This is a genomic window from Polaromonas sp. P1_F1 (assembly GCF_056405795.1).
On record NZ_JBFUBJ010000001.1, the window covers coordinates 899,926 to 1,125,730 of the forward strand.

Consider the following 225,805-nt stretch of genomic DNA (forward strand, 5'->3'; position numbering starts at 1 on the left):
CGGTCCGCGCGGCCGGATGGTTTGTCATACGGGGTATTCCAATCATTCATGCCATGCTGAACAGCCCTTCCACCAGCGCACTGCGCGCCATGTCGCTCGATGCCATCCGCGGCTTCGAATCCGCCGCGCGGCACCTGAGCTTCACCGCTGCCGCCGAAGAACTGTGCATCACGCAGTCGGCCGTGAGCAAACAGGTCAAAAGTCTGGAAGATGCCTTGGGCACCGCCCTGTTCGTGCGTGGCGGCAAGGGCCTGAGCCTGACGCCGCAAGGCCGTGAGCTTTATGAGGTGGCCCGCGCCGCGCTGGCGCAGCTGGCCTCGGCTGTCGACCGCCTGCTGGCGGTGGACAGGGTCTCTGTAGCGGTCACCACCACGCCCTCCTTCGCCGCACTGTGGCTGGCTCCCAAGCTTGCCAAATTCCAGTTGCTGGAGCCTGCCATCGATGTACGCGTCGACGCCACAGAAACGCGTGTCAACCTGGAGCGCGAAGGCATGGACCTGGCTGTGCGGCTCTACCCCGTGCTGCAGGGCGGCGAAGACCCGCCACCCCTGCTGCAGGAGCAGGTCCTGCTGGTGGCGGCGCCGGCCGTCGCGGCACGCATCCATGCCGCCGCCGATATCCTGACTACGCCGCTACTGGTCTATTACGACCCGGCCACGCGTTTTCCCTGGATGTCGTGGCCGGACTGGTACGAGCGCCTGGACTTGAGGCAATCGGCGCAGCAGCCTTGTTTGTATTTTTCGCAGTACGAACATGTGCTGACCGCCGCCGTGCAAGGCGCGGGCATAGGCATAGGCCGCACGCCGCTGGTGTTACCGCTGCTGCGCAGCGGCCAGCTCATGGTGGTCTTGCCGGGCCAGACGGTGCCGGGCCTGGGCTACCGCATCGTCACCTCAGCCCACAGCACAGAGCGGCCCGCCGTGCAGAAGTTTCGCGCCTGGCTGGAGCGCGAACTCGCGCTTGAAGCCATAGGCTAAGCCCAGGCGCCGGTAGCTTCCAGCACCGGGGAGAGTTCTGCCTCGCTCCAGCGCAGCGGCAAGGAAGATTCCACCAGCTGCATGGTTTGCACCTTGAAACGCATCAGGCGCTGTGCGCCGGCGAAGGACTGCACCTCGGGCCCGTCCCAGATGATGTCAGCCGTGACGGCCAGATACAGCAGGTCGCCGTTGTCGAAGTCGATGAACAGCAGGCCGGCGCGCGGGTTCACCACGAGGTTACCCAGGGTGTTGAAGAAGTAGTTGCCGACGAAATCCGGCACGGTCAGGGTGCCGTCGGCCTCCACGCGCACAAAACCGGGCTTGCCGCCGCGGTGGGACACGTCCACGCCGCCGGCGCGGCCGGCTTGCTCACCGTTGCCCGCATAGGCTGTGGCGATGAACAGCGTGTCGGCCTGCTCGATCATGCGGCGCGCCGCGTCATTGAGCTGCGCCGACGCGTGCACCACCGGCCCCGCTGAAGACGTGGAGCGCTCCATATACACCGGCTCGCGCGCCTGGATGTATTTGGGGCAGTTGCCGAAACTCTGGCTCAGCTCCACAGCGAAGCCCGAGGCACTCACGCCGCGAACGATGCCGTTCATGCGGTTGCGCCTGCGCGTGTGCGGCTCTATGCCCAGCAGACCTATCGCGGCGCCATCTGCCAGCGTGCCTTGCAAGGGATCACCTGCGAGCGGCTGGGCGCGCAGCACCAGATGATGCGCATCGGGCGAGTGGATAAAACCCGGCGGCTGGGCCAGCACCGAGGCCCAGGGCTGGCCGCTCGCGTCCACCGTGCCGGCGACCACAAAAGGCAACTGCTCAAAAAACTCGCGGTGCTGGTCGGGCATGAAGTCGCGGATCACACGCGGGCCGATTTCCGCCATGCGTGTACGCACGGCCGCGCCCACGCGCGCTTGCGCGGCGCGCTCGCCCTCGTGGAAAGTGGCGGTGCTCATGCGGCCAGCCCTATCGGGCTCCTGACCATGGGCACAAAGCGCGGCAAGGCCTCAATGCGGGCCAGCCAGGCGCGTATGCGCGGGTAGGCTTCCAGCGAGACCTTGCCCTCCGGCGCATGGGCCGAGTAACTGTAGTTGGCGATGTCGGCCAGTGTGGGGGTGCTGCCCGCGAGAAAAGCCGACTGGCCCAGTTGCTGCTCCATCACCGCGAACAGGGCATGTGCACGCTCAATGGCTTCCGGGTTTTCCGGCCGCTTGAACAGCTGGATGACGCGCGCGGCAGCCGGGCCGGAGGCGAGCTGCCCCGCAGCGACCGACAACCAGCGCTGCACCGCCGCAGCAGCCAACGGGTCGCGCGGCAGCCATTGCTCGGCATCCGGCGCGTAGCGTGCGTTGAGGTACACCAGGATGGCGTTGGAATCGGCCAGCGTGACTTCACCGTCCTGGATCACCGGCACCTGGCCGAAGGCGTTCATGGCCAGGAAGTCCGGCGTCTTGTGCCCTTTGGTGGCCAGGTCGATCTCGATGCGCTCGAAGGGCAGGCCCAGCAGCGAGAGAAACAGTTCCACCCGGTGCGAATGGCCGGAGATGGCGACGCGGTACAGGCGAATGGGTTGTGCGGGCGGGGCTTTGGCGGCGGGTGTGCTCATGACGGGCTTTCGGCGGGTTGAAAAATCTTGCTCTCGGGAGTGGATTCTGTTTGATCCGTTATTTTTAATAAATGACTCTCAAGACATTTAACTAATCCACTTAGTGGATGAATCCCCGCAACAGGCGTAGCATGTCGCCATGGACAAACTCCGGGCCATGCAGGCCTTTATTCACATTGCCGAACAAGGCAGCCTTACGGCCGCGGCCCAGGTCATGGAGTCCTCGTTGCCGGCGATGGTGCGTACGCTGGCCGGCTTCGAGGCCCAGCTGGGTGTGCGCCTTTTCAACCGCACCACCCGGCGCATCTCACTGACCGAGGAAGGCCGGCGCCACCTCGAAAGCTGCCGCCAGCTGCTGGCCACACTCGCGGATGCAGAAGCGGCGCTGACCGCCGACGCGGCGGAACCCGCGGGCCACCTGACCATTACCGCACCCATGCTGTTCGGCCAGATGCATGTGGCGCCCGCCGTCACGCGCTTTGTGCAGCAGCACGAGAAGATGCGCTGCTCCATGGTGCTGCTGGACCGCGTGGTGAATCTGCTCGAAGAAGGCATCGACGTCGGCATTCGCATCGGCGAGCCTGAAGACTCCAGCCTGGTGGCGCAGAAGGTGGGCACCATCCGCCGCCTGGTGGTGGCCAGCCCCGCCTGGGTTCGCCGCCACGGCGTACCAAAACACCCCAAGGACCTGCTCAAGGCCAACTGCGTGCGACTGACAGACCATTCCCCCACATGGGGCCCGTTCATAGACCAGGGCCGACCGCTTCGGCTTGCCGTCAGTGGTAATCTGGAGTTCAACCAGATCGCGCCGGCCGTGGCGGCCTGCGCGGCGGGTGCGGGATTCGGTTCGTTCTTGTCTTACCAGGTGGCGCCGTTTTTAAAGACCAAACAATTGCGCACCGTGCTGGAGGGTTTCGAGCCGCCGCCCCGGCCCATCAACATTGTTTACCCGCACGCCCGGCTGCTGCCCATGCGCACGCGGGTGTTCATTGAGTGGATGAAAAAAGAGCTCCGGGAATTCCAGTCTTGAGAGCCGGCATCAAGGCACCCGAAAAACAACGTCAGCAGACACCAGAACAAGGACAGCGAATGCAGACTTTTGATTTTGACCTTTTCGTGATCGGCGGCGGCAGCGGCGGTGTGCGCGCCGCGCGCATGTCGGCCCAGCGCGGCGCCCGTGTGGGACTGGCCGAATTCGCTGCGATGGGCGGCACCTGCGTGAACGTGGGCTGCATTCCCAAAAAGCTCTACAGCTATGCGGCCCACTACGGCGACAGCTTTGAAGAGTCGCGCGGCTTCGGCTGGGTCGGCGAGGCGCCGGTGTTTGACTGGGACACGCTCAAGGCCAACCGTGCCCGCGAGATTTCGCGGCTCAACGGCATTTATGTGCAGCTGCTTGAAAGCGCTGGCGTGCAGATCATCACCGGCTGGGCGCGGCTGCTTGACGAGCACACCGTCGAGGTCGACGACAAAAAATTCACGGCCAAAAGCATCCTGATCTCCACAGGTGGTACCGCCACAGTGCCTGCCGTGCCGGGACGCGAGCATGTGGTGACCTCGGACCACATGTTTGACCTCAATCCCTTCCCGAAGCGCCTGCTGGTGGTGGGCGGCGGCTACATAGCCTGCGAATTCGCCTCGATCTTCAACGGACTGGGTTCACAGGTCACCCAGGTCCATCGCCGCGACATGCTGCTGACCGGTTTTGACGATGACGTGCGGCGCTTCATTGCCGCCGAGATGAGCAAGACCGGCATCACCCTGCAGCTGGGCGCAGAGATCGCGGCCATCGCCAAAACCGCCACAGGCCTGCAGGTGACGCTCAAGGACGGCGCAAGCCTGGAGGTGGACACCGTGCTCTACGCCACGGGCCGGATTCCCAATGCGAACGGCATCGGGCTTGAAGCCGCCGGTGTGGCCGTCAACGCAGCCGGTGCGATCCAGGTCAATGCGCACTACCAGACCTCGGTGCCGTCCATCTATGCGTTGGGCGACGTGACGGCGCGCATGCAGCTGACACCGGTAGCCCTGGGCGAAGCCATGGTGGTGGTGGACCAGCTCTTCGGCCCCGCCGCCGGCAAGAAACCGCGCAGCATGAGTTATGAATTTGTGCCGACCGCCGTCTTCACCCATCCCAACATCGGCACGGTCGGCTATTCAGAGGCCGATGCGCGCGCGAAGTTCGGCAAAGTCACAGTGTTCCGCGCCGACTTCAAGGCCCTCAAGCACACGCTGAGCGGCAGCACCGAACGCACGCTCATGAAGCTGCTGGTCGAAGACGCTACCGACCGCGTGGTCGGCCTGCATATGGTGGGGCCGGACGCCGGCGAAATCGTGCAGGGTTTTGCCGTGGCCATGAAGGCCGGTGCGACCAAGGCAATATTTGACAGCACCATCGGCATCCACCCGACCGTCGCCGAGGAATTCGTGACGATGCGCGAACCGGTCAAGGACTGATTTCAGGAAATATTAATCCGCGTCCGGGTCTTCGGGCGTATCTGCATCCGGCTCACGGTCTTTCAGGCGTTCGTCGAGGCGCTGGCGGATGGTGCCGGCTTCCCCGAGGAACTGCGCCAGGGGCACAGCCGGCGCCATGCGCAGGGATGGCGGGTAGAGGGTGGACATGTAGAGCTTGTTGGACAGGCGCTTGTTCTGCAGCCAGTTGGTGCCCAGCATGGCCACAATGCCCAGCACGGCCACGCCGGCCACCAGCCCCGCCAGTCCGCGGCGGCGCTGCGGCACGATGACGGTCAGGTGCACATAGATGGCCGCAGCCGCCCCCAATAGCAGCAGCGGCGTCTCAAAGCGCGCAAGGCTTTCTAGCGAGAACATGAAAGCCAGCAGGCCAGCCAGCGTGGCTACCAGCTGTATCGCCACCGAACTGGTGCAGGCAATACGGACATGGCGCCAGAACTGCAGGTGGCCGGTAAATAGCTTGGTGGCCAGGGCCCACAGGCCCGCCCACACGGTGATCGCCATGGCCACCATCGCCATCAGGCCGGGCAATTGCCGCGCCAGCTGGGATGGCTCGGTAAGGGTCAGCCACGACTGCCCCACCACGAGCGCCAGCATGGCGGTTAATGCCAGCAAAGTCCAGCCGGTCGTGCGCCACGGAAAGTGCGGCAGCCGCTCTTCAGCGGCCACCGGCGCCTCCGCCAGGCGCAGCCCCAGCTTCAGCCGGCCCAGGGTCAGGGCCTCGCCGGCAGGCCAGCTGAACTGCGTGCCCTGGCCATGCAGCGTCCGGTTCAGCGCGACACCATTGACCGTGTCCAGCACCTGCACCATCACTTCGCCTTCCGGCGTGCGGTCTATGCGCAAGTGTTCAGCGGCCACATGGCCGTCATCCAATACCAGGTCGGCGGTGAGTGCGCGGCCCACGGTAACGGGCCAGTGCCGCACGTCAAGGCGGCCCACCAGCGCGCCATTGCGGTCGGTGGCCTGCAGCAGGGCGAGATTGCCGGCGCTCATGGTGCGGCCTCCCATTTAAAACCGCCCAGGTAATGCGCCACCAGCTTGAGGCCGTTGTCAAAACTCACACCCTGCGCATCCATGCGTCCCTGCACACCGCGTGTGGACTGGTTGACGGACATGGTCAGCACCGACACATCGTAGAGGCCCGGCAGCTTGCGGTAGGCACTCATGCACACCACGGCGCGCATGGGCATGCCGCCCGTTTCGACGAAGCGTTCGGAGCACTCGGCCGCCGTGGCCTTGCGTGAACCCCGGGTAGAGAAGTACTCATTGCCGAAGCTTTGGGAGTACATGACGGCGAAACGCAAGGGGCCCAGCTTGGGCGCGTTGTAGGCTTCATAGCGCAGACGGATGTAGCCGGTGTTGAAATCGCCCGCAAACACGTGGCTGTCAATCTGGCAATCGGTACGCTCCAGGTCAAAGGCCTTGAAGTCGGGCTCGCGTCCGCGGCCCCAGCATCGGGCCAGGGAATCTTCGGGCACGGGCACGCTGTAGCCGCCGTGTTTTTGCGCCGTGAGCGGCACCGCGGTGAATTTTTGCGTCAGCAACGCCTGGTGCTCGCCCAGCTGGCGCGCCACCTCGGCATGTGCCGGTTTGGTGATGGGCTTGGCCGAAGCGGCCTTTGCCAGCAGTGCCTGGGCGAATTCAGCGGGGATCAGAAAACTCAGCAGGTCGCCGTCCAGCCGCTTGGATACGTTGATACCGACCACCTGGCCGGCATCGTCCAGCGCGGGGCCGCCGCTCATGCCGGGGTTGAGCGCGCCGCCGAAAAAGATGCGTGGGTAAAAGCTGCGCTGCACGAGGCCGTTGTAGGTGCCCTCGGTGACGGCAAACCCGATGTCCAGTGGATTGCCCAGTGAATAAATGCGTTCGCCGCGCGCCAGGGGCCGGTCCGCCCCGCGAAAAGCCAGCTGCGGCATTCCTGTTGCCGGCGTTTTCACGCGCAGCAGCGCCAGGTCGTTGCGGACGTCGAAGGCCAGCAGTTCGACCTCGGCTTCCTTGCCGTCCACCGGCACGTAGACGCCGCGGTAGCGCTCGGGCTCCAGCGCCAGCTGGCTGGCCACATGGAAATTGGTGATGATGAGCCCGTTCGCAGACACAAAAAAGCCCGAGCCCACACTGGCCTGGGTGTTGGAGTTGCGCAGCAGGGTGCGGATCTGCACCAGTTTGTCGCGCGTGGTTTCATAGGCGCGCTGCGCGTCGCGGGAGATCTGGGCCGGTGCGGCGACCGGCGCCTGCGGAGCGCGGCCCGGTGCCGGGGACTGCGCCTGAGCCACCTGCAGGCACAGGGCGCCGAGCAAGACTGCCGCCAGCGCGCGCAGGTGCCCCGAAGGGTTGTGGTGTTTCATCAGGGCATTCTAGGGTGTGTCACGGTACTTGCCGCACAATGATGTGCATGCCCTGCGGTGCTACGCTTTGCCGAAAACCACCTGCTGTACCCTCACCATAAAAACAAGGCTTTTTTCATGCCCTATCTGCCGCCTTTCATAGCCCCCACCCGCTACAGCGACCCGGCCGCCGCACTGGCGCAGGTTCGCGCCATTTATGACCAGCAGATTGCCCACCTGCGCGATGCAATGCAACGCTATGTGGCCGGGGAGACGCTGCCCGGCCATGTGCGCGCCTGCTACCCTTTCGTGCGCATCCACACCGACACCGTGGCCCGCGCCATTCTGGAGACGCCCGACATCTCGCAGCTGAGCTTTGGTTTTGTGGCCGGGCCCGGCCGCTTTGAAACCACACTGACCCGGCCCGACCTCTACGGCAACTATTACCTTGAGCAGTTCCGCCTGCTGATGCAGAACCACGACGTGGAGCTGGAAATAGGCACCAGCACGCAGCCCATCCCCATTCACTTCTCATTTGCCGAGAACGACCACATCGAAGGCAGCATGGATGCAGCGCGCCGCATGCTGATGCGCGACGTGTTCGACCTGCCCGACCTGGCCGCCATGGACGACGGCATTGCCAACGGAACCTACGAGCCCCTGCCCGGCGAGCCGCAGCCACTGTCGCTGTTCACCGCGGCGCGCGTCGACTATTCGCTGCAGCGCTTGCGCCACTACACCGGCACTTCGCCGCACTGGTTCCAGAACTTCGTGCTGTTCACCAACTACCAGTTCTACATCGACGAGTTCGTGCGCTTGGGCCATGAAGCCATGGCCGACCCGGACAGCGAATACACCGCCTTCATCGAGCCCGGCAACGTGGTGACCCGGCGCACCGGCCTTCCCGCCGAGGCCGGCGACGAGCTTGGCGTGCAGCCGCCCCGCCTGCCGCAAATGCCCGGCTACCACCTGCTGCGCGCCGACCGCACCGGCATCACCATGGTCAACATCGGCGTGGGCCCGGCCAACGCCAAGAACATCACCGACCACATCGCCGTGCTGCGCCCGCACGCCTGGATCATGCTGGGCCACTGCGCCGGCCTGCGCAACAGCCAGCAGCTGGGCGACTACGTGTTGGCCCACGGCTATGTGCGCGAAGACCATGTGCTGGACGAAGAGCTGCCGCTGTGGGTGCCGATCCCGGCGCTGGCTGAAATCCAGGTCGCGCTGGAAAAAGCCGTGGCCGACGTCACCCACGCCGTAGGCCCCGACCTCAAGCGCATCATGCGCACCGGCACCGTGGCCTCCACCGACAACCGCAACTGGGAGCTGCTGCCGGGCAACCAGCCGCAGCGCCGCTTCAGCCAGAGCCGCGCCGTGGCACTGGACATGGAAAGCGCAACGATTGCCGCCAACGGCTTTCGCTTTCGCGTGCCCTACGGCACTCTGCTGTGCGTGAGCGACAAGCCGCTGCACGGCGAGATCAAGCTGCCCGGCATGGCCAACCACTTCTACCGCGAGCGCGTCGACCAGCACCTGCGCATCGGCATACGCGCCATCGAGCTGCTGCGCGCCGAAGGCATCACGCAGCTGCACAGCCGCAAGCTGCGCAGTTTTTCGGAAGTCGCGTTCCAGTAGTGCCGTCAAGCCCGTCAGTTGCTATACTTTTGGTAGCTGCTTGCGCTCGTCCTTATTGGTTTGCAGCCTTATTTTTCATAAATGTCACCTGCCCATGGAAAATCTTTCACCGCTCGTTCCTGTCACAGAAGCCAGTCATGGCGTTGTGATCGACCTGATCTACGCAAGCACCAACAACTTCACCGGCCAGGTGATTTATGACAGCCCGCTGTGCTTTTTGCATCCGCAGGCAGACGCCGGCCTGCGCAAAGCCATCACGGCCGCGAAAGACATGGGCTTTCAGCTCAAGATTTTTGATGCCTTCAGGCCGCAGGAAGCGCAGGAGGCACTTTGGGCCGTGGCGCCCAACCCCGCCTACATTGCCGATCCGGCCAAGGGCTCCAACCACACGCGGGGCGTGGCGCTTGATGTCACGCTGCTGGCGCCCGACGGGCAGGAACTGGACATGGGCACGCCGGTCGACACCATGACGCACGGGTCCCATCACTTTCACACGGCACACCCTGTGGCCGTCCAGGTCAACCGCATGCGGCTACTCACGGTCATGCTGGAAGCGGGCTTTGTGCACCACCCCAACGAATGGTGGCACTACCAGTTGCCGGACGCCAAAAGCTTTCCGCTGATCGACAGCCATGCCTTCATGCGCTGCGTGGGCGATGGCCAGCAGCCCGTCCGGCTCAAGGCCGCCTGAACTCGCCGGCCTGATCGGCAAGAGGGCCGGCAGCCGGCAGCTCCGCCGGCTGCCGCGGCTCGGCTGACTCGGTACGCACCAGCGGCAAATGCTGCGGGTATTCGCGCTGCATGAAGTCCACCAGCGCCTCTCGCACCTTGCAGCGCAAGTCCCAGTTCAGGCTGGAGTTGGCGGACGTCACCAGCACCCGCAGCTGCATGCTGCGCTCGCCTGATTCCACCACCTGCAGCAGGCACAGCCGCTTGTCCCACTCGGGTGCCTCCTCGCAGGCGCGCCGTGCCGCGTCGCGTAACGGGGCCAGGGGCGTGCGGTAGTCAACCCAGATAAAGACCGTGCCGATGATCTGGGCGCCGGTGCGCGTCCAGTTCTGGAACGGGTTTTCAATGAACCACTGCAACGGAACGATCAGGCGCCGCTCGTCCCATATCTTCAGCACCACATAGGTGCCGGTGATCTCCTCCACCCGGCCCCATTCGCCCTGCACGATCAGCACGTCGTCCAGGCGGATGGGCTGCGCCAGCGCCAGCTGCAGGCCGGCAATCAGGTTGCTGAACACAGGCCGGGCCGCGATACCGATCACCAGCCCCGCCACACCCGCCGAAGCCAGCAGGCTGGCCCCGAACTGGCGGGCGCCGGGAAAGGTCATCAGCATCAGGGCCAGCCCCGTCAGCAGCACGATGAACATGGCGGTGCGCGCCAGCATGCGGGTCTGCGTATGGATGCGGCGGGCGTTGAGGTTGTCCTCCACATCGACCGGGTGCAGGCCGATCACCCCCATCGCTGCCCCGCGCGCCGCGCGCATGCCTGCCCACGTCAGGGCGGCGAGCAGCAGCAGGCCATTGGCATGGCGCACCCCGTTGATCAGCGGAAAGGTATCCGGCGCGCTGTGCCAGACGATCTGCAGGGCGATCAGGGGCAGCAGCACCTGCACCGGAGAGCGGCATTGCTCGGCGACCCGGGCCATCACAGGCATGGAACGCGTCAGCCGCAGGACAACGACAGCGCCTATGGTGTGCGCCACCAGCGCCAGAACGATGCTGATGCCGGCTGCCAGCAAGACGTGCAGCGAAGAGTCGTCCGCCCAGGAGATGAGCGCAGAGAGGTTCATGCCGCAGCCCTTTCCATAGGGATCAGTCTTTCGGCACCCGGGGTTTGACCCGGGACGCGGCCAGCTTGGCGTTGCGGCGTGCCACCTCCACGTCGGCATCAAAAGCCAGCGCCACGCCCATGCGGCGTTTGACAAAACTCTCGGGCTTTCCGAACAGCCGGATGTCGCTGTTGGGCACACGCAGCGCGTCGGCCACGCCGTCGAACACAATGCCCTTCGCATCGACACCGCCATAAATCACGGCACTCGCGCCCGGGCTCTTGAGCGCAGTGTTGACGGGCAGGCCCAGGATGGCGCGTGCATGCAGCTCAAATTCGTTTTGCCACTGGGTACACATCGTCACCATGCCGGTGTCGTGCGGGCGCGGGCTGACTTCGCTGAACCAGACGTCTTCGCCCTTCACAAACAGTTCAACCCCAAAAAGGCCCAGCCCCGAAGGTTTGCCGTCAAAGCCCAGCCCCAGGTTATCCGTGACGGCCTTGCAGATGTCGCGGCATTTTTTCAGCGCGTTGGGGCGCATGGGGTGCGGCTGCCAGCTTTCCACGTAGTCGCCGCTGACCTGGATGTGGCCGATGGGCTCGCAGAAATGCGTTTCAATGCTTCCGTCGGCGCCCATGGCACGCACGGTGAGCTGCGTGATCTCGTAATCAAAATCAATAAACCCTTCAACGATCACACGGCCGTGGCTCACACGGCCGCCGGCCATCGCGTAGTCCCAGGCTTTTTTGACGTCTTCGGGGCCGGAGATTTTGCTTTGGCCCTTGCCCGACGAGCTCATCACCGGCTTGACGACGCAGGGGTAGCCCGTGGTGCCATCGATGGCGGCCTGCAGCTCTTCCAGCGAATCACAAAACTTGTAGGGGCTGGTCGGCAGGCCCAGGGTTTCGGCGGCCAGGCGGCGTATGCCTTCGCGGTCCATGGTCAGGCGCGCGGCACGCGCCGTCGGGATCACGCGCACCACACCGGCGGCCTCAAGCTCTTCGAGCATGGGTGTAGCAATCGCTTCGATCTCTGGCACCACCAGATCGGGCTTTTCTTTTTCAATCAGCGCCTTGAGCTGCGCCGGGTCACTCATGGTGATGGTGCGCGCATGGTGGGCCACCTGCTGGCCCGGCGCGTTGTCATACCGGTCGGTGGCGATGGTTTCAACGCCCAGGCGTTGCAGGGCGATCAGCACTTCCTTGCCCAGCTCGCCGGAGCCGAGCAGCATGACTTTGGTGGCGTGGGAGGAAAGCGGGGTGCCGATGGTGGTCATGAGGGAGGTTCGATAGAGGGGTGTCGAGTTGCAAGCAGATTCAGGCTCAAATTATCGCAGGGCACCAGCCCTGACCACGACCAGGCCGGCACGGACTGCGCAAGGGCGCCTCTTGAAAATCGTCCGGCAAAGCCAAATGGCTTTTCGAAGCCACAAGATTAAATTACGATGATGCACTGTAGAGCTGGCTTGGGCACAAGAGCTTCAAATACCTTATACATATGGAGGGGCGCGCAGCCGTGAATACATTCACCAAGTTTCTGGCAGCCATGGTGCTGCTGATGTGCCTGAGCGTTCAGGCTGACACGGGCGCCATCGGTGTGGTCGTCATGCACGGGAAAGGCGGATCCCCTTCCAGGCTGGTGTCTGATTTGGCCTCCTCGCTTCAGGGACGCGGTTTTCAGGTCGAAAACATCGAAATGCCCTGGTCTGCGCGAAGGGGCTATGACGTCAACGTGGCAACTGCCGAAGCCGAAGTTGAATCCGCGATCAGCCGCCTTCGGACAAAAGGTGTCAACAAGGTATTTGTTGCAGGCCACAGCCAGGGCGGAATATTCGCTCTTTATTTCGGGAGCAAATACAAGGTGGACGGCGTGGTCGCCATCGCGCCTGGCGGCAACGTTGGAAGCACTTTATTTCGCGAGAAGCTCGCAGAGGCGTTGTCCCTGGCTCGCAAGAACCTTGACGAGGGCAAGGGTGCGGAGAAAGTTCAGTTGTCAGATTACGAAGGCAGCAAAGGTGTCTACCCCGTGGTCACAACGCCAGCCAGCTATCTGACATGGTTTGAGCCTGAAGGTGCGATGAACCAGGTCAACGCCATGAAGGCATTCAAGGCCGAGACGCCCGTGCTTTACATCGCACCGGTCAATGACTACCCAGCGTTGGCGCGAGCCAATGGTCAACTGTTCGAACTCCTGCCGAAGCATCCACTGACCCAGCTCTATCAACCGGCGTCCAGTCACCTCAACGCACCGGCCTCGTCAGCCCAAGCCATCGGTGACTGGATGAGTACGGTCTCGGGCAACAAGTAACCCCATTGGTCCGCCCAGCCCTGGGCAGACCTTCGACTGCCCTTTGCGCCGGTTCTGGTCGCCCCTTGAGGCGCTTGCGGAGGTTGGCGCGCTGTCTTTCGGGCTATTGGCCACCCATGAGCTGCGGGCACCTCGCGCTGCGGGGCGATGAGCAGGACGCAAGCCACCGTCTTTCCCCCTTCAATCCACCAGCCCATTGCAATCAGATGATAATTATTCTCAATTAGAGTTTTAACCTTTGGGCAGCGCGATGCCTCGCCCTGAAAGACACCATGTCCACAATACCGCAGGCCACCGCCCCTTCTCCCGAGACCGCACCGCGCAAGCGCCGGCCGCCACGCCACGTGCAGGTCACTCGCGTGCAAACCCTGAGCCCGCTGATGCGCCGCATCACACTGCAAGGCGCGGAACTGGAAGGCTTTGAGGTGGCCGACCCGGCCTGCTACATGAAGCTGATTTTTCCCGAGCCGGGACAAACCGAGCCTGACCGTCCCTTGCCCGATGGCCCGCGGGCGAAGTCCATGCGCACTTACACGCCGCTGGCGGTGCGCAGCGATGTGCTGGAAGTCGATGTCGATTTTGTGCTGCACGGCGATGGCCCCGCATCCACCTGGGCGGCGCAGGCGCAGCCGGGCCAGGTGCTGTATTTGATGGGCCCAGGCCCGGGCTACAAAGTTCAGCTGGATGCGCCCGCGCATTTTTTGATCGGTGACGACAGCGCCTTGCCCGCGTTTGAAACCATTCTGGCCAGCTTGCCCGCGAGCGCGCAAGTTCAGGTGCTTGTCGAGGTGGTGGATGCAGCTGAAGAGCGCCCGCTGCAAAGCACCGCCAAAGTGAATGCCCAATGGGTCGCCCGTGGCGCCGACAACAACAAGGCCGGCCAGGCACTGGAAGCCGCGTTGCGCAAAGCCGGCGCACCCGCACCCGGCACGCGCATTTACCTGGCCTGCGAGGCGGCGGCCATGCGCCGACTACGCCAGTTGCTGATTGAAGAGCTGGGTGTGGAACGCAGCAGCATTATGGGCCGTGGCTACTGGAAGTTGGGGACCATCAACCACCCGGACCATGATTACGGCGAGGATTGAGCCCCACGCTCCCCCACTGCGTGTGGGTCGCTGCCCCCCCGAGGGGGCCGCCCGCCTGTGGCCCGGCAAAGCCGGTTCCACGGCTCATGCTGGGTTTAAGAGTTCAGTAGGCGTGATCAGCGTCGGGTATTTCGCAAGCGGGGGCCGAGGGTCCGGCTTCGCCGGCCCCAGGCGCCGCCCCCTTGAGGGGGGAACAGGCTACACGCAGTGAGCCTGGACGGGGGTGGATTCATCTTCGCGCATAACTTACCGTGAGCATCTCCCACTGGTGCCCCTCGGGCTCGTTCCAGTAAATGCCTTTGCCGCCAAGGTACGTGCTGACCTGCATGTCCATGGGGCCGCGCACCGAGCTGCGGTACTTGATTCCAGCCGCCTGGATGCGCCCCAGGATCGCATCGAACTCCTGCTCGCTCACGCGAAAGCAGAAATGCTCGACGGGAAAGTCTTCGTCGGTGTCGATGAAGTCCAGCGTCAGGCCTTCGTTGATGTAGACGGCGGAAAAGGGCCCAATCGTGGTTTCGGCCCATGGCACGCCGAGCAGCCCGGCCAAAAACCTGGCAGAAGCCACCTTGTCGCGCGCCGATACGATGAAGTGGTCCAGATGAATGGTCATGGCAGGCCTCTTGAAAGTGATGGCCTGTTTTATAGCGCGGGCGGGCTGCGCCTGTACACCGGCGCGCGTAACAACCTTCATGGCGGCATTGCCGCCATGGTCGCACGGCTGTAGCCTTCAGGGCATTTTTATAAGAAATGTGGCTGCAGACCAATAGGGACGAGCGCAATCAGCTATCTAATTAGTAGCAATCAAGGCCGGCCGCTCAACCCCGGTCCACGCTCACAGGTCGAAGAACACTGTTTCCTTGCCGGCGGCGCTGTCCTGCATGCGGATGTCGAATCGGTATACCGCTCCGGCCCCCGTCATGTCGCGTTGGGCAACCAGGGTGCTGCGCCGTTCGGCCGGCACGCTTGCCAGCACCGCGTCTTTGCTGTTCGCCCCCGCTTCATCATCAAAGTAGATGCGCGTGAACGTATGCACCAGCAGGCCGCGCATGGTGACGCAGACGTTGATGAACGGTGCTTGCCCCGCCACCGCACCGGGCTTGACGGTGAAGAACTCGTAATGGCTTTGCGCCAGGGTGCCGGTGCCGCAGCGGCCGAAGCCGGTGAAGCCGCGCGCTTCGGCATCGGCCACCGACGAGATGGGCTGCCCACTGCCGTCGGGCTGGGCAATCTCGACCATCGCGTCCATCACGGCATTGCCGGCGCCGTCAAACACCTGGCCGGTGATACGGATGTGCTCGCCCTTCGCAGTGGGCTGGGCCAGCACCGGCGTGAACAGGCTTTTGAGGTCGTAGCCGTATTGCGTGGGCGTAAGGCCGTAGGCAAAAAAGGGACCGACGGTTTGCGATGGAGTTTGTTTGAGTTGGCTCATGGTGTTGTCCTTCCGCCGCTTATTCAAAGCGCGTGGCTTTGGGGCCGCGCAGCACGATGTCGAACACATAGCCCAGCGCGTAGTCGGGCTGGGTCACGTCGAGGCTGAATTTCGAGACCATCAGCTCGCGCACGCTTTCGGGCGCGCCCATGTACATGGGGTCGTAACCCAGCAGCGGGTCGCCGGGGAAATACATCTGCGTGACCAGGCGGCTGGCGAAGTAGTCACCGAACAGCGAAAAATGAATATGCTGCGGACGCCAGGCATTGGGGTGGTTGCCCCAGGGGTAGGCACCGGGCTTGATGGTCTTGAAGCTGTAGTGGCCTTCGTTGTCGGTCATGCAGCGGCCGGCGCCCAGAAAGTTCGGGTCCAGCGGCGCGTCGTGCTGGTCGACCTTGTGCACGTAGCGGCCGGCCGCGTTGGCCTGCCAGACTTCCACCAGCGTGTTGCGCACGGGGCGGCCGTCTTCGTCGAGCACACGGCCGGTGACGATGATGCGTTCACCCAGCGGGTCGCCGTTCATCACGGCATTTTTGGTCAGGTCGTTGTCGAGCGGGCCCAGTTGTTCGGCGCCATAGACAGGCGCGTTGAGCTGTGCGAGCGCTTGCTTGATAGGCACCAGCGGCTGCTTGGGGCCGCGCAGCAAGGTGGATTTGTAGCCCGGATAAATATGGGGCGAATGGCTGGTCCAGTCGCGTGGGGCCAGAAAGCTGTTGTTCAGGTCGGGTTTCATCGATGTCTCCAGAGGTCGAAAGAGGTTGGCGCCTTTTTAGCAGGCGCTTTTCGGGTTTTTCGTGCTGAGTCGACTTTAATCGGCCGAAACAGTTATGTATATTGACATTTTCTCGACTTATCCATAACCAGATGGTCAAATCGGAGCATGGTCGATGAACGCATCAAATACCGGCACCTGCAGTGCTTTCTGGCGGTGGCACAGCATGGCAGCCTGCAAAAGGCAGCCGACGTGCTCGCCATCACGCAGCCCGCCGTATCCAAAACCCTGAAAGAGCTCGAGGGCCTGCTGGCGGTGCGGCTGTTTGAGCGCGGGCGCAAAGGCGCCGTGCCCACACGCGAGGGCGAGGCCTTTTTGCGGCATGCCGGCGCCAGCGTAAGCGCGCTGCGTGAAGCGGTCGCCAGCGTCGCGCAGACACGGCGGCAGGGCAGCGCGGTGATTGCCATCGGTGTGCTGCCGACGGTGGCACCGTGGCTGATGCCCTTGCTGCTGGCGCGGCAAGAGGCTCAGTCCGGGCCGGATGCGCACACCAGCCTGCGCATCCAGACCGGCTCCAACCCCGAACTGCTGGCCAGCCTGCGCCAGCGCGAACTGGACCTGGTGATTGGACGTTTTGCCGAGCCGGCCCATATGTTGGGGCTGACGTTTGAGCACCTGTACGCCGACCCCTTGGTATTGGCAGTGCGCCCCGGCCACCCCCTGCTGGCGCAGGCCGGGCGCAAGGCCGATCCGCTGGCCGGCTTGCAGGCCTTCCCCGCGATACTGCCCACGCAGGGCACGGCCATACGCCATACCGCCGACAGCTTTTTCCTCACGCGCGGCCTGCCGCCGCCTATGCGCCTGGTCGAAACGCTGTCGGTGTCCATCGCACGCGGCTATGCGCTGCAAAGCGATGCGGCCTGGCTTGCGCCGCTGGGGGCTGTGCGGCCGGACCTGGAGAGCGGCACGCTGGTGCGCCTGCCCGTCAGCATGGCGGGCACCGAAGAGCTGGTGGGGTTGACGCTGCGTGCCGACATGGCGCCCACCGAGGCACAGCACCAGCTGATTGCCACCATTCGCGTGCTGGCGGCAGAACGCCGCAGCGAAGCGCCGGCCCTGCTTTAGGCTTCTAGGCCGGCTCGGCCTGCACCGCAAAGCGGGCCGTCAGTTCACCCAGACCCAGCTCTTCAAGCACCTCGCGCAAACGCGCTTGGGCGGCACGGGTTTTACCGGCCTGGGGTTGCTCGGGCTTGCTGGCCAGGATGAGTTCGTTCTTCATCGAATGCTCCCAGCCCACAAGCTCAGTCACCGTGACCTGGTAGCCGTTGGCTTCGAGCTGCAGGCAGCGCAACACATTGGTGATCTGGCTGCCGAATTCACGCGTGTGCAGCGGGTGCCGCCAGAGTTCAGCCAGCGGCGTGCGAGACAGTGACAGCGCACGGCTTTTCTTCAGCACACCGGCCACTTCAGCCTGGCAGCACGGCACCAGCACCATATGGCGGGCGTTTTTGGCCAGCCCGAATGCAATGGCGTCATCGGTGGCCGTGTCGCAGGCATGCAGGGCGGTGACGATGTCCACGGTGGGCGGGAGTTCAGCCGAAGTGGTGGCCTCCTGCACCGATAGGTTCAGGAACGACATGCGCGCAAAACCCAGCCGCTGGGCCAGCACGCGTGACTTTTCAACCAGCTCGGCGCGGGTTTCGATGCCGTACACATGGCCTGCGGTTTTTTCACCGCGGTGCGCGACATTAAAAAACAGGTCGTACAGGATGAAGCCCAGGTAGGACTTGCCTGCGCCGTGGTCGGCCAGGGTGAAGTCTTCCTTTTCTGCCGCGACCTCATTGAGCAGGGGCTCGATGAACTGGTACAGGTGGTAGACCTGCTTGAGCTTGCGCCGCGTGTCCTGGTTGAGCTTGCCCTCGCGCGTGAGGATGTGCAGCTCCTTGAGCAGCTCGATCGACTGGCCGGGGCGAAGTTCTTCGATGACTTGCGGAACGGGCGCGGGCTTTCCACTGCCTTTGGGCGGTTTTGCGGCGCGCGCGGTACTGGGAGTTTGCATGGCCTCAAGTTTAGTGGCGCGCCCCCGGTACAGGCGGCCCCGGTACAAAGCCCCTGAAAAGCTCCCGTGGAACATTCAGAAACAATTAACTTGCACACAATTCAATTGCTCGCTATAATTCAACCCATGCCCAACAAAACCGACTCCGCCAATGCCACTGACGCCATGCTGCAGCTGGACAACCAGCTGTGTTTTGCGCTGTACTCCACCTCTTTGGCCATGACCAAGCTGTACAAGCCCATGCTCGAGGAGATGGGCCTCACCTATCCGCAATACCTCGCAATGCTGGTGCTGTGGGAGCAGGACGGCCTCACGGTGTCCGAGCTTGGTGAACGGCTTTACCTTGACTCGGGCACGCTGACGCCGCTGCTCAAGCGCATGGAATCGGCCGGGCTGCTTTCACGCATCCGCGCAGTGGAAGATGAGCGCCGCGTTCACATCACGCTGACGGCGGCCGGCCGCAAGCTCAAGGCCAGGGCCGCAAAGATTCCGGGCTGCATCCTGAGCGCCACCCAGTGCTCGATTCCCGAGCTGGTGTCGCTGACGCAGCAGGTGCAGTCGTTTCGCAACCGCCTCACCGGCTGATTTCTTTCACCATTTCACTGAATTTTTAACCCGCCCCGATCCGGGGTATTTTCCAAAGGAAGCCACCATGACCACACTCGAAAAAGTTCTCTACACCGCCCACGCCCACACCACCGGCGGCCGTGACGGCAAGTCCAAGACCGACGACGGCCGCCTGGACGTCACGCTGAGCTCGCCCGGCACCGCCGGAACCGGCACCAACCCCGAGCAGCTCTTCGCAGCCGGCTACGCAGCCTGCTTCATCGGCGCGATGAAGGCTGTCGGCGGCATGAAGAAAATCGACGTGCCAGCAGACGTTTCCATCGACTCCAGCGTTGACCTCGGCAAGATCCCGAACGGCTACGGCATCGCCGTGCGCCTGGACATCACCCTGCCCGGCATGGACCGCGCCGCAGCACAAGCGCTGGTGGATGCAGCGCACCAGGTTTGCCCTTACTCGAACGCAACGCGCGGCAATATTGACGTGACCATTACCCTGAAGTAATAGAGCCCCCACGGTCGCTCACTGCGTGTAGCTCCCTGCCCCCCGAGGGGGCCGCCCGCCTGCGGTCTGGCAAAGCCAGTCCCGCGGCTCGTGCTGGCATGAAGAGTTCAGCGCGTAAACAGCGCGGGGTATTTCACCAGCAGGGGCCGCGGAACCGGCTTCGCCGGGCCGCAGGCGCCGCCCCCTCGAGGGGGGAACAGGCTACACGCAGTGAGCCTGGACGGGGGTGGTTGTCACCTACGCGGCCCGCCGGTGTTGAACCGGCGGGCCGTTTCATTTAGGGTGCTGTGCATGAACGACACCGCCCTCACAACCTCCTTTCAGGTCCGGAAAGATGACCTTGCCCAAACTCGCTGGCACACCGATCCGCATTTGCCGCTCACGACCGGCCAGGTGCGGCTGCGCATCGACTCATTTGCGCTGACCTCCAACAACATCACGTACGCGGCCTTTGGCGAGGCGATGAACTACTGGCAGTTTTTCCCGACCGGGGAAGACGGCTGGGGCTGCATCCCGGTCTGGGGGTTTGCCACGGTGGCGGAGTCGCAATGCGAGGGCGTAGCCGTGGGGGAGAAGTTTTACGGCTACTACCCCATGGCCGGCGAGCTGGTGCTGCAGCCGGCCCGCGTGACACCTGCAGGCTTCTTTGACGGCGCCGCGCGCCGGCGGGCCCTGCCGGTGGCCTACAACCAGTACATGCGCTGCAGCGCGGACCCGTTTTATGACGCGGCTACCGAAGACATGCAGTCGCTCTTGCGCCCGCTGTTCATTACCTCCTTCCTGATTGATGACTTCCTGGCGGACAACGACTTTTTCGACGCCACCTCCATGTTGCTGTCCAGCGCCTCCAGCAAAACGGCGTATGGCACAGCCTTTCAGCTGGCAAAGCGGCCGGGTATTGAGGTGATAGGCCTCACGTCGCCAGGCAACGTCGCTTTTTGTGAAAGCCTGGGGTGCTATAGCCGTGTGGCGACCTATGACCAGCTCGACGCGATTGCCGCCGACACGGCTTGCGTGTACGTCGACTTCGCGGGCAGCGCCAGCCTGCGCCAGCGCATTCACAGCCGCTTTGGCCAGCTTCGCTACAACTGCTCGATAGGCGGCACGCACGTGGACGACCTGGCCGCCAAAGGCAGCACCAAGGACTTGCCTGGTCCCCGGCCCATACTGTTCTTTGCACCTTCGCAAGTTAAAAAGCGCATCACCGACTGGGGGGAGGACGGCTTTGGAAAGCAGCTGGTGCGCGCCTGGCGGGATTTCACGCGGCAAGTGACGGGTGCCAAAACACCCTGGCTCATCGCCCAGCGGCACGCCGGACAGGTTGCGGTGCAAGCGGCCTACCAGGAAGTGCTGGCCGGCAAGGGAGACCCGCGCACCGGCCATATCCTGCAGCCCTGAATCATCCTGCCTCACCGGCAGTTGCTATGATTTTTATAGCTTCTCGCGCAGTTTGGTATTAGGTTGCCGGCCTTTTCATCCGAGAAACAGGCGTTTACAAGCCCTTGCTGGCAGCGCACCGTCATCTGCGCCGACAATCAGGCATGACAGAAAAACACAAGGCTCCGGCGCACGCAACGCTGCACGCGTACGAGACATTGACACCCGACGTGGTGCTCGATGCGCTGGCCAGCGTCGGTTTACTGGGCGACGGCCGCCTGATGGCGCTTTCAAGCTACGAGAACCGGGTTTACCAGATCCATCTTGAGAGCCCCGTGGGCGACGCAGACCTGGCGGGCGATGTCGTGGTGGCCAAGTTTTACCGGCCGGACCGCTGGACCGATGAACAGATTGCCGAAGAACACGCCTTCGCCGCCGAGCTGATGGCCGCCGAGATACCGGTGGTGGGCGCGCTTGTGCTGGAAGGCCGCACGGTGCACCACTTCAAGGGCTTCAGCTTCAGCGTGTCGCCCAGCCGCGGTGGGCGGCGGCCCGAGCTGGACAACCTGGAAGTGCTGGAATGGATAGGCCGTTTCCTGGCGCGCATCCACACCGTCGGCAGCGCCAAACCGTTTGCGCACCGGCCGGCCCTGAACCTGCAGACCTTTGGTTATGCCTCGCGTGACATTCTGCTGGCGGGCGGCAACCATGGCGCCCAAGGTTCCCACGGCTACATCCCGCTGGACATGGAGTCTCGCTGGCGCAAGGCGTTTGATGAAGCCATGCTGGTGGCGCAAACCGTATTTGAAAGCGTGGGCGACGTGAAAAACCTGCGCCTGCACGGTGACTGCCACCCCGGCAATATTTTGTGGACGCCCGAAGGCCTGCCGCTGGCCGGCCCGCATTTTGTCGACCTGGACGATGCGCGCACCGGGCCGGCGGTGCAGGATTTGTGGATGCTGGTGTCGGGCGACCGCGCGCAATGCACCCGACAGCTGGGTGCGCTGGTGGACGGCTACGAAGAGTTCCGCGAATTCGACCGGCGCGAGCTCGCGCTGATCGAGCCGCTGCGCACGCTGCGCCTGGTGCACTACAGCGCCTGGCTGGCACAGCGTTGGCATGACCCGATCTTCCCGATCAATTTCCCCTGGTTCGGCTCCAGCGACTACTGGAAAAGCCAGGTCGATATGCTGGAAGAGCAAACCGAGGCCATGCAGGATCCGCCGCTGGTGTGCTGAGCAGCTGCCAGCCCGCGCCAGACAGTCGGCCACGGCCATGCTGTCGCTATGAATTTAATAGCTGGCCACGCACACTCCTAAAGGGCCAGAGGCCGAATTGGCTCACAAAAAAGCCTCTCCGGGCCTTTCTGGGGTCTGGTATTCGCCAAATCGGCGCGCGGCGCCTACACCAGCAGCGCGTTCACCCGCCGCACATAGGCGGCCGGGTCTTCAGGCATGCCGCCTTCGGCCAGCAAGGCCTGGTCAAACAGGATGTGGGCCAGGTCGTCAAAATGCGCGCCTTCCACACCAGCCTCAAGCTTTTTGACCAGCGGGTGCTGGGCATTGACTTCCAGGATGGGCTTGGACTCGGGCACGGCCTGGCCGGCCTGCTTGAGCATGCGGGCCAGCTGGGTCGACATGTCGCCGTCCTGCACCACAAGGCAGGCAGGTGAATCGACAAGACGGGAGGTGGCGCGCACGTCCTTGGCTTTGTCTTTCAGCGCTTCTTTCAGCTTGTCGAGGATGGGCTTGAACTGTGTCTGCGCCTCTTCGGCGGCCTTCTTCTCGTCTTCGTCCTGCAGCTTGCCCAGGTCTACCGCCCCCTTGGCGACCGACTGCAGCGGCGTGCCGTCAAAGTCGTGCAGGTAATTGAGCGCCCACTCGTCCACGCGGTCGGCCATCAACAGCACTTCGATGCCTTTCTTGCGGAAGATTTCGAGCTGGGGGCTGTTCTTTGCCGCGGCCAGTGTGTCGGCGGTGATGTAGTAAATCGCGTCCTGGCCTTCCTTCATGCGGGCTTTGTAGTCGGCAAAGCCCACGCTGACGGTATCCGTCGTTGAGCTGGCAAAGCGCAGCAGCTTGGCCAGTCGCTCGCGGTTGGCAAAGTCTTCGCCCAGGCCCTCTTTGAGCACGGCGCCGAACTCGCCATAAAAAGCCTTGAACTTGTCGGCGTCATTGGCGGCCAGGTCTTCAATCATCGACAGCACGCGCTTGGTGCAGCCTTCGCGGATTGCCTTGACGGCGCGGCTTTCCTGCAGCAATTCGCGCGAGACATTGAGCGGCAGGTCGGACGAGTCCACCACGCCCTTGACGAAGCGCAAGTAGGTCGGCATCAGCGCCTGGGCGTCGTCCATGATGAAGACGCGCTTGACGTAGAGCTTGACGCCCGCGGCCTTGTCGCGGTTGAACATGTCCATCGGCGCCTTGGCCGGGATGAACAGCAGCTGCGTGTATTCGGTGGCGCCTTCCACGCGGTTGTGCGTGGTGGCCAGTGGCGCTTCGCTGTCGTAGCTGATCTGCTTGTAGAACTCGTCGTACTGGTCTTGCGTGATGTCTTTTTTGGCGCGCGTCCACAGCGCCGCGGCCTGGTTGACGGTTTCCCATTCGCCGGTCACCACCATCTCGCCGGGCTGGTCGTTTTCGCCTTCCTTCCATGCTTCTTTCTGCATCAGGATGGGCAGCGAAATGTGGTCGGAGTATTTGTTGATGATGCCTTTGAGTTTCCAGGCGTTCAGGTAGTCGAGCGATTCCTCCTTGAGGTGCAGGATGATGCTGCTTCCGCGCTCGGCACGTTCGAGCTCGCTGACTTCAAACTCGCCAGTGCCGTCGCTGCTCCAGCGCACACCCTGGTTTGCCGGAAGGCCGGCGCGGCGGCTTTCCACTGCGATGCGGTCGGCCACGATAAAGCCCGAATAAAACCCGACGCCGAACTGGCCGATCAGTTGCGCGTCATTCTTCTGGTCGCCCGAGAGTTTGGCCATGAAGTCGCGCGTGCCGCTCTTGGCAATCGTGCCGAGGTTGTCGATGGCTTCCTGCTGCGACAAGCCGATGCCGTTGTCGGTAATGGTCAGCGTCCCGGCCGCCTTGTCAAAGCTCACTTTCACCTTGAGCTCGGGATCACTTTCATACAGCGACGCATCGTTCAACGCTTCGAAGCGCAGCTTGTCGCAGGCATCCGACGCGTTGGAAACCAGCTCGCGCAAAAAGATGTCCGGGTTCGAATACAGGGAGTGCGTGACCAGCTTGAGCAGCTGCGCAACTTCGGCTTGAAAAGACAGGGTTTGTTTCTGCATGGTTTGGGGCATGGTTGTTTCAGGTTTGTTACTGATTCACTGGATCCGGAAAGAAGAAGCCGTTTCAGACGGCAGTATTTACGCTTGTTACCAGTAAGTCTTTTGGCTCTATTTATGAATAAATCCAATAATTTCAACGGTTTGTCGTGACAAATTCCCCACTAGAGTGCGCTGTTACAGATACAAATGAACCGATTTCAGAAATATCTAGTTACAGTCCACTTCACCGAATCCTTGTTTCCATTTTCGCTTCCTCAACCGGAGATTTTCATGAACAAACTGCTCTCACTGATTGCCTTGGCTCTCGTCAGCATTGCAACCCTGCCTGTTCAGGCAGCGACCGCCACTGGAACGTTTGATGTCACCATCAACCTGACCAGCTCCTGCAAATACGTCAAGACCTCGGACGTCGTGTTCAACTACACCTCGTTCCAGGTTGCCGCCCAAGCACAAACCACCGCCGGCGGTTTCACGATCCAGTGTACAAAAACACTGCCTTACACCCTGGCACTCGACTCCACCTCGGTGACCGATGACGCTGTTGACCTTGCCTACACCCTGGCACTGAGCGCAGCCGGCGGCACTGGCAACGGCAACACGCAGGCCTATAGCGTGACCGGCTCGATGATCGCTGGCCAGGCCGGCAAGTGCGCAACCGCCGGCGGCGCTTGCTCAAACACCGCAGCCACCAACAAGACCCGTACCCTGACCATCACGTACTAATCGAGCAAGTACCAACGTACTGGTCAGACCTTGAGGTCAGCTCCGTCATGACAACACCGATGCGTCCGCTTGCAAAGCTGGCTCTCGGTGTGTCCCTGTTTCTGACGGGCGTTTGCGCCTTTTCCGGAACGGACAGCGGCCAGTTCACCGTCCAGATCAACCTGACCGGTGTCAACAACGCCTGCACAAGCGCCTCGGGCTCCGGTGCCGGTGGCGCCTCGGTGCAGGTTACTTGCAACTCGAACGTCTTCGTCAACATCGCGCAGGTCCGCACCCTCGGGGACGCCCGCTTCATGCCCGGCTACCGGCCCACACGGGATTCACTGCTGCCCGACTACTGCCGCAACGAGTTGTCGCGCAATGACCCGGGCGCCCGCTATACCTGCCGGCTGGAGGACCAGCGCCAGGTCGCCACGGCTGGTGAGGAGTCGGACGACGGCTGGGAAATCGAAAGCCGGCGCTACGCCCTTGACACAGAAGCCGCAGCGATTGAAAAACAGGCCCGTTTGCGGCTTCAGGATGATCGCGGTACCGTGACAGCACTGCATCTCGCCCACGCCGGCAACTATGCTAGATCGGTTGAGATGCTGGTATCCTTCTAAGGATGAACGTCTCACAGCGCCGACGCAAGCTTGTCACCTACGCCTTCCTGCTAAGCCTGCTGGGGCCTTGGGCGGCAGCTACGGCTGGCGTTTTTTCGGTGACACCGGTGCGGCTTTACATGACCCCGCGCGATCGCGCGATTGCAGTCACACTGACCAACGAAGCAGACACCGAAGTCGTGCTGCAGGCCGACATCAACACCTGGAGCCAGAAACCGGACGGCACTGACGAACTCGTGCTGACCGAAGACATGATCCTGGCACCCCCCATCATCAAGCTGGCGCCCAAGGCCAGGCAAGTGGTACGCCTGGCCATGCTGAAACCTGCGGATGCAAGCCGGCAACTAACTTATCGCATGATCATTCGCGAAGTGCCAGAAGCCTTGCCTGCGTCTGGCATCCAGGTTCCCATCGCGCTGGCCTTGAGCATGCCGGTGTTCATCACACCCCCCGCGGCCAAACGTCAGGTTAGTTGCACCAACCAGCTGGCAGATGCCAAAACTCTCAACCTGCAGTGCAGCAATACCGGCACGGCCTATGCCCAGATACGGGAGGCGACCGTCATGCGGGGCACGCAAGCCCTGGCCCGATTTGAGGGTGGCAGTTACATCCTGCCCGGCGCCCGTAAAACTGTCGGGCTTAAGGCAGAGCAGACCCTTACAAAAGGTGACGCCCAACTGGTGGTGACCTTTGACGATGGACAAAGCCTCACGACCAGCATCACGCTGCCTTGATTTGGCACCCGATTTCAATGAGGCGCTGGTGGACTTTACGAAAACACCCCGTAGCGATAGGCATTGCAGGCCTTTGTTACGGCCTGCTGGCACACGCCCAGACACCCGCCTCCTCTAATGCACCGCCAGCGGCCCGGTCTGCCAATGACCGGCTCCTTCCACTGGAAGTCTTCATCAACAGCACCAAGGGCGGCGTCTGGACCCTGCTTGAGCGCAACGGCATCCTTTATGCGCCCGAAGATGCCTTTGAAGAGTGGCGGTTGAACCACCGGCCCAGCGCGCAGGACGTTGATTTCCAGGGCCAAAAGTGGTTTCCGCTGTCGGCCATTCCGGGATTCGAGGCGCGGCTGAATTTCGCCGACCAGTCAGTCGACCTGGTGTTTTCGCCGGCGGCCTTCAACGCCGTGCGCCTGACGCAGGAATCGGCCATGCGCCCCCCGCTGTCGCCGTCGATCCCCGCAGCATTTGCAAATTACGACCTGAACTACATCACCACCCGCAACCGCATCGCCGGTAGCTCCACGGACGCGAAGGACTTGGGCGCCCTGACCGAATTCGGCGTGTCGGGGGAGCTGGGGCTGTTGACCAGCAGCTACGTGGGTCGCAACCTCATCAGCCAGGACCCGACGCTCAAGGCCTCATGGCGTCGGCTTGAAACCACCTACACCCGGAATTTCCTGGACAGCAACAGCTCCCTGCGACTGGGTGACAGCAGCACGCGCACCGGCATTTCGGGACGCCAAGTGTATTTCGGCGGCATACAGTTCAGCAAAAACTTCTCGCTGCAACCTGGCTTTGTCACCCAGCCCATTCCCACCGTGACCGGCCTGTCGGCGGCGCCCAGCACCGTTGAGCTCTATGTCAACGACGCATTGCGGCAAACTTCCAAGGTCCCATCCGGCCCCTTCAGCATCGACAACTTTCCCGCACTGACCGGGGCCGGGGAAGCCCGAGTGGTGGTACGCGACATCCTGGGCCGGGAAACCGTCATCACCCAGTCTTTTTTCAGCAATGCCAACCTGCTGGAAGAAAACCTCAGCGACTGGAGCTTTGAGCTGGGGGCCGTACGCCGCGACCTCGGGATTGAGAACGCCGATTATGGGGATCGTTTCGTTTCAGGCCTCTGGCGCCAAGGCCTGAGCAAAAGCCTTACGGTCGAAGCCAACGGCGAATGGTCGAAGTCTCTGATGCGTGCCGGCGCCGGCGCCAGCTATGAGCTGCCTTTCCAGATGCTGGGACAGACGGCGTTTTCGGCCAGCCGCAGCGACGCGGCGGGCCAGGGCACCAACTGGATGGTCGGGGTCGAGCGCAGCGGACTGCGGCACGGCGTGTCACTCAGCGCGGAAGGCGCATCGCGCGGCTACCGGCAAATCGGTATTGATACGCCATCGCCCCGCCTGCAAACCACCGCCAGTTACAGCTACAGCAGCGACAACTTCGGCGCCTTCAACGTGAGTTACGCCGGCTTTGACAACTACGACCTCGGAAAGCTCAACACCCTCAGTGTGAATTACACCCTGCGCCTCGGTCAACGCGCAGCCCTGACTTTGAGCGCCACCCGCCTCAGCGGCATCAGCTCGGGGACTTCGGTGGGCGCCACCCTGATCGTGCCGCTTGAAAATCGGGTCACCATCGCCGCAGGTGTCACTACCCGCAGTGGAAGCACCGAAGGATATGTAAACGCCAGCCGAGCAGTGAGTGCCGAAACCGGCTGGGGCTGGCGAACGGCGCTGGGCTCCCGTGCGGACGGCCGCTATGCGGAAGGCGGCGCTTATTACCAGGGCACCAAAGGCCTGTTTTCGGCTGATGTCAGCAATGGGGAGAGCCAGCAAAACCTGCGCCTGGGCCTGATCGGAGGCATGGTAGCGGCCGAAGGCCAAGTCTTCGCCACGCGCCGCGTACAGGAAAGCTTTGCCATTGTGGAAGTGCCGGGTTACGCCAATGTGGGTGTGGGCTTTCAGGGCAGCACACTGACCCGAACCAATTCAGACGGTGTTGCGCTGCTGCCGCGCCTGCTACCGTTCCAGCGCAACAGCGTACGCCTGGATCCGAGCGAGCTGCCGATCAGCGCCGAACTCGACTCCATCGAGCTCGAAGCCGTGCCGGCGCTTCGGGGTGCGGTCAAGATCGCGTTTCCCGTCCGCTCAGGACGGGGCGCCTTGATTCGTATTGAGCTGGACGATGGCGAGCCGGCGCCCTCAGGTGCAGAGGTTGAGCTGATCGGCGACAAGAAAGAGTTTTTTACCGCTCGCCGCGGCGAGGCCTTTGTCACCGGCCTGCAGGCCCAGAACCGCCTGCGCCTGAAATGGAATGGGGCTAGCTGCACATTTGCGGTGGAGTTGCCGCCCGGCAACCTGGAAGACATTGCCCGGGTGGGTCCAGTGCGGTGCAGCGGAGTCAAGCGATGATTGACACCAAACCCTGGCGCCTCGCCGCTGCGGCATGCCTGACTCTTCTGGGCGCGGCGCCGGCCTGGGCCGCGCTGATCTGCAACGCCACAGCGACACCCGTACAGACGGTGTACTTTGAGAACGACCCGAATCCCACCGATGGCGCGTGGACCGTGACGATCAACTGCACGCGCGGCCCCACAGATTCAGCCAGCTCAGACTACACCTTGCAGGCCGATAACGGCTTCAACCCCACCGGCAACACCAACCAGGCGGTCAACGGCAACGGCCAGACCAACCGCATCGCTTACGAGCTTTACAGGACGGCACCAGGCAACGGCGCATGGGGCGGAACCGCGGCCACGGACTTCGCCGGAACGGTCAACTTCGGTGGTGCCCTGACGGCCAGTGCCACCCATGTCTTCTACAGCCGCATTGCGGCCGGGCTCAACAAGAGCGCCAAACTCTTCACCGACACCGTGACCATGCGCCTGCGCTATGACAATGGCCCCGGCAACGTGGACGTCTTCCCCACATTCCCCGTGAGCATCAACAACCAGTCCGTCTGCCTGCTCAGCACGCCGCCGGGCAACATCCAGTTCAACTACGCATCTTTTCAGCTCGCCGCGGCCACAGCCAGCACAGCCTATGCCGTGCGCTGCACCATCGGCGAAACCTACACCATGGCGCTGGACGCGACGGCAGGAGCCCTGCTCACGCTCAATTACAACCTGGCTTTAAGCAATCCCGCAGGCCAGACCGGTACGGGTTTTCCGCAGAATTTCACGATCAACGGCACCATCCCGGGGGGCCAATCCGGCACCTGCGCCACGGGCACGTGCACCAGCACGCAGATGCGGACGCTGACCATTACTTACTGACGTCCATCTTGTTTCCGCCAGCGTGATTTTTGTCACGATTTTTCGACCCCAGTGCCCACGGGAACGACGCAATACGGCACCATGCACAGTACTGCTACAAAACGTTACCATCAGCAGTTAGAAGTCGTCCCGCCAGCGAAGGCCCGGGCGATTAACGGAGTCCATCGATGAGTGTCTCTTACGCATTGCGCATTGCCCTGGCAGCCCTGCTGTGCACCTGCGCGTTGCACGCCAAAGCAGCCATTACCTGCACACTCGCGGCCACGTCGGTCAACCTCAACTACACCAACGGGGCGGCCGCTGCCAATGCCAGCGGCACTATCACCGTGAACTGCACCCGGCTGGCGACGGACCTGAACAGCACAGGCTACTGGGTCAGCATTGACTATGGCAGCCGTACAGGCCTTACCCGCCGGGTGTTCCGCCATGGCGGAGGTACCGTTAATGCTGATCGACTCGACATCAGCATTTTCAAAAATGCCACTGCGACCGATTGGACCAATGCCACCACCGGCCGAGTAAGTGGAACCTTGACGTTTGGCGCGGCCCTGAGCGCCAGCACCGTGCTGACCTACGACTTCCAGGTGAAACCCAGCCAAACCGGCAATACGCCCGGTATTTATGACGAGACCTTTATCACCAGCCTTCAGCTAGCCACTACCGGCCCTGTCGTTGCTACCACGACATTCACACCCACCGTGAGCATCATTGCTGCGTGCTTTGTGGGCCAGGTCGCTTCCGGCAACACGGCCCCGGGCGCTATTTCGCCATCAACCCTGACATTGAACTACACCTCTTTTGCGGCTACCCCGCAGACGGCCACCATGAACTTCACGGTGGACTGCACCCGTAACACAACCTACACCCTCGCACTTTCGCCGACATCTGGCACGTTGCTGGGCCTCAATTACACCTTGGCGCTAAGCGGCGCAGGAGCAACAGGTACTGGCTTCGCCCAGCCCTACACGGTCACAGGCACCATTGCAGCCGGTCAGTCGGGCACCTGCTCCGGAGCCACCTGCACCGCCACCCAGACCGGGGTTGCGGTTACCGTCACCTACTAAGCAGGCGTAAGGCGCCTTCAGCGCGGCCTCAACAAACTACTGGGTACTAACCGGCGACCGCCGCTTTGGCGTTCTATGCCCGATAAGAGCACCACATCACAGTTTTGCCGCAATCTAATTGAAGCAAAAACCCTCATATTGATGAAATTTATAAATATTTATCAAAACCATCAACAAAAGGAAAAATCAAATTTAAAACTCAGTTTGTGTGAAATGTCACTAATTAACACTTTTGCAGTGACTTTTACCAATTGATTCAAATTAACAAATTCGATAGCATGACTGCAACAACTGATAGTTTTAAGGAGTTGCGCCATGAAAACCATCAAATTTGCTTTTGCCGCCGCCCTGGCCGCCCAGTCCCTGCTCGGGATTCACGGCGCAGCCCAGGCGCAAACCAGTTCAGGCTCATTTGGTGTGACCATCGTGTTGCGCAGTTTCAGCGAAGCCGTTACGGCAGACCATCGCTGCACCCATCGCGGCCAGCCAGACGGCCAGGCCGGCACCCTGCGCATCAGTTGCCCAGCCACCGTAGACATCCAGGCTATCGCATCCGCCTCGACCAGCAGGTCCGGCCAAACGCAACGCATGAACACCATGACCGATTCCGCTTCAGGTAGCCGCCTGGCCGTGGTGGCAGGCAAGCCCATGAATTCCCGGGACCCGGTTGAATTGACCATTTCCTGGTAATCAGCGGCTCACACGCCGCCTGGCGACACCAGGTTTCCATCCTGCCGCACTTGCATCTCGCGAGCAGGACCTTCAAGCCCCTGTCGGCAACCGGCATGCAGTGACGGCTGCATAGCAAATCTCGCCCGCAAACGAGGCGCGACCTGCCCGCGCCTCCGCACCACACTCAAACGCGCCTCGACCGGCACACAACCGTAACGCCGGTGCTGCGTGCCTGGCGATTCCGCCGGCAACCCGTCGCAAGCCCCGCCAGCGAGCAGTCGATCAGCTGCCTGCGCTGCTATGCACGCCACACAAGGGCACCACGCGATCCCAGTGGCGTGCCTACCTGCCTATCTATCACGGGCAACCAACCACCACCGACGTCCCTTGCGTGGACCTCTTCCGATTGTTAAAGCGCATACGACTTGCCCAGTCAATCCAACCACCGTCGCCGTCTGATCGCATGAAGCCCGCCTTCACTTTGAGGCCTCGCTCGAATAGCGCGTGCTACAGCCTTCATTAACCAGCTCTGCCTCTCATACAACGAATGTTCGACCAGTTCAAGCGACGCGGTAGTTCCAGAGAGGACAGAGAAAAGCACCACTTGGCAGACAAACGCCATTTGTTTCTGACTCGTTACACCACTCTGGGAAATATGTCACAGAAGAAGGCTTGTGGCATTCGTTACATCCAAGCCAAACCCCATCTTTCTTGTCGCCATTTCGCATAAATCCATTGTTTTCAATGACTTAAGCGTGACGTATTTACCATTTGTCGCCCGCGTTACGAATGTAAAGCCACCTTTTTTCGAAACGCCTAGTTACAGTCCATTCACGTTCAGAAAAAGCCTGAACACCCGATTCACCTTCTTATTACCGCAGAGAGGACCTTGATGAAAAAAATTGTTTTAGCAAGCGCCTTGGGCCTGGCCGGTTTGGCGGCAGCGCCAGCGCATGCAGAGTCCACATTTACCACGCCCGCAATTACGGGTTCCACAGCGACTGCACGGCTGGACTTTTCCATTGTCATTCCGCAGGTGCTGTTCCTGCGTGTTGGCACCAGCTCTGGCAATACGGCAACCGATGGCACGATCGACAGCGTGACCTTCACGGTTCCAGGCGCCAGTGTGGGTAATAGCACCGTGATCGCCGGTGTGGGCGGCGACCTCACCGCAGGTGCTGTGACGGTGCGCGTTTATGGCAACGGCGGCAACATCAGCCTCAACTCAAACACCACCGGCCCGTTGACGACCGGCACCGCCGGTGAAGTGATCCCCTGGAGCCAGATCAATGTGGTCGGTGCCGCACTGGGAGCCACGACCGCCGGCTTTACCAATGCCGCCATTACCCACCCAGCATTCAACCTGGGCGCAGGCGGCGGAGCTGGTACCGCCACCACATTGACGGCCACCAACCGACTTGTCCGCGTCGAAGGCAAGTGGACTTATACCTACCTCAACGCAACCTTACCCGCAGCCGGCACGTACGGCGGCACCATCGCCAAAAACGGACGAGTTACTTACACCGCCACGCAGCTCTGAACTTCAACCTTAATCCTTAGGAAACATCATGAAAAAACTCCTTCTTGTCAGCACCCTGGGCTTAACCGGCTTGCTGAGCGCTACCGCCCACGCCGAATCCACATTCACCAACCCTGCCATCGTCGGTTCGACCGCGAACGCTCGCGTGGACATGACCATCGTCATTCCACAAGTGCTGTTCCTGCGTGTCGGCACCAGCTCCGGCAATACGGCAACTGATGGCACGATTGACAGCGTCACCTTCACGGTCCCAGGCGCGAACGTCGGCGACAGCACCGTGATTGCTGGCGTGGGCGGTGACCTGACCGCAGGTGCAGTGACAGTGCGCGTGTATGGCAACGGCGGCAACATCAGCCTCAACTCCGCCACCACCGGCCCGTTGACGACCGGCACCGCCGGTGAAGTGATTCCCTGGAGCCAGATCAACGTGGCCGGCGCAGCACTGGGCGCCACCACCGCCGGCTTTACCAATGCCGCCATCACCCACCCAGCGTTCAACCTGGGCGCAGGCGGCGGTGCTGGTACCGCAACGACGCTGACCGCTACCAACAAGCTGGTCCGCGTCGAAGGCAAGTGGACCTATACCTACCTCAACGCGACCTTGCCAGCAGCAGGCACCTACGGCGGCACCATCGCAAAAAATGGCCGCGTTACCTACACCGCTACACAACTCTGATTACATAAATCCTTAAGTGGCCCCGCTTGTCGGGGCCATTTTTATTTTTGTTGATATTTCTGAGTTAGCGTAAAGTGGTACTTATGCGCACCCAACCCCTGTTCCTCGTGCCCACTCGCAGCAGTGTGTTGCAAGTGCTGCGCGTCGCCGCATTGGGGGCCGGCGCTCTGGCCTGCGCGGGCGCCCAGGCCTTTGTTGTCACCATCACAGCAGGCACCAAGTCATTGTTTTTGCAGGTAGGCGCCGGAACCATGACCGGCGGCAATTTCAGCTCCGGAGGTACGCCCGGCAACAATTCCACCATCAATCGCGTTTCAGTCACCATTCCAGCGGCCAACATCGGAGCCGGCACCAGCGCCATGACAACCGACAGCACCGTTACGGCCAGCCCTTATGACAGCTTTGCCTTTTGCACGGTGCCCGCGCAGGTTTACGTCGGCGGCTTTTACCGCACACCGGGCACCGGCGCCAACGCCACACTCACCGCCACCGCACCGGCCTCTCTGGTCAATGCCACGGGCGACACCATTCCGTTCAATACCATCTCCTGGGTTTCCGGCGGCGCACAAGACCCGACTCCCACCATCCCCAGCGGAACGTTTGTAGGCGGTGCATCACAAACGCTGCTCAGCGTTACACGCAACACCTGGTTTGAAAGCTGTCTGCAGTTCAACTACGCCAATACCCAACTGGTGGGTTCGGGCACCTTTACCGGCCGCGTCAGCTACACCCTGACCTCCCCATGATGATGAAAAGACCGGTCAGCCTGTCACACCTCATCGGATTTGCCGCCCTCCTGCTGCTTGCCAACGTGCTGACTGCACAACACGCAGCCGCCACCACGACCCGCGTGGATGACACCGGCACCGTCGCGACCCAGAGCGTCGTCCCCATGCGCTGGCGGCAGCTGGTTCCCGGCCGCGGGGCCGACAACTCGGTGGAAGCCAGCCTGCGGGTTGCGCTTCGCCTGAACCTCTCGCGCTGGTTGAACCAGCCGGTCAGGCTCTACATGGGGCTCGCCCCGGTCCCGGGCGAGCCCATCTTTGTTACCTGGAGAACCCAGGGGCGTTTGCTGCCTGGCTCACTGCGATCTGGCGGCCGCACCCTGATCTTCGACGGTGTCGTCAGTGCGGCTACCCTGGAAGAAACCGTTGAGCTGATTCTCAGAACAGATGGGCGCGCGCTGACGTCTTCCCAGGCCCTGCAGTTTTATTTCGAGGTAGATACGCAATGATCCGTCTCCGGTTACTTGCCCTGCGGCAGTATGCGGCTGGCCTTGTTGGCTTGGCCTTCGCCCTGATTGCGCCTGGCGCAATGGCAAGCGAATTTGCATTGGCAGTGTCGCCTCCCCGGTTTGAACTCGAAGTCAAACCCGGCGAGCGTCTGCGCCAGATCATGGAAATCACCAACGCATCGTCAGCTTCCTCAACGTTCAGTATCAGGACAGCGGACTGGCGGCTTGGCATGGACAACTCCGTCACTTTTAACGATGAACTGGGGCCCGGCAGCTGCCGACCATGGGTGGCCATCGAGCGGCGCGAACTCACCGTTGCGGGTGGGCGTCCTTACCGGTTTCGCTTTGAAGTCAATGTGCCCCCCGATGCAAAGCCTGGTGAATGCCGCTTTGCCATCATGCTGGAAGGCCAGGAGCAGGTTACCCGCATGGAGTCGGGCCCCCCCATCCCATTTTCCGCGCGTCTCGGCGTGGTGGTGTACGTCACCATCGGCGGCGCCACACCGGAGCTGAGCGTCGCCGGCTCGGGCGTCCAGACCGTGAACGGCAAGCCCACACCCGTCCTGCAGATCCGCAACAGCGGCACGGCCCACGGCCGTGTCACCGGCTTCCTGAACGGCACCGATGCATCCAATACCTCACTGGAATTTTCGCCAGCCAACACCCCCATACTTCCCGGCGAGACACGCACGATCCCACTGAGTGCCACTCGCCCGGGAGACCAGGACACCGCGGCGCAGATCCGCTATCCCGTCACGGTGCGCGGCAAGCTCGAATGGGGCAAAGGCCAAACACAAAGTATTGAGCAGCGCTTCGCCCCATGAAGCGACGAGCGCACACGCCGATCATCCCTTCTTCCTTGCCACTCAAGTGGTGGCGCATCGGCCTTGCAGGACTTGGGACCGGTTTTGCAACGGCTGCGGCCCTGGCCCAGGCAACGGCTCCGCCCGCTGAGGGCCAGCCTTATGTGGACCGCGTTATGGAGGGCCTGCCGGACCCTGACGGCGGACTTCAGCTGAAGGCCAGCGAATACAACGAAGCTGGCTGGCCGCGAAGCTGGCGTGTTGACTATTCCCTGTTCAAGCAGAACGGTGGCGGTGGCGACACCACCTCCCGCGCGTTGGGCATAGGCGGCTTCGTGGACACACCGAACCACGGCGCGCTCTCGATCAATGCCAACCTGGTCCAGCAGCAGTCGAATGCGCCGGGCAACCAGGCCCAAAACAGCGGCAGCACCTGGCGCATTGACCAGCGCGCCCTGCCGCTGGACGGCGGCTGGTTTGCCAACCACAACGCGGGCGACATCAATACCGTCAGCACCCGGCTCGCCCGTGGTACCGGGCGGGTATCGGTGCCGGCCACGCCCATCCGGGGTGTTGGTGGACAGTGGTACCTCAACGACGCCGTAGACCTGAACGCAGCCGCGGGACGTACCGGCCTCTTTAGCGGGCTGGATGCCGTCGGCTTCCAGACTTCCGGCGGCAGCATCGGGTCTGCCGGTGCGCAATTTCGCCTTCCCACCGGTGACGCATTGGGGGCAGGAAGCCGCACTGACGCCGCATTCCAGTTGATCGACGGTAAAAATATTTCGGACAACGGAGGCTTCGGCAACTCATTGAACACCCGCGCTTACTTTGCTGCGGCGTCCTGGGAAGGCGCAGCGCCGTGGGGCACGGGACTGGCTACCGGCTATGGGTCGCCCAGCGAGCGGGTCGGCGGCCTGCGCATGCAGGCCAACCTGGTGCGCAGCAACAGCACGCAGGGCGGCGAAGCCACTGGCCTCTGGCTGGATGCCGCGTGGCGCACCGAACGCTGGCGTACCACAGCCGGTGTTTTCCGCTTTGAACCCAATTTGCGCTGGGGCACCACGGTCCTCGCCAGCGACCTGCAAGGCGTCTACTGGCAGGCCGACACCTCCACCCGGCAGTGGCAAGCCGGGTATGCGGTCGAGCTGAGTGACAGCGTGAGCCGTGCCGGCGCAGGCAGCGGTGCGTCGGGACGCAGTGCCTTCATCAACGTCAACGGCCGCTACCTGCTCGATTCGCGCAACTCGGTGGGCGCGGCCCTGAGCTTTCGTACCATCACCAGCCCCGGCCAGTCGGCGCAGCTGTCCTGGAGCCGCGCCAGCGACTGGGGCCAGACACAATGGCGCGCCGACCTGGCCAATGCATCCGGCGTCCGGACAACCCGGCTCGGGGTAGACCAAAGCTGGCCGGTTGTCTTGCCGGCCACTTTCGGCACCTCGCTGGCATGGGAGCGGATGAGCGGCAATGTCAGCCCCACCACAGGCCTGATCTGGGGCATTCTTGGCACCCTGTCGCCGTGGTCGCAATGGTCGCTGGATGGGTCGGTGCGGGGTGCACGCCGCAGCGACGGCGGCGAGTCGGTCAATGCCAATGTCGGCGTGAGCTGGCAACCTTATGGCGGCTGGTCGCTCACCCTTCGTTACACCGAGTCACGCGGGCAGGAACCGCTTCCGGCACTGGTGGTCTCGGCCCTGACGGCAGCAACGCAGCAGGCCATTGCAACCACCCAGACCAACCGCAGCATCCAGCTGCTGCTGCGCTACGAAGACCGGGCCGGCACCTCCACAGCACCGCTAGGCGGCCTGCCCGGAACCGGCTCCGGCGGGCTGACAGGCACGGTGTTTTTCGACGCAGACAGCAATGGCCGCAGGGAAGCGTCCGAAGGTGGCGTGCCTGGTGTCACCGTCATCCTCGACCGGCGCTACGTGACACGAACCGACAGCCAGGGCCGCTACGAGTTTCCCTACGTGGCGGCCGGAGATCATTTGATTGAAATTTCTCCGGACAACGTTCCCTTGCCCTGGAGCCCGGTTCTTCGCGATCCTGCGAAGACGGTCATTTTGGTACGCCAAACCAATTCGCTCGACTTCGCCGTGCAGCGCGAACGCTGAAAACACCGCCTCCGCTCCACGGAGAGCCCGTGTGAGTTGATGGCTGCGTCAAAACTCAGAACGTCTGAGCTCGGGGCCGCGGCAGCCCTCGGAAAACTCAAAAATTGACAAATCGATGGGTTCGTTCGGCAGCAATTTGATGAAACAATCAAAAACAAGCTGAAATTTGCTGAAAAACCGAATAAACCGGTAAATAAGTCACACATTTGCTGGCATTAATGTATTGCATCACTTTTATCAATTTAGTTACTATTGAGGCGTACTTAATCACTTCACAGGTTCAGCTCCGTGTCCTCCTGCAGCACCTACCCAATGTCTTTCAGCCGCCTCATGGCGCTGTCGGCGCTGCTGGTGGCCATGTTCTGCATACCGCAGAGTTCACGAGCTGGCGAGATGCTGAGTGTTGACAAACCCCAGGCCAGCACAAAGCTGGATTTCGCCATCGTCATTCCGGCTGTGCTTCGTATCCTGGAAAACAACCACCCGGCAGCCCTGCTTTCTGCCGACACCACGGGATCCCTCATTTCCGCCACACAGCGCATGGTGCTGGTATCGACCCTGGGCAAGGGCTTCTGCATGGATTTGCAGCTCAACCAGCAGCAAGTAGCGGGCTGGCAGCTGAACGTCAGCGGCAGCGCGGGCACACGCGTCGAGGCAGCCGACGGCGGCTACCGGGTTTGTGCACTGCGTCCCGGCCGTTTTGAATTGGCACTGCAACACGCCTTCAGCCTAAAGGAACGCAAACCCGGCGCAGACGCCTCGGCCTCCAACTTCAGCTGGCCCGTCAGTGTGAGCCTGGTCACCCCCTGACCAGATTGCGTAAAACCCCCGGCCGCCAGGAAGGCTAACGGCCCAGCCATTGCACCAGCTGGCGCGTCACCTCGGGGCGGCCCAGCAATTCCATGTGATTCATGCCTTGTGCCACCCACTGGTTTTCCGGCGCAAACGCTAGCGTGCGGGCCGCCTCTTCATGCAGGCCCAGGGCGCTTTCCAGCGACACCAGCCCATCGCCCACCATCTTGCGCGCCAGTGCCTCCCTGACCGGAACCAGGGGGCCGCGGCCGGCTGAAAGCGTGGTGGCGGCGACCGCATAACAATCCACGCCCGCGGGCAGGGGCACGACCTCCCGCACGTCTGGGCCACGTTCAAAACGCCCCGCCTGCCGCCAGTCGGCTTCCAGCACGTTGCCGTGGCGCAAGTCAGTGATGCCGGCACTGCGCACCTGGCCGATCCTGGCAAAGGGCCGTGTCACCAGGTTGCTGCCCAGCACGCCGTCGACCCAGCTGCCCAACCGCTCCAGCGGCGCGCCGTGATGGGGTGTTCCCAAAAATACCATGGCCTTGAGCTGCTGCAGCCAGCTGTGGCCCGTCTGGGCTGCGTGGTGGCAGGCGCTGCGCGCAACCAGGCCGCCCATGCTGTGCACCAGCAGCGTCACGTCCTGCGCCGGTTGCGGCCAGGCTTTGACCAGTTGCTGCAACAGGCCGGCCAATTGCTCGCCGTTGGCCGAGGTATGCAGCCCCGTGTTGTAGTGCAGGTACACCGGCGTGTAACCCAGCTCGCGCGCAAGCTGGCCGCCATGGCCCTGCGGCAGCGCGCTGTTGCCGCACCACTGCAGGTCATTCATGCACAGCCCGTGAACCATCACCAGGATTTTTCCCGTCGCTTGCGGCAGCCGCGCGGCCAGCGCCTGTGGGTCCAGCACCAGCGGCTGGCCTTCATGGCGCAAGCTCATGCGGATCGCCAACGGATTGGCGGTGTCCAGCAGCAGGTCACCCAGCACGCCGTTCAGGGCCGAAAGCATGGCCTCGCGCTGCGGTGAAGAAGCCTGCGCGCCGGCCAGCGGCGCTGCGCGCGACAACACCGCATTGGCCGCCCCGCCTGCCAGCCGCGTGACGCCCCTGATGCTGCCGTAGACCCAGCCCGTGATGCCGGAAGGCTTGACGCCGCTGCTTCCCGGCGCGCTGTCGACGAACCTTGAACCCAACAGGCCAAACGGTGCGGCCACGGCTTTGTACACATTGCCCTGCACGGTTTCTGCCAGTCCCGTGACGCCCAACGTTGCCTGCGTGGCAAGCTGGGCCAGCCCCTGGATGTCGGAAACATGCAGCCAGGTGGGCAACAGCTTCGATGAAGAAGTGGAAGTGCCTGCTACGGTGTCTGTCGGGCCTGGTGTGCGCATGCCACGATTGTGGGGGCAAGAGCGTGCGCGCGCCAGCGATACCGCATGGCGGGCGTTTTGTAAGTAAAAATGCCGGCTGGCCTTTATGGGCGGGCGCAAGCAGCTACCAATTTAATAGCAAGTCCGTGAGAACCCTTATCACCGGCAACATCCTGCCAGCCCTTCAGCGCCTTACTTGCAAAGGTGCAGCAACTCCGTCGGTGCAGCCGTTTCAACACCCACGGGGTTGGGTGTAACCACCGGCACAGGCTCGGGCGCGCCCGGGTTCAGCACGTTGTGGATGCGCGCCGCAAGCGCAAAGCGTGGATACGCGGCGTCGCCCACCGTATTGCTGCCATTGGCCAGCAACACCACGTCATAGCCGCTACCGTAGCCCGCATCGACCGATGCAAAACTGACCGTCTGCCCGCCGGCACCATAACTGCCTGGCCCGCCCAGCGCGGTCAGGCCCATGCCGATGGGCGCAGATTCTCCGTCGGCCAGGCGCGCCGGTGTACGCATCAGCACAAGGCTGTCGGCCGACACGATGGCGCCGCTTCTCAGTGCGCCGTTCCATCGCACCATGTCGGACGCGGTGGACACCACGCCGCCTGTCGCGTCGAAGCCCGAGTTGAGGTCGGGGCACACCAGCCATCGGTCACCCGGCTTCACGCGGTAGTAGCCGCGCGCAGCCTCAGGCCGCGGCTGCGGCCCCAGCAGATAGGAAGCCGACATGCCTGCAGGCTGGAACAGCAGCTGCGTGAAGGCCGTCTCCAGCGGTTGCCCGCTGGCGCGCTCGATCACGCGGCCCAGCAGGATATAGCCGGCATTCGAATAGTCGTAGGCCGTGCCCGGCGGTGCATAGAGACCGCGCGCATTGAGGTTGGCAAAAAACGTCTCCCTGGGAATGGGCGGCTCCTGCAGCACGGCCGGCACGCTGCCCACCAGCAGGTCATCGGGGTCTTTTTTGGCACCAGGAATGCCGGCCACCATCTGCATGACCTGGGCGATGGTGGGGTCCGGCCGGTAACGCAGCTCGGGGATCCAGTGCGACAGCGGGTCGGCCAGCGAGATTTTTTTCTGTTCCTGCAGCTTCAGCAATGCCGCTGCAGTGAGCTGCTTGGTGACCGAGCCGATCTTCACCGGCGTGGAGGACGTCATGGGCACGCCGGCACGCAGGTCGGCCGCGCCATAGCCGCGTGCATAGAGCACCGTGCCGGCCTTGCCCACCGCCAGTTGAAGGCCTGGCAACACACCCGGAACATATTCGGCGACCAACGCGTCGATTTGCCCAGCCACCGCGGGCGGTATCGCCGGCCGCTCAACCTGGGCCTGCGACGCGCAGGCACCCAGTGCCAGACAGCAGGCCGCCACTCTGTGGGCCAGCGGACGCTTTGAAAATCCCTCGACAGGATGGCAGCTGTGCATCTGTGTATCCCTCCATGGTTGGACCTGGGCCCGTTATGGCGTTATCAGGCCCTAGCTTACTTCTGTTGGAGGACTACTTCCGCTGGAAGCGGTTTTGCAGAAAAACCGGTACGTCCATTGCCCGTGAAACATGACGGCCTGCTTTCGCTACGGCTGGACGCTGAACGATGGGAGGCGGGTCAATTCCAGCTGTGCGGACATCTTCGGATTTCGGCAAGACAGGGATCGCATCAGCAGCATGCGCATCGTTGACGACACCCATCCCCTGCTGCGCCAGGAGGTGGGTGACAAATACGCGCCTGATTCCGCCTGGGGCCTGTTAACGAGCCCTAGTGCAGGGTCGTTTGTTCCTGGCAATAGTCAAACAGGCCCTCTAGCTCACTGGATTTGTCGAACACCGCATCGGCCCCGAGTTCGGCGGCGCGCCTGCGGATTTCATCCGTCGCATAGTTGCTCAGGACAACCACCTTCTGGTAGGGCTCACGGTTGCGGCAGCCTGCGAGAACGCCCAGCCCGCTGCCTTCTTTCAGGAAAAGATCCACGATGGCCAGATGCCACTCGCCGTCGTGAAGTTTCAGCCAGCGGGTGGCCTCGGTCTGGGTGGCGCCGTGGCCCGTTACCTGGACAGCGGCAATCTCCTTGAGCGCCTCTATCAGGTTCTCAAGAACGATCTCGTTGTCTTCAACCAGGTAAGTAATAAGTGCCATAGAACCCACTTTAGGCCGCAGGCTGAAGGATGTTGCCATCCGTTGGCCCACATCCGGGTAGGACAGGGGCACGCTCGGCAACGGCACGGGCAAGCCCGGGCGGGCAGGCTAGAAGTGCTCGTGCGGCGCCAGGTAGCGCCATTGGCCAACTGGTAAGTGGCCCAGGTTGACATTGCCAATACGCACGCGCTTCAGTCCGGTGACAAACAGGCCGACCTGCTCGCACATGCGGCGAATCTGGCGCTTTTTGCCTTCCTTGAGCACAAAACGCAGCTGCTCGGGGTTTTGCCATGACACCTGCGCGGGCTTGAGCGCCTGGCCGTCCAGGCTCAGGCCATGGTTCAGCAAGGCCAGCTTTTCGCGCGGGAACAAGGCCTGCACGTTGGCAGTTTCGTCGCCCTTTTCGGTTCTGTAGCTGACACGCACCAGATACTCTTTTTCGATCTCGGAGTCTTCACCGATGAGCTGGCGCGCCACACGGCCATCCTGCGTCAGCACCAGCAACCCGATGGAGTCAATGTCCAGCCGTCCGGCCGGCGCCAGTCCGCGCAACTGCTCATGGCCCCAGCGCATGCGGCTGTTGCATTCGCGCCAGCGGTTTTGCGGCTGCACCAGCACCACGGCCGGCTCATGCCCGTCTTCGGCCTGGCCGCTGACATAACCGACCGGCTTGTTGATCAGGATGGTGACCTGCTGGCGCTGCTGCTGCTCGGCCTGGCGGTCAATCTCGATGCGTGCATCCACGGCCACCGGTTGCCCCATGATGGCCGGTGCACCGTTCACACGCACCCAGCCGCGGGCGATCCAGTCATCGGCTTCACGGCGCGAGCACAGGCCCAGTTCGGCCATGCGCTTGTTCAGCCGCACAGTGGGGGCCGGTGCACCTGGTGCGGGTGCCGGGGCGGCGGTTTTCGGAATTCGCACGGCCGCACCCACGGGTTTCGGAGCCGGGCCGGGTTTGAGAGGTTCTGTCATTTGCTATATATTTTATAGCTGCTTGCGCACGTCAATCGTGGTCTGCAGCCATATTTGTCATTCAATCCGGGCGGAAAGCGCCGTCAGGCCACCCAAAGGCGATAACCCACAGCCGTTTCCGTGATCAGGTGTTTGGGCTGCGCCGGATCGGCCTCAAGCTTCTGGCGCAGGTGGCCCATGTAGATGCGCAGGTAGTGATTTTGCCCGGCATGGGCGGGGCCCCACACCTCGCGCAACAGCTGGCGGTGGGTCAGCACCCGCCCGGCGTTGGTCATCAACACGGTGAGCAGGCGGTATTCAATAGGCGTGAGGTGCACCTCCACACCGCCGCGGCGCACCAGCCGCGCCTGGCGGTCCACCACCACATCGCCAAAGGTAAAAAGCGGCTCGTCAGGCGTTCCGTCAGCACTGGCAGCGCGCGGGCGGCGCAGGTTGGCACGCACACGGGCCAGCAGCTCGCCCACGCCGAAGGGCTTGGTCAGGTAGTCGTCGGCGCCGGCGTCCAGCGCGGCAATTTTGTCGGCCTCGTCGGCGCGCGCCGACAGCACCACAATCGGCACGGCCGACCAGCCGCGCACATCGCGAATCACCTCCAGCCCGTCGCCGTCGGGCAAGCCCAGGTCCAACACCAGCAGGTCGGGCTTGCGGGTGCCGGCCTCGGTCAGCCCGCGCTTGCCGGTGTCCGCCTCGAAGACCTGCCAGCCTTCGGCTTCCAGCGCCGCGCGCACAAAGCGGCGTATCTGCGGCTCGTCTTCAATCACAACGGCAACGGGTGCGGGGTGGGACATGGGTAAAGAGGAAGAAAGGTCAGGCGGTTTCGGGCAGGCCATGCGGCGGCGGGCGGCGCGGCAGGGTGATGGTGAATTCTGCACCACCGCCCGGCGCATTGGCGGCCGTGATTTGCCCGCGGTGCGCCTGCACCACTGCCTGACAGATGGCCAGGCCCAGCCCCACGCCCGGCGTGGCCGACTCGGCCTCGCCGCGCGTGAACTTCTCGAACAGCTCATGCTCCCGACCCTTGAGGGCCGCGGGCAGGCCGGGCCCGTGGTCACGCACCGCCAGCGTCAGCGCCTGCTCCGTCGCCTCTGCGCTGACTTCTATGGGGGCCTGCCCGTACTTGGCGGCGTTTTCCAGCAGGTTGACGAGCACGCGCTCCATCAGCACCGCGTCAAATTCGACCAGCGGCAGATCGGCGGGTAGCGCCGCCGTAACAGCCTTGCCGGCCAGCGCGTGCTGTGCCTGGCGGATCGCCGAGCCGACGATTTCCTCGACCGACTGCCATTCGCTCCGCAAGTTAACAGCCCCGCTTTGCAGCCGCGCCATGTCCAGCAGGTTGTTGACCAGTGCGCTCAGGTGGCGCGCTTCGCTGCCGATGGCGCGCGCCGTCTGGGACTGCGCCTCGCTCAGTGGCGGCGCCATGCCTTGCAGGGAATCGGCCAGGCCTATCAAGGCAGTCAGAGGGGTGCGCACATCGTGCGAAATCGCCGCCAGCAGCATATTGCGCAGTTTCTCGGACTCCATCTGCACCACCGCCTGCTGGGCCACCTCCACGTAGTGCACGCGCTCCTGCGCGATGGCGATCTGCCGCGCCAGGGTTTCGAGCTGCTGCATCTGCTCGGGAATCAGCAGCCAGCGCGGCTGGGCAGGCTTGAGCGCCAGCACGCCGCGCACGCGCATCGGCGCCTTGAGCGGGATGTAATGCCATGCCTGCGCTGACAAGGTAGCGGTGGCCAGCCCCGCCGGCTGTTCGTTGCGGAACACCCAGTCGGCCACGCTGGCGTCAAAATCCGCGGGCGGTTGGGCGGGCGGCAGCAACTGGTCGTGGCTGTCGGTCACCATCACCAGCGCCTGCCCGCCGAAGTTGCGCTGCGCGGCTGCTTCGCCGAGTTCCATGACCTGCTCACTCAGCAGCGCCGCTGACAGGTCGCGCGTGAGCTCGAACAGCGATTGCGCGCGGCGCTCGCGGCTGGCCGCAATGCGCGCCTGAAACCGCAGGCCTGCCGTGAGCTGCCCGGTTAGCAGCCCCACCATCAGCATGACGGAAAATGTCAACAGGTACTGCACGTCGCTGACGGCAAACGACAAGCGGGGCGGCACAAAGAAAAAGTCAAACGCCGCCACATTGAGGAAAGCCGCCAGCGCCGCCGGTCCACGCCCGAACTTCAACGCCACCAGCACCGTACCGAGCAAAAACAGCATCACGATGTTGGCGAGGTCAAAAAAGCTGAGCAAGGGCAAAGCCAGCACGGTGACGGCTGCGCTGCTGGCCGCAGCCCATGCGTATCGCGGCACGCTCTCCTGCCAGGCCGCAGCCTCGTCATCGTCGGCAGAACGCTGCACGGCGCGCGCCAGTCGCCGCGCGCTGTCGGCGTGGCCCACTTCCACGATGTCCAGGGTAGGCGCCAGCGTCGCCAGCCGGCGCGTCATGGTGGAGCCGGCCCACAGCGCGCGCCAGCCCGGCAGTTGCGGGCGCCCCACTACCAGCGTGGCGCAGTTGAGCTGCTGTGCCTGCGCCACCAGTTCGGCCGCGGCATCGCTGCCGGTCAACACCGCCGTGGCAGCGCCCAGCTCTTCGGCCAGCTGGATGACGGCGAGGATGCGGTCGCGCCTGGCGACCTCGAGAAGCTGCAGGCGCGGCGTTTCCACATAAGCCGCATGCCAGCGCACATTGAGCTGGCCGGCCAGGCGCGCCGCCGTGCGCACGGTCTGCTCGGCCCCTTCGCGCGGGCCTATGCAGGCGAGGATGGCGCCTTCGGTGTTCCAGACCAGGGAGATGGACTTCTCGACGCGGTAACTGCGCACGTCGTCTTCCACATGCTCGGCCGTGCGCCTGAGCGCGATCTCACGCAGCGCGATCAGATTGCCCTTGCGGAAGAAATTCTGCGCCGCGCGCTCAGCCTGCTGCGGCAGGTAGACCTTGCCGGCCTTCAGCCGTGCCATCAGCTCGTCGGGCGTGACGTCAACCAAAATGATTTCATCGGCGCCGTCCAGCACCGTGTCCGGTACGGTTTCATGCACGCGTATACCGGTGATGGCTCCCACCGTGCCGTTGAGGCTTTCCAGGTGCTGCACGTTGACCGCCGACCAGACGTCGATGCCGGCTTCCAGCAACTCCTGCACGTCCTGCCAGCGCTTGGCGTGGCGCGACCCCTCGACATTGCTGTGGGCGAGCTCGTCGACCAGCAACAGCGATGGCTTGCGCGCCAGCGCCGCGTCCAGGTCGAACTCTTTCAACCTGTGCCCGCGGTAGGCCACCTCCTGCAGGGGCAACTGCTCAAGCCCGGCCAGCAATTCCATGGTTTCGCTGCGGCCATGCGTTTCGACCACGCCGACCAGCACATCCCGCCCGGTCTTGCGCTCGCGCTGCGCGGCGCTGAGCATGGCGTAGGTTTTGCCCACACCGGCGCTGGCGCCGAAGTAGATGCGCAAACGGCCGCGGCGCGCTCTTTCTTCCTCGCCGCGCAGGCGGTCGAGAAGCTCGTCGGGGTCAGGGCGGGAGTCGGGAAAACTGGCCATGCCGTTGCGCTATTACTGGGTGATTCAAAAGTTTCAAAGATCGCCTCGCAAAGGGTAACACCGGGTGTGTTCTTCCTGTTCGCCTGACTCGCCATCTTTTGGCATGCCGGACTCCTGCCTTTCACCGCGGCCTGCGATCCACCAGGCCACCGCCAACGGCACGCCAAAGGCGGCCAGCGCACACAAGACCCGCAAAAGATCAGAGTCCATGGAAATTTCTCTTAACGAAGCGCTTCCAGCGCGAGGTTGAGTTGCAGCACATTCACCTGGGCCTCACCCAGAAATCCCAGCAAGGGTTGCCCGGTGTGCTGTTCGACCAGGGACTGCACCTTCTCAGGCGCCAGGCCGCGTGCTTTAGCAACGCGGGCCTCCTGGTAGCGCGCCGCAGCCGGGCTGATGTGCGGGTCCAGCCCACTGGCAGACGCCGTGACCAAGTCCACCGGCACCTGGACCGTGTTGCCCGGATCGGCCGCTTTCAGCGCTTCGACACGGCCCTTGACCGCGTCGACCAGCGCAGGATTCAGCGGGCCCTGGTTGGAGCCGCTGGAAGCCGATGCGTTGTAAGGCATGGGCCCCGTGGCCGATGGGCGGCCCCAGAAGTTTTTGGGGTCGCTGAAGTTTTGCCCGATCAGCGAAGAGCCGACAACCTTGCCGTCACGCTGGATCAGGCTGCCGCCGGCCTGCGCCGGAAACAACGATTGCGCGGCGCCGGTCACCACCAGGGGATAAGCCACGCCGGTGACCAGGGTCAGCACAGCGAACATCACAATTGCGGGGCGAAGAATATTTGTCATGAGGATTCCTTGATATGCAGGTGTTCAGGCGAGGTTCAGTGCTACCAGCAGCAGGTCAATCGCCTTGATGCCGATAAAAGGCACGATGAGGCCGCCCAGGCCGTAAATAAGCAGGTTGCGGCGCAGCAGCGTGGCGGCGCCCACAGCGCGGTATTTCACACCCTTGAGCGCGAGCGGGATCAGGAACATGATGATCAGCGCGTTGAAAATCACCGCCGACAAAATCGCCGACGACGGGCTGCCCAGTCGCATCACATTGAGTGCGGCCAGTTGCGGGTAAGTGGTCACAAAGATCGCCGGAATGATGGCGAAGTACTTGGCTACGTCGTTGGCGATTGAAAACGTGGTGAGCGAGCCGCGCGTCATCAGCAGGGCCTTGCCGGTCTCCACAATCTCCAGCAGCTTGGTGGGGTTGGAGTCGAGGTCCACCATGTTGCCGGCTTCCTTGGCGGCCTGGGTGCCGCTGTTCATGGCCACCGCCACGTCGGCCTGGGCCAGTGCCGGCGCGTCATTGGTGCCGTCGCCCGTCATCGCCACCAGCCGGCCTTCGGCCTGGTACTGGCGTATCAGCTTCAGCTTGTCTTCGGGCGTGGCCTCGGCCAGGAAGTCGTCAACACCCGCCTCGGCGGCGATGGCAGCGGCCGTGAGCTTGTTGTCGCCGGTGATCATCACCGTCTTGATGCCCATGCGGCGCAGTTCGCCGAAGCGTTCCTTGATGCCGGCCTTGACAATGTCTTTCAGCTCCACGATGCCCAACACCGTACTGCCGTCGGCCACGGCCAGCGGCGTGCTGCCGCGGCGCGACACGTCATCTGAAGCACGCAAAACTTCAGCCGGAACGGTTCCGCCCAGTGCTTCCACATGCTTGCGAATCGCATCGACCGCACCTTTGCGCAGTTGCCGCTTGCTTCCATCGGGGTTCAAGGCGTCCATTCCGCTCATGCGGGTTTGCGCGGTAAAGGCAACCTCAGTCACGGCCTGCATGGGCGACTGGCTCACGGCCAGCTTCAAGGCCAACGCCACGATGCTGCGGCCTTCCGGCGTTTCATCTGCATAGGAAGCCTGCATGGCGCAGGTGGCGAGCGCTTTTTCAGACACGCCGGGCGCGGGCAAAAAGCTCGAAGCCTGGCGATTGCCGTGGGTGATGGTGCCGGTCTTGTCCAGCAGCAGCACGTCCACGTCGCCGGCAGCCTCAACCGCGCGGCCCGACGTGGCGATGACATTGGCCTGCATCATGCGGCTCATGCCGGCCACACCCACGGCCGACAGCAGGCCGCCAATCGTGGTCGGGATCAGGCAGACCAGCAACGCCACCAGTGCAGTGATGCTCACTACCGTGCCTGCCCCCACGGCTCCCACGCTGAACACGGAGAACGGCAGCAAGGTGACCGTGACCACCAGGAAGACGATGGTCAGCGCCACCAACAGGATGGTCAGTGCGATTTCATTGGGCGTCTTCTGCCGTTTGGCGCCTTCGACCATGCTGATCATGCGGTCCAGGAAGGATTCGCCAGGGTTGACCGTGATGCGTACCACCAGCCAGTCGGACAGCACGCGTGTGCCGCCGGTCACTGCGGAGAAGTCGCCGCCCGACTCGCGCACCACCGGGGCCGATTCGCCGGTGATGGCACTTTCGTCGACCGAGGCCACGCCTTCAATCACTTCTCCGTCCAACGGAACCATGTCGCCGGCATCGACCAGCACCACGTCTCCTTTTCTAAGATTTTCAGCTTCTTGCGGCAGGAATGTGGAACCATGCCGGGGCTCCTTGAGCTTCTTGGCCCAGGTGCTTTTTTTCAGGCTCCGCAGCGATGCGGCTTGTGCCTTGCTACGGCCTTCGGCCAGGGCTTCGGCGAAGTTGGCGAACAACACGGTGAACCACAGCCAGACGGCCACGGCAAAGATAAATCCGGCCGGTGCTTCGCCCTGCCCCTGCAGGGCCTGCAGGCCCAGCAAGGTCGTGAGAATGCTGCCGATATAGACGACAAACATGACCGGGTTGCGCCACTGCACGCGCGGGCTCAGCTTGGTAAACGAAGCCACGATAGCCGGCTTGAGCAGCGCGGGATCCAGCAACATTAAAGATTTTTTGGTACTCATATAGGTTTCTCTTTGAGCCTTGCGGTTATTTGCCTGGCCACAGCATCAGGTGCTCGACCATGGGGCCCAGCGCCAGGCCGGGCACGTAGTTAAGCAACCCCACCAGCAGCACAGTGCCTATCAACAGCGTCACGAACAGCGGGCCGTGCGTGGGCATGGTGCCGGCCGTAACCGGCAGGCGTTTCTTGGCGGCCAGCGCACCGGCAATGGCCAGCACCGGAACGATAAAGCCGAAGCGCCCCAGCCACATGACGATGCCCAGCAGCGTGTTGTAGAACGGCGTGTTGGCAGACAGGCCCGCGAAGGCGCTGCCGTTGTTGTTGCCGGCCGAGCTCAGCGCATAGAGGATTTCGGAGAAACCGTGCGCGCCGGGGTTGGCAATGCCAGCCTTGCCTGCGCCCGCCAATACGGCGATGGCGGTGCCGGCCAGCACCAGGATGGGCGTGACCAGGATGGCGATCGAAGTCAGCTTCATCTCGTGCGCCTCGATCTTCTTGCCCAGGTATTCCGGCGTGCGGCCGATCATGAGGCCGGCGATGAACACCGCCAGGATGGCGAAGATCAGCATGCCGTAGAGGCCCGTGCCAACGCCGCCGAACACCACCTCGCCCAGCTGCATCATCACCATGGGCACCATGCCGCCCAACGGCGTGAAGGAGTCGTGCATGGCATTGACCGCGCCGCAGGAGGCCGCCGTCGTGATGACCGCGAACAGGCTGGAGGCATTGATGCCGAAGCGGGTTTCCTTGCCTTCCATGTTGCCGCCGGCCTGCAGCGCGCTGGCCGTCTGGTCCACACCCAAAGGTTGCAACAACGGGTTGCCGGCTTGCTCAGCCGGGGTGATGGCTACCACCGCGATGACAAACATCACAGTCATCGCGGTCAGCACGGCCCAGCCCTGGCGCTGGTCGCCCACCGCGCGGCCGAAGGCGAAGCACAGCGCCGCCGGAATCAGGAAGATGGACAACATCTGAAAGAAATTGCTCAGCGCGGTCGGGTTTTCATAAGGGTGCGCTGAATTGGCGTTGAAGAAGCCGCCGCCGTTGGTGCCCAGCATCTTGATGGCTTCCTGAGACGCGACCGGGCCCATGGCCAGGGTCTGCTTGTCGGATTTGGCATCCTCCATCACGGGATTGCCCTTGTCGTCTTTCAGCGCCTGGCCATCAGGGCCGTTTTTCGGCTGCTGATAGCTAGTCACTTCCAGCGTGCTCACGTCTTTGTAGGCATCAAAGTTCTGGATGACGCCCTGCCCCACAAGGAAGACGGCAAACACCAGCGACAGCGGCAGCAGCAGCCAGGCCGTGATGCGCGTCACGTCCACCCAGAAGTTGCCGATGGCGCCGGTCGCCCGCGCAGCAAAACCGCGGAACAGCGCAAACACCACGGCAATGCCGGTGGCGGCCGAGAAGAAGTTCTGCACAGCGAGCACCAGCATCTGCGTGAGGTAGCTCATGGTGGACTCGCCGGCATAGCCCTGCCAGTTGGTGTTGGAGACAAAGCTGACGGCGGTGTTGAAGGCCGAGTCGGGCGTTACCGCGGCCATGCCGGCCGGGTTGAGCGGCAGCCAGACCTGCAAGCGCTGCAGTGCATAAACGGCCAACACACCGAGCGCATTGAAAGCCAGCAAGGCCAGCGCGTACTGCGACCACTTCATGTTGGTATCGGCCGATGTGCCGGCCAGGCGGTACAGCGGCGCTTCCGCCTTGTGCATCCAGTTGGGGAGGCTGCCGGAATACAGACGGGCCAGCCAGATGCCCAGCGGCCACGCAGTGGCCAGCAATACACCCAGAAAAAGGGCCAGCAGACCCCAAGACGAGTTGCTCATCAAAACTCCTCGGCGCAGATCAGCGCATAGACGAGGTAGGTGAGCAGCAGGACAGCACAGACGCCGCCAAAGCCGTACAAAACGTCCAGGCTGATCATGAACGGCCTCCTTCGGACTTTTCAAGCTTCTGGAAGCCCCAGACCAGCAAGACCATCACACCCCAGAGGGCGGCGGCACCAAGAATAAACGCGAGATCCATGATCTTTCTCCAACAAACAACGATGGGGAAAGTTTCGGATCCGGTGTGTAAAAACGGGGATGAAAGACCGGCAGCCGGTATAAAGAAAGCGTAAAAATCAGGGGTTAAACCCTGTTCAGGCCGATACGTGAGGCCGCATCACCACGCGCAGGTGCAGCGCGCGCAGGGCGTCAATGTCGTCCAGCAGGGACGAGGCCTCGGGCAGCGGGGAAACCGGGTCATCGGCGAGCTCCAGCAGCAAGAGCAGACGTGCGGCTTTGGCATGGAGCGCCTCCATAGCCTGCGAAACCTCGCTGTGGTTTTCCATCGCACCGGCGTGGCTAGCGCATCGCGCTGCGAGTGACCATGTAAATGCCTATCAGCAGCAGACCGGTGAAAAAAAGGCGCCTGAAACCCTTCTCGCCCACCCGCCCGCGCAGCTTCTGACCGGCGGCCATCCCCAACAAGGCAGCAGGCAATGGCAGCAGCAAACTCCAGCCACCCGGCATGCTGCCCATGGCAAAAGAGCCTTCCATCACCAGGCGCAGAAAAAGTGCGGCAGTGGAAACGGTGAAGGACAGGCCCAGCGCCTGCACCAGTTCGTCTTTCTTGAGCGACAAGGCCTGCAGGTAAGGTACAGCCGGAAAGACAAACACGCCGGTGGCCGAGGTGATGGCGCCGGTCGCCAAGCCGGCAGCGAAGGAAAAAACCCGCTCACCGCGCGGCGGGACCGCCAGCGGCAGTGCGCACAGCCCCAGCAGCGCGTAAATGATCAGCGCAGCGCCCAGGCCTGCCGACGCGAGGTCCGTATCAAGGGTAACCAGGCTGACCGGTGCCCACAGCGTCCCCGCGACCACCCCAGCCTGCAGCGGCCACAGACGCCGCAACAGGCTTTCCAGCGCAGCGCCATCCCACATCTGCCAGGCATTCGTCAGCAACGAAGGCAGGATCAGGATGACGGCTGCCTGCGCAGGCGGCATCACGCCGGCCAGCAAGCCCATGGAAAGTGTTGGCAACCCCAGGCCCACCACGCCCTTGACGAGGCCGGCCAGCAGGAATACGCCGGCGACGACGGCCATCAAGAGGGTGTCGTTCCCTGCACCCATGAAGTTGTTCATTGAGTTCATGTCGCCGATTCTGCGCAGCGGCGCGTTTGCGCTCAAGCGGTAATATCCGTTCACAGCCTTCGCCGTTACCGAAGGCTAAAACGCCTTCAGCCCATGCCCGCCACCCTTCGCTTTGACCTTATCGACCTTCGGCTGTTTCTGCACACCGTCGATACCGGCAGTATCACAGCGGGCAGCAGGCTTTCGCACCTGGCGCTCGCCTCGGCCAGCGCACGCATACGCGGCATGGAAGACGCATTGGGGGTGCCGCTGCTGGAGCGTCTGCGCGCCGGTGTGAAACCGACCAAGGCCGGCCTGGCCGTGGCTCACCATGCGCGGCTGGTGTTGCAGCAAATCGAGCGCATGCATGGTGAGATCGGCGACTATGCGGGCTGGCTGGCGGGCAAGGTGCGTTTGCTGTCGAACACCGCCGCCATCACCGACTACCTGCCGCAGGCGCTGGCGGATTTCCTCAACACCCATCCAGCCATCGACGTCGACCTGGAGGAGCGTCCCAGCCACCTGATCGTGTCGCAGTTGCTGGGCCAGGTGGCCGACCTCGGCATCGTGGCCGACTCCGCCGACATCTCCAGCCTTGAATCAAAACCTTTCCGGCGCGACCAGCTGGTGCTGGTGGTTCCAGCCGGCAGCGGATTCGGCCGCCAGCGCCATGCTCCGTTCGGGCAAGCCCTGGGCCATGACTTCGTCGGCCTGGGGGAAGACAGCGCGCTGCAACAGCACCTGAACTTGCAGGCCGAACGCCTGGGGCTGCGCATGCGGACCCGCATACGGCTGCGCAGCTTTGAGGCAGTCTGCCGCATGGTGGAGGCGGGCGTCGGCGTGGCGGTGGTGCCGGCCGTCGCGGCCGAACGCCATGTGGAGGCAGGCAAGCTGCGCAGCCTCAAGCTGACCGACACCTGGGCCGACCGGCAATTGCTGATCTGCGCGCGCCGCTTTGACCAGCTGTCGCTGCCGGCGCTGCGACTGGTCGAGTCCCTGTGCGCGCCTGCCGCGCCGCCGGAGCGCTCACACACGCACAAAACGCCCAAACGATAAAGTCATGCCCATGCAAACCCCTGAACCCACAGACCTGCTGGCCCGATCCTGGCGGCATTGCGCGGGCGCCCTTGCCGCACGGCCGATCGGGCCTGCGGTGTTTGATGAACTGGTGGCGCGCTACTCGGAGCCGCACCGCAAGTACCACACGCTGCAGCACCTCACGGAATGCCTCGCGCATTTCGAGGCCGTTCGCGATCTGGCCGTACAGCCCGCAGAGGTCGAGATGGCGTTGTGGTTCCATGATGCGATTTACGACACGCAGCGCCACGACAACGAGGAAACAAGCGCCGACTGGGCTCGCGAGGTGCTGCTGGCGCACGGCACTGCCACGGCCGCCGCGCAGCGTGTTCACGACCTGGTCATGGCCACCCGCCATACGGCGCTGCCAGCCTCGCCTGACGAACAGTTGCTGGTTGACATCGACCTGTCCATCCTGGGCGCGGGCCCAGCCAGGTTTGCCGAGTATGAGCAGCAGATTCGGGACGAATATGCTTTTGTGCCCGCTGCCCTGTTCCGGAAAAAACGGGGCGAAATCCTGCAGGGTTTCCTGGACCGGCCTGTGATCTACAGCACGGCGCATTTCCGCGAAACACTGGAAGCACGTGCACGCGAGAACCTGTGCAGGGCGATTGCCGGCACGACTTCGGCAACCACCCCTTCAGCACCATGAACATCTGCCCCCATTGCCACCAGGCCGGAATCAAAACCTGGGAAAAACGTCTCTCCAGCCGAGGCAACCCCGCCACCTGCACCTTGTGCGGAGGGCTCTCGCATGTTCTGGCCAGCTCTGCGGGCGGCACATTTGTCCTCACATCCGTCCTGTTGGTGATTGCCGTCCTTGCCGGCTTCTTGACCAACTCATGGCTGGCCGGGTTGTCGGGTGCACTGCTGGCGGCGGCCTACAACCTGTGGGCATGGCAACGCGAAGTGCTTTGGCCAATCCTCAAGGAAAACGCCCAGGCTGCAAACCGCGCCAATTGGGTGGTCGAAGCGGTTTCCATCTTTATTTTGTTTCTTTCCTGAGGACGGCGGCTGTACTGGTCACACCAAGCGCTCCTGATTTCATAGCTGCTTGCGCCCGTTCTGATTGGTCTGCAGGCACTTTTGGCACCTGAAAAGCGCCCCAAACCGCACCCCAAACGCCCAAAACGGCTCCCCGGGCAGTTCAACCCGCCCAACACACTTGCTATTAATTCAGTAGCTGCTTGCGCTCGTCCCTATTGGCCTGCAGCCTTTATTTGCTTGAGAAAACACTGGACCGCAGGGCGCCCAGGTCGAGCACGCGCAGGCCGCCGTATTCGATGCGGATAAAGCCCCGGGCCTGCAGCGTGCTCAGCGCCTCGTTCACGCGCTGGCGCGACAGGCCCACGAGGTAGGCCATTTCCTGCTGCGTGATGCGCAGGATTTCGCCCACACCCGGGTACAACACCGGGTTGAACAGCGCGGCCAGGCTGCGTGCCACACGGATGTCGGGGTTGTTCATGCGGTCGATTTCGCGCGCCACGATGAACTGGCCCAGGCGCTCGTTGAGCTGGTTCATCACAAAGCGGTTAAAGCCGATGGAATGGTCCAGCAACCAGTGGAAGTCGTCGACCGGCAGCCCCGCCACCACCGTCTTGCGCAGGGCCTGGATGTTGTAGCGGTAGGGCTCGCGCTTGAGCACCGTGCCTTCGCCGAACCAGGCGCCCGGCGGCAGGCCGGTGAAGGTCATGGTGGCGCCCTGCTCGCTGTCGGTGCTCATCTTGAGCAAGCCCTCGACGACGCCGAACCAGTAGGTCACCGGCTTGCCGACACGGCACACGTAGTCGCCGATGTTGGCGTCGCCGACGCGCACGCTCGCCACGGCGCGCTCGCGCTCGGCCGGCAACAGCTCATTCAGCCAATGGATGCCGGCGAGCTCCTGCGCGTCGGGCATGCGGGCACGGATCTGCATCGATTGGCCTGTCATCGTCACCATGCGCGCTGTCCTAAGGGAAAGTCCGGGGGAGTAATCACCCTTGAATTGTCGTCCGAACGACAACCTAACGTCAAACGCATGCCTACGATGCATTCACAAGACAACTTTCGGGCTAGCCGGCAAGCGAGCGACTCCCCGAAGGCATAACGACCGCGAGACAAGGACCATGCAGACCACTTTTCCGAGACTGTTGCTCAAACATGCGGCTGAGCGCCCCGGCGCTCCGGCCATGCGCGAAAAAGAGTACGGCATCTGGCAGGCGCACAGCTGGGCCGGCATGGCGCAGCTGGTGGAGCGCATCGCCTGCGGCCTGCATGAAGCCGGGCTGCAGCGTGGCGAGCACATGGTCATCATCGGCGCCAACCGGCCGCGCCTCTATGCCACCATGCTGGCCGCGCAGTCGCTGGGCGCCATACCCATTCCGCTTTACCAGGACGCCGTGGGCGCCGAGTGTGTCTTTCCCATCAACAATGCCGACGTACGTTTTGCGCTGGTGGAAGACCAGGAGCAGGTCGACAAGCTGCTGGAGATACGCAGCCAGTGCCCGCAACTGGACCAGATCATTTATGACGACCCGCGCGGCCTGCGCAACTATGCCGAGGCCGGACTGCAATCGCTGGACGCCTTGCTGGAAAAGGGTGAAGCCTTTGCCGCAAAGCAACCCGGCTTCTTCAAGAGCGAAGTCGAAAAATCCCGGCCGGATGATGTGGCCGCGATGTTTTTCACCTCGGGCACCACGGGCAACCCCAAGGGCGTGGTCCACACCCACAACACCCTGCTGGACCGCGCCAGGGCCGGCGCCGACTTCGACAAACTCACCTCCGGCGAGGAAGTGCTGGCCTACTTGCCACCCGCGTGGGTCGGTCAGAACATCTTCAGCTATGCGCAATGGCTGGCCTGCGGCTATGTGGTGAATTGCCCCGAAAGCGCGAGCACCGTGATGATCGACCTGAAAGAAGTCGGCCCGACCTATTACTTTGCGCCACCGCGGATTTTCGAAAGCCTGCTGACGACCGTGATGATCCGCATGGAAGACGCGGGCCGCATCAAGCGCGGCATGTTCAACTATTTCATGGGCGTGGCCAAACGCGCCGGCCCAGCCCTGATGGACGGCAAACCCGTCGGTGGCATGGACAGACTGCTGTATGCGCTGGGCAGCGTAATGGTCTATGGCCCGCTGCGCAACACGCTGGGTTTTTCGCGCGTTCGCGTGGCCTACACCGCGGGTGAAGCGATTGGGCCGGACCTCTTTACCTTCTATCGTTCCATCGGCATCAACCTCAAGCAGCTCTATGGCTCGACAGAGACCGCCGTGTTTGTGTGCCTGCAGCCGGACAACGAGGCGCGTGCCGATACGGTAGGGGTGCCGATCAGCGGCGTGCAAATCAAGGTGGCCGACAACGGGGAAATCCTGGTCAAGTCCGCCGGCCTGCTCAAGGAATATTACAAAAACCCCACGGCGACGGCCGAGGTGCTGAGCGCCGACGGCTGGTATCACACCAGCGACGCGGGCTTTATCGATGCCAGCGGCCACCTCAAGATCATCGACCGCGTGAAAGACGTGGGCCGCATCAAGGGCGGTGCCAACGACGGCGCGATGTTCGCGCCCAAATACGTGGAAAACAAACTCAAGTTCTTCCCGCACATCAAGGAAGTCGTTGCCTATGGCGACGGCCGTGAAAAAGTCTGCGTGATGATCAACATCGACTTCGACGCCGTGGGCAACTGGGCCGAACGCCGCAACCTGCCCTACGCCGGCTACACCGATCTGGCGCAGAAGCCCGAGGTCTACCAGCTCATCAAGGAATGTGTCGAAAAAGTCAACGCCGACCTCAGCGTGGATGCGCTGCTGGCCGGCTCACAGGTCAGCCGCTTCCTGGTGCTGCACAAGGAGCTGGACGCAGATGACGGTGAACTCACACGAACGAACAAGGTGCGGCGCGGCTTCATTGCCGAGAAGTACCAGCCGCTGATCGATGCGCTCTATGGCGACAAGACCGAACAGTTCATTGAAACGGTCGTGAAGTTTGAAGACGGCCGCAGCGGCAGCGTCAGCGCGACCCTGAAGATCAGTGACACCCAGACTTTTGCGCCCGTGAAGGCAGCAGCATGACTAAAAAGATCGGCGACGTCATATTGGACGTCAACAACATCAGCCTGAGTTTTGGCGGGGTCAAGGCCCTCTCGGATATTTCCTTCAATGTGAAAGAGCACGAGATTCGCGCCATCATCGGCCCCAATGGTGCGGGCAAGAGCTCCATGCTCAACTGCATCAACGGCGTTTATGCGCCGCAGCAGGGCTCCATCACTTTCCGCGGCCAGACCTTCAAGCACATGAACAGCCATCAGGTGGCGGTCATGGGCGTGGCGCGCACTTTCCAGAATCTGGCGCTCTTCAAGGGCATGAGCGTGCTCGACAACATCATGTCGGGCCGCAACCTAAAGATCAAAAGCAACCTGCTGCTGCAGGCGCTGCGCATAGGTCCCGCCGAAAAAGAAGAAATCATGCACCGCGAGGCAGTGGAAAAAATCATCGACTTCCTGGAAATCCAGGCCTATCGCAAGACGCCCGTCGGGCAACTGCCCTACGGTTTGCAAAAACGCGTTGACCTGGGCCGTGCGCTGGCGATGGAGCCGCAAGTCCTGCTGCTCGACGAACCCATGGCCGGCATGAACGTCGAGGAAAAACAGGACATGTGCCGCTTCGTACTCGACGTGAACGACGAGTTCGGCACCACCGTCGTGCTGATCGAGCACGACATGGGCGTGGTGATGGACATCTCCGACCGCGTAGTGGTGCTCGACTACGGCAAAAAAATCGGCGACGGCACCCCCGACGAAGTACGCAACAACGAAGACGTGATCAAGGCTTACCTCGGAACGAGCCACTAACCATGAACAAAAAATCCCAACTGAACAAATCCAGCGACCGCCGCGGAACCGGCTTCGCCGGGCCGCTAGCGGTGTCCCCCTCAGGGGGAGAGGCGGCTACACGAAGTGAGCCCGCAACAGGGGGGAGCCAATAACATGGGTTCATTTCTTGAGACCATTATCGGCGGCCTCATGTCCGGCATGCTGTATTCGCTGGTCGCGCTGGGCTTTGTGCTGATCTACAAGGCTTCGGGCGTCTTCAATTTCGCCCAAGGCGCGATGGTGCTGTTCGCGGCACTGGCCATGGCGCGGTTCTCCGAATGGATACCGCAATGGACGGGCCTGGACAGCAAGTTCATAAACAACGCACTGGCCTTTGCAGCCGCGCTGGCCATCATGGTGGTGGTGGCCTGGTTGATTGAGAAACTGGTGCTCAGCAAGCTCGTGAACCAGGAAGGCGTGGCGCTGCTGATGGCGACGCTGGGCATTTCGTATTTCCTGGACGGCTTCGGCCAGACTATCTTTGGTTCCAGCATTTACAAGATTGACGTGGGCATGCCCAAGGACCCGATGTTCCTGCTGGAAGGTATCTTCCAGGGCGGCCTGCTGGTGAACCAGGAAGACCTGGTCGCCGCGCTGATCGCGACTGCCCTGGTGGCGGCACTGGCCGCCTTCTTCCAGTACACCAGCACAGGCCGGGCCCTGCGCGCGGTGGCGGACGACCACCAGGCCGCGCAATCCATCGGCATTCCGCTGAACCGCATCTGGGTCATTGTCTGGAGCGTGGCAGGCTTCGTGGCCCTGGTGTCCGGCGTCATCTGGGGCAGCAAGCTGGGCGTGCAATTTTCGCTCTCGGTGCTGGCGCTCAAGGCGCTGCCGCTGGTGATTTTGGGTGGCCTGACTTCGGTGCCTGGCGCGATTGTGGGTGGGCTGATTCTGGGCGTTGGCGAGAAACTGGCCGAAGTCTTTCTCGGGCCCTATGTCGGCGGCGGTATTGAAATCTGGTTCGCGTATGTGCTTGCGCTTTGTGTCTTGCTCGTTCGGCCTCAGGGCTTGTTCGGCGAGAAAATTATTGATCGCGTCTGAAGCCGCTTCTATCTAAAGAAAAACCATGTTTTACAGAGAAAACGGCCAGTTCAAAACCAACTACCGGGCGGACCAGCAGATCTTCCCGATCCTGCAGGACCGGATTGCCATCGGCCTGCTGCTGGCGACTGCCTTTGTTGTTGTGCCGCTGCTGGCGAGCGACTACCTGTTTCGCGCCATCCTGATTCCCTTCCTGATCTTTTCGCTGGCAGCCGTTGGGGTGAACATCCTGGTTGGCTACTGCGGCCAGATCTCGCTGGGCTCCGGTGCCTTTATGGCGGTAGGCGCCTATGGGGCCTACAACTTCTTTGTGCGCATTCCCGGCATGCCGCTGATTCCGGCGCTGATCCTGGGCGGTTTGTGCGCCATGCTGTTTGGCATTTTGTTCGGGCTGCCCAGCTTGCGCGTGAAGGGCCTGTACCTGGCGGTGACCACGCTGGCCGCGCAGTTCTTCAGCGACTGGATGTTCCTGCGCATCAAATGGTTCACGATGGACACGCCCTCGGGCTCGGTGTCGGTCTCCAACCTGCAGGTGTTTGGACTGCCCATCGAAAGCGCGCTGAGCAAATACCTGTTTTGCCTGGCCATCGTGGTGGTGATCACCCTGCTGGCCAAAAACCTGGTGCGCAGCGCGATCGGCCGCGAGTGGATGGCCATTCGCGACATGGACGTCGCCGCCGCTGTGATCGGCATACGCCCCATGTACGCCAAGCTCAGCGCCTTTGCGGTGAGCTCTTTCATCATCGGCATCGCCGGTGGCCTGTGGGCTTTTATCTACCTGGGCGCCTGGGAACCTGCGGCCTTCTCGGTGGACTACTCCTTCCGCCTGCTGTTCATGGTGATCATCGGCGGCATGGGCGCCATCATGGGCAGCTTCTTCGGTGCGGCTTTCATCGTGGTGCTGCCGATCGTGCTGAGCCAGCTGCTGCCGGTGCTGGCCGGCTGGCTGGGCATCTCGATCTCCACGGCGGGCATCTCGCACGCGGAACTGATGATTTTCGGCGGTTTGATCGTGTGGTTTTTGATTGTCGAGCCGCACGGGTTGGCCAAGCTGTGGGCCGTTGGAAAGCAGAAATTACGGCTATGGCCATTCCCCCACTGAAGCGTTCCGATGCGCCCGGCCTAGGGTTAAGAATTACTCGAAATCACCAATGCGCAATGGATTGTTAGGTCGTTTACTGAGGTGTCAGTTTTTTCACGGTGTTTATAAATTTTCCAGGAGACAACAATGAAGATTCGTAATGTGATGTTGGCAGTGGCAATCCTCGCCACCGGCGCTTCGTCCCTCGTGGCGACCAGCGCATTCGCACAGGCCAAAGAGCAATTCTTTCCGGTGCTGTCTTACCGCACCGGGCCTTACGCGCCCAACGGCGTGCCCTGGGCCAACGGCTATGTGGACTACCTCAAGCTGGTCAATGCCCGCGGCGGCATCAATGGCGTGAAGATCTCGTTTGAAGAGTGCGAAACCGGCTATGACACCGCACGCAGTGTCGAATGCTACGAACGCCTGAAAGGCAAGAACGGCGGCGCCACGCTGGTGCAGCCGCTGTCGACCGGTGCCACGTTTGCCATCACTGAGAAAGCCCCCGTCGATAAAATCCCCGTGGTGACGGTGGGCTATGGCCGCAGCGAGAGCGCGGACGGCTCCATCTTCAAATGGAACTTCCCGATTGCCGGCACCTACTGGGTTGCTGCTGACGCCATCCTCCAGGCCATCGCCAAGAAAGAAGGCGGCTTCGACAAGCTCAAGGGCAAGCGCATTGCGCTGGTCTATCACGACTCGCCGTTCGGCAAGGAGCCGATCCCGCTGATGCAGGAACGCGCCGCCATGCACGGCTTCACCTTGCAACTGCTGCCTGTTACCGCGCCCGGCGTCGAGCAAAAGGCCACCTGGCTGCAGATCCGCCAGTCGCGCCCAGACTACGTGGCGCTGTGGGGCTGGGGCATCATGAACACCACGGCCATCAAGGAAGCGCAAGCGACCGGCTACCCGCGCGAGAAGATGTACGGCGTGTGGTGGGCCGGTGCCGAGCCCGATGTGAAAGACGTGGCTGAAGGCGCCAAGGGCTACAACGCCGTGACGATGCAGCACGGCGCCGAGCCGAACTCCAAGCTGGCCAAAGACATGCTGACCCTGGTGCACGGCAAAGGCCAGGGCACGGGCCCCAAGGAAGAAGTCGGCCAGGTGCTTTACATGCGTGGCGCCATGAGCGCGATGCTGGGCGTGGAAGGCCTTCGCGCTGCACAAGATCGTTTCGGCAAGGGGAAAATCATGACAGGCGAGCAAGTGCGCTGGGGCCTGGAAAACCTGAACCTGACACAGGCCAAGCTGGATGCGCTGGGCTTTGCCGGCGTAATGCGCCCGATCAGCACCTCTTGCACCGACCACATGGGTTCGGCATGGGCGCGCATCCACACATGGGACGGCAAGGAGTGGAAATTTACCTCCGACTGGCTGCAGGCTGATGAGCAGGTGATCAAGCCCCTGGTCAAGTCCACCGCCGCCAAGTACGCCACAGAGAAAAAGCTGACAGCACGCACACCCGCTGACTGCCAGTCTTGAGCGGCGTAGCCGCTCAGACTGGCTTTGCCAGGTACTGACGGCACCCACCCCAACCCCTCCCGCCAGGCGGGAGGGGCGCGGCTCTCGCGAGCCGCCAGCCTTGAGGGCTGATCGCCTTGCCAGCAGCCCTCAAGATTGGTCAGGAAAAAATATGGACACACCCAACATCGTTCTCAACGTCAACGGCATCGAGGTTATCTACAACCACGTGATCCTGGTGCTCAAGGGCGTCTCGCTGCAGGTCCCGCAGGGCCGCATCGTGGCCATCCTGGGCGGCAACGGCGCAGGCAAGACCACCACACTGCGCGCGATTTCCAATCTGCTCAGGGGTGAGCGCGGCGAAGTCACCAAAGGCTCCATCGAGCTGCGCGGCGAGCGCATTGAAAACCTCTCGCCGGCCGACCTGGTGCAACGCGGCGTGGTGCAGGTGATGGAAGGGCGGCACTGCTTTGCCCACCTGACCATCGAGGAAAACCTGCTGACCGGAGCCTACACGCGCAGCAGCAAGGCGGAAGTGGCGGCCAACCTCGAAAAGGTCTACAACTACTTTCCGCGGCTGAAAACCCGGCGCACCTCGCAGGCGGCCTACACCTCGGGCGGGGAGCAGCAGATGTGCGCCATCGGCCGTGCGCTCATGGCGAGCCCTTCCATGGTGCTGCTGGACGAGCCCTCCATGGGCCTGGCGCCGCAGATCGTGGAGGAGGTCTTCAACATCGTGAAGGACCTGAACCAGAAGGAGCAGGTCACCTTCCTGCTGGCCGAGCAGAACACCAACATGGCACTCAAATATGCCGACTACGGCTACATCATGGAAAGCGGCCGCGTGGTGATGGACGGTGCGGCCGCCGACCTGGCCAACAACGAAGACGTCAAGGAGTTTTACCTCGGCGTGGGCGGCGGCGAGCGCAAGAGCTTCAAGGACGTTAAAAGCTACAAGCGCCGCAAACGGTGGCTGGCATAGGGCCCCCACGCTCCGCCGCTGCGCGGGTCGCTGCCCCCCCGAGGGGGCGTTGCGCCTGCGGCCCGGCGAAGCCGGTTCCGCGGCCCCTGCTGGCTTGAAATCTCCGTATCGCGCTGAGGTATTGACAGGATTTGGAAGATCGCAAATGACAACACATTACGACTCACTGGAAGTGCGAAGCCCTGCGGAACGCGAGGCGGCGCTGCTGACCGCCTTGCCGCAGCAGATTGCCCATGCCAAGACCCGGGCCCCCGCATTCACAGCCATCCTTAAAGACGTTGACGCCCAGGCCATCACATCACGTGCGGAACTGGCGCGATTGCCCGTCACGCGCAAGCACGAGCTCCTTGAGCGCCAGCAGGCCGAGCGCGCACCTGGTGGCAGTGGCAACGCATTTGGCGGTTTCAGCGCCTTGCGCTACGGCGCGCACATGCCCCATGTTTTTGCCAGCCCGGGCACCATTTACGAGCCCGGCGGCAAGCGCAAGGACTACTGGCGCATGGCACGAGCCCTGTATGCCGCGGGCTTTCGCGCCGGCCAACTGATCCACAACAGTTTCAGCTACCACTTTGTGCCGGCAGGCTCCATGATGGAAACCGGCGCACACGCCCTTGGTTGCACCGTGTTCCCGGGCGGCACCGGCCAGACGGAGCAGCAGGTGCACGCCATGGCGGAACTCAAGCCGGCCGGCTACATCGGCACACCAAGCTTCCTGAAAATCATCATGGAGAAGGCCGCCGAAATGAAGGTGGAACTGCCGACCGTGACGCGTGCCCTGGTTTCAGGCGAGGCTTTTCCCCCCAGCCTGCGCGACTGGCTGGGTGAACGCGGCATTGCGGGCTACCAGTGTTATGCCTCGGCCGACCTGGGCCTGATTGCCTACGAAACCGAAGCGCGTGAAGGGCTGGTTCTGGATGAAGGCGTGATCGTGGAAATCGTGCGCCCTGGAACAGGTGACCCGGTGGCCGAAGGCGAAGTGGGAGAGCTGGTGGTGACCACCCTGAATCCCGGCTACCCGCTGATTCGCTTCGGCACGGGCGACCTTTCCGCCATCCTTCCAGGCACCTGCCCCACGGGACGCACCAATGCGCGCATCAAGGGATGGATGGGAAGGGCCGACCAGACCGTCAAGGTCCGCGGGATGTTTGTACACCCCGGACAGGTCGCAGACATTGCCCGGCGCTTTCCGGAAGTGATCAAGGCCAGGCTGGTGGTCAGCGGAGAGATGGCGAGCGATAACATGCACTTCCAGGTCGAAACCGCTTGCGCCCCGGATGGCCTGGACCAGCGTATCGGCGACGCCATCCGTGACGTCACCAAACTGCGTGGAACGGTACAGCTATTGGCTCCGGGAAGCCTCCCCAACGACGGAAAGGTTATTGAGGACGCACGGAGTTACAAATAGAACCCCCACGCTTGTCGCTGCGCGTACTGCGCTGCGCCGCTAGGGGGCGCTGCGCCTGCGGCCCGGCAAAGCCGGTTCCGCGGCCCCTGCTGGTTTAAACGCCTAAGCCACTCTGCAAAGGGACCGGGGGCTTGCCCTTACGTAGTTCCCGCGATGTTTGCGCAGTAAGCGGACCGTAAACTTGGCGCGTTCATTAAAGGAGACGCTCATGAAACGCCTGTTAGTCCTCGCCGCTGCTGCAACGGCCATGTTTGCAGCCCACGCGCAAGCCCCTGCCTTCCCCGGCTCCAAGCCTGTCACCCTGGTGGTGCCTTTCGCGGCCGGCGGCCCAACCGACCGCGTGGCGCGCGACCTGGCCGAAGCCATGCGCAAAGCCATGGGAGGCAGCGCCAACTTCGTGGTGGAAAACGTCAACGGCGCCGGCGGCACCATCGGTGCGGCCAAGGTAGCCCGCGCAACACCCGATGGTCACACCTTGCTGGTGCACCACATCGGCATGGCGGCCGCGCCGGCCCTGTATCGCAAGCTGCCCTACAAGGTGCTGGACGATTTCGAGTTCCTGGGCATGATCAACGAAGTACCGATGACCATCATCGGCAAACCGCAGCTGCCGGCCAACAACTACCGCGATTTCGAGAATTACATTCGCGCCAATGCCGGCAAACTCAATATCGCCCATGCAGGATTGGGCTCGGCATCGCACCTCTGTGGCCTGATGTGGCAGGCAGCCATCAACGCCAAGGACGCGATGACCACCATTCCCTTCGGCGGCACGGCGCCGGCCATGAATGCACTGGTGGGCGGACAGGTCGACATGATGTGTGACCAGACCACCAACACCACCGGCCAGATTGAAGCCGGCCGCGTCAAGGCGTTTGCGGTCACGACCGCCAAACCGCTGAAGAACAACAAGCTGCTCAAGGACTATCCGACGCTGCAGGAAATGGGCCTCAAAAACTTTGACCTGACGATCTGGCACGGCATGTACGCCCCCAAGGGAACGCCGCCGGCCGTGATGACCCAGCTCAACAACGCCCTGAAAGTGGCGCTCAAGGATCCCGACTTCATCAAGAAGCAGGAAGGCCTTGGCGCCGTGGTGGTGACCGACAAGCGTGTCGAGCCCGCCGCCCACAAGGCTTTTGTATCCGCCGAGATCAACAAGCTCAAGCCCGTGATCGACGCCGCCGGCAAGTTCGCCGACTGATCTGTTGACCGTTTGATTGCCAGCCGCCCGGTTCATGCCGGGCGGCTTTTCTTTTTTTGGATGGCTGGGTTGAAACCCTCTTGAAGCATGAACCCACGCACGCTATCTTCATGTGACCCCCGGCCGCGCCGGCCATCCCTGGAGCCCCTCTTGAACAACAATAGCAAGCCCTTTCTTTCCCGTCGCTACGGCGCTTTCCTGGCCACCGCGCTGACCGCCGTCGCCACCTTTATGGCCACGCCCTCCGCCTGGGCGCAAAGCGCCAGCTGGCCCACCAGGCCCGTCAAAATCGTCGTGCCCTTCGCGCCAGGCGGCACCACCGACATCCTGGCCCGCGCCATGGCGCCGGAACTCTCCAAAGCCTTCGGCCAGCCCTTTGTGGTTGAGAACCGTGCCGGTGCCGGCGGCAACATTGGCGCAGACGTGGTCGCCAAATCCGCGCCTGACGGCTACACCCTGCTGATGGGCACCGTGGGCACGCATGGCATCAACAAGTCGCTGTACAGCAAGATGGCCTACGACCCGCAAAAAGACTTTGCACCCATCACGCTGGTCGCGGGTGTGCCCAACGTCATGGTGGTCAACGCCGAAAAAGCCAAAGCCGCGGGCATCAACAACGTCACGGACTTCATACGCGCGGCCAAAGCCAAGCCCGGCACTTTCAACATGGCCTCCAGCGGCAACGGCACGTCCATCCACCTGGCGGGTGAACTGTTTAAAACCATGAGCGGAACCTATATGACGCACTTCCCCTACAGCGGATCCGGCCCCGCGCTGCTGGCACTGGTGGGCGGCGACATGGACGTCATGTTCGACAACCTGCCGTCTTCCATGCAGCTCATCAAGTCCGGCAAACTCAAGGCACTGGCCGTGACGAGCTCAGAACGCTCAGCGGCCCTGCCTGACGTCCCCACCATAGAACAGGCCGGCGGCCCGGCCATGAAAGGTTTCGATGCGAGCTCCTGGTTCGGCCTGCTCGCCCCCGCCGGTACGCCGCCCGACATTGTGAACCGCATCCAGCAGGAAGCCGCCAAGGCGCTGGGCACGCCTGCGATGAAAGAGAAGCTCCTCGCGCAGGGTGCGATTCCCAGCGGCAATACGCCGCAACAGTTCACGGCCTTTATCAATGCCGAGCACAAGAAGTGGGCGCAGGTGGTGAAGGCTTCGGGGGCGAAGGTGGACTGAGCGCATATCAACTCACCATGCAAAAAGCCCTGTCACCAGGGCTTTTTTAGTATGGGTCAGCGCGACTGCTAAGCCTAAACGCCCCAAACCACCTCATGCCCCGACTTCAGGTTGCGTTGCAGCATGTCGATAAACGGCACGGCGCGCTGGCGCAGGCCCAGGCCGTCGCCAGGGACGACCCCCTCGTCGGCATTGGCATCGTGGGCTTCCTCGTGCGCGATCGCTGCCTGCAGGGCGGCTATCGCGGCGGGCATTTGCTCGGGCAGGATGATGCCTTTGGGGGCGGGGTCTTTGCCGATGATTTCGAGGACCTTGCGGCCGTTGGCTTCGAGCATGATCACGTCGCCGGCGTCTTTGGATTTGAATTTATAAAGCATGGTGGCTCCTCAAGTTGGACAGACAGGCCATTATGGAAAGTTTTCGAACCCGTGTATGTAGGCTGGTTTCACCTGTTGCGGCCCCGGGGTTCCGGCTACGGCTGCCGGGCCGGCCGCGCGGCTCAAGCAAAATAGGGCCCATGTTCAATATCGCCACTGTCCCCAAGTCGGCTCGCCAGGCGCTCAGCCAGGACGGGCTGAGCCTGCTCAACCCTGCCGAGCTGACGGCCACGCTGGAACTGCCGACGCCGGCTTGGACATCAGGCTGGCAGGCGCTGACAGACTCCTGGAACCGCTTGCCGCCTGACGCCCATCTGAAAGACGGTGGCCACTACCGCAAGCGCCGCCATTCCTGCTTCGTCCAGGAGCTGGCCGAAGGCACGCTCACGCAAACCCCGCATCGTGCCCACTGGCAACCCACCGACTACAACGCCCTGCACGGCGGCTTCGAGCGCTGGTTCGACCCGGTCGAGCCAGCGGTAGCCACAGCCCCGGCATGGACGGACCTGCTGGCCAATCTGGGCAAGCTGTTTGCGCAAGTGCAACCCGCCGGGCGCTGGCATATTGAAGCGCACCAGTTCCGCATCGACACCGCGGGCGGGGTAGGCCGGCCCACGCCTGAAGGCGCACATCGCGACGGTGTGGACTTCGTGGTGGTGATGATGGTGGCGCGGCACGGCGTCAAAGGCGGCGAAACCCGGGTGTTCGATGCCAACGGCCCGCATGGTGTGCGCTTTGTGATGCAGGAGCCCCTGACGGCGCTTCTGCTGGACGATGCCCGGGTAATTCACGAGACCACGCCCATCCTGCCGGCAGACGATCGGGCCGGCAGTAGTTTTCGGGATACGCTGGTGCTCACTTACCGGGCAGCGGGCTTTCAGGCCCCCTGATATCCGGCTGGCGCGGCAGCCGTAAATACCGGCACACCTCTGCACCGCTGCGGTAACACCCGTTTTCCGGTGTTGCGAAAAACACCGGAAAACCCGCTTGACGGATTTAGTTTAAACCTAAACAATTAAGGTCAAATTAATCCAGAGAGTACGCATTCATGCACATTCTTTGCCTGGGCGGCGGTCCCGCAGGCTTGTATTTCGCCCTGCTGATGAAGCTGCAAAATCCGGCGCATCAGGTGACGGTGGTCGAGCGCAACCGGCCTTTTGACACCTTCGGCTGGGGCGTGGTGCTGTCGGACCAGACGCTGGGCAACCTGCGCATGGCCGACCCGGTCAGCGCACAGCTGATCGGCGACGCCTTCAACCATTGGGATGACGTGGAGGTGTTCTTCAAGGGCCGCTCGGTGCGCTCCGGCGGCCACGGTTTCTGCGGTATCGGCCGCAAGCGTCTGCTCAACATCCTGCAGGAGCGCTGCATCGCGCTGGGCGTGGACCTGGTGTTCGAAACCGACGTGCAGGACGACCAGGCTATCGCTGCGCAATACAACGCCGACGTGGTGATCGCCAGCGACGGTCTGAACAGCCGCATCCGCAACCGTTATGCGGAGACCTTCAAGCCAGACGTGGAGCTTCGCGCCTGCCGTTTTGTCTGGCTGGGCACGCACAAAACTTTCGATGCTTTCACCTTCGCCTTCGAGCAGACTGAGCATGGCTGGTTCGCCGCACATGCCTACAAGTTTGACGAGAACACTTCGACCTTTATCGTCGAGACACCCGAGGCCGTGTGGAAGGCGCACGGCCTGGACCAGATGAGCCAGGAAGACGGCATCTCATTTTGTGAACGCCTGTTTGCCAAATACCTGGACGGCAACGCGCTGATGAACAACGCGACGCATGTGCGCGGCTCGGCGATCTGGATACGTTTTCCGCGTGTGGTTTGTGAACGTTGGGTTCACGAGGAAAACATCAACGGCAAACAGGTGCCCATCGTACTCATGGGCGATGCAGCGCATACCGCGCATTTTTCCATCGGCAGTGGTACCAAGCTGGCGCTGGAAGACGCGATTGAGTTGACCAACTGTTTTGCGCAGCACGGTGATGCCGCTGCGGCGCTCAAAACCTATGAAGCCCTCCGCTCCGTGGAAGTGCTGAAGATCCAGAACGCGGCGCGCAACTCGACCGAGTGGTTTGAGAACGTTGACCGCTACAGTGGCATGGAGGCCGAGCAGTTCTTTTATTCGCTGCTCACACGCTCGCAGCGCATCAGCCACGAGAACCTGCGCGTGCGCGATGCCGCCTGGCTGCAGGGTTATGAGCAGTGGTTGGCTAAAAGCAGCGCACCGCATGCACCGCCGCCCATGCTGCTGCCTTTGAAGGTCCGCGAACTGAATCTGAAGAACCGTATCGTCGTTTCGCCCATGGCTACCTACAGCGCGGTGGACGGCGTGCCGCAGGACTTCCACCTGGTTCACCTTGGCGCGCGCGCATTGGGTGGCGCTGCGCTGGTGTTTGTCGAAATGACCGCACCGTGCGCAGAAGGCCGAATCACCCCCGGCTGCCCGGGCTTGTGGAACGAGACGCAGGCCAGGGCCTTCAAGCGCATCGTGGATTTTGTCCATGCCTCGGGTGCCGGCGCCAGAATCGGCATGCAACTGGGACACAGCGGCCCCAAAGGCTCCACGCAAGTCGGCTGGGAAGAGCCCGACGAGCCGCTCGTCACCGGCAACTGGCCGCTGCTGGCGGCTAGCGCTGTGGCTTACGGCCCCACCAACCAGGTGCCGCAAGCCATGACACGCGTCGACATGGACCGTGTCAAGACTGAGTTCGTGCAGTCCACCCGCTACGCGGCCGAAGCCGGGTTTGACTGGCTTGAGCTGCATTGCGCCCACGGCTATCTGCTGTCGAGCTTTATCACGCCGCTGACCAACCAGCGCACGGACGAGTACGGCGGCAGCCTGGAAAACCGCTGCCGCTTTCCGCTGGAGGTGTTTGCCGCCATGCGTGAAGTGTGGCCGGCGCATCTGCCGATGAGCGTGCGGATCTCCGCGCACGACTGGGCGCCGGGCGGTAACACCGCCGACGATGCCGTTGCCGTCGCCCGGATGTTCAAGGCCGCAGGGTGCGACTTCATCGACGTGTCGTCGGGCCAGACCACGCGCGCGGCCAAGCCGGTTTACGGCCGCATGTACCAGACGCCGTTTGCCGACCGCATCCGCAACGAGGTGGGCATACAGACCATCGCCGTGGGCGCGATCTCGGAAGTCGACCATGTCAACAGCATCATTGCAGCCGGCCGTGCCGACCTCTGCGCCGTTGCCCGCCCGCACCTGGCCGACCCCGCCTGGACGCTGCACGAAGCTGCCAAGCTGCAAAGCCGCCATGTGGACTGGCCACAACCCTACCTGAGCGGGCGCGACCAGCTCTACCGTGAACTCTCGAAGCAAAAAGAGCTTGCAGCGCAGACAGGACAAGCGCAAGTTGCTATCAAATAGATAGCGCCAACAAGTAGCATTATCAAGGAGACACGCCATGGACATGGAAGCAAGAGGCCACAGCGAACACCCCGAAGCGTTGCGGCTCTGGCTGCGCATGCTGACCTGCACTCAGCTGGTGGAAAAGCAGGTGCGCACCCAGTTGCGTGAACAGTTCGACACCACCCTGCCGCGCTTTGACCTGATGGCACAACTCGAGCGCAGCCCGGAAGGGCTGAAGATGAACGAGCTGTCGCGCCGCATGATGGTGACCGGCGGCAACGTCACGGGCATTACCGACCAGCTGGTGAATGAAGGGCTGGTGGAGCGCGTGGATGTGGAGGGTGACCGCCGGGCCTATCGCGTTCGCCTGACCCCGCGGGGGCGAAAACTGTTCGACGAAATGGCAAACGAGCATGAAGCCTGGATCGTCGCGGCCTTTGAGGCTTTGTCACCACGCGAGGTGGAGTCCCTGCACAAACTGCTGGGCAAGGTCAAGCAACACCACAACGCCCTGCTGACCGACAGCAAACTGGAAACGACATGAAACACTACATCGGCCTGGCCAACCCCATGCATGCGCAGTTTGATGCGCTGGCCCATCACCAGGCGGAGCATTTCGCTTACGCCTTCGACGCCGGCGTCGCGACGCTGACGCTGAACCGGCCCGAGCGCAAGAACCCGCTGACCTTCGACTCCTACGCGGAGCTGCGCGACCTGTTCCGCACGCTGAACACCGCCACCGACGTGAAGGCAGTGGTCATCACTGGCGCCGGCGGCAATTTCTGCTCGGGCGGCGACGTGCACGAGATCATCGGGCCGCTGACAAAAATGACCATGCCGGAAATGCTGGAGTTCACGCGCATGACGGGTGACCTGATCAAGGCCATGCGCCTGTGCCCCCAGCCCATCATCGCGGCGATTGACGGTATCTGCGCCGGCGCCGGTGCCATGATGGCGCTGGCCGCCGACATGCGCCTGGGAACGGCCCAGGCGAAGACGGCGTTCCTCTTCACGCGCGTGGGCCTGGCCGGTGCCGACATGGGAGCCTGCGCGTTGCTGCCGCGCCTGATCGGACAGGGGCGCGCATCGGAACTGCTGTTTACCGGCAGATCCATGAGCGCGCAGGAAGGCTTGCAGTGGGGCTTCTTCAACGCGCTGCACGAGCCGCAAGATGTGCTGGCGCAGGCGCAAAAACTGGCGCAAGAGCTGGCTGACGGCCCGACCTTTGCGCACGGCATGACCAAAACCATGCTGCACCAGGAATGGGCGATGACGCTGGACCAGGCGATAGAGGCCGAAGCGCAGGCGCAGGCCATCTGCATGCAGACGCAAGATTTCACACGGGCGTACGAGGCCTTTTCAGCCAAACAGAAACCGGTGTTCCGCGGCGACTGAGCGCGGCAGGACGACAAGGATCACGCATGAGATCGACCACCGCCCACCTGGCACTGCCTTTTTTTGACGAGGTTCACCGCGACCTGGCGCAGCGCCTGGCCGACTGGACGCCGGATCAGTACATCGACGAGAGCGACGACCGCAGGGCTTGCAGGGAGTGGGTGAGTCTGTTGGGCGCCAACGGCTGGCTGCGCTACTGCGTGCCGGCGGGCAAGGACGGCGCCCTGGGCGGCGCGCTTGAAAAATTGGATTCCCGCGCGCTCGTCATCCTGCGCGAAACGCTGGCTTTTCATTCGCCGCTGGCCGATTTCGCGTTTGCGATGCAAGGGCTGGGCAGCGGCGCGATCACGCTGGCGGGGACGCCGGCACAGCAAGCGGCTTACCTGCCGTTGGTCGCCAACGGGAAGAGGATCGCGGCTTTTGCGCTGAGCGAACCCGACGCTGGCTCGGACGCCGGTGCCATGGTGACCTCCGCCACAGACGCGGGTGAAGGCTGGGCCTTGAACGGCAGCAAGACCTGGATCAGCAACGGAGGCATCGCGGATTTTTACGTGACCTTCGCCAAGACGGATCCGCAGGCCGGCACGCGCGGCATTACTGCCTTCATTGTCGATGCGGAAAACAAGGGCCTGGACAGCAGCGAACACATCGCTGTGATGGCGCCGCACCCGCTGGCCACGCTGAAGTTCACGCATTGCAAGCTGCCGCGGGACGCGCAGTTGGGCGCGCTGCATGGCGGGTTCAAGCTGGCGATGCAGACGCTGGACATCTTCCGCGCCTCCGTGGCCGCTGCCGCGCTGGGCATGGCGCGCCGTGCCCTGGCCGAGGCAGTGCATTTCTCGAAGGAACGGAAGATGTTCGGCCAGACGCTGGCCGACTTCCAGCTCACGCAAGCCAAGCTCGGCGAGATGGCGGCGCTGATCGATGCGGCCGCGCTGCTGACCTATCGCGCCGCCTGGATGCGCGACGAAAGCGAACGCCTGGGCAGCGGCGCGCGCATCACCGCCGAGGCAGCCATGGCCAAGATGACAGCCACCGAAAACGCCCAGAAGGTCATCGATATGGCGCTGCAGATGCATGGTGGCCTGGGCGTGAAGGTTGGCACCAAGGTGGAAAGCCTGTACCGCGACATACGCTCATTGCGCATTTACGAAGGCGCGACCGAAGTGCAGCAACTCATCATTGGAAAGGCCGTATTGCAATCATGAGCACCTCCGTCTCCGACTCCATCGAAAGTGTTGCCGCGGTACCGTCCGCACAGACGGACCGCTTTGTACATGACCGTTTGCCGCCGTACGAACAGCTTCCGCGCATGGTGTACGCGCTGCCCGAGCTGTGCATACCGGCGCAGGCCAATCTGGTGCAGAGCCTGTTTGACAAAGCTTTTCGCGAGGGACGCGCGGACAAGCCGATGCTGCGCTCGGACAAGATCACCCTGACCTATGCCGACGCACTGGAGCGCGTGAACCGCATCGCACAGGTGCTGACGGAAAACTTCGGCCTCAAGCCCGGCAACCGGGTGTTGCTGCGCGGCGGCAACTCGATCGGCATGGCGCTGGCCTGGCTAGGCGTTGTGCAAGCCGGGCTGGTGGCGGTGGCAACCATGCCGCTACTGCGTGCCAAGGAGCTGGGAGAGATCATTGAGAAAGCCAGGCCCGCGCTGGCTTTGTGTGATGCCAGCCTGCTGGAGGAATTGCAGGCGGCGCAGGCGCAAAGCGATACGCTGCCCATCATCGTGCCCTTCAACCTGATGGACGCACCGGGCTCGCTCGCGGTTCTGTCTGCGCAGAAGGACGGCGAATTCACGCCCTGCCCGGTAGCCGCCGACGACATCGCCTTGATGGCCTTCACCTCGGGCACCACGGGAAAACCCAAAGCCGCGGTGCACACGCACCGCGACGTGCTGGCGGCCAGCGAGGCCTGGCCGCGCCACGTGCTCAAGGCAAAGCCGGACGACATCGTCATCGGCTCGCCGCCGTTGGCCTTCACCTTCGGCCTGGGCGGCATGCTGATTTTCCCGATGTGGGCCGGCGCTTCGGTTTACTACCCCTCCATCGCCTATACGCCGGAGGCCATGGTCAAGCTGATCAACCAGGTCGGCGCAACGGTCTGCTACACGGCACCTACGTTTTACCGGCAGATGGCTGCTTTCGCCAAACAGCACGGCGTGCCCGGCTTGCGGGTGTGCGTGAGTGCCGGCGAGAGTCTGCCTGACGCCACGCGGCAGCTATGGAAGGACGCCACCGGTATTGAAATGATCGACGGCATCGGCGCGACCGAGATGTTCCACATCTTTATCTCCGCAGCCGGCGCCGACGTGCGCCGCGGCGCCATCGGCAAGGTGGTGCCAGGCTACACCGCCAGGGTGGTGGACGACACCGGCACGGAAGTGCCGCGCGGCACCATAGGCAAGCTGGCTGTGGTGGGCCCGACCGGCTGCCGCTACCTCGATGATGCGCGCCAGGGCAACTATGTGAAGGACGGCTGGAACTATCCGGGCGACGCCTTCATGCAGGACGCCGACGGTTATTTCTTCTACCAGGCGCGCGCCGACGACATGATCATTACCGCGGGCTACAACGTGGCGGGCCCTGAGGTGGAAGATGCCCTGCTCAAGCACCCTGCCGTAGCTGAATGCGGTGTTGTGGGCTTGCCCGACGACGACCGGGGGATGGTCGTCAAGGCCTTTGTGGTGCTCAAGCCTGATCAGGCAGCTGATGACGTCATGACAAAAGCCCTGCAAGACCACGTCAAGGCGGCGCTTGCGCCTTTCAAATATCCCCGTCAGATCGAATTCGTGACCAAGCTCCCACGCACTGAAACCGGCAAGCTGCAACGCTTCAAGCTGCGCGAATCATGAAATTCACCGCGCAAAAGCTCGTCAGGTTTCACCATTGCGATCCGGCCGGCATCGTTTTTTACCCGCAGTTTCTCTATCTGCTGCATGAGGTGCAAGAGGACTTCCTGGCCCACATCGGTTTTCCCGAACATGTCTTGATTGCCGGAGGCACGGGTGTGCCGATTGTGGATTTGAAGGTTGAGTTCCTGGGTATGTGCCGCCATGGCGACCCACTGACAATTACTTTGGAACTGACCCGCCTTGGCAACGCGAGCATGGGTATGCACTACGAAATCCATGGCAGCCCAGTTGGCAGCGCCGGGGTGACCATCAAGCTGAAAGCGCATGGCGTGGTGGTCTATTCGGAGCTCCCCAATGGCAAACCCCTGCCGCTTCCCGAACGAATGCGCAGCGCCCTGTTACCTTATTTGAAAACACCCTCAGGAAGCTCATGATCAAGAAACTACAACCGCCCGACTGGGCCGAGCCGAAAGGTTATGCCAACGGCATCCTTGCTCGCGGCGCCCTGCTGTTTGTGGGCGGCCAGATTGGCTGGAATGCGCAGCAACAGTTCGAGAGCGACGATTTCATCGCGCAGACGCGCCAGGCGCTGCTGAACATTGCGGCCGTGCTGAAGGCCGGTGGCGCCGGACCCGAACATATGGTCCGCATGACCTGGTATGTGGTGGATCGTGTCGAGTACGTGGCCAGGCTCAAGGAATTGGGTGGCGTCTACCGCGAAGTCATGGGAAAGAATTTTCCGGCCATGACATGTGTCGAGGTTGCGGCGCTGGTTGAAGACCGCGCCCAGGTCGAAATTGAAGTGACAGCAGTTATGCCGGACTGAGCAACCGCCATGCAGGCCAGCCGCAAGCAATGACTGCCAGTGATGCTACTGGCAGTAGAACCGCTGAACGCCGAATGAAGGCCGGAAAGCAAAACGCCTGCTTGATGCAGGCGTTTTGCTGTTGGCCTTGAGAGGCTAACGTGTTGGTTGCGCGGGCAAGATTTGAACTTACGACCTTTGGGTTATGAGCCCAACGAGCTACCAGGCTGCTCCACCGCGCGGTATGTGTGTATTGTAGCTTACTCTGCCTTGGCCGTGTCAGCTGTAGTGTCTTCCGACACTTCAGGACGGTCCACCAGTTCAACCAGTGCCATGGGCGCGTTGTCACCAACGCGGAAGCCCATCTTCAAAATGCGGGTGTAGCCGCCGGGACGTGCCTTGTAGCGTGGACCGATCTCTGCGAACAGCTTGACGACCATATCGCGGTCGCGCAGGCGGTCAAATGCCAGGCGCTTGTTGGCCAGAGTAGGTTCTTTGCCGAGGGTGATCATGGGTTCGACCACGCGGCGCAATTCTTTGGCCTTGGGCAGGGTGGTCTTGATGACTTCGTGCTGCAGCAGCGAGTTCATCATGTTGCGCAGCATGGCGAGACGGTGCTCGCTGGTGCGGTTGAGTTTACGTAATCCGTGTCCGTGGCGCATGATGTTTCCTTTTTTAAAATCCAGACAGCCGTATCAGGTACTGCCCGTGCGAGATCCCCTTTCGGGCGGGATCTTGTGGTTCAAATTAACGCTTGTCGAGGCCGGCGGGTGGCCAGCTTTCCAGGCGCATACCAAGAGTCAGGCCGCGCGATGCAAGCACTTCCTTGATTTCGTTGAGCGATTTACGGCCCAAGTTCGGCGTCTTCAGTAGCTCATTCTCAGTGCGCTGGATCAGATCGCCGATGTAGTAAATGTTTTCCGCTTTGAGGCAGTTTGCCGAACGAACGGTAAGTTCGAGCTCATCGACAGGGCGCAGCAGGATCGGGTCGAACTGCTGCGAGCTGCGCTGAACGGGTGCGTCAAACGCGGCCAGTTCATTGCCTTCGAGCTGTGCGAACACGGCCAGCTGCTCGACCAGGATCTTGGCCGAGGCACGGACAGCATCTTCAGCCGTCACGGCGCCGTTGGTTTCGATTTCCAGCACGAGTTTGTCGAGGTCGGTGCGCTGCTCAACGCGGGCGCTTTCGACGATGTAGCTCACGCGCTTGACGGGCGAAAAAGACGCGTCGAGCACGATCCGGCCAATCGACTTTGGCGACTCATCGCCATAGCGGCGCTGGTTGCCGGGCACGTAGCCGCGGCCGTTTTCAACCTTGATCTGCATGTCGATCTTGCCGCCGTGCGACAAGTTCACGATCACGTGTTCTGGGTTGATGATTTCCACGTCGTGCGGAGTCTGGATGTCGGCGGCAGTGACTGGGCCTTCGCCGTCTTTGCGCAGGCTCAGCGTGACTTCGTCGCGGTTGTGAAGCTTGAACACCACACCCTTGAGGTTCAACAGGATGTTGACGACGTCTTCCTGCACACCGTCGATGGACGAGTACTCGTGCAGGACACCTGCGATGGTGACTTCGGTGGCGGCGTGGCCGACCATGGAAGACAACAGTACGCGGCGCAGCGCGTTGCCCAGCGTATGGCCGTAGCCACGCTCAAACGGTTCCAGAGTCACCTTGGCGCGGTTGGCGCCAAGCTGCTCAACATTAATGGTTTTTGGTTTCAACAAATTGGTCTGCATGCAGTCTTCCTCTCAATACCCTCGGTTCGTTACACCGATAAGGCCGGCGAAGCACACCCTGGCGATACGGTGCCCCGTATCGCAGGAACGAAAAATTAGCGTGAGTACAACTCGACGATCAACGATTCGTTGACGTCGGCGGCAAACTCGTCGCGATCGGGTACCTTCTTGAAGGTGCCTTCTCCCTTGTCGGCGTTCACATCGACCCAGGCGGGCAGGCCGACCTGTTTTGCAAGCTCAAGGGCTTCCGTGATGCGGGTCTGCTTCTTCGACTTGTCGCGTACGGCAATGATGTCGCCGGCCTTGACCATGTACGAAGGAATGTTGACAGATCCGCCATTGACCGTGATGGCCTTATGCGAAACCAGCTGGCGCGCTTCAGCACGGGTCGAACCGAAGCCCATGCGATACACAACGTTGTCCAGACGCGACTCAAGGATGAACAGCAGATTGGCGCCGGTATTGCCCTTGCGACGATCCGCTTCTTCAAAATACCGGCGGAACTGCTTTTCGAGCACGCCATACATGCGCTTGACTTTTTGCTTTTCGCGCAACTGCAAGCCGAAGTCGGAAGTACGGGTACCGGAGGTACGACCGTGTTGACCCGGCTTGGAGTCGAATTTGGCCTTGTCGCTGATGGCGCGGCGTGCGCTCTTCAGGAACAGGTCGGTGCCTTCACGGCGGGATAGTTTGGCCTTGGGGCCTAGGTAACGTGCCACTTGAATGTCCTTTTGTCATCTGCTGCAATGAATTGCAGGAGCCGGAGGTCGTAACCTGCGGCGGTGGGCTTGGTAAAAATGCCTGGTATCTGACGGGCTGAAACAACCCGCCGGATGCCTGGGCACGGGGAATTAAATGCGGCGGCGCTTTTGCGGGCGGCAGCCGTTGTGCGGAACCGGGGTCACGTCGGCAATCGAATTGATCCGGATGCCGAGTGCGCCCAAAGCGCGAACAGATGATTCACGACCTGGACCAGGACCCTTGATTTCGACGTCAAGATTCTTGATGCCTTGCTCAATGGCGGCACGACCTGCCACTTCGGAAGCGACCTGCGCTGCGAAAGGGGTGGATTTGCGCGAACCTTTGAAACCCTGACCACCGGAAGACGCCCAGGACAAGGCATTGCCCTGGCGATCCGTGATAGTGATGATCGTGTTATTGAAAGAAGCGTGGACGTGGGCGATACCATCGGCCACGTTCTTGCGAACTTTCTTGCGAACGCGTTGTGCGGCGTTATTGCTTGGTGATTTTGCCATGACGACCTCTCAATTATTTCTTCAAAGCTGCAGCGGCCTTGCGCGGGCCCTTGCGGGTACGGGCATTGGTCCGGGTGCGCTGGCCACGCATGGGCAGGCCGCGACGGTGGCGGAAACCACGGTAGCAACCGATGTCCATCAGGCGCTTGATGTTCATCGTGGTTTCACGACGCAGGTCACCCTCGATGGTGAACAGGGCGATCTGCTCACGGATTTTTTCCAGGTCGCCATCGGTCAGATCTTTGACCTTTTTGGCGTAAGCGATGTCACATGCTTCGCAAATTTTGCGAGCGCGCGTGCGACCGATGCCAAAGATAGCAGTCAAGCCGATTTCGGCATGTTGCTGCGGCGGAATATTGATACCAGCGATACGAGCCATGTTCGTCCTCTAAAACTCTTGAAATCAGCCTTGACGCTGTTTGTGACGCGGATCCGTGCAAATCACACGGACAACACCCTTGCGACGGATAACTTTGCAGTTACGGCAAATTTTCTTGACCGAAGCTGAAACTCTCATTTCTATTACTCCTAAACTTTCACTCTGTGCTTACTTGGCACGGAAAACAATTCGTGCGCGCGATAAATCGTAAGGCGTTAACTCAACCGTTACCTTGTCACCGGGAAGAATGCGGATGTAGTGCATACGCATTTTTCCCGAGATGTGCCCCAGTACAACATGTCCATTTTCCAGCTTCACCCTGAAAGTCGCATTGGGGAGGTTTTCTACAACCTCACCTTGCATCTGGATCACATCGTCTTTAGACATATCCCATCAAATACCCAGTTAACCGCCCAGTGACGTCTTGAAGTTCGCCTTTTTAAGCAACGACTCATACTGTTGCGACATCATGTAGTTCTGTACCTGGGCCATGAAATCCATGGTCACCACGACAATAATCATCAACGACGTACCGCCAAAATAAAACGGCACGTTGTATTTCAAAATCAGAAACTCCGGCAGCAAACACACGAATGTGATGTACACCGCACCTGCCAGCGTCAAGCGCACCAGGATTTTGTCAATGTAACGGGCCGTCTGATCACCCGGCCGAATCCCCGGAATGAACGCACCGCTCTTTTTCAGGTTGTCCGCCGTTTCACGGCTGTTGAACACCAGCGCCGTATAGAAGAAGCAGAAGAACACAATCGCGCTGGCGTACAGCATCACATAGATGGGCTGGCCCGGCGTCAGCGTGCTGGCAATGTCTTTGAGCCAGCGCATGCTTTCACCGGTACTAAACCAGCCCACAACCGTGGCAGGCAGCAAAATGATCGATGAAGCGAAAATCGGTGGGATCACGCCCGCCATGTTCAACTTCAGCGGCAAGTGCGATGACTGTCCACCGTAAACCTTGTTACCCACCTGGCGCCGCGCATAGTTCACAAGAATCTTGCGTTGCCCACGCTCTACGAACACCACGAAATACGTCACCAGCACGACCACCGCGACGATCACGATGGCTACCAGAATACTCATGGCGCCGGTGCGAACTAATTCGAGCAAACCACCCATGGCATTCGGCAAGCCTGCCGCAATACCGGCAAAAATCAGGATCGAAATGCCGTTACCCAAACCACGCTCGGTAATCTGCTCACCCAGCCACATCAGGAACATCGTGCCGGCCGTCAGGCTGAACACTGCAGTCATGCGGAAACCAAAACCGGGTGCCAGCACCAGGCCTGGCGAGCTTTCCAGCGCCACGGCAATACCCATGGACTGGAACAGTGCCAAAGCCAGCGTGCCGTAACGCGTGTACTGCGTAATCTTGCGCCGGCCGCTTTCGCCTTCTTTTTTCATCTGCTCGAACGTCGGAACGACGTACGTCAGCAATTGCATGATGATCGAGGCCGAGATGTACGGCATGATGCCCAAGGCAAACACCGTGAATCGCGACAGGGCACCACCCGAGAACATATTGAACAGGTTCAATATGCCGCCTTGCTGGCCCTTGAAAAGCTCTTTCAGCTGGCCAGGGTCAATCCCTGGCACCGGGATGTGCGCGCCAATGCGGTACACCACCAGGGCCAGCAGCAAAAACACAAGCCTGTTGCGCAGATCACCGTACTTGCCGGTTTTCGCGATTTGAGCCGAAGTGGTTGCCACTGATTATCCAGTCAGGTATTAAGCGACAGAGCCGCCGGCGGCTTCGATCACAGCCTTGGCAGCTGCCGTGGCAGAAATGCCGTTCAGCTTGACTGCCTTGGTCAGTTCACCGGTCTTGATGATCTTGACGTTCTTGGCGAGCTGGCCCACCAGGCCGGCAGTCTTCAGAGCCAACAGATCGACTTCGGCCAGGCCGAGCTGCTCCAGCGCGCCGAGGGTGACCTCGGCGTTGAACTTCAGCAAATGCGACTTGAAGCCGCGCTTGGGCAAGCGACGCTGCATAGGCATTTGACCGCCTTCGAAGCCCACCTTGTGATAACCACCGGAGCGGGACTTCTGGCCTTTATGACCACGTCCTGCCGTTTTGCCCAGGCCAGAGCCGATGCCGCGACCAACGCGTCGTTTGGCATGTTTGGCGCCTTCGCTAGGCTTGATTCCGTTCAATTCCATGATGAGTCTCCGCTCAGACAATCTTGACCAGATAGCTGATCTTGTTGATCATGCCGCGCACTGCGGGCGTATCCTGCAATTCGCTGACGCTGTTGACGCCACGAAGGCCCAGACCGCGCACAGTAGCGCGATGCGATTCCTTGGTGCCAATCGGGCTGCGAACCAGCTGGACTTTGACTTTGGTTTCTTTGGTCATTTTCAATGCCGCCTTAGCCGAAGATCTCTTCGACCGATTTGCCACGTTTGGCCGCAATTTCAGAAGCGGTCGTGGAATTATTCAGTGCGTCCATGGTGGCGCGCACCATGTTGTAAGGGTTGCTCGAACCATGGCTCTTCGCCACGATGTCGGTGATGCCCATGACTTCGAAAACGGCGCGCATTGGACCGCCAGCAATGATGCCGGTACCCTTGGGAGCCGGCGCCATCATGACGCTGGCTGCACCGTGGTGGCCGAAAACATTGTGGTGAATGGTGCCGTTTTTCAACGAGACCTTGGTCATGTTGCGGCGCGCTTCTTCCATCGCTTTTTGCACGGCTGCCGGCACTTCTTTCGACTTGCCCTTGCCCATGCCGACGCGGCCATCGCCGTCACCCACGACGGTCAACGCGGCGAAACCGAGGATACGACCGCCCTTCACGACTTTGGTCACGCGGTTAACCGCGATCATTTTTTCCTTCAGACCATCGTCTGGAGCGTCGTTTTGCTGTTTTGCTTGAAACTTAGCCATACTTAATTCCAGTCTGCTTAGAACTGCAAACCAGCTTCGCGAGCCGCCTCAGCCAACGCTTTGACGCGGCCGTGGTACGCAAAACCGGCGCGATCAAACGCCACTTTTTCAACACCTGCTGCTTTTGCCTTTTCGGCAATGCGCTTGCCAATGGCTTGCGCAGCAGCAACGTTTCCACCTTTACCCGAAGCGCCGATTTCCTTGCGGACTTCCACTTCCGCGGTGGAAGCAGCAGCCAGGACCTTGGTGCCGTCGCCAGAAATAACGCTGGCATAGATATGCAGATTGGTGCGATTCACGGTCAAACGGGCAACACCTTGCGTAGCAATGCGAATGCGGGTCTGGCGTGAACGACGAAGGCGCTGCTCTTTTTTGGTCAACATGATGCAGCTCCTTATTTCTTCTTGGTTTCTTTGATCGTGATCTTCTCATCCACATAGCGGATGCCCTTGCCCTTGTAAGGCTCGGGAGGACGAACAGCACGAACTTCAGCGGCGATCTGGCCGACGCGCTGGCGGTCGGAACCCTTGATCACCACTTCCGTGGGAGTCGGGGTTGCAACGGTGATGCCAGCAGGCATGTCCATGATCACAGGGTGCGAATACCCCACGGTCAGGTTCAGCTTGGTGCCCTGGGCCTGGGCCTTGTAGCCCACGCCGACCAGGCTCAATTTTTTCTCGAAACCCTTGGTGACACCCGTCACCATGTTGTTCACGAGCTGGCGCATCGTGCCGCTCATGGCATTGGCTTCACGCGAATCATTGGCCGGCACAAAAGTCAGCTTGCCTGCATCGTTCTTGATGGTGACAAGCGCGTTCTGCGTCAGCGCCAGGGTGCCGAGAGCGCCCTTGACATTGATCTGGTCTGCTTTCATGGCCACGTCCACACCCTGAGGTACGGCCACTGGCATTTTTCCTACACGAGACATTTCAGTTTCTCCTCAAATGCCGCCGTTAGGCCACGTAGCAAAGCACTTCACCACCGATACCGGTAGCGCGGGCTTTACGATCCGTCATGACACCTTGCGGAGTCGTGACAATTGCCACACCAAGGCCGTTCATGACCTGGGGGATGGCACCATGGCCTTTGTAAACACGGAGGCCGGGGCGGCTGACGCGCTCAATGCGCTCAATCACGGGCTTGCCTGCGTAATACTTCAGGGCGATTTCCAGCTGGGACTTGCCTTCGTCGGTCTTGACGGAGAAGCCATCGATGTAGCCCTCATCCTTCAATACCTGCGCGATGGCAACTTTGACTTTTGACGACGGCACCAGCACGACGGCTTTTTCAACCATCTGTGCATTGCGGATGCGGGTCAACATGTCGGCAATAGGATCACTCATGCTCATTTTGTGGTTCTCCTATGCTTACCAGCTTGCCTTGGTGATACCGGGGATATCACCAGCAAAAGCCAACTCACGGATCTTGGCGCGAGCCAGACCAAATTGACGGAAAGTACCGCGTGGGCGGCCCGTGATCGCGCAGCGGTTGCGCTGGCGGGTCGGGTTCGCGTTGCGGGGCAGTTTCTGCAGCTCGAGGCGAGCCAGCTGACGCTCTTCGTCAGAACGCTTGGCGTCGTTGGACGTCGCCTTGAGTTCAGCGTATTTTTTGGCGAACTTCGCGGCGAGTTTCTCGCGCTTCAGTTCACGTTGCAGTAAAGCTTGTTTTGCCATGTCCCGCCTCAGTTCTTGAACGGAAAACGGAAGGCGGTGAGGAGTGCCTTGCACTCTTCATCGGTCTTTGCCGTTGTGGTGATGCTGATATTCAGGCCGCGCAAGGCGTCAACCTTGTCGTACTCGATCTCAGGGAAAATGATCTGCTCTTTCACGCCGATGTTGTAGTTTCCGCGGCCATCGAAGGCCCGGCCGGAAATACCACGAAAGTCACGCACACGGGGCAGGGCCACGGTAACGAAACGATCGAGGAACTCATACATCTTCACGCCGCGCAGGGTCACCATGCAGCCGATAGGCAGGTCTTCGCGGATCTTGAAACCGGCGATAGCCTTCTTGGCCTTGGTCACGACAGGCTTCTGGCCGGCAATCTTGGTCATGTCGCCGACGGCGTTGTCCATAACCTTCTTGTCAGCAACAGCCTCGCTCACGCCCATATTGAGCGTAATCTTGGTGATACGGGGAACCTGCATGGGCGAGGTGTAGCCGAATTTCTCAATCAGGCCGGGGGCGATTTTTTCGCGGTACTGAGCTTGCAGGCGAGCCTGCGAAGCGGCTTGTACAGGTGCGGTCTTTGCCATGTTATGCAACCTTGATTTCTTCGCCACTGGATTTGAAGACGCGCACTTTTTTGCCGTCTGCCAGGAGCTTGATGCCAACGCGATCCGCCTTGCCGGTAGCGGCATTGAAGATTGCCACGTTCGACTGGTGAATCGGCATGCTTTTTTCGACGATGCCGCCGGTGGTACCCTTGAGGGGGTTGGGCTTGGTGTGTTTTTTCACCAGGTTAATCCCATCCACCAGCACATAGCTGTCATCTTTGCGCAGCGAAATCTTGCCGCGCTTGCCTTTGTCGCGACCAGCGATCACGATGATCTCGTCGCCTTTACGGATTTTATTCATGGCGAGTCCTTACAGAACTTCAGGAGCCAGGGACACGATCTTCATGAACTTTTCAGTGCGCAGTTCGCGCGTCACTGGTCCGAAGATGCGGGTGCCGATTGGCTCCAGCTTGGCGTTAAGCAACACTGCTGCGTTGCCGTCGAATTTGACGAGCGAACCATCGCCACGGCGAATGCCCTTGGCGGTGCGAACGACCACAGCGCTGTAAACCTCGCCTTTTTTGACGCGGCCACGCGGAGCGGCTTCTTTGATGCTCACCTTGATGACGTCACCAACGCTGGCGTACCGGCGCTTGGAGCCGCCCAGAACCTTGATGCACATCACGGACTTGGCACCCGTGTTGTCAGCAACATCGAGCTTGGATTGCGTTTGAATCATTTAAATGTGTTCCCAACTTGCACCGGAAGGCAACCCCTTGGGATTACCAGCCAATCAGTCTTGGGCCTGTCGTCCACACCGCAAACCACTTGCAGTGCTTCCGTTAGGCAGAATTCCTCGCCTTTTTAGAGCGAAGCCCACGATTATGACCGAGCGAAAAGCCACTGTCAACCGCTTGTTGTGAAAATATCCCCACAATAAAGCGGCGGCCCCTCCAGAAGCCCGGGGGAGCCCCCGGGTACCGGCCACGCTTCGCGCTTATGCCGCGGGCGGATTTTCAGCATTAAATCCGGCCTCAGGCCAATAGGGATGCGCGCAACCAGCTATCAAAAAGAGAGCAAAAATCTGCCCGGGCATCCAATTTTGCCCGCCTCCTTCCTCCTTTGCAGGACGGCAACTGGCGGCAATTCAGGCTGGCAGGCTGAGGTATTGGCCACACAGCGTCAGGAATTCATCCAGCTGCGGATCCACGCCGTTTTCCTGCTGCAGCAGAGTGGCCACTTCCGGCGCCAGGGTTCTGGCCAGTGCCGCATCGAGAAACAGCAGACGGGAACGCCGTGCCAGTACGTCTTCAACGGTGCGGGCATATTCATGGCGGGCAGCGAAACGCACCATTGCCTCCGTCAGCCCACCGCCTAATTCGCGGCTGGCACCCGGCAGGTTTTCCATGGCGGACGCCTCGCTGCCATACAGATGAGACCCTGGCGCCTCGCTAATTTTGTGATTCGAATTGTGAGCGCCAACTAACTTCAAGTTTGTGGTGACGCCGGCCCCGCGTGTTGGCAGCAACGCCGCGCCAAAACATTTGTCCAGCACGTCTTCCGCCATCGCCCGGTAAGTGGTCCACTTCCCTCCCGTCACCGTGACCAGGCCGCTTTTGCTGACCAGCACCGTGTGCTCACGCGACAACGCCTGGGTGCTTCCGGCATCCTCATCCGGCGGCTTGACCAGGGGCCGCAACCCCACCCAAATGCTTTTAATGTCAGCCGGGCCGGGCGCGCGGCTCAGGTAGCGAGCCGATTCGCGCAGGATGAAGTCAACTTCTTCGCGGAAAGGCAGCGGCTCGCGCGCCAGGTCGTGGCGCGGCGTGTCCGTGGTCCCCAAAATGGTTTTACCCAGCCATGGCACGGCAAACAGCACCCGGCCGTCGGCCGTCTTGGGCACCAGCAGGGCGTGGTCGCCAGGCAAAAACGAGCGGTCCACCACAATATGAACACCCTGGCTGGGCGCCACCATGGGCTTGGCGTCCCGCCCTATGGCTTGCCCATCCTGGAGCCGCAGCTGGTCCACCCAAACGCCAGCCGCGTTCACCACGCAGTTCGCCCTGAGTTCAAACGTACGACCCGTTTCCTGGTCCCGCGCATGCAGGCCGACCAGCTTGCCGCCCTCATGGATCAGGCCCGTTGCCGCGCAGTAATTCACCAGCAACGCGCCCTGACGTGCCGCGGTGCGGGCCAACGCCAACGCCAGCCGCGCGTCGTCAAACTGGCCATCCCAGTACTTGACGCCGCCCTTGAGATCTTGAGCCTGCACTGTCGGCAGGCAGGCAAGGGTTTCTTGCCGGTTCAGGAATTCCGTGGCGCCCAGGCCCGCCTTGCCGGCCAGCGCGTCATACATCTTGAGCCCGATACCGTAGAACGGCGCCTCCCAGAACTTGTAGGAAGGCATGACAAAGGGCAAGGGCTGCGCCAGATGCGGCGCATTGGCCAGCAGCGTGGTGCGTTCGTGCAAGGCCTCACGCACCAGCGAGATATTGCCTTGCGCCAGGTAGCGCACGCCGCCGTGCACCAGCTTGGTGGCGCGGGACGATGTGCCCTTGGCAAAGTCGTGCGATTCGACCAGCACGACGGAAAATCCGCGGGCGGCCGCATCCAGTGCGACCCCCAGGCCGGTAGCGCCGCCGCCAATGATCGCGATGTCGTAGTGGTGCGGCTCAGCAAGCCGGGCCATTAAATCCTGGCGCCGCGTTTGCGCGGGCGCTAATTCAGTCGTCATGGGCCTTGCTTCCCGTTTTCATACAAACCCATTGGTAAAAGAGCGCCGAGCTTACCCTGCGCTTGTTGCAATAACCTCAATCCCGCAAAAAAACGGACCGTGCAGCACTTGCGCACTGCACGGCCACGCGATCAGCGTACTTTTCCGTCTTTCCAGGCCTGCAGCAACTTGTCGTAGTTGATGGTTTCGCCCTTGGGCTTTTCATTGGCCAGCTTGGCCCATGGCGCACCCTTGTCGCTCAGCCACTTGGCAGGGTCACCTTTGGGGTTGAGCTTGGGCGCGCAGTGGGCCATGCCGGCGCGCTCAAGGCGGCCCATCACCTGATCCATCTCATCGGCCAGCGTATCCATCGCACCCTGCGGGGTCTTTTCACCCGTTACGGCCTGGGCCACGTTCTTCCACCACAGCTGCGCCAGCTTGGGGTAGTCGGGTACATTGTTGCCCGTCGGCGTCCAGGCCACACGGGCCGGACTGCGGTAGAACTCAATCAGGCCACCGTAATTGGCGGCATTTTTGGTGAAGTACTCATGGTGGATGTCGCTGTCGCGGATGAAGGTCAGGCCCACCACCGACTTCTTGGCCGAAACGGTCTTGGAGGTGATGAACTGCGCGTACAGCCAGGCCGCGGCCACCTTGTTGGGGTCATGGTCCTTGAAGAAGGTCCAGCTCCCCACGTCCTGGTAGCCGTTTTGCATGCCCTGCTTCCAGTAAGGGCCATTGGGGCCAGGCGCCATGCGCCACTTCGGCGTGCCGTCGGCGTTCACCACAGGCAGTCCCTTCTTGGTCATGTCGGCGGTAAAGGCCGTGTACCAGAAGATCTGCTGGGCGATCTGCCCTTGGGCCGGCACCGGGCCGGCTTCACCAAAGGTCATGCCGCTGGCCTCTTTGGGCGCGTACTTCTTCATCCAGTCCACGTACTTGGTCAGCGCGTAGACCGCAGCAGGTGAATTGGTGGCCCCGCCACGCGCAACAGAGGCGCCCACAGGCGTGCACTTGTCGGCCGCCACGCGAATGCCCCACTCGTCCACCGGCATGCCGTTGGGGATGCCCTTGTCGGCGGTGCCGGCCATGGACAGCCAGGCGTCGGTAAAGCGCCAGCCCAGCGAGGGGTCCTTCTTGCCGTAGTCCATGTGGCCGTAAATCGGCTTGCCGTCTATGGTCTTCACGTCGTTGGTGAAGAACTCGGCGATGTCCTCATAGGCGCTCCAGTTCAGCGGCACCCCGAGGTCGTAGCCGTATTTGGCCTTGAACTTGTCCTGCAAGTCCTTGCGCGCAAACAGGTCGGCACGGAACCAGTACAGGTTGGCGAACTGCTGGTCGGGCAGCTGGTAGAGCTTGCCGTCGGGCGCCGTGGTGAAGCTGGTACCGATGAAGTCCTTGAGGTCCAGGCCCGGGTTGGTGTATTCCTTGCCCGCACCGGCCATGTAGTCGGACAGCGCCAGGATCTTGCCATAGCGGTAGTGGGTGCCGATCAGATCGGAGTCGGAAATCCAGCCGTCGTAAATCGATTTGCCCGACTGCATGGAAGTCTGCAGCTTTTCAACCACGTCGCCTTCCTGAATGATGTCGTGCTTGACCTTGATGCCGGTGATTTCCTCAAAGGCTTTTGCCAGCGTCTTCGATTCGTATTCGTGGGTCGTGATGGTCTCGGACACGACCGAGATTTCCTTGACGCCCTTGGCCTGCAGCTTCTTGGCCGCATCGATAAACCACTTCATCTCAGCCTGCTGCTTGTCCTTGGACAACGTAGAGGGCTGGAATTCGCTGTCAATCCATTTTTTCGCCTCAGCTTCGCCTGCCCAGCCGGGGCTGGCCATGGCACATGCCGCAGCCAGGGCCAGAGCCGTATAACGCATCTTCATGATTTGTCTCCTCATTGGTTCACTCCCCGTGGTTGAAGGCTTGTTCGGCTCCGGGGAATATGAGCCGGGTTCCTTTTCTGACTTCTATCCCTTGCGCATGACGAATGCGAGCAAGGCCATTGACAACACGAAGCTGATCCAGATCGACGGATCGCCCTCCAGACCCAGCCACCCGGCCAGCTTGCCGCTGATGCCGACAAAAATCAGGTTGACGTAGGCCGCACTAAGCAGGCCGATAAAAAGCCGGTCACCACGGGTAGTTTCCAGCGGCAAAAAGCCGCGCCGCATCGTTGTCGGGGATTTCAACTCCCATACCGTCATGCCCACCAGCATCAGCACGATGCAGGTAAAGAAAATTGCCACCGGCGTGGTCCAGGCCATCCACTCAAACATCTGTCATCTCCTTACTTGGCGGCATCAGCACCGCAAGTGAATCCGTGCAAGTGCCATCGCGGAACCGGCTTTGCCGGGCCGCAGGTGGCGCCCCCCTTGGGGGAGGCGCCGAAGGCGCTTCGGGGGGTCACACTCTTCCCATTGCGAAGCCTTTTGCGATGTAGTTGCGTACAAACCAGATCACGATGGCGCCCGGCACGATGGTCAGCACGCCAGCCGCTGCCAGTGTGGCCCAATCCATGCCGGATGCCGACACCGTCCGTGTCATGGTCGCGACGATGGGCTTGGCGTTGACGCTGGTCAGCGTGCGCGCCAGCAGCAGTTCGACCCAGCTGAACATGAAACAGAAGAACGCCGCCACGCCGACACCGGCCTTGATGAGCGGCAGGAAGATGCGTACAAAGAAGCGGGGGAAGGAATAGCCGTCGATGTACGCGGTTTCATCAATCTCACGCGGAATGCCGCTCATGAAACCTTCCAGGATCCACACCGCCAGCGGCACGTTGAACAACAGGTGCGCCAGGGCCACCGCGATGTGGGTATCCATCAGCCCCACCGTGGTGTAGAGCTGGAAGAAAGGCAGCAAGAACACTGCAGGTGGCGTCATGCGATTGGTCAGCAACCAGAAGAACACATGCTTGTCACCCAGGAAGCTGTAACGCGAAAACGCGTAGGCGGCCGGCAGGGCTACAGTCACCGAAATCACGGTATTGATGGCGACATAAATCAGGCTGTTGATGTAGCCCGAATACCAGGACGGGTCGGTAAAAATGGTCTTGTAGTTGTTCCAGGTGAACTCCTGGGGAAAGAACGAGAAGCTCGACAAAATCTCGGCATTCGTCTTGAAGCTCATGTTGACCATCCAGTAGATGGGCAACAGCGCGAACAAAATGTAGGCAATCAGGAACAGCGTGCGCGCCTGGAATTTCGGTGTGTTCATTCCACGCCCTCCTTCTCTTGCGTACCGACGCGCTGCATCCAGTTATAGAGGATGAAGCACAGCAGCAGGATGATCAAAAAGTAAATCAGCGAGAAAGCCGCCGCCGGGCCCAGGTCGAACTGGCCGACGGCTTTTTGCGTGAGATATTGCGAAAGGAATGTCGTGGCGTTGCCCGGCCCGCCACCCGTCAGCACAAAAGGCTCGGTGTAAATCATGAAGCTGTCCATGAAGCGCAGCAGCACGGCAATCATCAGCACGCCGCGCATCTTGGGCAGCTGGATGTAGCGGAACACAGCGAACTTGCTGGCGCCGTCGATGCGCGCGGCCTGGTAGTAGGCGTCCGGAATCGAGCGCAAGCCCGCGTAGCCCAGCAGCGCCACCAGCGGCGTCCAGTGCCAGACATCCATCATGAGCACCGTCACCCAGGCGTGCGTGGCATTGCCGGTGTAGCTGTAGTCAAAGCCCATCTTTTGCAGCATCGCGCCCAAAAGGCCAATGTCAGCCCGGCCATAGATCTGCCAGATAGTGCCCACCACGTTCCACGGAATCAGCAGTGAGAGCGAAACGAGCACCAGCACCAACGAGGCCTTCCAGCCTTGCGCCGGCATGGACAGCGCGAGTGCGATGCCCAGCGGAATTTCGACCGCCAGCACGGCCAGCGAGAACGTCAGTTGCCGCCAGAGTGCCGCATGCAGTTCTTCGTCACGCATGACGGATACAAACCACTCAGTGCCGACAAACACGCGCCGCTCGGGCGAGATGATGTCCTGCACCGAATAGTTAACCACGGTCATCAGCGGCAGAATGGCGGAGAACGCCACGCAGATGATGACGGGCAGCACCAGCAGCCAGGCCTTTTGATTAACGGGCTTAGTCGTCGTGCTCATGCATCCACCAGTTCGTCATTGAGGTACAGGCAGGTGTGTGGCCCCATCACCTGCAGCCAGACCTCCTCGCCAACTTGCGGCGCGCGGGAAGCCGGGTTCAACCGGGCCTTGATCGTGTGTTCACCGATCCGCGCCGTCAGCATCCAGTGCGTGCCGATGTCCTGCACCAGCGTGACAGTGAACGGCAGCGCCGCCGGGTCACCCGGCGCCGTCTTCGCCACGTATTCAGGGCGCACACCCAGCTTGAGCTCGCCGTCGGGCATGGCACGTTCAGGCGGGAGCGCCAACGGCCGCTCCGCGACGCGTAGCGCGCCACCGACGACGGTGGCCGGCAAGAAGTTCATGCCGGGCGATCCGATGAAGTGGCCTACAAACGTATGGCGGGGGCGCCCAAACAGTGCATCGGCCGAGCCCGTCTGCACAGCGCGGCCGCGCGTCATCACCACCACCTCTTCGGCAAAGGTCAAAGCCTCCACCTGGTCGTGTGTCACATAAATCAGGGTGAGCTTCAATTCATGGTGAATCTGCTTGAGCTTGCGCCGCAGTTGCCATTTCAGGTGCGGGTCGATCACCGTGAGCGGCTCGTCAAACAGCACAGCAGACACATCGGGCCGCACAAGGCCGCGGCCCAGCGAAATTTTCTGCTTGGCATCTGCTGCAAGCCCAGCCGCGCGGTGGTTGAGCTGGCCGCTCATGTCCAGCATCTCGGCAATTTCACCAACGCGTTTTTTGATCTGGTCTTCCGGCACCTTGCGGTTGCGCAGCGGAAACGCCAGGTTTTCAGCCACAGTCATGGTGTCGTAGATCACCGGGAACTGGAACACCTGCGCAATATTGCGCTGCTGCGGCGAGGCGTGCGTCACATCTACGCCGTCAAACTTGACCGTGCCCTGCGACGGCACAAGCAAGCCCGACATGATGTTGAGCATGGTGGTCTTGCCGCAGCCTGAGGGACCAAGCAATGCATAGGCGCCGCCATCGCGAAAACTCATGGTGAGCGGGAGCAACGCGTAGTCGCTGTCCTCGCGCGGATTCGGCCGGTAAGCATGGGCCAGGTCGAGATCAATACGCGCCATAAGGCCTCCACAACACGGCAGCCGATGCAAAAAGGTGCTTCACGCAAGTCCCCCCCTGCGCTCTGGCGCCAGCAGCAAAGCGCCGGTTGCATCAAAGACATACACCTGGGCAGGGCTGAGAAACAGCGTGATGGGCGCACCCAACTCAAAGTAATGCACACCGGTCAGTTGCGCCACCAGTTCGCCCACCGCCGTGGCAACGTGGACAAAAGTGTCGGAACCCGAAATTTCAGCCAACTCGACCTTTCCCGGCAACGCCACATCACCCTCACGCTTTTGGACGCGCAGGGCGCTGCCGCGAACACCGGCCGTGAGGGTGGCCAGGTTTTGCGCCGGCGCATCGGGCAAGGCCAGCGCCAGGGTGGGCCCTGCCGCCAGCTGCAATCCCTGCGCTGCGGGCAGTGCCGCTATCAGATTCATGGGCGGATCGCTGAAGGCACGCGCAACGCGCAAGGATCGTGGCGAGTGGAAGACCTCGGCGGTCGGGCCGTACTGCAGCAGTTCACCACCGTCCATCACAGCGGTATAGCCCCCCAGCAGCAGAGCCTCGCCAGGCTCGGTGGTGGCATAGATCACGGTGGAATCGCCGGCTGCAAAAAGCTGGGTCAGCTCTTCGCGCAATTCCTCGCGCAGCTTGTAATCCAGATTGACCAGCGGTTCGTCCAGCAACATCAGGGGAGCCCCTTTGGCCAGTGCGCGTGCGAGGGCCACCCGCTGTTGCTGCCCACCCGACAGCTCGGCCGGGTAGCGGTCCAGGAACATCTCGATGTGCAGGCGTTCGGCCAGTTTGCGCACCGTCTGATCGATGTCTTTTTCCCCTCGCAGCTTCAGCGGCGAGGCGATGTTGTCCGCCACCCGCAGCGAGGGGTAGTTGATGAACTGCTGGTAGACCATGGCGACGTTCCGCTCGCGCACCGGCATGCCGGTCACATCGGCGTCGTTCACCATGACTTTCCCCTGCGTGGGGACATCCAGGCCCGCCATGATGCGCATCAGGCTGGTTTTTCCGGCCTGCGTTGCGCCCAGCAGCACCGTGACTTCGCCGCTGCGCGGCGCCAGGTTCATTTCATAAAGCCATTGTTCGGCGCCGACTTTTTTGCTGATGTGGTCCAGGGTCAGCTGCATCACGCGCCTCTTCTGAACAACCGGCCGTCCCAGGCGCGTTGCAGCGACCCAAAACGGCGGTGGGGCCTCTGTGCCAGGGCATTGGCAGGCAGACAAAAAGAAACAGTAGACAAGAGGAAGGCTCCCGGCGAAACTTTGAGGAAGTTCGGTTTTTTTCTATTTTTCTTCTTTTTTGATTGTTTTATCTACTTGTTTTCCCTTATCTGTTTCCTTTTGTTTCGATATAAAGTTTCCAGACCTCCACGATTCCTTCAAACTTGAACCCGCGTGAACTCCAACCCCAGGCAAATCAAGCTCCTTGACGTCGTGCGAACCCACGGATCGGCCTCCGTCGAGCAGCTTGCAGAAAAATTGGACGTGACCTTGCAGACCGTCCGGCGGGATGTGCAGCGCCTGGCGGAAGCCGGCCTGCTGACGCGTTTTCATGGCGGCGTGCGGGTACCCAGTTCCACCATCGAAAACATTGCCCACCGCCAGCGTGAAAGCCTTCACGCCGAAGGCAAGGCGCGTATCGCGCGCGCAGTGGCCAGGCGTGTTCCGAACGACTGCTCATTGATCCTCAATATCGGCACCACCACCGAGGCCATCGCCAAGGCCCTGCTGCACCACAAAGGGCTGCGGGTCATCACCAACAACCTGAATGTGGCCGGCATCCTGTGCAGCAATACCGACTGCGAAGTCATCGTCGCCGGTGGCGTAGTGCGTTCGCGCGACCGGGGCATCGTGGGCGAGGCGGCGGTCGACTTCATACGCCAGTTTCGGGTAGACATCGCGATCATCGGCATTTCAGGGATCGAGCCTGACGGCTCCCTGCGCGACTTCGACTACCGCGAAGTCAAAGTTGCCCAGACCATCATCGAGCATGCCCGCGAAGTCTGGCTGGCGGCAGACAGCAGCAAGTTCAACCGGCCCGCCATGGTGGAGCTGGCCACGCTTTCCCAGATTGACCGGCTGTTCACCGACATGCCTCCGCCCGAGCCATTCCCCACCTTGCTGGAAGAGGCGGACGTCAACTGTGAAGTGGCCCACTCCTGAGCCCCGCGCACTTGTGCGCGCCTGCCACCCTTTCATACACTCCAGCGCATGACATACCTTCTTGCACTCGACCAGGGAACCTCCAGCTCCCGCAGCATCGTGTTTGACGAACACGGTCACATCGTGGCATTGGCCCAGCAGGAGTTGCCGCAGATCTACCCCAGGCCGGGCTGGGTCGAGCACGACCTGATGGAGATCTGGCGCACCCAGCTGGCGACAGCGCGCGAAGTGCTGGCCAAGGCGAACATCAAGGCCAGCGACATTTGGGCACTGGGCATCACCAACCAGCGCGAGACCACCGCCCTCTGGAACCGCAAGACCGGCCTGCCGGTTCATCACGCCATCGTCTGGCAGGACAGGCGCGCGGAAGCCACCTGCGCCGAGTTGCGTGAGCGCGGCAAGGAAAAGCTGATCCAGTCCAAAACCGGGCTGCTGATCGACGCCTATTTTTCCGGTACCAAGCTCAAATGGCTGCTCGACAACGTGCCCGGCGCCCGCGCGCAGGCCGAGCGCGGCGAACTGGCCTTCGGCACCATCGACAGCTGGCTGATGTGGCAACTCACGGGCGGCGCGCTGCATGCCACCGACGTCAGCAACGCGTCGCGCACAATGCTGTTCAATGTGCACACCAATCAGTGGGACGACGAGCTGCTTGAGCTGCTGGGCATCCCGGCTTCGCTGATGCCCAAGGTATTACCTTCGAGCGCGCATTACGGCGAGGTGCGCCCCGATCTGCTGGGCCATGACATCCCCATCGGAGGCGTCGCCGGTGACCAGCAAAGCGCGCTGTTCGGCCAGGCCTGCTTCAAGGCCGGCATGGCAAAAAACACCTATGGCACCGGCTGCTTCATGTTGATGCACACGGGCAGCCAGTTTCAAACCTCACACAATGGCCTGCTGACCACCAGCGCAGCCCAGGCAACAACCCAAACGCAGTTCGCCACCGAAGGCAGCGTGTTTGTTGGCGGCGCCGTGGTGCAGTGGCTGCGCGACGGCCTGCACGCCATCAAGGGCAGCGCCGAAGTGCAGGCGCTGGCCGAAAGCGTGCCTGACTCAGGCGGCGTGATGATGGTGCCGGCCTTCACCGGCCTGGGTGCACCCTACTGGAAACCGGATGCGCGGGGCACCATCACCGGCCTCACGCGCGGCACCACCGTCGCCCATATCGCGCGCGCCGCACTCGAAAGCATCGCCTACCAAAGCGCCGCCCTGCTGCAGGCCATGAGCCGCGACGCGGTGAGTGCTGGCGCCGCACCTGTTGCGGAATTGCGCGTAGACGGCGGCGCCTGCGTCAACGACCTGCTGATGCAATTCCAGGCCGACCTGCTGGGCATACCGGTGATCCGCCCGGCGGTCATTGAAACCACCGCTCTGGGCGCCGCCTACCTGGCAGGACTTTCCAGCGGCGTCTACAGCAGCACCGACGAGTTGTCCGGCATGTGGCGCGCCGAGCGCAAGTTTTTGCCTACGCTGGGCGCGGACCGGGCCGCTGAGCTGATGGCGCGCTGGGAGCAGGCGGTGCGGCAGACCGTGCTGCAGTAAGCGCAGCCCTGCCCTGTCACATTTCCCACAGGTGCGGCCGCTAGACTTGGCTGCATGAACCCCTATGTCACAGCACCCTCCAGGCGCCGGCTGGTCCTCGGAGCCGGCGCAGCCGCAGTGCTGGGCCTGGCCGGCGGCAAGGCACCGCAGCCGGCAGCAGCGGCCACGCAGCCGGTCCACACACGTCTGCGCCTGATCGGTGAATCCCGCATTCCACACCGGTTGCAATTCCAGGGCACCACGGTGGGCGGTCTCTCAGGCATTGACTACGACGCCGCCAACAACCTGTATTACCTGATCAGCGACGACGCCTCCAGCATCAACCCCGTGCGGTTTTACACCGCACGCATCGCGCTGGACATGAACAGCCTCGGCCAGCCGGAATTGCTGAGCGTCACCCCCCTGCGCCAGGGCGACAGCAGCACGTATGAGGCCGCATTGCGGGGCATGCAGCCCCCCGACCCGGAGTCGATTCGCTGGCGCCCGAGCAGCCAGACGCTGCTGTGGGTCACTGAGGGGCATTCCCTGACGGGCGTGGCGCCGGAGCTGCGCGAAAGCCGGGCTGACGGCACGATGGTTCGCGAATTTACGCTGCCGCCCATGTTTGAGTTTCATCTCATCCGGGGGCCGCGCGTCAATCTGGCGCTGGAAGGCCTGGCGCTGACACCCGATGACAAGACAGCCTGGATCGCCATGGAAAACGCCTTCCGCCAGGATGGACCCGTACCCACGGTGAAAGCGAAGGGCGGTCCTTGCCGCTTCACCCAAATTGACCTTGCCAGTGGGAAAGCATTGCGGCAAATTGCGTATGTGCCCGACGCCATTCCGCGCGCACCTGTTGCGCCGGCCACCCAGGCCGACAACGGCGTGGTGGAAATCCTGATGCTCGATGCCGACCGCATGCTGGTGCTGGAGCGGGCCTATATGGCCGGCTGGGGCCCGCAGGCAGGTAACTCGCTGCGCCTGTACCTTATCGACACCCGGCAGGGATCCGACACGCTCGCAACGCCTGTCCTGCAGACTGGCACCTATCGCGCGGTGGACAAAACACTGATCGCCGACTTTTCCACCTTCACCGGCCCGGGGCCCGGCCTCCGGCTGGAACGTCTGGACAATACGGAAGGCATGGCCTGGGGCCCGGTACTGCCCAACGGAAATCGCAGCCTGGTCTTCATTAGCGACGACAATTTCAGCTCCCGGCAAATCAGCCAATGGCTGGCCTTTGAATTTTTGGATTGACAACGCATGACCTCCAATTCCCGTACAAGCAACGAACACATCGCCTTCATAGGCGGCGGCAACATGGCCAGCGCCATCATTGGCGGCCTGCTTAAGCAAGGCATGCCAGCCAGCCAGATCCAGGTGGTCGAGCCTTTTGAGGAGCAACGCAACAAGCTCATCCGGCAATTCGGCGTGCAGGTGCATGAAAAACCCGGCGCGCCACTGGCCAGCGCCGGCCTGGTGGTCTGGGCTGTAAAGCCGCAGACATTCAAGGATGCAGCGCTGCAAACACGCTTTCACACCAAAACCGCCCTGCACCTGAGTGTGGCAGCCGGCGTGCGGTCCAGCAGCATCGCGCGCTGGCTGGGCACCGAGCGCGTGGTACGCGCCATGCCCAACACGCCGGCGCTGGTCGGCAAAGGCATGACGGCGCTGTTTGCGCGGGATGCCGTGACAGACGACGACAGGCTGGGTGTCGAGCAGGTGGTCAAGCCCACGGGGGATTACCTGTGGCTCACCGAAGAAGCCCACTTGGACGCGGTCACCGCCATTTCGGGCTCCGGCCCGGCCTACGTCTTTTATTTTGTGGAAGCCATGATCGAGGCAGGCACGGACATGGGCCTTGCGCCGGAACAGGCGCGCAAGCTTGCCGTCGGCACCTTTGCTGGCGCTTCGGCGCTGTTGGCGGCGTCCGACGAGACGCCCCAGACCCTGCGCGCCCAGGTCACGTCCAAAGGGGGCACCACCTACGCCGCGCTGACCTCCATGGAGCAGGACCGCGTCAAGATGCTGTTCATGCGCGCCATCCACACGGCAAGGCAACGCGCCGGTGAACTGGGTGATGAGTTTGGCGCGGGCTGAAGAGGTTTAAGAGGAAACCTCCTGCAACCCAATGCAGGAAAGCGCAAGCAGCTATCTATTTAGGAGCTTAGGAACTCAGCTCATCTGGTGATGAGCTTTGCTTCCCAAACCCCAAACTTAATAGCTGCTCAGGCACATATTCGATGTCAATGGCCAAAACGACAGAACAGCCTGAAAAAAGCTGTTTTCCGCCTCTGTGAGCGCCTGGGAAGCCTACTGATCGACCTTGACACGGTAAGTGACGACGATCTGTGCCCCAGAGGCCAGCGAACCGGTAAAAGTCCACTTCAATGCCCCCTGCGCGTTCACGGCCGGTTGCGTGGTCACCGTGCAGCCCGTGATGCCCGTGGGCAGCACGCCCGGACAGGCGGTGGAGACGAAGCCGGTGAACGCCGGGGTGGAGTCGCTCACAAACAGCGTGGACAGCGCCTGTGTGCCGTTGTTGGTGGCCGTCAACGTGTACTGCAGCGTGTCGCCAGGGCTGGCGTTTACGCTGGTGGCCGAGGCGATAGCCTGGGTGACGTTGCTCACCAGCTTGGCCAGCGACAGGTCGCCAGCCTGGCCAACGGTGGTGATATCGGTGACAAGCAGGGTGCTGACGCTGAGCGCCGGGCTGGCGTTGGTGTAGCTGAAGGCCGCGCTCAAGGTTACGTTGTTCTGCGCGCCCTGGCCGGCCCCAGCGGGTACGAACTGCTTGACGATGAGGCAGACGGTCTGCCCGGCGGTGACGGTGAGAGCTGTGGTGACCTGCGCCTCGCTGGCCTCCAGCGCTGCGTTGCAATTGCTGTCCTGATACAGCACCTGGCTCCACGCAGGGCTGGCCGGCGTGGCGGTGTTGACCATCGAGAAGGTAACTTGCCCGCCGGTGCCAGCGGTGTAGGTGTGGGCGTAAAACACGACCGTGCCAGGCTGGGCGGTCTGCGCGCCGTTGGGGCTCAGGGTGTTGGGCCCCACCATGCCGAAGCTGATGCCGGTGCGGGCCAGGCCGGAGCCGGCGGTGTAGCTCACACTCGGGCGGGTGTAAGTGCCGCCCGTGGTGCCGGCCGAGCCGCCGGTGGCGGTGTAGCCGGAGGGCAGCACGGGCGTGAGGACCACGGTGCCGCTGGTGGCACCGGGAATCCACAGAATGAAGCTGCCATCGCTGGCCGTGGGTTCGGTGTCCACCGTCGTCGCACCCTGCATGGCGTTGACGGTGATGCCGGCCAGGCCGGGCTCCGTCCCGGCCTTCACGCCGTTGTTGGCGGTGCCGCCGCCCGCGCCGTTGTCGGCAAACACGGTGCCGCTCAGCGTGCTGCCGCTGTACAGGCCGAAATTCTGCGGTGCGGGCGGCGCACCCACGATGCTGAATTGGATCACCCCGGTGGGATTCTGCGTACCGATGAAGCCGGCCGGATATGCAGCCGCGATGTCGCTCAGCGTGTTGTTGCCGTCCACGATCAGGCAATAGTTGCCCTGCTGTATGTTGGTGAAGCTGTAGGCGCCGGTGGTCAGGTTGACCGATGCAGCCACGGTGGCCGGCCCCGTGCAGGTGCCGCCCGTGCGCGGCGCAAGCTTGACCCACAGTGCAGTGGCCCCGCCTATGCCGGCCTCGCCCGCATCCAGGTTGCTGTTGTGGTTGGGGTCGCTGTAAACGTTGCCGCCGAAACCCAGGGCTACCGTACTGACCACGGGCGCAGCGCAGCCGGCGCTCGGCGTGTTGGCAGCCGTGCAAGTGGTCGGGGTCGGTGGGCTGGTGCCGCCGGCCGGGTCTACGGCGGTGTAGTTGGTGACCGTGATGTTGCTCGTCGGTCTTGCCGTGATCTGCAGCGTCGAGGTGCCGCCGCTGGCTGTGATGGCGCCAACGAAATTGCAGGTCACCAGCGTGCCGCCGGCATTGGCCGCGGTCGAGCAGGTCCAGCCGGTGCCGCTGCTGCTGACGTAGGTCATGTTGACGGGAAGCTGATCCACCACCCGCGCCACAAAGGCCGGCGTGGTGGTGGTGGTTGCCACGGTAAGGGTGTAGACACTGTTGATGCCCACCTGCAACGCAGGGCTGGGCTGCGACTTGGTGACAGTCAGCGTGGGGTAGATGGGCGTGATGGTCACGGAGCCGTCGCCACCGGGATTGCCGGTGCCCGGCGCCGTGTTGCCGGGGACGGTCGCGCCGCCCGCGCCACCCAGCGACGCGGTCACGCTGAAAGCCGACACCGACACCGCGTCGCGGCAAGATCCGCCGCCCGTGGCCTGAGCGGTGGTGTTGGTGGCGCTGCTGTCCACCAGTTCCGCGCCGCCCACACCGGCCGCGCAACCGGCGCCGCCGCCGCCGCCGCCCGAGCCGTCGCCGACGCGTGTCGCGCCGGCGCTACCCGCTGCGCCCGGCAAGGTGCCTATCGTCGTCGTCGCGGCCAGCCCGGGGCGGCCCGCGATGTTGAGCGCGCCGCCCTGCCCGCCGCCACCGCCGCCGGCGATGATCAGCCTGGCATTGGCGGCCGTGGCCACCACGCTGGCGGCACCGCCGCCGGCACCGCCGCCGGACCAGCCGCTGCAGCCGGCCTGGCCACCGGAGCCGCCGGCCCAGCCCGGAGCACCGCCCGCAAGGCCGCCCGCGCCCGCCGCGTTGGCGCAGGTAAAAGCACCTTGCGATGTGTTGCCGGGCCGGCCACCCTGTCCGACGGCCACGTTGAGCACGGTGCCCGGGGCGATGTAATACGTGCCCGTGGCTCGCGCACCCGCGCCGCCAGCGCCGCCGTCACCGCTCAAGTCATTGCCGCCGCTGCCACCACCCGCGCCGTTGGCCTGGATGATCACGCCGCCCGCGCCCGCCGGCACGGTATAGGTCTGCAGGGCGCCCGTGTAATTGAAAGTTGTCTGTGCCATCGCGCCAGTCGCGGCCAGCAGCATGACGGCCACGGCCCATACCAGGCGCGCCCACTTGCTTGCCGGTGAGGATCGGCGGGGCGCATACGAGGAAAGGCCTGGACACTGAAAAAACATCATGATTTGGGGCCCGCCGTGTTGGAAGGTGAGGCAGTGGCCGCGCCAGCCGGTTCAAACACATTCTCGTCAAACTTGAAGCGTACACGCAGGTAGACACCACGCTGGGTGTAGGCCTCGCCCGCCAGGTCAGCGGCCCGGAAGCCCTTGATGTTGTAGCCCAGTGACACCCACATGTTTTTCCAGGCCAGATAGCCGACTTCCACGCCCACCGCGGTCTCCGCGGCGCCGTTACCCCACATGCGGTAGGCCTGCAGGCTGACGTCCCAGCGCTCGGTAAGGTCCCAGGTGGAACGGCCGCCAATCAACTGGGTAAAGGAGCGGCTGCTGATGCCGTTGGACTTGTCGCGGCCCCATTTGGCGGCATAGCGTGCGCTCGTCACCCAGCTGCGGCTGGGCTGGATATTGAGGTGGGTGGAAAGAATCAGCCCGGACTCATCGCGGCTGACGCCTGGGCCCAGGGTGCTGTCCGAATCCTTTTTGTATTCGATGCGACCCAGCGCATTCCACACGTCGGTGCTTACCGGGCGATAGGCCACACCGGACTGCGCCGTGATCAGTTCACGCTTGCCGCCCGTGGCGCCGAGGTTGGTCTGCTCGCTGTAGAGCGCGCGGTTGAGCAGGGTCCAGCTGTCGTCCAGCTTGTTGGCCAGCGCGCCCGTCAACAGCCAGCTGCTCGAAGTGGCCGATGTCTGCCACTGTACCTGGCCGGACGCCTTCCAGGTGGCCGCGGCCGTGTAGTCGGCTCCGATGGTGACGGCGCTAGAGTCGTCGATGGTCACACCCGACAACGGCTTAATGCGTTGCAAGCTGGCTGTCAGGCCGACGCCATTGTCCAGGCGCCAGAGCCTGCGCAGTCCGACCGCAGCCTCGCTGCTGCGGCCGTTGATGCTGTCGCCCATGCGGTATTCATTGAACAGCTGCGTGCTGTCCGACAGTTCCGTATTGAGGCCGGCAACGGTGGTGTATTGCGAAGTCGACGCATTGAGCGTGTAAATGCTTTTCAGGCTATTGATGAAGTCGTGGCGCGCATACAGGCGCGTTGTGGAATTAATGGCATAGTTGCCGCCGACGCCGACCTCCCGGCCGCCGCTGCCGTCGATCGCGTATTCGGCCAGGCCGTAGACGTCGGCTTGGGGCACATCCGGAACCGGCACCGTCACCTTGACCCGCGCCGTGGTGTAACCCACCTCCTCGGACGAGCCTGAAGCCAGCGCCGTGGCGGAAGGCGTCACCGGAACGGTACTGCCAGGCAAGGCCGGACCGGAAAGCGCAGCGGCGGTGTTGGCGCTGCTGTAGCGCACGCCAACTTCCACCTTCACATTTCCGGGCAGGCTGTGTTCGAGCTTCAGGTCCGCGCCGGTTTGTGCCGCGCCTGTCACGCTGTTGGCAGTGCGCAGCGCTTCAGCGACAAGCCTGTTCTTGTCATCCACGGCGTAACCGATTTTTGCGCCGTATTCAGACTGGCCGGCCGACTGCACGCTGTTGGGGTTGTAAAAACCCGCACTGGTGCGCGCACCCCAGACGCGCGCCTGCAGCGCCTGGTCGTCATGACGGACTTCCACGCGCTGGCCTGAGCCGTTGCCCTGCAAGTCTGTACTGCTGCGGGCGATTTCACCGGTGGCCACGGTTTTTTCGCCCAGCTTCGCCGTCACGTTCAGTCCGCTGAGGTTCTGGCGATTGGCGGGGTCGGTGTCCTGCACCGCCGTCGCGCCGAGCGATATACCCGGAAGGACTTCCAGGCGCGCATCGGCGCCGGCGACCGTATGCTTGGGGCCGCCCGAGTCCACCGAATAGCTGACCCGCACGAAGATCGGATTCAGGTCGGTGTCCACGCTCGGAACCGGAGTCTTGAGCAGAAGCTGACCGCTGAAAGGTTCGATTTCGTAGTCGGTGAACTGCGCCAGCGGTGTGTCATTGATGATGACTGATGCCTGGCTGCGGCTTCGCGTGAGGATGTCGACTTGCTGGCTGTTGACCACACCGTTGATGTTGAGCCGGAACGGCCCGGAAGTGCCATTGGCGCGGAATTCCTGCACCAGCTGTGTCGTCGCCGTGCGGCTTGCAAAACCTTCCACGGTCACAGCACCTTCCTGGTAACGGCCCTTGACACCGTTCAGGGCGCGCGCGTATTGCGTGAGCTGACGTGCGGCGTTGTCGCTCTGGGTTGAATAGTCGCCCAGCAGTGCGTAGTTGGTGCCGTTTTGCAGCATCACGTAGAGCTTGCCGGTGGACTGGGCGTCAAAGCCACGCGCCGACGAATCGCCATACACCGGGTAAAACTGGTTGGGCTGGATATCGCGGAACAGCGCCGTATCGGAAGGCTTGTCGGAATCGTAGGCCAGCGTCAGCAGTGAAGAACCGAGCACCTTGCCTTTGAGGAACAGCGCAGTCCGCGCAGCCGCTTCGCCCTTGCCACCCGCAAAGCTGCGCGACGTGCTCCGGATCTGCCGTTCAAAAACATCGCCGCTTTGCGCGGGTTGCAATGCGGAAGGATTGAGGCTGCGCAGGTTGAGCGTGCCCTCCACAATACCGGCCGCAATCATGGGCCGCAGGTTGGGCATGAACTCGATGGCCGCCACAGACTTGACGGTGCCGCTGGCAATACCAAGCTCCGCCTTTCCGGGCTGGGCGGGTGGCAACAACAAAAAGCGGCCCTCACCACCTTCAACAAAGACCTGCGTGCCGGGCTGGCGTGCATCCAGGTCGGGAGTCTGCCACTGGCCAAGGCTTGCCTGCAGCGTCACTTGGGTTCGCACGGCCACCGGCAGGCCTTGCGCATCGCGCAGCGAAATGGTGACAGGGACGGCAGTCGCACCGTCAGCAATCAGCTGCGCAGGCGCGCCAACTTCGATCTTTGCCAGGGCACCGGGAACCAGGATCGTGACTTGCGCCGTTCCGCGTGCATTGCCAAAACCGTCTACAGCGCGCACACCCAGCGTATTGCGGCCGGGCCGGAGGTCAACACCGATGTATTCCCAGGCGACGACGCGGTTCTTCTCAAGGCTGCTCTTCTTGCCTACCTGTGTGGCGGGTACCAGTTGCCCATTGAGGGTGACCTCAAACGTGGCGCCTAGCGGGCCTTTCACCCGGACGCGGGTCTGGGCTGAAGGCAACACCTGCTCGTTGACCAGCCCGACAAAACCAGTTTCACCATTGAGCTCCGGCAGGAGCTCTTCCAGTGGAACAACTGCCTGTAGCGATTCGGCACCGGAAACCGCCGAAGGTTGCGCGGCCTCCGACACAACCTCCAAAGGCGCGTAAATAGGTTTTGGCAACCCCTGGGCGTTAGGCGCATAAGGTCCGCCCGGATCGCCCACGGCGCCCAGGGTGCCCGGCAGCGGTGCCGCCGAACCTGCGGGGGTATTGTTTTTCTGTGCTCCGGGCAGACCGAGCGCGCCGCTGGAGGGAAGCGTCCGGCTGTCCACCGTCGCCGCGCCGCGGTTGGCCTGCAGCAACAGGCCTGCGGCCTGGGCGATCTCCGAAGAATTGCCTAACGCTTTGCGGCGCAGAGCGATCTGCTCCTGAATGGCGGCCGTGCACTCGGCGATGGCAAAGTCAGCTTTGTGGAGCTCGCCATTGGTCAGGTCCACAAAACGGCTGGCCGCATCAAGGGCATTTCGATTGTTGAGTACCAGGAGCGAAGCACCAGCAGGCAATGTGATGCTGTCGATCTTGGCGACATGGGTGCGTGGCTCCAGGCCGTAGAAACTGTATTTGCCTTCCTCGTCCGTCACGGCATAGGTGCCGTCTTCCAGATAAATCCGAACGCCCGGAATGCCTGGCTCACCCGCATCCTGCACACCATTGCGGCTGCAATCGGCAAACACCTTGCCGATCACATAGGCTTTGTTGGAAAACACACCACCGACGACCTGGACGCGAACGCTGGACCGGTTGGACCGCACCACGCCGCTGGCAGCCTGCGCCGTATTGATGCCGTCACCGCCCTGGCTGCCCACGCCGACGCGCACGCGGTAAGTCAGTGTCGGCTGCGAGCCAGAGGCGATGGCGCCCACCGCAAACTGGAGGCTGGGACCCGCACCGCCTGAAGGGTCTGCAACGGGCACGCCGTTGAGCCGTGCCGTGCCGCGCACATAGGCGAAGCCTGCAGGCAGGCTGTCGTTGACCACAACACCGGGGAGCGCCCCTGCGCTGACGTTGTTAAACTTGATCGAGTAGTCAACAAAGTCCCCGATTTCTGCTGTCTTCTTGTTGGCTGTTTTCTGGATAAACAGGCCACCCGCATTCGCACCCGGATCCAGGGGTACGTCGAAATGCACAGGCGCACCCGCCACGACGAAATTGCCCCCGTAAGAGCCCGGTGTATCGATCAGCCGACCCGCAGGCTGTATCCCGGCAGGAAGCAGCGATGGAAAGGTGAAGCCCGCCGGTTGGGTGATTACCAGCCGGTATGTGCTGTTGGCCACCAGCGGAAATTCATAAAACCCGTCGGCAGCTGTCACGACAACGCTGGGAGCCGGCGTTACCCCATCTATCTGGAACACGACGGCTGGCCCACCGGGAACCCCGCCATTGCCGGCACCGGTGACGTCGATCAGCGCTACCGTGGCGCCGGCAACAGGCTGGTTGGTGGATGAATTGAACACGATGCCGGAAGGATCCACCAGCAGCGTGGTCGTCGCCGAGACGGTGATGCCGCCGCAGGAGGAAATCGTGGCTGTCACCGTGTCGTTTCGCAGCACTTCCAGTATGCCGTCGCCGGAAGCCACGATGTGCGTCGCCGCATTGGCTGTGGGAACATTCGGCATGATGCGGAAGATGCCAGTGTTGGGGCCGGTTTCCACAGCCGTAAAGGTTTCCGAATCTCCCGTAAGCCGGCTCACCAGCGTGATGGGCACCGTACCTACTGTCGTGGAGTCAGCGTTGCACACAGCAGCATTGGCCTGCACAAACAGTGGATGGCCCGGCGTACCGAGGGCGGTCCGGTTGGCATAAGAGGCGTTGCTGTAGAAAAGGATGTCTGCCGCGTATGCCGGCAACGGCAACACCACCATATTGCTGGTGGTGGTCAACGGTGCAGCGGCGTCAGTCCAGTCCGCATAGGCCGTGCCCGACACATTGCCCGACGCGTTTGTGTTCACGCTGACATTAAATGTTCCCTGGAACAATCCGCCCTGAGGCAACGCGGCAATGCCCCAGGCAACGGCGTCCACCGTGGCACCACCGGGTATTGCCGTGACATAGCTGTTGGTCGCTCCGCCCAGCAGGTGGTACAGCGTCTGGGCACCGGGACTGGTAGACGGCAGGGCCGAGACAAAGGCCGTGTTGACCGGCACCGGGGCGCGCAGGATAAAAAGCGTCACTGGTGCGCCATTGACAAGCACATTCGCCGGGCTGGCCGCCATGTTTCCGTTGTTGATGGCCCTTGCGGTAAAGCTGAGAGCACCACCCTGAGTAGCGGTGGCCGACGAGGCTGAGTAGCTGACCTGGATTGCCGCACCATTGGTGAGATTGATCGTATCGGTGTTGGTCGCGCTGGCCCCCTGGACCTGGCTCAACGCACTCAGGGTAATCTGGGCCGTCTGGCCGGGCGTCGCGCCCGGCGGGATCTGGCCCGTGATCAGCAATCCGGCATTGGCGCCAACGGCAACCATCACAGGACTTCCGGCAGGAACCACGGGTTCACCCGCATCCACTAAACCGTTGCCATTGACGTCCAGCACCACCTGGAGATTGAGCGGTGTGAAGGCGCTGCCGCCGGACACACTGGCCGTGATCAGGTAGTTCGTGGTGCTGTTGCCGGTGTTGGCAAGGTTATGGTTGATCGTGAATGACGAACCTACGCCGATCAGCAGGTTCTGGCTGGATGCCAGCGTGAGCGCTTCAAGCGTCGCCACCGTGGTGTTCACGGTGTTGGAGTTGAGGTGAACCGTCAGGCCCGTCGCCGCGTCCACAAAAGTTGCTGTCGCCGTGTTGCTGATCACCGTCCCTGCCGGGGTCGGCGCTGCCTGTGCTGCTGCCCAGAAGAGCAGCAACATGCAGGAGATCAGCAGCTTGCGCAGCGGGCGAGGAAGCATGGTTGATGGGCTTGTTGTTCGGTTTTCGACAGGGCGTCGCTTTCCAAAGGGCACGCGGCCGTGCCCTTTGAAAAGCGGGGAAGCTTTCGCTTCCCGCGCTTGAGGTCAGTCCCGGGTTAGGGGTTGATGCGTACACCGAAAGTCACGACAGCCGACTGACCAGGGGTCAGGGTGCCGATCGTCGCGGTGACGGTGCCCGCTGCGCCTGCGGAGGGGCCGGTCACGGTACCTACCGTGCTTGCCGCAGCGCTGCTCAGAGTGGTGTAACTAGGCGTCGCGTCGGACACCACAACGGAGGTCGCATTCGCGGATCCGACGTTGGTTACGGTGATCTGGTACAGCACGCACTGGTTGGGACGGGCGCTGAGGGTAGCCGCCGCGTAGACCGTGCCGCCGTTGGCGCCAGCGCAAGCCGTGTCCAGGGATTGCGCCTTGGTCAGCGTCAGGTTGCCGGCGATCACAGTCGTACTGTCAACCGCAGTAGCCACGGCAGGAACTGTCGTCGCATAGCTGCCATTGGTGGTCGTGACCGTGATGGTCGTGGCGTCCACTGCACCGGGGGTTGCGCCGCTAGGAGCGATCACCTTGTTGAACACCGTGATCGATGCACCGGGAGCCAGACCCGCAGGCAGGACGCCCGCGGCATGCAGCGTGCTGCTGATCTGAGGGTCGGTCGCGTCGAGTACGCCGTTGGCGTTGGCATCGTAGTACAGCGCGGAAGTCCAGCCGGCCTGGTTGTCGGCGCCGGCCAGGGTCAGCGTACTGACCGTGCCGTTGCCTTCCAGCACGTTGCCGGTATTGGTCAAGGTGTGGCTGTAGACGTAGGAGCCGCCTGGATAGGTCTGGCCGGCGCCGTTGGGCGTGAGGGTCACCGAGCGCACGGCGTTCACGACCACCGCGTCATGCAGCGTGTCCGAAGCGTTCGACGTGGGCGACAGCGTACGGAAGTACAGCTGCGTGGTGCCCGCTGCAAAGCCGGCAGGCACACCCACCACCGCGCAGACGACAACGTTGCCGGCGGCGGCCACGGAACCCGTGTTGGTGATGGTCGCACCCGTGGTCGAGCAGTTTCCTGCGCCGCCGTCGGCGCGGAAGCTGACCGTCCAGCCAGCGGGCAACGTCACGCTGGCGAAGGTGTTCACCGTGCTGGCGCCCAGGTTGTAGCTGTCCGGCGAAGGGCCGGTGTTGTTGGCCACGATCGTGAAGACCGTCGAGGCGCCCGGGTTCAGCGTGTTGGTGACCTGCGCGGCACCTTCGCCGTTGGCGAACACGCCCACGCCGGGAACACCCACCGCGGTCGGCAGGTTATTGGTGGCATCAACCGCTGCGGCAGTCACGGCGGTCAGCTGGTCGTTGGTGGTAGCCGTCTTGGTCGGGTCAAACACCGAGGTGGCCGTCTTGACAATGATGAAAGGCGCACCTGTGTTGGTCGCGTTCGGCGGCAGCGTGGCCTTGAGGATCACGTTGTAGGTAGCGCCTGCGGCCAGCGGGCCGGTGTCAACCGTGCCGTCGCTATTCGTATCGACCAACGGCGTGACGCCGTCGCTCTTGTAAAGCTGGAAGGTCGTGCCGGCCGGGAAGTTGCCCGTGCTCAGCGTGATGTTGAAGGTGTCGGAGCCATTGCCGGTATTGGTCACCGTGTTGGTGAAGCTCACCGTCGAGCCAGGCGCGGCCGGGCCAGGCACCGTGGTGCCGGTCAGCGTCACGGCGGCGGTCTGCAGCACCGTGAACGGCACCGTGTTGGAGCCGCCCGTTACCGTGGTAGCGCCGTTGTTGTAAGACGTCGTGGCGGTGTTGTTGAGTACGCCGGGTGCAGTTCCCCCGGCCACGGTCACGCCGAAGCTGATGGTGCCAGATTGGCCAGCCGTCACCTGGTTGAGCGTGACCAGCAGGGTCTTGGTTCCCAGGGTGTAGCCCGAAGTCAGGGTGTTGGGTGCAGAACCACTGGAGGCACCAGCGTCGCTCAGCGCCGTGGCGCCCGTCACGCTCCAGCGTGCAGAACCCGCGGTATAGGTCAGGCCCGCCGGCAGAACGTCGGTGATCGCCACGGCGGTGGCCGTGCTGTTACCGGTGTTCGTGTAGGTCAGGGTGTAGGTGATGGCCGTCCCGGCCGAGCCGCTGGACACGCTTGCCGACTTGGTCAGCGTGACGACCGCGTTGGTCGTGGCCGTGGTCACGTCGGTGTTCGACTGGGTTTTCGTCGGGTCAAATACGCTGGTGCCGGTCACCGTGATGGTGTTGGTCTGTGCCGCCGTAGCCGTGCCCGGCAAGGTGGCGACCACGATGTACTTGAAGAGGCCGCCTGCGGCCAGCGCGCCCGTCGAAGTGATCGCCGGGCCCGTTGGTGTACCGCTGCCGTTGTCGGCAAAAATCTGGACGCTGGCCATCGAGAAGCCACCGGTATTGCTGGTGGTCAGGTTGAACGTGTCCGTGCCGTTACCCGTGTTGGTCAGGGTGTGCGGGTAGTACACCACGCTGCCGGGGGTCGCGTTCTGCGCGCCGTTGGCCGCCAGGGTCAAGCTTGCAATCTGCTGCACCGTGGTCTGCACCACGTTCGACGTGACCGTGCGGGTAATGCCGGATGCATCCGAGTACGTGGCCGAGGCCTGGTTGCTGATGGACGTGCCCGCCGGCGGTGGCGCGGCATGGGCCGCCAGGCCGGCCAGAGCCAGCATAAGCGCGACAAACAATCCCACAATCCAGTGGGTGAAAAAGTGCTGCAACCCTAAAGGCTGCGGACTCGAAGGATTGGCATACATGGCTTTTTCTCCTGGCTACTTAACAACGGTGAATCAACAAACAATTAACGGGGAACGGAAAGGCGAAATGCGCCGCCCGCATGGCGGGAGGCGCAGCTGCAAGGGAAGCTGGCCGTCATCACGGTTTGGCAGCCAGTGCGACTGCAGGTGAATCGATGCGCACACGCAGACTGACCACGGTGCTGGCGCCTGCGGCCAAGGTGCCGGTTTCCCAGCGCAAGGCGCGATAGTCAGACAGGGGAACGGGCTCTTTGCGCACGCTGCCGTCGGCCTGCTTGACCATGCGCGTCAGCGGCATGGGTGCAAAGATGCTTCCGTCCGTTGAGGCCAGAGCCTGTGCAGGTTCGGCACTTGCCGCGATAAAGGTGGTGCCGGGAGGCACCGGTATGGTTGCCAGAAGCTTGCCGGCTGCAGCGGTGCTGGTATTGCGGTAAGTAGCGCTGTACTGCAGGACATCCCCGGGTTTGCCGTCGCCGGCGGGCTTGAGCACGGGCTTGCCGCCCACCATCTCCACGCGCTGCGCCAGGAGCTGGGAAGACACCGGCGAGGCTTGGGCCAGCACAGCTTGGCCAAACACCAGTCCGGCGGCAAAAATACAAAGTTTCAGGGCAGATTTCATGGGTAACGTCCTTTCGTGACTCTCGGCAAATGGCTGGCTCGGAGGCAGATCCATGTAGGGCCGGCAACATATGCGCATCGATATGTATTTGAGACGTAACTTTATGTTACTTATCAACTTTTAGAGCCTCGATTACTTCACACGAACGCAATAGATGTGAATAAAAACAAAAATTTCGTGAGAAAAATCGCATAAACGTCCGTATTTAGTTGAATTTCAGTCTTCAATCGGAGTGATTGAAACAGTAAGTTACATATTAAAACATCGAAAATCCACCAAAAGATCCGAAGAAACTAATGGAAATTAGCTAAAACCGGGGCCTCAATTCAACAATTAGAGTTAACTCGTAACCAATAGAAACAACCATCAGATTACCGGCCAAGCCGAATGTCATTTTCGAAAGGGGACAGGTAGCCGGGCAGCGCCAACGGGAAGCCGGAGGATGAGGAAAACAAGGAGAAAAGAGGGGGAAGGGAGGAAAGGGCAACGCCCCAGGCGCAACAAGCCAGGCGAACTCCAACGCGGAGCATGGCGGGGCGGAAGACATAACCGCATAGTCGCGGCCGCTCGCCGCGGGCAGAGTGGCGAAAGACAAGCTGCCCGAACTCGGTGCCAAGCTCGCTCAAAACTCGCTTCTTCACGGCCCGCCCTGTTCTGTCAGGGCAAGCCGCGAAAGAAGGAGGAAAGTTACCTCACGGCATCACGCAAGCGCGCAAACACCTTCCAGAACGCAGCCTCCTGCGTGGTTGCAAAGTTGATGCGCATCAATGTGCTGGGTTTGCGCGCCGCGTGAAACAAGCCGCCAGGCGCAATCAGGTAGCCCTCGTCCAGCATGCGCTGGGACAACGCATCGGTGTCGACGCCCGTGTCCACCCAGCCGAACAGGCCGGCGGGCTCCGCAGCAAATGTGCAGCCGTGAGCCAGGGCCAATTTGACGCTGCGTGCACGCGCGCCGTCAAGCCGGGTGCGAATACGCTCGGCATGCCGGCGTAACTGGCCCTGATCTATGCACCAGGCCAGCGCCTTCTCCAGCAGGGCTGGCGTGGTTAGCGTGGCCAGCAGTTTGGTGTCCAGCAGGCGCTCGATGAGGTCGGGGGGTGCGGCCATGAAGCCGACGCGCCAGCCGGGTGCCAGGATCTTGGCGAAGCCGCTGACATAAATCGTGCGCTGCAGCCCATCGAGGGCGCATAGCCGCGTGGCATGCTCAGGCGCCAGGTGGCTGTAGGTGTCGTCTTCAACAATGTGGAAGTTGTGTTGCATCGCCAACTGCAGCACGCGGTGGGCGCTGCCGGGCGTGAGGCAGTAGCCCGTCGGGTTGTGGAATACGCTGACACTGACAAACAGCTTGGGCTGGTGGATTTCGCAGTATTGGGCCATCACCGCCAGGTCCGGGCCGTCGGCGCGGCGCGGTACCGGCAGGATGCGCATGCCTAAAGCGTCCAGTCGGGCGAACTCCACCGCCCAGCCGGGCTCCTCCACCATCACACAGTCCCCGGCACGCAGCAGCGTCCGGCTGACGATGTCGAGCGCATGGGTGGCGCCAACGGTGGTGATGATCTGCTCGGGCGCGGCGTGCACATTGAGTGCACTGAGCTTCTGCGAAAGCGCGCGGCGCAGGCCGCTGTCGCCCATGGGTTCACCGTACTGGAGCGAAAAGTCCCGCAACGCGCTGACGCTGGTGACTTTGCGGACGGCGGCCGGCATGAAGGTGGTTTCGAGCCAGTCTGGTGGAAACACGCCCATGCCGGGTTGCGGCTTGTTGCTGACCTTGTGGAACATCCCGCGGATCAGCGCCGTCGCATCCACCGGCGCCTGGCGCGTGGCCATCCAGGTCGCAGTGCTCCAGGCGCCCGGGGGGGCGTGGCCCGCGGCCGTACCCGTTTTTGCGTCTGCTATATTTTTTATAGCTGCCGGCGCTTTAGGAGCCTGCGCCAGCGCCGCATTAAGCGAAGTATCACGGACAAAAAAACCGCGGTTCTTGCGCGCCACCACCAGGCCTTGCGCCAGCAACTGGTCATAAGCCGCCACCACGGTGGAGGCACTTACACCTTGCTGCTCGGCGCACAGCCGCACAGAAGGCAGGCGCGCACCAGGGGCCAACAGCCGGCTACGGATGCGTTCGGCAAAGCGCGCCGACAGCTGTTCGGTGAGGGACTGTGAAGCGGTTTTCATCAACATGGTGTGGCCTTGGCACGCCCTGCAGGCGGCATGTGTGCTGACAATTTGACCAATACAGTTTGGAAATTTGTACCAACAACTGTACTGGTGGTGTATTGCTTTCAACTATAAAGTTGAAAACATGAACTGGCAAGAATTTACGGCCTTACTGGTGCTGGCAACGGCGATGAGCTTTTCGCCGGGACCCAACACGACGCTATCAACCGCACTGGGAGCCAACCATGGGTTGAAACGCGCACTGCCTTTTGTCTGCGCGGTGCCGGTCGGCTGGGGCGTACTGCTGCTGGTGTGTGCCCTGGGGCTGGGCGCCCTGGTGCTGGCTGTGCCCTTGCTGAGCTGGGCCGTGAAGATCATCGGCGTGGCGTACCTGCTGTGGCTGGCCTGGAAGATTTCGCAGTCGCGCCAATTGAGCGAGGCGGACGCGGCGCGCCTGAACATCACTTTCTGGCAAGGCGCCGCACTACAGTTTGTCAACATCAAGGCGTGGATGCTGGCGCTGGCCATCGTGAGCGGCTGGATTGCCGGCCGCGAGGCCCCGGGCGCGCGGCTGGCCATCGTATTGCCGGTGATGCTGGCCTACGCGTTTGTCAGCAACCTCACTTACGCGCTCGCCGGGTCATTGCTGCGCGAGTGGCTGACCGGCCCGTCCGGCAGCGGACGACGGCTCCAGTGGTTCAACCGCGCCATGGCGCTGGTACTCGTGGCCACCGCCATCTGGATGCTTTTTATATGACGTCCACATCTGCCGACACAAACAAAGGGCTATGGCTCGGCTTGCTGGGCATCGTGATTTTTGCCGTCACGCTGCCCATGACACGCCTGGCCGTGGGCACGCCCGATGCACCGCAGATGTCCGGCGTTTTCATCGCGCTCGGGCGGGCCACGGTGGCGGCCGTGTTGTCGGCGGCGTTTTTGCTGGCCACCCGCGCGCCACTGCCGCAGCGAAAGGACTGGTTGCCGCTGACCATCACCGCGGGCGGCGTGGTGTTTGGTTTTCCGCTCTTCACCTCGATTGCCATGCGTTACGTGGAAGCCGTGCATGCAAGCGTCATCCTCGGCGTGCTGCCCCTGGCCACCGCGGCAGTGGGCGCGCTGCTGCACCGCCAGCGTCCGTCGGCCGGCTTCTGGCTGTGCGCAGCGCTGGGCAGCGCGCTGGTGGTTTTGTTTGCCATGCTGCGTTCAAACAGTGAGGGTGGGCTGTCCATCCATTTTGCTGACCTATTGTTGCTGGCCGCCTGTTTGTGCGCGGCAGTCGGTTACGGCTACGGCGCGCGGCTGTCCCAGCACATGCGCGCCGAGCACGTGATCTGCTGGGCCTTGGTGCTCTCGCTGCCCTTGACTTTGCCGCTGTCTCTTCTCAGCTGGCCCACAGCACCACTCAAGGTCAGCGCCTGGGCCGGCTTTGCCTACGTGGCGGTGTTCTCGGCCTGGTTGGGATTTTTTGCCTGGTACCGCGGCCTGGCGCTGGGCGGCACGGTCCGTGTCAGCCAGGTGCAGTTGGTGCAACCGTTCTTGTCCATGCTGTTTTCTGTGCCGCTGCTTGGCGAGCACCTGGACGCGGTCACCGTCGGCTTCGGGCTGGCCGTGATTGCCACCGTTTTCATCGGCAAAAAAATGCCGGTGCAGTCAGGCGCCCGCATGCGGGCCGCCGAACCGGGCTCTTTGCTCAACACCAGAAAGTTGTGATGTACTCAGCCGCCTTTATTTTTGAACCCGGCACCTACGACGAACGGTTCCACACGCTGGACGCGCTGATCGAAGAAGCCGCCCTTGCCACGCCGGGCTACCTGGGCGCGGAGTCCTGGCGTTCGCCGGATGGCGTGCTGACCAATGCCACTTACTTCTGGGAAACCGAGGAATCGCTGCGCGTATTTTCAGCACACCCCAAGCACCTGGAAGCCAAACGCCAGTACACGCAGTGGTACAAAGGTTTTCACATCGTCATCTCACAGGTGTTGCGCTCTTACGGCGACGGCACCATTACACACATCACGCCCAACCAGCGAAAGCGGGCATGAAGCGGGCTTGAGGCCGCCCGCCGCTTTTGCACTGCTTTCCAGGATATCCCCTACAACAAGGAGCCATCGATGACCCCCGAACAACGCCTGCAGCAACTCGGCCTGATCCTGCCGCCCGTCGTGACCCCTCGCGGCAACTTCGATGCCTGGGTGCTCGACGGTTCCATGCTGTACCTGTCGGGCAAGGGCTCGCCGCTGCGGCAAGACCTGGCTGTGGTGCCCAAGGTCGGGCGCGAGATCAGCGCGGAGGAAGCCCGCAAACATGCCCACGACGTCGGACTGAACCTGATTGCCACCATGAAGGCCGCCCTGGGCGAACTTTCGCGCGTGCGGCGCGTGGTCAAGCTGCTGGGCATGGTCAATGCGGCGCCCGATTTCACGGGCCATACCGAAGTCATCAACGGCTGCTCTGACCTGCTGGTGCAGGTATTCGGCGACGCGGGCCGCCATGCGCGCTCGGCAGTCGGCGTGGGCTCACTGCCGCGGGGCTTTGCGGTGGAAATCGAAGCCATCGTGTCGGTCACGGAGTAAGCAGCATGAAAATGAACGAAATTCCCTTCGGCACCACCGACTGGTCCAACGTGGAACGCACCGAACATTCCGCCCTGGCAGGCAAGGCCTTCTGGCGTACCCGCATTTTTGGCGATGTGCGCGTGCGCATGGTGGAGTACACGCCCGGCTATGTTTCCGATCACTGGTGCAGCAAAGGCCACATCCTGCTTTGCCTGGAAGGCGAGCTGCATACGGAGCTGGACAACGGCAGTGTGCACGTGCTGTTACCGGGCATGAGCTACCAGGTGGCAGACGGCGCCGAAGCCCACCGGTCGACCTCGCCTTCGGGGGCCAAACTGTTTATCGTGGACTGACTCCGCACCAACCGTCTCACCTCGGTACCGGTAGATCGATTCACAGCAACGTCTTTTTTTCTTTCAGTGAAGTAGCGCTTTCAACCCGCATCAGGACAGCTTTCATGCATATCGCCATCCTTACCTTCGACGGCTTCAACGAACTGGATTCCTTGATCGCCTATGGAATGCTGAGCCGCATTTCGCTGCGGGGTGATGCCGACTGGAAAGTCAGCATTGCCAGCCCCACCGAGCGCGTGACGTCGATGAACGGCCTCACCATTGATGCGCATATCGGCCTGAAAGAAGCCAATCGGGCCGATGCCGTATTAATCGGTAGCGGAATGAAAACGCGCGAAGTCGCCAATGACGCGTCCATCCTCGGTCAACTGCAGCTCAATCCACAACGGCAGCTCATAGCGGCGCAGTGCTCCGGGACCTTTTTGCTCGCCAAGCTGGGGCTTGTCGGCCAGATGCCGGCATGCACGGACTTGACCAGCAAGCCCTGGGTGCAGGCAGCCGGGGTGAGCATCCTGAACCAGGCCTTCTTTGCGAAGGGCAACCTGGCGACCGCAGGCGGCTGCATGTCCGCGCAATACATTTCCGCATGGCTGATTGCCCGGCTGAAGGGCATTGACGAAGCCCGCGAGGTGCTGCACTACTTTGCCCCGGTCGGTGAAAAAGAGGAATACGTCTCACGGGGACTTGCACATCTGAAGGCGAATTTACAGGAACAGTCGACGACACCGGAAATGTCCGGCGCGTCGTGACGCCAGACCCGCAAGGACGGGTATGGCGAGTGTGAAAGCAAAGACAAGTGCACGGAGCGGGGGCAGAATGAATGCGCCAAGTCGTCCCCGCTCCCGGCAGCCACCGGACAGTGGCTTTTGAAAATCTTGCCAAAAATTTTTGTGCCCGGTTGTCTTTTGACGGCCCATAAGGAGAGAGTGAAATGGAATGGACCCAAGCGCAGCGCGCTAAAAAAATGAACCCCTCGGTGATCCGCGAGATCCTCAAGGTCACCGAGAAGCCCGGCATCATCAGCTTTGCCGGCGGCCTGCCCTCACCCAAGACCTTTCCGGTCGCCGCCTTTCGCGAAGCCTGTGACAAGGTGCTGCGCGAAGACGGCCATGCGGCGCTGCAGTATGCGGCCAGCGAAGGCTATGCGCCGCTGCGCGAGATGGTGGCCGCCATGCTGCCCTGGGAAGTCGACCCGGCGCAGGTGCTGATCACCACCGGCTCGCAGCAGGGCCTGGATTTGATCGCCAAGATATTGATCGACGCCGGCAGCCGCGTGCTGGTGGAAACGCCTACCTACCTGGGCGCGCTGCAGGCCTTCACGCCGATGGAGCCCGAAATCGTCGGCGTGGCCAGCGACGATGAAGGTGTGGACGTCAAGGACCTGGCCAGCAAGGCCGCCGGTGCGCGTTTCTTTTATGTGCTGCCCAACTTCCAGAACCCGACCGGCCGCACCATGACAGAAGCGCGCCGCGCCGCACTGAGCGCCGAGGCCGCGCGCCTGGGCCTGCCCATCGTCGAAGACAACCCCTATGGCGACCTGTGGTTTGACACACCGCCACCACTGCCGCTTACCGCGCGCAACCCCGAAGGCTGCGTGTACATGGGTTCCTTCTCCAAAATCCTGGCGCCGGGTTTGCGCCTGGGCTTTCTGGTCGCGCCCAAGTCGCTCTACCCCAAGCTGCTGCAAGCCAAGCAAGCGGCCGACCTGCACACGCCGGGCTTTAACCAGCGCATGGTGGTCGAGACCATGAAGAACAACTTCCTGGACCGCCACGTGCCGACCATTCGCGCGCTCTACAAATCGCAGCGCGACGCGATGCTGGCCGCGATGAAGCAGGGCATGCCCGAAGGTGTGAGCTGGAACACACCGGCCGGCGGCATGTTTTTGTGGGTGCGCCTGCCTGAAGGCATGAACGCTATCGACCTGCTGCCCAAGGCCGTGGAGCGCAACGTGGCCTTTGTGCCCGGCTGGGCCTTCTACGCCGACCATGCCGACGCCCGCACGCTGCGCCTCTCGTTCGTCACGTCCAGCGTCGAGCAAATCAACATCGGCATCGCCGCGCTGGCTGCGGCCATACGCGAGCAACTACCTGCCGGCCTGCCTCAACTGCGCGCGGCAGCATGATGAACGCGAAAGGGACCTGACATGCTTCATCTTTGGGGGCGCATCAGCTCCATCAACGTGCGAAAAGTCGTGTGGGCCGCGCAGGAGCTGGGCCTCACGATGCAGCGAACCGACGCCGGGGGCCAGTTCGGTATCGTCAAGGAGGCCGATTACCGGTGCAAGAACCCGAATGCGCTGGTGCCGCTGATGGAAGACGGTGAGGTGCTCATCTGGGAGTCCAATGTCATCGTGCGCTACCTCTGCGCCAAGCACTCGCCAGGCAATTTTTATCCCACAACGCTGCCGCAACGCTTTGCCGCCGAGCAGTGGATGGACTGGCAGCAGACCACCTTCAACCCGGCCGGACGCACGGCTTTCGTGCAGTGGATTCGCACGCCAGCGGAGCAGCGCAATACAGAACTGATTGCGCAGTCCGTAGCCGCCACCGAAGCGCTGCTAACACTGCTCGATGCACATCTGGCTGACCATGCGTTCATGGGCGGCGACCAGTTCAGCATGGCCGACATTCCGCTGGGCTGCGAAATGCACCGCTGGTTCGGCTTGCCGCAGCCGCGGCCCGTGCGTCCCCATCTGGACCGCTGGTACCAAACCCTCCTGGCACGGCCCGCCACGCGCGGCGTGCTGGACCTGCCTTTGTCATAAATCTTCAAACCTCCCCTGGAAAACCGAGAAACCCCATGAAGCAGCGCGCATTCAAGCAAGTCGACGTGTTCACACCCACCCCTTACTTCGGCAACCCCCTGGCCGTGGTAATCGACGGCAGCGGCCTGGATGATGCCGCCATGCAGCGTTTTGCCAAGTGGACCAACCTCTCGGAAACCACTTTCCTGTTGCCACCCACAGACGCCACGGCTGATTACAGCGTGCGCATCTTCACGCCCGGCGGCGAACTGCCTTTTGCCGGCCACCCCACGCTGGGCAGTTGCCACAGCTGGCTGGAAGCCGGTGGGCAAGCGCACAGCAAAGACTTTATCGTGCAGGAGTGCAAAGTAGGCCTGGTGAAGATTCGCCGCGAGACTGGCACAAAGCGCCTCGCATTTGCCGCACCGGCCCTCAAGCGCTCCGCGCCCAGCCCCTCGCTGCTGGCGCAGGTAGCCGGCGCGCTGGGATTAAAAGCGACAAGCATCCTCGCCGCCCAGTGCCTGGACAACGGCCCGATGTGGCTGGGCCTGCTGCTGGACAGCCCGGAAACTGTGCTGCAACTGGCGCCCGATCACAAGGCGCTGGCCAAGCTGGGCACCAAAGTCGGCGTGGTGGCGCGCTACCCACGTGAGGAAGCCGCGCCGCTGATTGCACGCGCCAACCGCGAAGCCAAGGCGTTCGCAGCCTCCGCACCTGAAACGACCCCTGATTTTGAAGTTCGGGCCTTCGCCTCTCCCATCGGTGTCGACGAAGACCCCGTCACCGGCAGCCTCAATGCCAGCCTGGCCCAGTGGCTGATTGCCGAAGGCCACGCGCCCGAGCGCTATACCGCCTCGCAAGGTGTCTGCCTGGGCCGTGCCGGTCAGGTGCATATCGAGCGCGATGCAGCCGGCCAGATGTGGGTGGGCGGCGAATCGGTCACCTGCATTGACGGAAGCGTGACGCTTTAGGAACCAGCCCTAACCATGGAACACAGCACCACACTCCCGCCGCTGGCCTCGCAGGTCGACCACCTCGTGGTGGTGGCGGCCAGCCTCGCCGAAGGCGTGCAGTGGTGCGAACGCGTGCTGGGCATCACGCCCGGGCCGGGCGGCGAGCATCCGCTGATGGGCACGCACAACCGGCTCTTCACAGTGGCCTCGCCGGCCTTTCCACGCGCCTATTTCGAAATCATTGCAATCAATCCGGACAAGCAAACCCCGCGTACGGCACCGGCCAGACGCTGGTATGACCTGGATGATCATGAGTTGCAGCTGCGGCTGAGCAAGACCGGCCCGCAGCTCGCGCACTTTGTCGCCTCGACGCCCCGTGTGATCGCGGCGGTGCGGGCGCTTTCCCGCCTGGGGCTGGACCGCGGTGAGGCGCTGGACGTCTCGCGCATGACGCCGCAAGGCCAGCTCAGCTGGAAAATTACCGTGCGTGAAGATGGTCAGAGGCTGTTTTACGGTGCGCTGCCCACGCTGATCCAGTGGGGCGACGTGCATCCGGCCGATGGCATGGCGCCCTCAGGCGTCACGCTGCAATCGCTGCACGCCAGCCACCCGCGTCCCGACGCGCTGCGCGGCGGCTATGAAGCCATAGGGCTGGCTGGCGTAGGCCTCGCGCAAGGCCCGCCCAATCTCATCGCCACGCTGCAGACGCCGCGCGGCCTCGTCACGCTGGAATCCAAAGGAGCCTGAGAATGTTTACGAGCACAGAACTCGCCTGGTTTGCCCTCGCCGCCCTGGTGCTGGTGCTCACGCCCGGGCCCAACATGATTTACTGCATCTCGCGCACGCTGTGCCAGGGCCCCCGCGCCGGGCTGGTGTCGCTCAGCGGCGTGGCGCTGGGGTTTGTCGTCCATCTGCTGGCCGCGTCGTTCGGGCTAACCGCACTGCTGCTGGCCGTACCGCTGGCCTTTGACGCCATCAAGGTGGCAGGCGCGGCTTACCTGCTCTGGATGGCCTGGCAGGCCGTCAAGCCCGGGGGCCTGGCGCCTTTTGAAACGCGCGAGCTGCCGCATGACCCGCCGCGCACGCTCTTCCTCATGGGTTTTATGACCAACCTGCTCAACCCCAAAGTCGCCATGTTTTATCTCTCCTTCTTTCCGCAGTTTTTGCACCCCGAACGCGGCGACCTGCTGCTGCAAAGCCTGACGCTGGGCGCCGTGCAGATCAGCGTCAGCACGAGCGTGAACACGGTGCTGATCTGCTTTGCGGCGGCGATTGCAGGCTTTCTGAACCGCAACATCAGCTGGATGCGCGTGCAGCGCTATGTGATGGGCACGGTGCTGGGCCTTTTGGCGCTGCGCCTGCTGACTGAAAAGCGGGCGGCCGCATGAGCCGCCGGGCCGTTCCCAAGGCGAATGCCGCAGCTCGCAGAGCGGGGGTCACCCAATGAGCGCCGTACTCGACCGCGCGCCAGAGCTGGAGAACAGCATGCTGCCTTCGCTGCTGGAGATTGAAGACGCGGCCCGTGTCGTCTACCGCGAGTTCCAGGCCACGCCGCAGTACCGCTGGGGCCTGTCCAGCCAGCGGCTGGGCGCCGACTGCTGGATCAAGCACGAGAACCACACACCGGTGGGCGCATTCAAGCTGCGCGGCGGGCTCACTTACTTTGAGGCGCTCAAGCAACGCGGCGAGCTGCCGCGAGAAGCCATCAGCGCCACACGCGGTAACCACGGCCAGAGCATAGGCTGGGCCGCCCGCGCGCACGGCGTGCCTTGCACCATCGTGGTTCCGCATGGCAATTCGGTGGAGAAAAACGCCGCCATGCGCGCACTGGGCGTCACACTGATCGAGCACGGCAACGACTTCCAGGAAAGCCGCGAGTTTGCGAAGAGGCTGGCTGCCGAACGCGGCGCCCACATGGTGCCGAGCTTTCATGCGGATTTACTGCGCGGCGTCAGCACCTACTGGTGGGAATTCATGCTGGCAGTGCCGCAACTCGACGTGGTGTATGTGCCGATAGGCCAGGGCTCGGGCGCGTGTTCGGCCGTTGCCGCCAAGCTGGCGCTGGGCCGCAAGCTGCGCATCGTGGGCGTGGTCAGCGCGCACGCCACCACCTACGCCGACTCGCTGGCCGCGGGGCGCGTGATTGAAGCACCGGTGACCACCTACCTGGCCGACGGCATGGCCTGCCGCGTCGCTGACCAGGCCGCGCTGGATGTCTTGCTGCCGCACCTGGAACGCGTCGTGAAGGTGACGGACGACGAAGTGGCCCAGGCCATGCGCGACCTTTATGCCGACACACACAACGTGGCCGAAGGTGCGGGCGCGGCGAGCTTTGCCGCAGCCATGCAGGAGCGCAGTCAGCTCAAAGGACTGGTGGTGGGCACCACCTTGTGCGGCGGTAATGTGGACACGGCGACTGTCGCCAAGGTGCTAACTGCCGGCCCCCACGCTTCTCGCTCCGCGTAGTGCGCTGCCCCCCGAGGGGGCGCTGCGCCTGCGGCCCCTGCTGGAACGGCTGCTTTTTTTGGCTGAGGCCTCAACACTCGAACACCCAGTCGCGCGCGAGACTAAACGCAGGGGGGCAGCGCGCCACAATTTGCCCATGGGAACCCTCTATCTCGTGCGCCACGGCCAGGCCTCATTTGGCGAAGACGACTACGACGTGCTCAGCCCCATGGGGCGCCAGCAAAGCGTGCGTCTGGGCGAGTACTTCAAGTACAAGGGCATCACCTTTGACGCCGCTTTCACCGGCACGCTGCAGCGGCAGATCGATACCTTTGCCGGGATCTGTGAAGGCATGGGTGTCACCATGCAAGCCACACAGCGCCCCGGGCTCAATGAATACGACAGCCACGCCGTCATCGGTGCCATCCACCCGCACAAGCTCGAAAAACCCACCACGCCCGAGGAATACCGCGGCCACTTCCGGCTGCTGCGTGACGGGCTGGCACAGTGGATGGCCGGCGTCGTCACCCCCCAGGGCATGCCAAGCTACACCGGGTTTGTTGAGGGTGTAACTTCTGTCCTGGACCAGATTCGTGCCAATTACACCGGAAATGTGCTGCTGGTTTCCAGCGGCGGGCCCATCTCGACCGCAGTGGGCCATGTGCTGGGCACCAGCCCTGAAACCACGATAGAACTGAACCTGCGCATACGCAACTGCTCACTTACCGAGTTTGCCTTTACGCCCAAGCGGCACATGCTGGTGACCTACAACACCTTGCCGCACCTGGACGCGCCCGAACACGCAAGCTGGATTACCTACGCCTGAACGCGCCTGCGAGCAGCCGGCTTCGTGGTTTTTCCGCCATTGCCGAATCGACCACAAGCAAAGATACTTTGCGGCAACATGACCGCCGCCCTGATGCCCAGTCTTCGTCCTGTCGGAATTCACCTTCACGGTGAAACAACCGGCGCGCTGGCGGCTTCCACTTACAGTTTCCTGGTGCAGCTTGAAAAGCTCGGCCTGCAGGACGCCGTAGAAACCAGGGAGATTTTTCCGGGCTCCACCGCCGCAAGAAGCTTTTGCCTGCCGGACGGCCTCGCCGCACAATGGGCGCCCGGCCTGGACACCCTGGGCCTGGCAGAACGGCTGCAGCTGGATACGCTGAACAACAGCGAAGACCTGGAACGAGAGATTCTTCTGGCCATGCTCCTGAGCCCGGTCGCCTTTGAATTCCCCAGCCATGCGGAGCTGGCATCGGCAGTGCGCATACGCCGCAACATCGTGCTGGCCGCGCGCAAGACTGCATTGGAGTTTCATACCACCGAAGTCAACCGGCCGGAGGACTGCTGGGTCTACTCGGAAGACGCTGGCTTTACCGTCAAGCCCGGTCACGCGCTGATTCCCGCCCTGGAAAAAGCCACCCAACCCGAGGCCTCGGGCAAGCTGTATTCCTTTTCCTGCTACCGCGCGACCGAATACGTGATCCTGCTGGCCATCGCGCAGGAACTCGAAACCTGCAACCCGCCGTTGCTGGCCGCGCTGCAGCAGCGCTGGGAGCACCGCGCCATCATGTCGGGCAAATTCCACGACGTGTTCCTGCGCGAATACGGCACGATGGAACAACCCCTGCCGCCCAGGTATTACGTGCCCGGCGACCGCCTCTGGTTTCGCAACCCCGACGAGCACTCCTCCGACGTCTCGGGCTATGAAGGCTCCTGGGTGTTCTACATCGGCAACGGGCAGTTCACCAACTTCTGGAAGCGCGAGCAGCCCTACACCCTGACGGCCAAATGCCTGGAGCTGTTTCACTGGCGGCATGCCACCTACACCGACGAAGCCGGCGAGTTGCGTATCAATGAAAGCATTGTGGAAGCCGGCGTCAAGGCCTCCAGCGCCGACCCGGCCGAGACGGCGCGAATCCTGGAACTCATGCTGCGTATGCGTGAACCCAAGGGCGTGTATGCATCGGGCGGGTGCATAGACACCTCGCGGGAACACCCCCGCTGGGTCTGCCCCGGCACCGCCGACATGGTGTTGCCGACAGCCTGATGCGATTTCAGGCAGCACTTCGCTATTAAATTAATAGCTGCTTGTGCTTATCGTATAAGGGCTTCAGGCACTTTCCCTTTAAAAAACTCAAACCTTCTATTTCAGCTGGCTACCGCTCACCCGCCAGACCACGTTGCCCACATCGTCGGCCACCAGCAGCGCGCCGCGCCTGTCCATCGCCACGCCCACCGGCCGGCCGTAGGCATGGCCTTCGGGACTCAGGAAGCCTGTGAGCACATCCACCGGCAAACCAGCCGGCAAGCCCTGGCGAAAAGGCACGAACACCACCTTGTACCCGCTGTGCGGTACACGGTTCCAGGAACCGTGTTCACCGATAAAAACTCCCGAGGCCAGTGATGGCGGCAGCGCATTGCCTTCTGAAAACACCATGCCCAATGGCGCGACATGGGAGCCCAGTGCGTAGTCGGGTGAAACCGCTTGCGCCACCAGGTCCGGACGCGGCGGCTTGACGCGGTCGTCCACGTTCTGGCCGTAATAGCTGTAGGGCCAGCCGTAAAACACGCCATCACGCACCGAAGTCAGGTAGTCGGGCACGAGGTCGCTGCCGATCTCGTCGCGCTCGTTCACCACCGTCCAGAGCGCGCCGCTGCCGGGTGCCCAACCCATGCCGTTGGGATTGCGCAGGCCCGAGGCAAACACGCGGTGGCTGCCGGTTTTGGGGTCGATCTCCCAGATGGCGGCGCGGCCGGTTTCGGCTTCCATGCCGCGTTCGCCCACATTGCTGTTGGAGCCGACGGTGACATACAGCTTGCTGCCGTCCGGGCTGGCGATGATGTTTTTTGTCCAGTGGTGGTTGATAGGGCCGGCCGGCAGGTCTACCACCTTGACGGGCCCCGCCGTGATGCTGGTTTGCCCCGGCTGGTAGGGAAAGCGCACCACGGCATCGGTATTGGCGACAAAAAAATCGTTGCCCACCAGCACCATGCCGAAGGGCGAATTGAGGTTTTCCAGAAACACGCTGCGGCTTTCGGCCTTGCCGTCACCGTCGGCGTCGCGCAGCAAGGTGATGCGGTTGGCCGTGGGCGCGCCGGCGCCGGCCCGACCCATCACCTTTTTCATGAACCAGGCACGCAGGCCCTTGCCGTCTTCCGGCTTGGGTGGCGCATTGCTTTCAGCCACCAGCACGTCACCGTTGGGCAGCACGTAAACCCAGCGCGGATGGTCCAGGCCGCTGGCCAGGGCCGTGACGCCCAGACCCGCCATGGGCGTGGGCATTGCACCCTCCGGCCAGCCCTTGGCCGGCGCGATGTTCACCGTGGGAAACAGGGTCTTGTTGGGCTTGGGCAGGGTTGGATTGGCGCCCATACCGGCCTCCGGCGGCAACAGGGCGGTGTCGCCGCACGCGGCCAGCGCACAGGCGAATGCCGCGCACAGCACCAGAACATGCCAGACGCGTTGACAGGCAATCGATCGCATAAAACCCCCTGAAGAAATGACGGCAATGCCAGCGCTCCGCATGGTGCGGGCATTCGTCAGTGTGGGTGGGTGAGGTTCGCGCAGCTGTCAGCCGGCCCCACCGACCGCTGTCAGCGCTGACCTTCGCCTGGCTCAGCCGGGCAGCAGCGGCAGGTCGGCCTTCTTCAGCGTGCGCAGCACAAAGCTGGATTTGCTGTGGCGTATGCCCTTGATCTTGTAGAGCCGCTCGCGCAGCAGGCGCTCGTAGTCCTTGGTGTCGTGCACGGCAATGCGCAGCAGGTAGTCGTATTCACCGGACACCAGGTAAGCCTCTATCACTTCGGGAATGGCTGCCAGTGTTTCACCGAATTTCTCCAGCGTGTTGTCGGAGTGGCTGTCGAGCGTGACCTGCACCATCACCGTGTCGCCCAGGCCCAGCGCCTGCGCATTGAGCCGCACGGTGTAGCCCTCAATCACCCCAGCCTCCTCCATCTTCTTGATGCGGCCCCAGCAGGGCGAGGGGCTCAGGCCGACGGCCTGGCCGATGTCTTGCAGGCTGGTGCGCGCGTCAGCCTGCAAAACCTGAAGGATTTTCCGGTCTAAAGTGTCCATTCAGGTAATTTATCTGAAATTGGCCGTTTTACAGATTTTTTATCTGTTTATGGGAAATTCAACAGCAAATCAGGCAAATTATTCGGCCCTACCCGCGAGATACTTTCTTACATGGCAGCGGGCTTACCGGTCCGCCTGGCAAGACAAGGCCCCCAGTGAGTTACCGCTCACTGGGGGCTTTGATTTTTATTCCATTGCTAATTCGCCGCGATAGGTCGTTACGCCTCCTTGCCGTGCCAGGGCCTGTCAATGCCATTTATGCAAATGCGAATGGGGTGAAAACGGTGCCAATCAAGGCGCGCGACGACGCCCAGACTTTTGTCTGGCTAGAAGCGCAACGCCGAGTGGCGCCGTTTTCACCCCATTCCCTCCGGGTTGCGATCAAAAAGGCCTTGCGCGGCGTTGCAAAGCCTTGACGGGGTCTACCCCGCCTGCGTTTTGCGCCTTGCTCAAGGCCTTTTTGACTCGCAACGCATCTGCATAAATGGCATTGGCAGGCCCTAAGCACTGTCTGCGGCGGCGCGCCTACTCTCGCAGCGAATTAGCAATGGAATCAGGGATCAGCCGACAGCGCACTGCAGGCGCAACTCCAGGCAAACGCCGCTGTCCCGGTTGTGCGCGGTGATGGTGCCGCCCATCTTGGCCATATAGGTTTTGGCGACAAACAGGCCCTGCCCGCGCTGTCCCGCGGCACCGGTATCTGGCTGGTCAGACACGCCGTATTCGAAAACCTTGTCCAGCAGGCCGGCCTCGATCTGCGGGCCCAGGTTGCTGATGGTGATGAGCGCCTCGGGCGCGGTGCCTTCCTGTGCCTGCTGCGACAGCGTGATGCGGATCAGGCTGCCGGGCAAACGGTAGCGATCAGCATTGCGCAGCACATGCGACACGACATCTTCCAGCGAATACTCGTCGGCACGCACCCTGACCGGCTGGACCAGCGGATCAAAGGCCACACCGGGAATGCCCGCGGCCGCAGCGTTGCGCGCCACGTGGCTCAGGAACTCATTGGCATCCAGCGTCTGCACATTGAGCGCGGTGGATTCAAAGGCTTCACTGGGCGATGCGCTGCCGTAGAGCACGCGCACGGCCTGCTGCATGCGGCTGATGTAACGGTGCGCGGGGTCGTCGGCGCTTCCGTGCAGCACCATGAGCGATTGCAGGGGCGACATGATTTCATGGCCTACCGCGTGCCAGGTGTCTTTTTCCTGGGCGACCCGGATCTGCTCGCGGCGCACGTCTTCGTTCACGCGCTGCAGCAGGTCTTGCAGGCCGCCGGCCAGCACACCCAGCTCGTCGCCGCCACGCAGGTCGGCCAGGTCAACCGTTGCCAGGTTGTCGCTGGCGCGCACGCCCTTGGACACGGTGGCCGCGCGGCGGGTGAGTTCGGTGATGCGGCGGATGATCCGCAGCTCAATGGCCAGCCAGGTCACAAAGATGGCCAGCAGCATGCCGCCCACAAACCAGGACACGCGGGTGGCCACGGCCGTGAGGGCCTTGTTGACGCTGCGAATGTCACCGGTCAGCGAGAGTTCATAACGCCCGAGCGGCGTACTGATGATGTCGGCGCTCGTGACGGGTGCGTCATAACCATCCACCTGCAGCCGGCGTATCAACCAGGCAATCAGCGGCGAGGACCGCTCCGCCGTCTCCGCGCCGGACAGCGACACGACGTCCGGGCTGGCACCCGCGCTGCCCAGCCTGCGGATGCGCAGCTTCTCGCCGGGCAGCAGCAAAGGGGTCAGCTCAGACCATGAAAAAGGTGCGGTCGCCCCCCCGGCATTGCTGTCAAACAGCGGCTTGCCCTCGCCGGGAGCCAGCATTTCCACCTGCACCTTGATCTGGTCCAGGTCGGCCGGCGGCCAGACGATGCCCGCGGGCCCTTTGGAGAACAGAGCCTCGCGAAACAGCTCAACCGGCAGGCGCACGCTGACAAAGGCACGCCGGGCGCAATCCGGGTCTGCCGCCAGCGTGCCGTCCGCGCAGCGGCTGTCTTGCCAAAGCCAGCCGCGAAAGTCGCGCACGGGCCGGCTGGCCGGCGTGATCGGACCCTCATCGGCAAAGCCCACCAGCCGGCCCCTGGCATTGGCAAAAGGCGAGGCGTTGCGGCCCTCGTCCATCGCCTGCATGGCCTGGAAAGGCGCGATCCAGCGGTAGCGCTGCCCGCGCATGTCGACCGTGATGCGGGCGCGATGCGCCTGGCTTAAATCCAGCGTTCCGGAGGTGTGCGACACCAAGGGTCCGCTGTTGAAGCTGCCGACGGCATAGAGAAAACCGCCGGCAAAGGGGTTGTTGCCGACGGCCACGCACATCGACGCCGCGTCGGGGTATTGCACCAGGCAGCCAGCCATCTCCACTGCCTGCTGGGCCTTGTTGCGATCGTCGAAATCGAGGGCCGAAAAAGGCAGCACCAGCGGACGCAGCGGCGTCACCTCATGCTCGTAGGCCGTGGGGTTGAGCAGCACCAGCTGGCCCGTGGGATGGCGCAGCTTGGCGGCGATCTGCGCCTGGTTTTTGCGAAAGCCGTCCTGGTAATTTCGGTAGCTGCGCTCCTTTTCGTCTTGCAACACGGCGATAGCCAGGGCGACGGTGGCCATCGCCAGCAGAAAAAAAGCGCCGCGAAAAAATACGCGCAGCCCGAAGGGTACGCGCGCCGGCAGCAGGCGCTCGACATCCAGGCGTGTGGGCAGCTTCACGGCTTGCCTCTGCCGCGCGGGGGCTCCGCCGCCTCGGCCCAGCGAAAGCCTCGCATCGGGATGTTTTCAATGCCGTCAAAGGCCGCATCGATTTCCTTGAACGCGTCGCGAATCGTGCTGACGTGCTTGCGGATGTTGTCGCGGTTGCGGCCGCTCTTGACCACCTGGTACAGGTCGTCATAGCTCACCACCTCGCCGCGGCGCGCGTGCAGCGCCGCCAGGATGCGTTGCGCCGTCAGCGGCAGGTTCACGCGCTGACCGCGCCAGATAGCCGTGTTCTGTCGCAGCGGGTCCAGCTGCAGCTCCTGGCTGTCTGCGGCGGGCGCCTTGCCTTCCGGCTTCGTTTTGGCGGTGCGCAGGATGTCGAGGAAAGTTTCGATGAAGTCGGCTTCTTCAAACGTGGTCTTTTGCAGGTAGTCCCAAGCGTCCAGCGCTTTCATGATGCTGCGGTAAATGGCAGCGGGCATGGCGGACACCACCAGCACGGGCGTACCCTGCCGCTGCTTGTTGATGGCGTTGATGATGGCCACGCCGGCATGGCGTTCGCGCCCCAGTTCGATGTCCAGCACCACCGCGTCATAGCCTTCGCGGGCAACGGCGGCCTCGGCGTCGTCGCGGTTGAACCATTGGTCGACCTGGATGCCCGGACGGGCCGATTCAATCCAGCCCTTGAGCTGGTTGCTCATGGGCAGGTCGTCTTCGATCACGGCAATTTTGGTCATGAGGCCTCAAGAGGATGGGGTGTCGCCATTATGGGTGTGGCCTGCGCCAGGCCGTGTGAGTGTTTCTTCCGTTGGCGGAGGGTTGCCGCCGCCAAACCGTGCAAAGACACCGCGCAGGCGCATTGAATGCTCCGGGCCCGATTCGAACAATGGAGGCCAGAGAAAGCGCAACCCGCGCCTCTCGCCAAACCAACCGGAGGAGCCCATCATGAACCCACGCCTTAGCCGTATTTCCCTGCGCATCCGCGCCATCTTTTCCAGGGGGGTGCGCGGCACCCGCCGTATCGCTGCCACAGGGGTGCAGCGCGCCGCCAGCGCCAGCGGCCTGATGATCGCCACCGCCGCGGCGGGCGCGGTCGGCTACCTGCTGTGGGTGCACCCTCCCATGGAGTCGGTGGCGCGCGGCGACGTGGCGATTCGCACCAACCAGCTGACCGGCAGCGTCGACGAATTCCGCGAAGGTTCCTTGCTGCTGCTGCCAGCTCTGCATGAGATGCGCACTTTCTCGCTGCGCGACCAGGTCTACCGCCCTGAAGGCAGCAGCCGGGCCGACGGCCCCTCGCCCTTCCAGTCGATTGAAGGCATGTCGCTGGGAGTGGACATCACGGTGCGTTATGCACTGGATCCCACCAAGGTGAACGCACTGTCGAAAAACCTGCCCGACGACATCGCGGGCCAGATCGTGCAGCCCGCCGTGCAAGGCGTGATCTACAAGACCTTCACGCGCTACACCGTGCGGGAAATTTTCTCGAGCAAGCGTGCCGAAATCCAGCAGCTTATCGAAGCCGAACTCAAACCCAAGCTTGCGGCCGACGGCATCCTGCTGCGCACGGTGCAAATGGGCAAAGTGGACCTGCCCGCGGACTACCGCCAGGGCATGGACAAGCTGCTGGCCGAAGAGCTGGCCACGGAAAAGATGCGCTACACGTTGGCCCTGAAGGAAAAGCGCGTGAAAGAAACCGAGCTGGACGCGATGGCCGAAAAAATACGCCGTGAAACCAATGCGCAGGCCGCCGCCAGCGAACAGGTAATTGCAGCCAAAGCGCAGGAAGAAGCCATGAAACATGTCCTGCCCTTCAAGCAAAAGCAGATCGAGCAGCGTCAACTTGAAGCCGAAGCCGACAAGCAGTCGCGCATCCGCACGGCCGAAGGTAGCGCCCAGGCGCGGCGCATCGAGGCATCGGGTGAAGCCGATTCGCGCCAGAAACTGGCGGATGCCGAAGCCTACCGGCTGGACCGCGTGGGCAAGATCAACAGCGAGCAGATGGCGCGCGAAGGGGTGCTGATCACGCGCCACCCGCTGCTGATCCAGAAGACCATGGCCGACAAACTCAGCGACAAGATCACCGTGATCATCGCCCCGCCCTCCACCAGCGGCGGCTTTGTGGGCGCGGGCCTGCTGGGCGGCGCGCCCAAAGCCGGCCGCACCGTGGCGCAAGCGCCGCGCGGCGCCGGCACGCAAGACCACGACGACAAAGAAGAGGCCGAATAATGATCACCACCGCACTTCTGACCCTGGCCATCGTGACGCAGGACCAGGCCACCCTGCGCGCCGCGCCGCGTGATTCGGCCGCACAGCAGGCGGCCCTGTGGCAAGGCGACGCGCTCGAGATCCGCGGCCAGCGCATGGATTACCTGCAGGTCTACGACCACAGGCGCGAACGCGCAGGCTTCATCCACGTGAGCCAGGTGCGCACGGTCTCGCTGCAGCCCGAGGAAGCGCCGCAGCTGCTCTCGGTGGTGCGCTTCCTCCGCGAAAGCCCGGGCGCTGAAGCCCTGGGCATTGCGTACACGGCCGCTTACCTCAAGGCCGCGCCGGCAGACGCCATAGGCGCGGAAGCCTTTGATGCGTTGGGCACCATGGCCGAACGCCTGGCGCGTCGCGCCTCCATGAAGCACGGCAAGGCCACGAGTGACGTGATCTCTGCGCACATGGAAGTGGCCACCTTTTATGGCGTGAACTTCAAGGGTTATGAGCAGAACGGAAGCATGCAGCTTTGCTACAACGGCGAAGCCTTTCGCCGCGTGCTGGCGCTGCCATCCGACGCCGAACAGCGCGCGCGCGCCGCACTGGCTGTGACCCGCCCCGATTGCATGAGCCCCGATCTGCACCCGCAGGACCGCTTCACGCAAGACCAGTGGCGCGCCGAAGTGCTGGACAAGGTCAGCGCCGCCCAGTTCGCCCAGTTGTCTGAAGTCAGCAAAAACCGTTTGCGCCTGCGCCGTGCCGGCGTGCACGCCAGTCTGGCGTTTGAGCAGGCGCGCCGGACTGAAGCGCCCACGGCAGCCGCCCAGCGCGCCCTGGCGGAACTCGCGGCGGTGAACAAGCTGGAGCTGACAGACAACGACAGGCAGGACTACAACGACGCAGCGATTCGCGTGGGCGCTTCGCGATGGGGCGCTGAAACCGCGCTTCCCCGCTTCGCCAAACTGACGGTAGCCACCGAGACGGGCCAGGCCGGCGAAACCTGCGTGGCGCTGTACGAAAACAAGGCCGACGGCAAACCCGGCAAGGAGGCCGTGGCCAGGCGCTGCACCTACGGCATCGTGTGGACCGCGTCCGCCAGCGCCCACCCGGATGGCCAGGCCCTGGCGCTCGCGGTGCAGCCGCTGGACACCTGGCGCGAGCTGTGGGTGTTTCGCAAAAGATCCGGGCAATGGACGATTGAGGTGCTGCCGCCCGCCAGCAATGGCCCCGAGTTGGGCTATGTGGAATTTGCCGGCTGGGTGCGCGGTACGCCTCACATGCTGCTGGCCCGCGAGACCCGCATTGCCGGGCGCCTGCGCCGCAGTTTCGAGGTGGCGCGCATGGACAGCTTGACGGCCGAGAAACAGGCCGGTGACCCGGGAACGCTGGCGGCCTTTGCCCGCTCGCAGGACGCCGCGTGGAAGCGCCAGACCGTGATCCTGCGCTAAATGCCTGCTTGCAAAAGCCTAGAACGCGGTTCTATCGCTCAGCGTATCGGCCGGCAACTGGTCGATCTCCACCAGCAGCCGCGCCAGGCTGCGGCCCGCGGCACCCAGCAAGGCACGGCCTTTGTCGGCCGTGGCAGCGGCTGCGTTACCCACCGCGCCTTGCGGGTTGTAGTCCTGCATCTGCCAGGCCAGCTTGGCGCTGCGGCCGTCACCCAGGATGCTGAACTTCGCAGCCCTGTCCTGTGAAGTGGAATGAAAGTTCTGAGCCTTGGCCATGTCGACCTGATCCGGCTTGAGCGCCAGCATCATGGAGGTTTCGATCTCGCCGGCGTGGATGCCGAAGCGGTGCTCTTCGGCACTGAACAAATCATTCACGGACTTGCCATCCTCACCTGTGAGCGGCAGGTTGAACCAGTTCACACTGTAGACCAGCATGCCCAGTCGGGCCCGCAGGTCGCGCGCCACCACGTCCAGCAGGCCCACCTGGCCGCCGTGCGAATTGAGCAGCACCAATTTCTTGACACCCGTTTGCGCAACGGATTCGGCCAGCTCGGTCCAGAGCCGGATCACGGTCTCGGCTTTTAGCGTGAGCGTGCCGGCAAAGCGATCGTGCTCGGGGCTAAAGCCCACCGCCTGCGTGGGCAAAAACAGCACCGGCTGCGTTGGGGGTAAATGCGGCAAGGCGGCTGCAATCACACCTTCCACCAACGTCGCATCCACATTAAGCGGCAGGTGCGGGCCGTGCTGCTCCACCGCGGCCACCGGCAGCACCGCAATACAGCGGGCCAGATCCAGGCGCGAAAAGTCAGGGCTTTTCAGGTCGGACCAGAAACGGGGGGGGTTGGCTGCATCGAAGGTCATGGAGGGTATTTTGAGCTATCTGGCGATGCCGGGGGCTGGGGACTTCTGGCTGGCGGCGAATTCTGACGAGCGGGCAAATCCCCAGGCTCTGGCGGCTCAACCGAGCGTGAAAGCGCACCGATCGCCATCAATCAGGGGCTTAAGAAGCAAAAATCCCGTTAAAGAGGATTGTTTCCCGGCAAGGATAGCAGCGACTTGTACAGGCTGCGGTGGCGTTGGTTCGACCTGAACCCGGTTTCCTTCAAGTGCAGGTAGAAGGTATGCCTGTGTGCACCGCTGAACTGCACCAGACGTCGCTTGGCATAGCGCCAGAAGCTCTCGATACCGTTGACGTGAACTGAACCCCGGGCAAACTCATTGTTGCCGCGGTTGACCCGCAGGTGTCTTCTGGTGATGAACTTTGCCTCTTAAGCCCTTGAATTAATAGCAATATGATTCTTCTGCCGTGGCGGCACGTGGCCATGGGATTTGCGGATGACCGCGGCCGGGCAAGTCAACCGCCTTGCGAGGGAAGACGTTGAAGAAGAGCGTCTGTCACGGCTGCCCTGGTCCTTCGTGGACAGTTCACCCGGCAACACCCGCACCATAACTTTTCCAACATCCGGAGCTTCCCCATGAACAAATTACTGTCCACCCTCATCAGCGCAGCCGTCCTCGCCATGCCCCTGGCCGTGATCTCCACGCCAGCAGCGGCCCAGGCCGCCGCACCCGCAGCAGCCCCTGCCGCCGCACCTGCCGAAAAAGCCGCCGCGCCCACAAAAGCCAAGGCAAAAGCCAAACACAAGGTCAAGCACAAGGCCAAGGCAAAAGCCAAAAAATCGGTGTAATTCGCGGATGAAGTTCCGCTGAGCCCTTGATCTGGCGTCAGGAATTGAAAAAGCCCGCAGATGCGGGCTTTTTTTTGGCCGTCTGTTTCGGCGCAGGCTCAACGGCCCAGGTACGACAGCGCAATTCCCGCAAATACCGTAAAGCCCAGCCAATGGTTGAGCCGAAACGCCTTGAAACAGTCATCGCGCTCGCGCTTGCGGATCAGCCAGCCGTGCCACAGCGCCTGCCCGAGCGCCACCGCAATTGCTATTAAATAAATAGCTTCTTGCGCAATATCCATAAGGGTTACAGCCCAAATTAACAGAAAAATCAGGTAACTGAGCATGACACCCGCCACATCGAACCGCCCCAGCGTGATGGCCGACGTTTTCATGCCGATCTTCAAGTCGTCGTCACGGTCGACCATGGCGTATTCCGTGTCGTAGGCAATCACCCAGAACAGGTTGCCCAGCAACAGTACCCAGGCCAGCAGCGGAACGCGCGACTGCACGGCGGCAAACGCCATCGGAATGCCAAAGCTGAAAGCGACCCCCAGCACCGCCTGCGGCATGGAGACATAACGCTTGGCATACGGATAGACCAGCGTGACCGCCAGCGCGGCGAATGACCAGGCAATGGTGACGACATTGGTGGTGAGTACCAGCCCGAAAGCCAGCAAAGCCAGCACGGCGCCGAGAATCAGGGCCTCTCTGACAGAAAGGGCGCCGCTGGTCACGGGCCGCTGCGCCGTGCGTTTGACATGCCGGTCAAAATCACGGTCGGCCACATCGTTGACACAGCAGCCGGCACTGCGCATGAGGAAAGTGCCCAAGCTGAACACGACCACAAGGTGCCAGCCCGGAAAGCCGTGCGAAGCCACCCAGAGCGCCGACAGGGTGGGCCACAGCAGCAGCAACCAGCCCGCCGGGCGATTCCAGCGGATCAACTGCAAATAGAAGTCGAGTTTTTGTTTCAACAAGCCAGGCGGCACCTTACTCTTCGAGCAAGGAGCGCAGCATCCAGGCGGTCTGCTCGTGCACTGTCAGGCGCTGCGTCAGCAAGTCGGCCGTCGGCTCGTCGCTGGCCTTGTCGGCCAGTGGAAACAATTCGCGCGCCGTGCGTGCGACGGCCTCATGGCCCTGCACCAGGATGCGCACCATTTCCAGCGCCTTGGGCGGCACCAAAGGCACATCGGGAATCGATGCCAGCTTGCTGAACTGGGCGTAGGAGCCCGGCGCGGGATGGCCCAGGGAGCGGATACGCTCCGCCACCGGATCGACGGCTGCCCACAATTCGGTGTACTGCGTCATGAACATCAGGTGCAGCGTGTTGAACATCGGCCCCGTCACGTTCCAGTGGAAGTTATGTGTGGTCAAGTACAACGTGTAGGTGTCGGCCAGCAGGCGGCTCAGGCCCTTGGCGATCGCTGCGCGGTCTTTTTCATTGATGCCGATATTGATGGAGGGTGCGGGTTTTCCTGCGGGCTTGGTCGATGTTTTGGCCATGGTGTTTCCTTTTTAAAGATTCTGGGACAACTTTACGAAATCAGGGAAGGGGCTGCAACAGCCGGGCTCAATGCCGGCCATAGACGGCGTTCACGACAGGCGATTGACGCCGGGCAGCTCGCACGCATAAATGGCATTGCGCAGCGCAGCGATCGCTTCGTACCGGGTAAAGCTGCGGCGCCACGCCAGCACCACGCGCCGGCTCGGCACATCGCCTGCGAAGGGCAGGTATTTGATGAACGAGGGTTGCTCTGCTGCCACCTTGCTGCGGCTTGCGGCCGTTTTCCCCTTGGCGGGTTTCCTGGCAGTTGCGGCCTGCTCGGCCAGCGCCTCCTTGGGCACGCCCAGGCGGGGAACCAGCGTGATGCCCATGCCCGCCGCCACCATATGCTTGATGGTTTCCAGCGACGAACCTTCAAAGCTTTTGCTGATGCCTTCGGCGCTGCTGGAAAAGCGTGCAAATTCGGGGCAAACCTCGAGCACGTGGTCGCGAAAGCAATGGCCGGTCCCCAGCAGCAGCATGGTTTCCTTCTTGAGCTCCTCAGCCGTCACGCTCTTGCGTGACGCCAGCGCATGGGCGCTGGGCACCGCCGCCATGAAAGGCTCGTCATACAGCGGCGCAATGGCCAGGTTGGTGTCGGGAAAGGGCTCGGCCAGGATGGCGCAGTCAATTTCACCGGTACGCAACTCTTCCAGCAACTTGACGGTGAAGTTTTCCTGCAGCATCAGCGGCATCTGCGGCGTATGCGCAATCGCCTGGCGCACCAGGTCAGGCAACAGGTAGGGGCCAATCGTGTAGATCACGCCCAGCCGCAGCGCACCGGCCAGCGGGTCTTTGCCGCGCTTGGCAATTTCACGGATGTTGTCGGCTTGCTCCAGCACGCTCTGGGCCTGGCGCACGATTTCTTCGCCCAGAGGCGTCACGGTGATTTCGTTGGCGTTACGCTCAAAAAGCTTGACCTGCAGCTCTTCCTCCAGCTTCTTGATGGCCACGCTGAGTGTGGGCTGCGAGACGTGACAGGCGTCGGCGCCCTTGCCGAAATGCTTTTCCCGGGCAACAGCGACGATGTATTTGAGTTCGGTCAGCGTCATGGGCTTATTGTGCTGCTTTTCTCAATCGCTGCATCGCCGGATGTTGCTTAGGCCTTCAGGTAATCGGCTTTGCCACCCAGCCAGCGCAGGATGTGCCGGTGAGCCAGTTCCGTATGCCGGTCCAGCATCAGCGGCGCCCGCTCGCGTGCCCAGGCCAGCAGCGCGGCATCGGTCTCGAGGTCGGCAAACCGCAGCAGCGGCGCCCCCGACTGCCGCGCCCCCAGGAATTCGCCGGGCCCGCGGATTTCCAGGTCGCGCCGGGCGATTTCGAAGCCATCATTGGTTTGCGCCATGGCTTTGAGGCGTTCGCGCGCCATCTCGCCGAGCCGGGACGCTTCGCCGGTCGAATACAACAGCACGCAGGCCGACGCAGCCGCGCCGCGCCCGACCCGACCGCGTAACTGGTGCAACTGGCTCAGGCCGAAGCGCTCGGCATGCTCGATCACCATCAGCGAAGCATTGGGCACGTCAACGCCCACCTCGATCACCGTCGTACTCACCAGCACGCCCATTTTCCCGGCGGTGAACTGGCTCATGACGGCCTTCTTTTCTGCAACCGGCATGCGAGAGTGCAGCAGTCCTACAGCGACACCGGGCAAGGCTGCACTCAATGCTTCATGCGTTTGCGTGGCATTGACCAGGTCGATGGACTCGCTTTCCTCGATCAGTGGGCAGACCCAGTAAATCTGCCGCCCTTCCGCCAGCTGCCCGCGTATGCGCGTGATCACTTCATCACGCCGTGCGTCGCTCACCACCTTGGTCACGATGGGCGTGCGGCCGGGCGGCAGCTCGTCGATGGTGGAGACGTCAAGGTCGGCGTAATAACTCATCGCCAGCGTGCGCGGAATCGGTGTAGCAGTCATCATCAAAAGATGGGGTTCCTGCCCACCTTCAGTCATTTTGCTGCGCAGGGCCAGCCGCTGCGCCACGCCAAAGCGGTGCTGCTCGTCGATGATGGCGAGCGCCAGGTTTTTGAACTTCACCTTGTCCTGGATCACAGCGTGCGTGCCTATGACCAGGCCGGCCTCCCCGCTCTCAATCAACGCCAGCATCTCGCGCCGCTCTTTTGTTTTCTGGCTGCCGGTCAGCCAGGCGGTCTTGATGCCCAGCGGCTCCAGCCAGCCGATCAGTTTGCTGAAATGCTGCTCGGCCAGGATTTCCGTAGGCGCCATCAGCGCACATTGCCAGCCCGCGTCGATGCAGCGTGCCGCGGCCAGTGCCGCCACCACCGTTTTGCCGGCGCCCACGTCGCCCTGTAACAGGCGGTGCATGGGGATGCTTTTTTTCAGGTCCGCCTCAATCTCGTTGCACACGCGCTGCTGCGCGGCGGTCAGCCGGAAAGGCAGGCGCTCCAGCAATTGGTCATGCAGCGTGCACTGCGTGCCGCGCACGGGTGGGCCCGCCAGCGAAGGTGCGCGCATGGCTGCGCGTATGCGCCGGGCCTGCAGCTGCGACAGCTGCTGGGCCAGCAGCTCTTCGGCCTTGAGCCGCTGCCAGGCCGGATGGCTGCGGTCTTCCAGTGTGGCCAGCGAGACATCTGGCGTGGGGTGATGCAAAAACTGTAGCGCCTCGCGCAGGCCCCATAAGGGCTGCAGCCTGTTTTCACCTAAAACTTCAGGCGGAAAGGTCTCGCGGAGATCAGCCCGCGCCAGGCCGCTGAGCACGGCTTTGCGCAGGTAGGTTTGCGGCAGTCCGGCCACGGTGGGATACACCGGCGTCAGCGCGCCGGGCAGCTCGCCGCCGGCCAGCCTGAAGCTGGGGTGGATCATTTCACGGCTGAGAAAGCCGCCGCGGATTTCACCCCGCACCCGAACATGGGCGCCTGTGCTCAGCGTTTTCTGGTGGGCCGGGTAAAAATTGATGAAGCGCAGCACGCAGGTGTCGCTGCCGTCGTCTACCGTCACCCGCAGCTGCCGGCGCGGGCGAAAGGCGATCTCGCTGTGCGTCACCTGGCCTTCGATTTGCACCAGATCGCCGTCGCGCGCGTCCGCCAGCCGCACGATGCGGGTTTCATCCTCGTAGCGCAGGGGCAGGTGCAAGGCCAGATCGATGTCGCGGCGCAGGCCCAGCTTCTCGAGCGCTTTTTGCGCGGGTGATTTGGGCGAGGCTTTTTCAGCCTTGGCCTGAGGCGCGGCCGTGTTCCCGGCCGCGGCCTCAGGCGGGACAGTTTTTCGGACGGAGGCACCAGGAGGCGACATGGGACAATTGTGCCTTCATGAGCACCCATTTCACCCTCAGCGATTTTGATTTCACGCTGCCCGAAGAACTCATCGCCCAACACCCTGCCGCCCAGCGCAGCGGCTCGCGCCTGCTTGACGGGCGTGAAGACCTGCCAGTGGACCGACGGTTCACCGAACTCCCCGGCCTGCTGCTGCCGGGCGACCTGCTGGTGTTCAACGACACCAAAGTCGTCAAAGCCCGGCTCTTCGGCCAGAAAGCCAGCGGCGGCAAACTGGAACTGCTGATCGAACGCGTGCTGTCGCCCCACGCGGATGCCGGCCATGAAGTCGCCGCCCACATGAAGGTCAGCAAAAAGCCCCTGCCGGGCGCGGTGCTGCAAATGGACGGTGGCTTCACCGCCACGCTGCTGGGCCGCTGGCCCGAGGAAAGCGGGCCACTTTACCGCTTCCGCCTGAGCAGCGATCCCTACGCCCTGATGGCGCAGTATGGCCACGTACCGCTGCCGCCCTACATTACCCATACCGACTCCGCGGACGACGAGCAGCGCTACCAGACGGTGTTTGCCAAAAACCCGGGCGCCGTGGCCGCGCCCACCGCGGCACTGCATTTCGATGAAGCCATATTGGCGCAGCTCGAAGCGCGTGGCATCCGGCGCGCCAGCGTGACGCTGCATGTGGGTGCCGGCACTTTCCAGCCCGTCAAGGCCGAAAACATTGCCGACCACACCATGCATTTCGAACGTTTTGAGATTCCCGTAGCGACGCAACAGGCCATCGCCGCCTGCAAGGCGCGTGGCGGCCGCGTGGTGGCCGTGGGCACCACCACCGTGCGGGCGCTGGAGTCGCACGCCAAATTCGGTCCCGACTGCAACGACACCAACATCTTCATCACCCCGGGCTTTGAATTTGCCGTGGTAGACCTGCTGCTGACCAACTTTCACCTGCCCAAAAGCACGCTGATGATGCTGGTCAGCGCGTTTTCAGGCTACGAACACATCATGGCGCTGTACCGGCATGCGATTGCCGGGCGATACCGCTTTTTCAGCTATGGCGATGCCATGCTGCTGACCCGTAAAACCCCTCTGGGGAACACCTGAGGGTGCCTGAATCTCCCCGCGTACACCTGCGACAATCCCAAGATGCTCGAATTTGAAGTTCTGAAGACCGATGCTCCGGCTGGCGAAGGCGCCGGCGCCTACCTCGGTTCCTACGCCCGGCGCGGCAAACTGACGCTCAACCACGGTGTGGTGCAAACCCCCATCTTCATGCCCGTCGGCACCTATGGCACGGTCAAAGGCGTGATGCCGCAGTCACTGCACGACATGGGCGCGCAAATCATCCTGGGCAACACCTTTCACCTCTGGATGCGCCCAGGCCTCGACGTGATGCAGCAGTTCGGCGGCCTGCACAAGTTTGAAAGCTGGAACAAGCCCATCCTCACCGACAGCGGCGGTTTCCAGGTCTGGTCGCTGGGCGAGATGCGCAAGATTTCGGAAGAAGGTGTGAAGTTCGCCTCGCCCGTCAACGGCGACAAGCTCTTTTTGACGCCCGAGATCTCGATGCAGATCCAGACCGTGCTCAACAGCGACATCGTGATGCAGTTCGACGAGTGCACGCCCTACGACACCAAGGGCCATATCACCACCGAAGGCGAAGCGCGCAGCTCGATGGAGCTGAGCCTGCGCTGGGCCAGCCGTTGCATTGCCGAGTTCAAGAAGCTTGAAAATCCCAACGCGCTCTTCGGCATCGTGCAAGGCGGCATGTTTGAGAACCTGCGCCAGGAATCACTTGATGCCCTCGTCGAGCTGGAATTGCCCGGCTATGCGATTGGCGGCGTGAGCGTGGGTGAGCCCAAGGAAGAAATGCAGCGCATCATGGCGCACACGCCGCATCGCCTGCCGACGAACAAGCCGCGCTACCTGATGGGTGTGGGCACACCCGAAGATCTGGTCGAAGGCGTGGCAGCCGGTGTTGATATGTTTGACTGCGTGATGCCGACGCGCAATGCGCGCAACGGCCACATGTTCACGCGCTTTGGCGACCTGAAGATCCGCAATGCGCGCTACAAGACGGAAGACCAACCCGTTGATGCCACCTGCAGCTGCTACACCTGCAAGAATTTCTCGCGCGCCTACATGCACCACCTGGACCGCTGCGGCGAAATGCTGGGCCCCATGCTGTCGAGCATCCATAACCTGCATTACTACCTGAATCTGATGCAGGAAGTCCGCGACGCACTGGACGCCGGCCGTTTTGGCGAATTCACCGCGCAGTTCCACGCTGACAGGCAGCGGGGCGTCTGATGAACATCAACCTGCAACGCTGGATTGACCGCTGGGTCGGCATACCGCTGTGTGCTGCGGTATCGGGCGTCGATGCCGTGATGCGGCAATTCCGCTCCGGCGCCGACCCCGCGCCGCGCGCCATCGTGGTGATTTTGCTGTCGGAGATGGGTAGCCTGGTGCTGGCCCACGACATGTTCACGCGCCTGAAGCAGCGCTACCCCGACGCACCGCTGCACGCCCTGCTCTTTGGCAAGAACCGCGAAATCCTCGACCTCATGCAGGTGGTGGACCCGGCCAACGTGCACACGGTGGATGACAAGTCGCTGGGCGGCCTGCTGTCCAGCCTGTGGAAGGCTATTGGCGAGCTGCGGCGCGCGAATGTTGACGTGGCGATTGACTGCGAGCTGTTCTCGCGCATCAGCAGCCTGCTGTCGTATGCCAGCGGCGCGCGCATCCGCGTGGGCTTTCACCGCCACACGCAGGAAGGCCTGTACCGCGGCTCGCACATCAACCGGCCCGTTCCCTACAACCCTTACCAGCACATCAGCGCGCAGTTTCTGACATTGGCGCGCGCGATTGATTCCACCGCCGTTCCGAAATCCAAACTGCCCGCGAATCTGGCCGCGGCAGGCATCGGAAAACCACCGCCGCACATACAGCTGGATGCGGCGCTGGTGCCAGGCATCCATGCGCGATTGGCGCAGGACTTTCCCGCGATTGCCGGCAAGCCCCTGGTGCTGGTCTACCCGGGCGGGGGCATCCTGCCGATCCGTGCCTGGCCATTGGCTTCCTACACCGCGTTGTGCGAAGGGCTGGTGGCCGACGGCTGCGCCGTGGCCGTGATTGGCCTGAAAGACGACCAGGCGCTGGCGCAGCAACTGGTAGCCAACGTGCAGGCGGCCTTCCCCGGCAGCCCCGTGATTGACCTGACCGGCTATACGCGATCCATTTCCGAACTGCTGGCGCTCTTTCATGTGGCACGCCTGCTGGTCACCAACGACGGTGGGCCTGGGCAGTTCGCGGCGCTCACGCCCATCTGGACACTGATGCTGTTTGGCCCCGAGACACCGGGCCTGTATGCGCCGCTCACACCGCAGTGCCATTCCTTTTACAGCCAGTGGCCGTGTTCGCCTTGCCTCACTGCCTACAACCACCGCTCGTCGTATTGCGACGGCGACAACCAGTGCCTGAAGGTCATTGCGCCCGAAACCGTACTGGCCAAGGCGCGCGAGTGCCTGGCAACGCCCTGACCCCATTCCGATGACAACACTCCGATCCATAGCAGAGGCTGTCATCAGCCGCCTGCCTGAGCGCCTGCAACCCATGGTGCGCTGGCGCTTCATCAAGTTCGGCGTGGTGGGCGCCAGCGGCACGGTGGTGAATGTCGCCGTGCTGTATGTTGCCCAGGAATTCCTGTTCAGCCACATTGCCGACTTCCATTCCCGGCTGAACTACTCCATTGCGCTGGCCATCACGATCGCCACCATCAGCAACTTTTACTGGAACCGGCGGCTGACCTGGCGCGACCGCAAGCATGAAGTGCACCACTCGGCACTTTTCCTGTTTTCAAAGTACGTGATGGCGGCCGGCCTGGCCATCGTGCTGCAGTCACTGCTGACCAAATGGCTGGCGCTGTACATGCACTACATCCTGGCCAACGTGCTGGCGATTGCCTTGTCCAGCGTGTGTAACTTTGTGGCCAATGACCGCATGACATTTCGCCGCCGGCGCGCGAAAATCGTGGCCCCTGACGCCGACGGCGCTGCGCCGCCCTCCACCGATACCCATGACAAGCCCTGAGTCCCTGAAAAATCGTATCCCGGCCCACCGCATCTGGATAACGCTGGCGCTACTGGTCGCGCTGGCTTACCTGTTTGGCCTTGCCGGTGACCACATTCCGCGCAACGGCGACGAGCTGGTCTATGCCCATATCGCCCGGCTGACGGCCGCGACCGGCAAGTGGCTGCCACTGGTCAGCTCCTACGATTTCATGCGCAACACCAAGCCGCCCGTGCTGTTCTGGCAGGCGATGGTCGCCGGCGGATGGGGCGGGCACTGGACGCTGCTCAACCTGCGCCTGCCGAGCGTGGTCTATACGTGGGCAATTTCGCTCATGGTCGGGCTGCTGACCTGGAAGATCGTTCGCAACACGGCCACATCCACCGGCACTGTCGCTGAAGAGCCGGTCAGCCAGGCCGCTTCAACCGATAGCAGCCGCCATGCCCTGACGATGGGCGCCATCGCGGCCATCGTGTACCTGTCGTTCTTCAGCACCTACCGCTATGGCAGGCCTTACCTCACCAGCGCACCCGAAACTTTCTGGCTGTTTGGGGTGTTGTTTGCCGTTGCCTGGGCGCCGGCAAAGTTGCTGGCCTCGCGCTGGAAATTTCCATTGCTCGCCGGCCTGGCCATCGGCATAGGCTGCCTCTACAAATCGTTTGTCATGGTGGTGCCGGTCGGGTTCGGCCTGGCCCTGTGCTACCAGGTGCTGGGTGCTCAGAAAGCTCCTTGGGAAATTTCCCGGGCCGGGATCATCACCGACGGTATCAAGGTCACAGCCATCTGCGTGCTGGCACTCGCAATCTTCGGATTGTGGTTTGCCATTGACCCGCAACCAGGAGAAGTCTGGCGCGAGTTTGTCGTCGGCGAAAACGCCGGCAAGATGAATTCGTCCAAGGGCTACTTCGCCATCGCGTTCAGCGGCAGCAGCGGCGTGTTGACGATATTGACGGGTTACTTCTCCAACGCCCTTTTCCTGCTACCCGTTGCCGTGGGCTGCTTTGTGGCGGCGTGGCGCGCCTGGCGGCAGCGCAAGGGCACTGGCAAGACCATCAGCGATGCAGAAAAAGCCATGTGGTTCTGGATGCTGGCCTTTGCGCTGGTGTTCATGGTGCCCACCCAGCGCTCCACCCGCTACCTGATCCCCGCCATGCCCGCGCTGGCCGTACTGATCGCGTTGTACTGGGAGCGCATCTCGCGCATCTGGTTCAGCCTGACCTTGCTGATCTGCCTGGGCGGCGCGCTGGCCATGGGACTGATCGGCTTTGGCGGTGTGCGGGCCACACAGGATTCCTGGCTGTACTCACCGCTCTACTGGCTCTTTATAGGGGTTCTGGCCGTGGCGTGTATTGCGGGCATGGTCAGGCGCGAGCTGACGCGCCCGATCGCTGCGATGAGCAGCTTCGCCGTACTCATTGCGCTCGCATGGGTGACCCTGCCCTTCAACGGCGACATGGGCCATTTCCGCCCCGATACTGATGCATTGCTCAAAGGCCAGTCCGTGTCGGTGCCGAGCAACTTCAACGGGCACTTTGAGCGCTACGAGTTCATCATTCCGGGCGCCAAAATCGTTCCCTACTTTGCCGCGCAGCCGGTGGACTACGAGGACGTGAATGCCCTGTTCAAGAACACGCGCTACGCCCTGGTGCAGCGCCGTGCCGGGCAAAAGCCCTGCGACGGTTGCCGCATCATCGACCAGCGCTGGGACCTGCGCTCACGGCAGGACGAAAAAGAAGGCACGCTGGGCGCGTTCAAGTCGCCCGAAACCTTCTGGTACGCCCGAGAATACCTGGTCGAGCGCGCCGCGCCCTGAGCGTCCGCTGATTGTTCTGTTCATTCCAAACCCGTATTTGACTGGAGCCCTGCGCATGCCGAAAACCTCACCGCAGGCCACGATGGCCCGACTGCTATCCCTGGTGACTGTCCTGGGCAGCTTGCTCCTTGCGCTTGGCGGCTGCGCCACGGCCATCAAGCCGCATGCGGAGACGGGTGCGCCTATGCTGGGTTTTCAGAACATGGCTCTGAACCCGGGCAATGGTGGAGAGCTGATCAGGCCCGACGTCCTGCTGCCGGGCGACATCATCCTCACCGCTGAAAACGGCATCAACTCGGTGGGTATTCGCCTGATCACGCTATCGCCGGTCAGCCATGCTGCGATATATATGGGCAACCGGCAGATCGCTGAAGCCGTGGGCTCGGGTATCCGCGTGCGCAGCATGGACGCGCTACTCAATGATGAGGCGACAGTGGTGGCGTTTCGCCATCCCGACCTTACCGCCGAACAGGCCATCAAGATCAACACCTTCGCGGCCAGCCATGAAGGCAAGAAATACAACTATGTCGGCGTGATGCTGCAGGCGCCTTTCGCGCTGGAGCGCCGCATGTGCGAGCTGCCGCTGGTGCCTTCGATGGTGCGCGACTTCTGTATTCGCGGCATCGCAGCCGTGCAGCTGGGACTGGGACGCAATGACCAGTTCTTCTGTTCGCAGTTCATCCTGGAGGCCTACCGCAGCGCCGGCCTGCCGCTGACCGACGCCGACCCCCGGCTGATCAACCCCGGCGACCTGCTGCACATGCGGGAGGGCGATGTGCCCTCCATCATGATTCACAAGCCGCTGCGGTATGTGGGGCACCTCAAGGCAGCGCCCCAGATCGTCGCCGTCGAGCAGATGCAGCAGTAGCCGGCGCCGCTGTTGGTAGTTATGGCGACGGCCACTTCAGTTGATTCAACCGCCGATGTGCATCGTGAACTGCGCACCGTTGGAGAGCTTGCACTGCCCCGTCCCCATCGTTGACGAGTTCATCTGGTAGCGGCAGCTGATATAGCTGCCCCGGCTGCCGGAGCCGTTGGCCACCCCTTCGCGCGTCGAAGAGCCCGCGATGCGCGTAGCTTCCCCATTAAAGCTTTCACCGTTGATGTTGGTGGTGAAGGTGCCGCGCCCGTTCATGTCGTTGGTCACCACCGCGCCCACCATGCCGTAGGCCTGGGCGATGTCGTTCGCCGGGTACAGCCGCGCCGCAAAGGTCGTGCTTGCCGGCATGGCCGGTGTGACATACACCGTGGAGGAAACCGGCGGATGGCCGGGCTGGACCGGCACGACGTAGCAGCCCGTCAGGGCAGTGGCACCCAGCACCGCAGCGGCCAAAGCCGTGCGGCGCGTCAGGCGTGACAGGGAGAACACGGAGGAATCGATCTTCATAAATAACCCGAAGGCCCAAGCACATGCTTGTAGAGGCAGTGTGGAGCGGAATGCCTTAAAAGTTTCGTTTAAAGATACAAGATCATTAGATTTGTACGATCAGCATCAAATGAAGATACTTCATCGAAAACCGACAGGTAGACAGCAAATCTTCATGGCGGGGGCCGCAGTCACCAAATAGCCGACGTGCAGCGCAAAGATTCAGGCTCAGGCACTATCGGCGATCCTGCCCACTTTTTTTGCAAAGATGACCATGCAATACCGCCGCCTTGGAAACAGCAACCTCAAAGTCTCCGTCCTGTGCCTGGGCACCATGATGTTCGGCAAGCAGACGCCGTTTGAAGAAGCAGGCCGCATCGTGGCGTCGGCGCGCGAGCACGGGCTCAACTTCATCGACACGGCCGATGTCTACAACCAGGGGCAGTCCGAAAAAGACCTGGGCAAGCTTCTCGCGGGCCAGCGGAACCACTGGGTCTTGGCCAGCAAGCTGGGCAACCCTGTCAGCGAGGCTGTCAACGAAGGCCACTACTCCCGCCGTTGGCTGGTGCAGGAAACCGAGGCCATTCTGTCCAGGCTGCAAACCGACTACCTGGACATTCTTTACCTGCACCGTGACTACCACGACGCCAACCTGGAGGAGGCGGTGCGCACGCTGGGCGACCTGATTCGCACGGGCAAGATTCGCAGTTTTGGTCTGTCCAACTTCAGGGGTTGGCGCATCGCCGAGGTGGTGCACCTGTGCAAAGCGCTGGGCATGCCGCAGCCCGTGGTGTGCCAGCCGTACTACAACCTGCTCAACCGCGGCCCGGAGGTTGAAATCCTGCCGGCCTGCGGCCACTACGGCATTGGAGTGGTGCCTTACAGCCCGCTGGCACGCGGCGTGCTGACCGGCAAGTACCCACCCGGCCAGCCGCCGGCCGAAGGCACACGCGCGGGCAGCGGCGACAAGCGCATCCTGGAGACCGAATTCCGCAAAGAGTCACTGGTCATTGCGCAGAAGATCAAGGCGCGCTGCGAAGCCCGGGGACAAGTGCCCGGCCAGTTCGCCGCAGCCTGGGTACTGGCCAATCCACTGATCAGTTCGGTCATCGTCGGCCCGCGCACCCTGCCGCACCTGGAGGATGTGTATGGTGCGGTGGAACTGGTGCTGGACAAGGACGACGAAATCTTTGTCAATGACCTGGTCGTGCCCGGCCACGCGTCCAGCCACGGCTACAACGACCCGGGTTACCCATTTTTTGGGCGGCCGATGGCCTGAGTCGAGGAACCTGCGGCTTCTGTCGGCCTTTCGGGAACGGCTTCATATCAGATCTGGTACTGCGACCACAAAGCATTCGTGAACCGCGACGCGCCAATATGCTCACGCAACTTGTTGAACCTTGGCGCCTGAGGGTAAGCACGAAGAAATTGTTCCTTTGTCGCGTGCAGCTGATACGGCAGGTAGTAGGTGCCTTCATGCGCCAAGGCCAGATCGATCATTGAGCGAGTCCATTGCGCAGCGTGTCGCTGCGCATAGACCGACATGCCCTGCTTATAGTAAATCACGAAAGAAAATACATCTTGCCGCGCCCAAGCCATCAGTACCGCATGATCAGGCGGCGAGTGGCGTATTGAAACATTCACCGTTCCCGTAGGAATCGTTTGCAAGATGTCTGCCATCTTTCGCGCGAAGCTTGTGAAGTGGCGCTCCGGAACAAAATACTCTTGCAAAACATAAGTGGAAAAATCCCGGTTCGCTGGCTCCAGCTGCGCAACATCAAGGCTGGCTTCATAATTGCGCCACGCCACGGCCGGGGTATCTTCGATGGAAGTAGCGGCTTTTCCCCGGAGCAAAGCTCCGCCAGGCAACTCCGTCATGGCCCAGAAAAAAAATTTCTCTTTCGTGTAGGGGCGGCCCGGCGGCGTCAACCGCTCCTGGATGGTCAAGGGCTTGTCGGTGCGTGACCATGTGACGCAATGCGGATAGCCAAACCGGTCCGGGAATAAATCGGCGTTGTGCAACAGCACGTTCGGGTCAGACTGGATCTTCTCGCGGAACCAGCCCGGATAGTCTTCAATGGAAATGCGATTCGTTGATCTTTCTATGCGAAAGTTTTCATCGAGATTAAGTTCAATCTCCGTGACGACGCCAATCCCTCCATACCCGCCAATAGCGGCATGAAAAAGTTCTGAATTGATTTGCCTGCTGGCTTCAACCACCTCACCGTCAGGCAAAACGATCTGCAGGGCCCTGACGGAACGGCTCACAGGCCCGTGCCCCACATAACGCCCATGGCAATTCACCGACACCGAACCTCCCACCGTGAAACTGGCGTAGCTCTGCATGGTCTGGACCGCCAGCCCCTGCGGGTCGATGATTGTTTGCAAGTCGCGCCACCGCATACCGGCCTGGATTCTGGCGGTTCGTTTGGCAGGGTCGAATTTCACCACTGCATTCATGGAGCGCATATCCAGTTGCAGTCCGCCTTGAATTGCGGTTTGTCCACCCATGCTGAATCTGCCGCCGCCGACACTCACGCGGCCTTGCCATTTTTTTAAAGCCTGCCGGACATCATCGATCCCACGAATTTCCGCGATCCCCGCCACCGTCACAGAGCTCAGATGCGTGACATTGCACACACTCAACGGATCGACCGGGCATTTCGCCTCGGCATTCAGTTGCGTCAGCGCAGCACCACCCGCGATTGCCGATAGCGCCCTCCTGCGCGATGGGTCAAAGCGCATTAGCTGGCACCGCAGGAATGGCAGAACCTGGCGAACGCGCTCTTGCGCGTGGAGCACTTCGCACAATGGTCAAACAGGCCGATGCCGCAGTGCGGACAAAAATCGATCTCCGGATTTTTCAGGTCCACAGCCCGCTCGCAGCCCGGGCACACGCCTTTGGAAAGCCTTGTCAGTGCCGTGTCGTAGCTCAGTTCCTCGCGGCGTTGCATGTTCGGCAGCTGCTCGATCAGCTTCTGCTTTTCCAGGTATCGGTTCAGCGAAACAATGGCCTGCCGGCCCACCAGCGCCGTGACGACAATGCCCACGATATAACGAACATAACCACCGTAGCTAGGCAGGTAAGGCACCAGCTCGACGAAGAAGGCAAACACAGCAAAGAAGATAAAACCCCACACAAAGGGCCAGTAAGTCGTCTTGCGCTTTTTCGCAAACAGCCAGCCGGCCGCCACCAGCAACGGGAGAGTCAGGGCCAGGCGGTACAGAAAGATGCGCAGTTCCACACGCCGGTATTCGGCGTTGAGTTGCACCTGGGCAGCCTCTTCCATCTCCGCCAGCCTGCGGCGCTCGCGCGTCGCACCCTGCCGGGCATCCAGTGCCGCCTGCTGCTGAGCTTCTACGGCGACGCCCGCCGCGCGTTCACGGTCTTTCAACCCGTCCAGCGCCCGCGTGCGCGACAGCAGTTCGGCATCCTGCTCAGCCAACTGCGTGGCGCGCCGCGTGGACAGCCAGTTGTCGAAGGTTTCGCGCGCTGCGGCCGAATCCGCCTGGGCTGCCCGGCGTTTAAGCTGGGCTTGCTCCAGCGAGATTTGCGCGTCACGCTCGGCCCGCTCTGCCGTTTTGATGGCGCCGCGTAGCGCATTGCTGGCTGTGGCGTCCATGTAGTCGTCGACCGAGAGCTGCTTCTCGACTTTCGGCAAATCGCCGACCACCGTGCCGCCCAAACCGATCAGGAAACCGGCAAACACCAAAGCCACCAGCCAGAGGCCGCGGTGCATCCATTTTTCTGTCAATCGCAAAGTGTTGGCCATGGTTATCTCCGTTTTCTGGAAAACAGGTTTTCACAGTTTGATGACGGTCACGGGCTTGCCGGGCACAGTCATTTGCGCGCGTTGCAGCCAGTCAAACACCGAATCCACCGTGACGGTCTCAATGCGGTCAGAAAACCGCTTGTCGTTGGGATGGTCGTCAAACGCGATATTCGCCGCGGTCACGCGCCCGCCCAGGCGGGTCAAAGGGCCCAGCTTCAGCGTGGTGGGCTCGTAGCCCTTGAATTGCAGCCAGGCCTGAGCCTTCTCACGCGTGGTCACCCCGGGTTCCATCGCGGCGGCCATGGTTTCAATCGCCCATTGGTTGGACTGCTGGTACTTGCGGCCCCACACGTAGCTCACGATGCTGTAAGGCTTGTGGTGCATGGCTGTCAACCGGCCCGGGTCTTGCAGCAGCGCCAGGAGGCGTGCCTGGACTTCCGGCGCAGGCGCCACCCAGGCAGCTTCGTAACGCCACAGGTCGTCCAGGAAAAACTCGCCCAGTCCCTGGCGATAAACCGCTGAGTCGCCGGTGCCGCAGGTGTTGAGCTTGTGCACCACGCGCCAGGTTATGCCGCCCTGACCGTCGGGCAGCTGATAGGCCAGGCCCAGATGCGAATAGCGAATACCGTACTTGCCCAGGTCTTGGCCTGTCCGCGCCAGCACCACCACCTTCTCGCCGCTGGCATTGAGCGATGCCAGCGTCTTCTCGGCCAGTGTCATGCCGCGCTCAACGGTTTGAGGGGTGGTTTTGCGCGCTTCGCAGGAACGCCCGGCATGGACAGTTGGGGCGGCGCCCAGGAAAAAAGCAGCCAGCAACAACGGCAGGACGACTCGAGTGATTTTCATGGGGTACTCCGCCTTATTGGGTCAACCGCTCGTTGTGCAGCAGCGCGCGGCCTAGTGCATTGGGAATAAAGGCAATGGCCTCTCCGGCCGCCGACAGCACCACCCCGGCGCTTACCACACTGACCACCACGGCGGTGCCGACGACCATGGAAACACCGGCAACGCCCCGGCCGACCACCTCGATGCTGGCGCGGGCACCGTCGGAGCCGCGCTCCAGCACGTACACCGTTCCCCTTGCCGTGCTCTCCACCGTTTTGACCACCAGCACCGTACCGGCCGTAGACAAAACCACAGGCACAGCGACGACTGCACCCACCGCGGCGCTGGCCGTGACTACGACGGAGGCTACCGGCAGTGCCGAGACGGCACTGAGAGCGGAAGCCTCGGATTGGGCTTGCGCATTAAAAGATGCCGTAGCGCCCGCCAATATTGCGCAAACAGCTATTAAATATGTAGCAAATGATTTTTTCATGATGCGTTCCAGAAGAAGTGTTGTTACTTATTCGCTGGCCGCGTGACCGCGGGGCCCGCGGCCCATACGGGCTTCGCTCAAGTCGGCTTCGTGCCGGTCGCGCAGGGTTTTGGCCAGGGTAAAGCTGCAGGTGATCAGGTAGAGCCAGCTCACGCCCAGGAAAGCCTTGTAGGTTTCATTGATCTCCATGCGCCACAAACCCCAACCCGTCAGCGACATCGCCAGGAAGAAGCCACCCCACACCACCAGCTTGAACATTGGGGTGTCCGTCAGCCGGCCTTCGGCCCGGCTTTGCTCCTGGTCACGCACATACTTGGCCAGCACGAAAGCGGCCGACAGGCAGAAGAAATACCCCATGATCATGAAAGCGCGGTCCAGGTCCTTGCCGGGCAGCCAAGACAAGCCCACAGCGCAAAGGAAAACTGCAATCACGAACGAGGCCCACACCTGAACCTGCCAGGGTTTGGAGTCACGGTGTATCAGCGTCTGCATAAAAACCTTGCGGTTGTTGAGGTGCCACTACTGTGCGGGCCAACGCTGCAAAATCACGCGAATAACGATACAGATCCTCAACAATGATCGAAGAGTATCGAATTTTGATACTTATTCAAGGAACCGGTTCAAGGATGTCTTAGCGCCTCCGTCATGCGCATATTGAACAAGGCCGGATCCTCAATTTGCGGAATATGACCGACGCCAGGCAATACCAGCAGTCTTGATCCGGCGACCAGGCGCTGCAGGGTTTCGGCCTGGGACAGCGGCGTGATCGTGTCCTCTTGCCCCCAGACCAAGGTCAGCGGCATGGGCAGCTCGCGGAAACCTTCAGGTTTCTCGCTCAGGGACTTGCCGCTCTCGCCGGCAAATTGCGCGGCCCAGTCGCCCAGGCTGGCGGTGAAGCCGTCCAGCACGAAAGGCTGCCGATAAATTGCCGTGCGCGAAGGCGTGACGACCTCCTTGCGAGCCACGAACTGGCGCAACCAGAATTCGCTGAACAAGGGCTGAGTGCCCACCGCGGCAATCAGTGCGGTGCGCAGCGGGCGAATGCCAAAGAGGCTCGCCGCCACGCCGCCGCTTTTCGCTGGTGCGGGATATTCCATCAGGCCGATTGCCGCGTCGACCAGGATGAGATGGCGCACGCGGTCGGGTTGCAGCATGGCGGCTTCGGCCGCGGGCCCGCCGCCATAGGAGTGGCCCAACAGCGTAACGGGCCCGAGCTTCAGCGCATCAATCAAGCCGATGATGCGGCGCGCCTGTGCGTTGCGACTGTAGTCGCGCGCAGCAGGCCGCGTGCTGAAGCCGAAGGGCGGCAGGTCCACCGCAATGACGCGATAGCCGGCGGCCGCCATGGCCTTTACGTTCTGGTCCCAGGTGCCGCTCCATGCGCCGGTGCCGTGGGTCAGTACCAGGGGCGGCGCGGCCGGGTCGCCGAATTCCTGCACATACAGGTCCACGTCATGCGCATGCAGCCAGCGCCCTTCCCTGGGTGCCGCCTCACGCGGGCTGTGGTCCTCAACCCACAGCATGCGGGCCCAGGAAAAAGCCACAACCAGCAACAGGCAGGCCACCAGCGCCATGAGTACGCGCCACGGATAAAAAAGCCAGGTGCGCCCTGGCTTCTGCTCTCGCCGCTTAATAGTCAAAAATGTGCTCCACCTGCAGCTTGCCGGCTTGCCACTGGCGCAACGACTCGGCCAGGTGTTTGACGGGCACCGTCAACACCACCCGCTGGGTGCCGGGCCGGGTGATGATAGGTTGCCTCAGCAGTGGCGTGGCGGGGCTGGTGGGTTCCCAGGTGCCTGGCGCCAGCACGCTGACCAGGATGAATGAGTCATTGCCTGCGATCTCGCTGAAATTGACGCCTTGCACCGCCAGCGCCTGGGCATAGCGCATGAATGCCTCGTAGCGGGGGATGGTGACCAGGGCCGAACCGTCGGATGTCGGCGAAAGCACCTTCAGCTCCGGCAGCGCGGTGTCGGCCCGCGGCACAGGCTTTGCCACCACGGCAGTGACCGGCAAAGGCGCATCGTAGATCGTCTGCGTGCCCAGCTTGATCAGCCGGGCATAACCCGCCTTGACCAGGTATTCGGTCGTGAGGGCAAAGCGGCGTTCCCACTTGCGGACCATGTCAGGCCCAATGAGAGGCACATCGCGCCAAAGACCTGCCAGCGCCTTGTCGAAGTCATACAGGTACCAGGGCTCTACGCGGATAAACCGCACATAGTCCTGTGCAACGCTGGCCGCATGCCTGTCCTCGGGCGTGGTGCGGCCGGCCAGTGATTCGGCGAGCCGCCCGACGAGCGTCTCGTAGGCCGACTTGAGCGCATATTCCACCGTCGTGCTGGTGCCTATCACCATGATCATCAGGTGATAGCCGGGGTTGAGGTCGAGCCCGCGGCGGCGCGTCTCGTCAAAGACGGCTTTGTAGCTTTCCCAGAACTGGCCGATGTGGCCATAAAAAGGAAAGCGGCTGGGCGCACTGGTACCTATGAACTCACCGTACTCATAGGGGCTGAACACCAGAAACCATTCGGGATAAGTCAGCAGCGTCTGCTCGACGCCGCGCACATGCTCGGGCCCCGCCACCGGCGCAGGGCCGGAGGCCGACGCCATACCGACAAGCGCGGCGAAGGCGCCCGCAACTGTGAGATTGCGCAGCCAGCGCATCACGCGGCAGCCTCGCCGGATTTTGTGAACGCCAGCAGCACGTTGTCGGAGGGATCGTGCGCCTGCAGCTCGCGCTTGCCGCTGTCCTTCAGTCCACGTTCGCCAAGGTAAGCCACCCACTCGGCAACGGGACGGAAGTAGCGCAGCTCTCGCTGATTGGTTTCCCATGCGCCGTTCAGACCAGCATTGAAGACGGTGTGCACCAGTGAGACAAACGTGAACATCTCGGGCGTTGTGACGTCATGGTCGCGCAGGATGAACATGCCGCCCGGCTTAAGCACACGCACGATGGATGCCACAAAGGCATCCAGCTTGTCCAGCGGGCAGTGGTGCAGGCCGATGTAGCAGGTCACCAGGTCCACGCTGGCATCGGGCAGGCTCGCTGGCAGCGGGTCATAGTCGTTCATGGGCACAAAGCCGCCGATCTTGAACAGGCCGCCGCGCTCTGCGATGTCCACCGGCGAGTTGGTGGGCGCCACATCATTCACCAGGGTGACGGGGCCGGTCACCTTGATGCGCTTTTTCAGCTCGCTGATGTAGCGGCCGGTGGAGCCGATCTCGACATAACCGTCAATCTGCTTTTTGTCGCCCAGGAGCCGCTGGGTCTGGTCAGCCATCTCCTTCTTCTGCTTGAAGAGCGCCGGCAACGCCAGGGTCAGGTCCGCCATGAAGGGCTTGATCTTCGGCAGCTCACGCTGGAGCCTGCGGTAAATGGCTTCATCGTTGTCAAGCTCGGCAGAGGTGTTCTTGATCAGTGTGTGAAACCGGTCCTCAGGATAAAGGCGGTAAATGTTCTGCAGGAACTTGTAAAAACCGTCGTGCCAGCGGGTGACGCTGAAAACGGCGCGAAATTCCGAAGCGGGTGAGGTTGTGGTCATGGCAAGCCCAGTCGTTCAGGTGTTGGAGGCGTTCAATGTGGGGGCGTAGTATTTGTCCCAGAGCACATTGCGCAAGCGGAACTGCGGATCGAGCTTGCGTTTCAGGGCGAACAGCTCTTTGGCCCGCGGATAGGCGGCGTGGAACTGCTCCGCCGTTGCATGCGGCTGGTAGGGCAGGTAGTAGCTGCCGCCGACACTGATGGCCGCATCAATCAGCTCGCGCGTCCAGACCGACACGCGGTTGATGGCGTTGTCCCGGGTGCGCTGCTTGTAATAGAGGACAAACGCAAAGGTCTCACCCCGGGCCCAGGCCAGCAGGGTGCCGGGGTCGGGCCGCGCATGCCGCACCGACACATTGAGCGCATTGACGCGATAGCGCTGCAGGATTTCCGCCATGATCGGCACGAAGTCGTCAAACCGTTCCACCGGAATGAAGTATTCCTGCAACACATAGGTTGTGTGCTTGCGCGAAGCCGGCTCAAGCTCCGCCACGTCGTAACCCGCCTCGAAGTTGCGCCAGTGCACCTTGCGGAAAAGATAAAGGAGGGGATCGATCAGGTATTCGCGCCGCCATTTCCCCAAGGGGGTTTCGGTCACGGCCCACACAAAGTAGCGGTTCACAGGGTAGGTTTCACCGCCTTGCTGTAAACGCCTTGGCTCGGTCGTGGCTTCGTCAGTACGCGCCCAGGTGACAGAACGCACCTTGCGGTAATGCGGCGGGTACAGGTCGGCATTGTGGAAAACAGCATCCTGAAAATACCTGACCTTGGCCTTGAAGTGGCTGATGTATTCGGCCGCACTCATCTTGCGGGCCAGTCGCTTGACCTTGGTGTTGTCCGCCAGGTCCAGCTCGGCCTCAACGATCACGGCCACACCGCCGTAGCCGCCGATCACGGCGTAAAAGAGTTCCGCATTGACGGAAGGCGAAGCATCCTGCACGCTGCCGTCGGCCAGCACCACCCGGATCTCCCGCACCGACATCACCACTGCGCCCAGGCCCATGTAGCGACCGTGACAGTTGACGCTCAGCGCGCCGCCCACCGTGAAATTGGCATAGGTCTGCATGATCTTCACAGCGAGGTTGTGCGGATCAACAAATCGCTGGATGTCGCACCAGCGAATGCCAGCCTGCACGCGTATGGTTTTCTCCATCGGCGAGAAGCGGATGATCTGGTTGAGCTCACGCATGTCCAGGTGCAGGCTGCCGGGGCTGGCGGTCTGCCCGCCCATGCTGAAATGCCCGCCGCCCACCGACAGCGAGCCATCGGTACGGCGCACGGCATCGCACACCTCGTCCACGGTTTTGGGTTTGCTGATGGCCCAGACGGCAACCGGGTTGAGGCCGGTCACATCGTTCACGATCAAAGTGTTGTTGTGCATGTTGTGGTCCCGCGTCATCCTCTACCGCACCACCAGATAGTCGCCGCGCGGCGCCAACGGGTCGGGGCCCCAGCGATTGTCTTGCGGCAGGCCGCGCCTGAAGGCCAGTTGCCACGCCAGCCACAACGCGCCGGCCACCGGCACCAGGACCAGCAGCAGCCACCAACCCGAACGGTTGCGGTCATGCAGGCGCCGGATGCATAGCAATATCAGCGCCGCCAGTACCGGACCATTGATGAGCCAGGCCAGCACCACCGAAGGCGCCGGCCCTGCGGCTGCCCAGGCCAGGTACAAAACCATCCACGCGATGAGGCCATGCAGCCAGAAGCCACCGCGAGAAAGCCTGCCGCCAGCTTTAAAAAATTGAAGCGCAGTCATGTCTTGTCCTGTCCCAGAAGTTGTTCCACCTTCGCCCTCAGATCCAAAGGCTCCACTTTGTCCGCAGCAATTGGCATGCCTACATTCAGGCCCACCCGGTTGAAGAGCCCGCGCCGAAAGGGTCTGGTCATGGCAACTCCTTTTTCGGCGCGGCTGAAAAAGGAGCCCCATAAGTCGGTCAGCGCCATCGGCACCACATTGACCTGCACACCATCACGCCGGGCATTCTCCAGAATCTTCATGACGCCGCCTTTGAACTCCTGCAGTTCGCCATTTTTTGTAATGCCGCCCTCGGGAAATATTGCGAGCAGGTCACCATCACGCAGCACCTTGGCGGCGGCCTCGAAAGCCGCCTCGTACAACGCCGGGTCTTCCGTGCGCGGTGCAATCGGGATCGCCTTGGCCAGCCGGAACAGCCAGCCCAGAACCGGCATTTTGAAGATGCGGTGGTCCATCACAAAGTAGATGGGACGCGGGCTGGCGGCCATCAGCAGCACCGGGTCGACAAAGCTGACATGGTTGCAGGTCAGCACGGCAGCGCCGGTAGCAGGGATGTTGTCGTCACCGGTGATCTTGAAGCGGTAGACCAGGCGCGAGGCGATCAGGGCGATGAAACGCAGCAGGTACTCAGGCACCAGCATGAAGATGTAGAACGCCACCACCGCATTGGCCAATCCAACGAACAGGAAGATTTGCGGAATACTGAACCCGGCCTTGAGCAGCGCGCCGGCCAGGATAGCGCTGACGATCATGAACAGCGCATTGAGAATGTTGTTGGCCGCGATGATGCGCGCCCGGTGCGTGGACTGGCTGCGCAGCTGGATCAGCGCGTACATCGGCACGCTGTAGAGGCCGGCAAAGAGGCTGAGCCAGGCCAGGTCGATCATTACGCGCCAATGCACAGGCTGCGACATGAAGGCGCCCAGGGTCATAACGGGCGCTGACGGCAAGCCGCGCGAGGCGAAGTAAAGGTCAACCGCAAACACGCTCATGCCGATGGCTCCCACAGGAACCAGCCCTATCTCGACGTGGCGTTTGCTGAGCACTTCGCAGAGCAGCGATCCGGTCGCGATGCCGATGGAAAACACCACCAGCAGCAAAGACGCCACCTGCTCGTTACCGTGCAGCACCTCTTTGGCAAAACTCGGAAACTGGCTCAGGAATACCGCGCCAAAAAACCACATCCAGCTGATACCCAGCATGGAGCGGAATACCACCAGGTTGCCGTTGGCAAGCTTGAGGTTGCGCCAGGTTTCTGTCACCGGGTTCCAATTGATTTTCAGGCCTGGGTCAGTCGCTGGCGTCAGCGGAATAAACTGCGAGACAAGCCGGCCAACCAGTGCGAGGCCGATGCATGCAATGGCCACATAGTCCGGCCCGACCTGGGGTACGGCCACCATGAGCCCACCCACCACCTGGCCCAGCAAAATGGCCACGAAGGTGCCCATCTCGACCATGCCGTTGCCGCCGGTCAGCTCGCGCTCGTTGAGCGCCTGCGGCAGGTAGGCAAATTTGACCGGGCCGAATATCGTGGAATGCAGCCCCATCAAAAACGTGCAACCCAAAAGCACGGGCACCTGGACATTGGCATTGCTGCTCATGAAGCCGACCGCAGCGATCAGCATGATCACCACTTCCAGGTTCTTGACAAAGCGGATCACGCGCGTCTTCTCGAACTTGTCGGTGAGCTGCCCGCTGGTGGCCGAGAACAGCAGAAACGGCAGGATGAACAGAGCTCCAATGGCCAGCCCCGCCAGCGCGGGAGGCAGCCAGCTCACGCTGAGCTGGTAGGTCACCATCACGGTGAAGGCAAACTTGAAAAGGTTGTCGTTGGCCGCCCCTGAAAACTGCGTCCAGAAGAAAGGGGCGAAGCGGCGCTGCTTGAGGAGCGCGAACTGGTTCGGATGCTCGTGAACGGGGGGTGGCGACACCGCGGCGGCCATATCAACAGGCATGCTTGACTCCTCTTTTCAGTTGTTGTGCGGCAGACTGTGGCGGGATGGCCTGCCTGCTCTGTTTTTGAATGCTGCTGTGGATTCTGCCTTGAATTTTCGGGCGTCCAGAAGCGCCGCAACGACGGGCCAGGCAGCACAACTGGCCACCACGTGCTTCAGGGTGTGGCCCGAAACCAGCTGACCCGTCCATTCGAACACCGCGTGGTCACCCAGCTCGAGCAGCTTGGCCAGCGCATAAATGGCCACCACCAGCATCCAGCGGATGGGCAACACCCGCCCTGCCAGCGTGGGCCGCAAACAGGCGACGCCGACAATCAGCAACATGCCACCGAGTTGCAAAACGGCCCAGGGCAGCACATTGCCCGTGTGCGACCACAGATGCACGGACAACGGTCCGAGAACGAGGACTGCTGCAGCAACCGCTACACCGGCACGGGTGCTGACGGCCTGCATGGTGCCAAGCCCGAGCAAGCCGGCGAAGGCAAACACCATGCCGCCCCGATCCCAGACCAGCCCGGCATCTCCCGGCTGCAGATGGTAGGCTGCAGAAACCATGGAGGTGAGGGCCAAGCCGGCAAAGAACAGCCCTGCGAAACCTGCGGCTGCGGCGCTGAGCGCCCGCGCCTTCACTGCACGCACAAGGGCCCAGGCACCCGCCAGGCCCCACAGCATGAACGGCAGGTTGCTGAGGACGTCCATCGCATGCGGCAACCATCCCCAGGCTCGTTGGTCGGCGAAGTCGTGATAGTGCAAAGGCTGCGCCACCGACGGCCCCAGCAATGCCGCCGCCAGCATCGCAAGCAACACGCCGGCGAGCGCGCATTCGCGGCGGCAGGCCGGGGCTTTCCAGCCCGATACCTTCATCTGCGCAAACCAGGAAGGCGGCGGCACAACACGGCGGTGGGCGGTTTTCAGGCTGATTGGCATGGGGCAGCTCCTGTGTGAATGAAGCTGCACTGTGCAGGCCAAGCGCCGGAAGAAGCACCGGAATTAGAACCAGTTCTTACTATTCATCCCGAAAGTACCGATAATCGATACTCATGAGCACTACCGCAGATCTTGTCATCGTCCTCAAAAAGGAACTCAAGGCGGCGCGCATGACGTACGCCGACCTGGCCGTCAAACTCGGCATGGCCGAGTCAAGCGTCAAGCGCATGCTGGCCAGGGGCGATATGCCCCTCTCGCGTATCGACGCGATCTGCCGCGCGCTCAAGCTGGACTTTGCCGACCTGGCCAGGCGCATCGCCGACACCCAGCCCCTGCTGGCGGAGCTGACCGAAGCACAGGAAAAAGCCGTGGTGGCCGACAAGAAGCTGTTGCTGGCCGCCATCTGCGTGCTGTCGCAATGGACGCTGGAGCAAATCACCACCAGTTACCGGCTGACCGAAGCCGAGTGCATCAAATACCTCGCGCAACTGGACCGCATCGGCATCATCGAGCTCAAGCCGCTGAACCGCTACCGGCTCAAGCTCGCCAAGACCTTCCGCTGGCGACCGCACGGGCCGGTCATGGACTACTTCCGCGAAAACGCCCTGCTTGACTATTTTTCCGGTGGATTTGACGGCAATGGCGAAGGCCTGCTGCTGGTGCACGGCTCCATCAGCCGCGGCCTGGCGCCTTCGTTCCTGGAGCGCATGCAGCGGGTGGCGCAAGACTTTGCCCAACAGCACCAGACCGACCAGAAGCTGGGCGACAAGGACCGCGAAGGATTCACCTTGCTGCTGGCCATGCGGAGCTGGGAGTTCGAGGCCTTCGCTGCACTTCGTAGGTAACACCCCCGTTCAGACTCACTTCGTGTAGTCTGCTCCCCCCTCAAGGGGGCGACCCCTGCGGCCCGGCAAAGCCGGTTCCGCGGGGCCTGCTGGTACTCCCTTGTTGGCATACTCGACATATTGCATGCAATTACATTAGCCAACTAAGTAAATTTGATGTTTACTGGTATTATTCAGCTGATTACGGCTTGCTCGGCTATTTTGTGCATGCAATTCCGACGAAATCACGATGAAACCCATCTCCACCTACGTTGGCCTGCCCATCCCGGTTGCGGCCAATCTGACCGACACCAAATACTTCTTCCAGGCGCTGGACAACTTCTCGCGCGTGATGGCGATACGTCCCGGTGACCGGGTGCTGATGCTGGTCGACCCTCTGCTGGACCCGCGCGTGATCGACGCCGTGATCGGCATTGCCAAGTCACGCGGCGCCGAGGTGCGCATTTACATGGAGCCGAGCACGCAGGTGACCGCCGTGCCTGAAGAAGTGCATGCCATGCTGAAGAAGGCCACTTTTGTGGTGTCTACCTGGTTCTGCTCCATCCTCGACCCTTTGTGCATCAACCTGCGCCGCACCGGCCAGCGTTGGGTCAAGATCACCTACTTTCGCAACCTGGATCTGCTGCACACGCCGCAAGCGCGCTTTCCGGTCGATCTCATCGGTGAGATCATCCGCCAAACGGCCAGCCGTTACCCGACCGAAGGCGATTTCGACCTGCGCTTCACCGATCCGCGGGGCAGCGACTTCCGCATCAGCTTCACGCAGGCGATGCGCGCCAACCAGTTGGCCACCAACCGCTGGCGCGGCCAGATGACGGCCGAGGAAGACGGCTGTTATGTGCACTACCTGCCGACACACGGCCCCAATCTGTGGGACCACAACTCGGTCAAGAATGATTTCAAGGCCGTGGTGCCCATGGCGGGCGTGCTTTACCCGCAATGGGCGGTCGGTTTTGCCAAACCGTTCGAGGAAAAAATCGCCGTCCATTTTGAAGGCGACACAATTTCATCGGTTGAGGGAATTTCAGAAGAAGCGGTGATCCTGCGCGAGATGCTGGTCGGTGGCCGCATGATCGAAGGCGGCGGCTGCGGCTTCAACCCCAAGGCGCCGCGCCACACCGTGTACCCGGCCGGCTCAAACTCTCCCGGAGCGCTGCACTTCGGCATCGACCTGGCGCAACCCAGCCACTACATACGCCGTGTCATGCCTGACTGGGAAGAGCCGCCCGTGCACATGGACCTCATCACGCTGGACAGCACCGTGACTGCAGGGGGCTGCACCCTGATCAAGGACGGTTTTTTGTGCGCACTGCGCGACCCGTCAGTGGTGGCGCTGGCAGCGCGCTATGGCGACCCTGTCGAATTGCTGGAAGCTCAGGTTTTATAGCTCCCCACGGCCTCTTCAAGCGGGGGCCGCGGTCCGGCTTTGCCGGCCGCGAGGCGCCCGTCCCCTGGAAGGGGAAAAGGCGCTACACGCAGTGAGCGTCCGATAGGGGTAAACCTAGGCAGGTGACGTAAACACCGTCAGCACGCCGGTGTAGCCGTACAGATGGTGACGGGCGATCTCACCGCCGGCGAAAAAACCAACCAGCGGCACATCGCCCAGGGCCCGCCGCACGATCTGCAGTTCGGCACTGGGCGCGCCGAAGTGCGGGCCGCCACGGCCGGAGCAACTGACGTACACCGCGCCCGCAATGCGCCGGGCCGCATGCGGCGTGGCTTCGGCCTCTGACGCGCTCAAGGCGCTGGCAACTTCCAGCGTGACTTCTTCCGGTTCCAGCTCTTCACGAATCTCGGCGCACACACGCACCAGGTCGGCGCGCGCGGCTTCCATGTTGCGTTCGCAGAAAGCCAGCTTCATGCCCACGACGGGCACCTCCGCGATGGCAATCCCCTTGCGCGCCGGATCCAGCCCGATCAGGTGGCGCACCAGCACCTCTGCGCCAAACTGGCCGTGCCGGCCGGCGCCGTCATGGGGAATGTCTGCCGGGCGGCTCAAGCCGACAAGCGTGGTCCGCACTTTGGCCAAGGCCTCCCGCGGCTCATCAAGCGACACGTCCAGGTCTGCCAGCATCACCTCCAGTGCCGGCTGTCCATCGAGCTCGGTCACCACATTGGACTCGCAGGCCGTGATCTCATGATGCGCAGACACCGGCCGGCACCCTTGGGTAATGCGTGACATCAGTGCCGCGCCCTGGCCAAAAGCCACACCGCTGAGGCCCCCGGTGAAGACACCGCCGGCCGCGCCCTGCCCCTTGACATTGCCATGCCCGCTGAGGGAAAACTGCACCGTACTGGAGCGGCTGGAGGCCAGGCCGCCAAACACATAGCCGCTGCCGGTGCGCTGTGCCATTTCGTCGATCAGTTCGGCAACGTCGGGCGTTCCGGCGTCCGCATGCACCAGCGCCGTATGCGCCTTGAACCTTCCCTGGCTGGCCGGGGGCAAGGGCGACACCCCGGAGAACACACGGTACTGGTCATGCGGAAGCTCGCAGAGCATGACCGTGAGCGCCGGCTCGTCAAAGTACTCGACGTTGTTGGAGGCGATACCCACACCCACCGTGCCGCTCCAGTCGGTGATGTCGGGCAATTCGGCGCTCAGATGGTCAAGAATATCCTGCGCGTGTGCCGCATAGTGATCGGTGATGTAGAGCAGCGCCAGCGTGGGCGATTTGGCGTAGCCGGGCAATGCGAGGTAGGCGCGCAGCTGCGCCAGCACAAGGCCTGCTGCCATCTGCCATTGCGGATGTGTGGCGTGGCCGTAGGGAAAAAGCTTCATGGCGTCCTGGTGAAATTCAGTGAAAAGTCAGCCTGTATCAACGCGTGGTTTTGCGTGCGGCTTTAGTTGCGGCCTTGCGCGCCGGCACCTTGGCCTTGGGTTTCGTTTTTGCGGCAGTTTTGCCGGCCGCGGGTGTAGGCCAAGCTTGGCTGCTGCGCAGGGCCGTGTTCATGGCCGCGCGTGCACCGCCCGCCACGGTTTTACCAGCGGACTCCGCCATGTTGCGGGCCATGCCCGTTGCCATGCCGGTGGCGGTCTTCATCGCGTCCTTGGCAAGGCCGGTCGCCAGGCTTTTGGTGGTGTCCATGGCCGTTTTTTTGGCGGCATCCTTCATGGCATCTGCCGCAATCGTCTGGAACTGCTGGGTCAGCGCGCCCCACCACTGCATCGGGTCCACCACGCCGGCCGGCTGCGCGCCGGCCTTGGCCGCGCCGGGTGCCTTGGCCTTGGATGTGGCGGCCGGCTTGTCCGCGCCAAAGCTCGTTGGCGGGACCTCCAGCCCCGAAAACGTGCGGGCCTTGTCGGCCACACGCTGCACGCCACCGGCCACGCTGTCGGCCACCTTGAGCTTGAAGGCATTGGCCACATCGCCCATGTTGAAGTTCATGCCTTTGAGGGTAGCCAGCGTCATCTTCTGCACCTCCAGCGCCTGGATGGTCGCCTTGAGCGCCGTGGCGTTCTGGTCAAGCCAGAACTGGACAGCCTTGAGTTCATCGATGCGCTTGTCGAGTTCTTCAACATTCAGCGTGGGCGCTACCCAGTTGCCCAGGTTGGGCAACTGCGGAATGCTTTGTGTGGCGCTGCCTGCCGCCTGTTTGGCCAGGTTCTGCAAAAAGTCAAAGCCGGGCACCAGCTTGCCGAAACCGGGGAAAGAAGGGTTGTCCGCGTCGCTCATGAATGTCTCCTGGCAGGTTGTGCACGATTTGCATCGGGCGGCTGGATGATCCAGCGCACGCCTTCATTGTGCAACGCCGCAGCAGCGCGTCAACCGCTTTTTGTGTTTTCAGCAGGCAAACACCAGGGTCGAACCGGTATTGATACGGATTCAAGCAAGAAACACCCACAGACCTTTACCGACAAGCGCAAATCGCTATCTATTTCATAGCATTCATCGGCAGGCATGGCGCCATGCCTGTTGCCGGCCGGGCTGCAAAAGCGTCTCTTTCGGGCAATGCCCTGATAAGCTTGCACCATGAAAAGCCTCTTTCACTTTGCCTTCAATGTCAGAGACCTCAACGTGGCCCGCCAGTTTTATGGCGGGGTCCTGGGATGCGCGGAAGGCCGCTCGGCCCCTACCTGGGTCGACTACGACTTTTTCGGCCACCAGCTGTCGCTCCACCTGGGCGAACCGTTCAAGACAGAGCGCACCGGCCATGTTGGCGACAAGCTTGTTCCCATGCCGCATTTCGGCCTGGTGCTTGCCCTGGCCGACTGGCAGGCCCTGGCGCAGCGCCTGCAAGCGGCCCGCATGGAGTTTGTGCTGGAGCCGCAAGTGCGCTTTGCAGGAGAAGCCGGCGAGCAATGGACCATGTTTTTCTGCGACCCCTTCGGCAACCCCATCGAGATCAAGGGTTTCCAATCACTTGAAGCCCTTTATTCGGCTAACACGGCCCGACATATCTGACATACATATGGCCTATACCTTTGCTTCCGCCACGGTGTTGCTGCTGCTGATCACCGATCCGTTCGGCAATATTCCGATTTTTGTCAACGCCCTGAAGGGTGTGGCGCCGGAGCGGCGCATGCGCGTCATCCTGCGTGAGGTGCTGATCGCGTTTTTGCTGCTGCTGGCCTTCATGTTTGTCGGCGACGGCTTCCTGCGCCTGATGAACCTCAGCGATTTGTCGCTGCAGATTGCCGGCGCGGTGGTCATGTTCCTGATCGCGCTGCGCATGATTTTCCCGTCGGACCAGCCCGAGGCCGCGCCGCTGCAGGGCGAGCCGCTGATTGTGCCGCTGGCGATTCCCGCGCTGGCCGGCCCCTCGGCGCTGGCCACGGTCATGTTGCTGGTGTCCCAGGCGCCGGCGCGGCGGCTTGAATGGATCGCGGCGCTGTGCGTGACCATGGCGGTGTGCGCCGTGGTGCTGGTGCTGTCCGAGCGAATCCAGCGGGTGGCAGGCGACCGCGTGATGATGGCCTTCGAGCGCCTGATGGGCCTCATCCTCGTGGCGATTTCGGTCGAGATGCTCCTGCGCGGCATACGGCTGTTCATCAGCCAAACCGGGGCTGCTGCATGAAAAAATCCGTGCAACGCCTCGTCCTCCTTTGTGCCTGCGCATTGGCCTCGCCGTGGGCACATGCGGTGCAAGACTGCGAAATCAACGGTGAAAGCGTCAACCCCAACAATGGCAACACCACGGCCGGCAAAACCGGCATCATGCGCTGCAAGGACCGGGACACAGGCCGGCTGATGCGCGAACAGGAGCTGCAGGGCGGCAAGTTCATGGGTTTGATGCGCTACTACCAGAACGGCAAGCTACAGCGGGAATACGGCGAAAACGAGCGCGGCAACCGCCATGGCCGCGCGCGTGAATTCGCACCGGACGGCCAGGTGCTGCGCGACTCCATCTACGACAACGGCACCGAGGCCGGCCTGGCGCGCAGCTTTCACACCAATGGGCAGTTGCGGCGCATCGTGTTTTACGGGCCGCGCGCAGGCGGCAGCGTCGAGCAGGCCTATGCCGAATTCAATGACCGCGGCCAGCTCCAGGCCTTGCGCTGCGGCGACAAGCCTTTGCTGGCAGCGCCGGCCGAGGACGCCCGTTGGTGCGGTTTTTCGGGCGGCACCTCAAAGATCGAACTCTTCAGCAGCAAGGGCGTGCTGAATGGCACCAGCAGTTACCTGGCCGGAAAACGCATTCGCCATGAAACGCTGGGCGAGAGTGGCAAGCCGGATTACCTGGACGAGGTATCGGGCAACATTCGCACTGAACGCTATTTCAACAACGCCGGCGTCAGGCGGCGCGAAGTCCAGTGGCTGCTGGAGACCAACCCGTCAAAAACCTCGTTCAAGGAACGCGAGCAGGAGTTCGCCGACAGCGGCGCCCTGACGCGCGACAGGCGCTGGTCGGCCGGCAAGCCGGTCAGCGACCAGACTTACTACCTGAACGGCCAGCCGCGCAGCAAAACCGAGTACGGCGGCGAAGGCGACACCGCCTGGCTGCAGACTACCGACTTCTTCGACAGCGGGAAAATCGCCGCCGCCGGCCGCTACACAGCCTCCAACCGCTACCGGCAACTGCCCCAGGGTACGCACCAGCGCTTTAACGAAGCCGGCAGGCTGGTGGCCGAATCGAGCTACGACGAGCGCGGCCGCATCACGCGCGAGAGAACCTGGGACGACGAGGGCAAGCCATCACGTGACGACGCCGTGTTCGAAGACGGCTCGCGCAAGGCTTATTCAAGATAACACCCCCGTCCAGGCTCACTGCGTGTAGCCTGCTCCCCCCTCGAGGGGGCGGCGCCAGCGGCCCGGCAAAGCCGGTTCCGCGGCCCCTGCTGGTTTTATTCGGGGTAGCTCAGACGTTCTCGACAATTTTTTGGTCGATGGCGCCAAATACTGAGAGCCCATCCTTGCCCTTGGCTTCAATGCGGATGGTGTCGCCGAACTTCATGAACTCGGTTTTGGGCCTGCCATCCTCGATGGTTTCGATGGCGCGCTTTTCAGCGATGCAGCTGTAGCCGTGGCTCCAGTCCTTGTTGCTGACGGTGCCTGAACCGATGATGCTGCCGGCACGGACATTGCGGGTCTTGCAGATATGGGCGATCAGCTGGCCGAAACTGAATGTCATCTCGGGGCCGGCTTCGCACATACCGACCTTGCGGCCGTTCCAGGTGCTTTGCAGGGTCATGTGCAGGCGGCCCTTTTCCCAGGCGTCGCCCACTTCGTCCAGCGTCACTGCCACCGGGCTGAAAGCGGTTGCCGGTTTGCTCTGGAAGAAACCGAAACCCTTGGCCAGTTCATCGGGGATCAGGTTGCGCAAGGACACGTCGTTGGCCAGCATCAGCAGGCGCACGCCTTCCAGCGCCTGTTCGGGGGTGGCGCGCATGGGCACATCGCCGGTGATCACGGCGATCTCGGCCTCGAAGTCAATGCCGAACTCCTCGCTCGCCACCACCACATCGTCGCAGGGCCCAATGAAATCGTCGCTACCGCCCTGGTACATCAGCGGGTTGGTGTAAAAACTTTCCGGCACTTCGGCATTGCGCGCCTTTCGCACCAGTTCCACGTGGTTGATATAGGCCGAGCCGTCAGCCCACTGGTAGGCGCGCGGCAGCGGTGCCATGCAGCGCGATGGCTCAAACGGAAAAGCGTGCCTCGCCTTTCCCTGGTTCAATGTTTCGTACAAGTCCTGCAACTGCGGCGACATGAAGTTCCAGTCGTCCAGCACCTGCTGCAATTTGCCCGCGATGCCCGTCGCATAATGGGCTGTTGAAAGATCGCGCGACACCACGACCAGCTGGCCGTCGCGTGAAGAGTCTTTGTAGGTGGCAAGTTTCATCAATATCCTGATTGGTGGCTGTCGGCTTTCGCAGAAGGCCTGATTGTGCCGTGGCCGGCGGTGGCATCCGGCCCCGCGTTACGATCCATGCATCCACAGTCTCACGGCGAACCTGAAATTCTAGTCAAGCCCATGAAAGTCAGCCCAGGCGCCCCCGCAACAGCACGCAGCAGCCTGCCGCCGCAACGCGCGGGCATTCAGTCGGTCGAGGTCGGCTTCAGCTTGCTGGAGTCGCTCTCCACCTCACCCGGCCCGCTGATGCTTCGCGACCTGGCAGCCGCAGCGGGCATGAGTGCGGCCAAGGCACACCGTTATCTCGTCAGTTTTCAGCGGCTGGCACTGGTCGTCCAGGACGAGGCAACCGCCCGATACGACCTCGGCCCGGCTGCGCTCAAGTTAGGACTCGCTTCCCTTTCGAGATTGGACAGCGTGAAGCTGGCCCGTCAGCTCATGCCGCGCCTGATGATGCAAACCGGCCAGACCCTGGCACTGGCGGTCTGGGGCAACCAGGGACCAACCCTCGTCCACTGGGAGGAATCGCCGCAGTCTGTGACGGTCAACCTGCGGCTGGGCGACGTCATGCCGCTGCTGTCGTCCGCCACGGGCTTGTGCTTTGCCGCATTTTTGTCTTCGAACCTGCCCAAGGCCAAAGCCAAACCACAAGGGAGGCTGGCGCTGCTGGTCAGGGCTGAACTGACACGCAACCAGAAGCTGGCGCGAAAAGATGTTCCCGCCACCATGGCCGAGCTGAATGCCTTGCTGGAAGATATCCGCCGCCGCGGCATGGCGCGCGCAGTCAATACCCTGCTGCCCGGCGTAGCCGGCTTCTGTGCGCCGGTGTTCGATGCCGACGGCCATCTCGCGCTCGGCATTGTGGCGCTGGGTTCGCTTGCAACGTTTGATCCGGACTGGGACGGCGCGGTGGCACGGCCGCTGGCCGCCGCCGCCCGGCAACTTTCCGGTGATCTTGGATTCACACAGGCGTGACCGCGTCCACCGACCGCTATCCTTCGGCGCCTCGCTGGCGTGTGCTTGCTGCGCTGGCTGCAGGGGTGCTGGCTGTCCACACGCTGGTGCTGAAATCAGCGCCGGTACGATTCGGCCCCGAGCAAACTGCCGCCTCCCCACGCAGCGAGGCTTTCGCAACGCGCAGCATCGCACCGCCTCCTGCACCGACATCGCTTGCCCCCGCGCCTTCCGCACCGCCCCCAAAGCCCAGGATATTCAAGAAGAAACCCGCCGTAACCCAAGAGAGTCCAGCGCAACCAGCTACTGATTTGATAGCTATCTCGCCTCCCGAGGTGGTGACATCCAGCACGCCCCAGGTAGAAAATCCGCAAAGCATGCCCGCACAGGCAACGCCCACAATCGCTGCTGCCAGCGCCCCCGCGACAGTCGACCCAGACCAGTCGGCGGTGACGGCGGTGGCCTTGCCGGAAAGCGCGCGACTGGAATACAAAATGACCGGCAGCGCAAAGGGCTTGAACTACCACGCGGACGCCGAACTGGGATGGCGCTATTCAGGCGACAACTACAGCGCCTCCATGCGCGTCAGCGCATTGTTTTTAGGTTCACGCAGCATGGCAAGCACCGGGCAGGTGGGTCCGGAAGGCTTGGCGCCAACCCGCTTTTCCGACAAATCAAGAAGCGAAGTGGCCGCGCATTTTGAAGCAGACAAGGGGCAGATCACCTTCAGCGCCAATACGCCGACGGTCCCCTGGATCAAGGGTGCACAGGACCGGGTCAGCGTCTTCATCCAGCTGGCTGCCATACTGGCGGGCAACCCGGCCGGCTTTCCGGCGGGCTCCACCATTTCAATTTACACCGTGGGACCGCGGGATGCAGACACCTGGACGTTCCGGGTGGAAGGCGAAGAGAAAATGGTACTTCCCTATGGCGAGCTGAATACGCTCAAACTCACCCGTCAGCCCCGGCGTGAGTTCGATCAGAAAGTGGAACTCTGGTATGCCCCGTCACTGGGGTATCTTCCCGTTCGCAGCAGGATCACCCAGCAGAACGGGGATTTCATTGACCAGCAGCTCAGCGCGATCACCAAGAGCTGAGTTCAACAAACCGGCGTTGTTATGCCGCACGGAGGTGCCCGTTTTATGTGCGGTTTTACACGCACTACGCGCCTTTACCGCATGCTTTCGCACTTAACCCCCCGGGCCCTTGAACTTGGCCTCATCGTTGCTATCTGAAGCTAAAGGACCTACACCATGCAAATGCTTTACGACTCGGAATCTTTTGCTGTCATGCAGATTCACGCCAATGCGCCGGAAGAATCCGCGCCTGTCCCGGCCGTTCCCGAATTGGCCCGGCATGGCTTCGAAATCGTCGACAAGCGTTCGGGCAAGGAGGTCTATCTGGATGGATCCTGGGCTGAAATGTTCCAGCAGCGCCTGAGCGCCTGGGCGCAAAACACTCCCACGCAAGAAGAAATCGAAGACACGCTGGAAGGCTACAGCGGTCTTGCCAACACGCCGATATCGCTTCATTAGAAGTAGAGCCTCCACGGTCTCTCACTTCGGGTAGCTCCTTGCCCCCGAGGGGGCCGCTGTGCCTGCGGTCTGGCGGAGCCAGCCCCGCGGCCCCTTGAAGGAGCGCCCCCCCGCTGGGTGTGTCTTTCTGCCCAATCAATCGCCTGGCGGGCTTTCTGCCTGCACCACCAGCGGCGTGAGGTGCAAGTGCGCAGCCGATGATCCATTGCCCGAAGTTGCGCAGTGGCGTCCAGCTGGCCGTAGGTCCGCCCAGCATTGACACCACCGCCGTCGCCAGCAAGGGGCCGATCATCCAGGGCAAAGGCGTGCGCAGCGCAATACACAAGAAAGCGGCACCCCAGGCCAGCAACAAGGTCAGGACGACACGTACGGGCGGGGACTGGGCGGCACGGTGGGGCAAGGAAGGCATGGCAGAGCGTAACGGCGCGGAACAGAAGCCGCTGGAAGCGGTAGTATCCATCGATGCGCCACCTCCTCACCCCTCATGCTTTGGCATGCCTTGTCTGCGCCGCCACGGCGGCTTTGGCGGGAGGCTGCGCGGGACGGCCCGAAGCGCCCATCCTGCAGGTGCAGGGCAGCGAAACCGCACAGACATCCACCCGGCTGGAGGCGCTGCTCCCTGCCGACGTCCTGATCCTCGGGGAGCAGCACGACGCCGCTGAGCACCAGACAATCGAGCAGCAGGTGGTCGCCGCCCTGGCGGCCAAAGGGGCGCTGGCTGCCGTAGCCCTTGAGATGGCCGACACGGGTGCAAGTACTTCCGCGCTCAGACCCAGCGCCACCGAGCAGCAGGTGCGCAATGCGCTCAACTGGAACGATAAGGGCTGGCCATGGACAGCCTACGGCCCTACCGTGATGACCGCGGTGCGCGCCGGTGTCCCCGTGATGGGCGCCAATCTGCCCCGGGCGCAAATGCCGGAAAGCATGGCCGACAATCGGCTTGACGCCCGCTTGCCAGGCCCCGCCCTCAAAGCCCAGCAGCAGTTAATCCGTCTCGGCCACTGCAACCTGTTGCCTGAGGGCCAGATCACGCCCATGACACGTATCCAGATTGCCAAGGACATCACCATGGCCAACACCCTGGGGCAGGCCGTGCTGCCCGGCAAGACAGTGCTGCTGCTGGCCGGAAGCGGCCATGCGAACCGGCAATTGGGCGTACCGTTGCACCTGCCGACGGACATAAAAGCCAAAGTAGTGCGCCTGCTTGCCGGGAACCCCGCGAATGCCGAGAAGGCAGACGCTTTCGACGCCGTGTGGGCAACGGCCCCGCTCCGGGAGACCGACTATTGCGCGGGCCTGCAGAAGCAGCTGGCACCCAAACCCTGAAGAGCCTTTTGGGGCTCGGCTGGCGGAAATCAGGTGTTTTTGCGGATGGCGTCGGCAACCACATTGACGATGCGGTCGATATGTTCTTTTTCGACGATGTAGGGTGGACAGACCACGATGTTGTCAGCCGCCGGCCTCACCAGCACACCGTTGTGGAAGCAGTCCATGAAGATGTCATACGCGCGCTTGCCCGGCACACCCGTCACCGGCGCCAGCTCGACCGCGCCGGCCAGTCCCAGGCTGCGAATACCGATCACATTGGGCAGGCCCTTCAGGCCGCTGTGCATCGCGTCGCCCAATACCTTGCCCATCTGGCCGGCACGTTCATACAGCTGTTCTTCCTTGAACAGCTCCAGCGTCGCAATTGCGGCCGCGCAAGCGACCGGGTGGCCGGAGTAGGTATAGCCGTGAAAGAACTCCACGGCATGCTCGGGCGCACCGGCATTGGCATTCATCATGCCGTCATAGATGCGGTCGGAGCAGATCACACCACCCAGCGGGATGACACCGTTGGTCACGCATTTGGCGAAGTTGAGCATGTCGGGCACCACACCGTAATAGTCTGCCCCGAAACCGGTGCCCAGGCGGCCGAAGCCCGTGATGACTTCATCAAAAATCAGCAGGATGCCGTGCTTGTCGCAAATTTCGCGCAGCCGTTTCAGGTAGCCCTTGGGCGGGAGGTACCATCCGGCGCTTCCTGATACCGGCTCGACGATGACGGCAGCCACGTTGCTCGGGTCGTGCAGCGGCAGGATGCGATTTTCCAGTTCCAGCAGCAGGTCTTCCTGCCACACGGGCTCAGCACCGTTGATGTAGGCATGATTGACCGGGTCATGGATGAAGCGCATGTGGTCCACGCGAGGCAACAGCGCGGCGCCATACACCTTGCGGTTGGCCGGAATGCCGCCCACGCTCATGCCGCCGAAACCAACGCCGTGGTAACCCTTTTCACGGCCGATGAATACATTGCGGTGGCCTTCGCCCCGCGCACGGTGGTAAGCCAGCGCGACCTTCAACGACGTGTCCGCGGCCTCCGAACCCGAATTACAGAACAGCACCTTGTTGAGGTCACCTGGCGCCATGCCAGCAATGATCTCGGCGGCCTTGAAGGCCTGATCGTTGCTGGCCTGGAAAGCGGTCGCGTAGTCCAGCGTATCGAGCTGCTTCTTGATGGCTTCGTTGATGGGCTTTCGGTTGTGGCCGGCGCCCACGCACCACAGGCTGGAAATACCGTCGATCACCTGGCGCCCGTCGTGCGTCGTGAAATGCATGCCGTCTGCGGCCACAAACACGCGCGGGTCTTTTTTGAAGCTGCGGTTGGGCGTGAACGGGAGCCATTGGTGCTCCATGTTGAAATTCTGGTAGGCCATGGTGGTTTCCTGCGTCGAAAGGTGTGAAGCTGGGATAGCAGCGCTTGATCTTGCATTCTGGCACTCTTGCCGCCGCCCTGCACCTTCAATTGCCCGCCGGCCGGGCAGACACAGTCTTCACCTGCGACAATTCACCCCCTATGAATCACGCTTATATCCTGACCTTGTCCTGCCCGGACCGTATGGGCATTGTTCACGCGGTCTCTGGTTTCCTGTTGCAGAACGGCGGCAATATTGAAGAAGCCGCGCAATACAACGACCATGACACCGGACTCTTCTTCATGCGGGTTCAGTTTGCCTGCGACCAGCTGACCCAGGAAGAACTGAAGACGCAACTCGAAGCATTCGCCTCACCTTTCAGCATGAAGTGGAAACTTCACTCGACAGAAGCGGCCATGCGTACCGTGATCATGGTTAGCCGCGACGGCCATTGCCTCAACGACCTGCTGTTTCGCTGGAAGTCCGGCATGGTGCCGCTGGATGTGCGCGCCATCATCAGCAACCACCGTGACTTTTACCAGCTGGCGGCAAGCTACAACGTTCCTTTTCACCACATCCCGGTGACGGCAGCCACCAAGGCGCAGGTCGAAGCAAAGCAACTTGAGATCATCGAGGCAGAGGGTGCCGAACTGGTCGTGCTGGCGCGCTACATGCAGGTGCTCAGCAACGAGATGTGCGGATCACTCTCAGGGCGTGCCATCAACATCCACCACAGCATGCTTCCGAGCTTCAAGGGCGCGAGGCCGTATTACCAGGCGCATGAACGCGGCGTGAAAGTGATCGGTGCGACGGCGCACTATGTCACGGCCGACCTTGATGAAGGCCCGATCATCGAACAGGATGTCACCCGGGTCGATCACAAGGACACCGTCGAGCACCTGACCGCCCGCGGCAAGGACACCGAAAGCCGCGTGCTGGCACGCGCTGTCAAATGGCACAGCGAGCACCGTGTGCTTTTGAACGGCCATAAGACCGTTATTTTTAAATAGATATGAACAAGCCTGATATGAACAAGCCTGCTCGCTCAACAGATAGAAAACACGCATCATCCGCTGTTACCACGGCGTCATGGTGGTTCGGTATCGCGTTTTTGTGTGCCGTTCTGTCTTTGCGGCCCGTCGAAGATGCCGATATCTGGTTTCAACTGCTTGCCGGTCGTTATGCGCTGGAACACGGCGCAGTACCTCATCAGGAGTTTTTTCTCTATACCGCTGCCGGCGCGCCCCAGCTCTTCGGCGGCTGGGGCTTCGGTTTGCTCGCAGAGCTCGCCGTCAGGCTAGGGGGATGGGTCAGCCTGAGTGTCTTTAACGCGGTGCTGTGGGCTGCGACCCTTTGCTTGGGACTATTCGCTGCGCAGCGAGCCGCCAACAACGGCATGCAGGCACGCTACGAGGTTGACCTGAACCAGATGGCGGCCATGGCTTTGGCGCTGCTGATTGTCTACCCCACGTTCCTGCACCGCTCGCAGATACGCGCAGAAGTTACGCTCTACCTTTCGTGGATGGCAGCCACGCTCTTGTTTGAAAGCTGCCGCCATCCTGCCCGCATCCGCCGGGCACTGTTCGCCTTTCCCCTGTTGTGTCTAGCGTTGGCGTGGGTTCACACCACGGTGCTGCTGATGCTGCCTCTTTTGGCCGCTTATGCACTCCGTCGATGGCAAGACAGGCATGAGCACGCCATATCCCGCAACGAGGCGGTGTGCTGGGCAATTTGCGGGCTGGCGAGCGTGGCGCTGCCGCTGCTGAACCCCAATGGGGCACAACAGGTGTTTTCGCAGTTTTTTGTCTGGCAAGACATGCAGGATGGAGGCAGTATTGCGGCGGAGAGGATAGCCATACGTGAATACTTGCCGCTATGGGATCCCAGCTCGCGTTTTCTCTGGCCGTCTGCCGCTGTTCTCGCGATGGGCACGGCAGTCTGGTTCCTCACTGCGGGGCCGGCAAGATTGTCCGGCCTTGTTGTCATTGCACCCATGGCCATCATGGCCATACAGCATCGCCGGGGTCTCGGCCTTTGGGCCATGGCCCTTCTGGTCCCCCTGGCAATAAGCCTCCTCACCACATTCAGGCAGGCATCCCAGCGCAAACCAATGCGTTTGCCAATGGGCGCGTTGACCGCTCTCAGCATGCTGGCGATGCTGGTCGCGGTGGTTCCGACAAGGTATTCGGGATGGGGCATGACAGACGTAGGATTGCGTGCCATCGAAGCAGTCAAATTGATTGGACGAGTACTGCCTGACGGGGGGAACATCTGGATGCTCGACACATACGCGCCACAGGTCCCATATCTGCTTGGGGACAAGTACAAGGTCGGCTACGCGGGCCACATGATTTATCGTCATTCTTCGGCAACGACTCATTACGTCAACATACTGAGTGCGGCTGATGGTTGGGAAAAAGAACTATCCACCCATAACGTAAAAGTCATCGGCGTACCTGCTCTGCAGCTTCCGAAAGCCGCGCTTCTACCTCTTGCGACCAGTCTCGCCTTCAATCCGCGCTGGCAACTGATATTCGCGGACTGGCAATTGCTTGTTTTTCTAAAGCGCGGTGCCTCGGAGATCGCGCAACCTCGGGAACAATGGGCGCAAGCCACAGCTTTCGTCGCCGTCGCCCTTGAATTGGCTAACGCGTCGGAAGTCCTTGCACCCGATCCGAAAAAGCGGGCACTGATTGCACGCCTGGAGCAACAGCAGACTGTACTGCGAAGCGTGAAGGACCAGCCCGAGCGGCTGGATTGGGCCGCAATGGACAGAATTGGAAACCCGGCAGGCTCGGCCGACAAATGAAGTACAGAACATCGGTGATTCCCGTTGGCACATGACATCTGAAAGACCAGAGCGTCATATGACTGCAAGAATCCCACCCATTCAATGCCTGCTGACCTTCGAGGCGCTGGCGCGGCTGCGCAGCGTGACGCAGGCGGCCGAGGAGCTTTGCGTCACGCCCAGCGCGGTCAGTCACCGCGTCAAGCAGCTGGAGCAAATCATCGGCACCAAGCTGTTTGGCCGTGCCGATTTTTCACTGACCACCGAAGGCAGCGAATATCTGGCGCATGTGCGCGAAGGTCTGGCCACACTGCAGAAATTTCCCGGTGCGGCCGGGCAAAGCGCCGCCCCCGGCAAGCGCAAGTTACGGCTGGCGGTCACGCCCACGTTCGCACGCTCCATCCTGATTCCACGCCTGCGCCAGTTCACCGATGCCTATCCTGAAATCGACCTGACGCTGCAGGTGTCCATCCCCCTGCTGGACGTGGTGGCCGAGGATGCCGACCTCATCGTGCGCTTTGGCACAGGCCGCTATGCGGACCTGGAGCACGTCTGCCTCAGCAAGGACGAAGTCGCGCCGCTCGCCTCACCGGCTTTTGTGCGCGAACACGGCCCCTTTGAGGCGGCTGAGGATCTCGAAGGCGAAAGCCTGTTGCGCTCGCCGCTGGAGCCCTGGCGTACGTGGTTTGCCGCCCACAAACTTGATTGGCCCGAACCCACCGACGGCTCCCAGTTCAACGACATCGGCCTGATGTGCGATGCCGCCGCGGCCGGCATGGGCATCGCGTTGATACGTCTCAAGCTGGGCGCGCCCTGGCTGGAGAACGGCTCGCTGGTGCGGCTGGGCAGCAACGAAGTGTTCGCCGGTAATATCCCCAGCCCGCACGCACATTACCTATGCTGGCGCACCGGCACCATGGACCGCTGGGAATGCGCGGCTTTTGCCGACTGGCTGCGCAAAAGCCTGGGTTAGGGCCCCAAGGCATGTTACGAGAAGGCCGCCGTTCGGCGTTGCAAAGCCTTGACGGGGCCCCTGGGCTTTGCGCCTTGCTCAAGGCCTTTGACATGCAACGCATCCTGCATAAACAAATAGCACTAACAGGTCCTGACGCCGTCCGATAAGTGGTTTTGCGTCCGTACCGGCTCATGCCTATGATGAGCTGGTAGTGACACCGGGTGAGCGCCCGGCCGGCTGCACATAGTCAAAAAAACCAACCTGTTCAACGAGGGAAAATCTTATGAGGAAAAATCAATTGGCCGTCGGCGTGGCCGGCGTCCTGCTCTCCATGCTCGCCCTGTCGTCTGCGGTTCATGCAGAGGGTAAGGCGGCCGCGGCCAAGGCCGTCAAACCCGGCACCTTCTGCCCCATCCAGGACGCCAAGGAGTGCCAGGCCGCCGTGACGCCCGTGCAAATCCTGTCGCGCTTCAAGGCTGGCAATACGCGTTTCGTTTCCGGCAAGCCGCGCCACCAAAACTATCTCAAGGAAATGAAGGCCACCGCGGACGGCCAGTTCCCACTGGCCAGCGTGGTGTCGTGCATTGATTCGCGCGCACCGGCCGAGATTGTGTTTGACCAGGGCATAGGTGACCTTTTCAACGCACGCGTGGCAGGCAACATCGTCAACGAAGACATCCTGGGCAGCCTGGAATTCGCGCACAAAGTCATGGGCGCCAAACTGCTGGTGGTGATGGGCCACACCAGCTGCGGTGCCATCAAGGGTGCTTGCGACGACGCCCAATTGGGCAACCTGACGGGACTCATCGGCAAGATCAAGCCGGCCGCGAACCTGGTGTCCGCCGACATCAAGGATCGCACGTCCAAGAACTATGCCTTTGTCGAGATGGTGGCGGAGAGCAATGTGCATCTCACAGTGGAAACGATTCGCGAGAAGAGCCCCATCCTGCGCGAAATGGAGCAAAAGGGAGAAATCCTGATCGTGGGGGCCATGTACGACGTGAAGACGGGCAAGGTCAAGTTTTACGACACGCCCGGCGCCAGCAAGGCTCCGGGAACGAAGTCCTGAATCTCTTCCCGTTTTGGACGGATTCTGGCGGCCGGCATTTCACACCCGGCATTAAATTTCTTCAACCCGGCCGCCGCCGCTTGCCCTACAGTCTGGTTTCAACCCCGGAGCCAGACAGTCCATGAACACCCCCGCCTCGCTCGAACAGCAAAGCCAGCTTGAACGCTCGGAGCGGCAGTCGCAGGTCGTGCGCGCGCTGCAGGCGGTGTTGCCGGCCCATGCCCTGCTGTGGAACAACGAAGACACCACACCTTACGAGTGCGACGGCCTGACCGCCTACCGCCAGCGGCCGCTGGTTGTGGCTTTGCCCGAGACCTATGACCAGGTGCAGGCCGTGCTCAAGAGCTGCCATGCGCTGGAAGTACCAGTGGTTGCGCGCGGCGCCGGCACAGGGCTTTCCGGCGGTGCCATGCCGCACAAGCTGGGCGTCACGCTATCGCTGGCCAAGTTCAACAAGATTCTCAAGCTCGACGCCGCCAGCCGCACGGCCGTGGTGCAAGGCGGCGTGCGCAACCTTGCGATCTCCGAGGCGGCCGCGCCGCTGGGTCTTTATTACGCGCCCGACCCTTCCAGCCAGATCGCCTGCACCATAGGCGGCAACGTGGCCGAGAACTCGGGCGGCGTGCACTGCCTCAAGTACGGGCTGACGGTACACAACGTGCTCAAGGTCAGAGGCTTCACAATCGAAGGCGAAGAGGTCGAGTTCGGCAGCGACGCGCTGGATGCCGCCGGCTACGATCTGCTGAGCGTCATCATCGGAAGCGAAGGCATGCTGGCCGTCACGACCGAAGTGACCGTCAAGCTGGTGCCCAGGCCGATTCTTGCACGCTGCATCATGGCCAGCTTTGACGACTTGCGCAAAGCCGGCGATGCCGTTGCCGCGGTGATTGCAGCCGGCATCATTCCCGCCGGGCTGGAGATGATGGACAAGCCCATGACGGCCGCGGTGGAAGACTTTGTGCATGCGGGCTACGACCTGAGCGCGGCCGCGATTTTGCTGTGCGAAAGCGACGGCACGCCAGAGGAAGTTGAAGAAGAAATCGGCCACATGACCGACGTGCTGCGCCGCTGTGGCGCCACGGCCATTGCGGTGAGCCAGGACGAGGCTGAACGCCTGCGCTTCTGGAGTGGCCGAAAAAACGCCTTCCCCGCATCGGGACGCATCAGCCCCGACTACATGTGCATGGACTCCACCATCCCGCGCAAGCGGCTGGCCGACATCTTGCTGGCTATCGCAGAGATGGAAAAGAAATACCAGCTGCGCTGCGCCAACGTGTTCCACGCGGGCGACGGCAACCTGCACCCCTTGATCCTGTTTGATGCCAACGACCCCGATCAATTGCACCGCTGCGAACTCTTCGGTGCAGACATTCTGGAAACCAGTGTCGCGATGGGCGGCACCGTGACGGGCGAACACGGCGTGGGCGTGGAAAAGCTCAACTCCATGTGCGTGCAGTTCTCCGCCGAGGAAAACGGGCAGATGTTCGGTGTCAAACGCGCGTTCGACAGCAAAGGCCTGCTCAACCCAGGCAAGGTGATCCCAACGCTGAACCGCTGCGCCGAATACGGAAAAATGCTGGTTCGGGGCGGGCAGATCAAGCATCCCGATTTACCGCGCTTTTAGGCGAAAAGAGCAACCGCATGGCCACCTCGTAGACTGCGCGGCCACCCACCGGCAACAAATGCATACGACACCGCTCAGCATTTTTTCCACCATGCACCGCCAGATATCTCGCGGGCTGGCCGGCGTCTTGCTGGCATTCGTCCCGCAGTGGGGCTGGTGTCTTGAGGTGGGGCAGTCACTGCCGCACCTCGAGCCCTTCGACAGGGCCATGCAGGAAGTCATGAAAAAACACGATGTCCCGGGCGCCAGCCTGGCCGTAGCCAAGGACGGGAAGCTGCTCCTTGCCAAAGGCTACGGTTATGCCGACAGGGACAAGCAGGAAGCCATGACGCCGCAAACCCTGTTCCGCATGGGAAGCATCAACAAGACCTTGACGGCGGTCATGGTGCTCAAGCTGGCAGAGGATGGAAAGCTGAAACTGGACGACCCGGTGCTGCCCTTCTTCGAGAAAGCCGGGATAGCGCCCGCCGCCCCCGCTGACCTGCGCGTCAGGGACATCAGCATCCGGCACCTGCTTCAGCATTCAGGCGGGTTCGATCGGGAGCGCTCTGGTGATCCGTTTTTTCAGCCCCGGCTCAGGGACGTTGCCCGCCGGCAAGGCGTTGCGCCCGTTACCTGCGATGCGATCATCCGGGATTCCCTGCAGGACAAGCTGGATTTCACACCCGGCGAGCGCTTCGCCTATTCCAATACCGGTTACTGCATGCTCGGAAGGGTTGTGGAAATCGTCACCGGCGAATCCTACCGCGCCTTCAGCAGCCGGGAGTTTCTGATGCCGTCCACCGGCAAAGGCTTTCAGGCTGCAAGCAGCACCGAGAGCCGGCAGGGCGAGACGAAGTACTACGCGTATCCCGGAGAACCGCTGCAGCGGGGCGCACCGGGTGTTACGAACGCGAATGTACCCAGTCCTTACGGCTCCTACTCCATCGAAAACATGGACGCACTGGGCGCCTGGATTGCAACGCCAACAGATGTGCTGAAGTTTTTCCTGGCGATCGACGGCGCACGGGGGAAACGCCTTCTGAATGAGGAGTCATTGCAAACCATGCGCAGCGAGCCGATGCTGGAAAAAGACGGCAATCCGCGCAGCTTTTATGCGGCAGGCATTCACGTCGTCAGGAGTGACAAGGGCGATAACTGGTGGCACACAGGCAGCCAGCCGGGCCTGCAGACCCTGGCACTTCGGACCCGGCAAGGCTATGCATGGGTGGTGGCCTTCAATTCCAGGCCGGACCCATCCGGGCGCCGCGCCTTCTTCAAAGACATCGACCAGGCCCTGTGGGGCGCGGCGAATGCGGTGCGGGAGTGGCCGCAAGGGGATCTTTTTGCCAGTCCTTGAACTTTCCAGGGTGGGTCTTGCCATGACCACTCCGGCAATTCCGTTCGACCCCATCGCTTCGAGAGTGCGCTCATCTCCCGTGGAAACCATGCCATGACAGCGTTGCGGGGTTTGGCCTGGTTACTCGTCTTTCAGTCCGCTGGGGAACTTCTTTCTCGCGGCTTTTCCCTGCCGTTTCCTGGCCCCGTGATTGGCATGGTTCTGCTTCTGCTGGGCCTCCAGTCAGATACGGTGCGCACCCCTGTGGCAGTGTGCGCAGACTTCCTGCTTTCGCACCTTTCGTTACTCTTTGTACCTGTCGGCGTCGGGGTGATGACCCATCTTTCACTGGTCAGCCAGTACGGCGCACGCATGTTGCTGGTCGTGGTGGCGTCCACTTTGGCGGGTTTGCTCGTGACCGTACTGATGCTGCACCTGCTGCGGGACCGCAGCGACACCCCTCCTCCGGACCCTCCACATGCCTAAATTTGTGGAGTTATGGGTCTACCTGTCGGCCACACCCCTGTTTGGCTTGACCGCGACGCTGGTGGTGTATGTGCTCGCGCAAGCCGTTTACGCTCGTCTCGGACAAGCGCCCTGGGCCAATCCTGTGTTGTGGACGGTTGTCTGCCTGGCCGGCACCCTGCTGGCCACCGGCGTGCCTTACCCCACCTATTTTGCGGGCGCCCAGTTCATCCATTTCCTGCTCGGCCCTGCGGTGGTGGCACTGGCATGGCCACTGTGGTTGCGGCGCGAAGAACTGCGCAGGCGCTGGGGCCGGCTGCTGCTTGCGGCCCTGGCCGGCGGTGCCGCGGCCAGCGGGTCGGCATTGTTGCTGGGATGGGCCGTAGGCTTGCCCATCGAAGTTACCCTGTCGCTAGCGCCCAAGTCTGTCACCGCACCGGTCGCCATGGGTATTGCGGAAAGGATCGGCGGAATCCCTGCGCTGGCGGCAGTGTTTGCGGTGGTCACCGGCCTCGTCGGTGCGCTCAGCGGCAAATACCTGTTTGACGCCTTGCGAATTCCCGTGGACGCTGCGGGCTGGGCCGCGCGTGGTTTTGCGCTGGGCACGGCATCTCACGGGCTGGGCGCCGCGAGAGCCTTGCAGGTCAATGCCGACGCGGGCGCTTACGCCGGGTTGGCGCTGGGCCTGCAGGTGGTTCTGGCGTCTGCACTGATACCGCTGGCGTTCCGGTGGCTGTAGTAGCCCGAACCGCAAACACGAAAACTCCGCATCACCTTCCTGCCGCGAGCAGCAGGGAAGTGATGTGGAGGTTTCGGTAGCGCGTCAGAAATGCGCCTGTTGTTGCTTTAAGTCTCCTACACCGCCTGCAAACCTGGTTTGACCACGCTCGCCGGCTTGGCCGCAGCCAGCGCACCGAACAGGATCTCGCCTGAAAGCTGGCCGCCTTCTTCAATCACCAGCTTGCCGTAGCGGATGATGCCCGTGACTTTTCCTGTCGAGTAAATCACCAGTTTCTGCCGCACTGTAAGGTTGCCGTTGAATTCGCCACGGATTTCCGCCACATCGATTTCTGCGGAGCCCTTGAACGCACCCTGCTCGGCAATCTGGATCACTCGCGAATCCATGGTGGCTTCCACCAGGCCTTCGACCACCAGCGTATCGCAGTCCGTGATCTCCACGCCCTTGAGTTTGATGTTCGGGCCGACCGTCAACTTGCTGCCGCCTTCTTTTACCGTGCCGACAGGTGCTTCATTGACCGCCTTGGCGGTGTTTTGCTGGTTCACATTTGTGGACGACGCTCCCGACTGCAGCGCGCCGGAAGCACTGGACGTACCCGTGGTCCCATAGCCATTTCCCGGGCCATGACGCAAGCCCGTTGGTGTCTCGTTTTCTCGCTTGCCAAAGAACGGTGTTGCCATTGTGAGTTCCTTCAAAAAGAACGCATGGTACGTCTGCAGAAAATTAAAAGCTTCAGCTGTATGCAAGATAGGTAACGAAATTAATTCTTACATTCCCTTGTTTGCATTCGCCCTGCGGCAATAACAACAGGCTCCATGTGCGCCTATGTACGGCTGGCGATACATGAGGAAAACTCCGTCCAATTGGCACCCGAAACCTGCCCGCTTTGTATCGGCACGATGATTTTTTGACGTGGCATTGGCCGCGGTTCGCAGTGCCGATCTTCCCCTGTCGAAATGTCTCAAACCTCAGATACTGGTCGCGTGTAGCATGTCGGATACCATGACCGCAGACAGTGAATTTCACGCCTTCGCACTTTTTGGCACTGCCGTTGGGCAGTGCGCGCTGGTGTGGAACGCACACGGGATTGCAGCCGTGCGGCTGCCCGAAACATCGGAGAGCCGCATGCTGTCCCGTTTGCACAGGGAGTTTGCGCAGCTGGCTCCTGCCACGCCGCCGCACGACATGCAATTGGCCATACATGCCATGACAGCCCTGCTGGCGGGTGAGGCCCGTGACTTGCGCTTTTGCACACTGGACCTGCGTCACGTCCCCTCTTTCAACCGCCGGGTGTACGCGATTGCGCAGGAGATTCTTCCAGGCAAGACCCGCACGTACGGCGACATCGCCACCGAGCTTGGCGAACCCGGCTCAGCGCGTGCCGTGGGTCAGGCGCTGGGGCACAATCCGTTTCCCATCGTCGTGCCCTGTCACCGCGTTCTGGCGGCTGGCGCGCAGTCGGGCGGCTTTTCCGCGCCTGGCGGCGTCTCGACCAAGCTGCGCATGCTACTGATTGAAGGTGCCGAGATCGGCGGCGCACCCGGTCTGTTTGACCGTGAGCCGCCGCCCTCCACGTCATAGTCATTGAACAAACGCCCATCACCACGAAACTCACCCACCCATGCCGCACACCTCTACAGAGAAAACGCCCGCGATTCGTCTCTATTCAGCCCGCCTCAGCATGTTCGGCGCCAAGGTGCAGATCGCTGCGTTTGAAAAAGGCATACCGCTCGATATCGTCATGGTGCCCTTCACGCAGACCGAGGGCTACTCACCCAAGCACCCGGAGGTCGTGCGAATCAACCCAAAAAAGCAGGTGCCCGTACTGATCAACGGCGACCTGGAGCTGTTTGACTCGACGCAGATTCTGGAATACCTTGAAGACCTGCAGCCCCAGCCCGCGCTGTGGCCGGCCGGCATCGCCGCCCGCGCCCGCGCGCGCCAGATGGAGCACATGTCGGACGAGGTTTACTTTCCTCACATCATCCGGCTCATGGGCCTGCAGCACAGCCTGGACGATCCGCAAGCGGTCGCCGCGATTGATAGTGCGCGGGCCTTCTACACGCGGCTTGAAAATCTCCTGCAAGGGCGGGAGTTCGTGATGGAGAGCTTCTCATTTGCCGATATCGCCCTGTACGTGGCGATGCTGTTTGGCGAACGTCTGGGCGCGCCTCTCACACCGGCCACACCGTTGCTGCTGGCATGGCGCGACAGGATGAGTGCGCGGCCTTCGGTGCAGAGCGCGGTGATCCCCATGGCGAAATACCTGTTGTCGGACGGCAGGCCTTTGCCTGCCTTCATGGCCGAAATGCTGCAAGTGGCCTGACACCAGGACCCACACCCGACGTGGGTGCTCGGGGAAAACCGAGCAAAGACCGGCGCTTTGGCGCAAACTGGCGAGCTGGCCGTGCAAACAAATCCAACAAGCGCGGACCGGCAAAAAAGGAGTTCGCCATGCCCCGCCACACCCCTATCGAGCGTTATCGCAATATCGGTATCAGCGCGCACATTGATGCCGGCAAGACCACCACGACCGAACGCATCCTGTTCTACACAGGTGTGAACTACAAGATCGGCGAAGTCCATGAAGGTACGGCCACCATGGACTGGATGGAGCAGGAGCAGGAGCGCGGCATCACCATCACCTCGGCAGCGACCACCGCCTTCTGGAAAGGCATGGCCGGCAACTACCCCGAGCACCGCATCAACATCATCGACACGCCCGGCCACGTGGACTTCACCATCGAGGTGGAGCGCTCCATGCGCGTGCTCGACGGCGCGGTGATGGTGTATGACGCCGTGGGCGGCGTGCAGCCGCAGTCAGAAACCGTCTGGCGCCAGGCCAACAAATACAAGGTGCCGCGCCTGGCTTTCGTCAACAAGATGGACCGCGTGGGCGCGGACTTTTTCCGCGTGCAGCGCCAGATCAGCGAACGTCTCAAAGGCGTGGCTGTGCCGGTGCAGATTCCGGTCGGCGCTGAGGACCACTTCCAGGGCGTCGTCGACCTCGTCAAGATGAAGGCCATCATCTGGGACGACACCAGCCAGGGCCTGCATTTCGAGTATGGCGACATTCCGGCAGACCTAGTGGAGACCGCCAACGAGTGGCGCACCAAGATGATTGAGGCGGCCGCTGAAGCCAATGACGATTTGCTCAACAAATACCTGGCGGGCGAGCCGCTGAGCGAGGACGAAATAAAACAGGGACTGCGCCAGCGAACCATAGCCAACGAGATCGTGCCCATGCTCTGCGGCAGTGCCTTCAAGAACAAGGGCGTGCAAGCCATGCTGGATGCGGTGATCGACTATATGCCGTCACCGGCGGATGTGCCCGCTATCCTGGGCCACACCGAGGACGACGGCGAGGCCGAGCGCCACCCCAAAGACGATGAGCCCTTCTCGGCACTGGCTTTCAAGATCATGACCGACCCCTATGTCGGACAGCTGATTTTCTTTCGCGTGTACTCGGGCGTGATCAAAGCCGGTGACACGGTCTACAACCCTGTCAAGGGCAAGCGCGAGCGCCTGGGCCGCATTCTGCAGATGCACGCCAATGAGCGCAACGAGGTCAAGGAAGTGTGCGCAGGCGACATCGCCGCCGCCGTGGGCCTGAAAGAAGCCACTACCGGCGACACGCTGTGTGACCCGGCCCACGTGATCATCCTGGAGAAAATGGTATTCCCCGAGCCTGTCATTTCACAAGCCGTGGAGCCCAAGACCCAGGCCGACCAGGAAAAGATGGGCATTGCGCTGAACCGCCTCGCGCAGGAGGACCCATCATTTCGTGTGCACACCGACGAAGAGTCTGGCCAGACCATCATCTCGGGCATGGGCGAGCTGCACCTGGAGATATTGGTGGACCGCATGAAGCGCGAGTTCAGCGTGGAAGCCAATGTGGGCAAGCCACAGGTGGCCTACCGGGAGACGATCCGGCAGGCGGTGAACGATGTTGAAGGCAAGTTCATCAAGCAGTCGGGCGGGCGCGGGCAGTACGGGCACGCCGTGCTCAACCTGGAGCCGCAGCCTTCAGGCAAAGGCTATGAGTTCGTCGACGCCATCAAGGGCGGCGTGATTCCGCGCGAATACATTCCGGCCGTCAACAAAGGCATTGTGGAAACGCTCAAGGCCGGCGTGCTGGCGGGCTACCCGGTGGTCGACGTCAAGGCCACGCTGGTGTTCGGCTCCTACCATGATGTCGATTCGAACGAAAACGCCTTTCGCATGGCCGGCTCGCTCGCCTTCAAGGAAGYCATGCGCCGCGCCAAGCCGGTGCTGCTGGAGCCCGTGATGGCGGTCGAGGTTGAAATGCCCGAAGACTTCATGGGCAATGTGATGGGCGACCTCTCATCGCGGCGCGGCATGGTGCAAGGCATGGAAGACATTGCGGGCGGCGGCGGCAAGCTGGTGCGCGCCGAGGTGCCGCTGTCGGAAATGTTCGGCTACTCGACCACCTTGCGCTCACTCACGCAGGGCCGCGCGACCTACACCATGGAGTTCAAGCGCTATGCCGAGGCGCCGGCTGATGTGGCCGCAGCCATCATGCGCGGCAAGGGCGCGTAGCTCCGCGCATGAAGCTCTAACAATTTCACCAGCCTGCTTTATGCGGCTTGCCCATACGGCCAGGCGCGTGCAGCTATGGATTGGCACCAACAATTCAACCCACGCAAGCAGGAATACGCGTGCCAGATATTTAAAACAAGTCCTCGGGCAAAAGGCGGAACGGCCAGAAACCCTCAGATCTCGATCTTGCTGCCCAGTTCCACCACCGAGTTGTTTGGCAGGTTCAGGAAGTCTGCCGCACCGCTGGCGTTGTGGTGCATCTGAGCAAACAGTTTCTCGCGCCAGGGTGCCATGCCGCTGCCGATGGTGGGGATCACCGTGTCGCGCGAGAGGAAATAGCTGGTCGTCATCGACTCCAGCTCGCAGCCCCTGCCCTTGATCTGCTGCAGGGCCTTGGGCAGATCCAGGTCGTTCTTGAAGCCGTAGTGCACATTGACCTGCCAGCAGTCGTGGCCCAGTGATTCAATTTCGAGACGCTTGTTCATGCCGATCCAGGGGATCTCATGGTTGCGCACCGTCACGAACAGATTCTGCTCATGCAACACCTTGTTGTGCTTGAGGTTGTGCAGCAGCGCGTTGGGCACGCTGCCGGGCTCGGCCGTCAGGAATACGGCCGTGCCTTCGACACGGGCCGGCGGGCTGACGAAGACGGCGTCCAGGAAGCTGGGTAAATCGATCGCATCGGCCCGCAGCTTTTCATTGAGCAGGTGCCGCCCTTCCTTCCAGGTGATCATCAGCGTGAAGACCGCACCCCCAATCACCAGCGGGAACCAGCCGCCGGCGAACAGCTTCATGAGGTTGGAGGCGAAGAACGCGAAGTCGACGACAAAGAAAACACCGGTCGCCGCAATGCACAGGCTCAGCGGATACTGCCAGCCGTAACGAATCACGTAAAAAGTCAGGATGGTGGTGATCAGCATGTCGGTGCATACCGCGATGCCGTAAGCGGCCGCCAGGTTGCTGGACGAGCGGAACATCACCACCGCGAGCACGATCGTTATGAAGAGGCCCCAATTGACGAAGGGCATGTAGATCTGGCCGGTGTCGCGCACGCTGGTGTGCTGGATATTGAGGCGCGGCAGATAGCCCATCTGGATGGCCTGCTTGGTCACGCTGAAGGCGCCGGTGATCAGCGCCTGCGAGGCGATCACGGTAGCCATGGTGGCCAGGCCTACCAGCGGCAGCAGCGCCCACTCGGGCGCCATCAGGAAAAACGGGTTCTTCACTGCGGCAGGGTTGCCTATGAGCAGCGCGCCCTGGCCGAAGTAATTGAGCACCAGCGAAGGCATGACCACGGAAAACCACGCCAGGCGAATCGGTTTTTTGCCGAAGTGGCCAAGGTCGGCGTACAGCGCCTCGGCGCCGGTCACGCACAGCACCACGGCGCCCAGAATGATGAAAGTGGTGCCGGGGTTGGCCCACATGAACATCACCGCGTAGTGCGGGCTGACTGCCACCAGGATTTCGGGATGGGTCACGATCTGCGAAATGCCCAGCAACGCCAGCACGCCGAACCAGATCAGCGTGATGGGGCCGAAAAATTTGCCAATGCCAGCCGTGCCGTGCTTTTGCACCGCAAAAAGGGCAAACAAAATGACCAGGGTGATCGGGATCACGCCCTGCTTGAAGGCAGGCGAGACGACTTCCAGGCCTTCGACGGCCGACAGGACCGAGATGGCCGGGGTGATGACGCCGTCGCCATAGAACAGGGATGTGCCGAAGATGCCGACGATCAGCAAGGTCTTGCGCAGCTGAGGCTTGTCTTTTACTGCTGTGGAGGCCAGCGCCAGCATGGCGATCAGGCCGCCTTCACCGTTGTTGTCGGCGCGCAGCACCAGCGCCACATACTTGATCGAGACAATGACGGTCAGCGTCCAGAAGAAGATGGACAGGATGCCGTAGACGTTGTCGGGGGTAAAGGGAACATGCCCGGAACCGAAAACTTCCTTGACGGCATACAGGACGCTGGTTCCGATGTCGCCGTAGACGACACCAATGGCGCCCAGGGTGAGCGCCGCGAGTGATGATTTTTTACTGGACACAAAAACTTCCCGTCTTTGCGCTCGGCCCGTTCAAGCGGGTCCAAAGCGGCGGGAATGGTTACCTTTGGGAACGCTATTTTGCGCCCAGGTACCCGGCTTGCAAGTCGGCGGACATCCCTAAATCCAACTAATCCCGATTTTGTTGCACCGCAACAACTTGTAACAATAGGGGTCGGCGGCCGATCAGGGAGGCAGCGCAGGCAGTTGAATTCTGGGTGCTACTTTTTTAATAGCTGGTCGCGCATGACCCGTCTGGGCTAGAGGCCTAAAAGACCCATAATCCGGGCCGTCTCGGGTACACAAGCTCCCCGACTTTCAGAGCGGCCGCAGGCAGACCGGCTTTGCCGGATGCCTTGCGGCGTCCCCTGCAAGGGGAAACGGCACTCCACGAAGCGTAGCGAAGTGAGAACGATAGGGGTGTGCCAAGCCATCTCTAGTCATACACCTCGGCGTCCGGATCGGTGGCTTCGAGTTCATAGCTCGCAGCAAGCATCGCCAGTCGGGCGATCACGCCATACATATAGAAGCGGTTGGGGCTGCTGGAGCCGGGCTTCTCGCCGGGCTGCGGCAGGCGGCCGCTGTCAGCAAAGGCCAGGGGTACAAAGCTGGCGCCGGGCGCGTTGAGGTTTTCGTCCACGCCGCGCTCGGCATGAACGCGGTAAAAGCCGCCGACCACATAACGGTCCATCATGTAGACCACGGGCTCGGCCACGGCGTCGTTCACGCGCTCGTTGGTCAGCACGCCTTCCTGGATGATCACTTCGGACAGCGGCTGGCCATCTTTCGTCGTGCTCATCTTGTTTTTTGTCTTGCGGTTCAGCGCGTCCAGGTCTTTCACGTCGCGCACCGTCATGATGCCCATGCCATAAGTGCCGTTGTCGGCCTTGACGACGACAAAAGGCTTTTCGTTGATGCCGTATTCCTTGTACTTGCGCTTGATTTTGGTGAGCAGCGCATCGACGTTGGTGGTCAGGCAATCCATGCCGGTTTCTTCGGCAAAGTTGACTTCACCGCACTGGGCGTACATGGGGTTGATAAGCCAGGGGTCTATGCCCAGCAGCTTGCCGAAACGCTTGGAAACTTCTTCGTAGGCCTTGAAGTGCCGCGACTTGCGGCGCACCGACCAGCCGGCATGCAGCGGCGGCAACAGGTACTGCTCGTTGAGGTCTTCCAGGATGCCGGGGATGCCGGCCGACAGGTCATTGTTCAGCAAAATGGTGCAGGGGTCGAAGTCTTTCAGGCCCAGGCGGCGGTCGGTCCGGATCAGCGGTTCGATCGTGATGGTCTCTCCGGTCGGCAGGTTCAGCGTGGTGGGCTCCTTGATGTCGGAGCTCAGCGAGCCGAAACGCACATTGAGGCCGGCCTGGTGAAAAATGCGCTTGAGCTGCAGCACGTTGGACAGGTAAAAACTGTTACGGGTGTGGTTCTCGGGCACGACCAGCAGGTTGCGCGCCTCGGGGCAAATTTTTTCGATCGCGGCCATGGCGGCCTGCACCGCCAGCGGCAGCATCTCGGGCGTCAGGTTGTTCCAGCCGCCGGGATAGAGGTTGGTGTCGACCGGGGCGAGCTTGAAGCCGGCGTTGCGGATGTCGACCGAGCTGTAAAACGGCGGCGTGTGCTCCATCCACTCCAGCCGGAACCAGCGCTCAATCGCCGGCGTGGAGTCCAGGACCCGTTGTTCGAGTTCGTTGATAGGGCCGTTCAGGGCGGTGATGAGGTGCGGAACCATTCGGCCACTTTCGAGTAGGGAATCTGTTATTTGCTTCGGTTATATCTGACCGAATTTTAGGGAGATTGGGACAAACTACGGGGGTTACAAGGGGTAACGCCGCCGCAAGTCATCCAAAAATCCGTGGGCCGACTTCTCAGCCCGGCATGGCTTCAGGTACGGACTTCGCCCTGGCCCAGCACCACATATTTGAGGGACGTCAGCCCCTCAATCCCGACCGGTCCACGCGCGTGGAACTTGTCGGTGCTGATGCCGATTTCGGCGCCCAGCCCAAACTCGAATCCATCGGCGAAGCGGGTGCTCGCATTCACCATGACGCTGGCTGAATCCACCTCGCGCAGAAAGCGCTGGGCGTTGATGTGGTCGCGCGTGAGGATGGCATCTGTGTGGTGGCTGGAGTACTGGTTGATGTGGGCGATGGCTTCGTCAATGCCCGCCACCACCTTGATGCTGATGATGGGCGCGAGGTATTCCTCGTACCAGTCCTGCTCCGTCGCCGCTTTCAGGTTGGCGCCTTTGACGCTCGCCAGGATCGCCTGGGCCTCGGCATCGCAACGCATCTCCACACCCTTGGCGGCGTAAATCGCGCCGACTTTGGGCAGGAACTGCGCGGCCACACCGCGCGCCACCAGCAAACCTTCGCTGGCATTGCAGGGGCTGTATTTTTGCGTTTTTGCGTTGTCGGCCACTTTCACCGCCATTTCGATGTCGCAGGGGTCGTCGACATACACATGGCAGTTGCCGTCCAGGTGCTTGATGACCGGCACCTTGGCATCGCGGCTGATGCGCTCGATCAGGCCTTTGCCGCCGCGCGGGATGATCACGTCCACATACTGCGGCATGGCGATCAGGTGGCCTACGGCTTCGCGGTCGGTGGTCGGCACCAGTTGCACGGCATCGGCGGGCAGGCCGGCGTCAATCAGCGCCTGTTGCACCAGCGCAGCCAGCGCCTTGTTCGACTCAATCGCTTCAGAGCCGCCGCGCAGGATACAGGCGTTGCCACTTTTGATGGCCAGCGACGCGGCTTCAATCGTCACATTCGGCCGGCTCTCGTAAATCATGCCGAACACGCCAATCGGCACGCGCATCTGCCCCACGCGGATGCCGCTGGGCTGCTCCTTCATGCCGATGATGTCGCCAATCACGTCGGGCATCACGGCCAGCTGCTCGCAGCCCACCGCCACGGTTTCAATGATTTTGGGGGTGAGCTTGAGGCGGTCCAGCATGGGCCCGGCCAGGCCGGCCGCTTTTGCGCGTTCCAGGTCCAGGGTGTTGGCTGTTTGCAATGGTTCGATCTGGCTGCGCAGCAAGCTGGCCAAACCCAAAAGCGCTCTGTTTTTGATAGCTGCTTGCGCCCGTGCCATAAGGGCGGAAGCTACTTTTGCCTGTGAACCCATGGCCTGCATCAGGTCCGAGACGTCGCTGCGGGCAGCCAGGGCGGTGGGGGAGTCGGGCGCGTTCATCCTGCCATTTTGCCTCTAATCATGGCTGGGAGCCTGTCGGGCTTGGGGCGTCGAAAGCGAAAATCGGCCCCAGCGAGGACAGTTTTTGCAGGGTTTGCAGGCCCATAGCCCAGCTATGGGACAAAAAGACGGCGAAAAATGGACCGCTGCGGTCGATTTGCAGCCGACGATTCCCAAGTCCGACAGGCTCCTGGAGATCAGTTGCCGGAGCGAACACCGCGGCGCTGCATCATGTCCTGGCTCATGGCCTGTAGGGCTTGCGTCGTCAGCACCACCTGCGCAGCAGGGTAGGCCAGACGGTCTTCGTCCGCCAGGTGCCGTTCGTACAGGCCGGCGAAGTGGTCCAGTGCCGCCGTCTGGGTCGCAGTCAGCGCAGCCCCATCAGCCACCGGACTCTCAGCGATCTCGTGCAGCGCACTGCGCGCCGGGGGCCAGGCCGTATCCATGTCCCGGTGGTCCTGTAAAAGGCGCTGCACAAGGGTGCGCAGGCCGGCATCTGGCCCGGCCAGCAATGGCGGGAACACATGCCGCTCTTCATCCTGGTGATGCAGCGGCGCGGCAAGGTCGAAGTAGCGCATCACATCACGTGCCGCCTGGCGCGCAGACTCGTCACGGCCGTGTTCAAGCAGGTGCTGCTGCAGGCGCGCCAGCAGCACGAGCATGCGTTCCACCCGCTCATGGCAGGCGGCCAGCATGTCGAAAGGCGCCTCGAATCCGGCACCCGGTGCATGCACGCCGGGCAAGGAAGCAGGCCGCGTGACCCGGCGCACCATGCCCATATCAGCCGAACTGCACGGGCTGACCCTGCGGGTCAAACGAAATAAACGCCCCGATCTGGCCCTGCTTGATGGACTCGACCATGCGCTGCAGTGGTTCTTCCGCATCTTCGGTGGTCGGCGCACGGTTCACTGAGCCCGACATGGCCGCGGCAAACACCAGGCCCCAGTTGTGGCCGAACTGGCTGGACTCCTGCACCAGGGCGGCAAACGAACTCAGGTCCTCCGGGCGCTTGTCGACACACATCAGCGGGACCAGCGCGCCGCCCTGGCCGGCCTCAAAACGTTTACGTTGCGCCGGGGTGCTGTCCTCGGGCAACTCGACACCGGTAAATACAAACAGCAGGCGCTGCGGTTCGGGTTGCGCGCGGGCGGCCTGCAGCAGGTCGTCAAAACTCAGAATGTCCATGGCTTGATCCAGTCACAGGAATTAAAAGGAATCCGCCGGCCCGGATCCCGGTGCGGCGCTGTCGACAGAAAGGCTGCTTACAAAATCAGAAGGCACCGGCCTCAGGCGGGCGGGCTTGCGCGACTGGGCGGTGCCCATGCTGACAAAACACAGGGCATATTCACCGCCTGCCAGGCCAAACAGCCGGCGCAGCCCCCCGGACTTCAGCGCCTTGCCGCTGGTCAGTGACGAACCATAACCCAGGGCCGTGGCCATGAGCAGCATGTTCTGCACCGCACAGCCGGCCGAGACCAGGCGTTCAGCCAGGTCGATCCCGGCATCACCACACGCGCCATCGACCACGACCAGCATGAGCAAAGGGGCGCGGTGCGCTTTTTCGCGCGCCTGCGCAAGCTGTTCAGGGGTGGCTTGCGGGTCGCGTTCGACCAGCGCCGCACCGAAGACCGCGGCCAGTTGCGTGCGTGCCGCCTGCGGCACCAGCACAAAGCGCCAAGGCAGAAGCTGGCCATGGTCGGGCGCCGTGGCAGCGGCTCGCAAGATCATGTCGAGCTGCTTCGCATCGGGACCGGGTGCTACCAGCCGCTTCGGCAAAATGGTCTGGCGCGATTGCATGAGGGCTGCAGCCAACTGCGCCGGGTCGACGTCGGCCGCGGCGACTGCAGAGGGCTGACCGGGAAAGGCGAGCAGATTCATCAGTTCGCTTTCAGCTGGAGCGCTTATCGGCGTAAGGCTGATCCGCTCGCTTATTCACCCACACACTCCCAGATGGCCGCACTGGGTGCAATAGTCGCACCCATCCTTGCGGATCACGGCATGGGCACCGCATTCGCTGCACTTCTTGCCCGCCATCACCGGCGGGGCAAGCGCCATGTCAACCTGCGGCTCCACCACGGGTGTTGCCCCGGCAGCATGCTGCCCGGCCCGCCGCGCGATGATGTTCTGCACCGCATAAGCAATGGCCGCCACTTCAGAGTCGTGCCATAACGGAACACGCGTGCCGTCGGCCTTTTCGTAGGTTCCCAGCCGCACCGGGCCGCGGTCCCAGGCCACCTTGCGCATGTCGCTGAGCGCACGCTCAAGAAAACCACCGCGCGCGGCCAGCGAAAGCATGCGCATGCTGGAGGTGATCCACTGCTGCGACTCGCCGCTTTGTCCCACGGGCATGAAAAATTCGATCGCGCGTTCGACCGTGCCTTCCCCCATGGCAGCCGGCACAGGCAGAAAGGACACCACGATATAGAGCGTCTTGCGCCCTTCCTGCGTCCAGTAATCCACTTTTTCCGCCACCGCTGACAGCGCGCCCTTGGGCCGGCTTTCGATCACCGTGCGCATTGGGTCCACAGCGGGCGCGGCGGCCGGCATGGCCGCGGGGTCCGCATGGGTTTCCAGCACCGAGCCGAGAATAGCGTTGGGCCGGTAAGTGGCCAGGCCCTTGAGCTTGGCGCGCCAGGCCTGCTGGTACAGGCCCTTGAAATCTTCGTAGGCGTAGTCGGCCGGCACATTGACGGTCTTGGAGATCGCCGTGTCCACAAACGGCTGCACCGCTTCCATCATGCCAATGTGGCTGTCTGCCGACATCTGGAGCGCCGACACAAAATAACCAGGCAACTTGTCCACGTCACCGCCAAGTTCGCGGTACAGCCGCCATGCATGGTCTTCCACTGCGTACTCGGTGGTGCTACCGTCAGACTCGCGTTTCTTGCGCCGGTACATCCAGGAGAACGGCGGCTCGATACCGTTCGATGCATTGTCGGCAAACGCCAGGCTGACCGTACCGGTAGGTGCAATCGACAGCAAGTGGCTGTTGCGGATGCCGTTCGCGCGGATGGCCTGCTGCAAGGCGGCAGGCAGCCGGCTGGCAAAGGTGCCTGCAGCGAGGTAGCCCTCGACATCGAACTTCGGGAACGCGCCTTTTTCCTTCGCGAGTGCCACCGAAGCCGCGTAGGCTGCATCGCGCATGCTCACGGCAATGCGCGCGGCCATCTCGCGTCCCTCGGGTGCGTCGTACCGCAGGCATAGCATGGCCAGTGCATTGCCCAGCCCGGTGAAACCGACGCCAATACGGCGCTTGGCGGCGGACTCGGCCTGCTGTTGCGGCAGGGGCCAGAAGGTGACATCCAGTACGTTGTCGAGCGCGCGCACCTGGGTCGCCACCGACTTCGCGAAAGCCTCGAAATCAAAGACCGGCACGCCGTTGAAGCCAAAGGGGTGGCGCACAAAACGCGTGAGGATGATGGGCCCGAGGTCGCAACAGCCATAGGGTGGAAGCGGTTGCTCGCCGCAGGGATTGGTCGCTGCGATGTCTTCGCAATAACGCAGGTTGTTGTCCTGGTTGATGTGGTCCAGGAACAGGATGCCGGGCTCGGCGAAATCGTAGGCCGAGCGCATCACGGTGTCCCACAACTCGCGTGCCGCCACCGTCTGGTAGACCCACAGGCCGTCGGCGCGCTGGAAGGCGCCTTGCGCAACCAGTGAAGCGCCGGGTTTGGCCTTGTGCACCAGCTCCCAGGGCTGGTCTTCGGCGAGCGCGAGCATGAAGGTGTCAGGCATGCCGACCGAGACATTGAAGTTGTTCCAGCGCCCAGGCGCGCGCTTGGCGGTGATGAACTCGTGCACATCCGGGTGATCGATGCGCAGCACACCCATCTGCGCACCACGCCGCGCACCAGCGCTCTCCACAGTGGAGCAGGACTGGTCAAAGACGTTGATGTAGCTGCAAGGACCGGAGGCCATGGACGCGGTACCCTTGACCTCAGCGCCACGCGGACGGATGCGTGAAAAATCGTAACCCACGCCGCCGCCGCGCCGCATGGTTTCGGCGGCCTCGCGCAGTGCCTCGTAGATGCCGGGATAACCGCCGTCATCGACACCCTGGATGCAATCACCCACAGGTTGCACAAAGCAGTTGATCAGCGTGGCCTGGATGGAAGTGCCGGCCGCGCTCATGATGCGGCCTGCACCAATTGCCCCTGCGTGCAGGTTCTCGAGGAACAGCGCTTCGTGCTGGGCACGCTCCGCCTCGGGCTCGACCGAGGCCAGGGCGCGCGCCACACGTCGGTACAAATCCTCCACACCTGTCTCGCCGGGTTTGAGGTATTTTTCCTTCAGCACGTCCTGGCTGATGGGCTGGGTGGCCGTCATGTCTTGCGGCCGGCCAAACTGATCACGTTTCATGCGGGTGCTCCTGCTGGCCGAACTCCGCCGAGCAGCCATTGCATTAATTCTTGCACCGAACGGATCTGGTCGCCAAACGGCAACCGGGCGGCACCACGGAAGAAAAGGCCTTTGTGGATGTCGCCCTCGAAGGCATGCCCGAGTTGTTGGTCGATACAAAACTGGCCCATGCCGGCCACGCCATCGCGCAGGCCGCAATGGGTGAGGCAGTCGAACGACATGTTGCATTTGGCCTTCACATGGGCTGCCGCCTGGAGCCGGGCTTCCAGCCGCAGGTATTTGTCCAGCCATGGCGTTCGCACGGCGCGGGCGGGCAAGCCGGCCACGCTGATGAACTCCACCAGGTCTTCGGGTTTCGCCTCGGCCAGCACCTTCTTGAAGGCGAGATCGGCATCACACTCCCGGGTGACGGCAAAGGCCGTGCCAAGCTGCACGGCCGAAGCCCCCAGGGCTTGCAAGCGCAGGATGTCGTCCCTGCAGTTGATGCCGCCGGCGGCAATCAGCGGGATCTCGCGTTCGATGCCGGCCGTTTTGAAGAATTCCAGCACCTGCGGAATGACAACCTCGAAATCGAAACGCTTGTCATGCAGATCCGCGACTTTGGCGGCGCCCAGATGGCCACCCGCGAGACCGGGATGCTCAATCACGATGGCATCAGGCAGGCGCCCCTTTTTTTGCCACTTGCGCACCAGCAATTGCACGCCGCGCGCGTCCGACAGAATGGGGATCAACACCGCGTTGGGATAGTCGCGCGCCAGCTCCGGCAGATCAAGCGGCAGGCCGGCGCCGACCACCAGCGCATCGGCCCCGCTGGCCATGGCCTGGCCCACATAGTCTTCGTAGGCGCTGAGGGCCTTCATGACATTCACGGCAATCAGGCCGCGGCCCTGTGACAACTGACGGGCCAGGCGAATTTCCCGGTCAAGCGCTTCAAGATTGGCGGCATCGATCAAGGCCCGGGCATCAGGCTCCTTGTCCAGGTGGCGTGTTTTGGCCATCAGATCAGGATGCAGGCGCCGCAAGTCCACGGACGACAGGGTGCCCATGCCGCCCAGGCGTGCCACCGTGCCGGCCAAGCCACCCGCAGAGACGCACACGCCCATCCCGCCCTGCACCACCGGGATCAGCTCCTTGCTGCCAATGCGCCAGGGCCGAAGGCCCGAATCGTGAGCAAGTGTCTGCAACGCTGCCGATGCCGTGATCGAATTGACGTTTGCCTTTGCGGCAAGGTCAATTGGTGATGATTTGTCCATCGTGCTCCACATAAGGTTGGTACGGGCCAGTGCCGCTGTTAGAGGCTATCGCAGCAGGAACGAAACTTCCTTGCTGTACATCAAAGGTATGGATTTCACCGTCCTCAATGACGTAGTGCCAGCCATGCAGGGTCAAGGCGCCCTTCTCGACCTCACGCCGGACCATGGGATAGGCCATCAGCCGCTCGAGCTGCAACACCACGGTGCGCTGCTCGGTGCGGCGCAGGGCCTCCGGGCTCGACACAACAGGCAGCAAGGCTTCGCTGGCGAGTTTGAGCCAGGCCTGCAAGGCTACTGCTTCCTCGGGAACGCCTTCGTACGCGGCACGGATGGCTCCGCAGTGGCTGTGGCCACAGACAATGATGCGCTCCACATGCAGGCTGAGCACCGCGAACTCAATCGCCGCCGTGGTGCCGTGCAACCCATGTGAGCCGTCGTACGGCGGGACGAAGGCACCCACATTGCGTACGATGAAAAGTTCACCCGGGCCGGCGCCGGTCAGCAGGTAGGGCACCACGCGCGAGTCCGAACAGCCAATGAACAGTGTCTTGGGGTGCTGCCCCTGCGCCACCAGATCCTGGAAGCGCTGCTGGTGCAGCGGAAAGTAGTCAGAGTGGAAACGCCGCAAACGCAACAGGAGTTCGTCCGGGCGCTCGAGGTCTTCATTCATTGCACCAGAGGCGAATCCGCACCCTCAAGAGCGATGCCCTCTACCTCCGCCTCGCCAACCAGCAGGCTCATGTACTGGTGTAGGGCGCGCGCGCGCGACTGCATTGTCAGCAGGGCTGCGATGCGCTCGCGTACTTCCTCATACGTGGGCTGGGTGCCGCTGCGCCGATCCAGCACGTCAATGATGTGAAAACCGAAACGCGTGTGGAACAGGCGCGGGTGCACGCCCGTGCCTGTTTGTGCATACTGCAGGTGAAACAGTTCTGTCGCCAGCTCGGGCGCACAGTCGTCCGGCGTGATCCAGCCCAGATCCCCGCCCTGGGCGCTGCTGGGGCAATTGGACAATTCGGCAGCCAGCTGGGCAAAGCGCCCGGGAGCCACGCCCTTGTGCGACAGCTCGAGCAAGGCGCGCTCGGCATGCACCGTGAGTGCCTGGACATTGACGCCGGGAGTGACCGCAAACAGGATATGGCGCACGTGCAGGGCCTGGCCCACCAGAAACTGGGCCTTGTGCGCCCCGTAATAGCGCCGGCCTTCCTCTTCGGTGGGCAGGGGCGTGGTCACCTGCTGGTCGACCATGGCTTCAATGATCTCGCGTTCGGCCTCGCCGAGCTCGGGGCTGGTCAAACCAGTGTGGCGCGGCAGCAGGCCTTGTGATACCGCCTGCTGGCGCAGCAGCTCGGCGTAGGCCAGTTCGCGCAAGGTGGCTGTGTCGGGCCGCTGCCCTGGCGCATACAGGGCGATGCCATTGACAAGGGCCTCGGGCACGGCAGCCTGGACTGCCGCAGAAGCACACTGGCATGAACCGCTGCCGCAACCCTGAGCGGCAGCGGGTGAAGAAAGTGTGGATGTGGTCATGGACGGTTCCTGTTTTACGTGAGGTCAGGGAGCGCCGGGCGACTTGGCCCGGGGAACGCCAAGGCGGCGGCTGCGCACGACCTGGTAGGGGCGGAAGAGGTAAGCGACCGACCCAAAGCCGCTCCACACGTGAACCAGACGGCTGAAGGGGAACAGCAGGAAGATGGTCATCCCGAACACGATGTGGAAGCGGTAGGGCCAAGGCAAGACGGCAAGCGTTGCAGAGTCCACCTCGCGCAGGGTGAGAATGCGCTGCGCCCATTCGGCCAGGATCAGCATCACGCCGCCATCGGCGTGTCCCCATGAATACGGCAGGGTGATGAGGCCCACAACCAGCTGCGTCCAGAGGATCAGCAAGATCGCGAGATCGGTCTTGTGGCTGGTGTAGCGGATGCGCGGGTCAAACATGCGGCGGTAAATTAGCATCGATAAGCCGATAAAACAGATGAAGCCGGCAATGCCGCCTGCGTAGATCGCCATGCGCTGCTTGGTCGCAGCGTCCATGAAAACGCCGTAAACCGCGTGGGGCGTCAGCAAGCCCACCAGATGCCCAAAAAACAGGAACAGGATGCCCACGTGGAACAGGTTGCTACCCCAGCGAAGCAAGCCGGTGCGCAATAACTGCGAAGAATCGCTTTTCCAGGTGTACTGGTCGCGGTCAAAACGGATCAGGCTGCCGAGCAGGAAAACGGTCAGGCAGACGTAGGGATAGACACCAAAAAGAAATCCGTGAAGTCCGGGGCTCATGTTTGCGCTCCTTGGGTGGGGCGTGCCTTGCGCACGTGAGGCACGATGTGGATAGGCTGCGGCTGGTCCGGCCTGGCCTGGCCTTTGGACGAGCAGCCATCAAAAACGACCGGCTCTTCCCAAACCGCATCGATAGGCTCTTCCGCCGCAATTTGCACCGGTTGCGCCTTTTCCCCGGCCAGCTCCAGCAGGGCACCCAACACGGAGGCGTAGGCGCTTTCGCGCTGCTGCAGCGCCGCGAAAATCGCATTGAAGATGTGCGCCATCTCGGCCAGAAACTCGCGCGCCTCACTCGGTGGCTGGGTCGAGGTGAATTCGAGCACCACCGGCAGAAAGTCCGGCATTTCTCCTTCGGCCAGGTACATGCCGGCCTTCTCGTAGGTCTGCGCCAGGTCAATCATGGCCGGCCCGCGATCGCGCGAATCGCCATGCACGTGTTCGAACAGGTGCAGCGATGTGGCGCGGCCCCGGTCGAACAGCTCGACGTAAGCCGCCTCGGTCTCAAGCGCAGGCGCCAGTGCGAGCGCTTCGATCAGTGCGTCCAGCTCGGCCATCCGCTGCGGCTGCAGTGCGCGCTCTTCGTGCAGGACTTCTCGCATCGCACTCAGGTGGCTGCGTAATTCGGCGTCAGGATACGCAAGCAGTCGGGCCAGCACACGCAGGCTTTTCGAAGCCACAGCGGGGGTGTTGTTGAAAAGTGCCATGGTCAAACCTCCACCTTGATGGGAATAGTGCGTTTCTTGTTGCCGCCGAACAGGCTGACATCGCTGGCGCCGTCGGAGCAGCCATTGCCGAAGGTAAAGCCGCAGCCGCCGCGCATGTCGAAAGCGTTTTCAGCGTATTCGCGGTGGGTGGTCGGGATCACAAAGCGGTCCTCGTAGTTGGCAATCGCCATGATGTGGTACATCTCCTCGACCTCGGCCACCGTCAGCCCGGCTTGCTCCAGCACCGCCAGGTTCTGCACCTGGTCCACATGTTTGCTGCGCTGGTAGGAACGCATGGCCAGCATGCGCTGCAGCGAACGGATCACCGGCGCCGTGTCGCCGGCGGTCAGCAGGTTGGCTAGGTACTGCACGGGAATGCGCATCTGCGCGATGTCGGGCAGCTCACCGTTCACGCCGATGTGGCCGGCATTGGCCGCCGAAGTGATGGGCGACAGCGGCGGCACGTACCAGACCATGGGCAGCGTGCGGTACTCGGGGTGCAGCGGCAGTGCCACCTTCCACTCCACCGCCATCTTGTAGACCGGGCTGCGGCGGGCGCCTTCGAGCCAGGCTTCGGGAATGCCGTCCTTGCGCGCCTGCTCAATCACCTTCGGATCGTTCGGGTCCAGGAAGATGTCGAGCTGGGCCTGGTACAGGTCCTTGTCGTCTTCCACGCTGGCCGCTTCCTGGATGCGGTCGGCGTCGTACAGCACCACACCGAGGTAACGGATGCGGCCCACGCAGGTTTCGCTGCAGACAGTCGGCTGGCCGGCTTCAATGCGCGGATAGCAGAAGGTGCATTTCTCGGCCTTGCCGCTTTTCCAGTTGTAATAGATTTTTTTGTACGGGCAGCCCGAGACACACATGCGCCAGCCGCGGCACTTGTCCTGGTCGATCAGCACGATGCCGTCTTCCTCGCGCTTGTAGATCGAGCCGGAAGGGCAGGAAGCCACACAGGCCGGATTCAGGCAATGCTCGCACAGGCGCGGCAAATACATCATGAAGGTGTTTTCGAACTGCCCGACCATGTCTTTCTGGACCTGGTCGAAGTTCGCCAGGTTGGCGTCCTTGCTGCGCTTGGAAAACTCGCCACCGAGGATCTCTTCCCAGTTCGGGCCCCACTCGATTTTCTCCATGCGTTTACCGGTGATCAGGCTGCGAGGCCGTGCCGTTGGCGCGGCTTTCATTTCTGGCGCCGACTGCAGATGGTCGTAGTCAAAAGTGAAGGGCTCGTAGTAGTCATCGATCTGCGGCATGTTCGGGTTGGAGAAGATGCGCATCAGCAGCTTCCACTTGCCGCCCTGACGCGGCTCAATGGAGCCGTCAGCCTTGCGCACCCAGCCACCGTTCCACTTGTCCTGGTTTTCCCACTCTTTCGGGTAACCGATACCGGGTTTGGTTTCGACATTGTTGAACCAGGCGTACTCCATGCCGGGCCGGCTGGTCCAGACGTTTTTGCAGGTGACCGAGCAGGTGTGGCAGCCAATGCACTTGTCCAGGTTCAGCACCATGCCGATTTGGGCGCGAACTTTCATGCTGCTTCTCCCATTTGCTGCACCGCAAACGCACGGTCGTCATCGCGTGGCGTGTCCAGCCAGTCGACCTTGCTCATCTTGCGCACCACGACAAACTCGTCGCGGTTGGTACCTATGGTCCCGTAGTAGTTGAAGCCGTAGGAGAGCTGCGCATACCCGCCAATCATGTGCGTCGGCTTGAGCACGATGCGTGTGACCGAGTTGTGGATGCCGCCACGCTGGCCGGTGATCTCCGAACCCGGCGTGTTCACAATTTTTTCCTGCGCGTGGTACATCATCACCATGCCGGGCTTGACACGCTGGCTGACAACAGCTCGCGCGGCAATCGCTCCGTTGACGTTGTAAGCCTCGATCCAGTCGTTGTCTTCCACGCCAATCAGCTTGGCGTCATCTTCACTGAGCCAGATGATGGGCCCACCCCGGCTCAGCGTGAGCATCAACAGGTTGTCGGTGTACGTCGAGTGGATGCCCCACTTCTGGTGCGGCGTGATGAAGTTCAGTAATATTTCGGTGTTGCCGTTGGTACGAATACCGTGCACCCCGGCGGTGGCCTTCAGGTTCACCGGCGGCCGGTAGCTGGCCAAGCCCTCGCCGAAAGCCAGCATCCAAGGGTGGTCCTGGTAGAACTGCTGGCGGCCCGTGAGGGTGCGCCATGGGATCAGTTCATGCACGTTGGTGTAACCGGCGTTGTACGACACGGTTTCCGATTCGATGCCGCTCCAGGTCGGCGAACTAATGATCTTGCGCGGCTGGGCCTGGATGTCGCGGAAGCGGATCTTCTCGTCCTCACGGTGCAGCGCCAGATGGGTGTGCTCGCGGCCGGTCTGCTTGCCCAATGCCGCCCACGCTTTGACCGCCACATGGCCGTTGGTTTCGGGCGCGAGTTGCAACACCATTTCGCAGGCATCGATGTCGCTGTTGATACGCGGCATGCCCTGGGTCACGCCCGGTTCGGTGACCAAGCCGTTGAGTTCGCCGAGTTGCCGAACTTCGGTTTCGGTGTTCCAGGCAATGCCTTTGCCGCCGTTGCCCACCTTGTTGAGCAGAGGGCCCACGGCAGTGAATCGTTTGTAGACGTTGGGATAGTCGCGCTCGACGACCTGCATCTGGGGCGCCGTCTTGCCGGGCACCAGTTCGCACTCGCCACGCTTCCAGTCCTTGACTTCAAACGGCTGAGCCAGCTCGCCCGGGGTATCGTGCATCACCGGGGTCAGCACCATTTCCTTCTCCACGCCCAGATGCCCGTCGCACAGCTCGCTGAATTTTTTGGCGAAGCCCTTGTAGATTTCCCAGTCGCTTTTCGATTGCCACACCGGATCCACCGCGGTGGACAGCGGATGGATGAAGGGGTGCATGTCACTGGTGTTGAGGTCGTTCTTTTCGTACCAGGTTGCGGTCGGCAGCACGATGTCGGAGTACAGGCAGGTCGTACTCATGCGGAAGTCGAGCGTGACCAGCAGGTCCAGTTTTCCCTCGGGCGCCTTGTCGTGCCACACCACCTCTTCGGGTTTGCCTTCTTCGGTTCCCAGATCCTTGCCCTGCACGCCGTTGTCTGTGCCGAGCAGGTGCTTGAGAAAGTACTCATGGCCCTTGCCCGACGAACCGATGATGTTGGAACGCCAGACAAACATGTTGCGCGGCCAGTTGTCCGGATGGTCCGGGTCCTCACAGCTCATCCTGAGCGAGCCATCCTTGAGCGACTTGACGACATAGTCCTTGGCATCCAGGCCTGCGGCCTGAGCATCCTTGACCACCTGCATCGGGTTGGTCTGCAATTGCGGTGCACTCGGCAACCAGCCCATGCGTTCGGCGCGCACGTTGTAATCGATCATGCTGCCGCCGTAGAGCTTCTTGTCGGCCAGTGGCGATAGCACCTCGTTCACGCCGAGCTTCTCGTAGCGCCACTGGTCGGTGTGCGCATAAAAGAAGCTGGTGGAGTTCATCTGCCGGGGTGGGCGGATCCAGTCAAGCGCGAAGGCCAACGGCGTCCAGCCGGTCTGCGGTCGCAGTTTCTCCTGGCCCACGTAGTGCGCCCAGCCACCCCCGCTCTTGCCGATGCAGCCGCACATCATCAGCATGTTGATGACGCTGCGGTAGTTCATGTCACTGTGGTACCAGTGGTTCATGCCGGCCCCGATGATGACCATGGACCGGCCTTCGGTCTTGTCGGCATTGTCGGCAAACTGGCGCGCGACGGCGATGATCTGGTCGCGTGGCACCCCTGTGATCTGCTCCTGCCAGGCCGGGGTGTAAGGGGTGTTGTCGTCAAAGTCGGCCGCAGCCAGCTCACCGGGCAAGCCGCGGGGAATGCCGTATTGCGCGACCTGCAGGTCGAAGACTGTCGCCACCAGGGCTGAGCGCTCCTCGCCGGCCTTGCCAAGCGAAATACGCTGAACCGGTACCGTACGCACCAGCACGTCACCCTGCTCGTTGTTGGGGAAGTGTTCATGGTGAATGCCACCGAAGTACGGAAAACCGACCTTGGCGCTGTCGGCACTGGGGGCATCGCCCTCCATCACCGACAGCTTGAGCGCGACCTCGTCACCCTGGCGTGCCTCTTTGGACTCCAGGTTCCACTGCCCGGCGTCGGCGCGGCCATCAGGACCCCAGCGAAAGCCGATGGCACCGTGCGGCAAGACGACCTTGCCCTGTGCGTCGAACGCCACGGTCTTCCACTCAGGATTGTTCGCCTGGCCGAGTTTGCCGTTGAAGTCGGACGCGCGCACATAACGGTCCGGCACCATGACGGTTTCGCCATTTTCAAGTTGGTGCTCCTTGAGCATCACCAGCATGGGCAGGTCGGTGTAACGGCGTGCGTAATGATCGAAGTAGGCAGAGCGCGGCTTGCCGTTGCCGCCGAAATAGAAGTCTTTCAGGATTACATGGCCCATGGCCATGGCGACCGCAGCATCGGTGCCCTGCTTGGGATGCAACCACAGGTCAGAGAGCTTGGCGACTTCGGAGTAGTCGGGCGTGATCGCCACGGTCTTGGTGCCCTTGTAGCGGACTTCGGTGAAGAAGTGCGCATCAGGGGTACGGGTCTGCGGCACGTTGGAGCCCCAGGCAATGATGAAGCCCGAGTTGTACCAATCGGCCGACTCCGGCACGTCAGTCTGCTCACCCCAGACCTGCGGGCTGGACGGAGGCAGGTCGCAGTACCAGTCGTAAAAACTCATGCACACGCCGCCTATCAGCGACAGGTAGCGCGAGCCGGCGGCGTAACTGACCATGGACATCGCCGGGATCGGCGAGAAGCCGATGATGCGGTCAGCACCGTGCCTCTTGATGGTATGGACGTTGGAGGCGACAATGATTTCATTGACTTCGTCCCAGCTGGAGCGGACAAATCCGCCGAGGCCACGCACACTCTGGTAGTCGCGCCGCTTGGCATCGTCCTGCACCACCGCCGCCCAGGCCTCGACCGGCGGCAGTGTCAACCGCGCTTCGCGCCAGTGCTTGAGCAGGCGTGCGCGCACCATGGGGTATTTGACGCGGTTCGCGCTGTACAGGTACCAGCTGTAGCTGGCGCCGCGCGAGCAGCCGCGCGGCTCGTGGTTGGGCATGTCCCAGCGCGTGCGCGGGTAGTCGGTCTGCTGGGTTTCCCAGGTGACGATGCCGCCCTTGACATAAATCTTCCATGAACACGAACCCGTGCAGTTGACGCCATGGGTGCTGCGCACGATCTTGTCGTGTGCCCAGCGGTTGCGGTAGGCGTCTTCCCAGGTTCGGTCTTCGGCAGTGGTGACACCGTGGCCCCCGGAGAAGGACTCCCTGGGGTTGGAAAAGTGACTCAGTCGATCAAGAAAGTGACTCATTTGTTTCTCCGTAAAGCGGTAAAAAGCGGGCTCAGCGTTCGCTCAGGGATTTTTGATCTCGGCGCCGCGGCGCAGGTAGAACCACCAGTTCAGCACCAGGCACAGCGCATAGAAGATGGCAAAGCCGTACATGGCGTTTTCCGGCGTGCCGGCCTTGATCTGCACGCCGATGACCACCGGGGCGATGAAGGCACCGTAGGCGGCGATGGCCGAGGTCCAGCCCAGTACCGGGCCGGCCTGCTGGCGGTCGAAGATGACGCCAATCGTGCGGAAGGTGGAGCCGTTGCCGATGCCGCTGGCAGCAAACAACACGACAAACAGCACCATGAAGAGCAGGAAGTACTGCTCGGGCGCATTCGACTTGTAGGCCAGCAGCATCACGTAGCCCACCGCAGCGGAAGCCAGCACCATCACGGCGGAGATGATCTGCGTCACGATGGAGCCACCGACCTTGTCCGAAACCCAGCCGCCCACAGGCCGGATCAGCGCGCCGACAAAGGGGCCTATCCAGGCAAAGGTCAGCGCCGACGGTGCGTGCGGATTTTTCAGCGTGTGCTGCATGACGCCAGCGGCGTCCGGCACGTGGCTGATGCCGAAGATCACAGTGATGGCCAGCGGCAGGGCCATCGAAAAACCGATGAAGGAGCCGAAAGTCACGATGTACAGCAGCGTCAGTGACCAGGTGTGTTTGTTGCTGAAGATCGCAAACTGCTTGGTGATGTTTTCTTTCATCGTGCCGAAGGCAGTGAGCTTGAGCACCAGCAAGGTGCTTGCCACAATCAAGGGCATGGCGATCCACATGTTGAGCAAGCCCAAGCCCGTGGGTTTGGGCAGGTAGAGGTACAGGCCAATGCCTGCCGGGACAAATGACAGCGTGTAGAGCCAGATGATTTTGAGAAAGGCCGGGATGGTGCCGCCAATGGCTGGAGAGACGGTCGTCAGGTTGTTCATGCCGAAATAGCAGATAGCCGACAACGGCACAAGCGACAGCAGCCAGGCAAAACCGGCGTTCTGGATCCAGGTGGGTGTGCCCGCCACAATCTTGCCGAAGATCCAGCCGCTGTCCTTGACCAGATTGGTCGACTCGCCTGCGAGGCCTCCAAACAGACCCAGGGTCATCACCAGCGGGATGACGATCTGCATGGTCGTCACGCCGAAATTGCCCAGTCCTGCATTCAGGCCGAGCGCCGTGCCCTGCAACCTCTTGGGAAAGAAGGTGCTGATGTTGGACATGGAGCTGGCGAAGTTTCCGCCACCCACCCCACACCACAAGGCCATCAGCTGGAAAGACCACAGCGGCCACTCGGGGTGCTGCAGCACGATGCCGGTGCCGATGGCCGGCGCCAGCAGCATCGAAGTTGTCAGGAAGATGGTGTTGCGCCCGCCTGCCAACCGGATCAGGAAGGAAGCCGGAATGCGCATGGTGGCGCCGGCCAGCCCCGCGATGGCTGTCAACGTGAACAGCTCGGCCTGGGTGAAGGGAAAGCCCAGGTTGAGCATCTGCACGGTGATGATGCCCCACATGCCCCAGACGGCAAAACCGCAAAGCAGGCTGGGCACGGAGATCCATAAGTTGCGGTAGGCAATGCGCTTTCCGGTGCTTTCCCAGAACTGCTCGTCCTCGGGACGCCAGTCGGTGATGTCGGCGCCGGAGGAGCGCGACTGAAGGGCTGGAATGGCCGTGCTTGCTGCAGACTTGGTGCTCATGATTTTTCCCTTGAAGAAGATGGCCGCATCAGGCCAATGCGCCGCTTGCGTTCGATCCCATGACTTCAGTGCGCCGCACTTCGGTCCAGTACATCCAGATCAGCGAGACCCAGACCACGCCATACATGAACATGAAGGCGCTCGAGCGGATGCCGGTGAGGTCCATCAGTCCTCCGAAGATGATGGGGAGCACAAAGCCACCCAAGCCGCCGGCCAGCCCGACAATGCCGCTGATCGCGCCGATGTTGGCGCCGTAGTCGTCGCTGATGTACTTGAAGACACTGGCCTTGCCGAAGGCCCAGGCAATGCCCAGGATGAACATGAGCGCGGTGAAGGTGTAGACGTTCAGCCCGATGTGGAAGGTGGCTGGACCGTTGACCGTGAGAATGGTGAAATCTGTTTGCGGGTAAGACAGCAGGAACAGGCAGACCCAGCTGACCCACATCACCCACCAGGTCACGCTGTGCGCGCCGTACTTGTCGGACAGAACGCCACCAAAAGCGCGCAGCACGCCGCCCGGCAATGAGAAGCAGGCTGCCAGCAGGGCTGCCACGCGGATGTCCAGGCCGAATTCACCCACGTAGTACTGCACCATCCAGAGCGACAGGGCCACATAGCCGCCGAACACGATGCTGTAGTACTGGCAATACTTGAGGACTTTCGGATCTTTCAGCGACTTGAGCTGATCACTGAACTTGACGTGGCTGGGCACCAGGTGCGAAGGATCGCTGTAGCTGAACAGCCAGAACAGCACCAACGCAGCCAGCATGATGACCGCGTACACCTGCGGCACCATGGCCCAGCCAAAAGCCACCAGCAGCACAGGCGCCACAAATTTATTGACGGCAGCGCCCGAGTTGCCGGCACCGTACACCCCCATGGCCATACCTTGGCGGCTTTTCGGGAACCAGCGCGCCACGTAAGGTGTTCCCACCGAGAAAGATCCACCGGCCAGGCCAACAAATAGGCCGATCACCAGGAAATGCCAGTAGACCGTGGCGTAACTCATGAGCCAGATGGCAGGCACCGTGGTGGCCATCAAGATCGCCATGACGATGCGTCCGCCGTAGCGGTCGGTCCAGATACCCAACGGTACGCGAATCAAGGAACCTGTCAGCACGGGTGTCGCCGCGAGCAGGCCGAACTCCGTGGCGTTGAGGTTCAACATCTTCTTGATCGGAATGCCGATCACGCCGAACATCATCCAGACCATGAAGCAGACGGTGAAGGCCAGTGTGCTGACAATCAGCACCGACCAGGCCTTCCTTGAATTACCGAGTTCAGAGCTCATGCATGTTTCTCCTGAGACATGGCATGACTGTCGGCGTTTAGCGCGCTGCTGAATATCCTTCTTCAGAACAGGCAGGCGGCATTAAAAAGACGACGTGGAACCTCGCCACCTCATCATGAAGAACTAGCGCCGGGTCAAACTGCCCCGGCCTTGATCTTTGTCAAGTCAGGTCGCGGCCAGCCGCGTAGACCGCGGCCTGCACGCGCGAGCTGAGCTGTAGTTTGCGCAGGATGTGCTGAACGTGAATCTTCACCGTGGTCTCGGCGATATCGAGCTTGCGGGCAATCACCTTGTTGCTGTCGCCATGCGCGATCAAGGCCAGGACCTCCCGCTCGCGGGCCGACAGCAGCGCAAGGGCCGAGTCGTTCTGCTCCGGCGCCAGCGCGCTCCCATTGCTGCTCGTTTCCACGGCAGCGACCTCGCCGGTCACGGGCAAAGGGGGCTTGGACCGGAAGGCCGCCACCAGCTTGGTCATCATTTCCGGGCTCACGACCGACTCGCCTTCCAGGACCTTGATGATGGATTCCGACAAATGGTCCAGCTCCACAGTTTTCAGCAGATAGCCGTCGGCTCCGGCTTGCAGCGCTGTGGCCAGATCCCCTTCGTTTTCGCTGACCGTCAGCATCAGGATGCGAGTGCCTGGCGCTGCGTCCTTGAGCGCCGCGATGCCATCCACACCAAGTACCCCCGGGAGATGATTGTCAAGCAGAATCAGGTCAGGTTTGCTGCGCGCTACGCAGCGCAATGCCTCGCCGATATCGCTGGCCTCGCCAGCCACGTCGAAACGGCCATCCTGCAACAGGAGCGCCACCAGCCCTCGGCGAAACAGGGTGTGGTCATCCACCACCAGCAATTCAATGGATTTCATTGAGGTCTCCCTGAGCTGCCGTACGAAGTGCTGCAGCTGGTGCCGGTGCCGTGGACTGCGCCGCCATGCCACCTCCGACCTCGGGATGAGGCGGCAATGTCAGCGTGACCGTAGTTCCTTGCCCCGCCGCGGAGACAACGTTCACTTCAGCACCAATACGCCCGGCACGCTCCCGCATGATGTTGAGACCCACATGTGACTCCCCCGGGTGCTTTTGGGTGTCGAAGCCGGCACCGTTGTCCCGCACCACAAAACGCCAACGTGCGCCTTTGACTACTTCCAGCTCGACTTGCGCGGCACCGGCATGCTTGCGCACATTCGACAGCGCCTCCTGCACCACATGCAGCACCTGAACCTGCACATCGGATGGCAGCGGCAGCCCTTGGCCATGGACCTGCAATTGCCCGGACAGCCCCGTCTGGCTCTGGAATTTCTGCAGTGTTTCCTGCAGCGCCTGCTCAATATCGTCAGTGTTGGTGCGCGTGCGGAAATGCACCAGCAATTCGCGGACGTCGCTGATGCTTTCGCGCAACCCAATGTCCAGTTCATCAAGAGCGCCTTGCATTTGCGAGGTCTGGCCCTTCTGTACGGCTGTTCGCAGCAACTGCACCTGGATCTTGAGAAAGGCCAATGACTGGGCAATCGAGTCGTGCAGGTTGCGCGCCAGCAGGGCGCGCTCCTCCGCGACCGCCGCCTCCCGGTCCAACGCGTCTGCACGCAAACCCTCCAGGGAACTGGCCAGGTGGCTGGCCAGTGCGTCCAGCAATTCGACTTCGTCGGCGCTCAGCAAAACAGGCGCGCGAAAGAACAGGTTGAATTCGCCGAGCAGGCGTTGCTGCAGCCGTATCGGCACACTGACCACGTTTTCGTACCCCACCTTGGCGCAATGGCGTACCGGCGCTTCATCGTGGCTGAGAATCGGGATCACGCGGGTACGCGCGTCCGGCCGCAGGTTGCCGCATGCACAGGCCCCGGCCAGCAGGCTGCGCTCTTCTTCCACGAGGTCTTGCGGAAAACAGTCGGAGGCCAGCATCAGATAACGCTGGTTGGCATCGTCGGACCAGCGGACTGTGGCGGCATCGGCCTTCATCACGGCGCGCACGCGCTGGGCAAAGCCGCGCGCCAGCTCGTCAATGCTGCCCGCCTGGGCCAGGAAAGCGCTGACCTTGTAGAGTGCCTCCAGTCGAACGCGCTGCGCCTCAATACGCCGTGTTTTGGTCTCGACCTTGGCTTCCAATCCTTCATAAAGCGATTGCAAGGTGGCCGCCATATGGTTAAAGCCGGCGGCCACCTGGCCAAATTCATCCACGGTGTCGACTTCGATGCGCGTCCTGAAATCCCCTGACTCCAGCTTCTGCAAACCTTGCCGGAGCTGCCCCAAGGGATTGATCACATACATGTAGCCGGTGTAAAGCATGATGACCGCCCCACCGATGGCCAAGGCCATCATCAGGAGCTGGAACAGGTTCAAGATGGCTGTCAGGCGGGACAGGTGTTGTTCGATCACCAGCACCAGGCGGTCGCTGGCTTCAACAAACTCGCCGCCGGCCTTCAGCAGGACCTGCGCCTGCGGGGCCGGCTCGGCCAGCCATAGCGGCCGCTGAGCAAGCCACAGGGACTCGACATCGGCAAAACGCTGGTGCACCTGGTCGTCCCACGGCACAAACAGCGGCCGGGACGGATCGCCCTCGCGCAACAGCGACAGACTCTCGTCAAACCGGGTCACCAGGCTCTGCCGCTCGGCACGCTCCACCCCCGCCTGCACCGCACTGGCCAGCCGCCAGGTTTGCATGCGCATACGCCCGGCCTCGTTGACCGCCGCAGCGCCTCCTTCAAGTTGCCAGGTCACCCACAGGGTCAACCCTATGGACGCCAGCGCGACGATCAGAAGGCTGGCACCTATGCGAATGAGTTTTTTGGACAGGGACGCCGTCTGTTGCATGTCACGAGCGTAACCCCGATCAGAGTGGCGCGCCACCCATGCCCTGGGCGTTGCTGCTAGGCCCTTGAGCCGTCCGCCATGGCATGCGGCCTGCGGGACACGGGCGACGGCGCCGCGCACTCGGCGCAGACCATACCGGCCAGCCGGTGCAGCGCCTGCCAGCCGTCGGCGGGCCAGTCAGGCTGCTTCAGGCCCTTGACGATGCCGTCGACCTTGTGGGCGGCGTGCAACAGATTGGACAAAGTGGTGTCACCGATCTGTGGCAGCACGCGCTCAAACAGTTTTTCCTTGATGCCCCAGACGCGGTTTTCGCGCAGCGCCATGGGCATGGGGCGCCCGGCGCTAATCGCATCTTTCACGCGCTTCATGCTGCGGATGTCTTCAGCCAGCGCCCAATGCACCAGCACTTCGGATTCGCCCTCGGACTGCAGGCCGTCGAGCATGCGCGCCACGCGCACCGACTGGCCGCCCAGTACAGCCTCAGAAAGCTTGAACACGTCGTAGCGCGCCACGTTGAGCACGGCGTTTTCCACCTGATCAAAACTCAGGGCGCTGTCGGGCTGTGCCGGGTACAACAGCCCCAGCTTCTGGATTTCCTGGTGCGCGGCCAGCAGGTTGCCTTCCACCCGGTCGGCAAAAAACTGCAGCGTGCGCTGGCCTTCTTCGCCGGCGGCCACGCGCTGGCCCTGCTGTTGCAGGCGCTGGGCAATCCACTGTGGCAGGCTGCGGCGGTCAATCGGGTCGAATTTGACGGTGACGCCGAAGCTTTCGAGCGCGCCGAACCACGCGCCCTTGGCCGTCATGCTGTCCAGCCGCGGCAGCATGACCAGAGTGAGGGTGGAGTCGTCGCCCTGTGCGCGTTCGGCGATTTGCTGCAACGCGACGGAGCCGTCTTTTCCAGGCTTGCCGCTGGGGATGCGGATCTCGACGATCTGTTTATCAGCGAAAAGGCTGAGCGAACCGCCGCTGGCCAGCACCTCACTCCAGTCGAAATGCGCGCCGGCCACGGTGTGCACCGTGCGCTCGGTATAGCCCTGTTCGCGCGCCGCAGCGCGCAGCGCGTCGGCAAACTCCTGCACCAGCAGCGGCTCGTCGCCGTGCAGGGTGTACAGGCTTTTCAAGCCGCGCTTGAGGTGTTCCTGGAGTTGGGCAGGGGCCAGATTCATGAGGGGAGTTTAAAGCTTGGTGGTCGATAGCAGCAGGCTGGTCTCGGTGTTGGCAATGCCTTCGAGCAGACGGATGCGGCTCAGCACACGGTCAAAGGCTTCCAGGGTGTCGGCCTGCAGTTCGGCGACCATGTCCCAGCGGCCGTTGGTGGTGTGCAGTGCGCTCACGGCCGGGTCGCCCCGCAGGGCCGCGAGCACCGCGTCGGTGCGGTTGCCCTCAACCGCCACCGTCATGAAGGCGCGTATGCGGTGGCCCTCGGCCTGGGGTTTGAGGCGAACGGTGTAACCGGTGATGGTGCCGTCGACCTCCAGCTTGGCCAGCCGGTTTTGCACCGTGCCGCGTGAGACGCGCAAAACCTTGGCGATGGACGCGACCGAGGCCCGGGCGTCGTCCCGCAACAGGGAAAGCAATTGGCGGTCGGTATCGTCCATGCAGACATTTTATTGGCGAAATACCAATAAATGCTGTCTATTTGATCAAACAATACATGAATTTGATCAACTTACTGTCTTTTCTTTAGCGTGCTGGCTGCAGACAATGGAAATCAACATAAGACCCGGGAGCCCCATCATGGTTGACTACATTGGCATTGAAAGCATTCAGAAAATCGTCCGCCAGCGCGGCGCGGCCGCCTTTATCGAAGGCCTGGCCGGCGAGATCGAGCTGGACTATCGGCGCTGGAACGACTTTGACAAATCGGCGCGCCACGCCATCCACTCGCCCGACGGCGTGATCGAACTCATGCCCACCAGTGACGGGCATCAGTATTCCTTCAAGTACGTCAACGGCCACCCCAAAAATACCGAGCTGGGTTTGCTGACCGTCACCGCCTTCGGCGTGCTGGCCGATGTGGACACCGGCTACCCCTTGTTGCTGTCAGAGCTCACCATCACCACCGCACTGCGCACGGCAGCCATGTCGGCACTGGCCGCCAGGTGGATGGCCCGCCCCGGGAGCCGCGTGATGGCGATCATCGGCAACGGCGCGCAAAGCGAATTCCAGGCCATCGCCTTTCACCACATGCTGGGCATACGCGAGATGCGCCTGTTTGACATTGACGCGGCAGCCAGCGATAAACTGGCCCGTAACCTGCATGCGTTGGGGCTGCAGGGCCTGAGCGTGACGATTTGCCAGTCAGCGGACCAGGCCGTGCAAGGAGCCGACATCGTGACCACCATTACCGCCGACAAACGCAACGCCGTCATCCTGACGCCGGAGATGATCAAACCCGGCATGCACCTGAATGCCGTGGGAGGCGACTGCCCCGGCAAGACCGAGCTGCACGCCGACATCCTGCTGCGCAAGGACGCCCGCGTGGTGGTCGAGTTTGAGCCGCAGTCGCGCATCGAAGGCGAGATCCAGCAAATGCCCGAGGACTTCAAAGTGGCTGAATTTGCCGACGTGCTCAAGGGCACGGCCAAGGGGCGTGCATCGCCCCGGGAAGTCACGATTTTTGATTCGGTCGGTTTTGCGCTGGAAGACTATTCGGCCCTGCGCTATTTGCACAAGCTGCAACTGGCGGACGTTGCCAATCGCCGCCAGATCGACCTGGTGCCTCATCTTGACGACCCCAAAAACCTGTTCGGCCTGCTGACGCCCGCCGAATCGCCGACCGCCAAGGCGCCCCGCATTTCCCCCATCCCTGAAATGGCACGTTGATGACCAAGTCTGTTGACCTGATTGGTGCCCCTACCGACATCGGCGCGGGCAGCCGCGGCGCCTCGATGGGGCCTGAAGCCTTGCGCGTGGCCGGCATCCGCGAAGCGTTGCACGGCCGCGGGCTCGAAGTTGTCGACACCGGCAACCTGGCCGGCCCCACCAATCCCTGGCTGCCGCCCGACGAGGGCTACCGGCACCTGGACGAGGTGGTCGCCTGGAACAAGGCGGTGCACGAAGCGATGTACCAGAGCCTCGCGGCCGGCCATCTGCCCATCCTGCTGGGCGGCGACCACTGCCTGGGCATTGGCTCGATCAGCGCGGTGGCGCGCTACTGCCGCGGCATCGGCAAGACGCTGCGCGTGCTCTGGCTGGATGCGCACACCGACTTCAACACCAACGCACTCACGCCCACCGGCAATGTGCACGGCATGCCGGTGGCGGTGCTGTGCGGCCACGGGCCGGCAGAGCTCACCAATATCGGCGGCATGGTGCCCGCCATGAGCCCCAAGGCGATACGGCAAATCGGCATCCGCAGCGTGGACGAGGGCGAAAAGCGCTTTGTGCGGCAAGAGGGCCTTGAGGTCTTCGACATGCGCTACATCGACGAGATGGGCATGCGCCACACCATGGAAAAAGCGCTGGCCGGCATGGACGCCAACACCCACCTGCATGTGAGCTTTGACGTCGATTTTCTGGACCCCTCCATCGCGCCGGGTGTGGACACCGCCATCAAAGGCGGCCCCACCTACCGCGAAGCCCAGCTGTGCATGGAGATGATTGCCGACACCGGTTTGCTCGGCTCGCTTGATGTGATGGAGCTGAACCCGGCACTGGACGTGCGCAACGGCACGGCCGAGGTGGCCGTGGACCTCATCGAGAGCCTGTTCGGCAAAAGCACACTGATGCGGGCCTGATGGGTTAGGGGCTTCAGAGTTCCGTCACCGCCGCCAGGCGGCGCATGATCTGCTGGACGACATCGCTTTGCATATCGCGGTACAGCAGGGCTTCTTCGGCCTCCTTTGCCAATACCGCCGACTCATTGAAGCTGATGTCGCGTTGCTGCATGATTTCAGTGTCGGGGATGAGTTCCTTGCCCGCCAGGGTACGCAGCTTGAAGCGAAAGCGCAGGCGCAGCTGAAACTCGCGCACCTGGCCCGAGGCATTGCGGCTCAGGATAACTTTTTCGCGCTGATCGCCCAGTGCATCGAGGATGACTTGCGCCTCATTGATCCTGCGGGCCTCGGTGATCACCTCCACTTTGCGCGTCGCCTGCAGTGAACGCCTGAGCTCCACCCCCAGCGGCGAAGTCTCGGCCAAGCCCGAATAAAGCGTAGTGAAGGCGAAGGTGGGCGCCTTGCGCAATGCGAAGCCGCATCCGCTCAGGCTCAGGGCGGCGGCTGAGGCCGACAGTGTGAGGAATGCGCGACGCTGCATGGCTGGCTTTCTGTGTGTTTTTTGAAGCGGTCTCAATGACCTAAATGACGATGTTGACCAGCCGGCCTGGCACCACGATCACCTTCTTGGCGGGCGCACCCGCAGCCTGTTTGGTGAAAGCCTCCGACGCCAGCGCGGCGGCCTCGATGGTGGCCTTGTCGGCGCCGGCGGGAACAGTGACGGAGCCGCGCAGCTTGCCGTTGACCTGCAGCACCAGCTCGATCTCGTCCTGTTGAAGAGCGGCTGCGTCGACTTCGGGCCAGGGGGCATCGAGCAGTTCGCCGTGCCGCGCCGCGTAGCCGAGCTGTGACCAGAGCGCATGTGCCAGATGCGGCGTAGCCGGGTAGAGGCAGCGCAGCAGGATGCCGAAGCCTTCGTGCAGTGCAGCGACTGCGCCCGCAGACGAAGCACCTTTAAAGTCCTCCATCGCGTTCAGCAACTTCATGTTGCCCGACACCACCGTGTTGTACTGCATGCGCTGATAGTCGTAGTCGATCTGCTTGAGCACCGTATGGATTTCCAGGCGAAGCGCCTTGACTTCCTTGTCAAAAGAAGCCGCAGCGCCCAATGGATGCGCGCCACTAGCTCCTGAATTCATAGCATGAAGCTTGACACCGAAATTCCACACGCGACGCAGGAAGCGGTAGGAACCTTCGAGCGCGGCGTCGTTCCACTCCAGCGTGGTGTCGGGCGGCGCGGTGAACATGGTGTAGAGCCGGGCGGTGTCCGCGCCGTACTTTTCGATCAGGTCCTGCGGGTCGACGCCGTTGTTCTTGGACTTGGACATGGTCGTCCAGCCCTCGTAAGGCACGGGCAGGCCGTCGGCTTTGGACGTGGCGGAGATCACCTTGGCGTGCTCGTCGCGCACGATATCGAGCTCATGCGCCCAGAAGTACTGCTTGCCGGTGGTCACGCGCGAGAAGGCCTCGTTGAGCACCATGCCCTGCGTGAGCAGCTTGGTGAAAGGCTCGTCGACCTTCACCAGGCCCAGGTCACGCATCACCTTGGTCCAGAAACGGGCGTAAAGCAAATGCAGGATGGCGTGCTCGATACCGCCGATGTACTGGTCCATCGGCATCCAGTAGTTGGCGCCTTCGGCCACCATCTTGTCGCCGTTCTTCGGGTCGCAGTAGCGCATGAAGTACCAGGACGAATCGACAAAAGTGTCCATGGTGTCGGTCTCGCGGCGGCCGCGCTTGCCGCAGACGGGGCAGACCACACCGGCGTGAAAGCCCGCATGCTTGTGCAGCGGGTTACCCGAACCGTCCGGCACGCAGTCTTGCGGCAGCACCACGGGAAGGTCTTTTTCAGGCACCGGCACAGCGCCGTGCTCTTCGCAGTGGATGATGGGAATGGGTGTGCCCCAGTAGCGCTGGCGGCTCACGCCCCAATCGCGCAGGCGCCAAGTGGTCTTCTTCTCGCCCAGTCCCTTGGCGGCCAGATCGGCGGCCACGGCATCGACTGCGGCCTTGCAGCCCAGGCCGTCGTACTTGCCCGAATTGATGGTGACACCCTGCTGCTTGTCGCCGTACCAGTCGGCCCAGGCGTCCAGGCTGTAGGCCTGGCCCTTGACATCAACCACTTGCCTGATCGGCAGCTTGTATTTTTTGGCGAATTCGAAATCACGCTCGTCGTGCGCGGGCACGCCCATCACAGCGCCGTCGCCGTAACTCATGAGGACGTAGTTGCCGACCCAGACTTCAACTTTGTCGCCGGTGAGCGGATGCGTGACAAAGAGGCCCGTGGGCACGCCTTTTTTCTCCTGCGTGGCAAGCTCGGCTTCGGTCGTTCCGCCGGCCTTGCATTCTTCAATGAAGGCGGCGATTTTTGGATTGGACACGGCGGCGTGCTGCGCCAGCGGGTGCTCAGGCGCCACGGCGCAGAAGGTCACGCCCATGATGGTGTCGGCGCGCGTGGTGAAGACATACATCTTCCCCTCGCCGATCAGCTTGCCGGAGGCGTCCTGGATGTCGTGCGTGAACGCAAAGCGCACGCCTTCACTCTTGCCGATCCAGTTCTCCTGCATCAGCTTGACGCGTTCGGGCCAGCCGGGCAGCTTGTGGCTGACGCTGTCGAGCAGTTCGTCGGCGTACTGGGTGATCTTGAGGTAGTAGCCGGGGATCTCGCGCTTTTCCACCACTGCGCCGGTGCGCCAGCCCTTGCCGTCTATCACCTGCTCATTGGCCAGCACAGTCTGGTCGACCGGGTCCCAGTTCACGACCTGGGTCTTGCGGTAGGCGATGCCTTTTTCCAGCATCTTCAGAAAGAGCCACTGGTTCCACTTGTAGTAGCTCGCATCGCAGGTGGCGACTTCGCGGCTCCAGTCGATGGCCAGCCCCATCGCCTGCATCTGCTTTTTCATGTAGGCGATGTTGTCGTAGGTCCACTTTGCCGGCGGCACGCCGTTTTTCATGGCGGCGTTTTCAGCCGGCAGGCCGAAGGCGTCCCAGCCCATGGGCATCAACACGTTGTAGCCCTTCATGCGCAGGTGGCGCGTGAGCATGTCGTTGATGGTGTAGTTGCGCACGTGGCCCATGTGCAGCTTGCCGCTGGGGTAGGGCAACATGGAGCAAGCGTAGTACTTCTTGCGGCTGGCGTCTTCCGTCACGCGGTAGGCGTCGGCTGCGGTCCAGTGGGCTTGAGCGTCGCGCTCAACGTCGAGGTGGTTGTATTTGTCTTGCATGGAGAACCGGGAAGGCGAAACGGGATAACAAAATGGAAGCCGTGAAAGGCTCCGGCCCCGCCATGCGGGCCGCGCAGCCAAAGGGCGAATCCCCGATTTTAGATGCTGGGCGGCTCTGCGCAGGTTACCGGGCCGCCGCAGGGCTGGCAGCCGCGGACGGAACAGGATCCGCCACAAAGCCGATCCGGTTGAGCCCGGCTTTTTGCGCCACGCCCATGACTTCCACGACTTTCCCGTAAGGCACGGCTTCGTCGGCACGCAACTGCACTTCGGTGTCGGGATTCTGGCCGGCGGTTTCCGCCAACCGGCGGGCAAGCTCATCCAGGCCCAGGGGCTTGTCATTCAGGAAAGCCTGGCCAGCCCTGTCGACCACCAGGGTGACGAATTTCGGCGCATCGGCCGGCTTGGCCGCTTCGGTCTTCGGCAAGTCGAGCCGGATGGTGCTGGCCAGTAGCGGAGCTGTAATGATGAAAATGACCACCAGCACCAGCATCACGTCGACCAGCGGCGTGACGTTGATGTCACTCATGGGCTGCGGGCCCTGGGTGCGTTCGAGGCGGCCGAAAGCCATTAGCTAGCCCTTATGTGCGAGTAACTCGCGCAAATCGCGTGCAAAGCCTTCGAGGTCGGCCTCGATACGGCCGACGCGACGGCCGAAAATGTTGTACGCCAGCACGGCTGGAATCGCTACCGCCAGGCCTGCCGCCGTCATGATGAGCGCTTCGCCGACGGGGCCGGAGACCTTGTCGATGGTGATCTGGCCGGCTGAAGCGATGCCGACAAGTGCGTGGTAAATGCCCCAGACCGTACCCAGCAGCCCCACAAAGGGTGCGGTAGAACCGACGGTAGCCAGCAGCACCTGGCCGAACTGCAGCTTGTCCAGGATGTCATGAAGGGCGTCGCGCAACACGCGGGTAAGTTGCTGGGACTTGTCACCCGCCGACGCCAGCGTACCGCCGGCCTGGATGTCCGTGGCAACAATGAGAGGCAACACCAGCGCCTCGCGGTCGAAGGCGGCCACTTTCTCCCGGGCTTGTTCTACAGAGGTCGATTGCCAGAAAGCAGCGGTGCTGCGTGCCACGTCTTTGGCGGCACGCTGAAGCAGCCAGGCCTTCCACAGGATCACGACCCAACTCGCGACCGACATGGCCAGCAGCAAGGCCGCCACCAGCTGGCTGACGATGCCGCCCTGGGTCATCAGGCTGAAGAAGTCCATCAGGTTAAAGCCTCCGAAACTGCCGTGACCGGCACCGCATTCATTTTTTCAGACCCAGCACGTCAAACATGTCAAAAAGGCCGGTGGCGTGCGAATCGAGGTAGCGCGCGGCACGCAAGCTGCCCTGGGCATAGTTGGCCCTGCTGGATGACTTGTGGGAAATTTCGATGCGCTCGCCGGTGCCCAAGAACATCACAGTGTGATCACCCACCACGTCGCCGCCGCGCACGGCCGCAAAACCGATGGTCGACGGGTCGCGCTCGCCCGTCACGCCTTCGCGGGCATAGACGGCGCAATCCTTGAGATCGCGGCCCAGCGCACCGGCAATCACTTCACCCATCTTGAGTGCGGTGCCGGACGGGGCATCCACCTTGTGGCGGTGGTGCGCCTCGACGATTTCGATGTCATAGCCGGTAGAAAGGGCCTGAGCCGCCATCTCGAGCAGCTTGAGCGTGACGTTGACGCCTACGCTCATGTTCGGAGCCATGACGATGGCGATGTCTTTGGCCGCAGCGGCTATCTCGGCTTTCTGCGCGTCGGAAAATCCGGTAGTGCCGATCACCAGCTTGACGCCCAGCTCGCGGCAAGCCGCCAGATGGGCCAGCGTGCCTTCGGGACGGGTGAAATCAATCAGCACGCCGGAATCTTTCAGGCCCTGCCGAAGATCGGCATTGATCAAAACGCCGCTCATGCGTCCCGAAAACGCGGCGGCATCACTGCCGATGGCGGAACTGGAAGCCACATCGAGCGCACCGGTCAGCTGGCAGTCGGCACTGGCGCCGACGGCCTCAATCAGCATCTGGCCCATGCGGCCGCTGGCGCCCGCTACCGCGACCCGGTGCCGTCTGGCCTGGGTCGCCTGGATTGAGCCGGCCCCGCTCACTGTTTCGGGCTTTCGAGCGGCGGATAGGAGGCAGACGGAGAGCCCGCTGGCGCACTGGTGGGCGCCGAAGTGGCTGCTGCCGGATTGGCTTTGACCTTTGTGGAAGCCTTGGTGAGCTGCTCTTCGGTGGCTTCCAGCACGGGCACATCGCCCAGTTTGCGTCGGTTGCCCAGTTTGGCAATGAATTCGGTCTCGCTCGGCATGGCGTCGCCTTCAAAGCGCTCCAGCTGGTCACCCTTGAAAAACACGGTGTATTTGTACGACTGGGGCTCCACGCCCTGGCGCTTCAGCGTAAAGACGTAATCCCAGCGGTCGCCATGAAACAGGCTGGCCATCAGAGGCGTTCCCATGATGGCCTTGACCTGTTCACGCGTCATGCCGGGGCGAAGCAGCTCAACTTGCTCCCTGGAGACAAAATTGCCCTGAATGACGTCCACCTTGTAGGGCGTGACCCAGTTGACCGGGTTGATCGAACTGCTGCTCATGTTGCTCAGGCTGCTGCAGGACGCCAGCACCGTGCAGGCCAGGAGCAGGAAAGCGGTTTTGGCGCTGTAACGATGATTTGCAGGCATGGCTGACATAGTGAGGGGGTGTAGCGATATGATCGTTCATTGTAGCGGCTGGGGGCCCCCGGCCGGCACCTGCCCAGAAGGGTCGCACCACCGCTTTACACAGCGGTTTCACCCAGAGAGTTTTCCCATGAGCAACATCGACGAACTGAAAAACACCGGCCTCAAGGCAACCCTGCCACGCCTGAAAATCCTGGAGATCTTCCAGGCGGGCAAACAGCGCCACATGACAGCCGAAGATGTGTTCCGGGTGCTGCTGGAAGACCGCTCGGACATTGGCCTGGCCACGGTCTACCGGGTGCTGACCCAGTTCGAGCAGGCCGGACTGCTGAACCGCAGCAATTTCGAATCAGGTAAAGCGGTCTATGAGATCAACGAAGGCCAGCACCACGACCACCTGGTCTGCCTCGATTGCGGCAAGGTCGAGGAGTTCTACGACGCCGAGATTGAAAAACGCCAGAATGCCGTCGCCAAAGCCAAGGGCTTCACCATTGCCGATCATTCACTGTCGATCTACGCTAACTGCACCAAAGACAAGTGCCCCAACCGCAACGGCGCACCGGTACGGCACCATCACGCTTAATTTTTAGCAGAAATGGCCTGCAGCCCTTTATATACAAGCGCAAGCAGCTATTGATTCAATAGCAAGTAAAACTGCGGCGCAGAAGGTGTGAAGAAACCGTAGCGAGCAGCCCGAGGTTGCATCGAGGACCGGAGCCGTACTTGCGTACGGCGAGGACCGCAGGTGCAAGATCGGGTTGCGCAGTAGGTTTATTCGCGCCTTCTAATCGTCTTGTTCCATGGCGCGGCGGTGCCGCTCCACGAAATCCTGGTAGGTATTGATGCCGCGCAGCTGCAAGATCGCATTGCGCACGGCGGCCTCGACCAGCACGGCGATATTGCGGCCGGCTTCCACCTGGATGATGACCTTGCGCACCGGGATGCCCAGCACGTCCTGCGTCAGCGGTTCGTACGGGATGCGTTCGTAATCGCGCTCTAGCGTTTCGCGGCGCACCAGGTGCACGATCATCTTCAGGCGCATCTTGCGGCGCACCGCCGTCTCGCCAAAAATGGCCTTGATGTCGAGCAGGCCGATGCCGCGTACTTCCAGCAGGTTTTGCAGCAGTTCCGGACAGCGTCCTTCAATCGTGGTCTGGTTGATCCGGTACAGGTCTACCGCATCGTCGGCCACCAGGCCGTGTCCGCGCGAAATCAGTTCCAGCCCCAGTTCACTTTTGCCCAGGCCGGATTCACCGGTGATCATGACGCCCAGGCCCAGGATGTCCATGAACACGCCATGCATGGAGGTGCGGTCGGCAAAATGCTTGGACAGGTAGGCCCTGAGCACGTCAATCACGAAAGCCGCCGATTCGGGCGTGGCGAACATCGGCAACTGGGCGCGTTCGCACATCGACAGCAGCGTGTCCGGCGCGGTCTGGCCGTCGGCGACGATCAGCACCGGTGGCTCCAGCGTGATGATGCGGGAAATGCGCCGGGCGCAGTCCTCAGGGCTGGCATTCGTGAGGTAAGCAACCTCGCGTTCGCCCAGGATCTGCACGCGGTAGGGATGAATGTAGTTGAGGTATCCGACCAGATCGGCGCCAGAGCGTGCAGCCCGCACGGCGACTTCGTCGAAACGCCGCTCGGAGGCCCCGAGGCCGGCAACCCATTCCCATTTCAGGGCGGCGCGGTGGTCTTCAAATAAAACGTCAGCGCTGACAACGGTGGGCTTCATGCGGCCTTGTACTTTTCCTGTTCAAGACCCTGCCGGGCCGGACAGCGTGCAACCGTGCAACACCGCATCTAAGAACTGACTTCGTGGACGGAATGCCAGGAAGCGATCAGGTTGTGCAGTCCAGCGGCATCGGTGCTGGTCTTGAGTTGCTCGCGCAGGGAGCTGTCGCTAAGCAATTCGGCAATTTCCGAAAGAATTTCGAGGTGTTTTTGAGTGGCAGCCTCGGGAACCAGCAGAAAAATCAGCAGGGCTACGGCCTGTTCGTCCGGCGCATCGAAGCCAATGGGCGCCTGCAACAGGAAAACGGCCGCCATGGGGGCCTTCAGGCCCTTGATCCGGCCGTGCGGAATCGCCACGCCGTGGCCAAGCCCGGTGGAGCCCAGGCGTTCGCGGGCGAACAGGCTGTCCGTGATCAATGCGCGGTTCAGGCCATGTTGGTTCTCAAACAGCAGACCGGCTTCCTCGAAAGCGCGCTTCTTGCTGGTCGCTTCAACGCTGACCAGAACCTGGGAGGGGGGCAAAATTTGCGAAAGACGGTTCATAACAATCTTTTAGTCGCCGAATTATGCACTTTGCAGCGGGTTGACCGCAAAAAAGGCATTAAAAAGCCGCTTGGCGCCACAAGCGGCTTCGGCGTCTGGTTTGGCGCGCCTGCAGATGCCCTGCAGATTCGCCGCGACAGAAAACGTGCAATGCAGGTTTTTCCGTCTGCACGCCACCGGTGAATGCGGCCCTTCGAGGAGAAGCCGCGCACTCTGAAAAGGGACAGCCCGAAAAGACTTTCAGGCCTGGCGCTTGGCAGCAACGTGGTGGTGATCCTGGGTTCTGGTTTTGTAACGCCCAACCTGACGGTCCAGCTTGTCTGTCAATTCATCAACTGCGGCGTAAAGATCAGCGTGGGAGCTCTCGGCAAACAGGTCGCGGCCCTTGACATGCACATTGCATTCGGCCCGCTGGCGTCTTTCCTTTTCTTTCATGTTGTCCACTGTCAACAGGACTTTTACGTCTACTACCTGGTCGAAATGCCGGGTAATCCGATCCAGCTTGCTGGTCACATAACCGCGTAGCGCGGGGGTAACTTCAAGATGGTGGCCGCTGATCGTCAAGTTCATAAAGAGACTCCTTTTTCCAAGGTTGGAGCTGGGTTGAAAACACTGCCGGGCCCATGAAGGCGAGGCAGCGGACGGGGACACTCTCTTGGATTCACTATGCGCCCGATGCCCCGCAATTGCAACCTTGCGCCGCAATAAATAATGAAACCTTATGAAAAACCCCTTGACCCGATTTCACTGCATGCGCTGAGTGCTGGCGTGCCGCCCTGGCAGCGCCTGAAGGCCTTTGATTCTTCTGGCTTTTTACCAAGTCAAACCGTGTGGCGGCCAAGCCAGCGGACTTGCAGGAAGTCTTTCGCGGCGGCATCATGCTGACACAATTGCCCGCAGCCGGCCCGGCCCCATCAATGAGGCAATGGCAAAGACTGAAACAGCGCCCCATGGCGAAAAAACCATAACACCAGCCGATCAAGCTCATGCCCCGCCTGCTTTCACCACGTCCGCCGCATACCCGGCCCGGCCATGTCGCTTGAGACCATCATTTCTTCTGCGTTAACCCGCCCTGACGAGGCGCAAAATGCCCTTGTCCTCATGGGCGGCGGCGCACGCACGGCCTACCAGGCGGGAGTGCTTCACGCCCTGTCAACCATGCTCAGCGTGCAGGGCGGTGCGGCTGACCCGAAATTCCCGTTCAAGATCCTGGTGGGCACGTCAGCCGGTGCGTTGAACGCAGCTTTCCTGGCAAGCCATGCGGGTGAAGGCTTGCAGGCATTCGGCCGATTGGCCAATTTCTGGACCACATTGCGCTCATCGCAGGTTTACCAGCTCAAGGTTCCCGCGTGGATCCGTTCAAGCCGCATTGCGGCGGCGCTGTTTTTGTCGCAGCAGGTGCGGGCGCAACAATCCCTGCTGGACAACACACCGCTGGTCGACACCTTGCACCATGCCATTTCGCTGGGCCACATCGAGCAGGTGCTGCAGGATAAAACCCTTCACGCGCTGGCCATCACGGCCTCCAGCTACAGCAGCGGCGTGCACTGGACGTTCTGCCAGATGGCTGCCGGCCGCCACGCCGATCTCTGGAGCCGGCCAGGGCGGCGTGCAGAGTTCCAGCCCGTCACCATCGAACACCTGATGGCTTCCAGCGCCATTCCCTTCCTGTTCCCCTCCACGCCGCTCTGGGTGGACGGCCACCGCGAGTTCTTTGGCGATGGTTCCATGCGCCAGAGCTCCCCGCTCTCACCCGCCTTGCACCTTGGGGCCAGCAAGGTGCTGGTGATCGGCGTGGGGCAACCCGAGCGCGCCGGTTTCGTCGGCAGCAACGGGCCGAACGTGAGCGGCCGGCCCACGCTGGGCGCCATTGCCGGCCATGCCATGGCCAGTGTGTTTCAGGACACGCTGCAGGCCGACGTGGAGCAGGCCCAGCGCGTGAGCAAAACCGTGCGGCAGATGCCGCGCGAAATCGCGGCTGTCATGCCCTACCGGCCCGTCGACGTGTTGGCGATTGCACCGTCACAGTCGCTCGACGCACTGGCGCAAGCCCACGCCGGCGAATTACCGCGGGGGACCTACAACGCGCTGGCTGGCCTGGGTGCGCTGGGCGCCAAAGGCAGTCCGGGAGGCGCCGCACTGGCCAGCTACCTGCTGTTCGAGCCGGGGTTTGTCAAGGCGCTGATGGCGCTGGGCGAACAGGACGCTTACGCGCGAAAGAGCGAGCTCATCGAGTTTTTTATGTAGCGCAAGCGGTGGATAAACCAGGTGTGAAATGCCATAATCGCCGCTTATTCATTACGGAGAAATCCTTGGAAAGCAGCCCTAGTTGCTAGCTTTCAACACCGCAGACTGACGCCAGGCTTGCAAAGGCTCACGTTGAAAGGGGGTTGAAAGCGATGCCATATCCCACCGCCCTTTTACCGCGCTTTCGCGCAAGGCCTGAGCGTTCGCCTTGTGCCGGCCCTTGAACCGATAGGCAGTCAGTCATGCTCAATATTTTCACGCTGGCCAACGGCCGGCTTTTCCAGGAAGAAATCGAATCCCTGGAAGAACTCTCCAAATTCCAGCCCATCTGGGTGGATCTGGAGTCTCCCACCCTCGAAGAAAAACGCTGGATCAAGCAGTACTACGGGTTGTCCATTCCGGAAGACGCGATGGACGAGGACATTGAAGAGTCCGCGCGCTTCTACGAGGAAGACAACGGCGAGCTGCACATCCGCTCCGACTTCCTGATTGCCGACGACGAAGAGCCGCGCACCGTGCGGGTGGCTTTCATCCTGAACCTGGTCAACGACGACCTCAAGAGCAAGGGTGTGCTGTTTTCCATCCACGACGAAGACGTGCCGGTTTTTCGCCTGCTGCGGATGCGCGCGCGCCGCGCCCCGGGGCTTATCGAAGACGCCAAGGAGGTGCTGCTCAAGCTGTTTGACGCCGACGCCGAGTATTCCGCCGACACGCTGGAAGGCGTTTATGTCGAGCTCGAAAAAGTCAGCGCGCAGGTGTTGTCGGGCGACGTGACCGACGCCCTGGCCGGCGAAGTGCTGGGCGCCATTGCCCGCCACGAAGACCTGAACGGCCGCATCCGCCGCAACATGATGGACACGCGCCGCGCGGTCAGCTTCATGATGCGCAGCAAGATGCTCAACGCCGAGCAGTTCGAGGAAGCGCGGCAGATTCTGCGCGACATCGACTCGCTCGATTCACACACCGCCTTCCTCTTTGACAAGATCAACTTTTTGATGGATGCCACGGTAGGCTTCATCAATATCAACCAGAACAAGATCATCAAGATATTCTCGGTGGCCAGCGTCGCGCTGCTGCCGCCTACGCTGATCGCCAGCATCTACGGCATGAATATGTCTTTCCCCGAACTGCAGCTTCTGGGGCCGGCGGCTTATCCGTATGTGATCGCGCTGATGGTGGCCAGTGCACTGGTGCCGATGATCTATTTCCGCAAGCGGGGCTGGCTGAAATAGCCGCTCTCAAGCTGCCGCGGGATGCACCCCAGGTATCAAATCAGGATCCAACCCAA

General features: G+C 62.2%; 212 protein-coding genes, 1 tRNA gene and 2 pseudogenes. 100 read left to right on the forward strand and 115 right to left on the reverse strand.

The features are described from left to right. The first annotated feature begins 53 nt into the window (after positions 1-53). Positions 54-977: a LysR substrate-binding domain-containing protein gene (locus AC1DZE_RS04325; RefSeq protein WP_477699822.1), complete on the forward strand. Its 924-nt coding sequence runs from the start codon at positions 54-56 to the stop codon at positions 975-977. Here the strand turns inward: AC1DZE_RS04325 and AC1DZE_RS04330 are convergent. Together AC1DZE_RS04330 and AC1DZE_RS04335 are read right to left on the reverse strand one after the other, a co-directional pair. Beyond that, positions 974-1,933, reverse strand: a complete 960-nt coding sequence (locus AC1DZE_RS04330) for a pyridoxamine 5'-phosphate oxidase family protein (protein ID WP_477699823.1) — start codon at positions 1,931-1,933, stop codon at positions 974-976. The genes AC1DZE_RS04325 and AC1DZE_RS04330 overlap by 4 nt on opposite strands. Beyond that, the gene (locus AC1DZE_RS04335) at positions 1,930-2,583 is read right to left on the reverse strand and encodes a glutathione S-transferase family protein (RefSeq protein WP_477673207.1); all 654 of its coding nucleotides are present in this window, start codon (positions 2,581-2,583) and stop codon (positions 1,930-1,932) included. The genes AC1DZE_RS04330 and AC1DZE_RS04335 overlap by 4 nt, the downstream gene beginning before the upstream one ends. A gap of 139 nt (positions 2,584-2,722) precedes the next feature. Here AC1DZE_RS04335 and AC1DZE_RS04340 point away from each other — a divergent pair, with 139 nt between their 5' ends. Both AC1DZE_RS04340 and gorA read left to right on the forward strand, forming a co-directional pair. Further along, on the forward strand, positions 2,723-3,613 hold the full coding sequence (locus AC1DZE_RS04340; RefSeq protein ID WP_477668606.1) for a LysR family transcriptional regulator: 891 nt from the start codon (positions 2,723-2,725) through the stop codon (positions 3,611-3,613). A 59-nt stretch (positions 3,614-3,672) separates the two neighbouring features. After that, positions 3,673-5,040, forward strand: a complete 1,368-nt coding sequence (gene gorA / locus AC1DZE_RS04345; protein ID WP_477668607.1) for a glutathione-disulfide reductase — start codon at positions 3,673-3,675, stop codon at positions 5,038-5,040. Between the two features lie 12 nt (positions 5,041-5,052). Here gorA and AC1DZE_RS04350 read toward each other — a convergent pair whose 3' ends face one another. Then, positions 5,053-6,051: an FHA domain-containing protein gene (locus AC1DZE_RS04350; protein WP_477668608.1), complete on the reverse strand. Its 999-nt coding sequence runs from the start codon at positions 6,049-6,051 to the stop codon at positions 5,053-5,055. Next, on the reverse strand, positions 6,048-7,403 hold the full coding sequence (locus AC1DZE_RS04355) for a S1 family peptidase (protein ID WP_477699824.1): 1,356 nt from the start codon (positions 7,401-7,403) through the stop codon (positions 6,048-6,050). Before AC1DZE_RS04355 ends, AC1DZE_RS04350 begins: the two co-directional genes overlap by 4 nt. 117 nt (positions 7,404-7,520) lie before the next feature. Between AC1DZE_RS04355 and AC1DZE_RS04360 the strand changes: the two genes are divergently transcribed. After that, positions 7,521-9,020, forward strand: a complete 1,500-nt coding sequence (locus tag AC1DZE_RS04360; RefSeq protein ID WP_477699825.1) for an AMP nucleosidase — start codon at positions 7,521-7,523, stop codon at positions 9,018-9,020. Positions 9,021-9,114: 94 nt separating this feature from the next. Next, a complete protein-coding gene (gene ddpX, locus AC1DZE_RS04365; RefSeq protein WP_477673378.1) occupies positions 9,115-9,711 on the forward strand; it encodes a D-alanyl-D-alanine dipeptidase in 597 nt (198 codons plus the stop codon). Here ddpX and AC1DZE_RS04370 read toward each other — a convergent pair. Both AC1DZE_RS04370 and purT read right to left on the reverse strand, forming a co-directional pair. Beyond that, positions 9,698-10,819 carry a mechanosensitive ion channel family protein gene (locus AC1DZE_RS04370; protein ID WP_477673377.1) on the reverse strand — a complete coding sequence of 374 codons (1,122 nt, stop codon included), beginning with the start codon at positions 10,817-10,819 and terminating at the stop codon, positions 9,698-9,700. The genes ddpX and AC1DZE_RS04370 overlap by 14 nt on opposite strands. 22 nt (positions 10,820-10,841) lie before the next feature. Continuing rightward, on the reverse strand, positions 10,842-12,074 hold the full coding sequence (purT, locus tag AC1DZE_RS04375) for a formate-dependent phosphoribosylglycinamide formyltransferase (RefSeq protein WP_477699826.1): 1,233 nt from the start codon (positions 12,072-12,074) through the stop codon (positions 10,842-10,844). Between the two features lie 239 nt (positions 12,075-12,313). On the opposite strand from purT, the gene AC1DZE_RS04380 reads away from it, so the two are divergent. Beyond that, positions 12,314-13,105 carry an alpha/beta hydrolase gene (locus AC1DZE_RS04380; protein ID WP_477699827.1) on the forward strand — a complete coding sequence of 264 codons (792 nt, stop codon included), beginning with the start codon at positions 12,314-12,316 and terminating at the stop codon, positions 13,103-13,105. Between the two features lie 272 nt (positions 13,106-13,377). Then, positions 13,378-14,190, forward strand: coding sequence for a siderophore-interacting protein (locus AC1DZE_RS04385; protein WP_477674481.1), 813 nt, complete (start codon positions 13,378-13,380; stop codon positions 14,188-14,190). A gap of 229 nt (positions 14,191-14,419) precedes the next feature. On the opposite strand, the gene AC1DZE_RS04390 is transcribed toward AC1DZE_RS04385, so the two are convergent. The 3 genes from AC1DZE_RS04390 to pcaH form a co-directional block, all read right to left on the reverse strand. Beyond that, entirely contained in the window at positions 14,420-14,803 is a 384-nt protein-coding gene (locus tag AC1DZE_RS04390) for a VOC family protein (protein WP_477699828.1), read from the reverse strand. Positions 14,804-15,025: 222 nt separating this feature from the next. Beyond that, positions 15,026-15,622 (reverse strand): protocatechuate 3,4-dioxygenase subunit alpha, encoded by a 597-nt coding sequence (pcaG, locus tag AC1DZE_RS04395; protein ID WP_477668617.1) that lies wholly within the window; start codon positions 15,620-15,622, stop codon positions 15,026-15,028. A gap of 19 nt (positions 15,623-15,641) precedes the next feature. Beyond that, positions 15,642-16,355 (reverse strand): protocatechuate 3,4-dioxygenase subunit beta, encoded by a 714-nt coding sequence (gene pcaH / locus AC1DZE_RS04400; protein ID WP_477673707.1) that lies wholly within the window; start codon positions 16,353-16,355, stop codon positions 15,642-15,644. 147 nt (positions 16,356-16,502) lie between these two features. Between pcaH and pcaQ the strand changes: the two genes are divergently transcribed. Beyond that, complete coding sequence (pcaQ, locus tag AC1DZE_RS04405) at positions 16,503-17,459, forward strand: pca operon transcription factor PcaQ (protein WP_477673708.1); 957 nt, start codon at positions 16,503-16,505, stop codon at positions 17,457-17,459. 4 nt (positions 17,460-17,463) lie between these two features. On the opposite strand, the gene AC1DZE_RS04410 is transcribed toward pcaQ, so the two are convergent. Continuing rightward, positions 17,464-18,393 carry a class I SAM-dependent methyltransferase gene (locus AC1DZE_RS04410; RefSeq protein ID WP_477699829.1) on the reverse strand — a complete coding sequence of 310 codons (930 nt, stop codon included), beginning with the start codon at positions 18,391-18,393 and terminating at the stop codon, positions 17,464-17,466. A gap of 126 nt (positions 18,394-18,519) precedes the next feature. Between AC1DZE_RS04410 and AC1DZE_RS04415 the strand changes: the two genes are divergently transcribed. From AC1DZE_RS04415 to AC1DZE_RS04430, 4 genes are all read left to right on the forward strand, one after another. Next, positions 18,520-18,978 carry a MarR family winged helix-turn-helix transcriptional regulator gene (locus AC1DZE_RS04415; protein ID WP_477672472.1) on the forward strand — a complete coding sequence of 153 codons (459 nt, stop codon included), beginning with the start codon at positions 18,520-18,522 and terminating at the stop codon, positions 18,976-18,978. Between the two features lie 67 nt (positions 18,979-19,045). After that, on the forward strand, positions 19,046-19,462 hold the full coding sequence (locus tag AC1DZE_RS04420) for an organic hydroperoxide resistance protein (RefSeq protein WP_477647553.1): 417 nt from the start codon (positions 19,046-19,048) through the stop codon (positions 19,460-19,462). A gap of 291 nt (positions 19,463-19,753) precedes the next feature. Then, on the forward strand, positions 19,754-20,860 hold the full coding sequence (locus AC1DZE_RS04425; protein WP_477672473.1) for a DUF2855 family protein: 1,107 nt from the start codon (positions 19,754-19,756) through the stop codon (positions 20,858-20,860). 143 nt (positions 20,861-21,003) lie between these two features. Then, positions 21,004-22,077, forward strand: coding sequence for a serine/threonine protein kinase (locus tag AC1DZE_RS04430; protein WP_477672474.1), 1,074 nt, complete (start codon positions 21,004-21,006; stop codon positions 22,075-22,077). Positions 22,078-22,241: 164 nt separating this feature from the next. Here the strand turns inward: AC1DZE_RS04430 and htpG are convergent, their stop codons facing one another. Further along, complete coding sequence (htpG, locus tag AC1DZE_RS04435) at positions 22,242-24,131, reverse strand: molecular chaperone HtpG (protein WP_477699874.1); 1,890 nt, start codon at positions 24,129-24,131, stop codon at positions 22,242-22,244. 270 nt (positions 24,132-24,401) lie between these two features. On the opposite strand from htpG, the gene AC1DZE_RS04440 reads away from it, so the two are divergent. From AC1DZE_RS04440 to AC1DZE_RS04505, 14 genes are all read left to right on the forward strand, one after another. Beyond that, positions 24,402-24,854, forward strand: coding sequence for a spore coat protein U domain-containing protein (locus AC1DZE_RS04440; RefSeq protein WP_477672479.1), 453 nt, complete (start codon positions 24,402-24,404; stop codon positions 24,852-24,854). A 47-nt stretch (positions 24,855-24,901) separates the two neighbouring features. Next, positions 24,902-25,456, forward strand: coding sequence for a hypothetical protein (locus AC1DZE_RS04445; RefSeq protein ID WP_477699830.1), 555 nt, complete (start codon positions 24,902-24,904; stop codon positions 25,454-25,456). A 2-nt stretch (positions 25,457-25,458) separates the two neighbouring features. Further along, on the forward strand, positions 25,459-26,190 hold the full coding sequence (locus AC1DZE_RS04450) for a fimbrial biogenesis chaperone (protein WP_477672476.1): 732 nt from the start codon (positions 25,459-25,461) through the stop codon (positions 26,188-26,190). A 17-nt stretch (positions 26,191-26,207) separates the two neighbouring features. After that, the gene (locus AC1DZE_RS04455; RefSeq protein ID WP_477699831.1) at positions 26,208-28,598 is read left to right on the forward strand and encodes a fimbria/pilus outer membrane usher protein; all 2,391 of its coding nucleotides are present in this window, start codon (positions 26,208-26,210) and stop codon (positions 28,596-28,598) included. After that, positions 28,595-29,461 carry a spore coat protein U domain-containing protein gene (locus AC1DZE_RS04460; protein WP_477673018.1) on the forward strand — a complete coding sequence of 289 codons (867 nt, stop codon included), beginning with the start codon at positions 28,595-28,597 and terminating at the stop codon, positions 29,459-29,461. The genes AC1DZE_RS04455 and AC1DZE_RS04460 overlap by 4 nt, the downstream gene beginning before the upstream one ends. Before the next feature lie 167 nt (positions 29,462-29,628). Beyond that, complete coding sequence (locus AC1DZE_RS04465) at positions 29,629-30,525, forward strand: hypothetical protein (RefSeq protein ID WP_477699832.1); 897 nt, start codon at positions 29,629-29,631, stop codon at positions 30,523-30,525. A gap of 315 nt (positions 30,526-30,840) precedes the next feature. Then, positions 30,841-31,215, forward strand: a complete 375-nt coding sequence (locus tag AC1DZE_RS04470) for a hypothetical protein (protein WP_477673016.1) — start codon at positions 30,841-30,843, stop codon at positions 31,213-31,215. A gap of 874 nt (positions 31,216-32,089) precedes the next feature. After that, on the forward strand, positions 32,090-32,737 hold the full coding sequence (locus AC1DZE_RS04475) for a hypothetical protein (RefSeq protein ID WP_477668631.1): 648 nt from the start codon (positions 32,090-32,092) through the stop codon (positions 32,735-32,737). 28 nt (positions 32,738-32,765) lie between these two features. Next, positions 32,766-33,413, forward strand: coding sequence for a hypothetical protein (locus tag AC1DZE_RS04480; RefSeq protein WP_477668632.1), 648 nt, complete (start codon positions 32,766-32,768; stop codon positions 33,411-33,413). An 83-nt stretch (positions 33,414-33,496) separates the two neighbouring features. Beyond that, the gene (locus AC1DZE_RS04485) at positions 33,497-34,159 is read left to right on the forward strand and encodes a hypothetical protein (RefSeq protein ID WP_477668633.1); all 663 of its coding nucleotides are present in this window, start codon (positions 33,497-33,499) and stop codon (positions 34,157-34,159) included. Then, entirely contained in the window at positions 34,156-34,647 is a 492-nt protein-coding gene (locus tag AC1DZE_RS04490; RefSeq protein ID WP_477699833.1) for a hypothetical protein, read from the forward strand. Before AC1DZE_RS04485 ends, AC1DZE_RS04490 begins: the two co-directional genes overlap by 4 nt. 80 nt (positions 34,648-34,727) lie before the next feature. Continuing rightward, positions 34,728-35,471, forward strand: a complete 744-nt coding sequence (locus AC1DZE_RS04495; RefSeq protein ID WP_477668635.1) for a COG1470 family protein — start codon at positions 34,728-34,730, stop codon at positions 35,469-35,471. Continuing rightward, positions 35,468-37,564 carry an SdrD B-like domain-containing protein gene (locus AC1DZE_RS04500; protein WP_477668636.1) on the forward strand — a complete coding sequence of 699 codons (2,097 nt, stop codon included), beginning with the start codon at positions 35,468-35,470 and terminating at the stop codon, positions 37,562-37,564. The genes AC1DZE_RS04495 and AC1DZE_RS04500 overlap by 4 nt, the downstream gene beginning before the upstream one ends. A 312-nt stretch (positions 37,565-37,876) precedes the next feature. Further along, entirely contained in the window at positions 37,877-38,374 is a 498-nt protein-coding gene (locus tag AC1DZE_RS04505) for a hypothetical protein (protein WP_477671850.1), read from the forward strand. A 34-nt stretch (positions 38,375-38,408) separates the two neighbouring features. Here AC1DZE_RS04505 and AC1DZE_RS04510 read toward each other — a convergent pair whose 3' ends face one another. The 13 genes from AC1DZE_RS04510 to AC1DZE_RS04570 form a co-directional block, all read right to left on the reverse strand. Further along, positions 38,409-39,743 carry an esterase/lipase family protein gene (locus AC1DZE_RS04510; protein ID WP_477699834.1) on the reverse strand — a complete coding sequence of 445 codons (1,335 nt, stop codon included), beginning with the start codon at positions 39,741-39,743 and terminating at the stop codon, positions 38,409-38,411. Positions 39,744-39,914: 171 nt separating this feature from the next. Beyond that, positions 39,915-41,150: a serine hydrolase domain-containing protein gene (locus AC1DZE_RS04515; RefSeq protein ID WP_477671848.1), complete on the reverse strand. Its 1,236-nt coding sequence runs from the start codon at positions 41,148-41,150 to the stop codon at positions 39,915-39,917. 329 nt (positions 41,151-41,479) lie between these two features. Further along, positions 41,480-41,857: a response regulator gene (locus AC1DZE_RS04520; protein WP_477668640.1), complete on the reverse strand. Its 378-nt coding sequence runs from the start codon at positions 41,855-41,857 to the stop codon at positions 41,480-41,482. A 108-nt stretch (positions 41,858-41,965) separates the two neighbouring features. Further along, a complete protein-coding gene (locus AC1DZE_RS04525; RefSeq protein WP_477671847.1) occupies positions 41,966-42,832 on the reverse strand; it encodes a pseudouridine synthase in 867 nt (288 codons plus the stop codon). A gap of 83 nt (positions 42,833-42,915) precedes the next feature. Continuing rightward, the gene (kdpE, locus tag AC1DZE_RS04530) at positions 42,916-43,620 is read right to left on the reverse strand and encodes a two-component system response regulator KdpE (RefSeq protein ID WP_477671846.1); all 705 of its coding nucleotides are present in this window, start codon (positions 43,618-43,620) and stop codon (positions 42,916-42,918) included. Positions 43,621-43,639: 19 nt separating this feature from the next. Further along, entirely contained in the window at positions 43,640-46,348 is a 2,709-nt protein-coding gene (locus AC1DZE_RS04535; protein ID WP_477671845.1) for a DUF4118 domain-containing protein, read from the reverse strand. Between the two features lie 33 nt (positions 46,349-46,381). Then, positions 46,382-46,558, reverse strand: a complete 177-nt coding sequence (locus AC1DZE_RS04540; RefSeq protein ID WP_477668644.1) for a hypothetical protein — start codon at positions 46,556-46,558, stop codon at positions 46,382-46,384. Between the two features lie 11 nt (positions 46,559-46,569). Beyond that, on the reverse strand, positions 46,570-47,142 hold the full coding sequence (kdpC, locus tag AC1DZE_RS04545; RefSeq protein WP_477671844.1) for a potassium-transporting ATPase subunit KdpC: 573 nt from the start codon (positions 47,140-47,142) through the stop codon (positions 46,570-46,572). Between the two features lie 24 nt (positions 47,143-47,166). Continuing rightward, positions 47,167-49,242 (reverse strand): potassium-transporting ATPase subunit KdpB, encoded by a 2,076-nt coding sequence (gene kdpB, locus AC1DZE_RS04550; protein ID WP_477671843.1) that lies wholly within the window; start codon positions 49,240-49,242, stop codon positions 47,167-47,169. A 25-nt stretch (positions 49,243-49,267) separates the two neighbouring features. Continuing rightward, positions 49,268-51,067 carry a potassium-transporting ATPase subunit KdpA gene (gene kdpA, locus AC1DZE_RS04555; RefSeq protein ID WP_477671842.1) on the reverse strand — a complete coding sequence of 600 codons (1,800 nt, stop codon included), beginning with the start codon at positions 51,065-51,067 and terminating at the stop codon, positions 49,268-49,270. Then, on the reverse strand, positions 51,067-51,165 hold the full coding sequence (locus AC1DZE_RS04560) for a potassium-transporting ATPase subunit F (protein ID WP_457281368.1): 99 nt from the start codon (positions 51,163-51,165) through the stop codon (positions 51,067-51,069). The genes kdpA and AC1DZE_RS04560 overlap by 1 nt, the downstream gene beginning before the upstream one ends. A 216-nt stretch (positions 51,166-51,381) precedes the next feature. Further along, complete coding sequence (locus AC1DZE_RS04565) at positions 51,382-51,573, reverse strand: hypothetical protein (RefSeq protein ID WP_477668648.1); 192 nt, start codon at positions 51,571-51,573, stop codon at positions 51,382-51,384. A gap of 13 nt (positions 51,574-51,586) precedes the next feature. Next, positions 51,587-52,372, reverse strand: coding sequence for a sulfite exporter TauE/SafE family protein (locus AC1DZE_RS04570; protein ID WP_477671841.1), 786 nt, complete (start codon positions 52,370-52,372; stop codon positions 51,587-51,589). Positions 52,373-52,465: 93 nt separating this feature from the next. On the opposite strand from AC1DZE_RS04570, the gene AC1DZE_RS04575 reads away from it, so the two are divergent. From AC1DZE_RS04575 to AC1DZE_RS04585, 3 genes are read left to right on the forward strand one after another with little or no spacing between them, the layout of a single operon-like run. Next, entirely contained in the window at positions 52,466-53,407 is a 942-nt protein-coding gene (locus tag AC1DZE_RS04575; protein ID WP_477671840.1) for a LysR family transcriptional regulator, read from the forward strand. Between the two features lie 4 nt (positions 53,408-53,411). Beyond that, positions 53,412-54,080: an HD domain-containing protein gene (locus AC1DZE_RS04580; RefSeq protein ID WP_477671839.1), complete on the forward strand. Its 669-nt coding sequence runs from the start codon at positions 53,412-53,414 to the stop codon at positions 54,078-54,080. After that, the gene (locus AC1DZE_RS04585; RefSeq protein ID WP_477671838.1) at positions 54,077-54,433 is read left to right on the forward strand and encodes a hypothetical protein; all 357 of its coding nucleotides are present in this window, start codon (positions 54,077-54,079) and stop codon (positions 54,431-54,433) included. Before AC1DZE_RS04580 ends, AC1DZE_RS04585 begins: the two co-directional genes overlap by 4 nt. A 211-nt stretch (positions 54,434-54,644) precedes the next feature. Here AC1DZE_RS04585 and AC1DZE_RS04590 read toward each other — a convergent pair whose 3' ends face one another. Beyond that, positions 54,645-55,358, reverse strand: coding sequence for a Crp/Fnr family transcriptional regulator (locus tag AC1DZE_RS04590; RefSeq protein ID WP_477668930.1), 714 nt, complete (start codon positions 55,356-55,358; stop codon positions 54,645-54,647). Between the two features lie 175 nt (positions 55,359-55,533). Between AC1DZE_RS04590 and AC1DZE_RS04595 the strand changes: the two genes are divergently transcribed. From AC1DZE_RS04595 to AC1DZE_RS04635, 9 genes are all read left to right on the forward strand, one after another. Beyond that, positions 55,534-57,480 (forward strand): AMP-dependent synthetase/ligase, encoded by a 1,947-nt coding sequence (locus AC1DZE_RS04595; RefSeq protein WP_477668653.1) that lies wholly within the window; start codon positions 55,534-55,536, stop codon positions 57,478-57,480. Beyond that, positions 57,477-58,259, forward strand: coding sequence for an ABC transporter ATP-binding protein (locus AC1DZE_RS04600; protein WP_477668654.1), 783 nt, complete (start codon positions 57,477-57,479; stop codon positions 58,257-58,259). Before AC1DZE_RS04595 ends, AC1DZE_RS04600 begins: the two co-directional genes overlap by 4 nt. Before the next feature lie 135 nt (positions 58,260-58,394). Continuing rightward, positions 58,395-59,324: a branched-chain amino acid ABC transporter permease gene (locus AC1DZE_RS04605; protein ID WP_477668655.1), complete on the forward strand. Its 930-nt coding sequence runs from the start codon at positions 58,395-58,397 to the stop codon at positions 59,322-59,324. A 25-nt stretch (positions 59,325-59,349) separates the two neighbouring features. Then, on the forward strand, positions 59,350-60,426 hold the full coding sequence (locus AC1DZE_RS04610) for a branched-chain amino acid ABC transporter permease (RefSeq protein ID WP_477673977.1): 1,077 nt from the start codon (positions 59,350-59,352) through the stop codon (positions 60,424-60,426). 126 nt (positions 60,427-60,552) lie between these two features. Continuing rightward, positions 60,553-61,887, forward strand: a complete 1,335-nt coding sequence (locus tag AC1DZE_RS04615) for an ABC transporter substrate-binding protein (protein ID WP_477699835.1) — start codon at positions 60,553-60,555, stop codon at positions 61,885-61,887. A 151-nt stretch (positions 61,888-62,038) separates the two neighbouring features. Then, on the forward strand, positions 62,039-62,848 hold the full coding sequence (locus tag AC1DZE_RS04620; protein WP_477673434.1) for an ABC transporter ATP-binding protein: 810 nt from the start codon (positions 62,039-62,041) through the stop codon (positions 62,846-62,848). 145 nt (positions 62,849-62,993) lie between these two features. Beyond that, the gene (locus tag AC1DZE_RS04625) at positions 62,994-64,253 is read left to right on the forward strand and encodes a phenylacetate--CoA ligase family protein (protein WP_477673433.1); all 1,260 of its coding nucleotides are present in this window, start codon (positions 62,994-62,996) and stop codon (positions 64,251-64,253) included. A 208-nt stretch (positions 64,254-64,461) separates the two neighbouring features. Next, positions 64,462-65,457: a tripartite tricarboxylate transporter substrate-binding protein gene (locus AC1DZE_RS04630; RefSeq protein ID WP_457281383.1), complete on the forward strand. Its 996-nt coding sequence runs from the start codon at positions 64,462-64,464 to the stop codon at positions 65,455-65,457. A gap of 231 nt (positions 65,458-65,688) precedes the next feature. Next, positions 65,689-66,642 (forward strand): Bug family tripartite tricarboxylate transporter substrate binding protein, encoded by a 954-nt coding sequence (locus AC1DZE_RS04635; protein WP_477668931.1) that lies wholly within the window; start codon positions 65,689-65,691, stop codon positions 66,640-66,642. A 74-nt stretch (positions 66,643-66,716) separates the two neighbouring features. Here the strand turns inward: AC1DZE_RS04635 and AC1DZE_RS04640 are convergent, their stop codons facing one another. Continuing rightward, the gene (locus AC1DZE_RS04640) at positions 66,717-67,019 is read right to left on the reverse strand and encodes a DUF1840 domain-containing protein (protein ID WP_477668661.1); all 303 of its coding nucleotides are present in this window, start codon (positions 67,017-67,019) and stop codon (positions 66,717-66,719) included. A 140-nt stretch (positions 67,020-67,159) separates the two neighbouring features. On the opposite strand from AC1DZE_RS04640, the gene AC1DZE_RS04645 reads away from it, so the two are divergent. From AC1DZE_RS04645 to AC1DZE_RS04680, 8 genes are all read left to right on the forward strand, one after another. Next, on the forward strand, positions 67,160-67,909 hold the full coding sequence (locus tag AC1DZE_RS04645; RefSeq protein ID WP_477668662.1) for a 2OG-Fe dioxygenase family protein: 750 nt from the start codon (positions 67,160-67,162) through the stop codon (positions 67,907-67,909). A 158-nt stretch (positions 67,910-68,067) separates the two neighbouring features. Next, positions 68,068-70,404, forward strand: coding sequence for a bifunctional salicylyl-CoA 5-hydroxylase/oxidoreductase (locus AC1DZE_RS04650; protein WP_477668663.1), 2,337 nt, complete (start codon positions 68,068-68,070; stop codon positions 70,402-70,404). Between the two features lie 37 nt (positions 70,405-70,441). Next, positions 70,442-70,930 (forward strand): MarR family winged helix-turn-helix transcriptional regulator, encoded by a 489-nt coding sequence (locus tag AC1DZE_RS04655; protein WP_477666480.1) that lies wholly within the window; start codon positions 70,442-70,444, stop codon positions 70,928-70,930. Further along, positions 70,927-71,781, forward strand: coding sequence for an enoyl-CoA hydratase family protein (locus AC1DZE_RS04660; protein WP_477668664.1), 855 nt, complete (start codon positions 70,927-70,929; stop codon positions 71,779-71,781). The genes AC1DZE_RS04655 and AC1DZE_RS04660 overlap by 4 nt, the downstream gene beginning before the upstream one ends. 26 nt (positions 71,782-71,807) lie before the next feature. Further along, entirely contained in the window at positions 71,808-72,989 is a 1,182-nt protein-coding gene (locus AC1DZE_RS04665; protein WP_477668665.1) for an acyl-CoA dehydrogenase family protein, read from the forward strand. Continuing rightward, entirely contained in the window at positions 72,986-74,641 is a 1,656-nt protein-coding gene (locus AC1DZE_RS04670) for a benzoate-CoA ligase family protein (RefSeq protein ID WP_477668666.1), read from the forward strand. Before AC1DZE_RS04665 ends, AC1DZE_RS04670 begins: the two co-directional genes overlap by 4 nt. Then, a complete protein-coding gene (locus AC1DZE_RS04675; RefSeq protein ID WP_477668667.1) occupies positions 74,638-75,075 on the forward strand; it encodes an acyl-CoA thioesterase in 438 nt (145 codons plus the stop codon). The genes AC1DZE_RS04670 and AC1DZE_RS04675 overlap by 4 nt, the downstream gene beginning before the upstream one ends. Further along, a complete protein-coding gene (locus AC1DZE_RS04680) occupies positions 75,072-75,467 on the forward strand; it encodes a RidA family protein (protein WP_477668668.1) in 396 nt (131 codons plus the stop codon). Before AC1DZE_RS04675 ends, AC1DZE_RS04680 begins: the two co-directional genes overlap by 4 nt. A gap of 144 nt (positions 75,468-75,611) precedes the next feature. Here the strand turns inward: AC1DZE_RS04680 and AC1DZE_RS04685 are convergent. The 26 genes from AC1DZE_RS04685 to AC1DZE_RS04810 form a co-directional block, all read right to left on the reverse strand. Next, a tRNA-Met gene (locus tag AC1DZE_RS04685) sits at positions 75,612-75,688 on the reverse strand. A gap of 18 nt (positions 75,689-75,706) precedes the next feature. Then, a complete protein-coding gene (gene rplQ, locus AC1DZE_RS04690) occupies positions 75,707-76,108 on the reverse strand; it encodes a 50S ribosomal protein L17 (protein ID WP_122954335.1) in 402 nt (133 codons plus the stop codon). Between the two features lie 85 nt (positions 76,109-76,193). Continuing rightward, entirely contained in the window at positions 76,194-77,183 is a 990-nt protein-coding gene (locus AC1DZE_RS04695) for a DNA-directed RNA polymerase subunit alpha (protein WP_122954336.1), read from the reverse strand. Positions 77,184-77,278: 95 nt separating this feature from the next. Next, positions 77,279-77,902 carry a 30S ribosomal protein S4 gene (rpsD, locus tag AC1DZE_RS04700; protein WP_457281392.1) on the reverse strand — a complete coding sequence of 208 codons (624 nt, stop codon included), beginning with the start codon at positions 77,900-77,902 and terminating at the stop codon, positions 77,279-77,281. 132 nt (positions 77,903-78,034) lie between these two features. Beyond that, complete coding sequence (gene rpsK, locus AC1DZE_RS04705) at positions 78,035-78,439, reverse strand: 30S ribosomal protein S11 (protein WP_007869288.1); 405 nt, start codon at positions 78,437-78,439, stop codon at positions 78,035-78,037. A gap of 13 nt (positions 78,440-78,452) precedes the next feature. Next, positions 78,453-78,818: a 30S ribosomal protein S13 gene (rpsM, locus tag AC1DZE_RS04710; RefSeq protein ID WP_074579313.1), complete on the reverse strand. Its 366-nt coding sequence runs from the start codon at positions 78,816-78,818 to the stop codon at positions 78,453-78,455. Between the two features lie 24 nt (positions 78,819-78,842). Beyond that, positions 78,843-78,956 carry a 50S ribosomal protein L36 gene (gene rpmJ, locus AC1DZE_RS04715; RefSeq protein WP_028820150.1) on the reverse strand — a complete coding sequence of 38 codons (114 nt, stop codon included), beginning with the start codon at positions 78,954-78,956 and terminating at the stop codon, positions 78,843-78,845. A 30-nt stretch (positions 78,957-78,986) separates the two neighbouring features. Next, positions 78,987-79,205, reverse strand: coding sequence for a translation initiation factor IF-1 (gene infA / locus AC1DZE_RS04720; protein ID WP_007869286.1), 219 nt, complete (start codon positions 79,203-79,205; stop codon positions 78,987-78,989). An 18-nt stretch (positions 79,206-79,223) separates the two neighbouring features. Then, on the reverse strand, positions 79,224-80,543 hold the full coding sequence (gene secY, locus AC1DZE_RS04725) for a preprotein translocase subunit SecY (protein ID WP_477668669.1): 1,320 nt from the start codon (positions 80,541-80,543) through the stop codon (positions 79,224-79,226). A gap of 18 nt (positions 80,544-80,561) precedes the next feature. After that, positions 80,562-80,993 (reverse strand): 50S ribosomal protein L15, encoded by a 432-nt coding sequence (gene rplO, locus AC1DZE_RS04730; RefSeq protein ID WP_411878481.1) that lies wholly within the window; start codon positions 80,991-80,993, stop codon positions 80,562-80,564. Positions 80,994-81,006: 13 nt separating this feature from the next. Beyond that, on the reverse strand, positions 81,007-81,189 hold the full coding sequence (rpmD, locus tag AC1DZE_RS04735; protein ID WP_122954340.1) for a 50S ribosomal protein L30: 183 nt from the start codon (positions 81,187-81,189) through the stop codon (positions 81,007-81,009). 13 nt (positions 81,190-81,202) lie between these two features. Continuing rightward, entirely contained in the window at positions 81,203-81,721 is a 519-nt protein-coding gene (rpsE, locus tag AC1DZE_RS04740) for a 30S ribosomal protein S5 (protein ID WP_457281394.1), read from the reverse strand. 17 nt (positions 81,722-81,738) lie between these two features. After that, positions 81,739-82,104 carry a 50S ribosomal protein L18 gene (gene rplR / locus AC1DZE_RS04745; protein ID WP_457281395.1) on the reverse strand — a complete coding sequence of 122 codons (366 nt, stop codon included), beginning with the start codon at positions 82,102-82,104 and terminating at the stop codon, positions 81,739-81,741. An 11-nt stretch (positions 82,105-82,115) separates the two neighbouring features. Further along, entirely contained in the window at positions 82,116-82,649 is a 534-nt protein-coding gene (gene rplF / locus AC1DZE_RS04750; RefSeq protein WP_477671927.1) for a 50S ribosomal protein L6, read from the reverse strand. Between the two features lie 25 nt (positions 82,650-82,674). Beyond that, the gene (gene rpsH, locus AC1DZE_RS04755) at positions 82,675-83,070 is read right to left on the reverse strand and encodes a 30S ribosomal protein S8 (RefSeq protein ID WP_371436766.1); all 396 of its coding nucleotides are present in this window, start codon (positions 83,068-83,070) and stop codon (positions 82,675-82,677) included. A gap of 18 nt (positions 83,071-83,088) precedes the next feature. Next, entirely contained in the window at positions 83,089-83,394 is a 306-nt protein-coding gene (gene rpsN, locus AC1DZE_RS04760; RefSeq protein ID WP_188709725.1) for a 30S ribosomal protein S14, read from the reverse strand. Between the two features lie 8 nt (positions 83,395-83,402). Further along, entirely contained in the window at positions 83,403-83,975 is a 573-nt protein-coding gene (rplE, locus tag AC1DZE_RS04765) for a 50S ribosomal protein L5 (RefSeq protein WP_092130238.1), read from the reverse strand. A 1-nt stretch (position 83,976) separates the two neighbouring features. Continuing rightward, positions 83,977-84,297: a 50S ribosomal protein L24 gene (rplX, locus tag AC1DZE_RS04770; protein ID WP_348045257.1), complete on the reverse strand. Its 321-nt coding sequence runs from the start codon at positions 84,295-84,297 to the stop codon at positions 83,977-83,979. Between the two features lie 9 nt (positions 84,298-84,306). After that, on the reverse strand, positions 84,307-84,675 hold the full coding sequence (gene rplN / locus AC1DZE_RS04775; RefSeq protein ID WP_007869247.1) for a 50S ribosomal protein L14: 369 nt from the start codon (positions 84,673-84,675) through the stop codon (positions 84,307-84,309). 408 nt (positions 84,676-85,083) lie between these two features. Beyond that, complete coding sequence (locus AC1DZE_RS04780; protein WP_477668671.1) at positions 85,084-86,670, reverse strand: glycerol-3-phosphate dehydrogenase/oxidase; 1,587 nt, start codon at positions 86,668-86,670, stop codon at positions 85,084-85,086. A gap of 131 nt (positions 86,671-86,801) precedes the next feature. Further along, positions 86,802-88,532 carry an ABC transporter substrate-binding protein gene (locus AC1DZE_RS04785; protein ID WP_477668672.1) on the reverse strand — a complete coding sequence of 577 codons (1,731 nt, stop codon included), beginning with the start codon at positions 88,530-88,532 and terminating at the stop codon, positions 86,802-86,804. An 84-nt stretch (positions 88,533-88,616) separates the two neighbouring features. Next, positions 88,617-88,925, reverse strand: coding sequence for a DUF2160 domain-containing protein (locus AC1DZE_RS04790; RefSeq protein WP_477668673.1), 309 nt, complete (start codon positions 88,923-88,925; stop codon positions 88,617-88,619). A 127-nt stretch (positions 88,926-89,052) separates the two neighbouring features. Beyond that, the gene (locus AC1DZE_RS04795) at positions 89,053-89,865 is read right to left on the reverse strand and encodes a carbohydrate ABC transporter permease (RefSeq protein ID WP_477668674.1); all 813 of its coding nucleotides are present in this window, start codon (positions 89,863-89,865) and stop codon (positions 89,053-89,055) included. Continuing rightward, positions 89,862-90,752, reverse strand: a complete 891-nt coding sequence (locus tag AC1DZE_RS04800) for a carbohydrate ABC transporter permease (protein ID WP_457281401.1) — start codon at positions 90,750-90,752, stop codon at positions 89,862-89,864. Before AC1DZE_RS04800 ends, AC1DZE_RS04795 begins: the two co-directional genes overlap by 4 nt. After that, a complete protein-coding gene (locus AC1DZE_RS04805; protein ID WP_477674020.1) occupies positions 90,749-91,828 on the reverse strand; it encodes an ABC transporter ATP-binding protein in 1,080 nt (359 codons plus the stop codon). Before AC1DZE_RS04805 ends, AC1DZE_RS04800 begins: the two co-directional genes overlap by 4 nt. A 39-nt stretch (positions 91,829-91,867) precedes the next feature. Continuing rightward, positions 91,868-92,953, reverse strand: coding sequence for an ABC transporter ATP-binding protein (locus tag AC1DZE_RS04810; RefSeq protein WP_477668932.1), 1,086 nt, complete (start codon positions 92,951-92,953; stop codon positions 91,868-91,870). A gap of 267 nt (positions 92,954-93,220) precedes the next feature. On the opposite strand from AC1DZE_RS04810, the gene AC1DZE_RS04815 reads away from it, so the two are divergent. Genes AC1DZE_RS04815 through proC form a run of 4 tightly spaced genes read left to right on the forward strand, consistent with a single transcriptional unit; the run spans position 93,221 to position 97,612 of the window. Further along, positions 93,221-93,988: a DeoR/GlpR family DNA-binding transcription regulator gene (locus AC1DZE_RS04815; protein ID WP_477668675.1), complete on the forward strand. Its 768-nt coding sequence runs from the start codon at positions 93,221-93,223 to the stop codon at positions 93,986-93,988. A 48-nt stretch (positions 93,989-94,036) separates the two neighbouring features. After that, complete coding sequence (gene glpK / locus AC1DZE_RS04820) at positions 94,037-95,530, forward strand: glycerol kinase GlpK (protein WP_477699836.1); 1,494 nt, start codon at positions 94,037-94,039, stop codon at positions 95,528-95,530. Between the two features lie 54 nt (positions 95,531-95,584). Then, positions 95,585-96,769, forward strand: coding sequence for an esterase-like activity of phytase family protein (locus tag AC1DZE_RS04825; RefSeq protein WP_477699837.1), 1,185 nt, complete (start codon positions 95,585-95,587; stop codon positions 96,767-96,769). 6 nt (positions 96,770-96,775) lie between these two features. After that, positions 96,776-97,612: a pyrroline-5-carboxylate reductase gene (gene proC / locus AC1DZE_RS04830; protein WP_477668678.1), complete on the forward strand. Its 837-nt coding sequence runs from the start codon at positions 96,776-96,778 to the stop codon at positions 97,610-97,612. Between the two features lie 213 nt (positions 97,613-97,825). On the opposite strand, the gene AC1DZE_RS04835 is transcribed toward proC, so the two are convergent. From AC1DZE_RS04835 to AC1DZE_RS04855, 5 genes are all read right to left on the reverse strand, one after another. Then, positions 97,826-100,588 (reverse strand): beta strand repeat-containing protein, encoded by a 2,763-nt coding sequence (locus AC1DZE_RS04835; RefSeq protein WP_477699838.1) that lies wholly within the window; start codon positions 100,586-100,588, stop codon positions 97,826-97,828. Further along, a complete protein-coding gene (locus AC1DZE_RS04840; RefSeq protein ID WP_477699839.1) occupies positions 100,585-106,626 on the reverse strand; it encodes an SdrD B-like domain-containing protein in 6,042 nt (2,013 codons plus the stop codon). The genes AC1DZE_RS04835 and AC1DZE_RS04840 overlap by 4 nt, the downstream gene beginning before the upstream one ends. A 116-nt stretch (positions 106,627-106,742) precedes the next feature. Further along, positions 106,743-109,385 carry a beta strand repeat-containing protein gene (locus AC1DZE_RS04845; protein ID WP_477672362.1) on the reverse strand — a complete coding sequence of 881 codons (2,643 nt, stop codon included), beginning with the start codon at positions 109,383-109,385 and terminating at the stop codon, positions 106,743-106,745. Positions 109,386-109,503: 118 nt separating this feature from the next. Further along, positions 109,504-110,004: a hypothetical protein gene (locus tag AC1DZE_RS04850; protein WP_477668682.1), complete on the reverse strand. Its 501-nt coding sequence runs from the start codon at positions 110,002-110,004 to the stop codon at positions 109,504-109,506. A 687-nt stretch (positions 110,005-110,691) separates the two neighbouring features. Beyond that, positions 110,692-112,182: an aminotransferase-like domain-containing protein gene (locus AC1DZE_RS04855; RefSeq protein ID WP_477668683.1), complete on the reverse strand. Its 1,491-nt coding sequence runs from the start codon at positions 112,180-112,182 to the stop codon at positions 110,692-110,694. Between the two features lie 121 nt (positions 112,183-112,303). Here AC1DZE_RS04855 and AC1DZE_RS04860 point away from each other — a divergent pair, with 121 nt between their 5' ends. The 14 genes from AC1DZE_RS04860 to AC1DZE_RS04925 all read left to right on the forward strand — a co-directional run bounded on the left by AC1DZE_RS04860 (position 112,304) and on the right by AC1DZE_RS04925 (position 123,260). Beyond that, on the forward strand, positions 112,304-112,915 hold the full coding sequence (locus tag AC1DZE_RS04860) for a LysE family translocator (protein WP_477668684.1): 612 nt from the start codon (positions 112,304-112,306) through the stop codon (positions 112,913-112,915). Further along, positions 112,912-113,868, forward strand: a complete 957-nt coding sequence (locus tag AC1DZE_RS04865; RefSeq protein ID WP_477673651.1) for a DMT family transporter — start codon at positions 112,912-112,914, stop codon at positions 113,866-113,868. Before AC1DZE_RS04860 ends, AC1DZE_RS04865 begins: the two co-directional genes overlap by 4 nt. Then, positions 113,868-114,200, forward strand: a complete 333-nt coding sequence (locus tag AC1DZE_RS04870; protein ID WP_477668686.1) for an antibiotic biosynthesis monooxygenase family protein — start codon at positions 113,868-113,870, stop codon at positions 114,198-114,200. The genes AC1DZE_RS04865 and AC1DZE_RS04870 overlap by 1 nt, the downstream gene beginning before the upstream one ends. A 69-nt stretch (positions 114,201-114,269) precedes the next feature. Beyond that, on the forward strand, positions 114,270-114,731 hold the full coding sequence (locus AC1DZE_RS04875; RefSeq protein ID WP_477668687.1) for a RidA family protein: 462 nt from the start codon (positions 114,270-114,272) through the stop codon (positions 114,729-114,731). A gap of 5 nt (positions 114,732-114,736) precedes the next feature. Then, entirely contained in the window at positions 114,737-115,066 is a 330-nt protein-coding gene (locus AC1DZE_RS04880; protein ID WP_477673652.1) for a DHCW motif cupin fold protein, read from the forward strand. A 104-nt stretch (positions 115,067-115,170) separates the two neighbouring features. Continuing rightward, positions 115,171-115,815 (forward strand): DJ-1/PfpI family protein, encoded by a 645-nt coding sequence (locus AC1DZE_RS04885; RefSeq protein WP_477668689.1) that lies wholly within the window; start codon positions 115,171-115,173, stop codon positions 115,813-115,815. Between the two features lie 182 nt (positions 115,816-115,997). Next, positions 115,998-117,191 (forward strand): aminotransferase-like domain-containing protein, encoded by a 1,194-nt coding sequence (locus AC1DZE_RS04890; RefSeq protein ID WP_477668690.1) that lies wholly within the window; start codon positions 115,998-116,000, stop codon positions 117,189-117,191. A gap of 21 nt (positions 117,192-117,212) precedes the next feature. After that, entirely contained in the window at positions 117,213-117,833 is a 621-nt protein-coding gene (locus AC1DZE_RS04895; protein WP_477673243.1) for a glutathione S-transferase family protein, read from the forward strand. A 35-nt stretch (positions 117,834-117,868) separates the two neighbouring features. Beyond that, positions 117,869-118,783 (forward strand): PhzF family phenazine biosynthesis protein, encoded by a 915-nt coding sequence (locus AC1DZE_RS04900; protein ID WP_477673242.1) that lies wholly within the window; start codon positions 117,869-117,871, stop codon positions 118,781-118,783. Between the two features lie 15 nt (positions 118,784-118,798). Further along, positions 118,799-119,512, forward strand: a complete 714-nt coding sequence (locus AC1DZE_RS04905; RefSeq protein WP_477673241.1) for a VOC family protein — start codon at positions 118,799-118,801, stop codon at positions 119,510-119,512. A gap of 2 nt (positions 119,513-119,514) precedes the next feature. Beyond that, on the forward strand, positions 119,515-120,153 hold the full coding sequence (locus AC1DZE_RS04910; protein WP_477673240.1) for a LysE family translocator: 639 nt from the start codon (positions 119,515-119,517) through the stop codon (positions 120,151-120,153). 55 nt (positions 120,154-120,208) lie between these two features. Further along, the gene (locus AC1DZE_RS04915; RefSeq protein WP_477673239.1) at positions 120,209-121,231 is read left to right on the forward strand and encodes a threonine dehydratase; all 1,023 of its coding nucleotides are present in this window, start codon (positions 120,209-120,211) and stop codon (positions 121,229-121,231) included. Between the two features lie 136 nt (positions 121,232-121,367). Further along, positions 121,368-122,036: a histidine phosphatase family protein gene (locus AC1DZE_RS04920; RefSeq protein WP_477699840.1), complete on the forward strand. Its 669-nt coding sequence runs from the start codon at positions 121,368-121,370 to the stop codon at positions 122,034-122,036. Positions 122,037-122,129: 93 nt separating this feature from the next. Continuing rightward, on the forward strand, positions 122,130-123,260 hold the full coding sequence (locus AC1DZE_RS04925; RefSeq protein ID WP_477674403.1) for a hypothetical protein: 1,131 nt from the start codon (positions 122,130-122,132) through the stop codon (positions 123,258-123,260). Positions 123,261-123,356: 96 nt separating this feature from the next. Here the strand turns inward: AC1DZE_RS04925 and AC1DZE_RS04930 are convergent, their stop codons facing one another. From AC1DZE_RS04930 to AC1DZE_RS04945, 4 genes are all read right to left on the reverse strand, one after another. After that, positions 123,357-124,697, reverse strand: a complete 1,341-nt coding sequence (locus AC1DZE_RS04930; protein WP_477699841.1) for a PQQ-dependent sugar dehydrogenase — start codon at positions 124,695-124,697, stop codon at positions 123,357-123,359. A gap of 132 nt (positions 124,698-124,829) precedes the next feature. Then, the gene (locus AC1DZE_RS04935) at positions 124,830-125,288 is read right to left on the reverse strand and encodes an Lrp/AsnC family transcriptional regulator (protein ID WP_092132085.1); all 459 of its coding nucleotides are present in this window, start codon (positions 125,286-125,288) and stop codon (positions 124,830-124,832) included. A gap of 560 nt (positions 125,289-125,848) precedes the next feature. Then, positions 125,849-127,981: a sensor histidine kinase gene (locus AC1DZE_RS04940; protein WP_477672138.1), complete on the reverse strand. Its 2,133-nt coding sequence runs from the start codon at positions 127,979-127,981 to the stop codon at positions 125,849-125,851. Then, on the reverse strand, positions 127,978-128,703 hold the full coding sequence (locus tag AC1DZE_RS04945; protein ID WP_477668700.1) for a response regulator transcription factor: 726 nt from the start codon (positions 128,701-128,703) through the stop codon (positions 127,978-127,980). The genes AC1DZE_RS04940 and AC1DZE_RS04945 overlap by 4 nt, the downstream gene beginning before the upstream one ends. Before the next feature lie 208 nt (positions 128,704-128,911). On the opposite strand from AC1DZE_RS04945, the gene AC1DZE_RS04950 reads away from it, so the two are divergent. Together AC1DZE_RS04950 and AC1DZE_RS04955 are read left to right on the forward strand one after the other, a co-directional pair. Then, positions 128,912-130,195, forward strand: a complete 1,284-nt coding sequence (locus tag AC1DZE_RS04950; protein WP_477668701.1) for an SPFH domain-containing protein — start codon at positions 128,912-128,914, stop codon at positions 130,193-130,195. Next, on the forward strand, positions 130,195-131,619 hold the full coding sequence (locus AC1DZE_RS04955; protein ID WP_477672139.1) for a hypothetical protein: 1,425 nt from the start codon (positions 130,195-130,197) through the stop codon (positions 131,617-131,619). Before AC1DZE_RS04950 ends, AC1DZE_RS04955 begins: the two co-directional genes overlap by 1 nt. Positions 131,620-131,637: 18 nt before the next feature. Here the strand turns inward: AC1DZE_RS04955 and AC1DZE_RS04960 are convergent, their stop codons facing one another. Beyond that, positions 131,638-132,480 (reverse strand): creatininase family protein, encoded by an 843-nt coding sequence (locus AC1DZE_RS04960; protein ID WP_477672140.1) that lies wholly within the window; start codon positions 132,478-132,480, stop codon positions 131,638-131,640. 158 nt (positions 132,481-132,638) lie between these two features. Beyond that, positions 132,639-132,866 (reverse strand): annotated as a pseudogene (locus tag AC1DZE_RS04965) (IS1595 family transposase); the annotation flags it as partial. A 228-nt stretch (positions 132,867-133,094) separates the two neighbouring features. Between AC1DZE_RS04965 and AC1DZE_RS04970 the strand changes: the two are divergent. Further along, a complete protein-coding gene (locus AC1DZE_RS04970) occupies positions 133,095-133,307 on the forward strand; it encodes a hypothetical protein (protein WP_477666459.1) in 213 nt (70 codons plus the stop codon). 98 nt (positions 133,308-133,405) lie between these two features. On the opposite strand, the gene ubiA is transcribed toward AC1DZE_RS04970, so the two are convergent. From ubiA to recG, 4 genes are all read right to left on the reverse strand, one after another. Next, the gene (ubiA, locus tag AC1DZE_RS04975) at positions 133,406-134,266 is read right to left on the reverse strand and encodes a 4-hydroxybenzoate octaprenyltransferase (protein ID WP_477672141.1); all 861 of its coding nucleotides are present in this window, start codon (positions 134,264-134,266) and stop codon (positions 133,406-133,408) included. A gap of 13 nt (positions 134,267-134,279) precedes the next feature. Next, positions 134,280-134,792 (reverse strand): Dps family protein, encoded by a 513-nt coding sequence (locus AC1DZE_RS04980; protein ID WP_477668705.1) that lies wholly within the window; start codon positions 134,790-134,792, stop codon positions 134,280-134,282. Between the two features lie 90 nt (positions 134,793-134,882). Beyond that, positions 134,883-135,884, reverse strand: a complete 1,002-nt coding sequence (locus tag AC1DZE_RS04985) for a hydrogen peroxide-inducible genes activator (RefSeq protein WP_477668706.1) — start codon at positions 135,882-135,884, stop codon at positions 134,883-134,885. Positions 135,885-135,931: 47 nt separating this feature from the next. Next, positions 135,932-138,082: an ATP-dependent DNA helicase RecG gene (gene recG / locus AC1DZE_RS04990; protein ID WP_477668707.1), complete on the reverse strand. Its 2,151-nt coding sequence runs from the start codon at positions 138,080-138,082 to the stop codon at positions 135,932-135,934. A 17-nt stretch (positions 138,083-138,099) separates the two neighbouring features. Between recG and queA the strand changes: the two genes are divergently transcribed. The 6 genes from queA to AC1DZE_RS05020 are packed head-to-tail and all read left to right on the forward strand — an operon-like array spanning position 138,100 to position 144,809. Next, on the forward strand, positions 138,100-139,161 hold the full coding sequence (gene queA / locus AC1DZE_RS04995) for a tRNA preQ1(34) S-adenosylmethionine ribosyltransferase-isomerase QueA (protein WP_477699842.1): 1,062 nt from the start codon (positions 138,100-138,102) through the stop codon (positions 139,159-139,161). Positions 139,162-139,203: 42 nt separating this feature from the next. Next, complete coding sequence (gene tgt / locus AC1DZE_RS05000; RefSeq protein WP_477668709.1) at positions 139,204-140,367, forward strand: tRNA guanosine(34) transglycosylase Tgt; 1,164 nt, start codon at positions 139,204-139,206, stop codon at positions 140,365-140,367. Beyond that, positions 140,367-141,599 carry a glycosyltransferase family 9 protein gene (locus AC1DZE_RS05005; protein WP_477672513.1) on the forward strand — a complete coding sequence of 411 codons (1,233 nt, stop codon included), beginning with the start codon at positions 140,367-140,369 and terminating at the stop codon, positions 141,597-141,599. The genes tgt and AC1DZE_RS05005 overlap by 1 nt, the downstream gene beginning before the upstream one ends. A gap of 10 nt (positions 141,600-141,609) precedes the next feature. Further along, a complete protein-coding gene (locus AC1DZE_RS05010; protein ID WP_477668711.1) occupies positions 141,610-142,149 on the forward strand; it encodes a GtrA family protein in 540 nt (179 codons plus the stop codon). Then, on the forward strand, positions 142,136-143,941 hold the full coding sequence (locus AC1DZE_RS05015) for an ArnT family glycosyltransferase (RefSeq protein WP_477668712.1): 1,806 nt from the start codon (positions 142,136-142,138) through the stop codon (positions 143,939-143,941). Before AC1DZE_RS05010 ends, AC1DZE_RS05015 begins: the two co-directional genes overlap by 14 nt. 55 nt (positions 143,942-143,996) lie before the next feature. Continuing rightward, positions 143,997-144,809: a YiiX/YebB-like N1pC/P60 family cysteine hydrolase gene (locus AC1DZE_RS05020; protein WP_477668713.1), complete on the forward strand. Its 813-nt coding sequence runs from the start codon at positions 143,997-143,999 to the stop codon at positions 144,807-144,809. A gap of 45 nt (positions 144,810-144,854) precedes the next feature. Here the strand turns inward: AC1DZE_RS05020 and AC1DZE_RS05025 are convergent, their stop codons facing one another. After that, positions 144,855-145,328: a hypothetical protein gene (locus tag AC1DZE_RS05025; RefSeq protein ID WP_477668714.1), complete on the reverse strand. Its 474-nt coding sequence runs from the start codon at positions 145,326-145,328 to the stop codon at positions 144,855-144,857. Positions 145,329-145,581: 253 nt separating this feature from the next. Between AC1DZE_RS05025 and AC1DZE_RS05030 the strand changes: the two genes are divergently transcribed. Then, on the forward strand, positions 145,582-146,586 hold the full coding sequence (locus tag AC1DZE_RS05030; RefSeq protein WP_477699843.1) for an aldo/keto reductase: 1,005 nt from the start codon (positions 145,582-145,584) through the stop codon (positions 146,584-146,586). Between the two features lie 47 nt (positions 146,587-146,633). On the opposite strand, the gene AC1DZE_RS05035 is transcribed toward AC1DZE_RS05030, so the two are convergent. The 12 genes from AC1DZE_RS05035 to AC1DZE_RS05090 all read right to left on the reverse strand — a co-directional run bounded on the left by AC1DZE_RS05035 (position 146,634) and on the right by AC1DZE_RS05090 (position 158,580). Next, positions 146,634-148,052: an FAD-binding oxidoreductase gene (locus AC1DZE_RS05035; RefSeq protein ID WP_477699844.1), complete on the reverse strand. Its 1,419-nt coding sequence runs from the start codon at positions 148,050-148,052 to the stop codon at positions 146,634-146,636. Next, on the reverse strand, positions 148,052-149,080 hold the full coding sequence (locus tag AC1DZE_RS05040; protein WP_477668717.1) for a serine endopeptidase: 1,029 nt from the start codon (positions 149,078-149,080) through the stop codon (positions 148,052-148,054). The genes AC1DZE_RS05035 and AC1DZE_RS05040 overlap by 1 nt, the downstream gene beginning before the upstream one ends. A gap of 30 nt (positions 149,081-149,110) precedes the next feature. After that, positions 149,111-149,926, reverse strand: coding sequence for a DUF2145 domain-containing protein (locus AC1DZE_RS05045; RefSeq protein WP_477668718.1), 816 nt, complete (start codon positions 149,924-149,926; stop codon positions 149,111-149,113). A gap of 13 nt (positions 149,927-149,939) precedes the next feature. Beyond that, complete coding sequence (locus tag AC1DZE_RS05050) at positions 149,940-150,398, reverse strand: hypothetical protein (protein ID WP_477668719.1); 459 nt, start codon at positions 150,396-150,398, stop codon at positions 149,940-149,942. Between the two features lie 27 nt (positions 150,399-150,425). Then, entirely contained in the window at positions 150,426-150,890 is a 465-nt protein-coding gene (locus tag AC1DZE_RS05055; RefSeq protein WP_477668720.1) for a YiaA/YiaB family inner membrane protein, read from the reverse strand. A gap of 128 nt (positions 150,891-151,018) precedes the next feature. Next, complete coding sequence (locus AC1DZE_RS05060) at positions 151,019-151,972, reverse strand: alpha/beta fold hydrolase (RefSeq protein WP_477668721.1); 954 nt, start codon at positions 151,970-151,972, stop codon at positions 151,019-151,021. 55 nt (positions 151,973-152,027) lie between these two features. Beyond that, on the reverse strand, positions 152,028-153,065 hold the full coding sequence (locus tag AC1DZE_RS05065) for a hypothetical protein (RefSeq protein WP_477668722.1): 1,038 nt from the start codon (positions 153,063-153,065) through the stop codon (positions 152,028-152,030). Then, positions 153,062-153,940: a methyltransferase domain-containing protein gene (locus AC1DZE_RS05070; protein ID WP_477668723.1), complete on the reverse strand. Its 879-nt coding sequence runs from the start codon at positions 153,938-153,940 to the stop codon at positions 153,062-153,064. The genes AC1DZE_RS05065 and AC1DZE_RS05070 overlap by 4 nt, the downstream gene beginning before the upstream one ends. Positions 153,941-153,955: 15 nt before the next feature. After that, entirely contained in the window at positions 153,956-155,320 is a 1,365-nt protein-coding gene (locus AC1DZE_RS05075) for an FAD-binding oxidoreductase (protein ID WP_477672583.1), read from the reverse strand. Positions 155,321-155,341: 21 nt separating this feature from the next. Continuing rightward, complete coding sequence (locus AC1DZE_RS05080; RefSeq protein ID WP_477668725.1) at positions 155,342-155,698, reverse strand: DUF805 domain-containing protein; 357 nt, start codon at positions 155,696-155,698, stop codon at positions 155,342-155,344. Continuing rightward, positions 155,695-157,653: an MFS transporter gene (locus AC1DZE_RS05085; RefSeq protein WP_477668726.1), complete on the reverse strand. Its 1,959-nt coding sequence runs from the start codon at positions 157,651-157,653 to the stop codon at positions 155,695-155,697. The genes AC1DZE_RS05080 and AC1DZE_RS05085 overlap by 4 nt, the downstream gene beginning before the upstream one ends. 15 nt (positions 157,654-157,668) lie before the next feature. Beyond that, positions 157,669-158,580 (reverse strand): hypothetical protein, encoded by a 912-nt coding sequence (locus AC1DZE_RS05090; protein ID WP_477672158.1) that lies wholly within the window; start codon positions 158,578-158,580, stop codon positions 157,669-157,671. A gap of 113 nt (positions 158,581-158,693) precedes the next feature. Here AC1DZE_RS05090 and AC1DZE_RS05095 point away from each other — a divergent pair, with 113 nt between their 5' ends. Further along, positions 158,694-159,425, forward strand: coding sequence for a helix-turn-helix domain-containing protein (locus AC1DZE_RS05095; protein WP_477668728.1), 732 nt, complete (start codon positions 158,694-158,696; stop codon positions 159,423-159,425). A gap of 229 nt (positions 159,426-159,654) precedes the next feature. Further along, positions 159,655-160,812, forward strand: a complete 1,158-nt coding sequence (locus AC1DZE_RS05100; protein WP_477672157.1) for a hypothetical protein — start codon at positions 159,655-159,657, stop codon at positions 160,810-160,812. Between the two features lie 114 nt (positions 160,813-160,926). Here AC1DZE_RS05100 and AC1DZE_RS05105 read toward each other — a convergent pair whose 3' ends face one another. Both AC1DZE_RS05105 and AC1DZE_RS05110 read right to left on the reverse strand, forming a co-directional pair. After that, on the reverse strand, positions 160,927-162,204 hold the full coding sequence (locus tag AC1DZE_RS05105; RefSeq protein WP_477668730.1) for an FIST signal transduction protein: 1,278 nt from the start codon (positions 162,202-162,204) through the stop codon (positions 160,927-160,929). Between the two features lie 37 nt (positions 162,205-162,241). Then, the gene (locus tag AC1DZE_RS05110) at positions 162,242-163,099 is read right to left on the reverse strand and encodes a PhaM family polyhydroxyalkanoate granule multifunctional regulatory protein (protein ID WP_477672156.1); all 858 of its coding nucleotides are present in this window, start codon (positions 163,097-163,099) and stop codon (positions 162,242-162,244) included. Positions 163,100-163,396: 297 nt separating this feature from the next. Between AC1DZE_RS05110 and AC1DZE_RS05115 the strand changes: the two genes are divergently transcribed. The 3 genes from AC1DZE_RS05115 to AC1DZE_RS05125 are packed head-to-tail and all read left to right on the forward strand — an operon-like array spanning position 163,397 to position 165,613. After that, positions 163,397-163,828: a VOC family protein gene (locus tag AC1DZE_RS05115; protein WP_477668732.1), complete on the forward strand. Its 432-nt coding sequence runs from the start codon at positions 163,397-163,399 to the stop codon at positions 163,826-163,828. Positions 163,829-163,835: 7 nt separating this feature from the next. After that, on the forward strand, positions 163,836-164,441 hold the full coding sequence (locus AC1DZE_RS05120) for a MarC family protein (RefSeq protein ID WP_477668733.1): 606 nt from the start codon (positions 163,836-163,838) through the stop codon (positions 164,439-164,441). A gap of 8 nt (positions 164,442-164,449) precedes the next feature. Then, the gene (locus AC1DZE_RS05125; RefSeq protein WP_477672155.1) at positions 164,450-165,613 is read left to right on the forward strand and encodes a toxin-antitoxin system YwqK family antitoxin; all 1,164 of its coding nucleotides are present in this window, start codon (positions 164,450-164,452) and stop codon (positions 165,611-165,613) included. Positions 165,614-165,722: 109 nt separating this feature from the next. Here AC1DZE_RS05125 and AC1DZE_RS05130 read toward each other — a convergent pair whose 3' ends face one another. Further along, complete coding sequence (locus AC1DZE_RS05130; RefSeq protein WP_477672154.1) at positions 165,723-166,706, reverse strand: fumarylacetoacetate hydrolase family protein; 984 nt, start codon at positions 166,704-166,706, stop codon at positions 165,723-165,725. A gap of 174 nt (positions 166,707-166,880) precedes the next feature. On the opposite strand from AC1DZE_RS05130, the gene AC1DZE_RS05135 reads away from it, so the two are divergent. The 3 genes from AC1DZE_RS05135 to AC1DZE_RS05145 all read left to right on the forward strand — a co-directional run bounded on the left by AC1DZE_RS05135 (position 166,881) and on the right by AC1DZE_RS05145 (position 169,207). Beyond that, on the forward strand, positions 166,881-167,693 hold the full coding sequence (locus AC1DZE_RS05135; RefSeq protein WP_477668934.1) for an IclR family transcriptional regulator: 813 nt from the start codon (positions 166,881-166,883) through the stop codon (positions 167,691-167,693). A 473-nt stretch (positions 167,694-168,166) separates the two neighbouring features. Continuing rightward, positions 168,167-168,769: a DUF3108 domain-containing protein gene (locus tag AC1DZE_RS05140; RefSeq protein WP_477699845.1), complete on the forward strand. Its 603-nt coding sequence runs from the start codon at positions 168,167-168,169 to the stop codon at positions 168,767-168,769. A 156-nt stretch (positions 168,770-168,925) separates the two neighbouring features. Beyond that, the gene (locus AC1DZE_RS05145; RefSeq protein WP_477656579.1) at positions 168,926-169,207 is read left to right on the forward strand and encodes a BTH_I0359 family protein; all 282 of its coding nucleotides are present in this window, start codon (positions 168,926-168,928) and stop codon (positions 169,205-169,207) included. 184 nt (positions 169,208-169,391) lie between these two features. Here AC1DZE_RS05145 and AC1DZE_RS05150 read toward each other — a convergent pair. Beyond that, positions 169,392-169,616 (reverse strand): annotated as a pseudogene (locus AC1DZE_RS05150) (AbrB family transcriptional regulator); the annotation flags it as partial. A gap of 53 nt (positions 169,617-169,669) precedes the next feature. Between AC1DZE_RS05150 and AC1DZE_RS05155 the strand changes: the two are divergent. After that, complete coding sequence (locus AC1DZE_RS05155) at positions 169,670-170,533, forward strand: ChaN family lipoprotein (protein ID WP_477672153.1); 864 nt, start codon at positions 169,670-169,672, stop codon at positions 170,531-170,533. 29 nt (positions 170,534-170,562) lie between these two features. Here AC1DZE_RS05155 and aptA read toward each other — a convergent pair whose 3' ends face one another. Beyond that, entirely contained in the window at positions 170,563-171,903 is a 1,341-nt protein-coding gene (aptA, locus tag AC1DZE_RS05160) for an omega-aminotransferase AptA (RefSeq protein ID WP_477668738.1), read from the reverse strand. A 140-nt stretch (positions 171,904-172,043) separates the two neighbouring features. Between aptA and purU the strand changes: the two genes are divergently transcribed. The 8 genes from purU (at position 172,044) to AC1DZE_RS05200 (ending at position 180,840) form a co-directional block, all read left to right on the forward strand. Further along, the gene (purU, locus tag AC1DZE_RS05165) at positions 172,044-172,892 is read left to right on the forward strand and encodes a formyltetrahydrofolate deformylase (RefSeq protein WP_477668739.1); all 849 of its coding nucleotides are present in this window, start codon (positions 172,044-172,046) and stop codon (positions 172,890-172,892) included. A gap of 2 nt (positions 172,893-172,894) precedes the next feature. Next, positions 172,895-174,691 (forward strand): hypothetical protein, encoded by a 1,797-nt coding sequence (locus tag AC1DZE_RS05170; RefSeq protein WP_477699846.1) that lies wholly within the window; start codon positions 172,895-172,897, stop codon positions 174,689-174,691. A gap of 58 nt (positions 174,692-174,749) precedes the next feature. Further along, positions 174,750-175,643, forward strand: a complete 894-nt coding sequence (locus AC1DZE_RS05175; RefSeq protein ID WP_477668741.1) for a LysR substrate-binding domain-containing protein — start codon at positions 174,750-174,752, stop codon at positions 175,641-175,643. Between the two features lie 265 nt (positions 175,644-175,908). Beyond that, positions 175,909-176,694, forward strand: a complete 786-nt coding sequence (locus AC1DZE_RS05180; RefSeq protein ID WP_477699847.1) for a carbonic anhydrase family protein — start codon at positions 175,909-175,911, stop codon at positions 176,692-176,694. A 121-nt stretch (positions 176,695-176,815) separates the two neighbouring features. Continuing rightward, positions 176,816-178,318, forward strand: a complete 1,503-nt coding sequence (locus AC1DZE_RS05185) for an FAD-linked oxidase C-terminal domain-containing protein (RefSeq protein WP_477699848.1) — start codon at positions 176,816-176,818, stop codon at positions 178,316-178,318. A 58-nt stretch (positions 178,319-178,376) separates the two neighbouring features. Then, positions 178,377-179,657: a serine hydrolase domain-containing protein gene (locus AC1DZE_RS05190; protein WP_477699849.1), complete on the forward strand. Its 1,281-nt coding sequence runs from the start codon at positions 178,377-178,379 to the stop codon at positions 179,655-179,657. Between the two features lie 93 nt (positions 179,658-179,750). Further along, the gene (locus AC1DZE_RS05195) at positions 179,751-180,122 is read left to right on the forward strand and encodes a CidA/LrgA family protein (RefSeq protein ID WP_477673850.1); all 372 of its coding nucleotides are present in this window, start codon (positions 179,751-179,753) and stop codon (positions 180,120-180,122) included. Then, complete coding sequence (locus AC1DZE_RS05200) at positions 180,115-180,840, forward strand: LrgB family protein (RefSeq protein WP_477668746.1); 726 nt, start codon at positions 180,115-180,117, stop codon at positions 180,838-180,840. Before AC1DZE_RS05195 ends, AC1DZE_RS05200 begins: the two co-directional genes overlap by 8 nt. 116 nt (positions 180,841-180,956) lie before the next feature. On the opposite strand, the gene AC1DZE_RS05205 is transcribed toward AC1DZE_RS05200, so the two are convergent. Next, positions 180,957-181,520, reverse strand: coding sequence for a bactofilin family protein (locus AC1DZE_RS05205; RefSeq protein ID WP_477668747.1), 564 nt, complete (start codon positions 181,518-181,520; stop codon positions 180,957-180,959). Positions 181,521-181,842: 322 nt separating this feature from the next. Between AC1DZE_RS05205 and AC1DZE_RS05210 the strand changes: the two genes are divergently transcribed. From AC1DZE_RS05210 to fusA, 3 genes are all read left to right on the forward strand, one after another. After that, positions 181,843-182,421: a methylated-DNA--[protein]-cysteine S-methyltransferase gene (locus AC1DZE_RS05210; protein WP_477699850.1), complete on the forward strand. Its 579-nt coding sequence runs from the start codon at positions 181,843-181,845 to the stop codon at positions 182,419-182,421. Positions 182,422-182,461: 40 nt separating this feature from the next. Further along, positions 182,462-183,166 (forward strand): glutathione S-transferase family protein, encoded by a 705-nt coding sequence (locus AC1DZE_RS05215; protein WP_477668749.1) that lies wholly within the window; start codon positions 182,462-182,464, stop codon positions 183,164-183,166. A 128-nt stretch (positions 183,167-183,294) separates the two neighbouring features. After that, positions 183,295-185,400 carry an elongation factor G gene (gene fusA, locus AC1DZE_RS05220; protein WP_477699851.1) on the forward strand — a complete coding sequence of 702 codons (2,106 nt, stop codon included), beginning with the start codon at positions 183,295-183,297 and terminating at the stop codon, positions 185,398-185,400. Between the two features lie 173 nt (positions 185,401-185,573). Here the strand turns inward: fusA and AC1DZE_RS05225 are convergent, their stop codons facing one another. The 20 genes from AC1DZE_RS05225 to AC1DZE_RS05320 all read right to left on the reverse strand — a co-directional run bounded on the left by AC1DZE_RS05225 (position 185,574) and on the right by AC1DZE_RS05320 (position 211,980). Next, positions 185,574-187,442 (reverse strand): potassium transporter Kup, encoded by a 1,869-nt coding sequence (locus tag AC1DZE_RS05225; RefSeq protein ID WP_477668751.1) that lies wholly within the window; start codon positions 187,440-187,442, stop codon positions 185,574-185,576. A 433-nt stretch (positions 187,443-187,875) separates the two neighbouring features. Further along, positions 187,876-189,171 carry a glutamate--cysteine ligase gene (gshA, locus tag AC1DZE_RS05230; RefSeq protein ID WP_457281482.1) on the reverse strand — a complete coding sequence of 432 codons (1,296 nt, stop codon included), beginning with the start codon at positions 189,169-189,171 and terminating at the stop codon, positions 187,876-187,878. Positions 189,172-189,323: 152 nt separating this feature from the next. Next, entirely contained in the window at positions 189,324-190,634 is a 1,311-nt protein-coding gene (locus tag AC1DZE_RS05235; RefSeq protein WP_477699852.1) for a glutamate-5-semialdehyde dehydrogenase, read from the reverse strand. 197 nt (positions 190,635-190,831) lie between these two features. Next, a complete protein-coding gene (locus AC1DZE_RS05240; protein ID WP_477668753.1) occupies positions 190,832-191,413 on the reverse strand; it encodes a hemerythrin domain-containing protein in 582 nt (193 codons plus the stop codon). A gap of 1 nt (position 191,414) precedes the next feature. Beyond that, the gene (locus AC1DZE_RS05245) at positions 191,415-191,819 is read right to left on the reverse strand and encodes a ribonucleotide reductase subunit alpha (protein WP_477672908.1); all 405 of its coding nucleotides are present in this window, start codon (positions 191,817-191,819) and stop codon (positions 191,415-191,417) included. Positions 191,820-191,840: 21 nt separating this feature from the next. Then, positions 191,841-192,512, reverse strand: coding sequence for a nitroreductase family protein (locus tag AC1DZE_RS05250; protein ID WP_477672909.1), 672 nt, complete (start codon positions 192,510-192,512; stop codon positions 191,841-191,843). 54 nt (positions 192,513-192,566) lie between these two features. Continuing rightward, positions 192,567-194,993: an adenosylcobalamin-dependent ribonucleoside-diphosphate reductase gene (locus tag AC1DZE_RS05255; protein WP_477699853.1), complete on the reverse strand. Its 2,427-nt coding sequence runs from the start codon at positions 194,991-194,993 to the stop codon at positions 192,567-192,569. After that, complete coding sequence (locus tag AC1DZE_RS05260) at positions 194,990-196,246, reverse strand: NAD(P)H-dependent flavin oxidoreductase (protein WP_477699854.1); 1,257 nt, start codon at positions 196,244-196,246, stop codon at positions 194,990-194,992. Before AC1DZE_RS05260 ends, AC1DZE_RS05255 begins: the two co-directional genes overlap by 4 nt. Further along, a complete protein-coding gene (locus AC1DZE_RS05265; RefSeq protein ID WP_477668758.1) occupies positions 196,224-196,916 on the reverse strand; it encodes a carbonic anhydrase in 693 nt (230 codons plus the stop codon). The genes AC1DZE_RS05260 and AC1DZE_RS05265 overlap by 23 nt, the downstream gene beginning before the upstream one ends. Next, a complete protein-coding gene (locus AC1DZE_RS05270) occupies positions 196,913-197,773 on the reverse strand; it encodes a peptidylprolyl isomerase (protein WP_477673181.1) in 861 nt (286 codons plus the stop codon). Before AC1DZE_RS05270 ends, AC1DZE_RS05265 begins: the two co-directional genes overlap by 4 nt. Before the next feature lie 24 nt (positions 197,774-197,797). Then, the gene (narI, locus tag AC1DZE_RS05275) at positions 197,798-198,520 is read right to left on the reverse strand and encodes a respiratory nitrate reductase subunit gamma (RefSeq protein ID WP_477668760.1); all 723 of its coding nucleotides are present in this window, start codon (positions 198,518-198,520) and stop codon (positions 197,798-197,800) included. Then, positions 198,517-199,224, reverse strand: a complete 708-nt coding sequence (gene narJ / locus AC1DZE_RS05280) for a nitrate reductase molybdenum cofactor assembly chaperone (protein WP_477668761.1) — start codon at positions 199,222-199,224, stop codon at positions 198,517-198,519. Before narJ ends, narI begins: the two co-directional genes overlap by 4 nt. 2 nt (positions 199,225-199,226) lie before the next feature. After that, positions 199,227-200,759 (reverse strand): nitrate reductase subunit beta, encoded by a 1,533-nt coding sequence (gene narH / locus AC1DZE_RS05285; RefSeq protein ID WP_477668762.1) that lies wholly within the window; start codon positions 200,757-200,759, stop codon positions 199,227-199,229. Beyond that, positions 200,756-204,574, reverse strand: coding sequence for a nitrate reductase subunit alpha (locus AC1DZE_RS05290; protein WP_477668763.1), 3,819 nt, complete (start codon positions 204,572-204,574; stop codon positions 200,756-200,758). Before AC1DZE_RS05290 ends, narH begins: the two co-directional genes overlap by 4 nt. Before the next feature lie 42 nt (positions 204,575-204,616). Next, a complete protein-coding gene (locus AC1DZE_RS05295; protein WP_477668764.1) occupies positions 204,617-206,281 on the reverse strand; it encodes an MFS transporter in 1,665 nt (554 codons plus the stop codon). Between the two features lie 28 nt (positions 206,282-206,309). Next, positions 206,310-207,572, reverse strand: coding sequence for an MFS transporter (locus tag AC1DZE_RS05300; RefSeq protein ID WP_477668765.1), 1,263 nt, complete (start codon positions 207,570-207,572; stop codon positions 206,310-206,312). 160 nt (positions 207,573-207,732) lie between these two features. Continuing rightward, a complete protein-coding gene (locus AC1DZE_RS05305) occupies positions 207,733-208,440 on the reverse strand; it encodes a response regulator (RefSeq protein WP_477668766.1) in 708 nt (235 codons plus the stop codon). Continuing rightward, entirely contained in the window at positions 208,427-210,382 is a 1,956-nt protein-coding gene (locus AC1DZE_RS05310) for a type IV pili methyl-accepting chemotaxis transducer N-terminal domain-containing protein (RefSeq protein WP_477668767.1), read from the reverse strand. Before AC1DZE_RS05310 ends, AC1DZE_RS05305 begins: the two co-directional genes overlap by 14 nt. 56 nt (positions 210,383-210,438) lie before the next feature. Next, on the reverse strand, positions 210,439-211,548 hold the full coding sequence (holA, locus tag AC1DZE_RS05315) for a DNA polymerase III subunit delta (protein ID WP_477668768.1): 1,110 nt from the start codon (positions 211,546-211,548) through the stop codon (positions 210,439-210,441). A 9-nt stretch (positions 211,549-211,557) separates the two neighbouring features. After that, positions 211,558-211,980, reverse strand: a complete 423-nt coding sequence (locus AC1DZE_RS05320) for an Lrp/AsnC family transcriptional regulator (protein ID WP_477668769.1) — start codon at positions 211,978-211,980, stop codon at positions 211,558-211,560. A gap of 139 nt (positions 211,981-212,119) precedes the next feature. Here AC1DZE_RS05320 and AC1DZE_RS05325 point away from each other — a divergent pair, with 139 nt between their 5' ends. Continuing rightward, the gene (locus AC1DZE_RS05325; RefSeq protein ID WP_477699855.1) at positions 212,120-213,208 is read left to right on the forward strand and encodes an ornithine cyclodeaminase; all 1,089 of its coding nucleotides are present in this window, start codon (positions 212,120-212,122) and stop codon (positions 213,206-213,208) included. Then, positions 213,208-214,122, forward strand: a complete 915-nt coding sequence (gene rocF / locus AC1DZE_RS05330; protein WP_477668771.1) for an arginase — start codon at positions 213,208-213,210, stop codon at positions 214,120-214,122. Before AC1DZE_RS05325 ends, rocF begins: the two co-directional genes overlap by 1 nt. Before the next feature lie 13 nt (positions 214,123-214,135). On the opposite strand, the gene AC1DZE_RS05335 is transcribed toward rocF, so the two are convergent. The 6 genes from AC1DZE_RS05335 to AC1DZE_RS05360 form a co-directional block, all read right to left on the reverse strand. Then, on the reverse strand, positions 214,136-214,642 hold the full coding sequence (locus tag AC1DZE_RS05335; RefSeq protein WP_477668772.1) for an LPS-assembly lipoprotein LptE: 507 nt from the start codon (positions 214,640-214,642) through the stop codon (positions 214,136-214,138). A 40-nt stretch (positions 214,643-214,682) separates the two neighbouring features. Next, a complete protein-coding gene (leuS, locus tag AC1DZE_RS05340; protein WP_477672086.1) occupies positions 214,683-217,325 on the reverse strand; it encodes a leucine--tRNA ligase in 2,643 nt (880 codons plus the stop codon). A 124-nt stretch (positions 217,326-217,449) separates the two neighbouring features. Beyond that, positions 217,450-217,896, reverse strand: coding sequence for an ExbD/TolR family protein (locus AC1DZE_RS05345; protein ID WP_477668774.1), 447 nt, complete (start codon positions 217,894-217,896; stop codon positions 217,450-217,452). 3 nt (positions 217,897-217,899) lie between these two features. Next, on the reverse strand, positions 217,900-218,541 hold the full coding sequence (locus AC1DZE_RS05350) for a MotA/TolQ/ExbB proton channel family protein (protein WP_477668775.1): 642 nt from the start codon (positions 218,539-218,541) through the stop codon (positions 217,900-217,902). Positions 218,542-218,581: 40 nt separating this feature from the next. Beyond that, complete coding sequence (gene dapB, locus AC1DZE_RS05355; RefSeq protein ID WP_477674060.1) at positions 218,582-219,406, reverse strand: 4-hydroxy-tetrahydrodipicolinate reductase; 825 nt, start codon at positions 219,404-219,406, stop codon at positions 218,582-218,584. 14 nt (positions 219,407-219,420) lie between these two features. Further along, a complete protein-coding gene (locus tag AC1DZE_RS05360) occupies positions 219,421-219,996 on the reverse strand; it encodes an outer membrane protein assembly factor BamE (protein ID WP_477668777.1) in 576 nt (191 codons plus the stop codon). A gap of 127 nt (positions 219,997-220,123) precedes the next feature. Here AC1DZE_RS05360 and fur point away from each other — a divergent pair, with 127 nt between their 5' ends. Further along, on the forward strand, positions 220,124-220,576 hold the full coding sequence (gene fur, locus AC1DZE_RS05365; protein ID WP_457281494.1) for a ferric iron uptake transcriptional regulator: 453 nt from the start codon (positions 220,124-220,126) through the stop codon (positions 220,574-220,576). A 201-nt stretch (positions 220,577-220,777) separates the two neighbouring features. Here the strand turns inward: fur and hprK are convergent, their stop codons facing one another. Together hprK and AC1DZE_RS05375 are read right to left on the reverse strand one after the other, a co-directional pair. Further along, complete coding sequence (gene hprK, locus AC1DZE_RS05370; RefSeq protein WP_457281495.1) at positions 220,778-221,728, reverse strand: HPr(Ser) kinase/phosphatase; 951 nt, start codon at positions 221,726-221,728, stop codon at positions 220,778-220,780. A 68-nt stretch (positions 221,729-221,796) separates the two neighbouring features. Next, the gene (locus AC1DZE_RS05375; protein ID WP_477668778.1) at positions 221,797-222,270 is read right to left on the reverse strand and encodes a PTS sugar transporter subunit IIA; all 474 of its coding nucleotides are present in this window, start codon (positions 222,268-222,270) and stop codon (positions 221,797-221,799) included. Between AC1DZE_RS05375 and AC1DZE_RS05380 the strand changes: the two genes are divergently transcribed. Continuing rightward, complete coding sequence (locus tag AC1DZE_RS05380) at positions 222,160-222,453, forward strand: hypothetical protein (RefSeq protein WP_477668940.1); 294 nt, start codon at positions 222,160-222,162, stop codon at positions 222,451-222,453. The genes AC1DZE_RS05375 and AC1DZE_RS05380 overlap by 111 nt on opposite strands. Before the next feature lie 57 nt (positions 222,454-222,510). Here AC1DZE_RS05380 and hpf read toward each other — a convergent pair whose 3' ends face one another. After that, positions 222,511-222,840, reverse strand: a complete 330-nt coding sequence (gene hpf, locus AC1DZE_RS05385) for a ribosome hibernation-promoting factor, HPF/YfiA family (protein ID WP_007872838.1) — start codon at positions 222,838-222,840, stop codon at positions 222,511-222,513. 462 nt (positions 222,841-223,302) lie between these two features. Here hpf and AC1DZE_RS05390 point away from each other — a divergent pair, with 462 nt between their 5' ends. Further along, positions 223,303-224,517, forward strand: a complete 1,215-nt coding sequence (locus AC1DZE_RS05390; protein ID WP_477668779.1) for a patatin-like phospholipase family protein — start codon at positions 223,303-223,305, stop codon at positions 224,515-224,517. 242 nt (positions 224,518-224,759) lie between these two features. After that, the gene (locus tag AC1DZE_RS05395; RefSeq protein WP_477668780.1) at positions 224,760-225,749 is read left to right on the forward strand and encodes a magnesium and cobalt transport protein CorA; all 990 of its coding nucleotides are present in this window, start codon (positions 224,760-224,762) and stop codon (positions 225,747-225,749) included. Positions 225,750-225,805 lie beyond the last annotated feature (56 nt).

What these genes read in the sequence shown, in the direction of transcription:
- AC1DZE_RS05005 (WP_477672513.1), top strand. Translation starts at nt 140,367, where the DNA reads ATGAACATCAACCTGCAACGCTGGATTGACCGCTGGGTCGGCATACCG.
- AC1DZE_RS05310 (WP_477668767.1), bottom strand. Translation starts at nt 210,382, where the DNA reads ATGCAACAGACGGCGTCCCTGTCCAAAAAACTCATTCGCATAGGTGCC.
- AC1DZE_RS04355 (WP_477699824.1), bottom strand. Translation starts at nt 7,403, where the DNA reads ATGAAACACCACAACCCTTCGGGGCACCTGCGCGCGCTGGCGGCAGTC.
- ddpX (WP_477673378.1), top strand. Translation starts at nt 9,115, where the DNA reads ATGGAAAATCTTTCACCGCTCGTTCCTGTCACAGAAGCCAGTCATGGC.
- AC1DZE_RS05300 (WP_477668765.1), bottom strand. Translation starts at nt 207,572, where the DNA reads ATGAGCTCTGAACTCGGTAATTCAAGGAAGGCCTGGTCGGTGCTGATT.
- AC1DZE_RS05205 (WP_477668747.1), bottom strand. Translation starts at nt 181,520, where the DNA reads ATGGCAACACCGTTCTTTGGCAAGCGAGAAAACGAGACACCAACGGGC.
- AC1DZE_RS05115 (WP_477668732.1), top strand. Translation starts at nt 163,397, where the DNA reads ATGAAAAGCCTCTTTCACTTTGCCTTCAATGTCAGAGACCTCAACGTG.
- AC1DZE_RS04880 (WP_477673652.1), top strand. Translation starts at nt 114,737, where the DNA reads ATGAAAATGAACGAAATTCCCTTCGGCACCACCGACTGGTCCAACGTG.
- AC1DZE_RS05140 (WP_477699845.1), top strand. Translation starts at nt 168,167, where the DNA reads ATGACCGGCAGCGCAAAGGGCTTGAACTACCACGCGGACGCCGAACTG.
- AC1DZE_RS04780 (WP_477668671.1), bottom strand. Translation starts at nt 86,670, where the DNA reads ATGACGACTGAATTAGCGCCCGCGCAAACGCGGCGCCAGGATTTAATG.
- hpf (WP_007872838.1), bottom strand. Translation starts at nt 222,840, where the DNA reads ATGAACTTGACGATCAGCGGCCACCATCTTGAAGTTACCCCCGCGCTA.
- AC1DZE_RS05015 (WP_477668712.1), top strand. Translation starts at nt 142,136, where the DNA reads ATGACAAGCCCTGAGTCCCTGAAAAATCGTATCCCGGCCCACCGCATC.
- AC1DZE_RS05035 (WP_477699844.1), bottom strand. Translation starts at nt 148,052, where the DNA reads ATGCGCTTTGACCCATCGCGCAGGAGGGCGCTATCGGCAATCGCGGGT.
- narJ (WP_477668761.1), bottom strand. Translation starts at nt 199,224, where the DNA reads ATGGCACTTTTCAACAACACCCCCGCTGTGGCTTCGAAAAGCCTGCGT.
- AC1DZE_RS04455 (WP_477699831.1), top strand. Translation starts at nt 26,208, where the DNA reads ATGAGGCGCTGGTGGACTTTACGAAAACACCCCGTAGCGATAGGCATT.
- AC1DZE_RS05250 (WP_477672909.1), bottom strand. Translation starts at nt 192,512, where the DNA reads ATGAATCTGCTCGCCTTTCCCGGTCAGCCCTCTGCAGTCGCCGCGGCC.
- AC1DZE_RS04890 (WP_477668690.1), top strand. Translation starts at nt 115,998, where the DNA reads ATGGAATGGACCCAAGCGCAGCGCGCTAAAAAAATGAACCCCTCGGTG.
- AC1DZE_RS04520 (WP_477668640.1), bottom strand. Translation starts at nt 41,857, where the DNA reads ATGGCACTTATTACTTACCTGGTTGAAGACAACGAGATCGTTCTTGAG.
- AC1DZE_RS05105 (WP_477668730.1), bottom strand. Translation starts at nt 162,204, where the DNA reads ATGAAGCTTTTTCCCTACGGCCACGCCACACATCCGCAATGGCAGATG.
- AC1DZE_RS04805 (WP_477674020.1), bottom strand. Translation starts at nt 91,828, where the DNA reads ATGGCGCGTATTGATCTCGACCTGGCCCATGCTTACCGGCCGAATCCG.
- AC1DZE_RS04645 (WP_477668662.1), top strand. Translation starts at nt 67,160, where the DNA reads ATGTTCAATATCGCCACTGTCCCCAAGTCGGCTCGCCAGGCGCTCAGC.
- AC1DZE_RS04490 (WP_477699833.1), top strand. Translation starts at nt 34,156, where the DNA reads ATGATGATGAAAAGACCGGTCAGCCTGTCACACCTCATCGGATTTGCC.
- AC1DZE_RS05290 (WP_477668763.1), bottom strand. Translation starts at nt 204,574, where the DNA reads ATGAGTCACTTTCTTGATCGACTGAGTCACTTTTCCAACCCCAGGGAG.
- AC1DZE_RS04680 (WP_477668668.1), top strand. Translation starts at nt 75,072, where the DNA reads ATGATCAAGAAACTACAACCGCCCGACTGGGCCGAGCCGAAAGGTTAT.
- AC1DZE_RS05215 (WP_477668749.1), top strand. Translation starts at nt 182,462, where the DNA reads ATGCCGCACACCTCTACAGAGAAAACGCCCGCGATTCGTCTCTATTCA.
- AC1DZE_RS04785 (WP_477668672.1), bottom strand. Translation starts at nt 88,532, where the DNA reads ATGAAGATGCGTTATACGGCTCTGGCCCTGGCTGCGGCATGTGCCATG.
- AC1DZE_RS04485 (WP_477668633.1), top strand. Translation starts at nt 33,497, where the DNA reads ATGCGCACCCAACCCCTGTTCCTCGTGCCCACTCGCAGCAGTGTGTTG.
- AC1DZE_RS05120 (WP_477668733.1), top strand. Translation starts at nt 163,836, where the DNA reads ATGGCCTATACCTTTGCTTCCGCCACGGTGTTGCTGCTGCTGATCACC.
- AC1DZE_RS04850 (WP_477668682.1), bottom strand. Translation starts at nt 110,004, where the DNA reads ATGAAATCTGCCCTGAAACTTTGTATTTTTGCCGCCGGACTGGTGTTT.
- AC1DZE_RS05305 (WP_477668766.1), bottom strand. Translation starts at nt 208,440, where the DNA reads ATGAAATCCATTGAATTGCTGGTGGTGGATGACCACACCCTGTTTCGC.
- AC1DZE_RS05025 (WP_477668714.1), bottom strand. Translation starts at nt 145,328, where the DNA reads ATGAAGATCGATTCCTCCGTGTTCTCCCTGTCACGCCTGACGCGCCGC.
- AC1DZE_RS04385 (WP_477674481.1), top strand. Translation starts at nt 13,378, where the DNA reads ATGTCCACAATACCGCAGGCCACCGCCCCTTCTCCCGAGACCGCACCG.
- AC1DZE_RS04325 (WP_477699822.1), top strand. Translation starts at nt 54, where the DNA reads ATGCTGAACAGCCCTTCCACCAGCGCACTGCGCGCCATGTCGCTCGAT.
- AC1DZE_RS04615 (WP_477699835.1), top strand. Translation starts at nt 60,553, where the DNA reads ATGAAGATTCGTAATGTGATGTTGGCAGTGGCAATCCTCGCCACCGGC.
- AC1DZE_RS04635 (WP_477668931.1), top strand. Translation starts at nt 65,689, where the DNA reads ATGGCCACGCCCTCCGCCTGGGCGCAAAGCGCCAGCTGGCCCACCAGG.
- AC1DZE_RS04925 (WP_477674403.1), top strand. Translation starts at nt 122,130, where the DNA reads ATGCCCAGTCTTCGTCCTGTCGGAATTCACCTTCACGGTGAAACAACC.
- AC1DZE_RS05170 (WP_477699846.1), top strand. Translation starts at nt 172,895, where the DNA reads ATGAACAAGCCTGATATGAACAAGCCTGCTCGCTCAACAGATAGAAAA.
- AC1DZE_RS05260 (WP_477699854.1), bottom strand. Translation starts at nt 196,246, where the DNA reads ATGGACAAATCATCACCAATTGACCTTGCCGCAAAGGCAAACGTCAAT.
- AC1DZE_RS05375 (WP_477668778.1), bottom strand. Translation starts at nt 222,270, where the DNA reads ATGAACCGTCTTTCGCAAATTTTGCCCCCCTCCCAGGTTCTGGTCAGC.
- rplE (WP_092130238.1), bottom strand. Translation starts at nt 83,975, where the DNA reads ATGGCAAAGACCGCACCTGTACAAGCCGCTTCGCAGGCTCGCCTGCAA.
- AC1DZE_RS04895 (WP_477673243.1), top strand. Translation starts at nt 117,213, where the DNA reads ATGCTTCATCTTTGGGGGCGCATCAGCTCCATCAACGTGCGAAAAGTC.
- AC1DZE_RS04425 (WP_477672473.1), top strand. Translation starts at nt 19,754, where the DNA reads ATGAACGACACCGCCCTCACAACCTCCTTTCAGGTCCGGAAAGATGAC.
- AC1DZE_RS04865 (WP_477673651.1), top strand. Translation starts at nt 112,912, where the DNA reads ATGACGTCCACATCTGCCGACACAAACAAAGGGCTATGGCTCGGCTTG.
- AC1DZE_RS04480 (WP_477668632.1), top strand. Translation starts at nt 32,766, where the DNA reads ATGAAAAAACTCCTTCTTGTCAGCACCCTGGGCTTAACCGGCTTGCTG.
- purT (WP_477699826.1), bottom strand. Translation starts at nt 12,074, where the DNA reads ATGACCACCATCGGCACCCCGCTTTCCTCCCACGCCACCAAAGTCATG.
- leuS (WP_477672086.1), bottom strand. Translation starts at nt 217,325, where the DNA reads ATGCAAGACAAATACAACCACCTCGACGTTGAGCGCGACGCTCAAGCC.
- AC1DZE_RS04955 (WP_477672139.1), top strand. Translation starts at nt 130,195, where the DNA reads ATGATCACCACCGCACTTCTGACCCTGGCCATCGTGACGCAGGACCAG.
- kdpC (WP_477671844.1), bottom strand. Translation starts at nt 47,142, where the DNA reads ATGACAAATATTCTTCGCCCCGCAATTGTGATGTTCGCTGTGCTGACC.
- AC1DZE_RS04450 (WP_477672476.1), top strand. Translation starts at nt 25,459, where the DNA reads ATGAACGTCTCACAGCGCCGACGCAAGCTTGTCACCTACGCCTTCCTG.
- AC1DZE_RS05335 (WP_477668772.1), bottom strand. Translation starts at nt 214,642, where the DNA reads ATGCAGCGTCGCGCATTCCTCACACTGTCGGCCTCAGCCGCCGCCCTG.
- kdpA (WP_477671842.1), bottom strand. Translation starts at nt 51,067, where the DNA reads ATGAGCAACTCGTCTTGGGGTCTGCTGGCCCTTTTTCTGGGTGTATTG.
- AC1DZE_RS04625 (WP_477673433.1), top strand. Translation starts at nt 62,994, where the DNA reads ATGACAACACATTACGACTCACTGGAAGTGCGAAGCCCTGCGGAACGC.
- AC1DZE_RS05345 (WP_477668774.1), bottom strand. Translation starts at nt 217,896, where the DNA reads ATGGCTTTCGGCCGCCTCGAACGCACCCAGGGCCCGCAGCCCATGAGT.
- AC1DZE_RS05190 (WP_477699849.1), top strand. Translation starts at nt 178,377, where the DNA reads ATGCATACGACACCGCTCAGCATTTTTTCCACCATGCACCGCCAGATA.
- AC1DZE_RS05255 (WP_477699853.1), bottom strand. Translation starts at nt 194,993, where the DNA reads ATGAAACGTGATCAGTTTGGCCGGCCGCAAGACATGACGGCCACCCAG.
- AC1DZE_RS04535 (WP_477671845.1), bottom strand. Translation starts at nt 46,348, where the DNA reads ATGGCCAGTTTTCCCGACTCCCGCCCTGACCCCGACGAGCTTCTCGAC.
- AC1DZE_RS04620 (WP_477673434.1), top strand. Translation starts at nt 62,039, where the DNA reads ATGGACACACCCAACATCGTTCTCAACGTCAACGGCATCGAGGTTATC.
- AC1DZE_RS04595 (WP_477668653.1), top strand. Translation starts at nt 55,534, where the DNA reads ATGCAGACCACTTTTCCGAGACTGTTGCTCAAACATGCGGCTGAGCGC.
- rpsE (WP_457281394.1), bottom strand. Translation starts at nt 81,721, where the DNA reads ATGGCTAAGTTTCAAGCAAAACAGCAAAACGACGCTCCAGACGATGGT.
- narH (WP_477668762.1), bottom strand. Translation starts at nt 200,759, where the DNA reads ATGAAAGTTCGCGCCCAAATCGGCATGGTGCTGAACCTGGACAAGTGC.
- AC1DZE_RS05010 (WP_477668711.1), top strand. Translation starts at nt 141,610, where the DNA reads ATGACAACACTCCGATCCATAGCAGAGGCTGTCATCAGCCGCCTGCCT.
- AC1DZE_RS04415 (WP_477672472.1), top strand. Translation starts at nt 18,520, where the DNA reads ATGCCCAACAAAACCGACTCCGCCAATGCCACTGACGCCATGCTGCAG.
- AC1DZE_RS04600 (WP_477668654.1), top strand. Translation starts at nt 57,477, where the DNA reads ATGACTAAAAAGATCGGCGACGTCATATTGGACGTCAACAACATCAGC.
- AC1DZE_RS05265 (WP_477668758.1), bottom strand. Translation starts at nt 196,916, where the DNA reads ATGAATGAAGACCTCGAGCGCCCGGACGAACTCCTGTTGCGTTTGCGG.
- AC1DZE_RS05075 (WP_477672583.1), bottom strand. Translation starts at nt 155,320, where the DNA reads ATGCACAACAACACTTTGATCGTGAACGATGTGACCGGCCTCAACCCG.
- kdpE (WP_477671846.1), bottom strand. Translation starts at nt 43,620, where the DNA reads ATGTCCCACCCCGCACCCGTTGCCGTTGTGATTGAAGACGAGCCGCAG.
- AC1DZE_RS05185 (WP_477699848.1), top strand. Translation starts at nt 176,816, where the DNA reads ATGAACACCCCCGCCTCGCTCGAACAGCAAAGCCAGCTTGAACGCTCG.
- AC1DZE_RS04570 (WP_477671841.1), bottom strand. Translation starts at nt 52,372, where the DNA reads ATGAACTCAATGAACAACTTCATGGGTGCAGGGAACGACACCCTCTTG.
- AC1DZE_RS04410 (WP_477699829.1), bottom strand. Translation starts at nt 18,393, where the DNA reads ATGCAAACTCCCAGTACCGCGCGCGCCGCAAAACCGCCCAAAGGCAGT.
- hprK (WP_457281495.1), bottom strand. Translation starts at nt 221,728, where the DNA reads ATGAAGCCCACCGTTGTCAGCGCTGACGTTTTATTTGAAGACCACCGC.
- pcaH (WP_477673707.1), bottom strand. Translation starts at nt 16,355, where the DNA reads ATGAAACCCGACCTGAACAACAGCTTTCTGGCCCCACGCGACTGGACC.
- pcaG (WP_477668617.1), bottom strand. Translation starts at nt 15,622, where the DNA reads ATGAGCCAACTCAAACAAACTCCATCGCAAACCGTCGGTCCCTTTTTT.
- AC1DZE_RS04350 (WP_477668608.1), bottom strand. Translation starts at nt 6,051, where the DNA reads ATGAGCGCCGGCAATCTCGCCCTGCTGCAGGCCACCGACCGCAATGGC.
- AC1DZE_RS05155 (WP_477672153.1), top strand. Translation starts at nt 169,670, where the DNA reads ATGCGCCACCTCCTCACCCCTCATGCTTTGGCATGCCTTGTCTGCGCC.
- AC1DZE_RS04440 (WP_477672479.1), top strand. Translation starts at nt 24,402, where the DNA reads ATGAACAAACTGCTCTCACTGATTGCCTTGGCTCTCGTCAGCATTGCA.
- rpmJ (WP_028820150.1), bottom strand. Translation starts at nt 78,956, where the DNA reads ATGAGAGTTTCAGCTTCGGTCAAGAAAATTTGCCGTAACTGCAAAGTT.
- narI (WP_477668760.1), bottom strand. Translation starts at nt 198,520, where the DNA reads ATGAGCCCCGGACTTCACGGATTTCTTTTTGGTGTCTATCCCTACGTC.
- AC1DZE_RS04935 (WP_092132085.1), bottom strand. Translation starts at nt 125,288, where the DNA reads ATGGACACTTTAGACCGGAAAATCCTTCAGGTTTTGCAGGCTGACGCG.
- AC1DZE_RS04950 (WP_477668701.1), top strand. Translation starts at nt 128,912, where the DNA reads ATGAACCCACGCCTTAGCCGTATTTCCCTGCGCATCCGCGCCATCTTT.
- gorA (WP_477668607.1), top strand. Translation starts at nt 3,673, where the DNA reads ATGCAGACTTTTGATTTTGACCTTTTCGTGATCGGCGGCGGCAGCGGC.
- AC1DZE_RS04475 (WP_477668631.1), top strand. Translation starts at nt 32,090, where the DNA reads ATGAAAAAAATTGTTTTAGCAAGCGCCTTGGGCCTGGCCGGTTTGGCG.
- AC1DZE_RS04525 (WP_477671847.1), bottom strand. Translation starts at nt 42,832, where the DNA reads ATGACAGAACCTCTCAAACCCGGCCCGGCTCCGAAACCCGTGGGTGCG.
- AC1DZE_RS04795 (WP_477668674.1), bottom strand. Translation starts at nt 89,865, where the DNA reads ATGAACACACCGAAATTCCAGGCGCGCACGCTGTTCCTGATTGCCTAC.
- AC1DZE_RS05325 (WP_477699855.1), top strand. Translation starts at nt 212,120, where the DNA reads ATGGTTGACTACATTGGCATTGAAAGCATTCAGAAAATCGTCCGCCAG.
- AC1DZE_RS04585 (WP_477671838.1), top strand. Translation starts at nt 54,077, where the DNA reads ATGAACATCTGCCCCCATTGCCACCAGGCCGGAATCAAAACCTGGGAA.
- AC1DZE_RS04870 (WP_477668686.1), top strand. Translation starts at nt 113,868, where the DNA reads ATGTACTCAGCCGCCTTTATTTTTGAACCCGGCACCTACGACGAACGG.
- AC1DZE_RS05045 (WP_477668718.1), bottom strand. Translation starts at nt 149,926, where the DNA reads ATGAAAATCACTCGAGTCGTCCTGCCGTTGTTGCTGGCTGCTTTTTTC.
- AC1DZE_RS05145 (WP_477656579.1), top strand. Translation starts at nt 168,926, where the DNA reads ATGCAAATGCTTTACGACTCGGAATCTTTTGCTGTCATGCAGATTCAC.
- AC1DZE_RS04660 (WP_477668664.1), top strand. Translation starts at nt 70,927, where the DNA reads ATGAAACACTACATCGGCCTGGCCAACCCCATGCATGCGCAGTTTGAT.
- AC1DZE_RS04465 (WP_477699832.1), top strand. Translation starts at nt 29,629, where the DNA reads ATGAGTGTCTCTTACGCATTGCGCATTGCCCTGGCAGCCCTGCTGTGC.
- AC1DZE_RS04460 (WP_477673018.1), top strand. Translation starts at nt 28,595, where the DNA reads ATGATTGACACCAAACCCTGGCGCCTCGCCGCTGCGGCATGCCTGACT.
- AC1DZE_RS04540 (WP_477668644.1), bottom strand. Translation starts at nt 46,558, where the DNA reads ATGGACTCTGATCTTTTGCGGGTCTTGTGTGCGCTGGCCGCCTTTGGC.
- fur (WP_457281494.1), top strand. Translation starts at nt 220,124, where the DNA reads ATGAGCAACATCGACGAACTGAAAAACACCGGCCTCAAGGCAACCCTG.
- AC1DZE_RS04360 (WP_477699825.1), top strand. Translation starts at nt 7,521, where the DNA reads ATGCCCTATCTGCCGCCTTTCATAGCCCCCACCCGCTACAGCGACCCG.
- gshA (WP_457281482.1), bottom strand. Translation starts at nt 189,171, where the DNA reads ATGGTTCCGCACCTCATCACCGCCCTGAACGGCCCTATCAACGAACTC.
- AC1DZE_RS04675 (WP_477668667.1), top strand. Translation starts at nt 74,638, where the DNA reads ATGAAATTCACCGCGCAAAAGCTCGTCAGGTTTCACCATTGCGATCCG.
- AC1DZE_RS04445 (WP_477699830.1), top strand. Translation starts at nt 24,902, where the DNA reads ATGACAACACCGATGCGTCCGCTTGCAAAGCTGGCTCTCGGTGTGTCC.
- AC1DZE_RS04560 (WP_457281368.1), bottom strand. Translation starts at nt 51,165, where the DNA reads ATGATCAGCCTGGACGTTTTGTACGGCTTTGGCGGCGTCTGTGCTGTC.
- AC1DZE_RS04670 (WP_477668666.1), top strand. Translation starts at nt 72,986, where the DNA reads ATGAGCACCTCCGTCTCCGACTCCATCGAAAGTGTTGCCGCGGTACCG.
- AC1DZE_RS04840 (WP_477699839.1), bottom strand. Translation starts at nt 106,626, where the DNA reads ATGCTTCCTCGCCCGCTGCGCAAGCTGCTGATCTCCTGCATGTTGCTG.
- AC1DZE_RS04835 (WP_477699838.1), bottom strand. Translation starts at nt 100,588, where the DNA reads ATGATGTTTTTTCAGTGTCCAGGCCTTTCCTCGTATGCGCCCCGCCGA.
- AC1DZE_RS04655 (WP_477666480.1), top strand. Translation starts at nt 70,442, where the DNA reads ATGGACATGGAAGCAAGAGGCCACAGCGAACACCCCGAAGCGTTGCGG.
- AC1DZE_RS04505 (WP_477671850.1), top strand. Translation starts at nt 37,877, where the DNA reads ATGTCTTTCAGCCGCCTCATGGCGCTGTCGGCGCTGCTGGTGGCCATG.
- rpsM (WP_074579313.1), bottom strand. Translation starts at nt 78,818, where the DNA reads ATGGCTCGTATCGCTGGTATCAATATTCCGCCGCAGCAACATGCCGAA.
- rplO (WP_411878481.1), bottom strand. Translation starts at nt 80,993, where the DNA reads ATGGAATTGAACGGAATCAAGCCTAGCGAAGGCGCCAAACATGCCAAA.
- AC1DZE_RS04920 (WP_477699840.1), top strand. Translation starts at nt 121,368, where the DNA reads ATGGGAACCCTCTATCTCGTGCGCCACGGCCAGGCCTCATTTGGCGAA.
- kdpB (WP_477671843.1), bottom strand. Translation starts at nt 49,242, where the DNA reads ATGAGTACCAAAAAATCTTTAATGTTGCTGGATCCCGCGCTGCTCAAG.
- proC (WP_477668678.1), top strand. Translation starts at nt 96,776, where the DNA reads ATGACCTCCAATTCCCGTACAAGCAACGAACACATCGCCTTCATAGGC.
- AC1DZE_RS04960 (WP_477672140.1), bottom strand. Translation starts at nt 132,480, where the DNA reads ATGACCTTCGATGCAGCCAACCCCCCCCGTTTCTGGTCCGACCTGAAA.
- AC1DZE_RS04665 (WP_477668665.1), top strand. Translation starts at nt 71,808, where the DNA reads ATGAGATCGACCACCGCCCACCTGGCACTGCCTTTTTTTGACGAGGTT.
- AC1DZE_RS04510 (WP_477699834.1), bottom strand. Translation starts at nt 39,743, where the DNA reads ATGCGCACACCAGGCCCGACAGACACCGTAGCAGGCACTTCCACTTCT.
- AC1DZE_RS05195 (WP_477673850.1), top strand. Translation starts at nt 179,751, where the DNA reads ATGACAGCGTTGCGGGGTTTGGCCTGGTTACTCGTCTTTCAGTCCGCT.
- AC1DZE_RS05210 (WP_477699850.1), top strand. Translation starts at nt 181,843, where the DNA reads ATGACCGCAGACAGTGAATTTCACGCCTTCGCACTTTTTGGCACTGCC.
- AC1DZE_RS04970 (WP_477666459.1), top strand. Translation starts at nt 133,095, where the DNA reads ATGAACAAATTACTGTCCACCCTCATCAGCGCAGCCGTCCTCGCCATG.
- AC1DZE_RS04340 (WP_477668606.1), top strand. Translation starts at nt 2,723, where the DNA reads ATGGACAAACTCCGGGCCATGCAGGCCTTTATTCACATTGCCGAACAA.
- AC1DZE_RS05380 (WP_477668940.1), top strand. Translation starts at nt 222,160, where the DNA reads ATGTTGGTTCTCAAACAGCAGACCGGCTTCCTCGAAAGCGCGCTTCTT.
- AC1DZE_RS05200 (WP_477668746.1), top strand. Translation starts at nt 180,115, where the DNA reads ATGCCTAAATTTGTGGAGTTATGGGTCTACCTGTCGGCCACACCCCTG.
- rpmD (WP_122954340.1), bottom strand. Translation starts at nt 81,189, where the DNA reads ATGACCAAAGAAACCAAAGTCAAAGTCCAGCTGGTTCGCAGCCCGATT.
- AC1DZE_RS05295 (WP_477668764.1), bottom strand. Translation starts at nt 206,281, where the DNA reads ATGAGCACCAAGTCTGCAGCAAGCACGGCCATTCCAGCCCTTCAGTCG.
- AC1DZE_RS04335 (WP_477673207.1), bottom strand. Translation starts at nt 2,583, where the DNA reads ATGAGCACACCCGCCGCCAAAGCCCCGCCCGCACAACCCATTCGCCTG.
- AC1DZE_RS04855 (WP_477668683.1), bottom strand. Translation starts at nt 112,182, where the DNA reads ATGTTGATGAAAACCGCTTCACAGTCCCTCACCGAACAGCTGTCGGCG.
- AC1DZE_RS05395 (WP_477668780.1), top strand. Translation starts at nt 224,760, where the DNA reads ATGCTCAATATTTTCACGCTGGCCAACGGCCGGCTTTTCCAGGAAGAA.
- AC1DZE_RS05245 (WP_477672908.1), bottom strand. Translation starts at nt 191,819, where the DNA reads ATGGACATTCTGAGTTTTGACGACCTGCTGCAGGCCGCCCGCGCGCAA.
- AC1DZE_RS05080 (WP_477668725.1), bottom strand. Translation starts at nt 155,698, where the DNA reads ATGACTGCGCTTCAATTTTTTAAAGCTGGCGGCAGGCTTTCTCGCGGT.
- AC1DZE_RS05040 (WP_477668717.1), bottom strand. Translation starts at nt 149,080, where the DNA reads ATGGCCAACACTTTGCGATTGACAGAAAAATGGATGCACCGCGGCCTC.
- AC1DZE_RS05180 (WP_477699847.1), top strand. Translation starts at nt 175,909, where the DNA reads ATGAGGAAAAATCAATTGGCCGTCGGCGTGGCCGGCGTCCTGCTCTCC.
- AC1DZE_RS05070 (WP_477668723.1), bottom strand. Translation starts at nt 153,940, where the DNA reads ATGACCACAACCTCACCCGCTTCGGAATTTCGCGCCGTTTTCAGCGTC.
- AC1DZE_RS04330 (WP_477699823.1), bottom strand. Translation starts at nt 1,933, where the DNA reads ATGAGCACCGCCACTTTCCACGAGGGCGAGCGCGCCGCGCAAGCGCGC.
- AC1DZE_RS04565 (WP_477668648.1), bottom strand. Translation starts at nt 51,573, where the DNA reads ATGGAAAACCACAGCGAGGTTTCGCAGGCTATGGAGGCGCTCCATGCC.
- AC1DZE_RS05390 (WP_477668779.1), top strand. Translation starts at nt 223,303, where the DNA reads ATGTCGCTTGAGACCATCATTTCTTCTGCGTTAACCCGCCCTGACGAG.
- queA (WP_477699842.1), top strand. Translation starts at nt 138,100, where the DNA reads ATGAGCACCCATTTCACCCTCAGCGATTTTGATTTCACGCTGCCCGAA.
- AC1DZE_RS04420 (WP_477647553.1), top strand. Translation starts at nt 19,046, where the DNA reads ATGACCACACTCGAAAAAGTTCTCTACACCGCCCACGCCCACACCACC.
- AC1DZE_RS05060 (WP_477668721.1), bottom strand. Translation starts at nt 151,972, where the DNA reads ATGGCGCTGGTGGCCTGCCTGTTGCTGGTTGTGGCTTTTTCCTGGGCC.
- holA (WP_477668768.1), bottom strand. Translation starts at nt 211,548, where the DNA reads ATGAATCTGGCCCCTGCCCAACTCCAGGAACACCTCAAGCGCGGCTTG.
- purU (WP_477668739.1), top strand. Translation starts at nt 172,044, where the DNA reads ATGAATCACGCTTATATCCTGACCTTGTCCTGCCCGGACCGTATGGGC.
- AC1DZE_RS04915 (WP_477673239.1), top strand. Translation starts at nt 120,209, where the DNA reads ATGAGCGCCGTACTCGACCGCGCGCCAGAGCTGGAGAACAGCATGCTG.
- htpG (WP_477699874.1), bottom strand. Translation starts at nt 24,131, where the DNA reads ATGCAGAAACAAACCCTGTCTTTTCAAGCCGAAGTTGCGCAGCTGCTC.
- glpK (WP_477699836.1), top strand. Translation starts at nt 94,037, where the DNA reads ATGACATACCTTCTTGCACTCGACCAGGGAACCTCCAGCTCCCGCAGC.
- AC1DZE_RS05270 (WP_477673181.1), bottom strand. Translation starts at nt 197,773, where the DNA reads ATGACCACATCCACACTTTCTTCACCCGCTGCCGCTCAGGGTTGCGGC.
- rpsN (WP_188709725.1), bottom strand. Translation starts at nt 83,394, where the DNA reads ATGGCAAAACAAGCTTTACTGCAACGTGAACTGAAGCGCGAGAAACTC.
- AC1DZE_RS04610 (WP_477673977.1), top strand. Translation starts at nt 59,350, where the DNA reads ATGTTTTACAGAGAAAACGGCCAGTTCAAAACCAACTACCGGGCGGAC.
- AC1DZE_RS04650 (WP_477668663.1), top strand. Translation starts at nt 68,068, where the DNA reads ATGCACATTCTTTGCCTGGGCGGCGGTCCCGCAGGCTTGTATTTCGCC.
- AC1DZE_RS05130 (WP_477672154.1), bottom strand. Translation starts at nt 166,706, where the DNA reads ATGAAACTTGCCACCTACAAAGACTCTTCACGCGACGGCCAGCTGGTC.
- AC1DZE_RS04885 (WP_477668689.1), top strand. Translation starts at nt 115,171, where the DNA reads ATGCATATCGCCATCCTTACCTTCGACGGCTTCAACGAACTGGATTCC.
- AC1DZE_RS05110 (WP_477672156.1), bottom strand. Translation starts at nt 163,099, where the DNA reads ATGAGCGACGCGGACAACCCTTCTTTCCCCGGTTTCGGCAAGCTGGTG.
- AC1DZE_RS04930 (WP_477699841.1), bottom strand. Translation starts at nt 124,697, where the DNA reads ATGCGATCGATTGCCTGTCAACGCGTCTGGCATGTTCTGGTGCTGTGC.
- infA (WP_007869286.1), bottom strand. Translation starts at nt 79,205, where the DNA reads ATGTCTAAAGACGATGTGATCCAGATGCAAGGTGAGGTTGTAGAAAAC.
- AC1DZE_RS04945 (WP_477668700.1), bottom strand. Translation starts at nt 128,703, where the DNA reads ATGACCAAAATTGCCGTGATCGAAGACGACCTGCCCATGAGCAACCAG.
- AC1DZE_RS04985 (WP_477668706.1), bottom strand. Translation starts at nt 135,884, where the DNA reads ATGACGCTGACCGAACTCAAATACATCGTCGCTGTTGCCCGGGAAAAG.
- rpsK (WP_007869288.1), bottom strand. Translation starts at nt 78,439, where the DNA reads ATGGCAAAATCACCAAGCAATAACGCCGCACAACGCGTTCGCAAGAAA.
- AC1DZE_RS05100 (WP_477672157.1), top strand. Translation starts at nt 159,655, where the DNA reads ATGAAACCCATCTCCACCTACGTTGGCCTGCCCATCCCGGTTGCGGCC.
- AC1DZE_RS05235 (WP_477699852.1), bottom strand. Translation starts at nt 190,634, where the DNA reads ATGAACGCGCCCGACTCCCCCACCGCCCTGGCTGCCCGCAGCGACGTC.
- AC1DZE_RS04910 (WP_477673240.1), top strand. Translation starts at nt 119,515, where the DNA reads ATGTTTACGAGCACAGAACTCGCCTGGTTTGCCCTCGCCGCCCTGGTG.
- AC1DZE_RS04640 (WP_477668661.1), bottom strand. Translation starts at nt 67,019, where the DNA reads ATGCTTTATAAATTCAAATCCAAAGACGCCGGCGACGTGATCATGCTC.
- recG (WP_477668707.1), bottom strand. Translation starts at nt 138,082, where the DNA reads ATGTCGCCTCCTGGTGCCTCCGTCCGAAAAACTGTCCCGCCTGAGGCC.
- AC1DZE_RS05360 (WP_477668777.1), bottom strand. Translation starts at nt 219,996, where the DNA reads ATGCCTGCAAATCATCGTTACAGCGCCAAAACCGCTTTCCTGCTCCTG.
- AC1DZE_RS04575 (WP_477671840.1), top strand. Translation starts at nt 52,466, where the DNA reads ATGCCCGCCACCCTTCGCTTTGACCTTATCGACCTTCGGCTGTTTCTG.
- rplX (WP_348045257.1), bottom strand. Translation starts at nt 84,297, where the DNA reads ATGAATAAAATCCGTAAAGGCGACGAGATCATCGTGATCGCTGGTCGC.
- AC1DZE_RS04495 (WP_477668635.1), top strand. Translation starts at nt 34,728, where the DNA reads ATGGCAAGCGAATTTGCATTGGCAGTGTCGCCTCCCCGGTTTGAACTC.
- AC1DZE_RS05320 (WP_477668769.1), bottom strand. Translation starts at nt 211,980, where the DNA reads ATGGACGATACCGACCGCCAATTGCTTTCCCTGTTGCGGGACGACGCC.
- rplF (WP_477671927.1), bottom strand. Translation starts at nt 82,649, where the DNA reads ATGTCTCGTGTAGGAAAAATGCCAGTGGCCGTACCTCAGGGTGTGGAC.
- rocF (WP_477668771.1), top strand. Translation starts at nt 213,208, where the DNA reads ATGACCAAGTCTGTTGACCTGATTGGTGCCCCTACCGACATCGGCGCG.
- AC1DZE_RS04810 (WP_477668932.1), bottom strand. Translation starts at nt 92,953, where the DNA reads ATGCAGCTGACCCTGGACCACATCAGCAAAAAAGTCGGCGCCGAACAA.
- AC1DZE_RS05030 (WP_477699843.1), top strand. Translation starts at nt 145,582, where the DNA reads ATGCAATACCGCCGCCTTGGAAACAGCAACCTCAAAGTCTCCGTCCTG.
- rplN (WP_007869247.1), bottom strand. Translation starts at nt 84,675, where the DNA reads ATGATTCAAACGCAATCCAAGCTCGATGTTGCTGACAACACGGGTGCC.
- AC1DZE_RS05350 (WP_477668775.1), bottom strand. Translation starts at nt 218,541, where the DNA reads ATGGACTTCTTCAGCCTGATGACCCAGGGCGGCATCGTCAGCCAGCTG.
- AC1DZE_RS04605 (WP_477668655.1), top strand. Translation starts at nt 58,395, where the DNA reads ATGGGTTCATTTCTTGAGACCATTATCGGCGGCCTCATGTCCGGCATG.
- AC1DZE_RS04800 (WP_457281401.1), bottom strand. Translation starts at nt 90,752, where the DNA reads ATGAGCACGACGACTAAGCCCGTTAATCAAAAGGCCTGGCTGCTGGTG.
- AC1DZE_RS04515 (WP_477671848.1), bottom strand. Translation starts at nt 41,150, where the DNA reads ATGCACAGCTGCCATCCTGTCGAGGGATTTTCAAAGCGTCCGCTGGCC.
- AC1DZE_RS04695 (WP_122954336.1), bottom strand. Translation starts at nt 77,183, where the DNA reads ATGCAGACCAATTTGTTGAAACCAAAAACCATTAATGTTGAGCAGCTT.
- AC1DZE_RS04500 (WP_477668636.1), top strand. Translation starts at nt 35,468, where the DNA reads ATGAAGCGACGAGCGCACACGCCGATCATCCCTTCTTCCTTGCCACTC.
- AC1DZE_RS05055 (WP_477668720.1), bottom strand. Translation starts at nt 150,890, where the DNA reads ATGCAGACGCTGATACACCGTGACTCCAAACCCTGGCAGGTTCAGGTG.
- aptA (WP_477668738.1), bottom strand. Translation starts at nt 171,903, where the DNA reads ATGGCCTACCAGAATTTCAACATGGAGCACCAATGGCTCCCGTTCACG.
- AC1DZE_RS05050 (WP_477668719.1), bottom strand. Translation starts at nt 150,398, where the DNA reads ATGAAAAAATCATTTGCTACATATTTAATAGCTGTTTGCGCAATATTG.
- rplR (WP_457281395.1), bottom strand. Translation starts at nt 82,104, where the DNA reads ATGTTGACCAAAAAAGAGCAGCGCCTTCGTCGTTCACGCCAGACCCGC.
- AC1DZE_RS05095 (WP_477668728.1), top strand. Translation starts at nt 158,694, where the DNA reads ATGAGCACTACCGCAGATCTTGTCATCGTCCTCAAAAAGGAACTCAAG.
- AC1DZE_RS04825 (WP_477699837.1), top strand. Translation starts at nt 95,585, where the DNA reads ATGAACCCCTATGTCACAGCACCCTCCAGGCGCCGGCTGGTCCTCGGA.
- AC1DZE_RS04900 (WP_477673242.1), top strand. Translation starts at nt 117,869, where the DNA reads ATGAAGCAGCGCGCATTCAAGCAAGTCGACGTGTTCACACCCACCCCT.
- AC1DZE_RS04580 (WP_477671839.1), top strand. Translation starts at nt 53,412, where the DNA reads ATGCCCATGCAAACCCCTGAACCCACAGACCTGCTGGCCCGATCCTGG.
- AC1DZE_RS04590 (WP_477668930.1), bottom strand. Translation starts at nt 55,358, where the DNA reads ATGACAGGCCAATCGATGCAGATCCGTGCCCGCATGCCCGACGCGCAG.
- AC1DZE_RS04875 (WP_477668687.1), top strand. Translation starts at nt 114,270, where the DNA reads ATGACCCCCGAACAACGCCTGCAGCAACTCGGCCTGATCCTGCCGCCC.
- AC1DZE_RS05085 (WP_477668726.1), bottom strand. Translation starts at nt 157,653, where the DNA reads ATGCCTGTTGATATGGCCGCCGCGGTGTCGCCACCCCCCGTTCACGAG.
- tgt (WP_477668709.1), top strand. Translation starts at nt 139,204, where the DNA reads ATGCTCGAATTTGAAGTTCTGAAGACCGATGCTCCGGCTGGCGAAGGC.
- AC1DZE_RS04430 (WP_477672474.1), top strand. Translation starts at nt 21,004, where the DNA reads ATGACAGAAAAACACAAGGCTCCGGCGCACGCAACGCTGCACGCGTAC.
- AC1DZE_RS04980 (WP_477668705.1), bottom strand. Translation starts at nt 134,792, where the DNA reads ATGGCCAAAACATCGACCAAGCCCGCAGGAAAACCCGCACCCTCCATC.
- AC1DZE_RS04630 (WP_457281383.1), top strand. Translation starts at nt 64,462, where the DNA reads ATGAAACGCCTGTTAGTCCTCGCCGCTGCTGCAACGGCCATGTTTGCA.
- AC1DZE_RS05020 (WP_477668713.1), top strand. Translation starts at nt 143,997, where the DNA reads ATGCCGAAAACCTCACCGCAGGCCACGATGGCCCGACTGCTATCCCTG.
- AC1DZE_RS05240 (WP_477668753.1), bottom strand. Translation starts at nt 191,413, where the DNA reads ATGGGCATGGTGCGCCGGGTCACGCGGCCTGCTTCCTTGCCCGGCGTG.
- AC1DZE_RS05175 (WP_477668741.1), top strand. Translation starts at nt 174,750, where the DNA reads ATGACTGCAAGAATCCCACCCATTCAATGCCTGCTGACCTTCGAGGCG.
- AC1DZE_RS05090 (WP_477672158.1), bottom strand. Translation starts at nt 158,580, where the DNA reads ATGCCAATCAGCCTGAAAACCGCCCACCGCCGTGTTGTGCCGCCGCCT.
- AC1DZE_RS04790 (WP_477668673.1), bottom strand. Translation starts at nt 88,925, where the DNA reads ATGTTTGAGTGGATGGCCTGGACCACGCCGGTGGCAATTTTCTTTACC.
- AC1DZE_RS04860 (WP_477668684.1), top strand. Translation starts at nt 112,304, where the DNA reads ATGAACTGGCAAGAATTTACGGCCTTACTGGTGCTGGCAACGGCGATG.
- pcaQ (WP_477673708.1), top strand. Translation starts at nt 16,503, where the DNA reads ATGGTCGATGAACGCATCAAATACCGGCACCTGCAGTGCTTTCTGGCG.
- rpsH (WP_371436766.1), bottom strand. Translation starts at nt 83,070, where the DNA reads ATGAGCATGAGTGATCCTATTGCCGACATGTTGACCCGCATCCGCAAT.
- AC1DZE_RS04905 (WP_477673241.1), top strand. Translation starts at nt 118,799, where the DNA reads ATGGAACACAGCACCACACTCCCGCCGCTGGCCTCGCAGGTCGACCAC.
- AC1DZE_RS04390 (WP_477699828.1), bottom strand. Translation starts at nt 14,803, where the DNA reads ATGACCATTCATCTGGACCACTTCATCGTATCGGCGCGCGACAAGGTG.
- AC1DZE_RS04370 (WP_477673377.1), bottom strand. Translation starts at nt 10,819, where the DNA reads ATGAACCTCTCTGCGCTCATCTCCTGGGCGGACGACTCTTCGCTGCAC.
- AC1DZE_RS04470 (WP_477673016.1), top strand. Translation starts at nt 30,841, where the DNA reads ATGAAAACCATCAAATTTGCTTTTGCCGCCGCCCTGGCCGCCCAGTCC.
- rplQ (WP_122954335.1), bottom strand. Translation starts at nt 76,108, where the DNA reads ATGCGCCACGGACACGGATTACGTAAACTCAACCGCACCAGCGAGCAC.
- AC1DZE_RS04845 (WP_477672362.1), bottom strand. Translation starts at nt 109,385, where the DNA reads ATGTATGCCAATCCTTCGAGTCCGCAGCCTTTAGGGTTGCAGCACTTT.